Below are 230,686 nucleotides of genomic sequence, written 5' to 3'. Positions count from 1 at the left end.
TGACAACGAGGCGCCGCCGCAAACGCAGGATCTGACGCTGGTAAGGGCCTATCGAACCGGGGCCGTGCTTCGATTTACCGAACCCACGGACGATGCAACCGGCGGAACGGTCGACAGCCTGGAATTTCGATACTTCGAAACGCCCATCGACAATTTTGACTTTGCCACGCCGCTCGCCACGGTGCCCGGCGCGGCGGGCGGGCAGGAGCGACTGGTAGCACTCGATCTGCCGGAGGGCTTCAGCAATTATGTCGCCTTTCGGGCCTACGACGACGCTGGAAATGCCTCCGGTATTTCGAATTCTGTCTGGGTCGAAACGCAATCGGTACTGACGGTCGATGTGGTCGGTGCCTATCAGGGGTCGGACGGCCTGGTAGGGGCCGGAGAAACGATCTACCTGACGGCGGAGGTGTCGAGCGCGGGCGGATCGGTGGTGGATGCCGTCACCGCGCAGGTTACCGGAGGCTATTCGGATGGCGGCGTTTATGTCGCGTATTCCGGGTTTGTCGGCCAGGTTGGGCCAGACCCGACCACCGTGTGGCCGCAATTCACGGTCGGATCCGAGACACCGGTCGGTACCGAGTTGGCCATTCGCCTGTGGTTTTTGGGGGACGACGGCTACCCGATCGACGTGCACGACTACCCGGTCACGGTCAGAGCAGGGGACGATACGCCCCCCTTCATTTCTGACAATAGATTCCTGGCGCGCACCTATGCTCTTGGCGACGCGGTCACCGTTTCAGGCAATGTCTACGAGCCCGGACCGGTCGCCACAGTCGGCGCCCTCGTGATGGAGAACGGCGAGGAAATCGCTCGCGTGCCCATGAGCCGGGGCGAAGACGGGCGATGGGCCGGCAGTTGGACCACGGACCGTGTAGGAGACTTTGAGGTTGCCTACGAAGCGAGCGACTCGGCAGGAAACACGGGAACGGCCGAGGGCGGCGCGTATCAGGGTTTCACCACGCGAGGGTTCACGCCCGCCGCTCGCAATCTCATCGTCGTCGACGCTGTCAACGGCTATGGAGATGAGGCCGGACGGCGCGTGGCGTCGGTCGCCGAAACCGCCGGTCTCAGTGTCGATACGTGGCGTTCCTACGTGCACGGCCGCGATTTGTCGGGCAATGTGCTATCTGCCTACGACGGATCGATCATTTACCTCGCCCCGCAGGGTAGCTTCTCGACGCTGACGAACTTCCTGCCGGAAGAGACCCGCATTTCGCTGGCAGGCCACATGACCCAGGGCGGCTCTGTGCTGCTTGCAGCCGCGGGCATACCTGCCGCGCTACCGGCGGATTGGTTGCTGGAGTGGTTCGGCGCGTCCGCGGTGGGTGAGGGCGCCGGTACCGCCTCCGGCGTCGCCGACGATGTCGTGGGTGCCGAGTTGACCATCTCGACGACCGGAGACGCGGTGGCTGGCGGAGACGCTACGGTCATGAGTTGGGAGAATGGGTCTGCCGCTGCGGTCCGCTACGACAGCGGAACACACCGCTCTGTGCTGGCGGGATTTCACCCCGCGGATGCCACTGATGGGGAAGCCGGTGCACTCCTGCGCGCTGCCGTGACCTGGATGAGCGGCGACCCGACGGACGACGTGCCGCCGTCGGCTGTTGCCTCGCTGCGGGCGGCCCGTGTTGCAGACGACATCGAGCTTACGTGGTTCGCCCCCGGAGACGACGGCACGAGCGGACGGGCGATGGGCTACCAGCTGCGATATGCCGCGGAGCCTCCGGGCCAGGACTGGGCCGGGTGGTGGGAAGCCGCAACCCCGGTTGATTTGCCGCGCCCATCGGCTGCGTTCACCGAAGAAACCTTCGTCATATCCGCTTTGGCGGACGGTCAAAACTGGTTTTTCCTGCTTCGGGCCGAGGATGACGGGCGCAATCTGAGCCCCTTCAGCAACCTGGCGCGCATAGCGCCGGGGCATCCGTCTTCCGTGGGCGTGGATGAAGGCCGTGAATTGCCTGAGCGTGTTACGCTAGACGCTCTCTATCCAAATCCGGCCGCGACATCGGCGCGCATCGGCTTTGGCTTGCCCGAGCCGGTGGACGTGCGCATGGAAGTCTTTGACCTGCTCGGTCGGCGCGTAGCGTTGGTCTCGGAGGAGCCGCGCGGCGCGGGGTGGTTTGAGCAGGTCCTGCAGGTGAGGACGCTGGCAGCCGGCGTGTACGTGGTCCGGTTGCGAGCCGGTACCGAGGTGCGTACCCGGCAGTTGGTGGTGGTTCGATAGGGTAGCGGTTTCGTTTGGCGGTTATAACCGTCAAAACGCAATAAAAATCGTGCTATCCGCGGATTAAACCGTCTAAATACCGCGGAGTCCGGGAGTCCAACTGAAACCTGGGCGCTCCCGAGATCGTATGGCGGATAAAACCATCATTGGGCATCAATAAGGTCCGTAATGACGGATAAAACCACATACTTCACATCAGACGCCGAGCTGCTCACTCTCCTCGGGAAGCGGCTCCGCGGGTTGCGCAAGGACCAGGGCCTCACGCTGGAGGAGGCCGCCGACCGCGCATCGCTCAACAAATCCACGGTGGTGGGCGCCGAAAAGGGCCGGAATCCTACACTGCTGACGCTTCTGCGATTGCTGCGGGTGTACGGGCGCATCGGCGCGGTCGCCGACTTCATCCCCGAGCCGGAAGTCAGCCCCCTTGAGCTGGTCGGCCGTGGCTGACCCGAGCGCAGTCGCGGAGGTTTGGCTCTGGGGCCAGTTTGTCGGAGCCGTCGCCGAAATGGAGGACGGGCGCATCTTCTTTGAGTACAGCCAGGACCACATCGCCCGGGGTATCGAGATTTCGCCTCTCAACGTGCCGGCCAGACCAGGCGTATTCGCGTTTCCCGAACTGGCGCGCCGGCCGGGGTTCAACGGCCTTCCGGGTGTGCTGGCAGACGCCCTGCCCGACAGCTTCGGCAAAACAGTCATCCGCACGTACTTCACGTCGCGGGGCGAAATGCAAAAGGCGCTGAGTCCCGTGCAGCACCTGCTCTACGTGGGACCCCGGGCCATCGGCGCGCTGGAATTCCGGCCCGCGGCGGATCTCGAGACGCGGCCGCAAGACGAGCAGGCTCTGGAAATCGCAGCGTTGGTCCGCGACGCAAGACGCATTGTCGAGGGTAAAGCGGATATCGCCGTTCCCGAGATCTACCGAATCGGCAGTTCCGCCGGAGGGATGCGCCCCAAAGCGGTAGTGCTGCACAACAACGGCGTGATCCGGTCGGCCTTCGCTGATCCGCGGCCCGGGGATCAGCCGGCCATCCTGAAGTTCGATGGGGTCGATCCCAACGCAAGCCCCGGGCAGATGGGAAAACCGCAGCCGTTCAACCGGGTGGAGGCGGCCTATGCGCGCATCGCCCGGAATGCCGGACTAGGTGTCGTGGACGTGCGCATCCTGGAGAGCGATGATGGCCACGCACATCTGCTGATTCCGCGGTTCGACCTTGGGGAGGACGGCACTTCGCTGCACCAGCACACCCTGGGCGGATTGCTGCACGTGGACTACAACGATCCTGCTGCGAGCAGCTATGAAGAGTACCTGCGATCAGCCCTGGCGCTCGGCATGTCCGGCGGCGCGCTGCAGGAGGCATTTCGTCGCATGGCGTTCAACGTACTCGCGGTCAATCAGGACGATCACGTAAAGAATCTGTCGTTCCACCTGGGGCAGAACGGCGTCTGGCGACTAAGCCCAGCGTACGATTTGACGTTTGCGCGCGGGCAGGGGTGGACGCGGTGGCACCAGATGCGCGTGAACGGCAAAACGAGCGGTATCGTGCTCGCGGACCTGCTGGAAGTGGCACAGACCTTTGCGGTAAAACGACCCAGGCAGATCGTAGAGCGGGTAGCGGATGCGCTTTCGCGGTGGGAGTCAGCGGCGGCAGAGTGCGCAGTTCCGGGCGATGCGACGGCGGCGATTTCGGCGGCGCTGAAGGAGCGGCGGGAAGAGGTGTTCGGGTGACCTGACCGCGGCGATTTCGACCGCACTCCAGGAGCGGCGGGAAGAGGTGTTCGGGTGACGAGGCCGTGTCCGGGTAGCGGATGGTGTCGACACCATGCTCCCATGCTGGATCCGGACCTTCTACCTCGCTGAGGTCAGTTCTACCTCCCGCTCTGCCTCCTTGCGCGCCTTCTCGAATTGCCGCTTGGCTTTCTGGCGCTCACTGCGGAGGGCATCAATTGCGGCCAGAACACGCTCTCGTGACAGCGTGCCGCGGGCTGCGGGGTCTTTGATGGTTCGATACTTAGCCATAGTGCCTGTCTAGGGGACTGCAGAGCCTCGATACGTGGATTGCTCCCACTTGAACAGAGGCAGGAGGCAAGATACATGTAACTGGTATCGGCTCAAGTCTATTACTTCTCAATACGTGTAAGTCCTGAAAAGTTAGACCGTTGGGTGTGTTCTTTGTGTGATTCACCGATCGTTTTCGGCAGGAGGAGGGTCGGGCGGGTCCCGAAGCCAGTCGACCAGGATGGCGACGAAGTCGTGAAACCCCAGGGTGTCCGGTTCGAGACCGAGATTTCTACAGATGACCGGCAGGTCCTCACGAAACTGGGTGTACAGCTTCGAGATCACTTCCCAGCCCCGAACCCTGGTACGGTCTGGATCCGGAAGTGCACGAATCCAGTTCCGGACCTGTCGGATCAACTGGTCGACCCTGTTGCCGTGCGCCATCACCTCGTACCCGGCCAGGTCCGAGATGAAGTCGCGGTATCGATACTCGGAAACGTCCAGGATGGCGCAGGACTTCTGCTTCTGGCGCTTACCCCCAAAGGACCGGGCACCGAGAAACATGCCCAACTCCAGCGGCATGTTGAACCGCGGAAGGCCCGTGTCGAGGTCCAGGTCTGTGCGGGAAATGTCGTGAATGCCGTAGCGACACGAGCCGATCAGGTCCTTCAGTTTGGACATGCGGTCTTCGGCACCGTTGAGCACGGCCTTCGAACTGACCACGACCAGTCCGCAGGCGGTAACCGTGAAGATCAGCGCCTCGAACATCTCGGTGTAAGCGTCATCGAACGGGCAGTTGACGAAGACGCGCAGATCATATTTAGCGTGAGCCATTCGGACGGCGCACGGTTGGGTTTCGGGGGGTGCCGCCGCGCGGCCTGGCTCTCTCAAGCGCCGTCAGACGGGTGCTCATCGAGTCCACCTTTGCCGTCAGGACGTTGATGCGTTCCGTGGTATGCTCGTCGTTTACGCTCGCGGCCGTCTGAAGCGTGGACGAGGCCCACAGAACCACGACGATCAGAGTCACTCCCATCAGGCCCACCCAGGCCACGAAAACAAAGAAGCTCTGACGAGCCGACCGCGGCATGCGGGTCAGAAAATTATCGGAGTCGCGCGGCATTGAAAATGGTGGTGAATCGATCAAAGACGTAGTACAGCGAGCCGGCAGTCGCCAGCGAAAGACACAGCACGACCTCGCTGGTAGTCGGATCTGCGCCGGCCAGCACGTTCTTGAGCAGTACAAGAAGTACCAGCAGGAGGCAGGACCACATCGGCACTGGCCGGATCGCGCTTTCTCTCCAGCGACGGGTCGCCCTGGCGGGCGTGTTGGCCAGCTGCACCCTCACATCGGCCGCCATCTCCGCGAGCACGCGATCCCGAGCATGACCTTTGAGCTCCAACAGCACCGGGCCTTCGCGCGGAAACCATTGCAGGGCCGCAAGCCAGGGAAGTCGCGCCCAGTCGGCAGACCCGCCGCGCACGGGGTAAACCAGTCCGCCATCTCCCCGCAACTCCCGGATCAAGGGCACCTCCCTCTTCAGGATGTATTCGGAAGACAGCCAGTACCCGGATACGAGCAGGACCGCCATGCGGCAGTCGGCCAGTGCCTCACCGATTTCAACGTCCCATTCCTGCCCCACGGCGATATCCTCGTCGGACCAGACCATGCCGTGCGTGCCTCCGGACAGATGCCGGACCACATCGTTCATGAGGCCCTTGTTCTTCCTGCTGTAGCTGACGAAGATCTCGCGGTACATCGGATTCAGGGCAGGTGGGCTGGATCTACCAGCTTGTGCGCGGCAATCCGGCCGAGATGGAGCAACTGGTGTACGTGGTCGGGCTCGTCCATCTTGCTCAGCTCCGAGAGCTGGGTGGCGGTCACGTTCATCACGCCCAGCTGTGTCTGCATCCACTCGACGTCAAAGAAGACGTTGTAGCGCACGTACGTCAGCAGCTCACGCCCTCCGAGCAATTCGCCGGCCAGGTCCCCGACGGCCAGGTCAATGGGGCGGGCGGTGGGCGACTCGGACACCCACTGCATGATGGTTTCCACCAGTTCCGCGCAGTCATCCATGAGGGATTTGAGCGCTTTGATGGCCACCGACGCCGAAACGCCTTTGGCGGAAGCACCAGGCACCTTCGAGCCCGTGCCGAGGGAGAGCATAAACAGGTCCTCAGGTCCCATCGTCCATCCGAATCCATGTCCGCTCATGGTTGCCAACATGAGCAGCTGAAGCGCAGGATTGTTGTGTGGGCTCACGCCGCCATCGACGAAGCTGCCCGAAAAGGCCCGGCCCTGGTGATCGCCGACAATGATGTCTTCCGGCTCGAAGAAAGAAGGAGCCGCAGTTGAGGCCCGAACCACTTGAGCCAGGGAAAAGTCCTTGTTGGGAAACGGTACCGTGCCCGCTACGGGAGCTCCACTGTAGAAGCGTCCCCGCGGATGATTGTGGATCGGCCAGGCGCTGCCGGAGTCCAACCGTTTGGTCATCACGAGCAAGCCCGTGCGAATCTCGGGATCGCTCAGTTGCATGGTGCCGAACTGCCTGGTGAGCTCCCGGCGCAAGGGGCCGGAAGGAAACTTCTCGAACAGGAGTCCGCCTCTGAGTGCAGAGCCCCGGAAGACCTTGCTGCCGAGGTCCTCATACAGGGCGATGAGGTCCTTTACGTGCATCCCGGTGGACAGTCCGGCGGCAAGAATGGACCCGGTCGAGGTGCCGCCGATCAAGTCGAAGTAGTCGGCCAGTACAAAGTCATTCCGGTCGGCTCGCTCCTTCAGAATCTGTTCCACACGCTCCAGGAAGCCCAGAGTCAGAATGCCCCGTATGCCTCCGCCGTCCAGGGACAGAATTCGTTTGGGGGCCTCGGAGTCCAGTCTGTCCAGAAGCGCCATCGCCGTCTCTTGTAGTCCTGGAGAGACTATTTGCCCGTGCCGTCATGGCGCAATGGCGTGCAGACACTAATGTGCATGGCAGTTTTACACTATCGAACAGGCAGGGAGACACTATTCGGCGCGCGCCGGCTTGCGCATCGAGATCACGGTTCGTACGGTTTTCCGGATAGGAAGAGGGGAGAACGATGGCGACCTGCTTCGTGGTTATGGGCTACCGGACCAAGTCCGATCCGGATACCGGAAAGGAGTATGATCTGGACAAGTCGTACCGCCAGCTCATCAAGCCGGCGGCCGAGGCGGCGGGCTTTTCCGTGGTGCGGTCCGATGAGGTCATTCGCCCCGGTCGAATCGAGCGACAGATGTACTACTGGCTCTTCCATGCCGACCTCGTTATCGCAGACCTGACCACGCTTAACGCGAATGCCATGTACGAACTGGGTGTTCGCATGGCATTCCGGCCGAAGGCGACGATCGTTATTGCGGCTGACGACACCAAGATCCCCTTCAACCTGAGCCAGGAGCGGTTCTTCACCTACTCCCATCACGGGAAGGCACTGGACGCCGACGAGGTGGACCGATTCCGGCCCCTGTTGGCGGATGTTTGCCGCGAAGCACGCCGGGCGAACGAGCCGGACAGTTTGATTTACACGCTGCTTGGAGAGGAGCTCATTCCGCCGTCGTGGCAAGGCGGCCCTCCTCCCGGTGGGCCTCATGACACAATTCCCGCCCGGGAATCACTGGCCGGAATCATGGCGCGGACCGATGAGCTCAAGGCCCAGGGGGACTGGACCAGCGTGGTCGAGCTGCTGCGTGAACAGCCGGACAACGACCCGTGGATTTCGCAACAGTTGGCGCTGGCGCTCTACAAGCGGAACGAACGCGACGGGCAGCCGGCTCCTGTCGCCGATCTGTTGGAGGCCAGGACGGTACTCAGCGACCGGCTGGACCCTGCAGGGAGCACCGATCCGGAGACCCTGGGGATCTGGGGCGCCATTCACAAGCGTCTCGCAGAACACCCGGACCGGTCCCATGACGAGCGTATGCAGGATCTTGAGCACGCTATCACCTCCTACCGACGCGGCTTCGTGCTTCGCGACGACCACTACAACGGTGTCAACTACGCCTATCTCCTCCGCCTGAGGGCAAAGGAATTCTCGCCTGACCCGAGAGAAGCCGAAGTCGATCAGTTTCGGGCTGTGGAGGCCTGGTCGAGGGTGCGGGACCTTACAAAGGATGTTCTGGACGCCGATCCAGCGGACGGAAGTCCCGAGCTCTTTTGGCGCGGTGCTTCGCTGCTGGAGAGTCTACACGGACTGCAGGACCCGAGCGAGGGTCTCATCCGCCAGAAACTCGAGGCCCTTCCACACCAGGACTGGATGATGGACTCTGCGAGGGGGCAGTTGGAAAAGCTGGACGTGTTGCTTGGGAGGGGAGGGACGGAGTCGCCGATGATGATGTGAGGCCCCTCTAAATGGGCATCGAAATCCGCACCACCGTGCCCACGCCCGCCTCAGTAGACACCTCCGTCTCACCGCCGGCCGCCTCCACGCGGTCAACCATGGTGTGCATCCCCCGCCCGGTCCGCCTGACCGCAGGCGCAATCCCTCGGCCAGCCCGCTCCGCCGCCGCCGCAATCCCGCGCCCATTGTCCCGGACCGTAACCTGAACGCGCCGGGGCCACACCTCCATGCCCACATCCACGCGATCCGCCCCTGAGTGTTTGGCGACGTTGTGAAGCGCCTCCCGAACCGCCAGCAACAGGGCGCGCCGCCGCAACGGATCCATCTCCTGGGTCATCGGACCGCCCGACACCTCAAACGCGAATGGGATATCGACCAGGATCTCCCCTGCGGCATGCTCCAGGCGCTCGCGCAGGTCCCGCACCGCGCCGTGTCCGGTGGCAACCAGCCAGATGGTATCGCGCAGGTTCTGAATCGCGCCCCTAGAAAAACTCGCCAGGCTGGTCAGTGATTCTTGCTGCTCGGGGACCCGCCGCGCCAGCAGCTCCAGCCGCAAAGCAAGTGAACCCAGCTTGCTGCCGAGATCGTCATGCAGGTCGTTGGCGATGCGGTTGCGCTCCGCCTCCAGGCGCCTGATCTGGCGGATGCGGTACTGGAACGCGGCCGCCGTCATTCCTGCGATCAGCGCCAGCATCAACCCACTGAACCACCATGTTTGCCAGAACGGGGGGCGCACGGTCAGTTCGACGGCAGGCCCGGGAGCGCCCCACAGGCCATCCCGATTGGTGGCCACTACCTCAAACCGGTAGGAAGCGGGACCCAGCCGGGCAAATCCGACTTCCGCATCGTCCGCCGGTGTCCAGCCGGATTCGCCGCCCGACAGTCTGACCCGGTACCGCACCTTCTCGGGCGTGGCGAAGGACAGGTCCGAAAAGCGAAAAAGCACATCGCCCTCCTGGTGGCCGAGGGAGATCGTACTCCACGCGCCTGGCGGCACCCTGCGGCCTCCAACCAGAATGTCGGTCACACGCGCCATGGCCGGGGTCGAATCGACCACAATGCCGGCTGGATCGAACACGGTCAGTGTTCCGTTTGGCCCGCCGAGAGCGATGTGCCCGGAGGCGAGGCGCGTGCGCGCGCGATACTGAAACGTCTGCTCCAACACGCCATCCAGCGGGCCAAATCGTGCGATTTCCAGCGTCGAGGGGTCCAGGACGGCGAGTCCACGACTGGAGGACAGCCAGAGTCGACCGGACTCGTCAGGCACGATTCCGCCGACGTCCGAGTTGGGTAATCCGTGCTCTTGCGACAGCCGCACCACCCTGCCGGAGGTCGGGTCAAATCGATTCAGACCGGCGTCCGGCGTGCCCAACCAGAGCATGCCGTGCGCGTCCCTCACCACGGAACTGACCAGGGGCCCACTCAAGGACTCCGGATCATCGGGGTCGTGTGCATGGAATGCAGAGACCGCGCCATCCGGCCCGATCCGCGCCAGGCCCAGCCCCGTGGCCACCCACAACGTGCCGTCCTCCTCCTCGACAAGCTGCCAGATGTCGTCCGAATCCAAGCGATGGGCACTGAGCGCTCCCCGCCGGCCGTAGCGATGCCGAACAACGCCGCGCACGGGATCAAACACTACGAGCCCATGCCCGCGCGTGCCGATGAGGAGGTCTCCGCCAGCTCGTCGCGGGTGCAGGAACGTGACCCAGCCGTCGGCGCTGTCGGGGGGCAAATCGAGCGCCACGCGGTCCAGGATGCTGCCGTCAGCACGCAGCCTGAAGACAGAGTTCCTGCGCCCGAGGGCCCATAGCCCGCCGTCGTGGTCATAGCCGAGGGCAGACACCGAATTGAGCGGGTGGTCCGGGTCTGCATACCGTTTCTCAAACACACCGCGCTTCGGGTCCCAGTGCGCCAGACCGCCATACATGAATCCGACCCACATCGTGCCCGGCCGATTCCTGTCCTCCAGAATGCCGAATACGTTGCTCGGAGGTGGTCCCTCCGGGTTATCGGCGGCGTGGTGGACTTGGGCGAATCGACGGGCGGGTCGTTCGATGGACAATCCGTTGGCCCAGGTTCCAATCCAGACCAAGCCCTCGCGGTCGAGCGCAAGCGTCTGAATCGCATCATCGGCGATGCTCTCCGGACCGGTGGCCGACAGGCGATGCGTGACCGTCAGCTCCGCGTCCAGTACATCCACCCCGGCGTCGCCCATGCCCACCCACACTTCAGAGTCTCGAACCAGCACACTGCGCACATCCTGGCTCGAAATGCCCGCGACCGGTTGAATATGCAGGGTCAATTCGGTGCCTGAGATGCGGATTTCCGCTTCTTTCAGGCCGGAGTCTGTGGCGATAACGGCGCGCTCCGGAGACAGCCAGGCCATGGAAACGGGCCGCGACAGATCTGCCCCCGAGACTTGTACCGGCACCGGGACCATGTCGGGCAGGCGGAGTGCTGCGAGGCCGAGCTCAGACAGTACGAGGACCAGATTTGGCGCCTGCGGAACGACCGAAAAACCGGAAACGCTCCGACCCAGCGGGGAGGGCGGGCCGCGCAGGGAATCGGCCCCCGGGAACAGGGTCAGGAGGCCCGCCCCGTCTGTGCCTACCAGCAAAATGCCGTCGACATCCAGAAGACTCAACACGTGACGGGCGGCTGCCTCATCGGGCCCCGGAATGCGCTCAAACGCGTCGTCAGCAGGGCGAAATCGATGCACACCGGCCAGCTTCGTACCGACCCAGACGGCCGCGGAATCGTCGGTCGTTCGTGCCAACGATGTGATAAACCCGTCTCCCAGCGAATCCGCCTGCGCCGAAGACGCCCGGTAAATGCGATGATGACGCCCGTCAAACCGTGAAAGACCGATCTGCGTGCCGATCCACATGTAGCCCGGGCCGTCCTGCAGCAGGCTCATGACCGTGTAGTTCGGCAAGCCGTCATCCAGGGTGAGCGATCGAAATCGCGGCGGGTCAGGTTCGGGCGATGGCGCCTGCGCCGCGACCTCCACCGAGGCGACCAGCTCCAAGAGGGCCAAGAGAGCTACAAGTCGAATGCGGCCGGATTGAGCGCTTCTTCGGGCAGCCGGCGGGACAGCCAGCCGAGCGAGACGGGCACATCGTACAGCCGTCCCGGCGCGAGTCTCCTGAACCAGGGGCGTAGACCGGGGACGACGACCTTCACGCACGATATTTCGAGGGGGCTTTCGAAGTCCACCACGATAACGTCCAGGCCGAGTCGTGCCAAATGCTCGGCGGGGTCCGAAACGGGTCCACGGTCAGCCCGGGCCGCCTCGGGCTGCGCATGCAGGAAGGGCTGATCGTCCCGCCGGCTCCATGCAGAAGCTCTCACCGGCGATTGGCCAGGTGGCGATTTTCCGCGGTTGACGACGCACTGGGCGAATTCCAGCAAGGCCGAGCGTGCGGCGGAGGCGGGGTCCGGGTGCGCGCCGAAGCCCATCGCCAGAAAACCGTGTGGCGTGAATCCGGTGGCGGCGACGACAGGGATGGCCAGATCGTGCGTGAGGTCCAGCAATTCAGGCCCGAAATCCGACAGGTCCTCGAGCAGCGCCCGGCAGTCAGCGGAATCCGTCCAGGCCGCGGGTACCGGCGGCCTCAGCAGGCGATTGTACCACCATATGGCGACGGCGTCGCGCTCGACGAGTTCGAGTAGCCCGTGCCGCACCGCGTCCGATCGGGTCTCGGCGACCGCCATCCCATTCGAGTCGGCGATGCAGTGCGCGGCGCCCTCGGCCAGGAAGCCGAAGTAGGTCGCTGCCGCCGCCACGCGGCGAATTTGCCCGATTTGGTAGTGCGATGCGCCCGTCCAGGCGAACTTGGTCTGCGCGGTGATCGGATCCGGAACAAGCACGTCCCCGATGGCGAGCGCTTCTCGCGGGGGGCGGCGATCACGGTACTGGCGCTCGCTGAAGAGAAGCGTCGATCGGGGATCAATTGCGCCCGGACCGGCGGCCTCGATCGGGGCGCATTCGAGCGGCCGCTCCGGCGCCCTGGCACAGAGGCGTTCCAGGAGCTCGCCCTGGGCGCTTGCGAGGGCCGCGGCATGTGTGAGTCCCTTGCCCTGGGCGCGGTGGCGCTTTCCGCCGTGAACGCATTCAAGGTCCAGAATGTGGATTCGGGAGCCGATGCGTTCGGATGCGGAAATCCGCGGCCCTCCGCCGAACGTGCGGAGGGCCGACTGCAGGCTCATTCGGGCGGCTCGTTCCAGAAGGCGTGGCAGGTGGCGGTGAAGTCCTTCTCGTCCAGGTCGTCGAGAGGCACCAGCGGAAAATCCGGATCGGGTTTTTCCGGCCAATCGATCTTTCCGTCACTGATGCCACTCTTCCATTCGACTGGGAGCGAGACCTTCCAATTCCCAGAATCAGTTGGCGATAGGTAGACGGCTGAAGACCTTATGTACCCTTTCTCAAGGTTTCCATGGATCAGGAAGGTTGGATCCTCGAAAAACTTCTTGTCGTCTCCTACGATGCTACCTGGTGCCGTTCCATTCGCATGAGCTCGTGCAATTCTTGCGGTGGCGTCGATGATTCCGTCGAGGTCCCGCACGAAAATGATGTGCGGAGTGGTTTGCAGATCGGGCAGCGGTGCGTCAGTGAAGTCGAGGCCTTTCTCGAGTAGGGCGGCCCGCTTGCGCTGGAGTTCTTCCCAGGGGATGCTCTCTGGCTGATCTGTATCGACCGCCTCGTCCGGCAAGTTCGAAAGAGGCAACGGCCAAGGGAGGTACATCGCGTCCTCGGTCAGCACGAAGTCGCCATCCCTGCCCGCCCCAATGTCGCCCGTTCCGCCGTGGTAGAACTTCAGATCCGGGCTGTCGGCCGCCCATTGGAGATCCTTGCCTTTGGCTGTAGCGACTTTCCGCAGCACTTCGATGAGGCTATTCGGATCGGCGACCGCGGCCTTGGCGATATCGCTGCCATCCTCATGGTCCAGGATGCGGTCTGCTAGTCCACCATTGTTCGCGTTGCACACACAGGCTACCGTGCGAAATTGCCGGTAGCTGATGTTCCATTTGTCTTGTGCCATGGATTTAGGGGTCTGGGGGCTACACAATGCGCTCCCGCAGCGCCTTCGCCACGGCTTCGATCCCTGAGTGCACGTGCAGCTTTTCGTAGATATGCTGGATGTGGGTGTTCACGGTGTGCCGGCTCACAAAGAGCGCATCGGCGATGGCCTGCTGGCTCTTCCCGAGCGTCATCTCCCGCAATACATCGGTTTCGCGGTCTGACAGGCCGTAGTCCTTTTCCGGTGCCTCCCTTAGCAAGGAGAGCACTTCGCCGGCCACCAGGGCGGGCATTAGTGTTCCTCCCCGGCTCGCCTCGCGCACCGCGTCCAGGATTTCGTCGATGGGCGAGTCCTTGGGCAGGTAGCCCGACGCGCCAAACCGGAAGGCCGAGAAGATGGTCTCCGTTTCGTTACGGATGGTGAGCATGACGATGGCCATGCCCGGCAATTCGTTCTTCAGTTGCGTGATGCTCTCGAGGCCGCTAGCGCCGGGGAGGTTGACATCCAGGAGCATGACATCCGGTACAGGCTCATCGGCCTCCGCGAATTCCTTCGAGGCCACAAAGGCAAACGCCTCCTCGCACGACCCGAACGAGCGGGAAAGCGATGTCTCCGGGGACAGCTGCAGGACGGAGGACATGGTCGCGCGGTAGTCCGCGTCGTCTTCGACCATCCAGATGACTATTTGCCGGGAGGTTTCCATCATGGCCCCAACCTCGGGGTATTCGCGCGGAGTTGCATCCCGCGATTGCATGAGATCTGCAGACCGCTGGATTCGCTTCCGAAGGGACACGGAGAGTGTAGGGTCCTCCGGTACCCGAGCCATGGCAGGCAGACACTAAACCGGCAGGTCAAAAACGACTATTTCTGGTTCTGAATGCCTCAACCGCGGCATCGGGGGAGGTTCGTTTCTATATATCCGTCAAACAAACCCTCGGATCGATGAAGTGGCTCGCTCGACTCGGCGCCCCTGTCCTCGCGCTGGTTCTCCTCGCTTTTTGGGCTTTCCACATGTGGCGTTACCTCGCTGCGAGCGATGGTGTGACTTGGACAAGCGACGACCTGCTCGACCCGGATGTCATGCTGGCGGCCACCGGGGCGGTTGGCGCTGCCGTGGCAGGACTGGTGGGCGTAGCTGTGGAACGGGCTGCCTGGAGGCGTGCCGATCGGGCGTTCACCGACATCGTCGCGGTGCTCTACTTTGTGGTCTACTGTGGCATTGCTTTTTGGGCATTGGCCGTCTGGGACGGATCTGACGATTCAACCCCTGTGGACGCGTTGGCGGCAAGCTGCTTCGGGATGCTCATAGCCGCTGTGGCGCAGGCTTTTCGGAAGCCCGCGGCACCGGTGCAGGTCCGTGAGAAGTGATCGCTGGCATGGCCGAATACGTGCGATGGGCAGCGCGTCGTCTGTCAGCCCATGAGAAGCGTTAGACTCGTAGCGTTTGTACTTACAGCAGGGTTCGTGCTTGCTGCGCCCGCTCCAGCGCCGGATTCCGCCGCGGGGCCGAATGTCCTGCTGATCATCGCCGACGACCTCAACACGCGCATCGGCCCCTACGCTCCGCCGCACATCCCCGTGCACACGCCGAACCTGGACAGTCTGGCCGCACGCGGAGTGACATTCACCCGGGCATATGCGCAATTTCCTGTTTGTGGTCCTTCGCGCGCCTCGATTCTCTCCGGGATGTATCCGGAGTCCATCGGCGTGACGACGAACGGATTCGAGAACGCCAACCACAAGACCACGCCGGGGCTGGTAGAGCACCCATCGCTCCCTCAGTTATTCCGCGACGAAGGCTATTACACCGCGCGCGTCTCCAAAATCTGGCATATGGGCGTGCCGGGCGGGATCGAGCGCGGGGAAAGCGGATCGGACGACCCCGACGCCTGGGACTTTGCAGTCAATCTGACCGCTCCCGAGACGCTCACGCCGGGCACGCTCGAGACTCTCTCCAGAGGCCCGCACTACGGCAGCAACTTTGCCCGGATGGTGCTGCCGGACGGCGACGAATCCACACAGGCAGATGTGCTGGCCGCGAACCAGGCCATCGCGATCATCCAGAGCCGCACGGGCCGCATTCCGGACGGTGCCACGAACCGTACGCGGCTAAAGCCGGACGCGCCCTTCTTCCTGGCCGTCGGGTTGGTGCGACCGCATGTGCCGCTGATCTACCCGGAGCGGCACGCCCGCATGCATCCCGACGCGGACGCGCCGCTGCCGCACGTTCCCGCCGGCGACCTCAGGGACGTGCCAACCCAGGCGCAGCGCATGAGCAACGCCCGGCGCTACCGAATGAGCGAGCCCGAACAGCGCAAGGCCGTCGCCGCCTACCATGCCAGCGTGTCATTCATGGACGAGCAGGTGGGCCGCATTCTCCGTGCGCTGGAGCAGTCCGGTCAGGCCGGCAATACGCTCATCGTCTTTGTCTCTGATCACGGATTCAACCTGGGAGAGCACAGCGCCTGGCAGAAACTCTCGCTGTGGGAAGACGCGACGCGCGTGCCGCTGATTGTGGCTGGCCCGGCCGTTGGCCAGGGGCGCGCGGAGGGAATCACAGAACTTATCGACCTGTATGCGACTATTGCGGCGGCTGCCGGGCTGGACGCTTCGGAAACGGTGCAGGGGCGGGACTTCTCGCACGCACTTCAGGCACCGGGCAGTCACGGGGGTGGCGAGGCCTACATCATCACAAACGGGGGCGCGGCGCTGCGCACGGATCGCTATCGCTATAGCCGATGGGGAGATGCGCCAGGTGCCGAGAACGAGGAGCTATACGATCATTTCAACGACCCGGGGGAATTCACGAATCTGGCACGCCACCCGGCCGCGCAGGCCACGCTGGACTCGCTGCGCACCCGGTTTGACGCCAAGCGGGCCGCCGTGCGCGCGCATGGTGCCCGATACGGAGTGCGCTAGTCCGGGTCAACCACCTCAAAACGGAATCCGCCCAACTCCACGTAGGGCCGCCACGAGCCGAAGGTGGTAGCCCGCACGCGTCGCCGGATTTCATCGGTCTCCATGTCCGGAGTGATGCGCTCCAGTTCCTGCAGATCCCGCCGTGTGAAGAGGCGATCACCCCAGGTTTCCGATGACGCGGGCAGGCCTTCTCCGGCCAACACCGGTGCCATAACTCCCCGGAAAAGCACAGCCAATTCGGCATATGTCCGTTCGAGCAGGCTCGCCACGGTGTCGTTTTCCGCCACGGGAAATCGACGCACAGCAACGATCGGCCCACTGTCCACCTTCGCCGCCATGTGGTGGCAGGTCACCCCGAACTCATCCACCTCGTCGTACAGCGCCATGTTGTTGCACCCGACCCCCGGATACTCCGGAGAGGCCGGATGGAAGTTGATCGCAGCCAGGGAAGCCGCATCCAGCAGCGACGCCGGCAAGATCCACCGCGCCAGATAGCACACGATCAGATCGCCCGTCCAGCGCAGGCACGCCTCGGGAATCGACTCGCCCCAGTCGTGCAAAAACACATCCACCTCGGCCCCACGCTCACGGCAAAACGAAATCGCCGCATCTACGGACGATTCGCCGCGCTTGGCTATGAAGAGGATTCTCATCGGTCGATGAAGGCCTTCTGGATGAGTCGCTGGTTAATCGGTGTACGGGCGATGGCCTCCGCGATGGCCTCAGACGCGCCGCCGGTTCCGTACGGATTGTGCATGCCGCGCAGGCCGGCGCGAAAGCCGGCCGTGAGTGCCCTTCGGAGTGCTGCTTCGATTCGCCCGCGCTCGGGTGGCACATCGATCACGTTATTGCCGCGGATACGTCCTTTTTGGCGATCTCCGACGTTCACCACAGGCAGCTCAAACAGCGGACTCTCGAGAATCCCGCTCGAGCTGTTGCCGAGCATGGCATCTGCGCACGCGAGCGCGCTGAAATAGCGCGTCACGCCAAAGCTCTCGACAAACGCAGCCGAGTCGACCGACGCCTTGACAAACCGATGCACCGCAGCCGCCAGCGGATTCGCCCCCGTGTCGGCATTGACGCCGGAAAACACATAGAACGCATCGACCGCACGCGCCGCAGCCAGCAGTTCCTTCAGATGTCGCTCCGACTCGTCCCACTGGAGCGTTACCGGATGGAACGTCACCATCACAAAGGGTCGATCCGCCCGTCCGGCGTTGGTCGGGTGCGCAGGCCAGGCGTAGTGCGCCCACAGCTCCTCCCGCGACAGCAGGTCCAGCTGGGTCAGGTTGTCCAGGTTGGGAGAACCGACGGCGTGCACGCGCCAGTCCTCCTCACCCAATTGCCGGATCCGCCGGGCGTAGTCCTCGGTCGTGGCAAAGTGCAGGTGGCTGAGCTTGGTGACGGCGTGCCGGAGAGAATCGTCGAAGGCGCCCTCGGTGACTTCGCCGCCGTGAATATGGGCGACCGGGATGCGGAAGGGGAGGGCGGCGACGGTGCCGGCGTGCATCTCGTAGCGGTCGCCGAGCACGAGCAGCCAGTCTGGCTTGAGGCGGGCCAGGGCCTGGGCCATGCCCCGGGTTATGGTGCCCATCGCCCGGGTGATGTCTTCAGGGGCGTCCGAGATTTCGGTGCTGGGGATCTCCGCATCGATCTCGAATCCCGCCTCAAGGATTTCGGAGCGCGTGGCGCCGTGGCGCTCCGACAGGTGTGTGCCCGTGGCGATAATGCGCAGTTCCAGATCCGGGTGTTCGCGGACGGCGCGCAGGACCGGTCGATAGATCCCGAAGTCGGATCGGGCCACGGTCAGCACGGCCACGCGGCGCTGGGTTGGAAGCGACTCCGTCAATTAGTTTTCGGGCGGATTCTGGAAGCGACATGAGCACGAGCACCTACATCATCGCCGAGGCCGGCGTCAACCACAACGGGTCGACCGACCGGGCGCTGGAAATGGTGCGCGTGGCGGCTCGGTGCGGGGCCAATGCCGTCAAGTTTCAAACGTTTCGTGTGTGGGAGCTGGTGTCCGAGCGCGCGCCCATGGCGGTGTACCAGAAGAAGAATACCGGCAGTTCGGTTTCGCAGGCGGATATGCTTCGACCGCTGGAGTTGCCGCACGATGCGCATTTCGTGCTGCGAGACGCGTGCGCGGAGTGCGGCATCGACTTCTTGTCGACGCCGTTCGACATGCCCAGCCTGGAGTTTCTCGTGCAGCGCATGGGTGCCTCCACCCTCAAAATCGGCTCAGGCAACATGACCGATGGCCCCCTCTTGCTGGCGGCCGCCCAGGCGGGGTGCGAAGTCATTTTGTCCACGGGAATGGCGGATATGCCCGAGGTGGAAAGGGCGCTGGGCGTGCTGGCGTTCGGCTACCGATCTGCCGACGTGCCGCGCGGTGCCGTGGATTTTGAACGGCTGGACGGACTGGAAGGCCGGGTCACTCTGCTGCACTGCACCACGCAATACCCCACATCGCCCGAAGAAATCAATCTGCGCGCCATGCAGACCCTGGGCCGGCATTTCAGCCTTCCCGTCGGTTTTTCTGATCATTCCGAAGGGATATCGATCGGTCTGGCGGCTGTGGCGCTGGGGGCGACGGTGCTGGAGAAGCACTTCACGCTGTCGCGGGAGTTGCCGGGGCCGGATCACAAGGCGTCGCTGGAGCCGGATGAACTGGCGGCTCTGGTTGAGGGAGCGCGAGCCATTGAGACCGCGTTCGGCACAGGGGAGAAGGTGTGCCAGGCGAGTGAGGCGCCGAATCGCGCGGTAGCGCGGAAGAGTCTGGTTGCGGCTCGGGCGATTGAGGCCGGGGCGGTGATTGAGGCGGCGGATTTGACTACGCGGCGTCCGGGGGATGGGATTTCGGGTTTGGAGTATTGGGATGTGGTGGGGAGGCGGGCGTCGCGGGGGTATGCGGCGGGGGAGGCGATTGGGGAACGTGTCCCCTGAACTAAGCTTGGCGAACTTTGGCGCCCTAGCCCGTCGCCCCGGCGTCGATCACGGGGACCGAATCCATCCCTACGGTTCCAAATGTCGGCACCAGGAGCGCAAGCTTTTCCCGAATGTCGGTGTCTCGCCCCGCTTGGGCGGCCTCTATTAGACCGTCGACCAGCTCATCGAACATGAAGGCCTGGTCAGCCCCGCCGGCTCCATCCCCGCCCGCCGGTTCAGCGGCGTCCTTGGCTGAGGCACACACGAAAATACTCCGGTGCTCCGTGCGAACGTAGTCCTCTCCGTCCATGAAGAGTTCCTCGAACATCTTCTCTCCCGGACGCAAGCCGGTGTAGACGATGTCGATGTCATCGCCCTCCTTGAGACCGCTGAGGCGGATGACGTCCTTGGCCAGATCGCTGATCTTTACCGGCTCACCCATGTCGAGGACGAATACTTCCCCGCCTCTGCCCAGCGTAGAAGCCTCTAGCACCAGAGCGACCGCCTCAGGAATCGTCATGAAGTAACGCTTCATGTCGGGGTGGGTGACGGTTAGTGGCCCCCCTTTCGCGACCTGATTGCGGAAGGTCTGAAGGACGCTACCTCGGCTACCCAAAACATTTCCGAACCTGACGGCCATATATGGCTTGCCGGTGCGTTCGGCGGTCCGGTAGACGAGCATCTCCGCGATGCGCTTCGTTGAGCCCATGACATTGCCGGGATTGACGGCCTTGTCGGTGGAGATCATGACGAAAGCGTGCACGCCATATTTGGTGGCCGCATCCAGCAGGTTTCTGGTGCCCAGTATGTTGTTGGTGACGGCCTCTTCCGGGTTGCCCTCCATGAGAGGGACGTGCTTGTGCGCCGCAGCATGGAACACCACTTCGGGCCGATGGCGGTAGAACAACCGGTCCAGTCTGGCAGAGTCACGCACGTTGGCGATCACCGGCTTGATCCGAGTTTCGGTGGTAGTGCCAGTGAGGATCTCCTGCTCGATACCGAAGATTGAGTTTTCGCCGTGGCCGACGAGGACGAGTTCGGATGGTTCGAACCGTGCAATTTGGCGCACAAGCTCGGAGCCGATCGATCCTCCTGCCCCGGTCACCAGGACACGGCGCCCGCCGATCAGTCCTCGGATGCGGTCGGGATGGTGGGAAACCGGCGCGCGCCTCAACAAGTCCTCCACCTGAATTGGGCGAAGCTGATTGACCCGGACTGAGCCATCCAGCAACTCGAAAATGCCGGGTACGACATTGACCTCAAGGCCCGCCTCGGCTGCTGTGCTGGAGATGTGGCGGATAACCTTGCCGGTTGCCGTTGGCATGGCGACGACGATGGTTTGAGCGCCGTTTTGCTTAGCTACCTCACCTAGCTCGCAGGTAGTGCCCAGCACTTCAATTCCGCGGATGCGAAGACCCTGCTTGCCGGGAGAGTCGTCGACGAATGCGACTGGAGCTAGCCCCAGGCCAGGGTTGGACTGCATCTCGCGGACAATCATGACCCCTGCCTCTCCCGCTCCGGCCACAACAACCCGCTTGGCCCGACCGCCGCGGTTCATTCGCTCGTCGATGCGCTGCGCCATGCGGGGACCCAAGCGAGGAAGGGAAACCAGCGGCAGGGCGATCAGGGCCTCAATGAACGGTACCGATCGTGGGAATCCGGCTTCGACGAAGCCCAAAGGCCGCAAGATCAAGAAGAACACCACAAGCTGGAGAACCAGCGCAACAAATGCTCCCAGTCCCAGCCGTGCAAGCTCATCAATAGACGCATACCGCCAGAGCCGGTGATACAGCTTAAAGCGGAAGAAGACCGCCACCCTGATGGTCGTGAAGCAAATAGCAACGACCAACAGCGAGTCCCAAAACTGCGCAAGCGAGCTCCAGGACTCGGTTCTGACCAGCAGGGCAGCCGCAGCCGCGAGGAGGGAAAATTCGATGTCCGCTACCAGCACATGCCGGTTGCGGACGCCCAGAAACCAGTCAGCAAGTCGCCTAAAGTCCATCCAGGTCCCAAAGCCGCCGACAATAATCCTGGGGCGCCCCTGGTGCTTCTCAATGATCTACAAAGGATAGAGGAATCGACCTCGTCCTCCAAGATACGCGATGGACGGGAGAATCAGGGGTCAGGCTGCGGCTGACTATGATCCGGTGATGCGCTCGATGGCCAGGGCGACGCTGGCAAAGGCGGCGATCACGCTGAACATGTCGCGCCAGGACAGCCCCTGCTTGACCACAGATTCAATCGCGAGCACATCGCCCTCCATGATCTGAATGTCGCGGCCTCCGGCATCCACCGTGTTCTTGGCCTTCTGCTCGTAGATGACCTGGCGGCCGGCGCCGGAGTCCCGGTAGAGCTTGATGGTCACCGTGCGTTTGGCGCGTCGAACACGCTCTCCGACACTGGGGCCGCCGGCGATCGAAAGAAGCTCGGACATTGCCGTGCCGACAGGAACCTCGTAGAGGCCCGGGTAGCGCACGGCGCCCCAAACTGAGGCGTGCACGGTGACATCACCCTGCTCAGCATAGTTGTAGTACGCGGCCGTGTTGCGACGGGAGAATTCCCAGTCTTCGAGTTGGGCCTGGACAGGCGAGGCGAGGAGAACAGCGGCGAAAAGGGCCAGGAGAGTGCGCATGAGGGCATGGGGTAGCTGTGCCCTTCGTGTATCGGCCGGGAGCCCATCGACAAAAACGAAAAACCGCTTCGGTGTCTACACGAATTCTCTGCTTTGCCGCGTACCCTCTTTCTGTAAGTCACTGTTGCACCGGCCCGCCCCCCGCACCCCACGCCCATGCGAGGAACGATACCAACCGCTCGGAGAGATCATGCCCCGGTGCAGTTTTCACAGATGACGTCCGACGGCGCCCCCAGCCAGGTTCTTTGGCCTGTTGCGCCCTCCGGAGATGGGCAAGGCTCCCGAAGCGATGCGTTTTTGGCGGAGCCTGTCGTGAGTCCGAATCTTGGTCAGATGCCGCAGGTGAGCGGTGATGGGTTTGCGCGAGCCGTTCCGGTAGCGCAGTCGATGCCTCGTTCGGTGAGGACACCGAAGGGTGAGGCGATGAAACTGGCGATGCTGGTTGTGTTTTTCCTGTTGTGGATTAGCACGGCTAGTACGCTGCTGTTTCTTTATATGGATCGGTACCTATTTCCCGGGTAGCGGCTGGAATTTCGCCGCGGATGTCGGATTCAATTCCGGAAGATCTGGTGGGTCGCGAACGCGAGGCCGGTCGCAGACTGAGACACCTCGCGGCGTGACCTTGGTTGCGGCACATCATCGCGCTCGTGGCTATGTTCGGACGCATCCGAACGACGCTAGCATCCGCCACAGAAGCGAAAGGTCTTGGGGTCGAAACAGGTCCTTATCAGGGTAGATTCCTCTTCCGTCATCGGTTCTGGGCACATCCAGCGCTGTTTGGCCCTCGCTGAGGGACTGCGCGAATTGGACGTCGTTGTTCGATTCGTTTCTCGCCTTCATCCAGGACACCTAGGACACCTCGTAGAGAAGGCGGGGTTTGCCCTGGATCGGTTGCCTCCGGCCCGAGGCGAGTTGAGGCGGGAGCCATCCACGCCTAGGGCGGCCTACAGCAATTGGCTTGGAGCCTCCCAGGTTGAGGATGCCGTTGACACAGTTGCGGTTGCGCGCGAGACGGGACCGAACCTAGTGCTAGTTGACCACTACGGTGTCGCGCATGAATGGGAGACTGCCGTTGCTCGACACTTCCCGGTGATGACGATTGACGACCTCGCAGACCGCAGTTATGGCTGTGATCTGCTCTTGGATCAGAACTACTGGTCGAAAGGACGGCACCCTTACAAGCGGCTTACGCCGTCCCGGTGCGATCTCTTGGTTGGGCCCGCCTATGCACTTCTCAGGCCCGAGTTTCGTCGACACAGAGGCAACGCAAACGAGAAACGTCGTGGGAGAAGCCGGCTCCTAGTGTCGTTTGGAGGATCTGACGTCGAGAACCTCACGTCCCGCTGCCTAAGAATTCTGTCGAAGCCGATGTTTAGCAGTTTAGAGATCGACGTGGTCGTAGGTCAGAACAACCCTCACATCCCCCTCGTAGAGGAGTTGGTGATTCAGTCTGCCCGCCTGGCGCTTTTTGTACAGACTCCAAAGATGGCAGAACTCATGGCTCGAGCAGACTTTGCCATAGGCGCAGGCGGTTCCACAACCTGGGAGCGGTTATGCGTGAGCCTACCTTCCTTGGTAATAAGCGTTGCGGACAATCAGGTCAGGTTTTGTCAGCACCTTGCTCGGGACGGATACATCAAATATCTCGGTGCGTCCAAATCGGTTCAAGACTCGAAAATTCGGGCGGCTCTGGCCGATGCGCTCTCGGGGCCAGTATTGGAGGCAGGCGCCGTGAGAGCCGGAGCGAGCCTTGTAGACGGCCAAGGAACCGCGCGGGTTGCTCGGGAAATGCTAAGCTTTATCCAGTCAAAGGTCTCCTAGATGGCGCGAATCACGATCGTCTCGAGTCCCTCCACTTGGATGAACAAGTGGATTCCGTCCTTGGTCCGCTCGTGGCAATCTGACAACGAAGTCCGATGGCTACACAAGGCATCCCAGATCGAGGACGGAGACTTTTGCTTCGTCCTCAGCTGCCTGGAGATCATCGACGGGCCTACCCTTGCCAAGCACAAGCACAATTTGGTTGTCCACGCAAGCGCACTACCGCAAGGGCGAGGCATGTCCCCAATGACTTGGCAGGTGCTAGAAGGCGTCAACACTATACCGGTGACACTATTTGAAGCAGAGGAAGAACTAGATAGCGGCAGAATTTACCTGCAGGATGCCATCCAGTTGGAAGGTCATGAACTCCTCCCGGAACTCCGAGAGCTGTTGGGCTCAACGGTTTGCCGACTTTGTCAGGAGTTTCTCGAAAACCATGCCAGCTTGGTGGCAGCGGGGCAGGCACAAACGGGAGAGCCGACCTTCTATGGAAGGCGACGGCCGGTTGACAGTCAGTTAGATCCAAGAAAGTCCCTGGCAGAACAGTTCAATTTGCTGCGCATCGTCGACAACGAACGATACCCGGCTTTCTTTTACCTGAACGGTCACAAATACATTCTCGAAATTAGGAAGGAGGGTAGTGTGGATGGGTAAGGCGAGCGCAATCCGTATTGGAGGCCGCCGCGTAGGGCCGACAGAAGAGCCGTTGATCATAGCCGAGATGTCGGGTAATCACAACGGTTCCTTGGAGCGTGCCTTACTGCTCGTCGAGGCAGCCGCGGTAGCTGGGGCGCACGCTCTGAAGTTGCAGACCTACACCCCAGACAGTCTTACTCTAGATGTGGCTGACGGCGACTTTTTTTTGGATGATGCGGATAATCCTTGGCAAGGAAGGAGCCTCTATGAGCTGTACCAGGAGGCACAAACGCCCTGGGATTGGCATCCCCAAATATTCGCTAGAAGCGCAGAGCTCGGGATGCTGTGTTTTAGCACACCGTTCGATCTTGCTGCCGTAAATTTCCTTGAGGATCTCGGCTCTCCTGCCTACAAGATAGCTTCATTTGAGAGCAATCACTTGCCGCTCTTGGAGGCTGTAGCGTCGACGGGGAAGCCGGTGATAATGTCAACGGGCATGGCTACGCTCGCTGAACTGGACGAATCCGTCAGAGCTCTTCGGGCAGCCGGCTGCAAAGATCTGATATTGTTGAAATGTACGAGCGCCTACCCCGCAGATGCGTCGAATAGTAACGTAACTACCATTCCCCACCTCGCAGATATGTTCGACTGTCAGGTTGGGCTTTCTGATCACACACCTGGCATCGGAGTACCGGTTGCCGCGGTGGCACATGGTGCGACTGTCATCGAGAAGCACTTCACTCTAAAAAGGTCGGATGGTGGAGTAGACTCAGCCTTTTCACTGGAGCCCAGGGAATTGCAGGCTCTCGTTCTTGAGACTGCTCGGGCCTGGCGATCCTTGGGATCTCCGACATACGGCCCAACTGAGTCCGAGCAGGGTAGTCGTGTCTTCCGCCGTTCGCTATACTTGTCTCAGGATGTAAAAAGCGGTGAGACCCTTGGGCCACACAACGTGAGGATCGTAAGGCCCGGTCACGGCCTTGCACCAAAGTACCTTAGAGTTATCTCAGGCCTGCCTCTGGCAAAGGATGCGTCCCGTGGCACCGCGTTGACTTGGGACCTTCTCGAAAAATGAGAAGCGACGACTAGTCTGCGGGCTGGTCAATGGTAGGCTCAGAATGATGCGCATTGCTCGAGCCAAACAGGCCACTTATGAAAATCCTGATCGTTTCCCAGTTTTTTTGGCCTGAGCAGCGGACAGCCCCCAACAATATCGCCGCACTCGCCGGGAAGCTCGCATCATCGGGACACGAGGTGATGGTTATCACCGGAATCCCGAATCATCCAAGAGGGAGGTTTTACCCCGGGTATCGACTTCGCCCTGTCTCAAAGGAGTCGCATTTGGGCGCGGAGATCGTACGCCTTCCCTTGTTTCCCTACCACGGTCATTCCCCCGTTGGTCGCTTGGCAAATTATCTCTCCTTTGCCATGTCGGTTACGTTTCTCGGAACGTTTTTCGCCTTGCGCTTCCGTCCCGACGCCCTCTTCTGTTATCTGGCGCCGACAACGCTTGGTTTGCCGGCATTCCTCATCCGCTTTTTGACTAACGCGCCTCTCGCGTTCTGGATAACCGACATCTGGGCAGAGAACTTGCGTGCTCTCGGGTTTGATAACCTACTGTGCGATTGGGTGGCAGCTGGTGAGAAGACACTCCTTCGAGCGGCGGATTTGGTTTGTCTGGACTCTCCCGGGTTTGAATCGTTGACACTCAAAGGCGGAATTCCCCGAGACAAAACTAGAGTTGTTATAGAATGGGCGGACGAGGGGCTGTTTCGTCCGGAGCAACCCGACCTTCAGCTTGCTAGAAAGCACGGGATCGAACATGACAAATTCGTTGCGATGTATGCTGGCAATATGGGTTCCGCCCAAGGCCTCGACACCGTTCTAAGGGCGGGGGCTGTACTTCGGGGCAACGCCAACGTTCAGTTCGTTCTTGTCGGTGACGGGACCGAACGCGAGAGGCTGGTGGGGCTTGCATCGGAAGCTGGATTGGACAACGTCGTCTTCATCGACCGGCAACCTATGGACCAAATTCGCCACTTCATCGCACTCGCAGACCTTATGGTTGTACATCTAATAGATCGTCCGATTTTTCGCTTGCAGATGCCGTCGAAAGTCATAGCCTACATGGCGTGCGGTAAACCAAGCGTCTGCGCGTTTCAAGGTGCCGCGGCGCAGGTCGTTCTGAGTCACGAATGCGGATTTTCGTGCCCGCCGGAAGACTCCGTATCCATGGCCGCGGAAATTCAACGATTTGCGAGCCTAAGCCCCCGGGAGCGTGGTTTGTTTGGAAGCCGGGCTCGTAAGGCGTACCTGGATCACTACACGCTAGACCATCAAGCAAAATCGATAGAACACGCACTCCTGGAAATGGCACACGCATGACCAAGCGGCAACGAACGACCCCAAACCCTGTCGTCATTATCGGGGCTGGCAGGTCAGGTACGAACATGCTTCGGGATGCTGTCACGCGAGCCGCATCAAATGTAGGCACTTGGCCCTGCGATGAAATCAACTACATTTGGCGCCATGGAAATGCATCGCACCCGACCGATGAACTCCGCAGACATCACGCTCGGCCGGAAGTAAAGAAGTACATAGTTGGACGGTTTGAGCAATTGCGACAGCAAGCCAATTGGTTCGCAGTGGTCGAAAAAACGTGCGCGAACAGCCTGAGAGTTCCTTTTGTCGATGAGGTACTTCCTAACGCTAGGTTCGTCTGCATCGAACGCAATGGTATGGATGTGGTGAACTCTGCGCTCAAGCGCTGGAGTGCTCCGGTCGACTGGAGATACCTAGCGAGAAAGGCTCGGTTTGTCCCGGCGGCCGATGTTCCGTACTACGGATCCAGATACCTCATGAACAGATGTAGCAAGGTCTTTGGCGGCAAGTCTCGGCTTAGTTCATGGGGCCCGAGATTCCCGGGAATGGACCTAGCGCTGGAAGAACAACCATTGGCCGCCGTTTGTGCGCTCCAGTGGAGGGCCTGCGTTCAGGCAGCGAGGCGAGACCTTGCTTTGCTAGATTCCGGAAGAAGTGTCACTGTTCAGTACGAGGACTTCGTGGTCGACCCGGTGCGATGGCTGGGTATCATAACGGAGTTCTTGGGCGAGTCGGTGTCACAGCGTCGACTTGAAGAAATCGCGACAACTGTCTCCACTAGCAGTGTTGGACGGTGGAAGTCAGAGTTGTCATCTGAAGATGTCAGGCACATCAAGTCCATTGTCTAGACGGCGAACTCCGGGTTGTCGAAGAGCTCCCGTGTCCGCTCCCCGAAGTACGCCAGTGGTCGACCCCGCGTGAAAAGCGCCCCCACCTCTTTTTATCAGCGGCGCGGAAAACGGCTTTTCGACCTAGCATCCTCCCTGGCAGCACTAGTGGTACTGGTGCCAATTTTAGTTGTTGTCGCCGCGATATCGCTTGGAGTTCAGGGGCGGCCTGTGCTGTTCCGGCAAGAGCGGGTCGGAAAGTGCAAATCTAGATTCTGGGTGATAAAGCTCCGCACCATGAGAGTCGACCCTGTCTCGACGGTGACAATTACAACACGGGCCGACTCGCGGATTACTCCTTGGGGACGCCTCCTGCGTCGTTCGAAGCTTGACGAGCTCCCTCAGTTGCTCAATGTCTTGAACGGGTCCATGTCCCTCGTTGGCCATCGCCCAGACGTTCCGGGATACTGGGATGAACTGCCTGACTCGGACCGACTGACCCAGCTGCGCCCGGGGATTACGGGTCCCGGTGCTGTGGTATTCAGGAACGAGGAACTTCTGCTTTCTCAACAAGCCGACCCGATAGGGTATAACGACTCTGTGATCTTCCCAGAGAAGGTCCGCCTAGCCCGTCTGTACGCCGAAAGCATTACATTCGCAGGAGACCTCTTTTGGATAGCGCTTACACTGATGCCTTCGAAATTTGTCAGGCGAGTGCTGTCGACGTCGAAGTGGGTCTCGAGCACTGGCGCGCCATTCTGGGTGGCGGCCCTGTGGGCTGAATCTTCTCCATTTAGCTGAATACTTCCGTTCGAACGCAATGAACCGCGCTTTATATGCCTGAGAGGATTTTACTCTCTCCGCCACACATGGGGCAGAGGGAACTGAGTCACGTCCTCGAGGCGTTCGAGACGAACTGGATCGCACCTGTCGGACCGCACGTTGACGCATTTGAAAATGAGTTCGCCGATCGAGTCGGTGCGACTTTCGCGGTGGCACTTTCGTCTGGTACCGCTGCACTGCACTTAGCATTGCGGGAAGTTGGAGTCGGCGTCGGGGATGAGGTATTGGTCTCGACGTTGACATTCTGTGCCAGCGTGAATCCGATTCTGTACGAGCGCGGCGTGCCCGTGCTGATCGACAGCGAATACGAGTCGTGGAACCTCGATCCGAACTTGGTCGAGGATGCACTTAGGATGAGGGCGCGACGAGGACGGCTCCCGAAGGCGCTTGTCGCTGTCCACCTCTATGGCCAGGCAGCAGACTTGGATCCAATATGCCAACTCTGCGACCGATATGGTGTCGCTCTGATTGAGGATGCCGCTGAAGCCCTCGGCGCCACATACAAGGGCCGAAGTCCAGGAGTATTCGGGTCTGCAGGGGTCTATTCGTTTAATGGCAACAAGATTATTACGACTTCGGGAGGAGGAATGCTTGTTACGGAGGACGAGCACCTTGCCAGACACGTTAAGAAGGTCGCCACTCAATCCCGCGAGCCCGCCCCGCATTATGAGCACAAGGAGCTGGGTTACAATTACAGGCTGTCGAATGTGTTGGCGGGAATCGGTCGAGGTCAGCTCACAGTGCTTGACTCCCGGGTTCGGGCCAGGCAACGCGTGTTCGACCGTTACAAGAGCGCGTTTAGTACCATCCCCGGCTTGGACCTTCAAACAGAGGCAACTTGGGGGCGCTCAACTCGATGGCTGTCATGCATGACTGTAGACTCCGACGCCTGCGGCGCGACGAGTGCCGAAATAATCACGGCTCTTGCGGACCGCAACATCGAGGCCCGGCCGCTTTGGAAACCCATGCACCTGCAGCCTTACCTGAAGGACGCTCCAAAGGTTGGAGGAATTGTTTCGGAGACCCTATTTCGAGCTGGTGTATGCTTGCCGTCCGGTTCTAGCATGACAGAAGGGAATCAAGACCGAGTCATTGCAGCGGTCCTAGAGCTAGTGCAAGCGAAGGCCAACAGGGGAGTCTGAGACTGATGGACTCCGGGCAAAACCCGCCATGTCCGAGATATGGACAACCGTAGGCGCCTGAGGCTCTTGTTTGTGGGTGCCTTCCCCGGTGAATCCGCCGAGGGGGTCCATGGAGGGGTGCTCACTAGTTGCCGCTTGCTCTTGCAATCGTCGCTCGAGAAGGATCTCGAGCTCGTTCTCCTGGACAGCACGCAGCGCTCGGTTCCTCCACCCGGGGTGACTCGTAGAGCACTCGATGCGTCGCGCCGAATCGTCGAGTTTATCGTCAAACTGTTCCTGCACCGACCCGACACGGTGCTGATTTTCTGTGGTTCCGGTCCCAGTCTTGCGGAGAAAAGCCTCATGTCGTTCATGGCACGTATGCTGCGACGACCCGTGCTGCTATTTCCCCGTGGCGGTGGAATCCTGAGGCGCTACCGCGAGCGTGCGGCTCTTTCGTTCTGGGTTCGAGTCGCGTTGAAGATACCAACAAAGGTGCTTTGTCAGGGCGAATCCTGGCAGCGATTGATGGTCCACGGTGTCGGGCGTCTGCAAGGAGATGCGCCCATCGTACGGAATTGGTCTGCCACGCCGAAGCACCTCTCGATCGCATATAACTCCTCGGAAACAGGGCCTGTGCGGCTGCTGTTCGTCGGGTGGCTCAAGCGGGAGAAGGGAGTATTTGACCTCGTTAACGCGTTGGCGACGAGAGAGGCCGATTATCCCGTAGTCACTCGGTTGGTTGGTGATGGAGATGCTCGCAGAGAGCTTACCAAATTGATCGAGAAACTCGGCTTGGGTGGAGAGGTGGTGCTGGCGGGCTGGAAGAGCGCCGAAGAACTCCTCGATGAGTACGCGTGGGCAGATGTGTTTGTGCTGCCGTCTTGGGTTGAAGGGCTGCCGAACTCGATGATCGAGGCCATGGCTTCTGGGCTGCCGGTCGTTGTCACCCCCGTGGGGAACGTGCCAGACGTGATCCAGAATGGTGAGAACGGATTGATTGCCGAAGCGCGAAACCCGAGAGCACTTGCGGCCGCAATTGACTCACTGGTTGACAATCCCCAACAAAGGGCTCGACTGTCATGTGCCGCTCGCCAGACGGCCCGGTCTCTCTTTGGTCTGGAAGCAGCGGCGCGCGCTCTCATCGACCTGGTTAACCAGGTCTCTAGGCCGAGTACTCGCTGACTGCAGTCCCGCATGTTTCGAAATTGGCGACCGATACCTACTCGATTGGTGCTAGCCATCGATTCTCTCTTGGCCGGAGGCGCTCAGAGGCAAATTGTGATGCTTGCCAACGAGCTGGCCGACCGCGGGTTTGAGGTCACCTTAGTGACTTACTCCCCGGGGGACCAGTTGTCGGCAACGCTCTCACGAAGAGTTGCCTTGAGGTTCGTCCGTCGCAGAGGTAAGCTGGGGCTGGGATATATGGTTGGGCTGTTTAAGCTGTTTCGCTTGCTGCAACCAAGGGCGGTGATCGCGTTCTTATCGACCCCATGCTTTTACGCGCGTTTGGTCGGACGACTAGCCAGAGTGCCAATAGTGATAACGTCGGTGAGGAACTCGAACTACTTCCCCGAGTCGGCGGAAATGCGTCTGGAGCGCCTGCTCTGGCGCCTCTCGGACTACGTCGTCGTGAACTCCCGGCAGTCGGCAACTCAACTGGTCTCAGGCGGCGTTCCGGAGTCAAGAGTCAAGCTTATCAGAAACGGTTTGGACTCAGTGCACTTTCAGCGTGCGGACCAAGGCGCGATTGACCAATTGCGCGCCGACCTCGGCATTGCGCAGTCAGAACTGTTCGTGTTGCTCCCTGGTCGGATTCAACGACAAAAGAATCACCGATTGCTTGTTGATGCCTGTCTTGAACTCCCACCAGGGCGGTGGGCTTGGAAGGTGGGATTCGCGGGCAATCTGCTTGACGATGCGATCGTGACGTCTCTAAAGGCGGTGATTAAACGGGCGGGAGCAGAGGAGAAATTCTTGTTTCTCGGACCGAGGAGCGACATGCCGACCCTATACTCCGCGGCGGACGTGGTCGTGCTTCCTTCTCTTTGGGAAGGATTTCCGAACGTACTCTTGGAGGCAATGTCATGTGGGGCACCTGTTGTTTGCTCGGACGTGGGCGACAATTCCATTATCGTGCCAGACGATCGATTCGGATCCACTTTTCCTTCCGGGGATCGAGAAGCTCTGGCGACGGCAATTGGTAACATACTCGGGGCGTCACGGCGCGACAGAGTGCGCATCGGCGATGCGGGGCGGCGGTTCGTCCGCGGCTCGTTCTCCGCGGCTTCGATGGCTGATCAGTTCATAACGTTAATTGACTAGGACCTGTGTGAACCCAGAGTTCCGCTTTCGGGTCGGGGGACTGTGACTTGAGGCGCTACGCTTTTTTCATGACGGGATCCGAGCACTGGCTGCGGGTGGCGAAAACGCTGTACGAACGCGGGATCGCGCGTCCAGTAGTGTGGATTGGCGACGACCGACATTATCACTCGGCCTGCGAATTCTTCGGCCGCGACGCGGTCGCTCGGATGCTGCACGTCGTCCATCGCCCGATGGAGTTGACAAACAGCCCGGTCCCGGACCCCGATCAGGGTTTCCTGACTTCGCCGCACTACCTGAGAGCCAAAGACAGGTGTCTGAAGATGATGGACCGACTAGACGAAACCGGCCTCTTCGGCCGTCTTGACCGTGAGGTTCAGTTCAACGTCCTCGCGATCAACCTTTCTTCCTGGATCCGGTCACAGTCCCCGGAGGCGCTGGTTATGGCTGAAGCCCCGCATTCACACGCGCAATACTTAGCGTATGAGATTTGTCGCTACTTGGAGATCCCCGTATACCGGTTCCACACCTGGACGCCTATACCTGTGCTCTTTCTTCAGGAAATGAATTCGGGGCTCATATATCGGCCTCAGTCAAGGGGGCCAGAGGATGTCTTCTCTAGATTGAGCGACGAACTAGAGGTCTTTTTGAGTCGGATTCTAGGGAGTCAGGGGGCGCTCGATTTTGAGCCGGAATACATGCGGAGACAACGGCGTCAGTCCAGACTCGTGTCTCGTATTCTGCGTGCCTTACGCTCCGCCCCCCGGCGGGTAGCCTCTGAGACATATCATCATTGGAAAGCTAAGGGGGCATACAACCCTCTTAATCCAGCGCGTTTCGGACTCCTGGGTAGGGCAGCCTTGAAGCGCAAGAGAAGAGCGAACCTTTCTCGGGCCTGCAAGAGCTCCAAGACCAGAGCTCCAATACCAGAGAGGTTCGTGTTGTTCGCGCTGCACTACGAACCGGAACGAACGACGAACCCCGACGGAATGAACTTTCACGACCAGCTGGTCGCGCTAGCGTGCCTGCGCGAGGCCGTGCCGGCCTCAGTTGCGATCCTCGTAAAGGAGCACCCCTCTCAACTGTTCGGGACCAACAAAGGCGTCCGAGGCAGAAGTCCCCTGTTCTATCGCGCAATCAATGCAATGGACAACGTTTTCTTCCTCGGCTCGGAGGGTGATATGCGACGGCTGATTACTGAGTCCGAGCTCGTCGCCACGATTACGGGCAATGTGGCTGTCGAGACCGCACTTCTCGGTCGCAAGGCCCTTGTGTTTGGTCACACGTGGTTTCACGGCTGCCCCAATGTGTCTCATTGGTCGGACCTAACTTCCTACCTCTCACTCATGGAGGCCGTAGCTGAGCCGCCTGAGCGAGTTGCGGCTTTTTTCAGGTCGCGTCTGAAGGAGATTTGCATCCCCGGCCATCAGAACAGAAGTACTCAACAGCGCTTTGCGAATTTTGGTGACGAGCATTTCGATGAAGTACAAACCACGGTCATTGGTGACCTCATGGAAAACGTGCTCACTCGCGGCTTGAGCGCTCAGGAGAGGTGGGTTGAGGGTGTTCCGGCGGAGTGAATCAGGGAATCGGTGCCACCAATGAAATCAGCCAGTCGCGAGCACGCTGGACCTAATAGGCAGATGATGGCTCACCTGCCACCGAAGTGGTTGACCGGGCTGAACCGCGTCCGGCACAGGCTTCGCGGGGTCGAAGTCGAGCGTGACTCGGTCATTTTCCCAGGCGTATCGCTACTTCGCTATCCTTCGCAAATCTCGCTGGGACCGGCGACGGTGTTGAAGAAGGGCGCCCATCTTTGCCCGTGTAACCAATCCGCTCTCATTAGGATAGGGGCTCGAACCACTATAGGATTCTATACGATGATTTATGCATCACACACAATCGAGATTGGAGCAGACTGTCTGATAGCACCGTTTGTCTATTTGGTTGACAGCAACCATGGGACGGCACCGGGGATTAACATGAATCGCCAGCCGAATACAACCGCTCCTATCAAAATCAAAAACGATGTCTGGGTGGGAGCACACGCGATTATTCTAGCAGGTGTCACGGTAGGGGAGGGAGCCGTGGTCGCGGGTGGGTCAGTTGTGAAGTCTGATGTCCCCTCCAACGCAATTGTCGGTGGAGTTCCCGCTCGAGTCATTGGAGAGAGACGATGAAGTCAGGGGTTGTTGTACTTGCCCGGTATGGCTCCACGCGGTTCCCCGGCAAGGCTCTGGCACCGATAGCAGGCCGCCCCCTCTTGGCTGTCATTCTTGACAGGCTTGAAAGATTGGGTCCTTCGATTCCGATCGTTATCGCCACCACCCGAGAGCCCCAGGACGATCGGGTTGCCCAGTTCTGCCGTTGGCGGGGAATCCCATGTTTTCGTGGCAGCAGGGACAACGTTGCAAGGCGATTCCTTGAAGCCGCCGAGTCGATTGATCTGAAGTTTGCGGTCAGGATAAACGGCGACAACCTGTTTGTCGACCCCGGGGTCGTCAGAACGATGCTCGGTATAGCCCAAGCGGGCAAGTTTGATCTTGTCACGAACGTCCCCCGCCGAACGTTTCCGTACGGCATGAGTGTCGAGGTTCTGCAAACCAGTTTTTTTCGTCGCCAACTCCGCTTGGGGTGGACTGACAGCGATCAGGAGCATGTCACATCCTGGTTCTACGAGAATCCCGAAATCGGGAATCGCTATGTGTTCGAAAACTCAGACTGGCCGAACCTTGCTGGCCATCGATTCGCGATTGACTACCCCGAGGATCTGGAGCGGGCGCAGGAAATTGTCAAGCGGTTGGGGCTTCAGCCGCATAACATTACTACCCGAGACCTCGCCCTCATTGTGAGATCCGGTCCGAGCCACGGTCCGTGGAGACTGGGGAAGAAACCGATGCTGATCGCTGAAATTGGCGGGAATCACGAGGGTGACTTCGACTACGCAAGGGACCTAGCTCATCTGGCGATTGCTTCCGGCGTCGAGTGTGTTAAGTTTCAAATCTATTCCGGTGACACGTTAGTTAGCCCGCTCGAGAGCCCTGCGAGGTATCAGCATTTCAAGCGGTTTGAGCTAACTCGGGATCAGCACATTGCACTTGCTGAGATTTGCAGGAGTGGGGGAGTACTATACTCGTCCTCTGTGTGGAGCCCCAGAATGCTGGAGTGGATTGATCCCTTCTTGACCTTCTACAAAGTTGGATCTGGGGACCTTACTGCTTGGCCTCTACTCAGACTCCTCGCAGAGCGAGGAAAGCCGATCGTGCTCTCTACCGGCCTGGCCGGGCACGAGGAGGTGCGGAATGCCGTTGCGCAAATCCGTGCTGTTGATGACGCGTACTTCGATCCGGCCATGCTATGCCTGCTTCAATGTACCTCGATGTATCCGATTCCAGATGAAGAAGCAGGCCTCGCGGTAATGGAGACATATCGAAGCTCGTTCGGAACAGCAGTGGGGTACTCCGATCACACCACCAGATCCGATGCACTACTTCAGGCCGCAGGGATGGGTGCCAGTGTGCTTGAGTTTCATTTCACCGACACTCGAGAAGGCAAAGTGTTTAGGGATCACCAAGTGTCACTAACGCCTCAGGAGGTCATGGACCTCAGGTCTAAGCTCAATCGGGCCCAAATCCTGAGAGGCGACGGCGTGAAGCGTCCTCAATCATCTGAGATCGAGAGCGGGCACATAGACTCCTTTAGGCGAGCCGCCTACGTCAGACGCCGAATCTCCGAGGGAGAGTCGATTCGCTCACAGGACATTGTTCTGCTCAGGCCTAACCTCGGCAGCGATGCAAGGGATGCCGAAAGACTCGTCGGCGCCGTTGCACTTAGAAACCTTGAGGCGTACCAAGCCCTCCATCCCGGGCAAGACATCGAACTGAACGGTTGATCTAGAGAGATAACAAGAAGCCCGTGGCTACACCCCCCTTGGCGGCGCACCAACCCCTCGTGACGGTCTATGTCCCGTCGCACAACTATGGGCGCTACCTGCAGCAGTGCTTAGACAGTGTATTCAAGCAGTTATACACGAATTGGGAATTGATCATTGTGGACGAGGGGTCGTCAGACCAAACGTCCGTTTTGGCTCAAGCGGCGTGTCTGCGTGATCCGGATCGTGTAACTCTGCTGTCGTTCCCAACCCGGATAGGGCTACAGAAAGTTGCTAATCGAGTGCTCAGGCTTGCGAAGGGCAAATACATGATGAGACTCGACGCGGATGACTGGCTCGACGAGAGCGCATTGTTGGTGATGGTCAACAAGCTAGAGTCACTTCCAAACGCCGGTGTGGTTTATGGCAACTACTACTACGTTGATGAAGGGGGCACGGTTATAGGCATGGAGCGCCGGCCCGCTCTTGGCACAGAAGACATGTCGGGTCACCTGCCGCCGCATGGAGCCTGCACCCTGTTTCGTGTTCGGGCGATGAGAGCAGCGGGCGGATACCTGGAAAATGTCAGGGCTCAAGATGGTTGGGATCTTTGGTTTAAGTTGTATAAGCGGGTGGGCGCGACCAGCGTAAATGTGCCGGTGTTTTACTACAGGCAGCACGCTTCCTCCCTCAGTCGTGATCACGCGAGACTCCTCCAGGCAAGAACCGCAATCCTGCGCACTGCGGGAGAAAAGCTTCAAGGTGACTACCCTTTAAACTCGGTCGCCATCATACCGGCAAAGGAGTCGTATCCCGGTCAAGAGGGAATTCCTTTTCGGGAGGTCGAAGGGGCCTCTCTGCTTGAGCGCGCCATCACCGAGGCAAGCGGGGTACCTGAGGTCACGGCGGTGGTAGTGTCGAGTAGCAGTGAGGCCGTAATCGCCTATTCACAAGAACTCGAGCTCTCAGGGACTGTACCTCCGCACCACCGATTGCTGAAGTCCGATTCCACGACGAGTAGGGGCCTGCCCCTACTCGCACTCATGAGAGAGGGATCGGAAGCGTTCGCCAAGGCTACAGGTCAGAAACCAGATATTGTTTCGTTTCTCAGCCTCCACGCGTTCAGGCGGAGAGCGATTCATATCGAAAAGGCGCTAAGCCTGCTACGCTTAACCGAGAGTGATTCTGTAGTTTCGGTTCTTGAGGAGCCGGATCCAATGTTTCGACACGGTCCAGAGGGCCTCGTCCTCATGAACCCAGGCCGATTGGCGGGACTGACTTTTGAACGCGAACGGCATTACCGCTTCAACGGTGCGATCGTAGCGACTTGGGCCGAAATCTTGGAGACCGGTAGTCCGTTTGGTGAACGCATAGGCTATATAGAAATGTCGCCATCCGATAGCCTACAGTATCGTGGGGATATCGTACTTGGGCGATGAAGGCATCATACCACCTCAAAGTAAGTGTCCGGATCTGTGGGGTCGTATTCCTCGCTGATCCAGAATACGGTGTAGAGCGGTTCTTCGCCCACGTTGGTGATATTGTGGGTGTGCCATATTGGCATGTCCACAAATGATGGTGTCGTCGCATCCAGCCGGAACACCAATCTTTGGTCTGTTCCAATTTGGCGGATGGCCACTTCAGCGACTCCCTTTATCACGGCGAAACGTTCAGTCTTTCGGGTATGGTAGTGGTTTCCCCGCGTGATCCCCGGGTTTGTGGTTGAGAACGAAACTTGGCCGTCGATTCTGGCCCGGAGCACCTCAACAAACGAGCCTCGCTCATCTGAGTGAGAGGAAAGGGCTTTTGGGAAGCACTCACCAAGTGGCATGTAACACTGATAGGTGAGGAAGAGCCAACGGTCGAACTGGCTCCTCAACCGTGGCATCGCCCCGCCCTCTTGATACGTGTGCCGGATTTCTTCGATTTGCCCCTTCAGTTCGGAAATACGGACGCTGTGCTCGGCCTCGATCCTGAGAAACGGTTCGTTCGTACGTGCACGCAGGATGGCCACGATGCGCTCAGCAAGGCTGCCTACGTAAAGAAAATCGATCTCCGGATCGTTCTCGACCGTGACCTCCTGTCCCCGCGACACCTGACTGCAGAACGTCGCGACAACGGAATTATAACGAGGGTGTCCAAACGGGCCGTAGAGGTTTGGGATCACCAGGCCTGTGAAGTTAGCTCCGCTAGCCTTCGCCCAATCTGCGAGCATGAGACGTGACTCTCTCTTTGAGTCACCGTAGCGGCCGGGGCGGAATTCCTGGACTGAGGAGGATATCAGAACATGGGGAGTTTCTCCCGTGCGGAGCAAGGAATCGATCAGGCTTCGGGTAATTCCAGTGTTCGTATTGAAGATTTCGTCGGGGTCATGGTGTCGATTCAGGGCGGCTAGGTGGACGATTGCATCGACGCCTCTCACGAAATCGTCAAGCTGGCGCGGGGCATCGAACCATGCTCGATCAAAGTCGACCAACTCGAATTCCTTTCCAGCCAAGCCGAGCACATTCCTTAGGTGTGTGCCTAAGAAACCGTTGGCGCCGGTGATTCCAATTCGGGTCATTTGGGTGCGAAGTATAGGTTGAAGTCTTGGCGACGTGGCAGTTTCACTGGCCGCTACGGCCAAAGTCTGGGATCAAGAAAAGTCTCATCCCTAATTGCGATGTTTTCGGGAGCACGTTTCGGATTTGAGGCTGCCCTGAGCGCAGACTGGAGTTGCTCCAAGGACTCAATCCCAACAACGACTCTCGATACATTGGGGTAGCTTAACACGTGCCCTAAGCAGGCCTCTGCGAGTCCAGCACCAACCCCTCGTGCCCATTCATCGAAGGGTCGTAGTTCCTTTGCCCACCGGTCGAAGCTTGGGGGTCTCGCCGTGGAGTCCCGAAGCAAGAGTCCCTGGAGGAAAACTGATCTCGCCTGAAACTCGGTGGAGCAACTGGCAGTCCAGCCTGCGTCGGCAAGTCTCCGATCCACGACGCTAAGCGGGCCTTGAACGACACCTATCGGGTATTTCTTGCTGAGGAGGTTCAGCTCGACTGGATTGTAAATGGATACCCCAACCGAATCGCAAATGTCATCGTCTCGAAGCTTCAATAACGCGCTATACAGTTGCTCGCCGTTTGGCTTCATCAACTGCAATGGGCGGTGAAGGAGTACGCACTTAAATTTGTCTAACCGGACACGGCGCAACGAGCCCTCGATCAGTCTGTACACCTGACCTTCGAGCGGACGATTAAGGTCGAGCTCTGGGAGTTTTGTGGTTACGTCCCAGTTCCTTACGCCAACCTCCCCCAAGGCGGATTCGGCAGTTCCATAGGCAATGGCAGTGTCGAGTTGAGTGACTCCCGATTCCCAAGCGAGCCTGAGAATTCTAGAGACAGTTTGGAGTGGGGTCTGTCTTCCTGACCCCATTCCATAAGGGAGGCCAAACTGCGCGGTGCCCAATATCAATCGGTTGGTCACTGTATCCCAAAAGGCCTGAAATAGCCGGCAAAGTCGAACGAAAACTCCCGGACCAACCTCACACCGGGTAGGTCGTTAGGGTACGAGGTCGATTAGCGCAGTTGCTACCTGCGCCTGCTGAAGGGATGTGATCGAGGGAAACATCGGAATGCTCAGACACCGGGCGTAGAACTTCTCGGCCCCCGGGAGTTCGGCGTACGCTCCCAACCGCTGATACCACGGCTGCTTATAAACCGGGATATAGTGCACATTTACTCCGACTCCTGCGGCACGCATGCCCCGAAAGACCCCGTCACGGTCTTCAACGCGGACAATATAAAGGTGCATTGCTGACCTATTCGCAGGATCACGTCTAGGCACATCGACATGATCCCCTAAGAGCCGGTCATAGATTGCAGCAACCTGTAGCCTTTTTTCTACGAACTTGTCAAGTCTGTTGAGTTGTGACAAACCAAGCGCTGCCTGCACATCCGTCATGCGATAATTAAAGCCTAGGCAGACTTGTTCGTAGTACCACGGCATAGGAGAGGGGAGTGACATTTCAGACACCTCCTTAGTTATGCCATGCGTACGGAATAGCTGCATTCTGCGCGCTAAATCTGCGTCGTTTGTCACCGCGAGTCCGCCCTCGGCGGTGGTAATGATCTTCACCGGATGGAAGGAAAACACGGTGATGTCGCTAAAAATGCAGGACCCGACAGGGCTTGACTTGTGGCGTGCACCGATGGCGTGGGAGGCGTCTTCAACGATGTGAAACCCATACCTCTGACCCAATTGCCACAGAGCCTCCATGTCACAGGGCTCCCCCGAAAGATGGACCGGAATAACCACCTTGGGCAGAACCCCTTCCCTTTCGGCGGAAATGAGCTTCTGGGTTAGGGCAGGAACGGAAAGGTTTCCCGTCTCCGGGTCAACATCAACAAAATCGATATGCGCGCCGCAGTACGCGGCGCAGTTGGCGGAGGCTACGAAAGTGATCGGACTTGTCCAGACATAATCGCCTGGTCGGACATTTAGGGCCAGACAGGCGATGTGTAGCGCGCTAGTCGCACTGTTAGCTGCAACCCCGTGTAAGGCCTGGCAGTAATCCGCGACAGCCCTCTCAAATTTTGGTACAATTGGTCCCTGGGTGAGAAAGTCCGATTGCAGGACGTTTATCACGGCCTGGATATCACCTTCAGAGATCGACTGGCGACCATATGGGATCATGGCTTCAGACACGAAAGGTCGGGTCGACGTGCTCTCTAATTAGGACTCTCAGCTGCGCTACTGACAGGAAGTCTTTGTTTGATTCGCTGTCGTATGCGAACCCAGGGGGCACTCGCGATCCGCCCATTTCGGATGCGTAGTCGTCGGGATTCAACCTTCCGGCGACCGGCAAAATCGCGAAGTAGTCCCCGAGGTCGACTGTGTAGAAGGAGTCACTAGCTGTGATCATCTCCTCGTGGATCTTTTCACCCGGACGGACACCTATGATCGACTGCTCACAGTTTGGCGCAACAGCGGTCGCGACATCAGTGATTCGATAGCTGGGGATCTTTGGCACGAAGATTTCGCCGCCTCTCATGGTCTCATGTGCCCACAGGACCATGTCGACGCCCTCGGCCAGGCTAATGTTGAACCTTGTCATTTCGGGATCGGTAATCGGCAAAACCCCCGAAGACCGAAGCTTGAGAAAGAACGGAATGACTGACCCCCGACTACCCATGACGTTGCCGTACCTCACCACGCTTAGCCGGATATCACGCTGGCCTCGAATGTTGCCGGCCGCGGTAAAGAGTTTGTCAGAACAGAGCTTCGTGGCACCGTAGAGATTGATTGGGGCCGCGGCCTTATCCGTCGACAACGCCACAACCTTGGAGACGCCAACTTCCAGGCAGCTGTCAATCAGGTTTTGCGCCCCAAGAACATTGGTTTTGATTGCTTCGAAAGGGTTGTACTCTGCCGCAGGCACCTGTTTGAGTGCAGCGGCATGCACGACGGTGTCTATCCCCTCAAGAGCTCGACGCAAACGGTCTTTGTCTCGAACGTCGCCTATGAAATACCTGATTCCGGGGTATCGCTCTGGCGGGAACTCGAGCGACATTTCGTACTGTTTGAGTTCGTCGCGACTGTAAATGACGAGTCGGGGTATGTCGGGATTCTGCTTCAGCAGCCTCCTAACAAACGCTTTTCCGAAGGAACCTGTCCCTCCTGTAATCAGAATACTTCGATCTTGGATCATCAAAACTGGGCCGTTTGATTCGAGTTCGTTTGCTCCACGGAGGCGAGTCCGCCAGGTAGCATGTGGACCATTAAGTCACAGTTTCGCAGGGTTGACAGCCTGTGCGCTACCATGAACACCGTGATGTTCGCGCCCAAGGCATCGATGCCCTCCATGACTGATTCTTCGGTCGAACTGTCAAGGGCACTCGTCGCCTCGTCGAGAATCAGGACGTCGGCCTTGCGGTAAAGTGCACGTGCGATCCCAATTCTCTGACGTTGGCCGCCGGAGATTCTGACACCCCTTTCGCCAACTTCGGTGCTGTACTGCTCGGGCAATCCTTGAATAAAGTCGTGAATACGAGCACGTCGGGCAGCCTCAACAACGCGCTCGCGATCGATTCTCTCTGGCGGCTCTGCGAACGCGATGTTGGATTCAATGCTAGCATCAGTGAGAAATATCGTCTGCGGGACATGGGCGATTCTTGCCTGCCAATGCGGCAGCGCTGCAGCATCCAACGGCTTTCCGTCCACCAGAATCTTGCCAGTCGAAGGGGTTAAGAGACCCATTACGAGGTCCAGCAAGGTGCTCTTGCCGCATCCAGTTTCGCCGACAATCCCAATCCTCTGGCCCTTGCTGATCTGGAGGTCGATGGATCTGAGGACGAATGGCAGGTCAGAGGCATACCGAAAGCCGAGCTCGCGCAAAGAAATGTTCTTCGTAAATGGGAACAGCAGGGGGTCCCCTTGTGCCGCAATCTCTTCGGGCAGAGCAGTGTCAAGGAGAACGGCGACATCATCAATATTCCCTCGGTTTCCCTTGATCGTACTCCAGGCCGCATAAATGCGCTGAAACAGCGGCAGCAGCCGCTGGGCGCCGAGGGCGAGGGCCGCCAAGGCCGGCAATGCCGTAGCGAGCCCTCCGTCTCGCTGGGCGATGAGCACCGCCAAACCGGCGATGACCCCGATGCCGAGGGCCTCGACGACATATCGTGGTGTCTGGCTCCAGAGATTGTTCTGCGAAATTGCCCGGTTGTAGGCAAGGTGGGCATTGGCGAACCTCGCTTTGTGTACAAGCTGGCTTCCATCAAGGAGGATGTCACGGATGCCTCCGAGGCCCTCCTGCATATACTTCACACGCAGGGTCTGGCTCTGTCCAATTATCTTCGCGTTCCGTGCTAACATGGATCGAGACAGTCCCCCTACGGCCACATATATGAGTCCGAAGAGACCGGCCGCTAGCCCGGTCAGCTTGAACTCGATGGCGAAGAGCCCGCCCAGGATAAACGTTGAGAGAATCGTGGCCACGGTCATGTCGAGTGCGGGGGTGAGGACGCCCCGGATGACTCCATCCACCTTTGAGACGGAAGCGATGATTTCGCTCGTATTCTTCGAGACGTGGAATAAGTAGGGCTGATACAACATCTGTTCGTAAATCTTCGCCCCTAACTCGTACCCCACCTCCCGCGCGAAATGGACGCTCGCCCAAGCAAGGCCGAGCCGAATACCGGCCGCGACAACCACGACCGCGAAGAATATGATCGTCATGGGTACGATCGCCGAATCCCCCTCCGACCACCCGAGCAACCCTAGCGCGGTCGCAACCAGGGGGCTCTCCACGGCGGAAGTTGGGTCCGAAAGAAACCCGATGAACGGAATTACCGCGCCAAGTGTTGCTAGCTCAGCAACCGCCCCCGCCAGAGACAGTCCCAGTAACATCGCCAACTGCAGTCTTCGGGATCGGCTGAGCCAGCGGAGCACAGTCTGAACACTCTCACCCATTCGGCTGCCGGGTATTGATATTCGTTCGGAGCTGATTTGTCTGGTTGTGAGTCGATGTCGCCTGTGGGACTTGGGCGTGATGACTGCCGGCAGCAAGGGCAAGGAAAAGCCACCCAGTCTTGACTCCCAGGAGCTGATTCCCAGCTAGCAGCACGGCGACGGAACTCAGCAACACCATTCCAACGGCATCTCCATGGTAGCTCCATTTTTCCCAGGCGGCTCGCCCTACCCTCCAGAGAAAAACCCCAAAAACCAGCAGTCCTAGGGCTCCCACGTAGATCGCGACTTCAAGAAGGACGTTGTGTGGATTAATTGTGGCTCCAAATAGATCTTGGGACCACGCCGAAAATCCGGTCGCGCCAATTCCGAGGAGCCAGTTGTCGGCAATCACCGGGAGGACAAGCACCCACAGCGCCAGTCGACCGCCTGCATCGCCGTCGGTAGCAATTTCCGCTAGGCGTTCAAGCAAAGTCCCAGACTGCAGTACAACCACGAGGGTGCTCGCCAACAACAGCAGTGAGATGAGTATTTGTCGCCGACTACCGTCGAGTCCGCCGCGATTATGTGTTGAAGATCTGGGAAGTCCGAGGACAAGTAGACCGGCGATTAGCACGACTAGTGCTGATCGGGACCCGGTCAAGACTAAAGCCCAAAGCAGAAGACCCGAGAATCCAACCGCCGCTATTGGGTGAATCCGCATGCGGCCACCCACACCCGCCAGCGAGGCTCCAACGATCGCCAAAGCCGATGCCAGCTTCATCCCCATTTCGTTCTCGTTTGCGCCGAAAACACTGAGGCGCATGTCAGCATTAAGGCTGGTGCCGACCCCAACCACCATGAGTACCGACACAATCAAAGCCCCAAGCACAAACCCTCGGAGCGCCCATTGAAAGGCCCGCTTATCAAGAGATAGGTGGTTTAGCACCAGCACGAAGACCGCTATGTTGAGTAACAACACTCCAGGGAGAACAGAGACGCTAGAGCTACCAGCGTTTGCTAGATTAGAGCCGACAAAGAGCGCTACAAAAAGCAACAGGGGCGTCCAGAAGTACGCCTCCGCACGGCCCAGCAAGTAGGTCCCGTAGTCGGGGAATAGGGACAGGAGATAGAGAAAGCCTGTCCCTTTGGCTAGCGAGAAGGACCCCAAGGCTGACTCAGGCACCAAGGACTCCAAGTTCAGGGAGCAGGCATAGAGTGCCAGCGCCCAGCGACGATATTCAGGCAAGCCTTTCAATCCAAAATGGCTCCGCGGATCTACTGGACACCCGCATGGCTTTTCTCGGGAATCTCAAGCGTCTTCCACTAGGTAGGTTGGCACCGTCCGCGCCAAGCCCTGAGCTGCGGTGAACTCGGGTACATAGCCTAGAAGGTTGACCGCCTTGCTTATCTCGGCTTGCGAGTGCCTTACGTCCCCCTCTCTAAATTCCCTGTAGGTTGGCTCAAGTGGATAAACTACCCCGTGGACCGACAGGATGTCTCGAATGAGCGTGAACAGCTCGTTCAGCTCGGTTCTATCGCCTACTGCCACGTTGAAGACCTCCGATCCTATCCCATCGGCGGTGGCTGCCCTCAGGTTCGCCTGAACAACATTATCGACAAAACAGAAATCTCGACTCGTCTTGCCGTCTCCGTTGATAAAGACCGGCTCGCCGGAAATCATGGCTTCGATCCATCGAGGGATCACGGCCGCGTACGCGCCCGCCGGATTCTGCCTCGGTCCGAAAACATTGAAATACCTAAGGCCTACACTAGAGAGCCGGTAGGCCTTCCAGAAGACGTCGGCATAGAGTTCATTTACGAGCTTGGTCACGGCATATGGCGAAAGGGGGGCACCAATTGTCGCCTCTACCTTGGGAAGACCAGGGTGATCGCCGTATGTGGAACTAGATGCCGCGTAAACGAACCTCCGTACTCCCTCATCACGCGCGGCAACAAGCATGTTGAGGAATCCATCTATGTTTGCGGAATTCGTGCGGATTGGATCGTTCAGGGATCTAGGAACGGACCCTAGGGCTGCCTGATGCAAGATCACTTCGGCTCCGGCACAGGCCGACCTACAGTCATCTAGGGAGCGGATGTCGCCTTCTATAAACGAGAACCGGGCCCAAGCCTCTGGGCCGACGTTATGCTGCACTTCAGTCAGATTCCGCCTCGAACCAGTCTCAAAGTTGTCGAGCCCGACAACATTTCGGCCGAGTGACAGAAGATGCTCGACCAGATGGGAGCCTATGAAACCGCTGGCGCCCGTGACTAGCCACTGTGAAGGCAACTCTGCTTGATACCTAAGGGCCTGGTCGGGCATGTGATGAGCTTGCGATTTCCTGAGTTCTATTTAGTCGTCGACAGTCCGGAGTGGGTCGACGGTCAAGAATATTCCTTCCACACGACCCGCTTCACATAGTCTGTGTAGCTGTGAATGATTCGCACCACCTTGTCCGAGACGTTTGGAGATGTGTAATCTGTGACGGGCAGGACGCTGCGTGAAGCTAACCTCCCCTGAGCCTCAAGCACGCGAAGAGCCTGGATGACCCTCTGGCAATTGAGGCCCACCATCATGACCGCTGCCTCTTCCATGCCTTCCGGGCGTTCGTGAGCTTCTCTAATGTTCAGAGCAGGGAAGTTCAGTATCGACGACTCCTCGGTGATGGTGCCACTATCTGACAGCACAGCTTTGGACGCCTGTTGAAGGGCGACGTAGTCGAAAAAGCCTAGAGGCTTCAGGAGCCGGACCTGGGTTGGAAGGGTGAAGCCGGACTGGTCAAATCGTTTCTTCGTCCTGGGGTGTGTCGAAACAATGATGGGTAGCAAATAGGTCTGGCTCAACACTTCTAGAAGCTCGACCAATTGACGAAAATTTCGGTCACTGTCAATATTCTCTTCCCTGTGGGCGCTGACTACAAAGTACCCAGTCTCTTGAAGTCCAAGCACCGATAGAATCTGAGAGGACTTGATTTGGGGAGCATAATGATCGAGGACCTCACGCATCGGGCTACCGGTCTTAATAACTCTGTCCGGGTCTAATCCCTCTCGAAGCAGGTATTCCCTGGCGATATGGCTGTAGGTGAGGTTTACGTCCGCCGTATGGTCCACGATCCGCCGATTCGTCTCCTCGGGGACGCGTCGATCAAAACACCGATTTCCCGCCTCCATGTGAAAGATTGGGATTTTCAGGCGCTTCGCCGGGTATACAGCCATACAGCTGTTTGTGTCGCCAAGCACCAGAACCGCATCGGGCCTCTCGGTCCTGAAGACGCGGTCGCTGCCTGCGATTACCCGTCCAACCGTCTCCGCCGGACTCCCTCCGTGGATTGCGCTCTCCAGGAAGTGGTCCGGACTGCGGATTCCCAAGTCGTCAAAGAATACTTGATTCAGCTCATAGTCATAGTTCTGCCCCGTATGGATCAAGACGTGTTCGCAATGGCGGTCAAGAGCGGCCAGCACCCGCGAAAGCCTGATGATCTCGGGCCGGGTGCCGACAACGGTAGCGATCTTGAGTCTCTTCATGCTGGGTAGTTTGAGCGGACAGGACGGCGATAAAATCGGCCGATCCCTGCGACTATCCTCGGGAGATGCCGTGGTACGTCAGGTACCAATCGACGAAGCGACTGATGCCTTCCTCAAGCTCGATCTTGGGTCGATAGTTTATCTCCGATTCAAGCCCAGAAACATCCGCAAAGGTCTCTACAACATCCCCGGGCTGCATGGCGACATACTTTTTTATTGCAACCCGGCCAAGTGCCGCTTCCAGCGTTTCGACGAAACTTAGAAGCTTGACCGGCTGGGAGCGCCCGATGTTGAAAACCCGGAATGGCGCAGCTGTCTCGCTGCGAACGCCAGGCGTTCCGCTAGCTCCCCGTGGAGGGGTAGGGAGAATCCTCACAACACCCTCAATCACGTCATCTACATACGTGAAGTCCCTTCTCAGATCTCCGTGGTTGAAGAGTTTGATGGGGCGTCCCGCGAGGATGGCGCTCGCAAAACTGTAGTAGGCCATATCTGGACGTCCCCAGGGGCCGTAGACGGTGAAAAACCTCAATCCGGTTGTCGGGACCGAGAAAAGGTGTGCGTAGGAATGAGCTAGTAGTTCGTTAGCCTTCTTCGTTGCCGCATAGATGGAAACCGGGTGGTCCACCCGGTCTCGAGTCGAAAAGGGTACTTCACGGCTGTTGCCGTACACAGAGGACGAGGAAGCAAATACGAAGTGCGCGGGCCGGACCGCTCGGACCAATTCCAAGACGTTCGCGAATCCGACCAGATTGCTGTCAACATATGCGTCAGGGTGGTCAAGCGAGTAACGAACCCCCGCTTGGGCAGCCAGATGAACCACGGCGTCGAATCCGGTGTCAGAAAGTCGGGAAGTCGAGCGCCTGTCTGAAATATCCAGCCGCTGGAAATCGAACTTGGATTGCTGCTGCAGGATGTCTAGGCGAGCCAGCTTGAGCGCCGGATCGTAGTATGAATTCAGATTGTCTATTCCTTTCACTCGAAAGCCAGCTGACAAGAGGCGTCGGCAAAGATGAAAGCCGATGAAGCCTGCAGCTCCTGTAACAAGCACTTGACCTTCTGCCATGGTGACCGCGGTCGTGACGAACTTTTGTAAATGCCGCTCTCTTCGGGCACAATACTGCTACTCGATCCGGCCAGCCGAAGTGAGTGCTTTAACGGGCGTTCCCCGCAAGGACCCTCTGAATACTATCGCTTCCGCGCCTAGCAAGTTGCTAGGGAGAGTTGCGCGCTGCGGAGACTAATGCTACCGCTCACGTGAAACAACCCTGTCCCAACTGGTCTCGTTGAATTGTCAGAGATCGGTGGATCCGGAGCTGCGATTCTGAAAATCGGGTTCCAACCATGCAATCAATCCACTGTAATACTCGATCTTGCGGCCATGGAGAGTCGCAAATTCACTACCTACTGAGTCAATCGAGTGGTCTCGATGAAAGAGCATCGCGTACTGGCCTTTGTTCAGGCCCGCACTGGTTCGTCACGGTTCCCCGGCAAGGTTCTTGAGGACATTGAGGGCTGGCCGTTGATAGGATGGGTATTGAATCGGCTGGCGATGGCTTCCAGTCTCGAATCAGTGACGCTTGTTACTTCGAAGGAGTCCACGGATGACGAGTTGTGTGGAGTCGTCGAGAGTCTGGGATTTCCCGTCTTTCGCGGTAGCGAGTTGGATGTACTCGACCGTTACTACCGGGCGGCTCTAGAGACGTCCGCAGAAACGGTGGTCCGCATCACGGGTGACTGCCCATTGATCGACCCGAAGATCGTTGATTCCGTCGTTGGACTCCATCTGAAGTCGGGCGCTGACTACTCATGCAACATCGCCCCGCCTACTTTTCCAGATGGACTTGATACGGAGGTCTTTTCCTTTTCCGCGCTCAAGGTTGCTTGGAAGAACGCGACACGCCTGTACGACCGAGAACACGTGACCTCCTTCATGCGGGAATCGGGACGGTTCCACACCGAGAACTACTCCTGTGACTTTGACTACTCAGGAAGCAGGTGGACCGTCGATGAGAAGCCAGACTTGGATGTGGTGCGCTCGGTCTGCGCCCATTTTCGGCCACAGAGACACTTCGCTTGGACGGAGGTGAGAGAGTTGGAGGTTTCGGAGCCGTGGCTCTTTGTGAGGAACAGAGGAGCTGAGCGTAATGCAGGCTCGGCTGTCGGGAGCGGCCAAAAGACTTGGCGGCGAGCGAAACAAGTAATCCCGGGCGGAGGGATGCTGCTTTCGAAGAGGCCAGAGATGTTTCTCCCTGGAAAGTGGCCTGCGTACTACTCCAAGGCTCGCGGTTGCCATGTGTGGGATCTGGATGGCAATCGGTTTCTCGACGTATCGCTAATGGGAATCGGCACGAATCTCCTTGGATATGGCAATCCGGAAGTGGATGCTGCAGTGAAGAAAGCTGTCGAGGCAGGTAACATGAGCACGCTCAACTGCCCGGAAGAGGTTCTGCTGGCCGAAAAGCTGTGCGACATGCACCCTTTTGCGGAGATGGTTCGTCTAGCTCGAACGGGCGGAGAGGCGAATGCGATCGCCATTAGAATCGCGCGCGCTGCATCCGGACGGGACACGGTGGCCTTCTGTGGGTATCACGGATGGCATGATTGGTATATCTCGGCAAATTTGTCGGACGACGCAGGCTTGGACGGACACCTCCTGCCCGGTCTAGACCCGCGCGGTGTCCCGAGAGCACTGAAAGACACAGCGCTTCCGTTCCAGTACAACCGACTCGATCAGCTTGAGGCTATCGTGCAGAATAACAATGTCGGCGTGATCAAGATGGAAGTCTCCCGCGATTCTGGTCCGGCACCCGGCTTCCTGGAAGGAGTGAGGCGCTTGGCTGACCGCATAGGCGCCGTACTTGTCTTCGACGAGTGCACGTCGGGGTTTAGAGCGGAATTCGGGGGGCTTCATAAACTCTACGGAGTCGAACCTGATCTCGCCATTTTCGGAAAGACTTTGGGCAATGGCTACGCAATCACCAGCGTGGTGGGCCGTCGGGAAGTCATGGAGGTGGCGCAGTCCACGTTCATAAGCAGCACGTTCTGGACCGAGCGAATTGGCCCGTCGGCTGCTCTAGCAACGCTCAGAGTGATGGAGCGAGACAGGTCGTGGCAGTATGTCACCGACCTCGGAATCTGGTTACAGGACCAGTGGCGGCAACTCGCAGCCAGTCACGGGATCCCGCTCGTCGTTACTGGAATCCCTGCACTGTCCTCATTTAGAGTCGACAGTGTGAATTGGCTTCAGTACAAGACACTCATCAGTCAAGAGCTCCTGAAGTCGGGCATGCTTGCCACCAACGCGATATATGTTTGTACACAGCACACTAGAGATCTATTGCAACCCTACCTCGAGGCACTGGGGCGAGTATTCGCCATGATCAAGCTCTGCGAGGACGGCCGGGAAATAGGAGAACTACTTGAGACAGATGTGTGTCACTCAGGATTTAGGCGCCTTACCTAGGTCGCAATCTCCACGCGGACGCGAGAATCGCAGCTAGGTAGACTATTGGCAACTAAGGATCTAGAGGAAGTACCGGCCCTGATCAGCCACGCTTTGTCTGAGGGTTGGCACCACTTGTTTCTGGTCAACAATCCCCTCGTTGGGATGCTCGCGCGAATGGTCCAGCGACGGTATGGGATCGAAGCGAGACGTGCGCTTGTCGTGCCGATTCGGCAGACCCACCTCGGACTGTGTGGCGGACGAACAGTGAGTCTAGAGCGTCGTTTGTCGGATCGGGTCGCCGCGAAAGTCCTGAGAACATCGTGGACGTGCCGGGCTCTGCATAGGAGCCTGCGGCGGCTCGATCGACCGTACGTCGTCTACTCCGCCTGGGCATACCCGGAGTTTCTAGCAGCCGTGTCCCGACGAAGGTGCCGGGGCCATCTGTTCATGGAGGAAGGCCAATTGGCGTTCTCGGCTTCGAAACCCCATTCCTCCGGCGGTCCGGCAAGGCAGTACGCGGATCTGTCTCAATATTTTCCTGACGGGGGCAGCGGGTTCTTGGCCATGCTGCCGGCCGCGTTCCCCTGGGTGGACGAGGAGGACAGGTACCTCGTACAAGAGTTCGACCATATCCGTGAGGTTTACACGCCCGGGCTGCGGGGCGTCGAAGCGATCGGCGTCCTGCCCGCACCAAGACGGATAAGTGACGACAATAGGGAGTATGTGCTAGAGAGTATCCTCCGGCATCTCAAGAGCCCAAGCGTGGTCAAGTTTCATCCAGGATTTTCGCACTACCCAGACTTGGAGTCGTGGTTTAGAAGTCGACTCGATGAGGAGACGAAAGGTCGCGTCCAGAGGTGCGATGACTCAATCGTCCTAGAAGCAGAAATGCTATTTGAGCGGAAGCGGCTGTATGGTCCGCGCTCATCCCTCCAAAGGTATGCGGAGTTCTTTGGCTCGCAATACGAGCTGGTAACTCAAACCAAATAGTCCGAGGGCCCGAGATGGGGCCCGCTGAATGACATGTGCGGGATTGCTGGAATTCTGACCTCCGGGGGGAGTTCGCGTTGTCAAACCAGAGATGTGCTTCTGCAGATGCGCGCTGCCTTGAATCACAGGGGCCCGGACGGTCAGGGGTTCTGGGATGATGGCGAAGTGGGGATTGCGCTTGCACACACCCGGCTGGCAATACTAGACCTGTCGGCGGCCGGACACCAACCTATGGTTTCTCCCAATGGCCGATATGTTCTTAGCTTTAACGGAGAGATCTACAACTCGGTGGAAGTACGATTGGCGTTGGAGCGCGAGCGCCGGGTTGACTGGAGGGGGCACTCCGACACGGAGGTTCTACTTCGAGCAATTCAGGAATGGGGGTTGGAGCGCGCCCTGAAGAAGTCTGTCGGGATGTTTGCCGTGGCTGTTTGGGACCAAGAGGGCCGGCAGTTGTCCCTGGCGCGGGACCGATTCGGGGAGAAGCCGCTCTTATACGGAAGATTGGGAGGCGATATTGTTTTTGCGTCTGAACTCCGAGCAATCGAGCAGCATCCGGCCTATGAGCGCAAGATCGACTTGCAGGCCATGGAGCTTTTCTTCCGGCGCGGCTACATACCAGCACCTCTTTCGGCGGTGGAGGGGATCCGGAAGGTGCTCCCAGGGCAAATCCTGAGGTTCTCAAGCGAGGTCGGGGAATTGGATCCCGCGCGCACAATCTACTGGAATCTTGACCATGCAGTAGGCAGGGCAAGGTCAACCGATGTACGGGGTGGCTTCATCGAATCACGAAACCAGATAAGGCGCCTACTTGAGCGGGCTATTCGTGGTCAGTTGCATGCCGACGTGCCCGTTGGGGTCCTGCTCTCGGGTGGAATCGACTCGTCGCTGGTTGCGGCGATTGCCCAAGGGGTTTCGTTGAGTAGTGTCCGGACGTTTACCATTGGTTTTGACGAAGCGGGTTTTGATGAAGGACATCAAGCTCGAGCGCTGGCCAAGCAGCTTGGAACGGAACACCAGGATCTCTACCTAGACGCGACATCAGTGCGGGACCTAGTCCCGGAGCTTGCCGCGACTTACGACGAACCGTTTGCAGACCCTTCTGCCCTGCCAACTCTCCTTCTGTCACGACTGGTCCGCGGTTACGTTACCGTAGCTTTGAGTGGGGATGGCGGTGATGAGTCCTTCTGCGGATACCAGAGGTACCTGGGCTCGAGAGTGCGTCAGATGTGGGTGATGAATCGAGCACTTGGGGGATTCCCAAGCCGGTCGCTGTTCAGAAGCATGGGAATTGCTGAAAGTGTACTCTCCTCTGCCCGCCGAGAGAAGTTGCGTAGACTATCCGCGCTCCTTGATGCCGAGGTGTCAAATAACTTTGAAAGCTTCTACACCTGGTACACAGCTAAGTGGCTCCGGAGCCCAATCCAGAGTGGGGGAGGCCCCCTCCCTGCAACCGCCGGTCCCCCTCTTGCTGGAATTGACTTTGAAAGGAGGATGATGGCACTCGATACGGCCTCCTACTTGCCGGACGACATCCTTGTTAAGGTAGACAGGGCAGCAATGTCCGTCGGGCTCGAAACACGCGCCCCATTTCTAGATCACAGGCTGGTGGAGTTCGCGTGGGGGTTACCGCTGCACTACTTAAGGACGGCGGACAAGGGAAAGCTCATCCTTAGGGATTTGCTCGACGAGCTAGTGGGAGGACGTCTTTCGCGCCTTCCGAAAAAGGGCTTCTCGGCGCCGATAGCGACGTGGTTAAGGGGGCCGCTCAGGGATTGGGCAGAGGACTTGCTTGCTGTGGGTCGGTTAGACGACCACGGGTGGCTGGACTCGGCTGAAGTTAGGCGACGTTGGCAGGAGCATCTAAGTGGGACGGTAGATTGGAGCGAGTCTCTTTGGGGGGTACTAATGCTGAATTCCTGGGCCTCCAAGTAAGCGGATCTCTGCGTGGGGCGGCAGCGGGACCCCCGGACTCATGGGTTTGCAGCGCGACTCTCAAGGTGTATCCTATCAACCTCGCCTAAGAAACTGATTTGGACAGATTCGTGAATGAGCATGACGACGCCGGTCGCAGCAGGGAGGTCGTGTCGTTGCTCGACGCTGCCCTGGTACTCGTGCGGCGTAGGAAGTTGCTATTATGGTTTTTGGTCGGGGGAGGAGTTCTTGGCCTCGTGCTGGGCCTGAGTGCCCCGCCCCAGTATCAAGCTTCTATGACCGTCATCAGCGAGCTTGGCGGCGATGCGGCGTCGCCTGGTGGTCTCGGAGCTACACTCAGGAACTTTGGGTTCTCACTCCCGGGTGGAGCTGGAGCCGGTAGTCTGTCCACACAGGCCATCCCGGAGATTGCCGGCTCACGAGAGGTTCGACTCAGGGTGGCCCGAGACTCCTTTCTTGTATCAGAGTCCGACGTCCGCGTCAGTCTGGTCGATCACCTGGCCCGACCTCCGACATTTGGGTTGGGTACCATTTTTAGATTTGTACGGTCGTGGACAGTAGGACTGCCCAGTCGTGCGAGGCGTCTCTTCCAAACCCCGAGGATACTTCAATCGGACCCGAGGGGAGAAGGATACCTGACAGAGGAGGAAGACGCGGCTATCCGGTTCGTTGCCGGTGCGGTCAGTGTTTCCGAGAACCTGGACTCGGGCCTTATCACGATTTCAGCTATGGCCGACGAGCCGGTTTTAGCTTCTCAGCTGGTAGAGTCGGTAGCAACTCATCTGCGAGCAAGGGTCCAGGAGGTTTTTACTACCAAGACCCGAGAGAATCTCCGGTTTGTGGAGAATCAGTTTGAGTCCGCACGCGAAGAGCTTGAGGAAGCTGACCGGGCGCTTGCCTCCTTTGAGGATCGCAATCTCGACACCCGCTCCTCGCGACTGCAACTCGAGGGCCAGCGCCTGCAACGTGAAGTGAGTTTCAAAGCACAACTATACACCGAGCTGCAGGCCCAGCTGACTCAGGCGCAAATCGAGCTGCAACAATCCGAGCCGGTGATTACAACGATCGAGGCACCCAGCCCGCCGCTCCGGCCCAGCGGACCCAATCGTCGGCTTATCGTTCTGTTCTATCTCCTCATCGGTGGAGCTGCTGGGACGACCTTGATTCTAGTGCTCGAATCCGTCGGAAAGGCTAGCGAGGACAAGTTGAAACAGCAAAAACTGACAGAAATCGTTGATTCGGTCCTTCCAGCTCCGCTGTCGAGACGGGTACTCAATCGCGTATCCGACAAAAGCTGAAGGCCTGATCCCAGCAACGGGCATTAGAGGGGCACTTGGGAGCGGGTGGTTACCGCACCTCCAGACCCACCCGGGCTTGGCGAAGGCTATGATCGGGTGCGGTGTGTTCGAAGCCCCCATGTCGCCTCCAAAGGAATACTAGCATATCTGCGTCCCAACACCATGAGTAGCTTACGCATCGGTCCCCTCAAACGACTAATTCTTCTCGGCGGGGGGGCGCTTCTCGAGCGCATTAAACGAGATTGTCGCGACTTGCTGGAGGTTCGACATGTCGGCTCTCCGCATCAGGAAGACGAATGGGGTGGGGCTGCTGCCCCCGACCTTGTGGTGCCAAGTCGGCTCGAGGTAGGCGCGCTAGCGCCCTTTTTCCGAGGCGTAGGCTCCGGCGAGGTCTTGGGCCTTTCGCTTGGCGCGAGATGGATCTTCCGCAAGCCCATAATCGACCTATTTCAAGGGCGGCTTCTGAATGCACATGGCTCTAGGTTGCCGTTTGACAAAGGCGGCGGGGGATTCTCTTGGAGAATAATGAGGCACGACCGCATCGGAAACGTCTTACTCCACCAGATTGATGAAGGGATCGACACGGGCGCGGTTGTGCATGAGGAGGTGTACGCGATCCCGCGCAACTGCATTAGTCCGGCGGAGATCGAGCAGGACTATGTCGGGAGGGTCGCCGCGAGTGTCCACCGCCTTGTGGCGCGGGCGACGAAAGATCAGGTTGAGTATGCGCTCAGGCGCCAGGCACCAAGTATCGGGTCGTACTACCCGCGACTGTCAACGGACGACCATGGTTGGATAAACTGGTCTTGGGGGGTTGCGTCGATCACCAGATTCGTTACCGCTTTCGATAGTCCCTATCCAGGTGCGAGTACGTTCTGGCGAGGACAGAGAGTGTATGTTTCACGCGTGCAAGAGCACTGCGGAGAGATGGCCCATCACGAGGGTCATTCCGGTATCATCATTCGTACCCACCCCGACTTCGTCGTAGTGGCTGGCACAGGAGGGTGCTTGCTTGTGGAGGGGATTCGCGCCGAAGACGGAAGCGACCTGCTTAGCGCGGTGCGCGAAGGTGATCGTCTGCATACGCCAAGTGATCGACTAGATGCCGCGATGAGCACGAGGGTCTCATACGGGCCAAGCGGTATTCGCTCGCTGACCTAGTTTCATACAGTCAGAGACACGCGCCCCAGCCTGAATCTCCCGCAGCACCGCCAGGTCCAGCACCAGAGGAGTCTTTCCTTCCCAAGGTGCACCTCCGAACGCACCGGAAAACCCTTCGCACCCCGAAAGCACCCGCACCCGCGCGGATAAACGCTAGGTTAGTCAAGCCAGGATTCCAAGAACGTTCGATGGGACTACGAAATGAAGCTCGAGAACTGCCGAATGCGGCTCCAATAGGCATCGATCGCGACGACGTACCCTCTCCGACCAATCCCTGGGAGCCGAGACTCGCGATCTTCCTCTCCGTCATTGACGGCCGGTGCCCGTCCACCTGGTCGCCAGCACTAGAAGGTCCGCGCGATGCCCTCGCGCTCCAGGTTGGCTTTACAGAGTTTGCTGAGCCGAGCCGGGTGGAGGGCGGCTCGACGAAAGCGATTGCCTCGCTGGTGAATACCCCGCGAGGCCCTGAGGATGACGGAACGCCCAGCTGCGACTGTGATAACCTCCGACCTTTAGCGAACGCCGACTATGTCCAAGTCCCACATTTTTCAACTTGAATCGGAAGCCATCCATGTCATGCGGGAAGTGGCGGGGCAGTTCGAACGCCCTGTGCTCCTCTTCTCGGGCGGCAAGGACTCAATCGTGATGGTCCATCTTGCTAAGAAAGCGTTCCATCCGGCTCCGTTTCCGTTTCCCCTACTACACATCGACACCGGCCACAACTTTCCGGAGACTATCCAGTTTAGGGATGACCTCGTGCGTGAAGTCGGTTGCGAGCTCTTGGTCAGGTATGTGGAGGATTCCATTATTGCGGGGAGGGCCCAGGAGGAATCGGGGCCGAACCCGAGCAGGAATGCGCTGCAAACGGTCACGCTGCTGGATGCCCTTAGGGAGCTGAAGGTCGACGTCGCGTTCGGCGGGGGGCGCAGGGACGAAGAAAAGGCTCGTGCCAAGGAGCGTTTCTTCAGCCACCGGGATGCGTTTGGTCAGTGGGACCCAAAGAATCAACGACCGGAAATTTGGAATTTGTTCAATGGTCGAAAGGCCTCCGGAGAGCATTTCCGGGTGTTTCCGCTCTCCAACTGGACCGAAATGGATATCTGGCAGTACATCGCTCACGACGATGTGCGACTTCCTGATCTGTATTTCTCCCATCGACGGGAGGTTGTCGAAAGAGACGGCGTCCTACTGGCAGTAGGAGCCCACAACCAAGTGCTGAGCGACGAGCGGTCCGATGTTCGCCGGGTTCGATGTCGCACGATCGGAGATATCACCTGTACCGGCGTTTGGGAGTCGACCGCTTCTACGCTGGAGGAGATCATACAGGAGGTCGCCGCTGCGCGCATTGCGGAGAGGGGAGGTCGGAGTGACGACAAGCGATCAGAGGCCGCAATGGAGGACCGGAAAAAGCAGGGATACTTCTAGGATGAGCACTTATGAGGCGATGGACCTGCTGAGGTTTTCAACGGCGGGCAGTGTAGACGACGGCAAGAGTACGCTAATCGGCAGACTCCTGTACGACACCAAGAGCATCTTTCAGGACCAACTGGAAGCGGTGGAAGAGACGAGCCGACGGCGGGGCGAGAGCTACGTGAACCTTGCGCTTCTGACCGACGGGCTCCGCGCTGAGCGCGAGCAAAACATCACCATTGATGTGGCCTACCGCTACTTTGCGACGCCGCGCCGCAAGTTCATCATCGCCGACACGCCGGGCCACGTTCAGTACACCCGCAACATGGTGACGGGCGCCTCGACGGCCGAATTGGCAATTGTGCTCATCGATGCGCGAAAGGGTGTCCTGACGCAGTCCAGACGTCACGGCTTCATCGCTAGCCTACTTCGCATCCCTCACGTTGTCGTCGCGATCAACAAGATGGACCTGGTCGCCTACGACCGGCAGGTCTTCGACCGGATTCAGAGCGACTATCGCGACTTTGCCCGACAGCTCAATGTGGGCGACATCACGTACATCCCGATGAGTGCCTTGCACGGCGACAATGTCGTGGACCACGGGGACAACATGCCGTGGTATGACGGTTCGACGCTGCTGCATCACCTAGAAACCGTAAACGTCGGGGCGGCGCGAAACGCGGTCGATTTCCGGTTTCCGGTGCAGTATGTGATCCGACCTCACCAGGACTATCGAGGGTTTGCGGGTCGTGTGGAATCGGGCTCGGTCGCCTTGGGGGAAGAGGTGGCTGTATTGCCAAGCGGACAAGTCAGCCGTATCAGTCGAATTGACCGATTTGAGGGCGAATTGGCTGAGGCGGACACTGGAGAATCCGTCGTTCTCTGCCTGGAAGATGAAATCGACGTGTCCCGCGGCGACATGATTGTCCGACGGCGCAATTTGCCGACCGTTTCGGATCGATTTGATGCCATGATGTGCTGGATGAGCGAGGCGCCACTAGATCCAACTATGCCTTACATCCTGATGCACACGACTCGCGAGGCCACCGCATTCGTCAAGGAGGTGGTTTACCAAGTCGATGTAGATACGATGCATCGGCAGGAAGCGGAATTCCTTGGGCTCAACGAAATCGGGAGGGTTCAGCTGTTGGTCAGCCGGCCGGTATGCTGGGACACCTACGCCAAGAATCGCATAACTGGTAGTTTTGTCCTGATCCATCCCCACACCTTCGCCACAGTAGCGGCTGGGATGATTCGCGGATCCATAGAGCGGCTTCCGTCGAGAGGAAAGCGGAGCGTCTCGCCGGGTGTGGTCTGGGAACCGCTAAACATCCCGCGCGAGGAGCGGGAGTCTCTGCAGAAGCACTCTGGAGCGGTAGTGTGGTTGACCGGCCTTTCTGGGTCAGGCAAGTCATCGATAGGCCGCAAGTTGGAGCGCGTTCTCTTCGATAGCGGCGTGAAGACCATGCTCCTGGACGGCGATCAAATTCGGCACGGTCTCAACGGAGACCTCGGGTTTAGTCCCGACGAGCGGCGCGAAAACATCCGCCGGGTCGGGGAGGTCGCGCGGCTCTTTTTCGAACAAGGCTCGGTAGTGATCTGCACTTTCATCTCACCCTATGCAGAGGATCGGGACCGAGCGAGAGGACTGGTACCAGTCGGACGGTTTTTCGAGGTCCATGTGGACTGTCCCGTGGAGGTTGCCAAGAAGCGCGACCCCAAGGGCCTCTATGCGAAGGCGGAGAGGGGAGAAATACTCGAGATGACCGGAGTCACGGCTCCCTACGAGAGGCCCGAGAAGCCGGAAATGAGACTGGACTCTACCGTCACGGCGGTGTCGGGCAGCGTCGAGTCTATAATGCAACTACTGTCGGAATCCGGCATCATCATTGTGGGTTAACCCGCTGCTCTCAACCGAGGAATCGTAGCTTTATCATGGTAAGTGCAACAGCCATGACGAGCAGACTGGTCGGAAATCCTACCCGAAGAAAGTCCGCGAAGCGGTAGTTTCCGGCAGAGAGAACCATGGTATTCGTCTGGTATCCAACCGGCGTGAGGAAACTGGCTGCGGCAGCCGCGGCGACGGTTAAGAGAGCGGCCTCCTCTGCGATTCCAAGTCGGTCTGCCAAGTCCAGCGCCACTGGCACCATGAGGACGGCGGAGGCCTTGTGGGTAATTAGCTCGGTGAGCACGTTCGCCGACACGTAGAGCAGCGCGAGTCCCCAGACCGCGTCGAGGGATCCTCCTAAGGCTAGTAGCAAGCTGGTGAGATTCTCCGAGAGCCCGGTATCTACGATCGCCCGACCAATCCCAAGCGCTGAACCAATAATCAAGAGCACCGAAAGGTCGACGCTTTCTCTAGCTCGTCGGAGCGAAACGCCGCCCATGGCGATCGCTCCAATCGCGGTCAAGAACGAAGCGGTCACCAGAGGGAGGGCTCCAGTGGCCACACAAACAACCATGGCAATCAAGAGAGCAGGCCCAACCCAGTTGGTGTCGGCAGCAGGAGCAGGCTGGTCGCGACGGGCAACAAGGTGAAAGTCGCTACGATCGGCGTTTGCGCGCCTAGAAAACCCACTATCTGCTTCCACAATTAGCAGGTCTCCGGCCATTAATCGCAGTCGACCGAGCGACTCGCTCACGACCACATCTCGCCGGTGGACAGCCAGCACTACTCCGCCATAGCGGTCCCTAAACTTGGTCGACCGGAGGGTCGAGCCCGCCAGAACGGAGTTCTCCGCGACCACGGCCTCAAACAGGGGGAGGTCAGCCACCGTGGTGGGCATTGCGATTGGCCGAGAAAGCCCATCCCGCCTCAGGAGCACATTCAGCAACTCCATTGGCCCGACAAAACTAAGGACATCTCCATCCTTTAGCAGGGTTGACGGGCTCGCGGGAATCACCGTTTCGTTCCTCCGAATATGAGCGAGAAAAGCCCGTCCTAGATCACGTAGGTCCGCGGCTTCAACGGACCTGCCGGCGATGGAAGGGCCATCAACGGCAAGCTCGAACAGGCAGTCGCCAAGGCCGTCATCTATCATGTCTGCATCGTGGCGCGGCAGGAGGCGCCAGCCGCCTATCACAAAAAACAGGAGCAAAAAGAGAACTACCGGCAGCCCAACCCAAGTGAAATCAAGAAGTCCAAGAGCAGGGCCGCCGAGATCAATCGATACCTCGGAGACCACTACGTTTGTAGATGTCCCGATCAGAGTTACCATCCCACCGGCGATGGCGGCGTATGACAGTGGAATGAGAACCTGTGATGCGCTGAAACCCCGGTCCTTGCACCAACGCTGAACCCTTGGCATCAGCATGGCAACGATCGGAGTGTTATTCATTGCTGCGCTTAGTGCAGCCACTCCTGCCATTAGCCTAGCAAGCGACATCGTCAGAGATGCACTTCGAGAGAGCGCTACCGTGTCGATTGCGCTGATTGCCGGCGACCTTTCGACGGCAGCCGCTACAACAAACAGCGATGCCAGCGCGACAACCGCGGGACTGGAGAAGCCCGAAAACGCAGCGGCGGGCTCGACTAGGCCGGCTGCAAGCAACGCCCCGAGACCAGCGACAAAACTGATGTCGGGTCTGCACCTGTTTCCGGCGAGGACTCCAACCAGACACCCCAATACCGCCAGAACATACCAGCCCTGCCAGGTCATCCTACTAGGGTTACAGGCGGGATGCCAACACGATCGCCGTCAGCGCAGCGGAAAGAACGGATATGGTCTCCGTAATGATCTGCCCAACGTCCGTCCTCTCCTCACTAGGCACGTCCTGTTTTCGAGACACGCTTATCACGGCGCCATCAGTGACCACCGGGTTTTGCGGAAATAATCCGCGACGCAGTCGGTATGTCGCCCCATCCGCTTGGGTCAAGAATACCGCTTCTGTCTCTCTCGCTTCTGAGCCAGCCCGGTCCAGGTAGTATTTGACTCTTCTTCCGGGCGCAAATCGAATAAGCCCGGGGTTATTCACATTGCCGGCGACCTGAACTGTGTTCGGCTTTCGCGGCACAGAGATGACGTCGCCTGGAAGCACCTGCATGTCCTGCCTCGACGACAGAAGGGCTTTCTCGATGTCAACGATCACCGGTAGTCCGTTTCGAACCAGAGACGACCCGCCCAGATACCCCGTCGTCAGCACCCCTCCGGCCTTGTCGACGATCGATCCGATTGTCTCGTGGTCGGTTTCTACGGCGTAAGTCCCCGGAAAGTGGACTTCTCCAGAAATGGATACAGTTTGCAACGCTCGGTAATTAGGGTCCAGTACGACTGAAACCTGGTCCCCCGGCTGCAGGATGAACGAGCGCCGATTTAGGAGGGCGGCGAGGCGGGCGGGATCGACTTGTCCGTTTTCGTCACGAGAGACTCCGTCAAGGCCGACCTCGAACACGCGAGCCAATTGGGCGCCTGACGGGTCCGGTCGGGCAACCCGGACGCTCTGCAAGTACGCGTATTGCGAAAAACCACCCGACTGGAGAATAGCATCCTCGACAGTTAGCCCGTCCACAAAGGTGATGGTACCGGGGGCGTTCACGGCGCCGGACACCTGTACCGTTCCAGCAGAGAGTCGTTCAACGGATCTTGGGTAAACTCGAATCCGATCTCCGGGAATCAAACGCAAGGATGCCTCATCCCGACCGTCGAGGACGGCGGCGAGGTTAAAAGGAACTACAACGGGTCGAGCTCGATTACCCTCCCTGCGAAACAGGTCGGCCCGAGGCAGAAACACATCGCGTACAAACAGACTATCCTGCAAACCACCGGCTGCGTAGAGGGCATCCTGCAGCGTCATGCGATCCCGGAACGGCTGCGGGCCTGGATTCCGTACTTGCCCATCCACCTCGATTGTGCCCGTCTGCTGAACCGCTAATCGGGAACGAACTGTTAGCACGTCCCGCTCCCTAAGCGGCAGGTTGTGCAACGGGTTGTCCGCGATTGCTTCCTCAAGGTCCACCACATAGAGTTCTTCGTTGAACTCTCCATCCAATCTGACCAGGGACGCTTCCTGCCGATGGGCTATTTCGGTTAGTCCGTCCGCCGCCCCTATCAGATCCCTAATAGTGACAAGTTCGTTGGATAGCTGGTAGCGACCCGGCTGAAATACCTCGCCCTGAATTGTCACCGCGTTGTCGAGTCGATCAGTGATTGCACTGATCCGCACCACATCACCGTCTTCCAGCGTCACGGCCACCTCACCGCCAACAGTCTCTGCGAGCGGCAGGTCTATGATTTCTCGGGCGATAGAGGGGTCAGTCCGTTCAGAGAGAGGCACAATCCGTTCGATTTGAAATCGCTTGCCATAGGCGTCGGGAAGCAGGCCCCCCGCAAATTCGAGCAGCGCCGTAAAGTCCTCAGTTCCCTTCAGTTCAAAAACTGCTGGTCGCCTCACGGCCCCCGATATGGCGACAGTCTTGCCGCGGGATGGCACGAACACAAAGTCATTCGTCTGCAGACGGACCGGATTGCGCTCGTATCCCGACAGCAAATAGTTGTACAGGTCAAGCGTGCCGATCCTTCGTCCCGCTCGTACAATTCGGATCTCTCGCAAGGATCCTCTGGTGAGCGGGCCACCTGTGCTGTACAGCACGTTGAACGCCGTCGCGTTCGGGCTTACGGTGTAGCCACCCGGCCTGGATACTTCACCGAGAACGTATACCTGTACGGGACGCAGTCGGGCGACGCTGAGGTCCATAAACACAGTTGGAGGGCTGCTGGTCAGCCCTGAATAACTGCGCGACAGGAAGCGCTGAAGATCTGTGCGTAGCCGATCAATTCGTCGACCAGCTGCCAGAAATTGGCCCACGTTTGGCACGAAAATACGGCCTTCGGCATCTACGGTAAGTTCGTGCGCAAACTCTGCCGCCCCCCAGACAGTGAGTCGAAGTTCGTCCCCTGGGCCGATGAGATAGGCGTCATCGACAGGCCCCACGGCCGATGGCTGGAAAGCATCGGGAATGCCGTCAAAGAGACTGTAGCCGAAGAATGCGAGGTCCTCCTCGACCGCCGCCTCTTCCACAACCGTGGTTGTTTCCGCCTCAGCCACGTCGCGCAGTTGAGCGGCCTCGGTGGCCTGCCGCGTGGTTTCATCTGTCGCTATCGCATCGACGGTGGTAGCAGGGGTCGAGGGGTCAACGGTACGCACACCAGGCAACGCGGTCGACGCCACGGCGCCCTCATCGCCCGAGCGTACCGCCCGCAACATTTCCTGGATCGTGGGCTCGGGCACGCCCAACTCCCGCGCCCGCTGGGCGGCCTGCACGGGATCGTTGAGGTTTACGCCCAACTGCTGCGCCATCGCCCGCGCCTCAGCCTCCGTCATGTTTCGACGGTTCAGCTCCTGCTGAATCGCGGGCGGCACGTTCTGAGCTGCAACCGGAGCCGCCACAGCCAACAAAAAAAAAGAAAGAAGCAGTCCTGGCTTCATGAAGTCAGGTATCACGAATCAATAAGGTGGTAGAAACTGAAAGCGAAGGCCGGCCCGGAATCGAAAGTCTTCCAATTGAGGGGCTGCCCGGTACCAGGCTTCGCCGAAGGGATGGATACGGTCTCCAAGTCGGAGATAGAAGCCCGCCACGGCTACTCCCGATGTGGTCCTGATCCCGTCATCAATAGTGCGGTCAACGCCGCCCCCGACGTACGGTCTGATGGGCGAAATACCAGTCGGCAGATTGACCCGCCAGTCTACGCGCACATTCCACGACTCTGTCTCATCGGCCGGGGTGTGGTAGTACCCGCCGGATGCGACAAGTTCGAGAGCGTAGTTGAAAAACGAGAAGTGGAAGCCAGCTCCCGGGCCATACACTGGCCGCGATTCAAACCGCTGCGCAAACAGCGAACCGTCGACGCGCATCTGAGCACGCGCGTCGATGACGCACACGCACAGCAGACCCGTCAAAATCAGGATTCTCGGGAAGATGGCAGGGATCGAGAAAGTGGGGCCGGAAGATAAGCGAGTGGGGAGACTTCTCCACAGAAAGCGCGACAAGGCAAGGCCAAGGAGGCCAGTATATTCGGGCCGAGTGTTGATCAATAGCTGTTCCTCTATCGTGAGTAATTCTGCAGTAGACGGTCTCGATTCAGGACTATCTCAAAAAAGCGCCCGAATCGGAGTCGTAGGACTTGGATACGTCGGCTTGCCGCTGATTTGGACGTTTCATGAGCGTGGCTTCCCTGTGCTCGGATTCGACGTGGATGCAGAGAAGCCCCGACTTCTAAAGGCTGGAAAGACCTATATTCGTCATTTCACGGAAGACCGCATCGCCAGCCTCGCCCGCTCCGATCGCTTTGACGCCACTACGGATTTCTCCCGTATCCCGGAGGCTGACGTCCTTCTCCTCTGCGTGCCGACCCCGCTCGATGAACACCGCGAGCCGGACATGTCTTACGTGGAGGGCACCGTAGCTACGATCGGCCCGCACCTGCGCAAGGGGCAAATGGTCATCCTGGAGTCCACCACCTATCCCGGCACTACGCGTGAGATCATTGTCCGAGAATGCGAACGCCTCAGCGGCCTGAAGTCCGGCGAAGACTTCTTCGTGGCCTACAGCCCGGAGCGCGAGGACCCGGGCAACCCCAATTTTGAGACGGCCACCATCCCGAAGGTGGTTGGTGCCGAAGGAAAGGAAGCGCTTGACCTGGCCGTCCTGCTCTACAGCAAGGTCATCTCCCAAGTTGTGCCCGTCTCGGACACGCCCACGGCCGAGGCCGTCAAGTTGGTCGAGAACATCTTCCGCAGCGTCAACATCGCGCTGGTCAATGAACTGAAGGTGGTTTTCCATTCGATGGGCATCGACATCTACGAGGTGATCGAAGCTGCCAAGACCAAGCCGTTTGGCTTCATGCCGTTCTATCCTGGCCCGGGACTTGGAGGACACTGCATTCCAATCGACCCGTTCTACCTCACCTGGAAGGCGCGGGAGTTCGGTCTGAATACCCGGTTCATTGAGCTGGCAGGAGAGATCAACACGGCAATGCCGGACTACGTGGTCCGTCGGTGCATGGAGGCGCTCAATGACCAGGGCAAAGCGCTCCGCGGCGCTCGGGTTCTGTGCGTGGGGTTGGCCTACAAGCCCAACGTGGACGACATGCGCGAGACGCCGACGCTGGTTGTGATGGAGAAGCTGCGGGCGTACGGGGCTGAGGTGTCGTATTACGACCCGCTTATTCCCGTCATTCCCCGGACGCGCGAGCATCCGGAGTGGGAAGGGGAGGAGTCGGTGAGTTGGGATGACGAGACGCTTCGGGGCTTTGATATGGCTGTTGTGCTAACCAAGCACTCGGATGTGGAGCATGAGCGGTTGGTAGAGACGGTTGGGTGTGTGGTGGATACCCGCGCCGCTATCGAATCCCGAAAAGGCGTCTACCGCGCCTAACGCCGCTCAAACCGCACATCCCGAGTCCTTCCATTACCAGCATAAAACGCCACAACACTCCCCCCACGATCCCGAACAAACTCAACCTGCCCCAACAGCGTCCCGGTGGAAAACGCATCCCGCTCCCCGGCCGTCAGCTTGAACGGCCCGCTCCGCCGGTGCTTCATCATAAGCGCCCCGTCCTCCACGGTGACGGCACAGAACGCCTCAATCTCCGCCGAGAAGTACCGCCCCTCGTACGCGAGAAGCTCCGCCTCCGAAGGCTCCCAGGGCCCATCGCCCTCCTCGACGATGCGCGTAGCCGGCTGATCGCTCTGGTGCAGCGTCACCCGATTCACGGACCCGTCCGCGTCCCGATGAAAGGTCATTGACGCCTCCACCACGGTCAGCTTGAACGTCGAGTCTGACGTGGCAAAGATCTCAAACTGCTGCTGGCCGGTGGCCTGGGCAAGGAACTGGTCGCCATCGCGCGTGAGCGTCAGCACAAAGGGCGGGGCGCCATCCAGCGCGTACCGCCCGGCGTAGTCGTCAAACGTCTAGGGGTCGAACGACGCAGGGTCATATTCTTCGCCGGACTCCGCGACCGCCTCAGACTCCATCGACTCCCCACAATCCGCGGCACGATATGCTCACGATTCTCGCGCACCATGGTGTAGTCGACCCCCTCGTCCTCGAATGGCGTCACGAATGCGATAGATTGCGGCCTAATCGGTCTCAAATTGCACGTGCGCCGCGCCGCGAGCCGGGCCGTCTATGGTGCGCATGGTAGAGTCGTCAGGGGCGACGAAAAGCAGCGTGCGAAGCCGACCCGTGCACAGAACCGCCCCCCAAGCGCCCCACCGACCCTACCCGTCGCCAAGCCCCACAGCCACTACATCGTCAAACGCGTACGTGGCGGGTCCGCCACCAACCATGAGCGCAACCACGGAGCCCGCCGTTGCGCTGGGCAGGGAGGCCCTGCCGATGCTCCGCCCATTCACCAGGACTTCGGCTTCGCCGCGGGAGACGATGAGCTCCACCACGTTGACATCTCTGGTGATGACGGGGCTGGACGTCCAGGGGAGGGCGGATATCCAGGTGTCGGCAATCGTGCCGATTCGCACTGCACGCCGCTCGTAGGCATCGAGAAGCACGAAGTGCTGGTCCCGACCCCACTGCCGGAATCCGAACGAAACCCCGGCGCCGCCGCTGGCCGTGCCCCCGAGGTGCGCCAGCGTGAAACGTATCGCAAAGTTCCGATGGGTGATGCCTGTGGGCACGTACGCTGCGGCGCGATCGGCCTCCAGAACCAGGCGCCCCTCTTGCAGGGTGCCTCCGGCCGCGAATTCCCAGGTCCCTGAATCCTCGGCGAAGTTGTCCCAGAGCAACAGCGAAACGGGAGTCGACGTCGTGGTCGACTGCGCCGTCGCCCGGGCGCCCTCAGAAAAAGAACTCCAGGCACTGGCCAATCGCGCGTTCTGCCGGGCCGCCTCCACCTGGCCCGCCAGCCGAATGTCCAGGGTTTGCAGCACGCCCGCTTCCACGTTCACGACCTGCACCACGCTTACCGATCGCTGTCGCGTAGACTGAATTCTGATGCGATAGGACCCCGGACGCAAGTTGCTGCGCGCCGAGGAGCCGGGAGAGACGCCAACCGTGAGAGAGTCTGAAATGATGACCCGGACCGGCGTGTCGGCCTGAAGAGCCAGAGCGCCCATGGCAGGGGGCGGCGGCGTCAGGGTGGCGGACTGGATATCCGGAGATACGGGTGGAGGCGCCTCGACGGTGGCTTCCCCAGCCCAGCTTCCGTAGTAGACGATGCCCAGGGTGACGACCAGGACCGCAAGCAGGCCCGCAGGAACCGATATCCACCCAGGCACGCGTCCCGGCGAGCCGGCATCAGCCTGACCGCCGGATACAACCGTTTTCGGGACGGGGCTCTTGGGGCTCGCCTCCGGCGCAACAGCTGGTCTTGGTTTCGACCTTGGAGCCCGCTCGGCAGGGAACTCCAGCGCGAATGCGGAGCAAGACGGATACCGGGAGTCCCGCTTTTTTGCAAGGGCTCGTGTGATGGCCTTGGACGCCTTCCTCGTGATGCCACGGCGCCTGCGTCGAGCATCCGGAATAGGCCCGGAGAGATGCTGATGCATGTAACCGGTCGCGGTCTCGGACTGAAACGCGACCTCGCCCGTCAGGAGCGCGAAGGCGAGCAATCCGAGCGCGTATTGATCCGAGCGCCCATCCAGGACTTCCCCCCGCCACTGCTCGGGAGACATGTAGGCCGGTGTGCCCACCACCAGTCCGGTCCGGCTCAGCTTGGTGCCGTCAGACTTGGCGATACCGAAGTCCAGCAATTTGACTTCGCCCTCGTCGGTCAGCACCACGTTGCCGGGCTTCAGGTCTCGGTGAACGACGGGGGCGGGAGCACCCCGGTCATTCTTGGCACCGTGCATGTGAGCGAGGGCAAACGCCAGGCCTCGCACGATGCGGTACCCGGTCTGTAGGTCGACCCCCTTCGGATGGGCCTCCAGCACCTCGGCCAACGTGCGACCACGCACAAATTCCATCACCAGGTACGGCGAGCCATCGTCCGTCTGATCGTATTCGTAGACCGAGACGATTCCGGGGTGACCCTGGATTTTCAGCGAGTTCCGCGCTTCGCGGGCGAACCGCTTTACAAAGTCGTCCTCCACCAACAAGTGTTGATGCACCACCTTGAGCGCACATTCGTCGCCAGGCGCGAGACCTTCTGGCAGTGTATCCGCTCCCTCAAGGCACCGGACCCTGAAGACAAGGCCCATGCCGCCTTTCCCGACGAGCTCAAGCAGCTCGTACTTCCCTTTGACCAGATCACCGGGCTTCACTGCAGGGAGGCCTCCAACGAGTCTGGTACCGGATTCACGGGAGCGTCAGTCGGCGACAGGGTGATCCCTGTGGTGTCTGCCACGGTGAGCGAGTCCGCATCGGGCGGGGCATACAGGACGCTGAGGGCGGAGTCCACCGCCACCCGGTGCGCGGCAAGCGCGCGCTCACCCGACAGGAGGTGGCGTTGCCCGTCCACCAGTGAATCCGTGACCGCAGAGGCCTGAAACGAGTCCAGGTGAGTGATCCAGGGCCTTGCGGAGCGCAGCGCCGAGTCGGGTACCATGGCCGCCGTGAGAAGTACCTCCTCACCTTCAGTCGCCAGGTTCACCGCCCGGTCCTGGAGGTCTCTCCAGGCCAGGTCTCTGGCGGTGGGCCCGATGGGTTCCGTCGCCTCCGGGTACCGGGGAAGCAGGGCAATCACGGCCACGAGGACAAGTGCGGCGACGGCAGTGAATACCGTCAGGGCCCGCGCGCCGGACCGCTTCCGCGTGTTCTTCTCCGTGCGAAAGGCTTGTAGCGTTTGAATGGCGCCGGTGGGCTCGGCTGCAGGGACCGTTGGCACCCGGGCCAGCACGATCGTCACGTTGTCAGTCCCACCACGCCGGATCGCCTCATCGATCAGGCGCTGCCCGGTCCCGGCCAGGTCCTGAGAGCCGGCGAGGATACTCTGTAGCACCGCATCCCCAACCAGGCTTGATAGTCCGTCACTGCATATCAGCAACAGGTCTCCCGTAGCTGGCGCCCAGCTACAGATCTGCGGCGTGATGGTTGGTTGCACACCGAGAGCCTGCAGGATGACGCTGCGCTGGGGGTGGCGCTCTGCTTCTTCTTCGGTCAGTTCACCGGAGTTGACCAGTTCCTGGACCAGGCTCTGGTCCTCGCTGATTCGCACGAGCCGTCCGTCTCGATACAGATAGGCGCGGCTGTCCCCAACGTGTGCGACCACCATCCTGGCCGGCGAGGTGGCAAGTACGGTTGCCGTGCATCCCATCTGACCAGCCTTGCCGCGTCGGTCGGCCTCTCGCACGATGGACGCGTTAGCATGTCCAATGGCGCGATTCCAGAACGCCACGGGCGAGTCAAAATCCGGACGGGAACTACGGAGATAATCGGCCAGGGCACCGGCGGCAATCCCGCTCGCGACGTCGCCCGCCTCCATGCCTCCCATCCCGTCGAACACGCCCTGCACACTGCCATCGACCGGCACGTTCCACGTCAGCGCGTCTCCCTGCCGACGCGTAAGGGAGGTGTGCCCGGACAGCAGGAGGAAGTCGTCTTCGTTGGCGGAGCGGACAAGCCCCACATGGGTGTAGACAACCAGTTCCAGCAAGGCGGCTTAAAACTCTACAGGCATGGTGACGAACTCACGCACGGGGGTACCGCCAGCCACTGCCGGCTCGAATTCAATCTTCTGCATCACCTCCACAGCGGCCTTGTCGTACGAGTGCCGCAGGGAAGTCTCCGAAATGAAGGCGTGCAGCGGCAGACCCGTGGCATCGATCAGCGCGGTGACGAGAACACGGCCCCGGTAGTATTCGCTTTCGGACGCCACCCGGCGAGGGGAAGGCAACTCTCCCTTCAGCCGGGGGATGCGGTCAAGTTCAGCCTGAATGCGCTGGCCGGTCCGGGCCGAATACTCGAAGTCGGCCCGCCAGCTGCGGACCACGGCCTCCATGCCCACCGTGTCTCCCTTCAGGGAGTCCATGCGCGCACCGACGACCGAGAACGCACGCTCCACCTCTCTCCGTGACTCGGGACTGGTGGAGCACAGGTCATACAACCGGAGCGCGTTGAGGAAGTGGAGGTTGACGTCCCGTTCCATGACCCACTGCAATTCGAGCCTGGCCGCGTCACAGTTGGCTGAGCGCACGAAATTCTGGCCTGCGGCGTAGTGGGAGGCGAGCACCGCGTACGGCACTTCGGAGGCGTCGTCGTTCTTGTTCTGCTCCGAGGTGGAATTCTTGGGCCCGGCGCAGCCGGCGACCAGCACTGCAGTCGCCAGGAGGGCCGCGCAGACGTAGGAAATTGAAGAGGAGCGGATCATTCGGCCTGCTGTGCCCCCGCAGCTATTTTGCCCTGCAGCCATTCCCGCACATAGCGGCCGTGCACGGCCCCAAAGGCTGCGGCGACCGGTGCCCTCCGCATGGTGGTCACGGGCTGCATGTCCGGACCGATGATCACGGCGCCCGACTCATCCCGAGCAACAACAACCTCGGCTCGCTGGCTGGAGGGGGTTCCAAAGGAGTTGACACCCACCAGTTGCCCTCGATCGTTAAGTACCGGTGCGCCACTTGTGCCACGACTGGTGGTGGCTGAGTGCAGCATGGTGGTTCCGCCGGCGGAGAGTCTGGTCACCGCTCCCGGCAAATAGGTCGCATTGGGCCGATTCAGGTTCATGACCTCTCCCGGGAAGCCATAGACGGCAATCTGGTAGCCTGGGCCGATGCCCTCGAGTTCCTCCGCGGATGCGAGAGCCATGGCCGTGAACGCGTCGCCATGGGTCTCCAGTCGAAGCAGCGCCAGGTCAAAAGCCCCGCCGCGATTGGGGTTGTACGCGGGATGGATTTCGGAGGCGAAGACCTCGTACTCCTTGCCTCGTCGGCTGCCTGATTTAACGGCGACAAGCGGTAGCCCCGAAGCGCCTTCCACGCAATGCGCGTTCGTCAAGAGGGTGCCATCCGATCCTACCGCAAAGGCCGTGCACATTGGGATCAGTTCACCGCCCCGGCGCACAGCCAGCATGAAGAGGGACGCCTCGACGCTTTGGGCGGCCGCCTGGAAACCTGCTGCGGCAGCGGCGGCTTCCGGTGTTGCCGATGCGGCCTGCTCGTTGAGCTTGCGGATCTGGCTTCGAACAGCCGCCAACCTCGTGCGCTCGGCTTCCAGTGCCTCCTGGAACATCGTCGTGTCCACCATGCCTCCGGCGACGTCGTCAAGTCGGGCGGTCAGGTTGTCCACGTTGTTCTGGAGAATGCCCTCCTGGAGTTCCAACTCTCCCCGAACCTCGCTGATCTGACTCGCAAAACGGGCTTCCAGCCCCTGCAGCCCCCTCCAGTTGATGACGGCAACAGCCACGAGACCCAGCAGGAGCACGCCGAACACACTCACCGAATAGAGGCGAGCCGTCTTCTTGCTTCGACCTGCGGCCTCATCGGCCACCCGCTCAAAAAAGACCGTGGCCGGGTTCTGCCTGGCTTGCTCGACGGCCCGGTCAATCCACATCTGAATGGTGCCCTGCCCCGGAGAGGAGCCGATGTCGGGGCGGCTGGGGTTGCGGTCGGCGACCCGGGTGGCCCCGACGTCCCGCGCGCTCGGAGAACTGGCAACAACTGTTTCAGCAACGGCGCTTGCCGCTCCGGAGGACACCCGCGCAGTGGGTCCGCCCTGGCCGAACTCGATCACATCCCCGGATCGGAGTTGTTTCTCTTCTACTCGTCGGCCGTTGACAAAGGTGCCGTTGGTGCTTCCGAGATCGCGGATCCAGTGCTGACCTCCCCGGACACGAATCTCTGCGTGGCGTGCGGATGCGGCGGAATCGCGATTTGGATCGAAGACGACGTCGCAGGAAGGATCCCTACCCAACACAGCGTCTCCGGCAATCGTCGTCTGGCGACCGCGAAGTGAGCCGGAGGAAAAGTCCAGCAGAAGCTCGTCTGCGGCCGAAGTCGCGATCACCGTCGGCTGGGCGGCAATCCGCGTAGCATCCGTGGCTCCCGGAATACGCACGGTTATGGTTGTACCGCCCCGTTTGCCCAATTCGACGCTGGCGCCGGATCGAATCACGGCTGAGCCCTGCACGCGCTTCCCGTCAACCCAGGAGCCGTTGGTGCTCTGCAGGTCGTGAAGCACGATCTGCTTGCCGTCTGACCGCAGTTCGGCGTGGTGAGCGCTCACCAGATCATGGGTGGCTCCCTCCAAAATCAGGTCGTTTTGCGAATCTCGGCCGATGCGGTAGGGAAACTGATCGGTGGTAATTCTACGTGATCCGGAGTCTCCGGTGATTTCAAGTTGAATCTCCATGGTCGTGAGGGCAGGTCGTTAGGGAGGCCTTCTTGGCGAAGCGCTTTGTGAACAGGTCCTGCCAGTTCCGCGCATCTGCAGACGGCGTCGAACTTTTTTCTGCGGGAAATGCCGGTCAGCCGTCTGCAAGTGCTGTGAGATGCTAGGAAGACGTGTATCCGGGTCACGCCAACCTTCCCCGCAGAGCCCTGAATGAAAACGCTTCTCCCGACGCTACTTGCCGCGGTGCTGACCGGCTGCGCATCGACGGCTACATCGCCCCAGCCCCTCGTCATGGGTCCTCGGGCGGCCTTTCACATTCTTGTGCTCGGTCCGGACACCACGAGTGCGTTGGCGATTCCGGACGTGCTTATCGAATCCACGCCCCGGTATATCCTCGGCCGCACAGATTCGCTCGGTGTCTATCGCGTCCTGGAAGACCCGCCGAATGAAGCGCTGCAGAGCTACGAGATCCGGGCAACCGCGGAGACGGTCGGCGCAGAGACCGGAGTCTTTCTCGTAGACATGGCTCGCAACCAGATTCCATTGGACACCATGGTGATTCGACTGAACTGGCATGCCGAGTTCAGACCCGGACTCGATACGACGGCGTCCGGCATGGGGACCATCCTCCGGCGGGGAGTGCGCCCGGTCAACAATGAATAGCCGTACTTCATTCCTCGCGACGCTGCTCGCCGGCCTGCTGGGCATGGGCTGTGGCGGCCAACAGACCTCGGATCCCAACCCCGCGCCGGGATCTGAGGGTATCGCTCAAGTCGAGCCCCTGGATTTCGAGGAGAATGCCGAAACCGGTCCTGGGCCGGTCCAACAGGAAGACACCGAGACCTACGAGGAAAAGGGAACGATCGTGGTTGGAGGTGGCGAAGCACCCACGCCAGGAACGGCTGGTGTAACGATTCTGCCGCCGAGACCGCCAGGCCCCGCGGGCGCCGGCGAGCCTCAGGAAAGCGGACCGGAGCAGCCCATTGACTGCGCAAACAGTGACAACCCGGTCTGCGGAGAACGCAGCGGGTGGTACTGTTTTGAGACCACCGTGGAGTCGTTTCGCTTCTTTAATGCGACAAATGACGAGGTGGAGCCCACTTCAGTCAGGCGCGGAGACGGGGAACTCTGTGTTCAGTTGAATGAGGGGCAATACTCCTGGACTGCCACCACCGGATCGCAAAGTCTGGACGGTGAGATTCCGATTACGGTTCAGGCTGGAGAGGAACGGCAGCATGGGGGTGCCGTCGCCTTTGCCCAGACCACCAACTGCGCGGATGCGGCCGGCCTGTCGGTCGCGGAGTGCCTGGAGGGCCTGATCGACGGTGGCATAGGCTTCTTTCAGTCCCAGAACCTGGAAGACGCCACGACGGCATTCAGAACCGTGCTTGAGGCCGATCCCCGAAACGGGCGCGCGCTCTACAACCTGGGAGTGGTTCTGGAAAGCCGCCGAATGGCCGATGAGCTCGCTGCGACCGCGGACAACATGATTCGGTACTCGGGCACTTTCCCCGACGACAGGAAGGCGGTCTACAAGGCCTGGGCGTCCTACTTCCAGGGACGTGCCTTCCAGATCCGCGCCGATCGAGCCATCGACGTCAACAACAACAATGCGGCCCGCTCGCATCTCATTCGAGCCGCCAGAGAACTGAGGGACTTCGAGGCGCTGGTTGCCCGATTTCCTCCGCAGCAGCCGGCTCCCGCAGATCTGACCGCAGCCGCGGCGTCGGTTCCTGAACGCATTCAAAGCATCGAAGAGAAGCTTCGCCAGCTATGAAACACGCACCCACATACATGGCCTTTCGAATCACCGGTTGGCTCACGATGGCGGTCCTGATGGTTGGGCTTGCCCACGACGCCGTGGCGCAATCCGGTAGCGAAGGAGGGCTCATCGCCAGCCCCAAGTTCAGTCCGTCCAACCCGGACATCATCGCGTTCGAGCGGCAGCGCGAGCGGACCCGCGTGATCGGGATCCGAAACGAACGCTCGGGCAGCGTGCACGTCGTCGAACTTGACGAACGATGGTCCGGCGCACAGGACTGCGGCGGTCTGTTTGAAGAGCGGGACTGCTCGGAGGCCGACCCGGGTTACCGGGGCGAACTGGCCTGGCGTCCGACGCTCTCCCGGGACGGTTCCCAATGGTTTGTGTACGTTTCCGGTGAGCGGGGAGGAGGCTTTGAGCTTCTCCTCGCCCGGATGGACGGCGATCAGGTCTCCTCAGCGATTCCAGTACCTCTGGACCTGATTCAGGTGCGCGAGCCGACCTGGACCGAGGATGGGGAGCTCTTGGTGTTTCGCGGCCAACTGAGGGAAGGGGGAGAGGACCTGTTCGCGATTCAGGATCTCGAGGATCTCTTCAGCCTCGCAGAGGCCACCTCCACAGACCTGGAGCCAGTCCCGGTCGAACGACTGACATGGACGCCCGAGGAGCCGGAACTCGGCCCCACGTTCTCCCCGGGAGGCCAGTCTCTGGCTTACCAGCATCGGGTGAGGGGCGTGTTCGCCGTTTCGGTGATTGATGTCGGAGCGGCCCTCCGGGGAGATCGGGCGGACCCGATCGAGATTGCTGCGATTGAGCTGGAAGGCTTTGACCGATACAAGCCTTCCTGGTCTCCCGACGGGAGGTTCCTGGCCTTCTATACCTCCTCGGAGGCCGTCCAGGAGCAGGCCGAACGCACGCTGCAGGACGTCGCAGTCGCGCAGGTGCTCTACTACTCCGGCACACGCCAGGTGTCGAGGGGGCAACTGCTGGTGGGGGCCAGCGGAAGGCGCATCGCTCGCGGAGTGCTTCCGAATGAGCGCATGGGCCCACAGTGGATCGCGACCGGCGGAAGGACCGGCATCCTCTACGTTGAAAAGGACGAGGCGGCCGACTACCCGGCCCGGCTGCGCTGGATTGAGCAGTGGATGGGGGGCGCCGGTGATTCGTACGAGGAAGACCTCTCCGGCACGTTTCGCACGGTCAACAACCAGGAGCTCACCGCATCCGCATGTGGCGTGCTACGATTTGCGTTCGCCTCCCAGCAAGGTTCACGCATGCGTCTGGAAGTGCGCGAGGGCCCGCGGGGCGCGGCCGTACCCGCCTGCGTGGAAACCCGAGACGACTACAACGCCGGGGCTGCCGTGACGCGCTCCCTGCTCATTCCGGGCCAGGGTCAGGCGTATAAAGGTCAGCGGCGCCGTGCCTGGATGTACCGGGCCGCGGTAGGTGTCGGAGCCCTCGGCGCGGCCGGCGCATTCAGTCAGGCGCAGAGTTTCGGAGACGACTATGAAGCGGCGCTGGCAAGTGCCGTAAACGAATGCCCGGCGGGAAGATGTCGGGGTGCCACCCTGGAAGCCCGCTTTGAAGAGATTCAGGCGGACTACGATTCGTATTCCTCAAAGAGAAGTCAGGGCAAGCTTCTGCTGGCGCTGACCGCCTCCGCCTGGTTGGCCAGTGCGGTGGACGCGGGCATCGGCGCAGGAAGGCCATCCGGCGCTTCATTGCGGGTGTTTCCAACCATCATGCCCCTGGGTGGAGACCGCTATAACGCTGGATTGGGCGTCAATCTCAAGCTTGGACGGAGGGACTGAACCATGCAGCATGCACGTCTGCTCATCGGCATCCTGTGCCTGACGCTCTGGACGGTGTCCGGGCTCGGATGCGACACCGTAGGTGCTCCACCGGACGATGTGGATGCGCTTCGTAGTCAGATTGTCGCCGAGCAACCCAGGCCGCTTCCGCCGCTGGACAACGACTTGTGGCTGGTGGCCGGCTTCCATGCCAAAACCATCACATTCAACGCAGCGGATCTTGTGGCAAACGTGGACTCGGCAGTCATCGTCGCCGTTACCGCGGAATCCGGGGTCACCGCCCAGGTGTCCGCCAATCGGGACGTGGTGACCCTGTCGGCCACGGATGACCTCCAGACGGAAGAGTCAACTCGCACCGTTGAGATCGAGGTCGGCGAAGCGGGTGGAGGGGCCGGCACGCTGGTCACCGCAGACATTCAACTGCTCCCGAGCCTGCCGGATGCAGTAGAGCTTCTGACGCCACGCTCCGGTGACGTTGCCCTGGCAGGAGACATCGAATTCTCCTGGTCCAGTGACGCACAGACACACGCGTGGCACATCGCTGTCGGATCGCTCGTCGATGACGAGGTGGTGACGGAACCCGCCTTCTCGGCCGATTTTTCCGGGAACGATGGCGTGTTCATCTGGTCGGTCACTCCCGAAAATGAGAGTACCATTCAGCTGCACCGGGCCCTGGCCAACAGCCAATTCGAGGGCTTCGATGACTCCGCCCCCGAAATTCTGTTAGGCAACAGACTGGGTGCCCTGGTCGCAAGCGACACCCTGGAGGTCCTCTTTCCAGCGACTGCGGTCCAGGCAACCAGCCCGACATCCGACGACCCGGTCGTGTTTACAGAAGGAGCGGAGGAGCTGGTGTTCCAGGTCGACTATACGACCCGTGAGCCGAGGGACTATGATCGATTCCGGGTGTTGGTAGACGATTCGCAGGCCTGCGTTCTCACCAGTCAGGACCTGGTCGACGGTGAGGGTCGCTGCTCGGGCTTCGACAGCTCGGAAGGCGCGCGCACCTGGGAGGTCATTGCCGAAGTCCTCCACATGGAGGCCGTGCTGGACTCGGCGTCATCCGGCGCTGAGGGTCAGTCGTTTTCGTCCGTCCCCGCGGCCCGGCAGCCCGAAGTATCCATCGACTCGGAGACGTTTGCCGAGAGCCCCATGTTCGGTATAACAGGGGACGAAGCGGCGGCAAGGCATCGGTGGACCCTTTCGCTCAACAATGCAAGTGAGCTTATGGTCATGGAGGCGTCCTCGAGGGACACGCTGCTCCAGGGCCGGCATCTGACCAGTCTCACGTTCGAGCATGATGTGCCTCACGAGGTATTCGGTCCTGTGCCGGACGATCTCCGTCTGGTGTCAGGGGATGTTCAGGCTGAGCCGGAGGCAACCTCGCAGGTCAACGTCTCAGACCGCCTGCTTCGCGGTGGGGAGTACACGCTGACGGTGATTGCCGAGAACGCTGCCACGACCCCTGATACGGCCTTCGTGCAATACACGTTGTCCTATCTGGACGCCTCAGCAAACATCGACCTTTTCGCGAGTTCGGACAGACGGTTCTCCGGCAAAACCATCTCGAGCGATCTCGCCCTGGGTGAGCTGATCCTTGTTCTTGAGGTTACCGATATGGACGGGGACGAAAACGACCGCTCTCTGAAACGGTACTTCCTGGCACCGGCAGGGGAGGAGATCGAGCTACCGGACTTCATTACTGAAGGGCTGGAAGTGGCGCTGGAGCAAGCTACGAGCGAGTCCTTCCGGGTGCTGTCGGTGGGCAGCAAAGGCGAAGTCCTCCGCAACTGGGAAGGAGCCCGGCGTCAGGAGTTTGAGAGGGTTGCCCAATGAGGTACCGATCAGGGTTGACCTCGGCGCTACTGCTCTGCACGCTGATCGCCTCTCACAGGCCGGCCGGCGCACAGACTCCCGAGCAACTGGCTTCCGAGGGCCGGCTGTTTGAGGCTGTTGAGGCGGCATACGCTCAGGGGGCAAACCCGGATGTCCTGACGCGCGTACACTTCCTGAGGGGCTTCGCCTTCCTGGACCTCGCTGAGATCGTGACCCGTAACGGCGAGACCTACGCCGAATGGGTGCAGGACGGCAACTGGGATCGCCGTGCGGACCGCCCCCGTGGCTATCAGAATCGTCTGGGGCGGGCCTCTGTCACGGACATATGCTCGGGAAGTCCGGATGCGCTTGCGGAGCGGCTGTGCGCCAGGATGTCCGGGCTCTTCGGGCTCGATTCGGACCCCATCGGTGATCTGGGAGGCCACTCGTTCATGGCAGAAGAGGTGGCTGCCTCCAACGGCCGCTTCCAGCTGCGCTATTACTCGGCGCCGGCCCTGCGCATTGCAGGCGCCATCGACCTGCGTCTGGCCGCGACGTATTCAAGAGACAGTTCTCGGCCCGAAGTCAGGTTGATGGGCCTGCTTGCCACTTTCGAGTCTGGCGAACAGGCGGTGACGGCGTCGCCGGGTACAGCCCTGGAGCGGCTCGTCGCCGACGGCATCGCAGCGCGTGGTGCGACGAACCCTTCTCTGAATTTCGGGCAACCGAGCACACGAGAAGAGCGGGCCATCGCCTCCTACGTCGCGGCGAGCCTGTTGGGCGATACCGACCAGGTGCGCGGCCTGGTCGCGCCGATGCTGAATCAGGTGCGCTCCATGGACAGCACGACAGAGTTCTTTCTGCGCGCGGTGCTCAGAATCAACCGCCCGGAATACGCCACGGCCCTCGATCTCGACAGGCTCTTTCGTTCCGGTCGAGTCGGGCTTTCCTCTCGACTGGTTGCCGCGTCCGCACGGCAACTCCTCGCCACGCAACAACGCTCCGGCTCCATGGAGGCCCACCGGTTCGCGCTAGATCAATTGGTCTCCGCCCAGGAAGTGTTCGCCCCCGCCATGAGCGCGCTGGAGCTTTCCCAGTTCATAGCGAGCCCTGAGAAGCGCCAGGGACCTGTGGTAAACAACTGAGTCATGACTGTACGCACATTCCTCTCTTCCTGCTGGCTTCTGGCATTCGTGCTGGCACTCCCTTCGGCGGCACAAACCACCCTTCGCTACGCCGAGAGCACGTCGATCCCCGGGATGGATCCCTATTCGGGCAAGCGCTCAACGGCGGCACAGCAGCGTGTGTTCAGCCTGATTCACGAAGGACTCGCCATCTACGACCATGACTTCAAACAGCCGTTTCTGCGCCTGATCCAGGACTGGGAGCCCAAGTCAGGCCCGACCTCTTCCATCACGCTCGGGCTCGTAGAGGCAGCCTGGTCGGATGGCACTCCGTTTACGTCGGCGGATGTGGCGTTCACGCTCGAGTATGCCAAGAACGCACGGGGGGCAAGCTACGCGCGCCAGGTGTCTTCCAGGTACGTGGAGAGTGTAAGTACTCCAGCCCCCCGGACCGTTGTGCTCCACCTCCGCGAACGCCGGGAGGCAGAAGCGGTCCTTGCGCTGCTGGAGTTCCCCATGCTGCCTGCACATCGCTTCAACGCATCGGGGATGCAGACCGAATCCGCCGGCGGCAAGTCGCTCGACGAGGAGCCCGTTGGTTTGGGGCCCTACCAGCTGGACGAGATCAATCTCTACGACAACTACATCCGCTTCGCGGCCAATCAAGGGTACTGGAAGGGAGCACCCAATATCGATCGGGTTGAACTGCTCCGCATCAGCGACGAGTCGACCATGGTCAACTATGCATCCAGTGGCAACCTGGACCTGGTGGTCCGGATTCCGCATAGTCAGATCCCCATCTTCGAGGACAACGGCAACTTTGTCACGAAAGTGTACGAGGCGTACTCGTTCCACGCCTTTGCGTACAACTTCAGAAACCCGCTGCTCGCGGATCTTCCGATTCGCCGCGCGATGGCGCTTGGCACGAACCGGCAGGAGATTCTGGACAACTTCTACGCCGGGTTGGGCCAAGTCCTGGACGGTCCGGTGGTGACCGGTCACCCCGACTACGCGGCCGGGTTGCCGAGACTGTCCTACAACCACCTGATGGCCAGACGGGAACTGGCTGCAGCCGGGTACTCAGACAGGAACGGCGACAAGATCAGGGAATCGCCCAGCGGGGAGCGCCTGTCTTTCAGGCTGGTGACCGTCATTGAAGACGCCGGCACCGAAACGACCATGCAGGCAGTCGCCACGGCCTTCAAGGGCTATATGGAGCGCATCGGCATCGAGATACTGATCGAGCCCCGGATTCGATCCGACTATCAGGCTACCCTGCATGAGACCCGTGATTTCGACATCATCTGGGTGGAGTGGTCCTTCGATCCCTCGTATGAGATGACCTACCTGTTCCACAGCGATGCCAGCCGCGGGGACTCCAACGTCGGGGGATACGGAGATCGCATTGTGGACGAGCAACTGGACAGAATTGCCAGCGCGCCGACCCCGGAGGAAGCTCGTCAGGCATCCCAGGCGCTCCAGTACGAACTAGCGATTGATCAGCCCTATCTCTTTCTGTATCAGGTCGAGCAAATGGCTGCCGTAAAGAACACCCTGGTGGCCACCGCGCTGCACCCCTTCTACTTCTTTTCCTACATCAGCGACTGGAGTTTCCTGCGGTAGGCGCCAACGTGAAGCCGCTGCTAGTCGCAATAGCTCGTTCGGTCGCCGTCGCGCTGCTCGCCTTCGTCATGGTTGCGGCGTTGCTGGCGCTGATCCCGACCGACCCGTATCGATCGTCCGACGGTACGGGTCCCGATGCGCGATCCCGAGACTCCAGCGTAGGCCAGCGATTCGCGGAGAATCTGGCTACGGTGGTCCGATGGGAGTTCGGTACGACGTATGCCGAGGGCGCCCCGATATGGACGCTTGTCGGCTACAAGGCGAGCCGGTCCTCCTGGCTGGTGCTTGGGGCCCTCGGAATCTGGTTCCTCCTTGGCCTGCCCATCGCCATCCTTGCAGGGTGGAGTGGTGGTGCAGCGGATCGACTCGCCGGTGTGCTGAATCTGGTCTCGGGCACCCCGACGCTGATCACCGCGCTGCTCCTGTCGGCAGCGGGGTTGTGGGTAATTGACGAGCCGGTGACCGGCTTCGCGCTTCGAGAAGGTGGCACAGCGGCCGCAGTCGCCTATCTCTTTCCGACCGTGGCTCTGGCGCTGGGGGATTCCCGCATGGCGGACTTCATGAGCACGGTTTCCGGCAGAACCCGCCGGATCAGGGAGATTCGATTCGTCGAGGCCCTCCGGGCCCGAAAATCACCGGTTTGGCCACACCTGGCTCTGGGGCTGGCAGGCCCGGTGACCACGAGTCTTGCCGGCAACCTGTCTTATCTGCTTGGTGGCGCCATTGTGGTGGAGTTCGTGTTCAATCTCTCCGGCCTGGCGCAGGCCGTCTATCAGGGAATCGCCGGCTCCGTCGTGGAGGTGGAGCTGGTCATTGCGATCTCACTCGTCTTCATCAGCGTCGTGCTGGTCGGGAGAATTCTGGCAGAGGTCGTGGCGTGGGCCTCCGACCCCCGACTGCGGCAGCCGGTAGGGATGTGACGAAATCACGGTCATACGGCAAACTCACCGCGGTCGTGTGGCTGACAGCCATGCTCGTCGCTTCGTGTGTCGGGGAGCGCCAGCCGTCAAGTGATCTCAGCCTGGCCAACGTACCACCTTCGTCCAGACTGCTTCAGACCTGGCTGGGAGCGGACCACACCAAGCGGGCTCACGCCGAGGTCTCCAGTGGCGGCTTGTTCGGCTCGCGCGGCGGCAGCTCCTGCTCCGCGGATGCACTGGAAACGATCCCCTCGGCACCTGCCCTGCGCATCCCCAACCGCGTTGCCGTTGAAGGGAGAGTCTACCAGGCGGTGCTTGCAGAAGCCGATCAGGATGCCTGTCTGGTCGAAGGACCGCCCGGAATGACGCTGCAGGCCGGTGTGCTCAGATGGCCGGGTCAGCAGGTTTCGCGCGGACGACACATGGTCCGCGTTCTCGCCAGGCGGGGCCCCCAGCCAGAGCTACTCGCGTTTACCCTGGTTGGGGCTGACCGGAATTACCTGCTTGGAACGGATCGCCTTGGACGATCGGTCCTGTCTATTGTGCGGATAGGGGGGTTCTGGGCGATGAGCTATGCAGCCCTGTTTACGCTGGTTGCCATGGTGCTGGGTGTGCTCGGAGGCTCGGTTGCGGGCTACTTCGAACGCACGGGTCGTGTCTTTGACTGGTTCAGCAACGCCGTAGAGTCGGTTCCGATACTCGTCGCGTTCTTCGTGGTAGCCGTCATCTCAGGATTTCAGTTGATCTGGATCGCGGTGATGGGTGGCGTTGTCATGGCGCCAAGGGTTGCGGCCGCGACGAGGCAACTGGTGGCCGAATTGGCTTCAAGAGATTGGGTCGAAGCAGCTCGTGAACTCGGAGAGTCTCCCTTCGCGATCGTGGCCAGCGACATCGTTCGCTTCAACCTCGTGAGGCAGATCACCGCTGCGTCACTCGGCGTGTTTTCATTCGCCGTGGTGCTGGAGGTTACCCTCAGCTACCTGCGCATCGGCATTCAGGCGCCGGACGTCAGTTGGGGCACTCTGCTTCTTGACTCGCGCGAACGCATCCCATCGGGTGAGTTCTGGGGGTTCGCTGCAGCGATCTCCGTGGTGCTGGCGACGGTGGGCGCCTTGAACTATCTGGCCCGCACCACAGAGACAGAGGGGTAACCAGATGGAACCGCTTCTGTCCGTGCGAGATCTCAAGGTGGGCCTGCACACCGACCAGTCAGAATTGAGGCTGGTGCGCGGGATCAGCTTTGACGTGCACAAGGGCCAGCGGCTCGGCATTGCCGGCGAGTCCGGGTCTGGCAAGTCACTGACTCTCCGAGCAATCCAGGGGCTGCTGCAGCCTCCCTTCTATCGCTCGGGATCGCTGACCTTTATCGGCGAAGAGTGGGACTTGAGCACCGTGCCACCAGACGAATCGCCCTTGCTGAGAGCAAGCGGCGGGGCGGCCATGGTTTTCCAGGAAGCCAAGAACTCCCTCTCGCCGTACCTGTCCATAGGCCGACAGGCCTTGCAGCTTCCGGCCCTTCGTGGATGGGGCACCGATGAGGCCGGGAGTCGGGTGATGGACACACTCGGCAGTCTCGGCCTTCGGGATCCGGAACGCGTTTTCAGGTCCTATCCGCATCAGCTCTCCGGCGGCGAGTGTCAGCGTGTGGCCACGGCACTCGGACTCCTGCAGAACCCGGTCGTGCTTCTTGCCGACGAACCGACCACCCAGCTGGACGCTTTGGTTCAGGTGTCCGTGCTCGATGCGATATCCCGAGCGTGTCCGCCGGCCGAGACGGCGTTGGTGCTTGTTTCTCACGACCTGGCGGTACTGGGAGCCATGGTGGACCGCATCGTGGTCATGCGCCAGGGAGAACTGGTGGACGGGGGCACCGCAGAAGAGCTGCTGATTGGCTCCCGAGAGAATAGACATCCCTACACGCTGCGGCTTCGAGACGCGTACGCAGGACTGGCTTCATGACGGAATTGCTCGGACTGGAACATGTCACCGTGCGGAAGAAGGTTCGCGGATCCCGCGCCGGAGAGATCGAAATACTTCGAGACGTCACCCTTGGTGTAGCTGCGGGAGAGGTGTTGGGCGTCATTGGCGAAAGCGGATCGGGGAAGACCACCCTGGCCCGCGTAATTGCCGGACTGGAGAGATGCTCCGGAAGGGTGGTCTACGAAGGGCTCGAGAGAGGCAGCGTCTCTCATCGCGCATGGAGAAGCGTCGTCTCCGGAGGAATCCGGCTGCTCTTCCAGCACCCGGATCAATCGCTGAATCCTGGCCGCACTGTGCTTCAAACCCTTGAGCAGGCCTTCAAGCTTCATCGACGGGAAGTCCGTGACGTTGAGGCGGAGGCTGCCGCACTCCTGGAAAGGTTGGGGCTGGCAGCATCGCTCCTCGGGAGGCGACCTGCAGGCTTGTCGGGCGGGGAGAAGCGCCGTGTCGCATTCGCGAGGGCTGTCGCCACACAACCGAAGCTGTTGATCTGCGATGAACCGACATCCGGCCTTGACGTGGCCTGGCAGCGGGAGCTGCTGCGTTTCCTGTTGGAACTCAAGGAGTCGCTCGATTTAACGCTCCTCATTATCACACACGACCTGCGGCTTGCCGCTGCGGTGTGCGATCGGGTCTGCATTCTGCGGTCAGGCCGGGTGGTGGAGATTGCCCAAAGAGAGCAATTCGCCACCGGGCGGCTACGGTCCGAATACGGTCGCAAACTGCTCGCGGCCAGTTTGGACATCGACGCGGTTGCGTTCGCTCGAGGTTGGGTCAGTGCCTCCGAGCCGGTGCGGCGCCGGCGAGCTCAGTGAGGTTGAGCGAGTCGCCGGCTCCGGTGGAACGGGCGTTAAGTCTCGTTTGGCGCCCGACCAAGCCTACTCCGGCCAACGGCCTCTAAAGCCCTGAGGTGTCAGTTGTCAGTTTTTGCCAGTCCCGATGGTGTCTGGCTGCCTGGAGAATAGTGTCTTTTGAGTGAAATGTTGGTGTCTGCTCGCCTTTCGCGCATGGTGGCGACGCGGCTAGACTGGACGTGGCAGAGAGCATGATTCCCTCGTTCCTGACAGCGTCAGCCGATGTACGTTCAAAGATTTCACCACTACCGACCAGAGTACCGCATACGTCGTTGGCAGTACGGACTTAGGGGACTAATTCTTGTGTCGATGTGCCTCGGCGTGCTCATCAACCCCGGCCTGGTTCTGGCCCAGACCTGCGAGCAGGGAGTTGGGAAGAATGTTTTCGCTCGCGTGCTCCAAGAGGAGTTTTCCAGCCTGGTCGGATCACAGGGTCCCCTTGATGTGAATTCTCACGCTTCCGTCTCTACACAGGACGGTAAGGCCACTGTAGGGCTGACCCTTCTTGACGGCAATAGCGTTTTCACGCTTCAGGCCTCTGGTAGGGTGGCTGACGGAACAGTTCCCGTCCTTGGGGGAGGTCGATTCGCATCAGGGTTCTCGGTAAAGGCCGACTGGCATCTCCTGTCTCGGGAAAAGAACTCAATCACCTTCGACAACGCCTCGTGTAGATCGTATCTAAGGGACGTTCTGGCCGCCGAGAACAAGCTGCGGACGGAGCTAGTAGCTCTGGGGGTCGACGAAACGGGTTTCGATATTCGACCAGGGCAGGTGCTTGCCAACCAGCGGCTGGAACTGGACCGCCTCGACACCAAAATCGAGACAACCCGAGCGAGGGCCGAGAGAAAGCGTCAGGAGGAGCGAACAGCTGCACAAGTCGGCGTCTCCGTGGAAAGGCGCCAAGCGCTCGGAAAGAAGGCGGACAGCCTTGAAGCCTCGGCAGCACACCTGGCAGAACAGCGGCGCCAGCTGGCGGGCGATGTGGCGTCAACGGAATCGACCGGGAGATGGTCCCTTCGCGAGGATGCCATAGCAAGACGAAACGCCGCGGTGCGAGCAGCGGAGGGGCGGCTGATAGTCAGGGGCGCTGCGATGGAATGGGTGAGTTTTCGCTTCCTACTGGCGGCAAACGCGTTCAGTCTCTTCGACCCGATGCGAGCTCCCAGCGATCAGATTCAGAAGCTCAGCTTCACGGCATATCAAGTCGGCATAACCTGGAACAACTATCGGACGAGTTCCGCCTTTGGGGAGTCTCGGTATTTCGCTTTTGGTGTAGGGCTGGCACACGACCACAACCTGCCAGATCTCACGAAGCACAACATCAAGGATCGTTTCGTCTATTCCGAGTCAGATCCGGAGCGGACCGAAGAACGCACCACTACCGCCTACTCGGGTGAGTACAGCGGCGGGCAGAAATTCCTTGAGGGCCAGGTTGACTACTACCTGTTCACCAGCACAGATAACAGGACAGCCATTCACGTGTTTGCCGGGGGCAGGCTCCGGGATGTCCTGCGGCTGCGACTCGGTGTTGGACTACTTGTTGCGGCGCTTACCGCCGATGGCAAGTCAAAACTCAACATCGAACTGTTTGGTAGCGCGGATGACGTATTGACACCAAAGGATTCTTCTCAATCCCTGTGGGATCGTGCTCGGATCGGGGTGCGGATTACCACTCCCTTCATCTTCAAGCCAAGGGACTAATGACGCGACAAAGGATAGACACCGAAACCGGGAGCTTTGAGATACGCCATCGTGCGGTCTGTGAGGACGACTCATATCGTGGTACGTGGAGGGAGGCCTTGATAACGGCCTATGAGGATGCTGACCGACACCGAAGTCGGCCGGGGAATAGGCTACACAGAATCAGCATTGAAACCCGGCAAAGGACATTCTTTCGGCTGGATGCGCCCCCCTCTGAGGAATAGGCTCCGCAGCTCGTCGCGCGGTCGCTGCAGCAGCAACCGCCCCGGACCCTAGCTCAGCTTTGGAGCTTCGACCTTGCGGGCCAGAACGCCGTGAACATCGGGAGCGCCAACCAGGTGCCGCCAGACGGCTTGCGGTGTCGGGAGCGCCGAGTAGTCTGGGAAGAGGGGGGCTTTAGGTTTCGGCCCTGCCTGGTGTTCGGTTGCGGGTTGGCGAGGGACGGCAACCGAGGTGACTGGTCTTGCTGTCAGCACGGTTGCCTGCAGCCCCCAGTGCAGTATGAACCTCCCGCAAATCCCTGGACGTTTTGAACGAATCGCGAAACACGCAGGGGGGGTAATCCCATACAATTACGTGCGTTTCATTCCATTAATTCCAACGCACACATGCAGAAGTACAATCTTGAAGACACCAACATTGCGATCCTCGTTGCCGACGGGTTCGAGGAGGTGGAGTTCACCGAGCCGCTCCAGGCGCTGAAGGACGCGCGGGCGACGACGCACGTGATTTCCATCAATCGCGGGACCATTCGAAGCTGGAACGACGGCAACTGGAACCGCGAGTTCAACGTGGACAAACTCGTGTACGATGTGGACGCGAGCGACTACGACGGTCTGCTGATCCCGGGCGGCGTGATCAATCCGGACCTGCTGCGTCGCAACGAGGACGCGGTAGATTTCGTGCGCGACTTCTTCGTGCAGTCCAAGCCGGTCGCAGCCATCTGCCACGCACCCTGGATGCTCGTCGAAGCAGACGTGCTCGAGGGCCGCACGGTCACCAGCTTCAAGTCCATCAAACGCGACGTCAAGAACGCCGGCGCGACCTGGGTCGATGAGGAAGTCGTCGTGGACGAGGGCCTCGTCACCTCCCGCAACCCGGACGACCTCCCGGCCTTCTGCGACAAGATGGTCGAGGAGTTCTACGAGGGGAAACACGCGGGTCAGCACGCCTGATCCAAGGGGTCCGGTTAGACCCGACTCTCGGATCCTACCAAGGCCCGACGCCCGCCAGCGTCGGGCCTTTTTTTCGTATGCCCACCGTAGGTCCGCCTGCGTCCGGCTTGGCCGCAGGGCTCAGGGCAAGGATGCCACCACCACGAAACCACCTCGCCCGACATGCGTGGGCAATTAGGTGACGGATCCAGTCCCAATAGCACCCCGGCGGTTTGACATCGAGGAGTATCTGGCCATGGCAGGTGCCGGCATCCTTGCCCCAGACGAAAGAGTGGAGCTGCTTGACGGGCATGTGGTCCTCATGTCGCCATCCGGAAGCCGTCATTCTTACCTCGTCACGACCCTCGCCAGGGCTCTGATCAGGCACGCACCAGAAACGCTGTCCGTGCGCGTGCAAGAGCCGCTGAACCTCTCGAAGCACTCACAGCCCGAGCCCGATCTGGCCGTGGTCCATTCGGGGCCCGGACGGCACTGGTCGACGCATCCGGACGCGAGCGATGCGGTCCTCGTGGTTGAAGTCGCCGAGACGTCCCTGGAGCAGGATCTGGCGGTCAAAGTGCCACTTTATCTGGCCGCCGGGATTCCGGAGGTCTGGGTCGTAGATGTGGTTTCCCGGTCGGCGAGAGTCTGGTTCGGAGGTTCGGAACGTCGTCCGGACAGCCTCACCTCAGCGGCGCTGCCGGGCCTGCACTTAGCGGTGGCGTCGCTATTCCCCGAATAGCGGATCCGATCCTACAGCCCCACCTCCAGCCTCAACATCGCCAGCCTCCCGATCTCCGCCACGTCCACAAACTGGCGGTGGCGGCGATCCGCGAGATTCTGCACCGTCAGGCTTAGCCGGGTGTCACGGCGGATTTCCCGGGCGATGGACAGATCGACAACCGTGTAGGCTTCGGTTTCGCCGACGTACACGTCGCTTCGAACGGGAAATCCGGCTGATCCGCGCACGCGGGCCTGGGCGGTCCATGGGCCCCGGGCAGCGCGCCCGAACGCGGTGTACTTCCAGCGAGGGGCGTTCAGGGCGACGGTTTGACCGTCAGATCGGAACTCGTCGTCGCTGACCCAGGCAAATGAAGCGCCGACCTGAGTGCCGGCGCTGAGGAACTGAGTGACCGATATGTCTGCGCCAAAAAGGGAAATGTCGCCGAAGTTTCGACGCATGAGTACGACGGCGGTCGGGTCGAAGCTTTCGCGCGGGGTCACGGTACCGAAGGGAATCGCTCCGGCGACCCCGGTCGAAACGAGGCCGGCGATTTCCTCGGCGGCGCTGCCATTGCGGTTGCCGACAAACGCGGCCTCATCCAGGGCGATGAGTGCGGCAGCGGCGTCCGGATTTGCCGCGAGGGCCGCGGGCAAATCGTTCAGGAGTGCGGCGTTGAGCGTGCCGGCGTCCAGGAATACGTTCGGCGTGCCGACAAACAGCGGACCGACGAAATCGCGCACGCGGCTCCAGTAGGCATCGATGCCGACAACCGTGCCGCGGCCGATCAGTCCCTGGAATCCAACCTCGGCGGTTTCCGTGCGCGTAATTCCGAGCGCAGGCTGATCCTCCACGTCCGGCACGGCGAAGAACTGCTGATTGTCGAGATCCAGCACCTGCAGTTGGTGCAGTACCCCATCGACAGTGGCCGGCAAGACGGTCTCCAGCGCCGCTGAAACGGCTGCGACGTCGCCGGCTTCGATGAATCCGCTCGACGCGAGATTCTCCGCCAGGCCGGCCACGCTGGCAAATCGCGCAATATCCCACATGACGGCCGTCATGGCCGGATCGTGCAGGTCGAAGGCCTGCGAAGGATCCGCCGCGAACGGTGAATGCCACCGGGGAAAGCCGTTTTGCCCGCGCTCGAACGTGAATCCGGTGATCATGCCCTGAGCGCGGATGTCTGTCCGTCCGGAAACGCCGAACAGGCTGCCGAGTCCGGACAGGCCAAACGCGTCCCGCAGGCCGAGCACATCACCGAAGATCTGATTGGATGCCGGCGTTTTGAGCGCGCGGTTGTAGGTGACGCGCACGCTTGTTGTGGGATCGGGCTTGAACACGATCGCTCCGCGTGGGGAGAAGTAGAGGTCCTCCAGTCGGTCGTGGTAATCCAGACGGCCGGCCAGGGTAAGGGCCCATCGCGCAGACAATTCGGTGTCTGTCTGCACATAGAGACCCGGCTCGTTCATGGTGTCGTCGTCCTCGTAGCCGCCGGACACCGTGCCTTCATTGCGCGGAACCGTGCGGTACCAGTCAAATCCGTACGTGAGGCCGGTTCTGCCCATCGCGCCGCCGATTCGCCGCCCCAGTGCGGCCTCCAGGCCGTCCCGGAGTCCATCGCCCGGATCCCGACGTTGCTGCCCCTGCAGCACGAATAGGCGACTCTTGTCGACAAACGATTCCCCAGTGCGCAGGAAAAACGAATCGCCCGAGTTGAGGAAATTCCCGTAGGCCTGCAAGAACGATTTGTCGCGGGAAAGTTGGATCTGCCCGTAGGAGAGGCGCGCGCCGACGACCTGCGCCGCCCCGGTCGGGGTCGTTTCGATGTTGTCGCCCTGCGTGAAGCCAGAGTCGATGCGCAGGTTGGTGCCTCCGGGGAGCCGTCCTTCCACGCGGCCGGTAACGGCGGTGTTGGACACGTTCAGGTCGCGTTGCCCGATCCGCCCGGGGTCGTTGCCGGCGGCAATCGCGGCGCGGCGGGCGTCCTGCTCAGCGGGCGAAACGTACTCGAAGTCTTCGCCCCCGTAGTACTGGGCTGTGACCTTGTAGGCCCATCGGCTGTTGAGCGCGGCCGCGTGGCGCACGCTCCCAGCAAGTACCGACTGTTGTCCGCCGGTAAGGGAAAATCGAGTGCCGGGAGCGTCAAAAGCGGAAGTCGTCACGACGTGCACGACCCCATTCGCCGCATTGGGTCCATACAGCGCGGAAGCCGGGCCTGAGACGACCTCGATCCGGGCGATGTCGTCCTGCGCAGTCGGCAGAAGCTGGAGCGCTGTGAGTCGAACGGCCGGTGCGCGGGCAATTCGCCCATCGACCAGCGTCAGGAGGGAGGAGGAGAGGTTGTCGTTGAAGCCACGCACGACGACGCGGCTTTGGTTCAGGCCGGTCCGGATGAGATCGACGCTCGGGGCCTCCTGGAGATGGTCGGCGACCGTCAGCGTGCTTGGCGTGGTCGGCTCGATTACCGTGACGCGCGCCGGAGCGTCCAGCTTGCGTTCCGCGCGTCGGCTCGCCGTGATCGTCACCTGATTGAACGAATTGGCGGCCTCCTGGAGAGCTATGGTGATTTCCGCCGGTGCCCAGAGCGTATCCGTGTGGGGGCGGAAGTTGATATGCGTCACTTCCAGGATGAATCGTCCGCGCGCGCCGGGAAAACCGAATTCGCCGCCGATACCGGTTGCCTGGCCGGTCCAGATGTCGGGGTCACGGAAGTTCTTGAGGACCACGTTGGCGCCGATGACCGACTCACCGGTCTGCCCGTCCGTCACTGTGCCGCTGATTTGCCCGGTGGCCGGGTTCGCGGCGGCGAGGAGCAGCGCGCTGGCGGCCAGGAAGGCGGCAAATGGGCAATGGGGACGGCGCATACGTAGATGATAGGGTGTATCGGGGCGATTGCGCACGGTGGTGATCCGCTTCGGCCCGCATCGTCCATTTTTTCCGGCGGATCCGTTACAACGGCAAAAGTGGTTTCCTCTATGGGGTGTGTCCAGTGGGCAAGGACACGATCAAACCCACCACACTCCCCTCGAGTCATGCCTCAGAATCTCGATCACGAACCAGTTTCCCGGGCGGTCATCAAGATCCGCCTGGATCAGGCGCTTGCGGAGAGGTTGCCTTCCATGATGGATTGCACCCGTCGCCAGCGCGCCACCAAAGTCAGGGAGGTCCTGCATGAGCAGATCGCCCTTCTGGCTTTCGAACACCGCCACAGCAAGCTGCTGGAAACCCCGGAAGCTCCGGGATTCATGACAGGCGATGGTGTTTTCATCGCAGTCTGCTGAGGTGCCGGGCCGATGGGCTTGTCCGCCGTCCCCACCCCATGCGGGCGCGCCCACGGTCCGGTAGTGTTTCAGGAGGAGGTAGAGGCTGCGCCGAAGTCAGGTTGTGGCTCGGCGTGATCTCCCCGGCGGTTCCGCTCGCCGGAGTCCCAGGCACCTGCGGTGTTGGTTTCTGGTGGCCTGGGGCTCTGGCGGTGGGGCTGTTTTTCGGTGCTGCTGGGGGGTGTCTGGACCCGGCGGCCCTGGCCGCGCCTGCGCCCCGGCCGCGCCAGCGCCCTGGCCGTGCCGGACGCACCCCGCGGGCTTTGAAACAAGCCACCCTGTTCGCGGCGGTTCGAGACTAGCGGCCCGATACGCTTTTCCTCCCTCTCAAATCACCTGATTTCGGGGGTTCACGTCAAAACAGGATTTACCCGTGCACAGATCGTCTTTTTTATCCGATCGGTTCTTCCCCAGGGCTGTGGGAGACCTCATTATGCGTGCCCAAACGCGCTTTCCGTTCGTGGTCATTCAAGGCCCGAGACGTATCGGCAAGAGCACGTTGTTGAAATACATCACGGGTGCTCCGGTGTTCGATTTCGACAATCCGGAAACGGTCGACTTGGTGAAGCGGGTGGATCGCAAGGCCATCGAACGCATCTACGAGGGCGCGATCCTCGACGGCGTGCAGCGCCACCCAGAAGTCTGCCGGGTGATTCGCCGCGAAGTAATAGAGACCGAGGACGAGTCGATTCTTGCTGAACTCGAGGACGGGACGATGTACGTCATCGAGAAGGACCCGATGCCGCTGGAGAAACCGTTTCCTGGCTACTTCCACCATCGAGATGGTTGGACCGTGCGAGTTACTGTGTTGCCTATGTCCCTGGAAGAGGCGCGCGCAGACGGCACTTCACCCGATGATTTCCATGAGCTCCTGTTTCGAGGCGGGTATCCGGGGGCGCGGAGCCCATCGACGACCCCCGAAGTCTGGTACGAAGACGAACTCCGAGCGCTGTTCGGAGAACTCGAGCGCAATCACATTCGGCCCAGTCAAATCCCCATTTTCCGCAGGCTAATGCAGCTTTGTGTACAGGAAGCAGGTAGAAACCTGAACTATGCGCGGCTTGCGCGCATGGTCGGGGTGTCGACGAGTACGGTCAGGAGGTGGATTGCGTTGGCCTGCCGCTTCCACATCGCTCATTTCTTGCCGGCCGTGACCGAGACGTACGGCCAGCGCACGACCCGCCGTCCCCGGTTTTACCTGTGGGACACCGGTCTGGCGTGCCGTCTACTTGGTATCACTTCGGTCGATGAGCTGGCCGGGCACCCTGATCGCAACGCCATCCTACGCACGTGGGCGGTCGGCGAAATTCGCAAGTATGCGATCGCGAGAGGTCTCGAAGGTGGAATCGGCTATTTCCGAGACCGATATGGCCATGAGATTCCGGTCGTCATTCGCGGCAAGCGGAAAGCAGCTTGCGTCTTCGCGTTCGACTCCCCCCGGCTGCGGAGTCGAAGCTTGGAGAAGTGGACAAAGCTGGCGGGCAGGGACTGGTTCACCATGCGCCTGTTGACCGACCCCCGTGAGGGCCCCGGGGCCGGCGTGTGTTGGTACAACTTCCCGCGAGAGTTGACACCCTGTTTCGGTCGTCTTGAAATCCCGGTCTGGGAGTCCTCCCGATTTGTGGGGCTGCGCTGGGGGAGACGGGAGCCGGCTCCGTAGTTGAGGCGAATCTCGCCGCGGTCACGGTCGATCTCGCCGCGGACAATTCGCGAATACCCGTGAACCCCCTAAAACGGCTTCTCTGGAGGCCCACTATAGAAGATTAAACCCCGGATCTGGCAGACACCCTGGGGGGCACCCAGGCTCCGGCCTGCGCCACGGGGGCCGCCAGCGCGCCGCGGGGGCCGCCAGCGCAACGCGGGGGCTGCCAGCGCAACGCAGGGGCCGTCACCGCAACGTCGCGCTCCGAATAAAGTCCACCACCCGTGCGGCCAGGAGCTCTGTGTTGTGCGGAGCGAGAATGTCCCCGGCCAAGACGTGGTCGTTCCGGTCGTTGATGTCGCCCAGGTCCAGGATTTCCTTGAGCGGAGATCCAAACCGGTGCACGAACCTCAGGGCCTTTTCCACATCGACCACCCGGTCTTCTCGGGAATAACCCATCATCACGGGGACCTGGATTCCCTCAAGCGGCAGATTGCGGACCAGTCGGACCAGCGCCATCATGGGCAGCAGCGCCCTCGTCGGATACCTGGAAGTCCAGTATTTCCCGTGCCGCTCGTTGTAGGGCTGCCAGTGTTGCTCGATGCCCAGCACGGTATCGGCGATGTGCCGGCCCCACGGAATGAGCAGGAGATCCGCGAATCGATTTGCCGGTCCGAAATTCGGTGATAGCAGCACAACGGCAGCCAGCGCAGCCCGGAGCTCGGCCCGACAGGCCGCCCATGTGGCCAATGTGCCGCCTGTGGACGTGCCGATCACGACGACCCGTTCGCCAATGCGTTCGCCGATCGCCATGGCCTCGACCGTGTCGGCCAGCCAGTCATGCGCATGGGCATCCGCCAGATCACGCCCCGACCGCCCGTGCCCGGTCAACCGGGTATAAAACAGGTTTGCCCCCAATTCCCGGGCCACCAGGTCCGAAAGCGGCGCCGTCTCCTGTCGGGTGGCTGTGAATCCATGCAGGTAGACCAGGCTCAGGGCAGTGCGCACCCCGCGTTCGCCCGCCCATACAATGGTCTTCTCTGTGCCTGGAGTGATGTTCGCATACTGCGCCTCGGCACCCGCCAGATAGGCGTCGAGATCGCCGGGCAGGACCGGGGCAGAGACCTCGTCGCGCACACGCACGCGCGGCCCCATCGCAATCGCTCCGCCAACGGCGGCCAGCGCTCCGAGTATGAGTTTGCCCTTGTTCACACCGCAAAGATAGTGTCCGCATCCGAACACCTTCGCCCGGTCATGGACAAGCGGCAACCGATAAACCGGTCAAAAGGAGGGAATGACCGGCAATTCGGCAGTTGGCATCGCGTTTGAACTAGTCCGCGCAGCCAAGCCACCCACTCCCATGCTGTTCAACTATCTGAAGACGACGTTCCGCAATCTCTGGCGGCGAAAGGGCTATACCGCCATCAATGTGTTGGGGCTTTCGATGGGCCTCGCCTGTTGCCTGATCATCGTGCTCTTTGTGCAGGACGAGATGAGCTACGATCAGCACCACGAGCACGCGGATCGCATTTATCGCGTTTCACAGGAGGTCACGCGGCCGGGCGAAGAAGAGATCTGGGCATGGACCGGCGGGGGCCTGCTGGAAGACCTGGTTCCAGACTTCCCCGATCAGGTGGAGACGGCTGCCCGCATGCTGCCGAGTGCCGGGGTCGTGGTGAGGGATCGGGGAAACGGCTCAGTGGTCAGCCTGCGGGAAGAGGGCTTTGTATTTCTGGATCCGCAGTGGTTCGACATCTTCACGCACGAGTTCGTCCAGGGATCGGCCGAGACCGCGCTGACCGATCCATCCAGCGTGGTGCTCACGGAATCCGCCGCAAAGCGCTACTTCGGAGACGAGGATCCGATGGGGCAGCCGCTGCGCTACGGTAGTGCGCTTGACCTGATCGTTACGGGCGTTATCGCCGATCCTCCGGACAACAGCCACATCCAGTTTGAGGTCGCCGCTTCTGTCAGTGGCTTCAAGCGAACCCAGGACTTCCCCGTCGAGGCGCAATTTGGTTCGTACTGGTGGCCGTTCTCCTATACCTACGTCAAGCTCTCAGAGAATGCTGATGCTGCTGCCCTTGACGCGGCGCTGCCGGAGTTCGCCAAACGCCATCGCGAGGAGGCCGAGTCCTATGTGCCTCGACTCGAGGCGCTGACCGACCTCTATCTCTACAGCGAAGCCAGATCAACCAACGGTCCCACCGGAAGCATCCAGGCAGTGAGGGTGTTCTCCGCCATCGCCCTCGTGGTGTTGCTGCTGGCCTGCATCAACTTCATGAACCTGGCTACGGCGCGATCTGCCCGTCGCGCTCGGGAGGTCGGCGTGCGCAAGGCGGTCGGTGCTGGTCGCTCTCAATTGGTAGCCCAGTTCCTGGGAGAGGCCGTTGTCCTGAGCCTTCTGTCACTCGTGGTGGCGATCGGCCTGGTCGAAATCTTTCTGCCGGCCTTCAACCAGATTGCGGCGCGCAGCCTCGAGGTCGTCTACCTGGGCAACGGCACGTATTGGCTGATTCTCCTCTCCCTAGTATTGGCCACTGGTCTGCTTTCAGGCTCCTATCCGGCTCTCTACCTGTCGAAGTTTGCACCAGTCAAGGTGCTGAAAGGCACATTTGCCGCGGGCAAATCGGGAAATGTCGTCGTCCGAAAGGGCCTGGTAGTGTTCCAGTTCGGTATTTCCGTCGTTCTGATTGCCTGCACGCTCATCGCGCTTGCCCAACTCCGGTTCCTGCAGAATTCCAACCTCGGGTTCGAGAGGGATCAGGTGGTGCGGATTCGCCTCGAAGGCGCCAATTATGACCTGCTCAAAAACGAATTGACCGCCACCCCCGGCGTGCTTGGGGTCACCAGCGCATCGACGCCCCCGGGCCTTGGCTCCGGCAGCTCTCTGCCCTATCGCTCAGGCATTGACTATATGAGCGCCGCGCAGGAAGAAGACTCGCGCATGGCCAACCAGCAGGTTGACTACAACTTTGTGGAGCAGATGGGCCTGAATATCGTCGCCGGCCGCGACTTCGACCCGAATCGCCCGAGCGACAGGGGAGTGTGGCCGGAAGACCAGTATTTCCTGCACATCTACGAACGGGCGTTCTTGATCAATGAGACGGCCGCGGCTGCCATGGGCAAGACACCGGAGGAAGCCCTGGGCACCAACATGCGGCTGTATGCCTTCGAAAACGGCACCTATTACACTGACTTGCGCGGCACGGTGGTCGGCGTGATTGAGGACTTTCACTACCGGAGCCTGCGCAACCGCATCGAGCCGGCAGCCTACAGTCTAGCCGATACAGATCGCGGTCACATGGGCGGCTACGCGCTGGTGAAGGTTGAGGGAGGTGATGCCGCCGAAACCATGGCCCGCCTCGAGCGCTCCTTCAAGGCAGTCGCTCCGACGGTACCGTTTGACGCAACATTCCTGGACCAGGAGATCCAGAACATGTACCTGAGGGAGTCTCGGCTCAGCAGCATCGTGGGCGTGTTTACCCTGCTCGGCATCGTGATTGCCTGTTTGGGGCTGATCGGTCTGGCGACATTCGCCGCGGAGCAGCGCACCAAGGAGATCGGGGTTCGCAAGGTGCTGGGTGCGAGCGTGCCCGGCCTTGTCGGACTTCTGGCAAAGGAATTCGTGCGGCTCGTGGTTGTAGCCTTTGTGTTGGCCGCCCCGCTCGCCTGGGTCGTCATGAACCGGTGGCTGGAGAATTTCGCGTACCACATCGAGCCCGGAGTCGGCATATTCGCCGCCACCGGTGCGGCGGCACTTGCGGTGGCCTTGCTGTCTGTCAGTTGGCAGGCCTTTCAGGCCGCCCGCGCCAATCCCGTAGAGAGCCTGCGCTACGAATAGCCGCCCCGGGCGGCAGGGTTGGCGTATCATCGCCGCGTGTCGTCTGACTCCGACAATCGCACCCTCGTAAAGCTCGCGGTTCCGGTTCTGTTTTCGCTGATTGCGGAACCGGTGACCGGTCTCGTCGACACGGCTTTTGTAGCTCGGCTGGGGTCTGAAGCCTTGGCGGGACTCGGCGCCGGGGCCATCGCCCTGTCCAGCGTCTTCTGGATCTTCAATTTCCTCGGCATCGGCACGCAGACCGAAGTCGCAAAGGGAGAGGGGGCAGGCCGCACCGAGTACGTGCTCGGCATGAGTTCGCTGGCGATTCTCGTCGGCGCGGGGTTGGGTGTACTGGTCGCGGCCGTCGGCGTGCCGCTCTCCGGCGCGGTTTCCCGCGTCATGGGAGCAGACGGCGCGGTCGAAACGGCGGCCACCGCTTACATCCAGATTCGCCTGCTGGGCGCGCCGGCGATGCTCGCGCTTCTGGGCATCTTCGGGACGATGCGGGGGCGGCAGGATATGAAGACGCCGCTGTACATCGCTGTCGGGATCAACCTGCTCAACATCGTGCTCGACGCCCTGCTGATTTTCGGCGCCGGGCCCATCCCGGCGTTCGGCATTGAAGGCGCCGCCGCGGCCAGCAGCCTGAGTCAGTGGGTGGGCGCGATCGCCGGATTCGTCATTGTGCGCAGGCGGATCGGCTTTTCCGCAGGCGTTTCGCGATCCGACGTGGGCAAACTGTTCAAGATCGGCGGCGACATCTTTGTCCGAACCGGGATGTTGACGCTTTTCCTGATCCTGGGCACCCGCGCTGCGACGCGGCTGGGCGCGGAGGCCGGAGCGGCCCATCAGGCCATTCGCCAGGTGTGGCTCTTCACGGCGCTCTTTCTCGATGCCTGGGCCGTTAGTGCGCAGACGATGGTCGGCAACGCAATTGGTTCGGGCGATGCGGTCCGAGCCCGTCGCATCGCCGCGCTGGCCTGCTGGTGGAGCATTGCCACCGGCGCGGTACTCACCGCCGTCTTGCTGGCGAGCACCGGACTTGTGCGCGAAGGGCTCGTGCCGGATGACGCGGTTCGTGCCTTCAGCGCTGCCTGGTGGGTTGCGATGGCCATGCTGCCCGTCTCCGGCCTGACGTTCGCCACCGACGGAATCCACTGGGGGACGGGCGACTTCGCCTACTTGCGCAACGCCACTTCGGTCGCGACCGTGCTGGCCGGTGGCATTCTGATCGGGTTCGAAGCAGCCGGCATGCTCACGCTCGCCGGCGTGTGGTGGTTGACCGCCGCCTGGGTGGTCATTCGTGCGCTATTGGGCGTCGTCCGCGTCTGGCCCGGTTGGGCGGGGGCACCACTCAGAGGCTAGCGCAGATTGGGCACCACGCCCGGCAGCCCGGCGCGGAACGCGGCGGCAGCATCGGCCGACAGCGGCTCCAGGGGCGGTCGGATGCTCAGCCAGGACGCATCGCCCGAATGATCTGCCATGATCTGCTTCAGGCCCGGCACGAACGGGGCCGCAGACAGTGCGTCGCGGTACTCGGCCAGTTCGGTATCGCCCGCCCCTTGCCACACGTCCTGCGCAAGGCGCGATGTCAGATTCGCGGAGGCGGTCAGGCAGCCCGCTCCGCCGGAGGCCTTGAGCTCGCGCAGCAGCTTCTCATTGCCCGCCAGTACGGCCAGCGACGGGTGCGCGCCGGCCAGCCGTTTCATGCGATCCAGGTCGCCAGAAGAGTCCTTCAGGCCGGTGACGACTTGCGGGAAGGCCCGCACCAGCTGCGCGACCAGATCCTCCGAAAATCCGACCTGAACCAGCCGGGGAAAGTGGTACAGCACAATGCGCAGCCAGTCGTTGCCGACATCGTCAATCAGCCGCCGGAAGAAGTCGAAAATCCCGCGGTCGGAGACGTTTTTGTAGTAGTACGGCGGCGTGACCAGCACGCCGGCCAGGCCTCGCTGGGCCGCATGGGTCGAAAGTGCCACGGCATCCGGAAATGCACACGCACCTGCGCCGGCAATCATGCGCGTGGGCGGCAGCCCCGCCGCGATCAATCGGTCCACGGCCTCCGTGCGTTCGGCCACCGAAAACGAGTTCGCCTCACCGGTAGACCCGAACAGCGCCACCCCATCGCAGCCATTCTCGAGCAGCCAGCCTACGTGGTCGGCGAACCGAGTGTGGTCAATGTCCAGATCTGCGGTAAGCGGAGTGAGCGATGCCGCCCAGACGCCGGAAAAACTCATGTCGATGGGACCTCGGCCCGCAGTGCGTCGATCAGGTCGAAGTGGCTGGAAAAAATGCGGTGCGCGCCGCGATCGAGGAGCTGCTCGGCCGGGAACGAGCCGTCGTAGGCCCACACCGTGCAGCCTGCCGCGGCGCCCGCGGCCACACCGGAGAGCGAGTCCTCCACGACCAGGCACCCGCCGGGGGAAACGCCCAGCCCATCGGCCGCCTTCAGGTAGGCATCAGGAGCAGGTTTGTTGTTTGCCACATCCTCCTGGGCGACCACCGTCTCGAAATCCAGGCCCAGCTTCTGGACCACGCCCAGCGCCCAGTGTCGCGAGGTGGATGTGGCCAGCCCAACAGGCACACCGGTGCCGCGGGCAAACGCGTGCAGCTCCACTGCGCCGGGGATCGTGTCTACATGCGGCAGCCAGGCTGAGTAGATGGCGTTGTACAGGGTCTCAAACTCACGAATTCCCGCAGCGCCTTGCAGCAGCTCTTCGATCTCCGCGAATACCATGTGCGCCGCTTTGCCCGGCCACTGCTCCAGCCGGTCCTTCGGCAGGGTCACTCCGAACGCATCCGCGGTCGCCACCAGCGCGCGCATCGACAAAGGCTCTGAGTCAATCAGGACCCCGTCCATATCAAAAATGACCGCGGAAAATCGCATGTTTGCGGAGGCAAAGTGAATCGGCCCGGCAGCGGGCGAGCGTCTCCCGCCGCGTGCCACCGAAACTAGTGGATAACTCCGGAGCGGCCGGCCGAGGCGTCGTATTTTTGGGGACCTTCGAAAAAGCTCCGATACATGCCCAGTCCGCACTTCAAGCGCGTCCGCACCTTCATGCAGAAAGCCGGCCAGGAGACGCCGGCTGAAACGCTCATTCCTGACGCCGAAACGCGCATCCTGCGGGCGAAACTGATCCTGGAGGAGGCCCTCGAGACGGTCGAGGCCCTCGGTGTGAAGGTCAAAGCCGGCGAAACCGACGTTCTCGAAGAAAATCTGCACTACAGCGACGGTAATCCGGTCGATGTCGAGGGCGTTGTGGACGGTTGTGCGGACATTTCGGTGGTGACGGTCGGTACGCTGATCGCATTCGGCGTGGACGATGAGCCGGTGCTCGAAGAAGTCGATTCTGCCAACCTGCGCAAGTTTGGACCCGGGGGATATCGCCGCAATGACGGCAAATGGATGAAGCCTCCGGACTGGACACCTCCCGACATCATCGGCGCCATCGAAAAGGGCGACCCGGCCGCCTAGGTGAGGGCCAGGGCGGGCCCCTCGCGTTACAAATCTCCCCCGCAGGCTCTCTGTCTTCTAAAAAGCCAGAGATCCCATGCCTGCAATCACGCTCCCATCCCGGTCGGCGCACCTCGCGTCGCTCCTATTCCTCGTCACGCTCGCGCTGGGTTCCTGCGCGACGCCCGCGCTCGCACAGGACGTGCGCCTCGCGGAGTCCTTCGACACCCCGACCGCGCCGTCGCTCCCCGCGGACTGGACGGGCGATTGGGTCACCAGCTCGAGTTCAGCCTCAAGCGGCTCCGGCCAGAACAACCTTGTCGACACGGGCACTGGCGCGGCGACCGCAACCAGCCCATCGTTCAGTCTGGCCGGTGCCGGAAGCGCCACCATAACCTATCTCGCGCGACGCACGAGCAGCTACCCGGCGGAGGCCCTCAGCCTGATTCTGGAGACCTCCGCCGGCGATGTAGCGGTGCCGGGCGCGGGACTGCCAGCCGGGGCCAGCTCCTGGCAGTCGCTCGCGTTCACTGTTCCGGCGGCGGCACTCGGCGAGGCAACCGTACGGCTGCGATTCGAATCGGCGGGCGGATCCTCGTCCGGAAGTAACGCCCGCATTGACGACCTCCAGGTCGCCATCGAAACCGCCGGCGCGGGGGGCGGCACGTTCGGTCACGCCTCCGCAGACACCCTTGATGTGCTCGCGGAGACCACGGGATTGCTGCTGCCGCTTACGCTCAATTGGTCCGGAAGCGAAACCTTGCAGGGGGTGCAGTTTGATCTGTCGCCCGACACGAGCGCCCTGCAGTTGACGGGATTCCTCCGTGGGCCGGCGGTCGCAGATCTGGGTGCCTGGACGGTAACCCACGAGGGCAGCACGTCGATCGCGCTCGCTAACGCGCAGGACGGACTCACGGCCGGCACCTACGCACCACTCATTTCGGCCGTGATCGATGTGGGTCCTGTCGCAGACACCACGCTGGCCACCGTCACACTCTCCAATGTCGTCGGCGCGCAGGCCACCCCGCACGGTACCGACGCCGGTCTCGTGGCCGGTCCCGCCGCGCGCACGCTCCGCATTCTGCCCCTGGTGGCCGTATTCGACGTCCAGGACTCCCTGACCGTAGGCGAGGCCCCGGTCGGGGGCAGCGTGCAGACAGACCTCTGGCTCCACAATCGCGGCACGGCGCCCCTCACCGTCGCCGCGGGCACCGACCACGCGGCATTTGCACTTTCGCCCGTGTTATTCACTATTCCGGCGGCGGATTCGGCTTTGGCTGCGGTCACATTCACTCCGGGCACGGCCGAAATCGGCAGCGTTTCGGCCAGACTGCTTATTGATGGCACGCCTCAGACCGTGCTCACGGCCACCGGCATTGCCGGTTGGGGAGACGCCACGGACGATGGCTACGTAGACGTCGGCGACATCGTGCTGGGCGTGGATGTCGCAATCGGTCGCACCGGAGGCACCTCCAATCAGCGCCAGAGCCTGGACGTATACCCGTTTCCGGCGGGCGATGGGGCCATCGACATCCGCGACCTCACGGTGCTCACCCAGGCAGTCCTGCGCGGCCAGTGGCCGAACGCGGTGCTACTCCCGGACGGCGGCGGCGCGGCGCAAGCGGCAACCACCGCCTCCAAGTCCGGGGATATCCATTTCACCCTCGAAGACCACCGGCTTTCCGTCACATTGACCCGGGAAATCCGTGGTTTGCAAGCGGAATTCCGGTGGCATGGTGGATCGGCCCGTCTGGGCGATGCGCTCATCGCCCAAAACGCGGATCGACTCCGCATTCTGTGGGCACCGCTGTACGGCGAGTTGTTGCCCACGGGCAGCCACGCCATCGCCCAATTGACGGACGGTCCCGAGACCCCCGAACTGCTCATGGGAGTCGCCATTGGTGCTGCCCACGAACGGATTGCCCTGGCGCCACCGGAGCAGCCCGAGGGGGCGCTCGCGCGCCCGTATCCGAACCCGTTCGCCCCGGACGCCGACGCGCAACTGATTCTGCCGGGCTCGGAGGAAGCGGCCGTCGTGGATCTGCTGGGGCGGGAAATCTGGCGCGGACGCGGCACCTGGGACGGGCGCACCAGAGCCGGAATCCCGGCCGCGGCCGGCTACTATTCCGTGCGCACCGGCGGCCGGTCCTACCCCATCCTCCTGGTTCGTCGGAACCAGTGACTGCAAAATGCTGTCAAAATGCAGTCAATCCGAAAACCCGGCGATGCCGACACTCACAATTCGAAACGTCTCGCCCGACTTGCACGACGCATTGAAGCAGCTGGCAGACGAGCATGGAAGAAGTCTCAACTCGGAAGTGCTGCAGCTCCTGGAGCGGGCCGTCGGCCAGGCAGGAGACGCAGATCGTTGGCGCCAGGCCCTGGAGCACTGGATTGCATACCAGCAGACCTTGCCACCGGTCAAGATCACCGAGCACGAGATCCGGGAGGCCATTCGCGAGGGCCGCATGTGATTGTCGCGGATGCATCCCTAATCGTTCCGCTAATTATCCAGGAGCATCCAAACTGCCAGACCGCTCAAGAACTGTCCAGACGCACGCTGTCGTGGCAAGCACCCTCGCTTTGGAAATCCGAAGTGCTGAACGCGATCCGGCGCTACATGGTCGCTGGCCGATTGGATAGCCAGTTCGGGGCGCGTGCAATGGAGCTTGCCGGACTGAAGATTTCCACAGACCCGATGGATCCCGACTGGCATACGCTGGAGCTAGCGGTTCGATGCGGGCTGTCTGTCTATGATGCCCAATACGTGCAACTAGCACGACTACTGGGCCATCCCCTGGTCACCTTCGACCAGCGCATCCTTCAAGCCGCCCCGGACGTCGCCATCCATCCGACGGCACTGCTGTAAGTCAGTCAAACAGCACGCAGACGGCGCCCGCCTTGGGCTCGATCCGGACCATCTCCACCAGATTGGTGTCCTCGCCGGGAGCATGACTCCACAGGAGCACCCGGCCCGGTCCGGGCAACACGACGTGTGCCGCCTCGTCGCCGAAATTCAGCGCGACAAAGAGCTTCTTGAAATGCCCCGGCGCATCCGGCGCCTCACGCAGGAAGCAGAAGCAGTCTTCGTTGCCGGTATTGACGGCCGCAAAGGTCCCCCGATGAAGCGCCTGGTGCTTGCGGCGCAGGCGCAACAACCGGCGGTAGAGGTTGAGAATCGAGTCCGGGTCGTCGCTTTGCACGGCCACGTTGCGGAACGCCTTGTCGTCCTGAACGGGTAGCCACGGCGTGCCCGTCGTGAAGCCGGCCGTCGGCCCGGAGTCCCACTGCATGGGCGTGCGACACCCGTCCCGGCTCAGCTCCGGCAACACATTGAGTCCCCACGGATCGACCATCAGCTCCGGTGGAATCTCCGCCTCTTCCATGCCGAGTTCGTCCCCGTAGTACAGCGTCGGCGTGCCGCGCAGGGTAAGCAGCAGCATGGCGGCCAATCTGTCGGAGTCCGATCCGAGACGGGTCGCCAGGCGCTTTTCGTCATGGTTGCCCAACACGTAGTTCGGCCAGCCTCGCCCCTCGGACACGCGCTCGATGGTCTCCACGTGTTCTCGCACCGCCGCGGCGTTCCACGGCGTCTTGAGCAGGCCGAAGTTGAACGGCATGTGCAGGCCCTTGCCGTCGGCACCGTAGTACGTGGCCCACTTGTCGTAGTCGTACTGGTGGATTTCGCCGATCGCCACCCGCTCGCCCGGGTGCGCATCGACCACAGCCCGCCACCCGTCAAAGATGGCCTGAATGTCCTCATGACCGATGTCGTGGAGGTGCTCCTGCGAGTCCCATTCGCCCATGGCCTTGTGGGCGGTACCCCCGGCAGCGGGCGGATTGTCACGCTCCAGGGGATCCTTCATGCCGAAGAGAATGGCGTCCAGTCGAAACCCGTCGACGCCGCGGTCCATCCAGAAACGCAGCACGTCATGCAGGGCCTCCACCACCTCCGGATTGCGCCAGTTCAGGTCCGGCTGCTCCTTCAGAAACGAGTGCCTGTAGTACTGACCGGTGGTCTCGTCCATTTCCCAGGCGCTGCCCCCAAAAATCGACAGCCAGTTGTTCGGCGGGCCGCCGTCGGGGGCCGGATCCCGCCAATTGTACCAGTCCCGCTTCGGATTGTCGCGGCTGGATTTCGACTCCAGAAACCAGGGATGCTGGTCACTCGAATGACTGGGCACGAAGTCCAAGAGCACCTTCATGCCGCGCGCATGGGCTTCCTCAATCAGGCGCTCCGCATCGGCAATCGAACCGAAAATCGGGTCGACATCACAGTAGTCGGCCACATCGTACCCGAAGTCCGCCATGGGACTCGTGAAGAAAGGCGAGATCCAGATGGCATCGACTCCGAGGTCCTGCACATAGTCCAATCGCTCGATAATGCCGGGCAAATCACCAATTCCGTCGCCGGTGGAGTCCTGGTAACTCCGCGGATAGATCTGGTAGACCACGCCGGTCTGCCACCACTTGAAGGACATGGGCTCGTGCGATGGGGTTCGATGCCACAGAATACGCGCCTTTCGAGGGGCGCGACCAGATTGCCCCCCGCAATCCAACGGGGTTTCACGGGCAGATGTACATTTACCCGCTTCACCATCCGACAAGACGCATGAATCGCCGACAGTGGCTGGCCCGGTCCTCAACAGCGGCCGCAGGCATGATGCTGGCGATGCCCTCCGCGGCGCGCGCCACCGCCCCGACCAGCCTGCGCCACGCGGGTACCGCAGCGGATCCGATCCGACTGCACAGTAACGAGAATCCGTTCGGTCCCAGCGACGGCGCCCGGCAGGCCATGATGGCTGCCATGGACGCTTCGTGGAAGTACCCCAGTGAGTCCTACCCGGCGCTCATCGCCCAGATTGCCGCCGCCGAGGGTGTATCCGAAGACATGATTTTCCTGGGTGCCGGCTCGCACGAGGTGCTGCGCGTCTGCGGCACCCTGTTCGGCATTTCGGGCGGTCATCTTGTGGCACCCTTCCCGACGTATGAAGCCTTCGGTGCATACGCGGACGCGGTGGGTGGCCTGGTGGAGCGCGTACCGCTTACCCCGGGCAAGGAAATCGATTTGACGGCCGTAGAGGGCGCAGTGACGGACGACACCCGGCTGGTCTTCATCTGCAACCCCAACAACCCGACCGGGCGCATCGTGCCAAGCGCAGACCTGAACGCGTTTATCAGCCGCATGGACGGGCGATGTGCCGTGCTCGTGGACGAGGCGTACCACGAGTATGTCGACCACCCTGGCTACGAGAGCTGCGTGCCGCTGGTGAAGCAGGGGGCGGACGTGGTGGTGTCCCGCACGTTTTCGAAGATCTTCGGGCTGGCAGGCCTGCGCGTAGGCTACGCCATTGGCCGGGCGACCACGGTGCGCCGGTTGCTGGACTACCGGAACCGGCACTCGGTGAGTTCGGTGTCGGTGGCCGCCGCCATGGGCTGTTACAACGATGCGGACTTCGTGGCATTCAGCCGGCGCGAAAATGCCGCCGGACGGGAAATTGTCTATCAGGCTGCGGCAGATGCGGGCATGACCAGTCTGGAGTCACAGGGCAACTACGTCTTTGTCCATGTCGGTGAGCCCATCGCCCGCTTCCAGCGTCGCATGGCAGAGCGGGGGATTCGGGTAGGGCGGGCATTCCAGCCCTACACGGACTGGGCGCGCATTTCCATCGGCACGCGCGCGGAAATGGACCAGTTTGCCCAGGCGCTCGTGGCGGTCTCGCCGGAGATCGGACAATGAGATATCTACTGCCGGCGCTCGCCCTCGTCCTTGCGGGCTGTCAGGGGGGAGACCTGATCCCGAGCCTTCCAGAGGGTGACATCACCCTGCGCCTGGACGTGCACGAGATGGTGGTGCCGACCGATACCGTCAGCGGAGAACCGTTTCTCGTGGCGACTCCGGACGGGGCGATGCTGTCCTGGATGGAGCGCACGCGTGGCGGTGCGGCCATGAAGCTGGCCCGTATGGACGGCGGCGCATGGGGTCGTATCGGCACCATTGTCGAGGATGACAGCCTGTTCGTGAACTGGGCGGATGTGCCGTCCATTGCCGTATCCGGTGAGCGGGTTTGGGCCCACTGGTTGCAGTACAACGGCACAGGCAGATACGCCTATGGTGTGCGCGCGGCGCAGTCGGATGATGGAGGCGAGAGCTGGTCCGACGCCGTCTGGTTGCATGACGACAATTCCCCGGCTGAGCACGGATTTGCCTCCCTGGTGCCGATCGGCGACGAACTTCAGGCCGTATGGTTGGACGGGCGCAACTGGGCCGACGGCGTGCACGAAATGACCGTGCGCACACGACGAATGGCGGTAGGACTCGGGCCAGAACGTGAACTGGATGCCCGCACGTGTGAGTGCTGCCCGACGGACATGGCCGTGGTCGGAGACGATGACCTGATCGTCGCATACCGCGACCGTAGCCCGGAAGAGGTTAGGGACATTTACGTGACGCGCCGGGTAAATCGTGCGTGGCAGGAGCCGAAGCCGGTGGCGGCGGATGGGTGGAATATCGCCGCCTGCCCCGTCAACGGACCGGCGCTATCGGTGCGCAGCGACTCCGTGGCGTTGGCCTGGTTCACGGCTGCAAATGACGATCCGGCCGTCAAAGTGGCGTTTTCTGACGACCAGGGCGCGTCTTTCGGCGTGCCGGTCCGTCTGGATGTGGGAAATCCCATCGGTCGGGTAGACGTGGAAATGCTTGACGACGGTACGGCCATCGTGTCCTGGATCGAGGCGTCGTCTGCGGACGCGGGCTTTGATGCGGGCATCATGGCGCGCCGGGTTGCGCCGGACGGGCGCATGAGCGATCCGGTCACGGTCGAGCCGACTTCTTCCACGCGCGCCAGCGGCTATCCGCGCATGGTGCGGTGGGGCAACAACCTCATTTTCGCCTGGACGGCCACCGAGCCGGATCGTCGGGTCAAGGGTGCCCGGGCTGTTATCGGAGTATGACCCGCTGCCGAGCCTGCGCAGACGGATGGGCCGCTTGATTCGCCTGGGTGCGTCGCGGGCGACCGGTACGCGATGGAAACATGCGATGCGCGGGCCGGGTATGGCCGCGCATTGCACCAGACCGACGGTTGACGGTCCAAGGGCGGCACCAAGCGAGCCGGTCGGGGGCCCAGGCAGCCGGCACCCCGAGCCATGAACGCGATAATCCGCATCGAGCAGGTCAACCCGGACCTGGACCCCGGCGTGCAGGATGTGCTGAAGGCATCCCGCCTGATGGCGCTGGATACCACACGCGAAGACACGATTTCCCTGGCGGCCTCCATGCCGGAGAGTGGCGTGGTCGGTTGTGCGGCCGTGGAGAAATACGGCGAAAACGGCCTCCTGCGCAGCGTTGCCGTGCTTCCGGATCGTCGCGGACAGCATCTCGGCGAGTACCTGGTGACCGCGGCCGAAGCCGAGTCTGTCGAGGCCGGGATTGACGCGCTTTATCTTTTGACCGAAACGGCCGAAGCCTTCTTTGATCGGCTCGGCTACGACGTCGTAGATCGCACCGACGTGCCGGAGGCCGTGTTGGCCTCCGATCAGTTTGCCAAACTCTGCCCCTCCTCGGCGGTGGCCATGCGTCGCCGCCTCACTTCAGAAGACTGAACATGGCCAAGAACAAGGGCCGCCGTAAAAGCGGCCGCCAGGAACAACCCGAATTCCAGAACGGACCGTTGTGGGCCGCGGTCATTTTGGCGGCCGTTGGGCTGGCATTAGCGGCCTATTCGACCCAGTTGTCGTTCAAGATCAAGACGGCCGGCATCGTGGAAGCCAGCGGCTGTTCGATCAACGACTTCGTCAACTGTGACCTTGCCCATTCAAGCTCGTACGGCGAATTGATGGGAATACCGGTCGCCTGGTGGGGCTTCTTGTTCTACGCATTCGCCGGATTGTCCGCGCTTTGGGGCACGATGGCCAAGGATCGCAGAAACGCGGCCGGCTGGATCACGCTGTCGTTCATTCTGGCGATAGGCTCCGTGCTGTTCTCAGTGCTCAAGGGCTACCACCTGGTGCAGCTGGCCGTGGTATGCCTGGTGTGCATCGGCATGTACGCAGTGAATATCGGCCTCCTGTTCACGCTGCCCGTGGGCCTCGGCTACGGCCCGAGCCGCTGGGGCGCACTTATCAAAGGCTGGATTGCCGGCATCAAGGGGGACGAAAACGAGCTCAAGTTTGAGCCCAACCTCAAGCGCTGGGGCCTGCTGGCCGTGCTTGTTTTCGGCATCGGCTGGATCGGCATGAAGCGCCAGTCCGAGTCCGCCCAGGTGGTCGACCCGAACTGGGACGTGGACCTCGCGCTGACGGGGCATTTTCGGCAGACGCCGATCGATGTGCCTATCGACCCGAATGCCGCCGTGTGGGGCAATCCCGACGCGGATATCAAGATTGTCGAATTCGCCGATTTCCAGTGCCCCGCGTGCCGGGAAAGCGCATTTCACCTGCGCACGGCCCTGTTTGAGTACCGGGAAGACGTGGCCCTTTACTATATGAATTACCCGCTCGATGCCAACTTCAACCCGCGCATGCAGAGTCAGCTGCACGCGCAGGCCGGGCCGGCCGCCGTGGCGGCGGTGTGCGCGCAGGCTGAAGGAGACGCGGCGTTCTGGGAGTACCATGACGAACTCTTCCGGCAGCAGGTCCAGCTCGGCCCGGCGCTGTTTGAGTCGACAGCGGAGGACATGGGTTTTGACATGGAAGCGTTCCGGGCCTGCCAGGCCGATCCGGCTACCCGCGCCCGCGTGGTGTCGGATCTCGAGGCGGGGTTCAACTCAACCGTGAGCCAGACGCCGACCATCTTCATCAATGGTCGCAAGGCGTCGAACTACCGGAATACCGAGTTCATCCGCGCCGTCCTGGACCGCGAGCTGGAAGGGTAAAGCGGCTTTGACGCGACGGGCCGCCCGGCCGGCAGCGGCGGGGGGCGTCGAGCCCCGGGCCGGCAGCCGCGGCTGGTCCGCTACAGCACCACCAGCGTGCGCCGCGATTCGCCCAGCGTGACCAGGTAGAGCCCGGCGGGCAATCCCTGCACGCCGAGCGTGATCGTGTCCTGGTAGGAGGCGATCCGCTCATGGTGAATCCGCCGACCCAGCGCATCGAACACCGAAAGCATGCGTTCTGCAGGCACGGGCCTGAAGCGCAGGAATGCCTCGCCGTGCGCAGGTTGTGGCCAGATTTCGATCTCGGGCTGCTGAGGCAAACCGACCTCGGTTGCCAGGGCGACCCCGACGTCCTCGAAAACCAGTGTGCTCACCACGCCCCGAATCCAGTCTCCCAGTGGCTGCCGGTAGCCCCGGAAGGCAGCGAGTCTGATGGTGCTCGGATCGACCGGATCGACCGAAATGCCTGTGGCAAAGTCGTAGTACCCGTTCGGCGAGTCGTAGCTCACCCCGGATTCAAGCCGTCCGTCCGGAGCCAGCTTCAGAAGCACGAGATCGATCAGGTGGGGCTGCTGGTTCATCAGTTGCCCTGCCAGGTACACCCCACCGTGCGCGGTAGGAGCAATGCGGGGGCCGTGGCGAAAATTGCCGTCCGGCCCCGCGGCCTTGTACAGCGTGCCCGACCGGTATTCCCACAACCGCACGCCGTCCGCACCGTATTTCAGGACCACATGCTGGCGCAGGTCTGATCCGGAGAGTTCGTCCAGGGTGCCGCCGGCTATGAGGAGAGATCCGTCCGGCAGAACTACCAGGTCCGACGGTACGTCAATTTCTCCCTGCTCGGACCGGAAGCCGTCCTGCCAACGGATCGAGCCGTCCCGCTCGATGACAGCGAACCACCAGGTTCGCCGACCGCCGGGCAGAACGTGCGTGTAGGCCACGGCCAGTTCGCCCGACGGCCCGATCTGGGCTGCGGCCGGCTGGACAAAGAACGCGCCGAGGTCAATCCGGCGACTCCAGACCGCCTGGCCGGTGCGGTCCACGCCAACAATCACCGGGTCGCCGGCGGGGGCAACTCCCGGCATTGTGCTGAGCGCCCCGATCAGATAGTGGGTTCCGTCCGGCTGGCTGCGAACCAGCACCCGTTCCCACCCGCCCCAGACAGCATCGGGATGCTGCCAATACCATCGCACGGCACCCTGCTCATCGAACGCGAACAGGTTCAGCGGCGGGCCGGAGGCCACCGGCCCGTCCGGACCCCACTCCACGTCGTCCAATCGGCCGGCGAATCCGGGGTCATGCACCGTGACCCAGGACTCGTTGCCCTGCGCATCGGCCATGGAGAGCACGGGAACAGCCCAGGATTCGGAGCCCTGACTGATGTGGGTAGATCCCGCGGTAAGCACCCGGCCCTGAGCATCGACCGCTACGTCCCGAGGCTCGTTGCCGGCCCGCGGGCGGGACAGGGCGGTCCACGCCTCCACACCGGAAGGGGCGAATCGTGTTGTCATGAGGTCGGACTGCCAGTCCAGCCAACTTTGCGCGGTGACATATGTGCTGCCGTCGAGGCCAAACGTGGCCGCCATTGCGAAATCATTCGATTCGCCGCGGCCTCCAAGTGTGCGCTCCCAGCGCGTCGAGCCGGTCTCCGACAGGCGGTAAATGTGCAGGTCGTAGTCGGTGTCTTCCGCCCAGGTACGACCGGCCACCAGCACGTCACCGTCTACGGCGGCCACCCCATAGGCCTGGTCGTCGTCACCACGGTCGATGGTCCGACTCCAGATCTCGCTGCCGTCGTTCGCGGAGACCAGGGAGACTACCGTGTTCCACGTCGGGTCCGGCTCAGCCACATTGCCGACCATCAGAAACGACTGCGCATCATGAGGGCGGCAGGCCACCAGGCGTCGTGCGTTGGTGGTCGGGAGACTCCACACAAGAGAGCCGGCCGGGTCCAGCCGACGCGTCCACCAGCCCTCAGCCGCTGCCTGCGTGTATCCGCAGATGGTGACGCCGGCGTCGTCGATCAGCAAACCGACCGGTACATCGTCCAGGCCGGTCGCACCGCCGTAGCGATCCGTCCAGCGGAGTTGACCCTGCGCATCGAAGGCGTACGTGCGGGTGTCGAAGGCCCCTGGCGCCACGAAAGCCTTGCCGGTGGCAACCACGCCACCGTCCGGCAGAAAGCCGACAGCGTGGCCGACAGCCTCGTTGCGGCTGGCTACGCTGCGCAGGTCTTTCCAGCGCACGCCGCCCTCCCCATCGTAAACCAACGTGGCAAAATTGTGTCGGCTGATCGCTGTGGCGGGGTCGTGGCTCACCTGCGTCCCGGTGACCGCCACGGTGCCGGCAGGGGAGACCGCGATGCCCAGGCCTTCCCCGATTTCGGCGTCCTCCCGCATCACCCACTCGATCACGCCGGACGCGTCCAGCTTCAGGGTGAGCATGGCGATGTTGTTGCCCAGCCCGGGAGTGCGATGGGAGTATCCCGTGATGTACGTGTTGCCCTGCCCATCGACCGCCATGGCGTTGGGCACGTCGTAGCCCCGGTGCGGTCCGTCGTACCTGGTTTGCCAGCGCACCGTGCCGTCGAGCCCGTATTTGACGACCAGCAGGTCCAGCTGGGTGGCGGGATCCGATGTGATGCCGGCCACTACAAATCCGTCGGTCACGGCCCTGACCAGGAGCGCCAGATCATAGGCTTCTGCCGTGCCGTCGTGGCGGTGCGTCCACAATGGTGTGCCCGTGTGGCTGTAGGCCGCGACCCACCAGTCGAAGGAAGTGCCGGGCATTTCACCGGCGCCGACGGTCACGATCACATCGCCCGACACGGCAACGTCCGATGCCGAATCAATGCGGGACAGGTTTCCGCTCCCGGCGATATGCACGGATTTGAGAAACAGCGACGCGTGTTTCCCGGCCGCCAGCGGTGTAGTGCCGCCAGTGGGGGCAAACGGCAGCTGAAGGCCCGCCACCTCGGCGGGATCCGTCGGCAGGGTGAAAGCGGGTGGACGGACTCCGGGCCAATCGGGCCGGACCTGGCCGGGCGCGACCCCGGGCAGGGCGTGACCGAGAACGATCACGACGAGAAGCGAGAGGGTTCGGATGAACACCGTGGGTGGTCCGTGAGGACCGAATGAGATGGCGCCTTCAACAGTGCGGGTTCCGCCGGTTCCCAGGCCGATATTGCGGCGGAAAATTCGCAATTCCATGCCGCTGAACATCGAAATCAAGGCACGCTGTGCCGACCACGCTCCGCTCCGGGCCGCGTTGACCGCGCGAGGGGCACGACGGATCGGTCTGGACCGGCAAATCGACACCTACTTTCAGGCCCGGACCGGGAGAATGAAGCTCCGGGAGGGCACCATCGAAAACTCTCTGATCCACTACGAGCGGCCGGATCAGGAGGGCCCAAAGCGCTCGGAAGTCACGTTGGCGCGTGTCCCGGCGGACGCGGGTCTGGGCGATGTGCTCCGCGCCGGACTGAACGTGCTCGTAGTCGTGGACAAGGAGCGGGAGATCTGGTTCGCCGAAAACGTCAAAATCCACCTGGATGACGTGGTCGGACTCGGCCGGTTCGTGGAGATCGAGGCCATCGACCGTGATGGTTCCATCGGAGCCGACCGTCTTGAGGCCCAGTGCCGCGAGTTTATGGACGTGTTTGCCGTCCGACCCGAAGACCTGATTGACCGCAGCTACTCGGACATGCTGCTGTAGGCACGCAGCGAAGAGGCTGGCATTCAGCCCTGCACCGGGCGTATGCTTGCGTATCCCTCCAAACTCCCCCTGACATGACTTCCAAGCTGATCACCGAGTTCATCGGTACGTTCTTCCTCATGGCGACCATCATTCTGACGGTTGCATCGGGGTCTCTGCTCGCGCCCGTCGCCATCGGCAGCATGCTCATGGTGATGGTCTACATGGGCGGTCACATTTCCGGGGCACACTACAACCCCGCTGTATCGCTCGCCGCGTGGATGCGGGGGCTGATGACGCAGGGCGACATGATCAAGTACATCGCCGCCCAGATTCTGGCCGCCGTGGTGGCGAGCTTCGTGGCCATGCACCTTGCCGGGCAGTTGATCGTGCCCTCGCCGGCAGAAGGCCAGATGGTCGGCGCGCTGGTGGCGGAATTCCTGTTCACCTTTGCACTGGTGCTGGTCATTCTGAACGTGGCAGCTACCGACGAAACGGCGGGCAATTCGTACTTCGGCCTGGCCATCGGATTTACCGTCGCCGCGGGCGCATTTGCCGTAGGCGATATCTCGGGCGGTGCGTTCAACCCGGCCGTCGGCCTGGGTCCTGCGCTCACGGACGCAATCATGGGCGATGCCGGGCACCTTGCCGACGTGTGGCTGTATCTGGTCGGCCCGTTTGGCGGCGGCGCTGCCGGTGCCTGGGTGTATGGTCTCATGAACAAGCCAGCCAGCTGATCATCGACGAACTCCGGAAACTCGATCCCGCCATCCAGAAGGTCTGGCGGATCAAGCTGGCCCTGACCGGGATCGTGGCCTTCCTGATCGCGGCCGCCTACGACGTATCCAACCTGTTTGACGAGGAGGCCTTCCTGCCGCTGGGCATGGCGTCCATTGCCGCGCTGGTGGTCTTCGGCACCTCCACGGCCGTGACGCCGCGCCTGCGGTACCGGTTCTGGGCATTCCGGTTGGATGACCAGGAGCTCTTTCTGGAGCGTGGCATCCTCACCCGGGTGACGACCATTGTGCCGCTGAGGCGCGTGCAGCACATGGACGTCAGCCAGGACATCATCGAACGTGAATATGAACTGGGCAATCTGATCGTGCACACGGCCGGCACGCGGTCCAGCCAGGTGGTCCTGCCGGGGTTGCAGTTCGATGAGGCCCAGCAGCTCCGAGACCGGATCAAGCTCTACATAACTGACGAGCCGGTCTGATGGAGGATTCTGCCGCGCAGGACCGGATTGCGCCGGAATCCGCGTCCGGTGCTCCCGAGGAGGCGCCGGACGCGACCCCGCACCGGCTCCACCCCATGACCCTCGTTCAGAAGGTGCTTGTGGGAATTCCGGCACTGATTCTCATCCTCTTGCCGGCGATCCGTTCGAACGATGGGGGGGCGTGGTTCAACCTGGCGCTCGGTGCCATGTACGGCCTGCTGGTTTTTCCCTGGACCATCATTCGCTACGTGCGATTCCGGTACGGCATTTCGCCCGCGGAGATCGTGATCCGGTCCGGCGTCACCACGGTTACCCGCCGAAACATCCCGATTGACCGCGTCCAGAACATCGAGATCGAGCAGGGCATCCTGCAGCGTGTGACCGGTACGGCGAGGGTGAGCATCTTTACGGCCGGATCGCAGTCGGCCGAAGGGGTCCTGGATGTGGTCAGCCTGCAGGAGGCCCATCGCGTGCGGGAGACCGTGCAGCAATTCCAGAAGGCGGCCGCAGCCGGGGGGGCGGTCTCCGCCTCCCGGCGCACCGCGGCGTCCGCGGAGCCTGGCGCCGTTTCCGCCGAGCTCGGCGCGGTTTCGGCCGGGCCTGGTGCGTTTTCCGCCGAGGGTGGCGCGGCGGCTCGGTCGCAGAAAGCCCCGGGCGCGATTTTCGAATCAGTCGATCAGCCCGAGATCGAGCCCGTGTTTGAGATGGATATGCGCCGGGTCATCCTGTCCGGCGTTTTCCGCTTCTCGATGCTCTACATCGCGGTGTTCTTTTCCATTTTCCAGTACGTCGAACCGGATCCGGAGGCGATTTTCGACTGGTTCGCGGGTGGCAGATTCGAGGGGCTGGCTGAGGCAGCGGGGGAATCGCCCTTTATTGTCGGATTGTCGGTGCTTTTCCTTGCGGTGCTGTTTGCCTGGCTGAGCGGCATTCTGGTCAATCTGAATCGGTATTACGGATTCGTACTTCACGCCGAAGGCAACAAGCTGCACCACCGGCAGGGCCTGCTGTCCCGTCACACCGGCACGATTCCGCTGCGAAAAGTGCAGGCTTTCATTATCCGCACCAACCCGCTCATGCGCCGATTCGGCTGGTACCGGCTTGAGGTACAGACGATGGGCTTCGACGTCAAGGAGCGGGGGCACAAGGTGGCGGTGCCGTTCGGCAGAATGGACGACGTGATGCGCGCGGCAAATCGACTTCAGCAAGGCTTGCCGCACCCGGATCCGGGGGGCGTGCGTGTGCCCGAACTGTCTCCGGTCTCCAGGCTCACGATTCGCCGCGGATTTGTGCGATATGCCGTCGCCATTGTGACATTGGCCGGCGGAATCGGCTATTTCTGGCGACCCGGACTGTGGTTGCTGTCGATGTTGCCGCTGGCGCTGGTCTGGGCCGTGCTGCGGTACCGGGGACTCGGGTACGGGGAAGACGAGCGCTGGCTGTACTTCCGCAAGGGGGTGGTCCGGCAGCACACGTGGTTGTTGCCTCTTGAGCGCAGCCAGGTCTTCTATCGCAGCGCCTCGTTGTTTCAGCGCCGGCTGGGGCTGGCGTCCGTTTATGTCGATGCCGCCGGGGCCAGTGCGATGCGTCCGGCGGAAGGCATCGATCTGCCGGCCGGTGCCGCCAAGGAATTGGTCGATCGCGCCTACGCACGCTTTCAGCACATTGTAACCCAGCCTGAGCCGTCCTGACTCTTGAGGCGCCCGGACGCGCGGCCTCACCCTGCGGCCCGGCGTCGTCGTGTGGCGCCCAACAGCTGTCGCCGGAGGGAGCGGGCGGGACGAACGCCTAGGCCTCGGCGGCCGCCCGGCTACGCTCCCGCATCGACGCCACACCCAGGTACAGCACTACGGGGATGGTCTTGCGCATCGCCGGTCCCTGTACGTCCAGCGCGGTCCAACCGATGGACAGGGTCCAGGCCGCCGGACCGATCCACGTGACCCACCACGGAAGGCGACCCACAAGGAATGAGAACAGTCGCGCCGTCAGCTGGCGGCCGATGATCTTGGCAATCGTGCCGAAGATGATCGTTTTGATGAGCCCTTCGACGATCACGAGGTTGAAGGTCTCGATCAGGATGGGCAACGCGAATTTGGCGCCGGAACGCGCGATGAACGCCTGGGCCTTCTCGCGCTCGACGCCCAGGTCCTCCAGCATCTTCTGCTGCTCATCCGGACTGAGCTCGGAGAACTTTTGCGTGGCATAGGCCTGAGCCAGTTCCTCCACACGTTCCCTGTCCGTGCCCAGTTTGGGCTTGTCGACTTTCAGCGCCTTCGCCACGTCGTTGACGATCTCGCCGAAGGCAGCCCCGGGTTCCTGACCGGTTGCAAACCGGAACGCCCACATGATGTCGGAACTGCCCAGATAGCGCACGTGCTCCTCGAACGCGGTGCAAAACGCCTCGCGGTGCTCAGGCGTGTCGTCGGCCTCAACGGCATCCACCAGTCGTCGCAGCCGCGTATCATCAGCGAAGTTGAAGTTGCTCTCGACGACTCCCACGAGGAAGCGGTAATCGGCGGGGTCCAGCACATTCAGGACGTCCTGCATGCAAAAAAGGCGTTTTTCACCAATGATCAGCGAGGAATAGTACGTCAGCCTTATCGCCTTGTTACGGCGGTTTACTAACTTCGGCGCCCCAAAACGCAAACTGCGCCCATGACCGATACCCGCCAGAGCGGCCTACTGCTGCACATTACTTCGCTGCCCGGTCCGTACGGAATCGGTGATCTGGGCGCAGAAGCCTATCGGTTTGCAGATTTTCTGGCGGAGGCGGGCCAGACCATCTGGCAGGTGCTCCCGGTGGTTCCTACCGGCTACGGCGAATCACCATACGCGAGCCCTTCCACGTTTGCCGGCAACCCGAACCTGATCAGTCCGGACCTGCTCCGGGAAGATGGCCTTTTGTCCGAGGCGGATCTGTCCGATGTGCCGGATTTCCCGGAGGGCCACGTCGATTTCGCGGCGGCCATCGCCTTCAAGAAGACCCTGCTGACGAACGCCTACGAGGCATTTGTCGCAGGAGGATCGCGCATTCCCCGGGGCGATTACGAGGTCTACTGCCGCCGTCATCAGAACTGGCTGGATGCCTACGCGCTGTTTGACACGATCAAGGACGCACACGAGCAGGTGGAGTGGACTGCGTGGCCTCGCGAGCTTGCGATGCGTGAAGATGCCGCTATCGGTGCGTTCATTGAGGCAAATCGCGCGCAGATCGACATGCGCCGGTTCTGGCAGTTCCTCTTTGACCGCCAGTGGAGCAACCTCAAACGCTACTGCAACGAGCGGAAGATCCGCATTTTCGGCGATCTTCCGATCTACGTGGCACAGGATTCCGCCGATGTCTGGTCCAGCCCTGAGCTCTTCCACCTCGACGAGAACGGCAACGCCACCGTCGTGGCCGGCGTGCCGCCGGACTACTTCTCGGAGACCGGCCAGCGCTGGGGCAACCCCATCTACCGATGGGACCGCATGGAGCACAGCGGTTTCGACTGGTGGAAGCGTCGCATGGCCCGCATTCTGGAACAGGTGGACCTTGTGCGCCTGGATCACTTCCGAGGTTTTGAGGCCTTCTGGGAGGTCCCGGCCTCCGAGCCAACCGCCATCAACGGCCGATGGGTTCGGGGGCCCGGTGCCGAACTCTTTCACGCGCTGACCGAGCACCTCGGACCGCTGCCCGTGGTGGCTGAAAACCTGGGCGTCATTACGGACGGAGTCACCAACCTCATGAAGCGGTTCGGCTACCCCGGCATGGCCATCCTGGAGTTTGCCTTCGATGCCGGCCCGGACAACAGCTTCCTGCCGCACAACTATTCCACGGATCTGGTCGCCTATACAGGCACGCACGACAACGATACCTTCGTCGGTTGGTGGACCAATACGCAGAGCACCCAGGATGCTGAGGTCACGCAGCGCGCATTGACCTATGCCCGCGAATACCTGGAAGTGTCGGATGACACCGAGGTCCACTGGAGGGCGATCCGAGCGCTAATGGCGTCGGTTGCAGCCATGGTTGTGACGCCCATGCAGGATGTGCTCGGCGTCGGCAGTGAAGGTCGCCTCAATACGCCGGGCGTTGCCGCGGGCAACTGGGGCTGGCGCATGCCGGGCGATGCGGTCACGGCCGATCTGACCCGGCGCATCAAGACCCTGACGAGCGTGTACGGCCGGAACTAGGCGTCCGGCGCATCGCACCGGCCAGCGTGTACGGCCGGAACTAGGAGTCCGGAGCGCTGACCGCTTTCAGCACGGTCACGCTGATCCGCGGCAGGATCATGGCATCCCCGGGCGCCCAGGTGCTCGCTTCTACCGTGCCTGTTGACTGCAGGGCGACTTCCCAGTGCCCCTGGAGCTCGGTCTGCTCAGGCGGCATGACGAACGTCGCGGCGGAGTCGGACGCGTTGTAGAGCACCAAAAAGGAGTCGTCCAGCACGGCCGAGCCGTCCGGATTGCGGTCCTCGATTACATCGCCACGCAGGAGCATGCCGAGTGTGCGGGCATGGGCGACCCGCCAATCGTCCGGGAGCATCATGCGGCCCTTCGGGTGCCACCACGTGACGTCCCGCAAGCCGGAGTCGTTCGGCTGGCCCGATAAAAAACGGTGCCGCCGAAAATTCGGATGCAATGCCCTGAAGTCGATCACCTTGGTCACGAACTCGAGCAGGTCCGGGTCGGCCTTGCTCCAGTCGTACCAACTGAGCGCATTGTCCTGGCAATAGGCGTTGTTGTTGCCGAGCTGCGTGCGCCATAGTTCGTCGCCTCCGAGCAGCATCGGCACACCCTGTGAGAGGAAGAGCGTCGTCAGCAGCGCGCGTACCCGGGCTTCGCGGCAAGCCAGCACGTCCTTGTTCCAGGAGTCGCCTTCGTGGCCACAGTTCGTGGAGAAGTTGGCGTTGTTGCCGTCCCGGTTGTTTTCGCCATTGGCTTCATTGTGCTTGCGCTCGTAGGAGACGAGGTCGCGCAGCGTAAAGCCGTCGTGCGCGGTAACGAAGTTGATGGAGGCGAAGGGGCGGCGACCGGAGTTGTTGTACAGGTCACTCGAACCCGATACGCGGGTGGCAAATTCGCCGAGCACCCCCGTGTCGCCTCGCCAGAAGCGTCGCACCGTGTCCCTGTAGGCGGCGTTCCATTCGGTCCACAACCACGGGAATCCGCCCACCTGGTACCCGCCCGGTCCCACATCCCAGGGCTCCGCGATCAATTTGACCTGGCTGAGGACCGGATCCTGCTGCACGACCTTGAAAAAGGCCGATAACATGTTGACCTCGTAGAGGTCGCGCGCGAGGCTGGAGGCGAGGTCGAATCGGAATCCGTCGACGTGCATCTCCTGCACCCAGTAGCGCAGCGAGTCGGTGATCAGCTGCAGGACATGCGGATTGCCCGCGTCCAGCGTGTTGCCGGTTCCGGTATAGTCCAGGAGGTACCGCGGGTTGCTCGGGTTTTCCTTGTAGTAGGCGCGATTGTCGATGCCCCGGAAGCTGACGGTCGGGCCCATACGGGATCCTTCGCCCGTGTGGTTGTACACCACATCGATGATGACTTCGAGGCCCTCGCGATGCAGCGCATGCACCATGGCCTTGAACTCGTTTACCGCGTTCTCCGGGTCCGCCGCGTAGGTCGGCTCCGGACTGAAGTAGTTCAGCGTGCCATAGCCCCAGTAGTTCGTCAGCCCGTGGTCATTGAGATGCGCTTCAACGGCCTTGGCGTGCACGGGCAATAGCTGGACCGTGGTCACGCCGATGCGCTGGAAGTGCCGGATAACCGACTCATGGGCCAGCCCTTTGAACGTGCCGCGCAGCTCCTCGGGCACGGCCGGATTGAGTTTGCTCAGGCCCTTTACATGCGTCTCGTAGATGACGGTCTGCTCCCACGGAATGCCGGGGGGCGCATCGTCCCCCCAGTCGTAGCCGTTCTCGCAGACCATGCCGAGCGGGGCGTAGGCGGCGGAGTCGCGCGGGTTGAAGGAAGCGTCTCCGTCGGGGGCGTCGCGCTTGTAGCCGAAGATCGAATCATGCATCTGCATGGGGCGGCCGATCTTGCGCGCATAGGGGTCCAGCAGCACCTTGTTCGAGTTGAACCGATGCCCTTTTTCGGGCTGGTACGGGCCGTGCACGCGGTACCCGTAAAGCAGACCCGGACCCAGGTCGGGCAGGTATCCGTGCCACACGGGACCGGTGCGCTCGGGCAAACTCACGGTGGCGTACGGTTCCGACGACCCGGTGTCCCGGAAGAGCACCAGTTCCACTTCCTCAGCATGCTGGGAGTAGATGGCAAAATTGACTCCGGAGCCGTCAAATGTGGCGCCCAGCGGATACGGCTTACCTGGCCGCGGCTGGGGTATGGGTTCTAACATGCAGGAGGTGCTGGAAGCGCGCGCGAATATAGAGGCGATATTGCCTCAAGCGGTCGGTTTTGTTTTGCAAATCTGCCGGCGGACGCGGTTTTTGCACGACCGACCGACAACACCAGTCCCAAAGCACACATCATGCCCTGGCTGACGAGTGAGGATATTTCGCGCTGGGAGCGCGGCATTCATTTTGACTGCTATCGAAAGCTGGGCGCGCACCCGAACCGGGTCGGTACCTGGTTTGCTGTCTGGGCGCCGTCGGCGGAATCGATCGCGGTGATCGGGGATTTTAACGGTTGGGACCCGTCGGCGAATCCGTTGAACCCCGTAGGCGGGGGACTTTGGGAGGGCTACATCCGCGGCGCAAAGACCGGTCAGCATTACAAATACCGGGTCCGGCGAGGTGACTTTGTCGTAGACAAAACCGATCCGTACGCCCGGTCCCTGGAGGCGCCGGCCCCGAATGGCAACGCCCTGGTCGGCATGTCCTCCATCATTGCCTCGAGTGACTACGCGTGGGGCGATTCCTCCTGGATGGCCTCGCGGCGGGGCCCCGAAACGATGCATGAGCCGGTGTCGATTTATGAGGTGCACCTGGGTTCGTGGAAGCGCGGGCCCGACGGTAATTCCCTGTCCTACCGGGAGGTCGCCGAGCCATTGGCGGACCATCTGGAAGACATGGGCTTCACCCATGTGGAGCTGATGCCCGTGCAGGAGCACCCGTACTACCCGTCCTGGGGCTACCAGGTGGTGGGGTACTACGCGCCAACCTATCGATACGGCACGGCCGACGATTTCCGGTATTTGGTGGATTACCTGCACCAAAGAGGATTTGGAGTCATTCTGGACTGGGTGCCGGCGCACTTCGCCACCGACCCGCAGGGACTCGCCTATTTCGACGGGTCCGCGCTGTATGAGCACTGGGATCCGGTGATGCGTCATCACCCCGACTGGGGCACGCTGGTCTTCGACTACGGCAAGGCGGGCGTTCGCAACTTCCTGATAGCGAACGCTTGCTACTGGCTGGACGAGTTCCACATCGACGGGCTGCGATTCGACGCCGTGGCTTCCATGTTGTATCGCGACTACTCGCGCGACAACTGGACGCCCAATCAATTTGGAGGCCGCGAAAACCTGGAGGCCATCGACTTCCTGAAGCGCACCAATGAAGAGGTGTACTCGCGTTTTCCGTCAGTCATGATGATTGCGGAGGAGTCCACCGCGTGGCCCGGTGTTTCCGCGCCCACGTACGATGGCGGGCTCGGCTTCCTCTACAAATGGAACATGGGCTGGATGCATGACACGCTCGAGTTCATGCGTCAGGACCCCATCAATCGGAAGTACCACTTCAACAGCCTGACATTCCCGCTGGTCTATGCCTACTCGGAGCACTACGCCTTGACACTGTCGCACGATGAGGTCGTGCACGGGAAGGGCTCGCTCTGGAACAAGATGCCCGGGGATTCCTGGCAACAGGCGGCAAACCTGCGCCTGATGTATGCGCACATGTGGGGGCACCCCGGCAAGAAGCTGCTCTTCATGGGCTCCGAGTTCGGACAAGTCCGCGAGTGGAGTCACGACCGCGAAATCGACTGGTTTCTGGCGCAGGATTCCCTACACGCCGGGGTGCGCGATTTCCTGCGGGAGCTCAATGCGCTCTACAAGGCGGAGCCCGCGTTGGCCAACGAGGAGGGAGGTGGATTCGAATGGATCGACCTGTCAGACTGGGAGCGCTGTGTGGTGTCGTACCGACGCAAACCGCGGACCCCGGCCCCTGAGCCCGAACCGGAGAAGGGCCGGAAAAAGAAGCGCAAGAAGAAGGAGAGACCGGTGCCTGAACTGGCGTTCGTGCTCAACTTCACGCCGATGCCCCGTTCGGACTACGGTGTGCATTTGCCCGAGGGTGAATGGGAGCTTGTGCTGAACTCGGACGATGTTCGGTTTGGGGGCAGCGGTGTGTCCCCGGGCACCGTGGTGGTTTCGAAGGTGCACGGCACGACTTCGGTGGAGGTCGCAGCGGTCCAGGATGCGAACGCTGGACAAGAGGCGGCCGTGGCGTCTGACGCGCCGGTGGCTGCAGAGAAGCCGTACGCCCTGTTGACCCTGCCGCCCCTCGGCGCGCTGATTCTCCGGCAGAAGGTGTAGGGCGGTCGTTGCTCCGCGCGGCTAGCTCAGGTGATAGACGTCCTTCAGACCGGACAGAATCTCATCCAGCGAGCCCTCAACCCCCAGGGCCTTCAGGCTGATCTCTTCGGACTCCATGCGACGAAGGAACTGCGCCATGTCGCTCTGGACGATCTCGGGGGGAGGTTGCTCAGACTTTCGGACAATCTGGAACAGGCGGAAAACATCGTTCTTGTGTTTCTTGATGCTCTTGCTGTCGACCTGCTCGCCAGCCTCTTTTCGCGCGCTCAAATCCAGCCATGCACGCGCCTTGAGGGGGATCAGGTGGGATGCGCCGATCACGGGTAGTCCTTCCGTCTCAATCCGGCCGGCTCGGACGAAGTTGTAGTAGGTCTGGTCCATGAGAATTGCCGACAGGCTGGAGACCTCCTCCGCCATGGGCAGAGGGGTCAGTGTGCCCCCGGAGGCGACGTCGATTGAGTCGGGCTCCCGAGAAAAAAGCTCCAGCATGAAGGGATACTCTGTCTTCACCGGCTTGACGAACCGGTAGAACTGCCTGCCACCACTCGACTTTTCTCTCTGCTGGTATTCTCCCGCACGGACGAAATCCCAGAAGGCACTGACAAACGTGGCGTCCAGCGCTTCCACCCACAGGACGATGTCCAGATCTTTGGTGGCCCGGAAATCGAGGCCGGCCGCAGTCATCTCGATGTCGCACGCAGTTCCGCCAATCAATACAAAGCGGTCGGTGTACGGGCGGAAATGCTCTCGAAAGAGGTCAAGCCCCCTTACCATGCTACTTGCTCCAGGAGTTCATCCAGAGCGGCGGTCACGCGCTCGTCTTCGCTGTCCCGGAGGCTCAGGAACAGGGATAGATGGTCCACGCATTCCCGATGGGAAATCACCGACGGTGAGTAAGACCATACTTCTATGGTAATAGCATCGGGGTCCTGTTGCGGGATGGACGTTGTGTCTAGACTGACTCGCACTTTTTGCCAGGCTTCTTGACTCAACGCCCTTGTTGGCCGACGCGGGTGAGCCATCATTGTGTACTCGGCGAGGGCGGATAAACCGGCAATAGGGGCAGCATCCAGCGCCGAGTTTCGCTGTATGACTGACCGCCTCTTGATGGGGCTTCGCAGGTAGGAGAGAGCCAACTGCCAGGTCTCTCCCGGGGGGGCAATCAAACCTAGTGGGCGCGTTCTTCCATGCGATTGACTAATCGCCAGTTTGGCTGCCTCAAGTTCGTCAAACGCCCGCGTCATGGTCATCGGAGAGTAACCGAGAGTGATTCCAGCTTGCTTGGGAGTGATCCGGGAGTCGGTCCGATGAAGCAGCATGTGAATCAACAGCACCTGCGCGGAAGGACTGAGGCGCGCAGGCTCGGGGCGCGAGCGTCTGAAGTGCTCTCGAAAGTCGATGCCGATGGTCGGCAGATACATCTGGTTTCCCGGAACCACGAAGGGCAGGCCCTGCTTGACCATCCGGCTGCGGTTGTACGCGGAGACCCGACGGGGAACGTACACGACTCCGTCGATGCCTTCTTCGTTTGCCCTCATCTGACTTATGTGCTTCCGAATGACTGACGGAGCGCGCTCTTCGTCGGCATCATCGAAGACGAACAGGAGTTTGGCGCCAAGCACTTCGGCCACGCCATAATCGTAGGCGTGCCGCAGAAAATGTGGCAGCGACCGTCTCCACGGGTGCATCTCCAAGGAGGCGCCGAGGGCTTCCTCAAAGTACACAGTCAGTCTCTTGGGCAGGTCTTCCACTCTTCAGGCAGAAAATATTAACAGTGCAAGTGCACAATAACACTGATAATGTTAATGTGCAAAAACACTGTTACTCCGCCTCATAAAGAGGTCACGTCACCTGACCTTCAGGAATCCCCCAACCGCCTCCAGCCACTCGTCCGGCTGCTCGATGAACGGGAAGTGCCCCGCATCCGGAACGAGCACGATTTCCGCATTCGGCAACGCCTCCAGAAGCGCTACACCACCAATCGTCGCCGCCGGCTCTTCCTCACCGTAGACGAGCAGCGTCGGCGCCTCGAATGAGCCCAGCGCGTCGTGGAAGTCGTACGCCATCATCTCCGCAAACAGCGCCCCAAATCGGCTGCTTCGGTCGGCATAGTCGTCCGGGAAATACATGCTCAGCCCGTGCATTCGGGCGGTATCGGCAAACTGCACCCGGAATGACACGCGCATGAGCTGATCAATCGCCGCCGGATCGAACCTGGAAAACGCAGGGGTGGCCATGATGGCCTGCCGCTCTGCTCGATCCGCATCGGACGCCCGCGCCGCGAGCTCAGCCTCTTCCTCCATCCACAGCACCCGGCTCCCGGCCATCGGGTTGGACAAGACCAACGACCTGAGCCGTTCCGGATAGGCCATCGCATAGCGCATTGCCAGATGGCCACCCCACGAGTGCCCGATGACGTGAATCTGCTCGACGCCCTCATCTGCCCTGAGCGCATCCATGTCCTGGAGCAGCAGCGCCATGGACACGCCGCCCACCGAGTCGACCGGGGTGCGTCCGCTCATGCGCTGGTCATAGAATACCAGCCGGAAATCGTCAGCAAGCGGGGTGAGATGCGGCAGGAAATAGCCGTGCTCCATGAGCGGGCCGCCGTGCACCACCAGAACCGGCGCTCCTGAGCCCATCTCTCGCACAAACAACTGAGTCCCATTCACCTCCCGGACCCCTTGCTCGTCGCTCGCGGCCGGGCCACAGCCGGCTGCGGCCAGCGCCAGTACCAACACAACAAGCGAGCGCATCACGATTCTCCAAACAGGGTGAGAGCCAACCGGCGCGGTACCCCGCGGTCCCGGTGCTCGCATAAATACACACCTTGCCACGTCCCAAGCCACAATCGACCATCCCGGACGGGAATGGTCAGCTCGAATCCCATCAGCGAGCCCTTGATGTGGGCCGGCATGTCGTCTGGGCCCTCAAGCGTGTGACGGTAGTAGGGCGCATTTTCCGGCACCATGCGATTGAAGTGCTGCTCGAAGTCGTGGCGTACGTCCGGGTCCGCATTTTCGTTCAGCGTCAGCGATGCCGACGTGTGCAGGATGTGCACATGCAGCAGTCCCGCTCGCACGCCGGAAAGCTCCGGGAGTGCCGCGACCACATCGCCCGTGACCAGGTGGAAGCCCCGCGGCCGCGCGGTCAGCCTCAGCTCACGCTGCAGCCACACTACTGATCAGCCCTGAGGGCCACGTCGATCCAGACGGGGAAGTGGTCACTGGTTACCGGCGCGTCGGCTGCCGGCCGATAGACGCCGCCGCCAACCACATCAAGGCCCGCCGAGGGCAGGGCATAGTCCACCCGCAGGCCCCAGCGCGCCGTATCGTCCGGATCCAGATCCGGATAGGCGGCAACGCCCGCCTCATCGGCGACCGGCACAAAGTCGCCGTTCACGCGCGGATTGGACAAGAGCCAGGTGCCGATGGGATCATCCACGGATGAGCCCTCGTCCGGATCGGCGTTCAAGTCGCCCATGATGACGAATTCGGCGTCTGCGGCAAGTCCGCCGCGGGTCTCCGCATCGTCCATCATGTGCTCGTGCCCATCGATGTAGGCGCCCCAGAATCGGATTTCGTCATGGTTGCGCAGCTTGTTGCGCATCTCGTCGCCATCAAACGCGGCCGGAGTGGGGTGGGAGGCCAGGACATGCACAATCTGCCCGTCCGGCAGTCGCACGGGCACATCCCAGTGGCTCTTGGACGACAGGGGGAAGCGCATCCAGACCTCGTCCGGGTACCAGAACTCCCCGGTGGCAGGATCTACCGGCCGCCGCGCATCGGGAAGAGCAGCCCACGGATAGCGGCGGAACGTCCTCGCCTGATCCGCCAGCAGTTCGATGCGGTCGGTGCGGACCAGGAGGCCCATGGCATACTGGCCGGGGAAGGTGCCGAAGCCCCAGGAGTCGTCTCCGTATGCCCGTCCCCCTGGAGTCTGGGAAGCCGGTGTGCCGTCGGCCGCGGCCGAGGGGGGCTCCGGATAGGTGGTTACCGCCTCACCATTGCGGTTCAGGTCGAAGCCGCTGTTGATACCCGTATTGGACGGGGCCATGAACGCCGTGTATTCGATGCCCTGCAGCGTCGGCCCTTGCGGTCGTGCCAGGAAGTTGGCCGCGAATCGCTCGGCGTTCAGGCCGAAGGACTCTCCGTCGACATATCCGGGTGCGCCCGGCATGTCGTACGCGATTTCGTTTACCAGCACCACGTCCGGCTTCAACTCCTGGATCTGGGCGGCCAGGGCCTTGAGGCGCGGATGTTCCAGATTGCGCAGGTCATCTGTGCGGATGTCCTCGATGTTGATGGACGCAAAACGCACGGTTTCCGGCTCGGAGGCCGGGGCACAGGCGGCAAGAGCCACCACGAGGAGCAGAAGCAGTCGTCTCACGGGAGTCCGATCAGTTTGTGGGTCTGGAGGCTGAGCCGCCAGTGGGGGTGGGCCAGACAATACGCCACAGCCGCCAGCGTGTTGGCTTCACGCTCGGGGCCGTCCATCGGTTGCAGCGAGAAATGGTCAAAGGACAGGTCGGCGAACTGATCCGGTGACAGTCCCTCCTGGGGAAAGACCAGTTTCAACTCGTTGCCTCGGCGCACCATGAGCGGCGCACCCGCCTTGGGCGACACGCAGAGCCAGTCGATGCCCGAGGGGACCGGCAGCGTTCCGTTGGTTTCCACGGCCACATGAAAGCCCCGGGCCCGGAAAGCACCGAGCAGATCCGCATCGAGCTGCAGCAGCGGTTCGCCGCCTGTGCAGACCACGAACGGACGCGCCGGCCATGGCAGGTCGCGCGCGGCAGGCGCAGCCACAGGAATCATCTCCGGCGCATCGCGGCGGTCCCAAATGGCTGAGACCGCATCGGCCAGGGAGGAGGCGGTCTCGTAGCGGCCACCTCCAGGACCGTCGGTGCCGAAGAAATCCGTGTCGCAGAACTGACACGTGGCGTGCTCGCGATCCTCTTCGCGTCCCGACCACAGATTGCACCCGGAGAAGCGCAGAAACACTGCCGGCCGACCGGTGTGCACCCCCTCGCCCTGGAGGGTGTAGTAGATCTCTTTGACGGCGTAGGGCATGCAGACAGGAATGGAGGCCGGGACCGGCCGTGGCCCGACCAGTTAAAGGTAGTCGCCTACAATGAAGACCCCGGGCATTACGCTCCCGAAGACCCGTGCAAAGTCTGTGGAGTTTGACTCCGGTGCCCGAAAAGCTGAACCAATCTTTAATTTGCTGAATTCGGGTACTGGCATGCGGGTCGTGGGATAGGCTCGCCGACCGCCCCTCGGGGTAGTGACCCTACAAAAAGTCCGAACAGTTCCATGCATATCGCCGTCGTCGGCACCGGTTACGTAGGCCTCGTAACCGGGACATGTTTTGCCGACACCGGCTTCCGAGTCACCTGTGTTGACATCGATGAAGCCAAGGTCCGCCAGCTTCGCCAGGGGAAACCCACCATCTATGAAGCGGGCCTGGAAGGTCTCCTGCAGCGCTCGGTCCGCGAGCATCGCCTGACGTTCACCACCAGCCTGCCGGATGCCGCGGACTCCGCGGACGTGCTGTTCCTGGCCCTGCCGACGCCCCCGGGCGCCGACGGCTCCGCCGATCTCAGCTACGTGCTCAAGGTGGCTGACGACCTCGGTGAGTACTGGGCCGCCCAGCCCACCAAGCGCTATCGCGTAGTCGTCAACAAGTCCACGGTGCCGGTAGGCACGGCCGATCTGGTACGCGAGGCGCTCGAGAAGCATGGCCTCACGGCAGGAGACGACTTCGACGTGGTCTCGAACCCCGAATTCCTTCGCGAGGGCGTCGCCGTCACCGACTTCATGAAGCCCGAGCGCGTGGTGGTCGGCACATCCAGCGAGCGGGCCGCCGAAATCATGCGTTCCATCTACGAGCCGTTTGTGCGTCAGGGCAACCCGATCCTGATCATGGACGAGCGCTCGTCAGAGATGACCAAGTACGCGGCCAACTCCTTCCTGGCCATGAAGGTCAGCTTCATCAACGAGGTGGCGAACCTGTGCGAGTATCTGGGTGCCAACGTGGACGAGGTTCGCGTCGGCATTGGCCTCGACAGCCGGGTAGGCAACAAGTTTCTCTACCCCGGGCTCGGATTCGGCGGTTCCTGCTTCCCGAAGGACGTGCAGGCACTCAAACTCACGTCGGAGCAGAACGGCTACTTCTTCGAGACGCTGAATGCGGTGCTCAACGTGAATGCCCGTCAGCACGACAAGCTGCCCAACTGGATCACCGAGCGCTTCGGCGACGATCTGACCGGCAAACGCCTTGCGGTGTGGGGGCTGGCCTTCAAGGCCAAGACGGACGACATCCGCGAGAGCCCGGCGCTGGCCGTCGTGCGCAAGCTGCTGGCCAAAGGTGCCACGATCCGCGCGTTCGATCCGGAGGCCATCGCCAATACAAAACGCGAACTCGGCGATCAGATCGAGTACGCCACCAACATGTACGATGCCCTTGAGGGTGCCGATGCGCTGGTCATCTGCACCGAGTGGCACGAATTCCGTCGTCCGGACTGGGATCGCATCTCCGCCGGTCTCAAGAACAAGGTGATATTCGACGGTCGCAATCTGTACAAGCCGCACCGTGTGGCCGAACTCGGGTTCGACTACCTGTCGGTGGGTCGCCCGCACATGATCGCTGAATCCGCATGAGCAAAGTCGCACTCATCACAGGCGTCACCGGGCAGGACGGCGCGTACCTCTCCGAACTGCTGCTCGGGAAGGGCTATGAGGTCCATGGTATCAAGCGCCGCTCGAGCCAGTTCAATACGCAGCGCGTGGATCACCTCTATCAGGATCCGCACGAGCAGGACGTCAAGTTCCACCTGCACTACGGGGACCTGACGGACTCGACGAACCTGATCCGGATCGTACAGGAGACGCAGCCGGACGAGATCTACAATCTGGGCGCGCAGAGTCACGTGCAGGTGTCGTTCGATACGCCGGAGTACACGGCTCAGTCGGACGCCATCGGGGTGCTTCGGCTGCTGGAAGCCATCCGCATCCTGGGCCTCACCGACAAGACGCGGTTCTACCAGGCGTCCACGTCGGAGCTGTACGGCAAGGTGCAGGAGATACCGCAGAGGGAGACGACGCCGTTCTACCCGCGTTCGCCCTACGGTGCCGCCAAGCTGTACGGCTACTGGATTACCGTGAACTACCGGGAGTCCTACGGCATGTTTGCCTGCAACGGCGTGCTCTTTAACCATGAGAGCCCGCGTCGCGGCGAAACGTTCGTGACCCGCAAAATCACGCGGGCTGCAGCGCGCATCTCGGAGGGTCTCGAAGACAAGCTCTACCTCGGCAACCTCAACGCCAAGCGCGACTGGGGCCACGCCAAGGACTACGTGGAAGGCATGTGGCGCATGCTCCAGCAGCCGGAGCCGGACGACTTCGTGCTGGCCACCGGCAGGACGGAAACGGTGCGCGACTTTGTGCTCATGGCTTTCAAGGCCGCGGGCATGACCATCGAATTTCGCGGCGAAGGCGAGCAGGAACGCGGCTATGACGCGGCCACCGGGCGGGAGATCGTGTCCATCGATCCTCGCTACTACCGTCCGGCAGAGGTGGAGCTGCTGGTGGGCGATGCCTCCAAGGCCAAACGCATCCTTGGCTGGGAGCCGACCTACACGCTGGAAACCATGACCGCCGAAATGGTGGAACACGACCTCGCGCAGGCGCGCGCCGAGAAGGCATGAACCTGACCGACAAGGGGTCCCGGATATACGTCGCCGGGCACCGCGGTCTCGTCGGCGGGGCGGTGCAGCGAGCGCTCGAGGCTGAGGGCTTTTCCGAGGTCATCGCCCGGACCTCTGCCGAACTGGATCTTCGGCAGTCCGATGCGGTGCAGCGCTTCTTTGAGGCCGAGATGCCGGAATACGTGGTGGTCGCCGCCGCGAAGGTCGGCGGCATCCTGGCCAACGACACCTACCCGGCGGACTTCCTGTACGACAATCTGGCGATCCAGACCAACGTCATTCGAAGTGCCTTCGAGTCCGGTGTCAAAAGGCTGGTCTTCCTCGGCTCGACCTGCATTTACCCGAAGATGGCGCCGCAGCCGCTGAAGGAGGAGTACCTGCTGACGGCGCCGCTCGAGCCCACGAACGAGTGGTACGCCATCGCCAAGATTGCCGGTGTCAAGTACTGCGAGGCCCTGCGCAAGCAGCACGGTGCAGATTTCGTCAGTCTGATGCCGACGAACCTGTACGGCCCCGGCGACAATTTCGACCTCAAGACCAGCCACGTGCTGCCGGCCCTGATCCGCAAGTTCCACGAAGCTCGCGAGACCGGTGGGCCGGTGGTGCTCTGGGGCACCGGCACGCCACGCCGGGAGTTTCTCTATGTGGATGATGTGGCCTCTGCCGTGCTGCACGTGTTGCGCACGCCGGAAGAGGAGTTGCACGCCGCAGCGCCGGGCGGATTGCTGAACATCGGTGTCGGCGACGACATCGAGATCCGCGAGCTGGCTTCGCTGATTGCGGACGTGGTGGGCTACGAGGGCGAGATCGAGCACGATCTCACGAAGCCGGACGGCACGCCGCGCAAGCTCGTGCATGTCGGTCGCCTGCACGCGTTGGGCTGGAAGGCGCGGGTGGGGCTTCGCGAGGGCGTGGAGCGCACGTACCGCTGGTTTCTGGAGAACGAAGCGTAGCTCCAGTCTACACGCCCAGTCGTACAGAACAGACCGGCACGGCCGCCAAACTGGCCGACGCGGGTGTACTTTTGGCGCCATGAGAACGCTGGTATCGTTCGTGCTCGTCATGGTGGCCGCTCCCGTGGCTCCCGCCGCTGCGCAGATGCGCCTCGTCCACACCGAGCCTGGCCCGCTCGGCACGGCCTTCTCAGAAGTTCGGCTGACATTCAACGCCGTGCTGGATTCGGTGGCCGCTGACAGGATCCGCATGATCGGCTGGCACTCGGGGTACCGTGCGTTCGATGCCGGAATTGACGGCGAGACGCTGGTTCTAAGTCCCGCAGAGCCGTTTTCGGCGGGAGAGCGCGTCCGGGTGGCGATTGCCTCGTACGCCCTGCACGGTGCAGAGGCCCAGCCTCATCCGCTGGAATTCCGGTTTCAGGCTCCAGTGCGGGTGGGCCCCCTGGAGTTCTCGCTCATTTCGGAGTGGACGCTGTTTGCAGCGGATCCGGGTCTGGTCACCGACGAGCTGCGCATCGTCGAAATCACACAGGACGGCAGACCGGACCTGATCATCACCAACAGGGCCGGTCGATGGATCGTTCAGCCGGAATCGGGGGAGGCCGCCATCATTGCGGACAGGCTTCGGAGCGTACTCCGCTCCACCGACACGCCGTTCTCTTTGGTAGAAGCGGGCACTACCCCGATTCCGCTGTTCATGTGGGACAGGGGCCCCGCGCTGGAGCTCCTGACCGCACCCGGCCAGCAGGTTCGCGGGGAGATACACGCGACGCCCCTGGTTGCGCAGGAGTTTTTTGACGCGCTTGACCTTGACGGAGATGGCTTGGATGAGCTGATCATGGCCGACCCGGCCCGTGAGGGCTACATCATGACACTGAGTACGAGTCAGGCCGGGCTGCGCGTGGATACGCTCTACAAGGCAGACCACTTGCTGCCACTGCACGCGCTTGATGTTGACGGCGATGGGGTCTCCGAACTCGTGCAGAGTCCCGGCGCCTCGATTCGGCAGCAGTTCGCAAGCGGTTGGGAGCCGCGCGGATCGTTCCTCCGCACAATCACCCCGAGTCCATGGGAGAAAGTACCGGCGGATCTCAATCAGGACGGGATTGCGGACCTTTTTGGGTGGGGTCGTGAGCGCACGTACTCACTTTTCGGATCTCGAACGGGGCTTTCGATCGCTCCCAACGGGTTTCTGGAGGGGCCAGGTATCGACATGCCCGAGTGGCCGACCGGGGCAGCAATAGGTGACCTGGATGGCGACGGCGACATGGATGCCGTTCTGTCCATGTATCGGCTGGGGCATATCTGGGTTCTCGAGAATGACGGCTCCGGCGGATGGACGGTCGCGCAGGTCCTTCAGATGCCGAGTCCGGGTCGGCGCATGGACATGGATCTGGCCGACGTGAACGGTGACGGCCGGTTGAATCTGGTCGTCTCGATCTGGAAGCGGCTCTACATCTACGGTACGGCGGACGCCACGGCGGTCGCATCCGCCGAGCTTCCTGCTGAGGAGATGTTGGCGGCCTGGCCGAACCCGTTCGTCAACAAGCTCACCGTAGACGCAGTCTCTTCGGTGGACGTGTATGACCTGCTCGGACGCCGCGTGGCATCGTTCCAGCCGCCGTCGTGGGACGGAACGCTGCTCTCCGGAGCGCGAGCCCCGGCGGGGTTGTACGTGCTGAAATCCAACGGTCAGAGCCGGGTCGTGGTAAAGCGGTGAGGTGGCGCGGGCAACTCTCCACTCTCCGATGGGCTCTGTGTGCACTGGTCATTGGGCTGTGTGGGCCTGCGCAGGCGTTCGCCCAGAGCAGCGGTTGCACGCAGCCCACCGCCAGGGGAACGCTCGAGACGGCGAACCTCGTGGCCGATTTCGCGCTGGACGGCACGCATTACACCAGGGCAAGAGGGCTGACGCGGTATCAGATCCCCGCGTCCTCCGACGTCAAGGCGTTCTGGGGTAGTTCCGTGCTCATCCAGGGCAGGGTAGGCGGCGATACCCTGGTCACCAGTCCGTGGCAATACGAAAGCCTGTTCTCGCCGGGGCCGTGGCCCGAGTCGGTTGAGGACGTGACGCAGGAGCGGTGCGACCGCTTCGACCGCGTGTGGAGCGTCTCGCGCAGGCAGATTGAGCACGATGAAGATGTGGAGTGGCCCATCGAACTGGGTGCGTCCGTGCTTGAGGGCGACGGCAACCCGGATTCCTTCGACCCCCGCTATGACGTGCCGGCCGCGCTCGGCGATCACATGCTCTGGTGGGTCATGCACGACCAGGGAGCCGAGGAGCGCCGAGGTCACAATCCCACGCGTCCGCTCGGAATCGAGGTTCGGGTGTCCGCCTGGGCCTTCGACCGAGCCGACGTGCTCGACAAGCAGACATTCCTGAAGTACCAGGTGACGTACCGCGGCACCAGGCGCGCGAATCAGGTGTACCTCGGTTTCTTTGTCGATGGTGAGTCCGGCGATACGTACGAGGACTACTCAGGGACAGACACCACGCGTCAGATGGTGTACTTCTACAGCATGGTCGACAGGGACCGGGCCTATCCGAACGTGCCGCCTCCCGCCACCGGCGCCATGTTGATCCAGGGCCCCACTGGGGACGATGGGCAGGAGATCGGCCTGACGGCCTCGTGGCACCCACTGGACGATTCCTGCTGCTGGCCCTGGCGCACCGTAGAGCATTTTCGATATGCCCGTGGCTTCCACACATCAGGCCCGCCGCTGGTGGAGGGTGGGCTTGGAAGAGGCGCCGGAATCCCCGGTGAGCGGCGCAGCATGCACCAGTACCCCGGGGATCCTGTCGCCGGCAGCTACTGGTCCAACGAGAACATGGACGGCGCCGGCGAGCGCTTCGGTGGCGGCCACCGGGAGGCGTTCATGTACTTCGGACCCTTCACGATGGACCCCGGAGACGAGCAGGAGATGATAGTGGCCCTGTTGTGGGCACAAGGCGCCGACCGGTTGGATTCCGTCGTGAAGCTGCGCGAGGTGGCCGACATCGTGCGCGAGAACCGAGACTTCATTACATCACCGACGGTCTCGGCACGCCCCAGTCCGGACATTCCGGACAATGCGCGCCTGGCGCTCTCCGGAAATCGGCCGAACCCGTTTTCCGCTCGCACACGGATCGAGTTCGAGCTCCCGGTGCCCGCCACCCTGGAACTGCACGTTTTTGACCTGCTGGGACGCCACGTGACTACGCTGGCGGACGGGCCCTACGATGCCGGGCAGCATTCCGCCGAGTTCGCTGCCGCCGGCCTGACGCCCGGTGTCTACTACTACCGCTTCCGCATCGGTGGATCGGTATTCACCCGGCCGATGATCCTCGTGCGCTGACCTACCGGCTAGTCGCCATGCCCGAAACCGGCGTAAACGGTCCGCCAGGTCCCGGCTCCCACCCCTTTCCGGCGTCCGTGTAGTAGTAGCCGAAGAGGATCATCATCTCATCCGTGGAGAGAAATCCGAAGCGCTTGGTCTCGTCCGTCCAGTTGTTGTAGGTCGTGACCAGCCGGAGGCCCTGACCCTCCTCGATCACCAAAGGCGGGCTAATCTCCAGAATCGGGGGGTGCTCGTAGTCGGTGGCCAGGTATACCATCTCGCCGTCACGCGCGCCTCCGGAGATCTCGACGCGGAACTCGATCATGTGCTTGTGCGCATGACTGAACAGCGTGAAGACATTCAGCCGCTCGTTGGCGCGGAACGTTCGCGACACGGTGGTCACTTTCCTCGCCGGCAACTCGAATTCAGTGTTGTTCAGGTTGAGCACGTGGGCCACGTGCTGCACCTCACCGGGCTGGGCGAACTCCAGGTTGACCTGCACCTCGCCGATGGCTGGCTCCGACGTCAGGTTCACGTAGTGCGAGTTCATGTCGAACGTGGTGCCCTCATGCACATGCAGGGCCACGCCGTCCGGGAAACGGTAGTCCATGCGCGGCCACTGTGTGCCCGAAAAGAACTCGTGGTACTGCATCTGCTGAAACACGCCGCCGTTCAGCGCGCCGTTGGGCTGCCGAAGATCGCGCACTTGCCCCTTGAGCGGCAGCCGATTCGCCGGAGTGCGATCCGAGAATGTGTAGGCGATGAAATGGTGCGAACCGGGACGCATCGACATCGTGGACCGCTTGATCAGCCGGTCCTGATCGAGTGTGTAGGGATCCCGCACAAAGAACTCGCGCTCAAAGTTCGGCGCGACCTCAAAGGGCTCCAGCCGCAGCGAGATGCCTTCCTCAAACGCCAGCTCCGGCAGCGGCTCGTAATGCTGCTGGCGGTACGTAGCGGTATCCGTCAGTACGATCTCGTCGGCCACAACGCCGTCTTTCGGTGCTCCGGCCAGTAGCCAGCGCCGGATGTAGTTGAGCTCACCATAGGTCAGCGGTGGGGTGCCCAGGGGCATCAGCGAGCCGAACTCCGGCGTGTCCTTGTAGAGCCGGTCCTGCTCGGGCGCATTGATCTTGACCCAGAGATAGCTCTGATACAGATCTGTCGATGGGGAAGAATGCACACGCAGCAGTCCCGCGTTCCGGGCCGCAGAGTTCGTGGGCGGCTCACCCACAAGCTGCTCATAGGCCACATCCGCGGTCAGAACCAGCCCGGAGGCTTCGGCATGCGTGGTGCCGGCCGCGTGGCAGGCCTCGGCGCACTTGGGCTGCAGGATCCGGGCCTGGATGACGTCCCAGGTCGATTCTTCGGGGTCCTCGCCAAGGTCGGTGCCCGGGTCGCACGCGGCGAACACGAACACAGTCGGAACCAGGAGCAGAAACAGTCGGCGCATCACAGGGGGAAGTCTATTCGTGGCCGCTTCATGGCTGGCGGCGCTAGCTTGCACGGGATAGCACAAAACTAGTTGCCATGGATCTCAAGGGAAGCGCATTTATCGTGACCGGCGGTGGTTCGGGTCTGGGTGCCGGCACGGCCGCCCGTTTTCGCGAGTACGGGGCCAACGTGGTCGTGGCCGACATCAACCAGGAAGCCGGTGAGGAGCACGCCCGGCGCATCGGTGCCCGTTTTGTGCACACGGACGTGACCTCCGAAGAAAGCACGCAGGCCGCGGTGCAGGCATGTCGGGAGACGTTCGGCAAGGTCAGCGGTGTGGTCAATTGCGCGGGCATCCTGGTAGGCCGGCGCACGCTGGGGCGCAAGGGACCCCATGACCTCGAGAGCTTTGCCCGGATTGTTCAGGTCAACCTGGTAGGCACGTTCAACGTCATCCGTCTCGCCGCAGCTGCGATGGCGGACAACGAGCCAGGCGAGGACGGCGAGCGCGGCGTGATCATCAATACCGCTTCTATCGCCGCCTACGACGGTCAGATCGGGCAGGCGGCCTACAGTGCGTCGAAGGGGGGCGTAGTCGGCATGACCCTGCCCATCGCCCGTGATCTGTCGGGGCTCGGCATCCGCGTCGTGACCATTGCGCCCGGAGTGATGCTGACGCCCATGGTCTCCGGCATGCCGGCGGAGGTGCAGGAGTCGCTGGCTGCCCAGATCCCGTTCCCGTCGCGACTTGGCACGCCGGAGGACTATGCGTTTCTGGCCCAGCACATCGTGGAGAATCGCATGCTGAACGGGGAAGTGATACGGCTTGACGGCGCGATCCGCATGGGGCCGAAGTAGTCCCTGAGTGGGCCGCAGAGCCCATCGCCCGTTACCGCATCCCGAACTTCTTGAGCAGCCACGTGATGGCCGGCTTCTTCCACCCGGTATACGGGGGGTAGAGCAGGGATGTCCACGACCAGCCGCGGCGCTGCCGCAGCACGCTGCGCACGTTGGAGAACTCCAGGAAGCCCCAGTAGCCGTGCGCACGGCCGATGCCGCTGGCACCGACGCCGCCGAAGGGCAGGTGGGGGTTGCCGTATTGGATTACGGTGTCGTTCACGACCAGGCCGCCGCTCCTCGTCTCTTTCAGCAGGCGCCGCACCACCCCCTCTCGGGCCGTAAACACGTACATCGCCAGGGGAACGGGCCGCTCATTGATGCCGTCGATGGCGTCCGACAGGTCGGTGTAGGGCAGAACCGGCAGGATGGGGCCGAAGATCTCCTCCTGCATCACGAGCGAGTTCGGATCCACATTCGTGAGAATGGTCGGCTCGATACACAGGTCGTCCACGGAGGTGCCCCCGCCCTCGACGATCTTCGCGCCATGTGCCACCGCGTCCGCAGTCATCGCGGCCAGGCGCATGTGATGCCCGGCGTTCACGATGCGCCCGGTGCTCTCTTCGGTCGGGTAGAGCCTGGCGATCTGCGTGCGAAGCTCCTTCACCAGTGCGTCCTGCCGGGTGTGGTGCACATAGATGTAGTCCGTGGCCACGCAGGTTTGTCCGCTGTTCGTGAACTTGCCCCAGACGATGCGCTCTGCGGCGCGCTTGAGGTCCGCGGTCTGGTCCACGATGGTCGGTGACTTGCCGCCCAGCTCCAGCGTCACCGGCGTCAGCGACTCGGCGGCCTTCTGCATCACCAGGGCGCCCACCCGGGTACTGCCGGTAAAGAAAATGTGGTCGAACGGCAGCGCCGTCAGGGATTGCGCAATACGCGCGTCCCCCTGGACAACCTGCACCTCTTCATCGTTGAAGCAGGCGTCGACAATGTCCTCCACCACGGCCGCGACGGCTGGTGCCTGTTCCGAAGGCTTGATGCACACCGCGCACCCGGCCGCGACCGCGCTGATCAGTGGCCCGAGGGTCAGCAACAACGGATAGTTCCACGCGCCCATGATGAGTACCACACCTTTCGGGTCCACATGGATTTCGCTGCGAGAGCCCCGGTATGGCAACGGCGACGCCACGCGGCGGCTGCGAATCCAGTTGCGCACGTTCGCGACCGTGTGCTCCAGCTCCATGCCGATCGGCAGCAGTGCCTGGAGGTCTACCGAATCCTGGTCCTTGCCCAGATCGTCCATGAACGCCTGGTAGAGGGCTTCCCGATGGTTCAGGATGGCCTCGCGCAAACGCTGAAGGCGGTCGATGCGGGCCGAAGCACCCTCGGCGCGCAGTAGCATCGCTCCCGTCGTCAGCTGGTCCATCAGCCGGGGATTGACGCCGTCGGTCAAAGCAGGTGAGAGAATCTCTTCCATTACAACACAACTGATGGGCCCGGGGCGCCACCGGGCAGAAACGCATAGTACGCGACCCACCGCATCTGGTGCCACCAGATCAGGGCGTGATTTCGAGGCAGGACTACTGGAAATCTGTATTAACGGCGCCGCGATGCTCGCCGATACTGACGCTGAGGCACTAGGCACCATTCTTCCGCTCCATGCCGCAGAACGCGGACCAGTATCAACGACAGGATCTCAATCGGCTCAACCACGAGATCCGTACGGCCATGAACGCCATCGTCGGTGTGACGGGCCTGCTGGCGTCTACCCCGCTCGACCCGGAGCAGGCCGAGTATTTGGAATCGATTCGCAACGGGACTGATGCCGTCGCGGGTTTGCTGGAGGAGATGAGCGAACGGCTGGCTTCGCCCCGAAGCGTGCGCCCGCGGTCCCTGGAGGTCTGGGACGACGCGCGGCCGGAAGAGGCCGAGGCCACCCAGGCGGGCAGCCGCCTCCTCCTCGTGGAGGACAACCTGATAAATCGTAGGGTCATTACGCGCCTGCTGGAGAAGCTCGGCCATAGCGTCGAAACTGCCGGAAATGGTCGCGAGGCCTGCGAAGCCGTTGAACGGACCGACTTCGACCTGGTGTTCATGGATATCCAGATGCCCGTCATGGACGGCCTCGAGGCAACCCGGTACATCCGCGCCCACATCCCCTCGGAGAGGCAGCCCTGGATTGTCGCGCTGACGGCGGCCGTGCTTCCGGAGGATCGCGAGGCCTGCGGCCGCGCCGGCGCCGACGACTACCTGGGCAAGCCCGTGCGCACGGAAGAGCTGCAGGAGGCGATCATACGCGCAAAACGCAGGGAGACCCGCGCCGCGTGAGGCTCGGGTCGTGCTAGTGCCCCGCATCCAGCGCGGCCGCGCGCCCGAGATTGAAGCCCGTCGCGCCCGGCACTGAAGCCCGCCTCGCGACCGCACTGGACCAGCCGCCGCACCCGGCACTGAAGCCCGCGTCGCGACCGCACCGGACCAGCCGCCGCACCTGGCACTGAACCCCTCCTGGCTCCCCGGCGTTGGCGCCGCATGTTCCAGGACCTTGTGCACCAGGCCGAAGCTGCGCTCGCACCGGTTATCCGCGAGACGCCGTGTGAATACAGCGAGCCCCTGTCGGATCACCTGGGGGTACCGGTCCACCTCAAACTGGAATGCCTGCAGATCACCGGCTCGTTCAAGATCCGAGGCGCCTGGTTCGCGCTGAGCCGGCTGAAGGAAGCGGGCCAAACCCGCGTCGCCACGGTTTCGGCGGGCAACCATGGCATCGGCGTCGCCTGGGCCGGCCGCATGCTCGGTCTCGAGGTGCGCATCTACGTGCCCCGATCGGTGGATGCTGCAAAGGCCGCCCACCTGGAGTCCCTCGGCGCGGAGCTCGTTCGCAGCGAGTTCGACGGCTTCGACGACACGGAGCTCTGGGCGCTCGGGCAAATCGAGGCCGCACGCATCCCGTTCCTCAGCGCCTATGACGACGAACGCATCCTCGCCGCCAACGGCGGCACGCTGATGCTTGAGATTCGGCGTCAGGTCCCGGATGTCGAAACCGTGGTCGTGCCAGTGGGCGGCGGCGGCATGTCCGGGGGCATGGTTTCGTGCGATGAGGCCCCGGCTCGCCTCGTAGCAGCCCAGACGGCCGCAAGTCCGGCGCTCAGACGCTCTCTGAAGCTGGGAAGTGCGGTGACCCGTCTGGAAACGGGCGATACGCTCGCCGGCGGCCTGGAAGGAGGCATCGGGCAAACGGGATTCGCCGCTCTGAGGGACCGGGTGAAGCAGGTGATTGAGGTTTCCGAGCCGGCCATCGCCATGGGCATGCGATGGATGCTGGAGCACCATCACTATGTGATTGAGCCGAGTTCGGCGGTGGCCGTGGCGGCCTGTCTGGATCCGGCCGTGCAGGTCTCGGGGCCGACGGTGGTGGTCCTGAGCGGGCGAAACGTCGCGCTGGATACGGTGCGTGCCGTGGTGGCCTGAGGCCGCCCGGTACTGGAGCGGGCGACGCCCGCCGGTCTGGCGCGGTCGCACCCCATCCCCGAACTTGGCGGCCCTCAACAACCTCCCGCCCCGCCATGCGCCTGACTTCGATACTACTCCTGCTCGTTCTGGCCGCCTCTCCGGCCATCGCCCAGGAAATGACCTCAGACGTGCCTGCCACCTCCGCCGAGGAGCGCGCGGAGTCCGTTGAAAAACGGAAGTCGATGGCCATGTCGTCCGTGGTAGGGGGCGTGCCGTTCCGCAACGTGGGGCCGACGATCATGAGCGGACGCGTCACCGACATCGACGCGTGGGTTGAGGACCCCACCCATTTCTTTGTGGCCTACGCCTCGGGCGGCCTCTGGCGCACGGACAACAACGGCGTCTCCTTCGAGCCCGTTTTTGACAACCAGGGCGTGATGACCATCGGCGACATCGCCGTGGACTGGACGGACTATCCGAATCGCGAGCCCGTCATCTGGGTGGGCACGGGGGAGAACAACTCCAGCCGGAGCTCCTATGCGGGCGATGGGGTCTATCGCTCGGACGACGGCGGCGGCACCTGGCAGCACATGGGGCTGGCCGCCACGCAGCGCACGGGACGCATCCTGATCCATCCCGAAGACCCGAACACCGTCTTTGTCGGGGCCGTCGGGCCGCTGTATTCCCCATCGCCCGACCGCGGACTGTACAAGACTACCGACGGCGGCCAGACGTGGCGCAATACGCTCTCGGTCGATGAGCACACCGGCGTGATCGACCTCGTGCAGCATCCTTCCGATGCGAACGTCATGTACGCCGCCACCTGGCATCGCGAGCGGCGGGCCTGGAATTTTGTCGAGGGCGGCGAGGGCTCCGGCATCTGGCGCACGGACGATGCGGGGGAGACGTGGACGCTGCTGTCGACGCCCGAGTCCGGTTTTCCGCAGGGAGACCTGGTGGGGCGCATCGGCCTTGCGGTCTACGGGGACAACCCGGACATCATGTATGCGCTGCTGGACAACTACGATCGGCGCCCGGCCGAGGACGAGGAAGAAGAGGAAGAGGGACTGACGCGCGATGCGCTCCGCAACATGTCCAGCCGGGACTTCCTTTTGCTCGACAGGGAGCAGGTGGCGGATTATCTGCAGGCCGAGCGCTTTCCGCGGCAGTACTCCGCGGACCGCGTGATCCAGATGGTGCGGGACGGGGAGATCGAGCCGGTGGCGCTGGTGGAGTTCGTGGAGGACGCGAACTCGCTGCTGTTCAACACGCCGGTGATTGCCGCCGAGGTCTACCGCTCTGACGACGGCGGGCAGACCTGGAGTCGCACGCATGAGGACTACCTGAACGGCCTGTACAACTCGTATGGCTACTACTTCGGCGAAATCCGGGTGGCGCCCGATACGCCGGACCGGCTGTACGTGCTGGGTGTGCCGCTCCTGAAATCCGAGGACGGTGGCGCTTCCTGGACCAGTATCGGCGGCCCGGGTGTGCATGCCGACCACCAGGCCATGTGGGTCAACCCACGTCGTGTGGGCCACATCATCAACGGCAACGACGGCGGTCTGAACATGACCTGGGACGATGGCGAGAACTGGGCCAAGCTGAATACGCCCTCGGTCGGCCAGTTCTATGCCATTCAGGTGGATGACGCCGAACCCTACAACGTGTACGGCGGCCTGCAGGACAACGGCGTGTGGTACGGGCCGAGCAACTACCAGGCGAACACCGGCTGGGTCGGTGCCGGGCGGTATCCGTACCGTCGGCTGGCCGGCGGCGATGGCATGCAGGTAGAGGTCGATACGCGCACGAACGACATCGTCTATACGGGCAGCCAGTTCGGTTTCTACTCGCGCGTTCCCACCGGGGACAACAGTTCGCGGGCCGGCATCCGGCCGCGTCATGAGCTGGGCGAGCGGCCGCTGCGCTTCAACTGGCAGACGCCGATCCATCTGAGCCGGCACAACCAGGACATCCTCTACTACGGGTCGAACCGGCTGCATCGCTCCATGCTGCAGGGCGAGGAGATGGAGGCGATATCCCCCGACCTGACGCTTGGCGGTCGCCGGGGGGATGTGCCCTATGGCACCCTGGCGACGATCGACGAGTCACCGCTTCGGTTTGGACTACTGTACACGGGCAGTGACGATGGGCTGGTGCACGTGTCGCGCGACGGCGGCGTGTCCTGGCAGCGCATTTCCGACGATATGCCGCAGAACCTGTGGGTGTCGCGCGTGGAGGCTTCCCATCACGAAGTGGGACGCGTGTACGTGACCCTGAACGGCTACCGCTGGGATCACTTTGATGCGTATGTCTACGCGTCGGATGACTTCGGCGCGACGTGGCGACGCATTGATGCGGGGCTTCCGGATGAGCCGGTCAATGTGATCGTTGAGGACCCCGAGAACGAGGATATCCTGTATGTGGGCACGGACCACGGGGCGTATGCCTCGTTGGATCGCGGCGTCACGTGGCACCTCTTCATGGAGGGCCTGCACGGCTCGCCGGTGCATGACCTGAAAGTGCAGCAGCGCGAGAAGGACCTGGTGGTCGGCACGCATGGGCGCTCGATCTACATCGGCAGCATCCAGGAGGTGCAGCAGCTCACCGGGGATCTCATGGCCCGGAACGCGCACGTGTTTGACATGGACGATGTGGGCCACAGCCCGTTCTGGGGGCGCGACTTCGGCTACGGCCGTACGAACGAGCCGTCGGTGAAGCTGCCGTTCTGGATCGGGCGGGACGGTTTGGTGACGATCCGCGTCATGCATGAGGACGCGCTGGTCTTTGAGGGCACGCTGCCCATGTGGCGCGGCCTCAACTACATCGACTACGGCCTGACGGCCCAGGATGTCGATGCGCTTCCCGGCGAGCCGGAGGAGGCGGGAGACGGCAACACGTATCTCACGCCGGGAACGTACACGGTGCAGATTGACGTGGACGGCGAGACGGCTTCCGGCGAGCTGAAGATCACCAGCCCGCGAGGCGGTCGTGGTGCAGGCGAGCCCCAGCCGAGGCCGGAAGGCATCAAGTAAGTCCGCGCATGGTGAAGCGCTGCACGGCCAGGCGTGCGAGCGGGGGCCAGAGGATCGCTCTGGCCCCCGCTCGCATGAAGGGCGCCAGCGGTCCGGGGCGGCCGAAGGCCATGTTGAACTCGGCGCGCCGCGCGGCTTGCCGCGCGGTGCGGCGGCGACGGCGGGTGTAGGCCTCGAACAAAGGCCGGTGGTCGGCGCCGTCCAGGGCTTGCTGCAGGATTCCGGCGGCGTGCCGGCCGTCCAGCCAGCCGACGTTCATGCCCTGGCCGCCGATGGGGCTGACTACGTGTGCGGCGTCTCCGGCCAGGATCACGCGGCCGTGGTTCAGCCGCTCAGCGAGCAGGCGGTAGACCCGGAAGGCGGACAGCATGGTGTTGGTGGCGGGGTCCGGTCGGTGGTCGGTGCGCTGTCGTACCAGATGGATGAGGCGGTGAACGTCGGCTTCTGCGTCGTCACGGTCCTGCAAGCGCACCACCCACCGCCGGATCTTGCCGGGTAGGGGAAAAGCCTCGGTTAGCCCGTCTGGGTCCAGGAAGATGGCGGCACGCTCACCAAAATCCGTGGTGTCCGAGAAGTCGCCCATGAGATATCGGTCCCGGTAGGCGCCTCCACGGAACGGGATACCCAGCAGGGTGCGCACGGTCGAATGCTGTCCGTCGGCACCCACCACAAACCGGGCGGCGACTGGTCCGTCAGGAGTTTGCAGGACCACCCGATCCTGATGCTGGGTCAGTGCGGTCACCTCCACGCCGCGCGTGATGCACTCGGCAGGCAGCCGGTCTTGCAGGACCTGCTCGGTGACGTACTGCGGGATGGCCAGCACGAACGGAAAGGGAGGAGGCAGCAACCTCATGTCGATGCGGCCCGCTTCCCGGCCTGACACGTAGGCGATGCCCTCCCGGATGTGCACGCCGCGCGCCAGCAGCTCGTCGGTGACTCCCGTCTCGCGCAGCATCTCCAGGCTGGGCGGATGAATGCCGATGGATCGGGAGTGCGTGCCGATGGCGGCTCGCTTCTCCAGCACGCGCACGGTCCTGTGGGCCTGGACCAGGCGGTTCGCCAGGTCCAGGCCTACAGGACCACCCCCGACAATCGCCACGTCAATCATGTCGCCACACTGCCAGGAGCCGGAACGGCCAGGCGGGCTCCGCCCGCCAGCCCGCCGGCAGCACCGCGGCCAGCTCGGCGGGAGTGTAGCTCCGACGAATGGAGCGCAGGCCGTCCGTTCGAATGAACGATCCGGGGAAGGCCAGCCCGAACACGGAAAACCCCAGGTAGCCCAAGTCGTCCCGGCGAATGTCGTTGTGAACCGCGGTGTGTGTCGCCAGCGCCTGGGAATCCTGCAGAAGCACCTCGCGCGTTTCGGCGTCGAGGTGGTGCAGCACGTGGTTGCTGATGACGAAGTCGAACCGCCGGCCCTCGCGGACGAGGTCTGACGAGTGGGCTGCGCGGAACTGGAGGGTTGCCGCGGGGGGAGGGGGCGCTGTGGCGCGGGTGTCGCCTGCGTCTGTCGGGCCGTCTGCGTCCGTCGAGCCGCCGGAGCTTACCGGGCCGTCGGCTCCTCGCGCGCCCCCCGCGCCCTGCCCATCGTAGAAAACGCCCCTGTTTTTATACGTCTCCGCAGTTTCGGAGCCTTCGAATGTGTAATTCGGGCCCACTTTTCCACCTTCGGATTCGCGGTCGGAGCTGACTTGTGGAAAGAGATGGCCTTTTTCCATGTTTGCGTCGGATCGACCCGGGGGGGCGCCTCCCGCGCCGCCGAGCCCCGCCGCACCGCCGAGCCCCGCCGAGCCGCCACGCCCCGCCGCGCCGCCACGCCCCGCACCGCCGCCGAGCCCCGCCGCACCGCCGAGCCCCGCCGCACCCCCGTGCCCCGCAGCGCCCCCCACCGCAAACGCCACCGCCCGCGGGTCGGGGTCAATGCCCGTTATTGCAAGGGAGAACCCCCGCCGCGCCGCCAGGGCGTGCAGGTACCGCGCGACGTCCCCTCCGCCGCACCCGACATCGAGTAGCGTCGCGGGTCCCTGACGCAAGCGCGCTTCGAAGTGCCGGGCAAACACACCACGCCAACCTGCAAGAAGTCGATTTACCACCCGGAAGTTGGCGTACGTGCGCGCCAGCATGCGAGCGTCACATGCCGGGTCATCCATCAGCTCGACCAGTTCCGGCTGCCGGTCCCTGAGTATCAGGGTCGGCACTACACGCCCCGGAAGAGGGCACTCTCCACGGTCAGGCCGGGGCCGAAGGCCATTGCGTAAGCAAGCTCACCGGTCCTCATGTCCCCGCGCCGGAGCGCCTCCTGTATCACAAACAGAATCGTCGCGCTGCTCATGTTGCCGTACCGCGCCAGCACATCACGCGACGGCTCCAGCGAGATGTCTTCCAGCGCCAACGCCTCCTGGACATGGTCGATAATCGCCCGGCCACCCGGGTGCACCCACCAGTGAACGACGTCCTCGCGGCCGCGCCCCGCATCGCCCAAGATGTCGTCCACGACGCCTCCGATTTCGGTGCCAAGCACCCTGGGCACATAGGTGGAGAGCACCATGTCGAACCCGTGGTCGCCGATGTTCCAGGCCATGTCGTCCTCGGAGTTCGGCGCGAGCCGGGTAGAGGAGGCGGTGAGTTCGAGGCCTGACTCGCACCGATGCGGTCCCGCGAGTGCACCGTCCAGCGCCACCCCGGCCGGCGGTTGGGAAGAAACAACCACGCCCGCGGCGCCGTCGGCAAAGACGGCCGATGCGATGATGTTGTCCACCACCTCGGAAGGCTCCAGATGCAGCGTGCACAGTTCCAGGCAGACCACCAGCACCACGGCGTTTGGGTCGTTCGCGCAAAACGATGCGGCCATGCGCAAGCTGGGAAATGCCGCAAAGCATCCCATGAACCCTACGTGGTAGCGCTGCGTGGACGGCGGCAAGCCCAGGTCCCGCAGGATGTAGTAGTCCGGACCAGGAGCAAAAAATCCCGTGCAGGACGCGGTCACCACGTGTGTGATCTCTTCCGGCGCGAACCCAGATGCTTCCAAGGCTACCCTGGCCGTCTCCACAAACAATGGCTTGGCCTCCGCCACATACAGGTCGTTGCGCTGTCCGGTGGTCGGGGACATGAATCGACCCGTATCCGTATCGAAAAAGAGCCCATCGCCCGTACCCGGTTTGTATCCGCTGATGACGGAATGGCGGGTTTCGATGCCCGAGGATCGGTAGATCTTCTGCGAGAGCCGGTCTCCGCGCCCCCCGGGCTCCAGCGCGGCGCGCAGCACCTGACCGACTTCCTCCTGCGGATAGGCGTGGCGCGGAACGCGGGTGGCGATGCTGTGGATAAAGGCCATGGGCGCGACAAGTGACGGGCTGTGCCGATATTGCGGAACTCCGCCGCCAATTGCCATGCGAAATCTGCTCCTGTTGACGCTGCTCGTCGCAGCGTGCGCGCCCGCCGACCCGCCTCAGGCCGAACTCTCTGATGCCGAGGCGCTCATTGCCCGCAGCATCGACTTCCACGATCCGGACGGGATGTGGTACACGCGTGCTCACCGTCTTGATCTGGATGAGAAGCGCCCCGACGGGTCGATGCGGAAGACCGGCATGCGACTGGATCCCCTGGCCCGGTCATTCGGAATGCGACAGGATCGTGGAGAGGATGTGGTCGAAGCCTATGTCGACGCGGAGAACTGCGCCGCTACGGTGAATGGCGTGCTCCCGGACTCGACAGTGGCCGCCCGATACAGACTGGTATGCCCCGACGGCCCCGCATGGTGGCGCGAATACTACGCCTTCATGCACGGCCTGCCGATGAAGCTACAGGACGAGGGCGCGCTGGTCGAACCCGGGGTGATCGACACGACCTTTATGGGTCAGCCGGTCCGGCAGGTGCGGGTGACCTATGACCCGGCAGTAGGCTCCGACATTTGGTACTTCTATTTCCACCCGGAGACCTCTGCGTTGGTGGGAAGCAGGTTCTACCACGACGAGGCCGCCAATGACGGAGAGTACATCGCCTTTGACGGCACGCTGGCTGCGGACGGCATGCAACTCGTCCGCACGATTCACTGGTACACGAATGCGGATGGGCGCTTCCTGGGATCGGACTCGCTGACCGCCTACAGCGCCGACTGAGCCTAGTCGGTCCCGGGGCCGAGACTTGCAGCAGCAATCCGCGGCATCACGGGCTCCTGTGCGGCCAGGTGGGCGCGCCAGCGGTCCCGATGGATCTCAAAACCGGCGATCGCCTCCTCAGGCAGCGGATCCACCGACGGCAGATCCTCTCTGAGATGGTCTACCTGCTGGCCGTTCTTCCAGAACCGGTAGCAGACATGCGGGCCGTTGGCAAGTCCACTTGAGCCGACATATCCGATCACCTGCCCCTGCTTCACGGCCACGCCCGGACGCATGCCCGAGGCGATTTTCTGCATATGCAGGTACTGGGTGGAGTACGTGCCGTTGTGGCGGATCTTGACATACCGGCCGTTGGCCCGGCCGTACTCCGCCTTGGTAATGACGCCATCGCCCGTAGCACGGATCGGCGTGCCGTAGTTGGCCGCATAATCGGTGCCGAGGTGAGCCTTGTACCGCTTCTGCACCGGGTGGAAACGCCGCCCCGAGAAGCGGGAGCTGATACGCTTGTATTCGACCGGCGCAATCAGGAAGGCTTTTCGCAAACTGTTGCCGTCGCCGTCGAAGTACTCCTCGGCTTCGTTGTTGGCAAAGAGGAAGGCCTCAAAGTCGCGGGTGCCGTGGGTGAACTTGGCGGCGAGTACCCGTCCAAGGCCTACCCGCTTGTCCTCGACATATTTCTCCTCGTATGCCACGGTGAACCGGTCTCCCTGGTGCAGCCGGCCAAAGTCGATCTGCCAGGCGTACACCTCCGAGAGCCTCACGGCAAGGAAGGGGTCTACATTCAAGTCCTCCAGGGTCTCGTACAGCGAACTCGTAATCTGACCCGACACGGACCGCGTGGCCGTGCGGACCTCGCGCTCCACCACGCGGGCATGCAGACTGTCTCCGAAGTCGAAGACCACATACGATGTGGCGCTGGCTTCATAGACGGCGAGGGCCACTTCCCGGAGTGAGTCCGGGCTGGTGTAGACATGCAGATCCCTGCCCGGCAGCAGCTTGCGCACGTCGAATACGGGCTTGGCCGCTTCCACCAGATTGGCGATGGTCTCTCCGGAGACCTGGAAGGGCGCCATCAGGTCCGAAAACGTGTCTCCCCGGTCGATGCTCTCGATGTCCACTGCGTATGCGTCCATTTCGATGCCGAACTGGTCAGAAGTGACCACCGTCTCCGCCTTCGGAGCGGGAGGCGTGGGCACCGGGGGCTTCAGGCCGATGTAGGCCAGAGCAGCTCCCATCAGGACGAAAGAAAGCGGCGCAAGAACTCGCATGCGTCAGGGGGTTGTCGGAGGATTCATGGGGGGCGGCTTCCGCGGCGTGCCACCTAGCGCAGTGACAGAGCCGCAGTAGTCACAACTCCAGATTCTGTTTCCAGTCTGACGAAGTAAATGCCAGTGCCCCAACGACTTTCCGGCCAGGCGATTTCGCTCGCTCCAGCCGGCAGCACCCGTTCGGACACCTGAGCCACCCGTCGTCCCTGCACGTCCCAGATGCTGATCCGGGCCCAGCCGGGCTTTGAAAGGGTGACCTTGAGCTTGGTATCGGCCGTCAACGGATTCGGAAAAGCCTCGATCAGGTCCTGCGAGACGGGCAGTTCCGGCGCAACGCCGGTCCCGGCCGGCGCACCGCTGCCTTCGGTGATGAGGTGATTGCCCGCCGCTAGGGCTCCGAACTGCTCGCCCTGCGCATCGCCCACCCAATACACCCTCAACTGATCCGCCCGGGTTGCCGAACCCAGGCCAAAATGCAGCACGTTTTCGCTCTGAGAGCAAAAGCTGTCCCCTCCGGAAACGAAGCGTGAGATCCACTGTCCGTCCACCAGCGCTTCCACCCGCGCACCGATCGCGTCCCTGCTCCCGGAGGTGCCTTCCAGCTGGATCTTCAACCAGTTTCCGGGCGATGGGCTGGTGCCGCGCAGCACGCGAATGCGGCCGTCGTGGTCGGGGATGATGAGATCCACCATTCCGTCGAGGTCGATGTCCGCTGCGGCGAGCCCCTGCGTCTCTGTCGACAGGGAGGCAGAGGCGGACTGCGACTGATCGTAGAACCAGAGATTCCGGTTCTCATAGAGCAGCGTGCGGGTGCCGTCGAATCCGGTGGTGTTGACCACGAACAGGTCCTGATCGCGGTCATTGTCGAAGTCGGCGAACACCGTGCCCCAGGCCATGCCGTTGCGCCAGGCTCCCAGCGCATCTTCAATCAGTACGAACCCGTTTCCTTCCTGGTTGAGGTACAGGCCAGCCTCTCCAATGCGCGTCACATAGATGTCTTCCCACCCGTTACCGTCCACGTCCGCAACGGCGATGCCCATGCTGTTGCCGGAGCCCACATCGTAAAACCCGGTGGACCGACCCTGATCCACAAGCGGCAGGTAACCCAGGTTGCGGTGCAGACGGCTGTCGGTGAACCCGTCGTGCACCACAATCAGGTCCTGGCTGCCGTTGTGATCGTAGTCGAACCAAACGGCCTGCATGGCTACTGACGTTTCCGGACCTGCGATGCCGCCGCGGCGGGAGACATCTTCAAAGCGCCCATCGCCCAGATTGCGATACAATAGATCCGCCGCGTCGTCGACTGCCAGGAAAAGGTCGGTCAGTCCGTCGGCGTCAAAATCTCCGGCCGCCACGGAAGCCGCACGGGCTTGGAGATCCAGGCCGGAGTCTGCCGAGACGTCGCGGAAACTGCCGTCTCCGTTGCTCATGAACAGGCGGTTGGCGGCGTTTGGGCCCACGACAATCAGGTCTGCCCAGCCGTCGTTGTCCAGGTCTGCCCACAGCGGGGCGGCATATCCGCCCTCTGCTTCCACACCTGCCGCTGCGGTCACATCCTCGAAGACGCCTTGATTGTTGCGGAAGAGGGCACTCTTGCCGTTGGACGACGCGACGTACAGGTCCGGCCATCCGTCCCGGTCAAAATCCCGCACGGCCACGCCGTGCCCTCGTCCCTGGATGCGCATGCCGAAGGTCTCGGTGGCATCCTCGAACTGCAGGGACTGCCCGGAGGCGGGGATCACCAGGAGTACGGCCAGAATGATGGTGGGAAGCCGCATCAGGCCAAAACGCACGGGTGGACGGGGTGTTGCCGCGGCGACGCTACTGCCGGGCCCGGATGGCCGCGAGCACGCGCTGCACCCGCTCGTCGTCAGGCTGCCGGTTCAGGTAGGCCTCCAGCGCCGTGGCCGCCGCTAGCGTGTCGCCCAGGAGCGCATGGGAGCGGCCGAGCTTCAGCACGTAGTCCGCGTTCGTGGCGTCGAGTCGCGTAGCGACGAGATAGGCCTCCAGCGCGAGCTCATGCCGGCCCAAGGCAGCATGCACATCGCCGATCACAGCCCGGACTTGAGCCGACTCTTCCAATTCGAGGGCAGCATCGAAGTACGCGAGCGCCTCGGTAGAGCGTCGCTGGCGCAGCAGAATCTCACCCGCCGCCGCGTACGGCGCGGGCAGGAACGGGTACTGCTGGATCTGGGCAAGGGCGGTCCGGAGCGCGCCGTGCCAATCCTGCTCCTGGCGCTGCAGATTCATCAGCGCATTCGTCGCCTCGAACCATGAAATCTCCCCGCGAAAGAGGCGAATCGCAATGTCTTCCGTGGCGGTGGTGGCCCGAAGGGTGTCCGTCCACGTCGTGCCGGGTGCTTCGAACGGCCAACTGCCCATCAGCTGCATCACCCGATACTGACCGAACAGCGAGTCAATCGGCGTAATCAGCAGCTCGTCCCGGGCGGTCTCCGGTGGCACAAATCGCCCGCCACCCTGCGTGCGCACAATCGTGTTGTAGAACGCGTCCGCCATCAGGAAATAGCCCTCGGCGTTGGGGTGCAGGTGCTCGAGCATCAGCGATCCGTCAATCACTCCTCCGGGCGATGCGGCCGCGAGCACTTCCTGCACGTCGACCACGACGGCCCCGGCCGAGGCGGCCTCCTCGCGAATGACGGCATTGATGTCCTCGGAAGCCCTGAAGCGCAGTCGGTCCCGGTCCTTGGCGGTGCGGTAGGCAGTACGTGCCTCCTCAAACTGTTCCAGGCGGTCGAGGGAGCGCCCGAGCAGGAAATGCACATCTGCGGCCACCGCGTCCTCAGAACCCATCGCCCGAAGGCTTGGAGCGGCCAGGCTGTCCGGCAGGGAAACGGCCGCGGCCAGACGCGCCCGCCAGGCCTCCGGATCACGCTCCGGCGCGGACATGAAGGGCGCGTGGTCGCGCTCGTTGCTGGCCACCGTGGCCAGATACACCGGAATGCCCTCATAGACCGCCAGCAGTCGCCGAAGATTGTCCCGGAATTGCGCGATCCCCGCCTCGTAGACATCACTGTCGATGGGAATTTCCTGCTCACCGACCATGCGCTCCATGAGCGTGGCGCCGGGTGGACCGTCTGGGGCCTCGACTACCAGACCGGCTGCCGAACCCAGAACGCTCCGCAGCAGCTGAACGGTGCGCCAGTTCTGCAGGCGAAGGTACCAGCGAATTACCGTGCGGCTTTGCCCCAACGATTCCGCCGAGCCTATCCCGAGCGCACCGTAGAACTCGTTGTGACCGGCGTAGATGAGCACGGCGTCCGGTCCCTCGGCACGGATCTCATCCGCCAGATCAAGCAGCGTATAGCTGTTTACGGCGGCCATGGCGGTGTTGACCACCTCCACGCTGCGATCGGGGTAGGTCTGCTGAAGTCGCTGCTCCAGCATGCGGGAGAAACTGCCGCCGTAGTAGTAGGGGTAGCCGGCCGCGGAAGAGCCTCCCTGAACGAAGAGTCGCCAGGTTTCCGGGGTTTTCTCCGCCAGGAAGGCATCACCGATGCTGCCCGGCACGCGCTCTTGCTGCGCGAAATAGCGCCGGGCCACTTCGCGGTTCTGGATGCGAAACTGCTCGACGCCCGGGACCGGCTGGAAGAGGGGATACGAGGCGCCGTACCCGGCGAGCCGCAGACCGGACTCCAGCAAGACGAAAAACAGGAGCGGGATCAGCGCCGTGAGTGCGATGAAGAGGCGCCGCTTGCCCTTGGAAAGGGGTGCTACGGGGTCCACGGTGTGTCCGGCACGTCTTCGCTGTGGTTGGCCCAGCGAGCAGCGACAAACAGGAAGTCGGAGAGCCTGTTCAAATAGACGGCTACCCGGCCGTCGATGGGCTCGCTTTCCATGGCGGCGACTACTTCCCGCTCGGCGCGGCGTGCAATCGTGCGCGCCGCGTGCAGGGCAGCAGCCCGTTTGCAGCCTCCGGGCAGGATGAATGTCTTCAGCGGATCGAGATCTGCCTCGAGCGCATCGATGTCGCGTTCCATCGCCTGGATCTCATCGTCGGAAATCCTGGGGACTGATGGGCGGGCGCTCGACGGCGTCGCCAGGTCGGCGCCGACCACGAAGAGTTCTGCCTGGATACGTTCGAGGAGCTTGCCGAGACGGTCTTTGGATCCTTCGGCGCGGGCCATGCCGACGAAGGCATTGGCTTCGTCTACCGTGCCGTAGGCGGTGATGCGTGCGTGGTCCTTGCGAACCCGGTCGCCGCCAAAGAGACCCGTGGTGCCGTCGTCACCCGTTCGGGTATAGACCTTCATGTGGACGCTACTGCTGAGCGGCCCCGACAAAGAGTTGGGTAACGGCGACCGCATGGCTGTCGAGGAACGCGTATCGGTCCTCCTGGGAAATGCCGACCAAAACGGGGGAGACGACCAGTTGGTTCACGATGGCCAGAAACATCATGTGAAGGTTCTCCGCTGGCACGTGGGCGGCGATGCCGTGGCGCTGGACTTCTCGCGCGTACTCTCGGGTGAAGTCCCGGAACTCCTCGAGGCGGGGCAGGAAGGCAGCCACTCGATCCGCCCCGGTCAGGTTCTCCTGGTGAATGATGCGGATGATCTGGGGGTGGTCCACCACGAATCGAAACAGCGTGCGCAGGTGCTCCGTGAACTGCTCGACCGGATCGAATTCGTCGTCGAAGACAAAGGCACCGCCCAGAAAACGCAGGGCGTTGAAGCCCTCCTCGAGCACTTCCAAAAACAGGTCCATCTTGGACCCGAAGTGGTAGGCAATCACCTGATGTCGAACCCCCGCGGCCTCAGCGATCCGTCGCACAGAGGCCGACTCGAATCCATGTTCGGAGAACGCCCTGGTGGCGGCCTCGACAATACGGCGCTGGGTGTCTACGGCTCGCTGCTGTCCGGCTATCAGGGGACGTTTCCGCTCTTCCATGGCGGTAGCAGTCGAATTCCAGATCCAAAGGTACGTACCGAAAATCGGTTTATTTGACAGTCGTCATATTTTAACACGATCCCGATAATCGATGCGCAGTCGTCCGTCTTCTTCGCTTATTTCGGCCGCCATCGAGAACACGGTTCTGATGACTTCCTGAGAAAGCGCCTCGGCCGGCAGACCGTGAGCGGCGACCTTTCCGGACTGCAGGACAAGGATCCGGTCCGAGAACCGCGCCGCCAGTTCCAGATTGTGGAAGACGCCGACGACGCTACGCCCCGCATCGACCAGATCGCGCACGCATGACATGAAGGCGAACTGATGTTGTACATCAAGATGCGAGGTAGGCTCATCCAGGAGCAGCACCGGCGCATCCTGCGCCAGCGCCTGTGCCAGCAAGGCACGTCTCCGTTCACCTCCGGACAGCGTCAAGACCGACCGATCTTCGAAACCGGCCAGGTCCACACTTTCAAGTGCCCGCGATGCATGCTCGTGATCCGCGCGACCCAGCGGCTCCAGCCAGCCGTGATGGGGTGAGCGGCCGAGCAATACCAAATCCCGGACCGTGAAGTCAAACGCCAGGGTGACGGTCTGCGAGACGAGCGCGATGCGCCTGGCACGCTCCCTGGACGGCCAGGCCTGAATCGGCCTTCCGTCCAGAGTCACCTGGCCATCGAAAGGAATGAGTCCGCCCAGCGCTCGGATCAGCGTGGTCTTGCCGGCACCGTTGGGTCCGACGATGCCGACCCATTCTCCGGCACCCACGTCCAGGTCCACGCCGTGCAGAATGCGGCGTTCGGAGAGTGAAACGGTGACCTGTTCGGCGGAGAGCATAGCGCGTGTTGGGTGGGCACGGAACCCGCAGCACGGCGGGGAACGGGAGGGCAGCGCTCATGTTCTGCCCGCATGAGAGCACTCGTGGCTGCCATCCTGTTGGTGTCGTTGTCGGCCTGCGACACCCAGAAGGCCATCAACCAATTTGAGGAGGAAGCGGCCCTGCCACCGGCGGGCATTACGCGGACCGATCGGGACGGCGTCGTCGAGTCCTGGGACGACGACGACTGGCGTACATCCCCGGCCTTCTTCGGCAAGGTTCGCGTGGATCCTGCCTACCCGAATCCGGTGCCCTCCGGTGTCGTGACTGTGCCGGTTTCGGTGCTGGAGTTCAATGCGGTCCAGGGCGGCCTGGTGTTGCGGGCCAGGGATTCGACCGGAAGGCTGAGTCTGGTGGATGAGATCCGGGATGCATCTGACCCGGGTGGGTACATCTTTCAGTTTGCGCCGGCCATCCTGGCGAGGTCCGGACTGGTCCGCGTGTTCGTCCTGGACAGGGTCGGGAATCTGGTTTCTTACGGCGACCTGGAGTTGCAATAGGGTAACACCGGGGTATAGCCCGGGGATTTCCTCATTGCGGGCGGGGATCAGGCTGGCCTAACCTCCAACATCTTCCCCTAATCCCCTCCAGTCATGATCACAGAAGGTCTCGCGCGCCTGTTGGCCCAGGCGGTCAAGGCCATCCGCACGGACGCCTACTATCAATTCCGGCGCCAGACGGGTGACTCCTATGAGCAGGCCATCGAGGTCGCGGCCATCTACTCAAACGCCAGTCGGTCAGCCGCAGCGCGCCGGGTGAAGGACGCGAAGATCATCTACGACTTCCTTGAGGAGCATGGTTATACACGCAAGGCGATGGGGATTGACAAGGAGTCCATCGAGAATGCGATCAAGATGACCGGTGAGGTCATCCGGAAGCGTCAGGAGGCCTCGGCTAGCCGGGCGAAGCAGAAGTGACGACTGTCAAAATGTTGGCATTGCTCGGACAGGTGGCCACACCGTAACTCGTCTTTACCCTCACAGTAGGCGCTGTGGAGTCGGCAATTATCACGCACCAGCCGCCCCCAAACCCATGGCGACAGAAACCCATCACCGACACCTTGTACTCGCGAGGGTCGGCAGTCTTGTCTCCTTTCTGATAGGCCTCATGGTGCGATTCCGGGCGGCCTTCTCTCGAAGCGCCTGAGTGGTTTGGTGGGTATGTGGTCGGGGCTCGGCGGGGAGTGGTCGGGTTGCCGGGAACGTGCCGCCGGGGCTGCGCCGCCGGTTGCGCCGCCGGGGCCGCGCCGCCGGGAACGTGCCGCCGGGGCTGCGCCGCTGAGGCCATTGCCGCTGGGACCGCGCCGCCGGGGCCATTGGGTAGGGCCGTGCCTCTGGTCGCGCCGCGCCGCCGGGGCCGCGCCGCCGGGGCCGCGCCTCCGGGAACGCGGGGTAGGGCCGTGGCCTCTGGTCGCGCCGCGCCGACGGGACCGCGCGCCCTCGGCCGCGCGAGTGGAAAATCGGGGTCCGATTATACTTGGGAGCCCGCCCACGGCAGCCCTAAGTGTAAAATGGGTGCCGCATTCCGTTTGGGGCCTTGCCGGAGCCACAGCGTAGTGTAATCTCGGGGTGCGATTCCACTAACGCTGACTGTCCGTCCGGCGCGCCGCTGGGACTCCGCCCGCCCGGCAGCCCGGCGCCGCACGCTGCTATCCCGCTGGGACTCCGCCCGCCCGGCAGCCCGGCGCCGCACGATGCTACCCCGCGCGCCACTGGGACTCCGCCCCCGACAGCCCGCGCGCCGCTGAGACTGCGCCGCCGCGCCGCCGGGGCCGCGCCGCTGGGACTCCGCCCCCGGCAGTCCGAGCGCCGCTGAGACTGCGCCGCCGCCGGGGCCGCGCCGCTGGGACTCCGCCCCTGGCAGCCCGCGCGCCGCTGAGACTGCGCCGCCGGGGCCGCGCCGCCGCGCCGCTGAGACCGCACGCCGCCGCCCCGCTACCGCAGCTCGTCGTGCACCACCTTGCCGCCCACGACGGTCAGCACGACATCGGTCTCCAGCCAGTCCTCGGCCGACGTCTCAAACAGGTCGTCGCTGAGCACGGCCACATCGGCCAGTTTGCCTTCTTCCAGGGTGCCTTTGATGTCTTCCTCGAAGGTCGAATACGCCCCGCCCCATGTGTAGGCCCGGAGCGCAGTCTCCAGGTCGATTTTCTCTTCGGGAAACCAGCCTCCCTCCGGCGTGCCGGCCAGGGTCTGCCGGGTGACCGCAGCGTAGAGGCCATAGATGGGGTTGATGGGGTATTCGCTGGCCGAGGTCCCCGGCCAGTCCGAGCCGAACGCCAGCACGCCGCCACCCTCATCCAGTGAGCGGAAGGCGTAGGCGCCCTTCGAGCGCTCGTAGCCGATGCGTTCCTCCATCCAGCGCATGTCGTCGGCCAGGTGGTACGGCTGCACCTCGGCGATCACACCGAGCCGGCCCAGCCGGTCGAACTCCCGCGGATCGATCACCTGGGCGTGCACCAGCCGGAAGCGGCGCTCCGCATCGCCGTTCAATCGATTCAACTCTTCCAGGTAGTCCATCAGCAGGCTGTTGGCCTCATCGCCGATGGCATGGATCGAAAGCTGCAGATTCGCGGAGTCCGCTCGCGCCATGTACCCCAGGAATTGACCTTCGACAAACTGCCCCTGCTCATCGACCATGAGCTGACGCCACCGCCCGTAGTTGCCGGGCTGGTTTTCGTACGGCTGAAAGAACCGGGCGCTGGACGTTCCCATGATGCCGTCTATGTGGCCCTTGAGGGCACCGAGCCGGATCCATTCGTCGCCGTGACCGACCTCGATGCCCTGCGCGGCCAGCTCCTGCCAGCGACCCAGGAAATAGCGGAAATGAACCCGCATCGAGAGTTCGTCGGTCTCGCGGAGCGCCCGATAGATTTCGAGCTGCTCATCGTCCGACATGTCGCTGAAACTGGTCACCCCGTATGAGGCGGCTACCCGCAGCGCGTTGCGGGTCTGATCCATGCGCCGCTGCAGGGAAAACCCGTCAGGCACGGCGTCGGCAAACAACGCCCGCACCCCCGATCCGGTCATGATTCCTGTCGCATGGCCGCTCGCGTCGGTTTCGAAAGTCACGCCCGGTGCCGAAGGATTCTCGACATCGATACCGGCGGCGTCCAGGGCGGCTCGATTCGCGGCAAACTCAGAATTGTCAAAGCGGCGGATAAACATGGGGTGCTCTGCCGTGAGCGTCTCCACGGCTGCGATGTCCGGTGTGAATCGTTGCCTGGAGTCGCCCCCCGCACTGCCTGAGGCCCAGTCGTCATAGGCGCCCCAGAAGCCACCCAGGATCCACTCTCCGGCAGCAAGCCCATCGACCACGCCCTGGACCCGTTCCTGGAATTCCTCCTGACTGCCGGCCTGCATGACGTTGAATTCCAGAAAGCGCGCGGCGGACTGCGCGTGCACGTGCGTGTCGTTGAACCCAGGCACGGCGAACCGTCCACCCAGGTCAATCACCCGAGTGTCGGAACCGCCCATCTCCACCAGACCGTCATCGCCTACCGCGACAATGGATCCCTCATCAATGGCGAGGGCGGTGGCGTGCGGCTGATCCGGGTTGCCCGTCCAGAAGTCGCCGTTGTACAGGATGAGATCGGGACCCGGGCCGGCAGCACAACCGGCGAGGAGCAGTGCGAACAGCGGGAGGAAGCGCATGGCGAGAGGGGGATGTGCCCGCTCAGAAACCCTCCTGGGCCAGCATGCGGGCTTGATCGACAAAGAAACCCAGGGAGTCGAACTTACTGCCCAGCGAGCGGCCGATGCCGATCTGCTGAGCGTGATCGGCCTGCAGTGTACCCAGGCACTCGCCCCAAACGGCGCTTTCCTTCGAGACAAACCCGTCATTGACGCCCTGTCGCGGGTAGAGCAGCAGGTTCAGCGGGGCCAGGACCGGGTTGATGGACACATCCGTACCGCGTCCGGCGCCGGCGGACCAGGACCAGTACCGCACATCCGCACGATCCGGCACGTCCGGGTTGAACTGCTCGGTCACGTAGCCTGGACTCAGGTCGCACACGGCTCGGTGGAAGTCTGCAGGCATGCCCTCCATCGTGGCATCACTGACCCAGCGCGCAGCGTCCGTCATGATGGCCTGCACCCGTTCGGGAGACTCGAGAATGATGTCAGCCAGCGCGGAGCCACGATGCGGGGCGGCAATGGTGAGAAGGCTGGCTACGCGGTCGTGATAGCCAAGTCGTGAAATCAGGTAGCGGGCATCCAGACCTCCCATAGAATGGGCGATGAGGTTGACCTTGTCCGCACCCGTCTCCGTGAGGACTCGGTCTACCAGTTCCCCCCAGCGCTCGGCGCGGAACGGAATCGTGTGGTAGGGCGTGACGTTCGGCGCGTACGCCAGCACGCCATGACGCCGCAGGTGCATCGCCTCCGAGTGCATGTGTCCGCCGCGCCTGAGCGACGCGATCAGACCGAATCCATGCATCAGCACGAGCGGGTACCGGGTGCGGATCACCTCGGGCTGAGGAAACACCTCCCGGGCGGCAAAACGCCTGAATGCGCCTTTGCCGAACTCGGAAACAGGGTTGCTCTGTGGGACTGGTTTAAGCTCTGACATTACCAGAGTGGGGGCGTACCGGCCAGAATCCATAGTACGGAGGCGCCGACAAACGGGAGGAGCAGGTTGTCGTTTATGGGTACGGAAGGGATTTCGGCGATGGCGGTCGCGCCGATGGCGGCCAGTCGATGCCCCCAGGGAATGCCGGGGAAAAATGCCGCCGCGATCACTCCGGTCACAAGGAACGCCAGGCTGCCCTCCACCGTGCGCGAGCCGCCTGGCCAGGTATGGCGTCCGAGCTTGCGCCCCACCAACGCGGCGCCGGCGTCCGCAATCATGGCGATCACCATGCCTGGCGCGGCAAACTCCGCTGGGAAGACGGCCAGCAGCAGAAAGGCGGTGACCATCACCCAGGTGGCACCGTTCAGCACCTGACTGCGGTCCTTTCCCCGCTCCGACGGCCGCATCATCCAGCCGAACCATCGGTCGATCCAAGTGGAGAAGCCACTCCAGCGTGCCCGGGCCAGATCCGCCGACACCGCCATGACCGCCAGTGAACCCAGAATGATCAGCGCCGGGACCCGCTCCACGATCAGCATACCCAGCGGCATGAGCATCGCAAGCAGGTGAAGGGCCTTGCGGCCGAGTTCTCCTGAATAGGGCAGGCGGGTTGTCATGCTCGCAAAACTAGGCCCGCCGGCTCCGGCGTGTGTTGAACTTCGTCCGTATGATGCAAGGCCACCCCAAACCGAATGCGATGACCTTCGACGCCTTCCACGAATTCGTGCACTCGCTCCCAGACGTGACCGAGGGCACGCCGTTTGGGCCCAACGTGCTCGTATTCAAGGTCGGGGGCAAGATGTTCGCGCTTATCGGACTCGATGAGGTGGAGCCGTACGTCAATCTCAAGTGCGATCCCGAGCGTGCCGTGGAATTGCGCGAAGAGTACCTGAACGTGCGACCCGGGTACCACATGAACAAGACGCACTGGAACTCCGTGGACCTGCGGGGAGACGTGCCCGGAGCGCTCATTCGCGAGTTGATTGTTCATTCATGGGAGCTCGTCGTCGGGTCTCTGCCACGGAAGGAGCGGGACCGCATCGAGGTGCTGCGTGACGCCTGAGGTCGTGCATCTCGACAACCACCTCCTGGTGGTGGTCAAGCCCGCAGGCATGCTGTCCCAGGAGGATTCCACGGGCGATGTGGATGTGGTGTCCTGGGCCAAGGGCTACCTGAAGGAGCGGTTCAACAAGCCCGGCAACGTGTTCGTGGGACTGGTGCACCGGCTCGACCGCCCCGCCTCAGGGCTCATGGTCCTGGCGCGCACATCCAAGGCGGCCGGCAGACTTGCGGAAGCCTTCAAGGCGCGCCGGGTGGAGAAGCGCTATCTGGCGCTGGTGGAGGGGTTTCCGTCGGACTCAGGCCGGGCAGAGGATCATCTGCTCAAGGAGAAGCGGGGCGTCAAGGTGGTGAAGCCAGGGCGAACCGGGGCCAAACGAGCCGTGCTCACCTGGCGACTCCTCGGGGCGATGCGCGGGCAGGCCCTCGTGGAGGTGGAGTTGGAAACCGGCCGAGCCCATCAGATCCGCGCGCAGTTGGCGCATCGGGGTTTTCCGCTGGTCGGGGATTTGCGGTACGGCGCAAAACAGGAATTTGACGGGCGGAACCTGGCGCTTCACGCGTACCAGCTGGGGCTGGAGCATCCGGTGCGTCGGGAGCCTGTGGCGTGGACGTCCCCTCCGGATCGACGGTGGCCGGACTGGGCGCGCGGGCTGGTGAGCTAGTTCCGGGGCTGGGTGGGCTTACCCGGGGATCTCAAACGCCTGCACGCCGCCCTTCATCTCGCGAGGCTCGGGTAGAACGCAGACCGCATCGCCCCTGAAGGGGTCCACGACCACGGGCAGGTAGTTGTAGGTCCCGAAGTCCTTGGGCTTACGAGACAGCCGCGCAGCCACAGCCTGCCTGAACACGGCAAACGCATCCGGCCCCATAACGACGTACCGGGCTTCGGACCCGGCCTCGGCCAGCTGTTGCATGCACTGGTCGATAAAGTCCAGGATCTCGTCCTGAGGCGGGTGGTGTTGCAGAATGATCATGTGCCCGCAAAAAAGTCGCGCAGCTCGTGCAGCGTCTGGGCGCTCGTGGGCGCGTCCTTGACCACGCGTCCTCTGTCGATGAGCGTGATCCGCGAGCACAGATCGGTGACATGCACCAGGTCGTGGCTCGAGATGAGCATGGTCGCCCCCGTTTCCTCATGGGCCTTCTTGAGCAGGTGCTTCAGCTTGAGCTGGGAGGGAGGGTCGAGATTGGCAAACGGCTCATCCAGCACCATCAGGCGCGGGCCAAAAAACATGGCAGCCGTGATGCCCACCTTCTTGGCATTGCCGGTGGAAAGATCGCGCAGATACTTGCCGGCATCGCCGTTCATGGGCAGAAATGCGCGAAATGGTTCCAATGCCTTGTCGGCTTCGACGCGGCTCAGTCCGTAGATCGCCCGGATAAAGTCCAGAAACTCGCCGCTTGACAGGTAGTCGATCAGAAAGCGCTGATCCAGGAATGAACCCGTGAACGACTTCCAGCGGGGGTTCGTGACGGGCTGCCCGTCAATATGGACCATCCCCGTGTCGGGCTCGATCAGATCCAGAAGCAGGCGCAGGAAGGTGGTCTTCCCGGCACCATTGGAGCCCACCAGCCCGACGATTTCGCCCGGCTCGACGCGCCAGTGAGGCACTTCGAGCACGGTCCGCCCGTCATAGCGTTTGCTGAGCTGTTCTACGTAGATCATGCGCGCACTGCGAATCCAGCAAGCATGGTGTGCTTTCTGCGCTCAACGCGTCCGGCATGGCGTCGGGTCCAGAATTCGGACGTCAACAGACCGAGCAGTCCGAGCCCGGCCAGGACCGTCCAGGCCACCTGGGGTGAGTCGCGCAGCACTAGCAGGAGGACCGCAGGTGGCATGGCCGTCGGCAGGAACCAGAGCCAGTGTTTTGCCGAGAACCCTTCGTAGTTGAAGAAGCCTCCGGAGCGACCCAGATCGACGCGCTCACGATTGCGGGTTGCCAGTTCAAGAATCACCTGGCTCGTGATGCCGGCGTTGTAGAACAGAAACGCCACATGCAACGGAATCAGGTCGGGCTGCAGCCAAAGGAATACCGGCAGAGATACCACAAAAAGCAGCAAACACGACGCCTGCAGGACAATCATCTTGGCGCGAGTCATCGCCCGGATCTGCACCGATCGCGCCATCAGGCCTTCCATGTGCGAGCTGTCCCAGGAGAACATCAGCTGTCCATAGTTGAGCACAAATCCGCCGGATGCAAACAGTCCGATGACCGCGCCCAGGGCCGCCCCGTCAAATACGCCCGGCGTGCCCAGCAGAAACACCAGGTAGATGGTCGAAAACATCAGGCTGACAATCAGATAATGGCGTGGACGCCGGTTGCGCCACATGAGTCGCAGCTCCAGCCAGATCAGGTGTCCGGCGAGGTCCCAGCGTTCCGCCATCTCATGCAGGCGGCCGGGTGTCTGACTCGGCACGACGGCCGGATCTTCTCGTCGCAAGGCCTCCAGCAGGGCACCCGAGGCGAGCATGGCGGATCCAACAACCACGCCGGCCATCGACGTGACCAATAGCCAGGAAGGGCGATGCACCTCTGTAAACAGGATGGTCGATGCGCGCCCCAGCACCCCGGCGCCCAGATACTCGTCCGCCAACGCGACCGTGAGCAGCACGCCAAGCGCGGCAAGGAAGACACCCTCCCGGCGATTGAGCTGCGTGCGCACGTAGATGTTGGCAAAATTCGAAACCAGCAGCAGCGTCACGATCGCCCCGGTCCACTGAACCGCTCCCCAAACGCCATCAACGGGCGCCAGAAACCGCACGGCAAATGGCACTGCAAACAGCAGCGGGAACACGTTATGCACTGAGAACACCGTGGAGCCGCTGAAGAACGCCACGAGCAGGTTGCGTGGTACCGGCAGATGCAGGTAGGACTCCACGTGCACCTTCGGCGTCTTCTGCAGCAGGAAGCGCAGGAAGAACAGTCCGATCAGCGTGGAGAGCGCGTGCCGGTCCACCAGAGCCCGCGCAGGCGTGCCGGGTGCCATTTGCTCGGTAAACACCGGCAGGAACGCTCCCAGCGTAAACAGAGTGAAGGCGATGTACGCTCCGAAGAACCCCAAAACCAGCGTCGACGCCATGTTGCCGCGCACCTTGAAGCTGCGCAGCCGGAAGCGGAGCTGCTGCCGCACAAGCAGCAACAGAAGTCTCAAAACGCCTGGTTTTCGGTGCATAAGGGCCGCGGCAGGACGGCCTCAGACCAGCACGAAATCAATCTCGCGCGTCTCCGTATTGGCGGCGGCAACCGTCACTGTTACGGGATCGCCCAGTTTGAACCGGCGCCCTGAGGTCCGACCCACCAGCATGAATGCCGGTTCGTCGTACTCATAGTAATCGTCCGCCAGGTCGCGAACATGAACCAGACCCTCGACCAAAATGGCGTCGAGCTCCACGAAAATGCCAAATCGCGTCACGCCGGAGATGACGCCGGTGAACCGGTCTCCAAGATGCTGCTGCATGTACTCAACCTGTTTCAGCTTCACGGACTCGCGCTGGGCCTCATCGGCCACCCGCTCGCGCTCCGACAGGTGATCGCACTGCGCCTTCAGAGCGCCGTAGTCAGGTCCCGGCCTTCCTGCGCGCATTTTCCGCAACTCCCGATGGGCGATGAGGTCCGGATAGCGCCTGATCGGGCTCGTGAAATGGGAGTAGTGTCGAAAGCCCAGTCCGTAGTGCCCGGAGTCGTCCGGTGAGTAGCGCGCCTTGGCCATCGCCCGTAAAGCGGCCGTCTGGATGACCGGCTCCTCGGGTTTGCCGCGGGCTTCCCGGATCAGCCGGTTGAGCTCCGCGGGCTCAATGGTGCCGTCCTCGCTGCGCACCTGGTAGCCGAAGCCTCGCACGTAGCCCACCAGTTGCTGGATCTTCTCCTTGTCGGGGTGATCGTGCGTGCGGTAGACAAATTCCCGCCGCGGCCTCTGTTTCGAGACGTGGCGCGCCACGGTCTTGTTGGCCAGCAGCATGAACTCCTCGATCAGCCGATGCGCCGGCAGCCGGTCCTTGCGCACGATGTCGGTGACCGTGCCTGCTTCGTCGAGGACCACGCGTACCTCGGGTAGATCGAAGTCGATTGAGCCGTCCTTGAACCGCTCCCGGATCAGGTGCTCGGCCAGGGCCCACAGCCTCAGGATGGCGTCCTTGACGGGCGATGGGGCCTCGCTGTCCTCTCCCGTGATCACAGCCTGCGCCTGCTCGTAGGTGAGGCGCGCCTTGGAGTGGATGACGCTCGGCGTGATGCGATAGTCCAGGATCTGTGCCGTCTCATCAAGCTCGAAAACGCAGGAGTAGGTAAGGCGGTCTTCGTTCGGACGCAGCGAGCAGAGGTTGCCGGACAGGCGCTCCGGCAGCATGGGAATGACGCGGTCCACCAGGTAGGTGGAGGTGCCGCGTGCGTAGGCGTCCTTGTCGAGTGCGCTTCCTTCCGGCACGAAGTGGCCGACATCGGCGATGTGCACGCCGACTTCGACCCGGCCGCCTTGCAATTCGCGGATGTGCAGGGCGTCGTCGAAATCCTTGGCATCCACCGGGTCGATCGTGAACACGTTCTCGCCGCGGAAGTCTTCTCTCTCGCGGAGGTCGGCGTCCGTGATTTCGAGGCGGGCCGCCCGTGCTTCTTCGAGCGCCTGCTCCGAAAAGTCGGCGTCGATGCCAACACTCATGGCGAGCGCCAGCACGCGCGTGGCCGCATCGTTAGCCGATCCAATGACGTTAACGATGCGTCCCTCGGGCACACTCTTCGGATTCTCAAAGCGGTCGATGGTCACCAGGACCTTGTCGCCTTCGTTGGCGCCGCCCCAGTCCTCTCGCGCCACGTAGATGTCGCGGGTCATGCGTTTGTCGTCGGGAGCGACGACGCCAAAATGGCCATGTCGGTGAAACGTGCCGACAGCCGTCTTGCGCCCCCGCTCGAGCACCTGGATCACCTCTGCCTCACGCTTGCGACCGTCCCGTGCAGGTGCCCCAAGGCCGATCTCCACCCGGTCGCCGTCGAGCGCGGTGCCCATGCGGCGGCCCTTGACGAAGTACTCCTCGCCGTCGTCGTCCGTAACGAAGCCGAACCCGTCCGGGTGCACACGCACCGTGCCGGCGCGGATGTTGGCCGGCGGCCGGAATCCGAATCGGTTGCCCTTTAGCCGGGCCACTTTGCCTGAGTCTGCCAGCTCCTCCAACAGGTCTCGAGCCTGCAGGAAATCGGCTCGCTCAATGATGTCCAGCCGCTTCGTGATCTCTTTTGCCCGGAATGCCCGGTCCCCGTGGTTGCGCAGCAGCTTCAGGATGCGCTTTTCCATGTACGGGCGCGACCACGTGGGCCGCTCGTCCTTCTGCCTCGCCATTTCAGGTCCAGGGTTTGAGGCGGGCAGGGTCCGACTCACGAATCAGGGCCCGGGCCAGCGCGATCGTGGAGTCGACAACCGGGAGGCCTGCGAACGTGCGTGTCTGGATGGCCAGCGGGATCTCCGTGCAACCAAGAATCACTGCCTGGGCGCCACCTTCAATCAGGTGCTCGGTCGCGTGCGCCAGCAGTTCGATGGCGTCCTCGGTGACCGGGTTGCTCTGACTCTTGATGCCGAACTCCCGATCGTACAGGGCTTTCTGCACGACGTCGCGCTGGATGGCCGGGTCGGGAATGATGGCCGTGAGCCCTGCTTGCGACAGGGCATCCTGATAGAGGCCCGTCGCATACGTGCCGGTTGTCGCAAGCACGCCGATCCGGGTAGCACCTGGTGCGGCCTCGCCGCAGAAACGGGCCGTCTCCTCAATCAGGTGCAAAAACGTGATGTCCGGGTCCAGCCCTGCAAGCACGCCAGAAAGAATCGGCGGAGCATGCGCGGTATTGCAGGGCATGCCTACCAGCGAGGCCCCCACATCGCGCAGTTGCTGTGCGACGGAGAGGATGGGCCCGCTCGGGCTGGCCTCCGAGGCGTTCGCCAGGAATGCGCTGCGGTCCGGAATTTCGCCGGGACGCGAGACAAGCACGACGCTCAGGTGATCAAAGTCCCCCTGGGCGATGGTCTGGTCCACAATACAGGTGGCCAGGTGGATGCCCGCGTGGGGACCCATGCCTCCAATTATTCCAATCGTGGGTTTCTTCACTTCTCTAACTCAAACCTCATATTAGGCGCGCCACTCCATTCGACCAGCCGGATCCGATGAGAATACTAGTGCTGACTTGCCTGCTCTCGACAGCCCTGTGCGCGCAGGCTCAGGTAACGGTTTCGTGGGAAAACGGGTCCCGTTCGGCGGCCGAGGAGCGGCCGCGGGCGCGCGATCTCGGAGTCGCCCCAGGGGTGCTGGCTCCGGGGCTCTGGAACGCCATTACTGACGTGGATGGGGTGCTTGTTGGCCACGTCACCTTGATGCAGGGAGACTCGGTGCGGACCGGTGTGACCGCCATCCGCCCACACGGCGGCAACGTGTATGCAGACAAGGTGCCGGCGGGCTTCGTAGCGCACAATGCATTCGGCAAGTTCGCGGGCTCTACCCAGATCGTCGAGCTCGGGGAGATTGAGACGCCCATCGTTCTCACCAACACGCTGTCCGTGCCGGAGGGCGCAGCCGGAGCCGTGGAGTGGACGCTGCGTCAGGCGGGCAACGAGGGCGCGCGTAGTGTGAATGCCGTCGTCGGGGAGACCAATGACGGATTCCTGAACCACATTCGGGCCCGCGTCGTGACTCCGGCGCACGTGGGGTTGGCGATAGACACGGCCGAAAGCGGACCGGTGGAAGAGGGCTCAGTCGGGGCCGGCACAGGCACCATCAGCTTCGGCTGGAAGGGGGGCATTGGGACGAGCTCCCGCGTGATGCCGGAGCGACTGGGTGGCTATACCGTCGGCGTGCTCGCGCAAACCAACTATGGAGGCATTCTCTCGGTCGATGGGGTCCCTGTCGGTGAGGAGCTCGGGCAATACTATTTGCGCAGCGTGGTGGACAACGGAGATGCGGACGGCTCGGTGATTCTCGTGGTGGCGACTGATGCTCCGCTGTCGGACCGGAATCTGGAGCGTCTGGCGCGGCGCGCGTTAATGGCCATCGCCAGGACAGGCAGCCCGGCAACAAACGGCAGCGGCGACTACGCAGTGGCCTTTTCTACGGCGGAATCGGTGCGTCGCACGCCGGAGCGCCGCGCGGGTCTGGCTGCAATGGCGATGCTGCCGAATGACCGCATGAGCCCACTCTTTCAGGCTGCCGTAGAGTCGGCGGAGGAGGCGATTCTGAACGCGTTGTTCAAGGCGACTACGGTGACCGGGCACCGCGGAACGGTGGAGGCGATCGATATCGACGCCGTGCGGGAGGTGCTGAGGAAGTACGGGCGGGAGTGAAGGTCGCGCTTTGGTGGGTGTGGCGGTGCTTGGGTTCGTGGCGCTGGGGGGCGTCGCGGAGCCAGTTGCCGTGAATCTCGCCGCCGCGGGGCCCGGGGCGTGGCGGCGTCGCCGAACCAGCTGCCGTGAATCCCGCCGCCGCGGGGCCCGATCGTGGAAAACGCCCCCCTCTTTACATGTTTGGCCGTTTTCCGAGGGGGTGGAGGTGTAAACCCGTACCACTTTTCCACGCCTGGTCCCGCGCCGCCAGCTGATACGTGGGAAGTGGCGTCGGTTTTCCACGTCTGCCGGCGGGGCGCCCCGGGGCCGCCGCCGCGGGGCCCGGGGCGTGGCGGCGTCGCCGAACCAGCTGCCGTGAATCCCGCCGGCGCAGGGCCCGATCATGGAAAACGCCCCCCTCTTTACATGTTTGGCCGTTTTTCGAGGGGGTTTAGGTGTAAACCCGTGCCACTATTCCACGCCTGGTCCCGCGCCGCCAGCTGATACGTGGGAAGTGGCGTCGGTTTTCCACGTCTGCCGGCGGGGCGCCCCGGGGCCGGCGGTGCCACGGGCTAGCACAGCCCCGGGGCCGGTGGTGCGGGGCGACAGGTCGCCGCCCCGGGCCGGCACTGCCACGCGGCCGGCACTGCCGCCCCGGGCCGGCACTGCCACGCGGCCGGCACTGCCTCCGCGGGCCGGCTCCCCGGCACGCCGGCGCGACAGCTCGCATACGCCACCGCCGCGGCCCGCCGCGGGCCCCGCAACCCCATCGCCCGTCCATTCCGCGTGAAGGCTGACGCGTGCGTTGATAATCCCGGGTAGGGCGGACTAACTTAGCCAGCCTTTGCCCGATCGTCTAATGGCAGGACAGCGGCCTTTGGAGCCGTCGGTGAAGGTTCGAGTCCTTCTCGGGCAACTTACCCCACCCCTGCGACCCACCGCAGATGACGAATCCTATCAGCATATTTGCCGGCCGGTCCAATCCGGCGCTGGCCCAGTCCATCGCCCGTTCGTTCGGCCAGGATCTGGGCACGGTGGAGATCAAGAATTTCTCCGACGGAGAGATCTATGTGCACTACGAGGAGTCGATCCGCGGGTGTGACGTTTTCCTGATTCAGTCCACGCAGCCGAACGCCGACAACCTGTTGGAGCTGCTGCTGCTGATCGATGCGGCCAAGAGGGCCTCCGCGGCGCGCATCACTGCGGTCATTCCGTACTTCGGATACGCCCGACAGGAGCGCAAGGATCAGCCCAGGGTGTCGATCGCGGCCAAGTTGGTTGCGAATCTGCTGACGACGGCGGGGGTAGACCGGGTGCTGACCATGGATCTGCACGCCTCTCAGATTCAGGGTTTCTTCGACGTTCCAGTGGATCATCTGTATGGATCCGCGGTGTTCATCAGCTACCTGAAAAAGCTGGACCTGTCGAATCTGGTCGTGGTGGCACCCGATGTGGGTGGCATCAAGATGGCAAGAGCCCACGCCAAGCGCATGCGCTCGGATCTGGCCCTGATCGACAAGCGACGGCCGACTCAGAACGTTGCCGAAGTGATGAACATCATCGGCGACGTTGAGGGCAAGAATGTCCTGCTCATTGACGACATGATTGATACGGCGGGCACGCTGACGAACGCAGCCAATGCGTTGAAAGCGGCCGGTGCGCTGGAGATTCGGGCCGCGTGTACGCACCCTCTGCTGTCGGGGCCCGCATTCGAGCGCATCGAATCGTCCGCGCTGACGGAGGTGATCGTGACCGATACCATTCCGCTCAGACGGCCGTCGAGCAAGGTGACCGTGGTCAGCACGGCCGACCACTTTGCCGACGCCATCCGCCGCATCTACACCGACGAATCCGTGTCTACGCTGTTTACGCCGTAGCGCGGGTTATCTATTTGCTGAAAGCCTACCAACCATGGACGTAATCAAACTGGACGCCAAGACCCGTGAAGCGGGTAAGGGAGCTGCGCGCGCCGCGCGTCGCAATGAAGAGGTTCCCTGCATCCTCTACGGACATAGCCAGGAGCCCGTCGCCTTCCAGGTAGGCGAGCTGGATCTGCGCCCCCTGATCTACACCGACGAGTTTCACCGCGTTGAGGTGGCCGTTTCCGGCAATACCTACGACTGCATCCTGAAGCACGTGGATTTCCACCCCGTGTCGGATCGCCCGATGCACGCCGACTTCCAGGTGCTGCAGGCCGGCGAGAAGATCACGCTCACGGTTCCGCTTCAGCTGGTTGGCACGTCCCTTGGTCAGCGCAATGGCGGTCGCCCGGTGCAGCGCTTCAACGAACTCGAGGTCACCTGTCTGCCCAAGGACATTCCGGATCACTTCTCGATCGATGTGACCGACATTGATGTCGGCGACACCATCCATCTGGAAATACTCGAAGACGAGAAGTTTGAGTTCGGTCTCCCGATGAACTCCACCCTGTTCTTTGTCCAGGCCGCCCGCGCGGAAGTGGAAGAGGAAGAGGACGATCTCATGGGCGACACCATGGCAGAGGCTGGCGAAGAGGCCCCGTCTGCCGAAGGCGACGACGCGGAAGAGTAGGCTCGGGTTTTGGCCAAGCGACTGCTGGTAGGCCTCGGGAATCCCGGGGAGGAATACGCAGAGACGCGCCACAACGTGGGATTCCGGGTGATCGATGCGCTCGCTGAGCGCACGCGCACCAAGGTTACACGCAGGCGGGACGAGATGCTGTTCGGCTGGGGCAAGTGGCGCGGCCGTGAACTCGGTCTGGCCATGCCCCAGACCTACATGAACCGCAGCGGCACGGCGCTCGAGGTGTTTGTGCGCAAGTGGAAGGTTGAGCCCAGCGAGCTCCTCGTGATCGTTGACGACATCCACCTGCCGCTCGGCAAGCTGCGCATGCGTCCCAAGGGCGGCTCAGGCGGCCACAACGGCATCCAGGATATCATCGACTGGCTGGACACGCAGGAATTTCCGCGCCTGCGCATTGGTGTCGGCAAGGAGTTCGACGAGGGCAGCCAGTCTGACTACGTGCTCAGTCCGTTCGACGCGGAAGAGAAGGACTTGCTGGACGATGTGCTCACGCAGAGCATGAACGCTGCGCTCACGTTTGTCACCGACGGGATAAACGTGGCCATGAACCGGTTCAACAACTAGAGCAGGCCTAGCTGTTCTTGTGATGCCGCATGGTGCCACGGGTGCTGTCCGGGGGCGTGCCGTGCTGCATTCCCTGACCGTCTCCATGGCGCATCCCCGGGCCATGTCCGCCGTGCTGCGGCATTGGTTCGGCCGCTACCTGCTGGAGGTAGACGATCAGAGAGTCGAGATGGGACTCCGGCCACGGGAGCGGTGGCATGAGACCGAATCGCTCGATGGCGTGGGCAGGGAGGGCTGAGCGCGCCGAGTCTGGCGCAGTCACCCACGCCTTGATGGCGCCCCAGGGATCTTCAATCTCTGCTTCGAGATAGTGCTTCAAGACCATGCGCATGGGCGGCGCCAGGTTGGGCGGCGGGTCTACGGAGTGGCATGAGGCGCAGGATGTCTCGAACACCCGCTGGCCAAAGGAAAGCGAATCGGAGGCCGAAGCGTCCAGGCTGCTTGGAGGTGACTGTGCGGGAGCGGAGATCAATGCCAGTGCCAGAATTGAAACGGGGGCTGCCAATTTCATGGGTTGAGACCGTGGGCCGCTTTATCTCGGGAACACTTTATGTATAACACGGCGTTACATGATATGACAAGTATCACAGAGTCAATGAACGAGAAGTTCGAACAGGAAGTCGTAAGGAAGAGCTTTGAGAAGCCGGTGCTGGTTGACTTCTGGGCCCCATGGTGTGGTCCGTGCAGAGTCCTGGGGCCCACGCTACAGCGCATCGCTCATGAGGCAGAGGGGCGCTTCCGCCTCGTGAAGATCAATACCGACGCGCACCCCACCCTTGCCGCCCGCTTTCGCATCCAGGGCATTCCTGCTGTCAAACTGTTTGTGGATGGTGAGGTGATTGATGAGTTCACCGGGGCGCTGCCTGAGCATCGCGTGCGCGCGTTCCTGGACAAGGCGCTGCCCGCAAAATAACGCGGCCGGAAACCGGGCGGTGAGGAGTTGGGTCGTAGGGGACTCGCAAGCACCGCTCGACCCATGACCGCAGCAGATCTGGCCCGCGCCTGGATTGAGGGATGGAACGCCGGCACTCCGGACGACATTCCGCTCGCAGACGACTTCACGCATACGAGTCCCTACGGCACGGTCGCCGGACGGCGGAAGTATCTGGACTGGGTGAAGCCGCTCGCAGCCAAGAATGTGGCCGAATTGCGCGTAGTCAGCGTACTGGGTGGCGAGGACGAAGCCGCGATCTGGTTCGAGATGGACTCCGGGGAGCAGGTTGTCAAGACCGTGGACTGGCTCCGGGTCCGGGAAGACCAGATCGTGTCCATCCAATCGTTCTACGACCCGCGCGGACTTGGTGGTCTCGAATGAAAACGCTGACCTTCAAACCTCGCTCGATCTTTTCGTCTCACTGGCGCGTGATTGGCCTTGGTGAGTTTGCGGACATCTGGATCAAGCCCATGCGGGAGGAGGGCACCATTGTGCTCGGCGGCACAGAGTACGAGGTCGACAAGCACGGAGTGACGAGCGGATACTGGGCAGTGCGCATCGGAGACGAGTTCTTTGTCGATGCGCAAAAGGTCAGCGCCTTCAAGCGCACGTTCGAGATCGGCACCCCGGAAATCGACCTGGTCATCAAGGCACAGTCGACGTTTCGCAGGGCCTACGAAATGGAGCAAAACGGGCTTCTGGTCGGCACGATCAAGCCGAGACACGCATTCTCCCGGAAGGCGGTGCTAACGTGCGAGGACCACATCCCCGAGTTGGTGCAGCTGACCTGCTTCTGGTTTGCCGCTCTGATGTGGAGGAGGCAGGCGCGCAATTCCTCGTAGGGCTTCGTGCTATATGGGTAGCACGTTTCGGGTTTGATCGTGCTATCAGAGCAGGACGCCTTACCGTCTCCGGAGCCCCGCCACAACCGTCGCAAAGCCATCGATCTCGAAATGATCGATGCGGATCGTGTGTCGCCCGCCCAGCTCCAACTCGATCAGCTCCTGCTTCGGCGGATGCCACGTCCAGTCTTCGTGCACCAGCTCATCGTCCACCCAGACCCGCACCCCGTCGTCTGATGTGAGGTCGAGGATGTACCGCCCGGGAGGCACCTCCACGGTACCCACGGACCGCGTCGCGAAGTAGTTGTCCGACACGCCGCGAGCAGGGGAGCGATACCAGCCGAATCCCAGGTCCTCGGTCTCCAGCGAATGCAGAGGAGGTCCCTCGAGCACAGCCGCGAACGCCTCTGGCTGTTCGCGCGGATCGCTGACGCCGGCTTCCCATTGCCAGAAGTCCACAGTCCAGGCAATGGGCGCAAACCAGTAGCGGTACTCGAATGCAACGGGCTTCCCGGCTTCGAACCTCCGGCCGAACCGATCCACTACTTCGCCGCCGGAGAACGCGGCCACGATGCGCATGTCCACAGTCGGAGCCTGCGACCGCCAGACGCGCACGGAGTCACCGACCGCCCCTGACATCGCCGAAACTGAGTCCACGCCCGTCAACGAAGTGAACTCCCAAGAGCCCGGAGGACCGACCACTTCAAACCACTGCTTGGAGCTTCGCCGTGCACTCCGTGGCCACAGCGCCGGGCTTCGGAAATCATGCGGCCCCCACTCGTCGACCAGGATGTATTCCCGACCCCGCGGATGAGAGCGGTCCACCCCGGCGCCAAAGCGCAACGCCTCCCCAAGCCGCTCGCCGGTCGAGATGGGCATGACCGCATCGCCCGAGAATTCGTTCCCATGCGTGAGTGCCCCGGTCACGCCCTCCAGGACCCAGTCACCTGTTGCCTCGAACGCGTTGCGCTGCACGCGCAGACCGGTGGCCCCGTTGATCACAATGGGTCGATCGACGCCCCGGAATTCGTTTCGCTCCACGTCGAAGTCCCGACTGCGCACGTCCCGCTCGCGCGAGTAGCCCCAGTCTGCCGGCTGCGAGTCCCGCTCCCACAGCCGCACGCCCATGTCTCCGCCGAGGAAGGCGTTGCGCTCGATCCGCACGTCCTGGCCATGCTCGATGGCGATGTGCTCGTCATTGTCAACAAAGGTGTTTCCGCTTATCACGGTATCCCACGAGTACCCGCCCCAGATGCCGTGCCAGCACCCCTCGATATAGTTCTCCTCGACGCGGTTGCTGGAGAACGTGATCTCGATTCCGTTGGTGGGCGCGAAACTGAAATCGTTGCGCCAGATCAGGTTGCCGTTGGCTCCGCCTTGCCCGGTATCCATGGTGGTCTGGCCGGCCCAGAGGAAGAACCCATCGCCCGAGTGGGTGGCCGAGTTGTAGCTGAACTCGTTGTCGTTGCACTGCTCGTATACCAGAATTGCCGCCGAATCCTGTCCCCGGTTGTACACGCCGTGGCTGTATCCGCGCACGTTGAAGTCCAGCGTGTTGTGCACCACACGGTTGCGGCTGGACCGATACATGCCGATGCCCAGTGACGAATTGAACGTGATCGTATTGTCGCGGAAGATGCCGTCGTTCACCTCGGTGAGCATCAGGCCGTTCTGGCCGCCCGTCACTGTGACGCGCTCGACCCGGCAGCCGTCGCAGCCGCGCAGGTAAACCGCCGCGCCGTACCGCAGCCACTCGTCCTCCTCGTTGTGGTGGTAGCTCATCCAGTCGTCGATGTGCTCCCGTTCGATGGTGGACTTGAGCCGCTGCCGCCAGTTGTAGCTGAAGTCGGAGTCGGTGATCGTCAGTCCGGGCGTGTCGAGCGCCCTCAGAGCCACCTTGTAACCGCGCGCCGTGGCGCCGATCACCGTGACGTCATTCGAACCGGGCAGCACAAAAATGCCCGTGCCCTCAAAGCGATCCGGGTTCTCGACGTCGGTCGATCCCACCAGCACGGCGCCCGTGAAATCCACCGTGATGCCGCTTCCCTGAACGCGCACCGCACCCAGCGAGTCTCCGGGCAGGTGGTAAGTGCCGGGCTCGATCCGCACGGACTCCGTGATGACCAGGCCTGGGGTAAGGGCGATGGGGTCCTGCGCCAGCGCGGGGGTCGCGGCAAGCAGGAGCACGAAGTGGACCGGTCGCATTGGGCTCATGAGAGGGTGGTTTCCCCGATCACTTCACCGGGTCGGAAGCGCTTCCGAATTAAGTTGCAGGGCAACCTAGAGCAGTATGACGAAAAAGAAGACCGAATACCACCACCGCCGAATCGGAGACCATGATCTGCGGCCGGAGAGCCTAATGATGAGCTACGGCTACCGCCCGGAGTGGTCCGAAGGTGCGGTCAAGCCGCCCATCTTCCAGACGTCGACGTTCGCGTTCCGGTCTGCGGAGGAGGGCAAGGAATTTTTCGAACTGGCGTACGGGTTGCGTGAGCCGCGCGCTGACGAAACCGCTGGCGCCATCTATTCCAGGCTGAACAATCCGGGTCTGGAGATTCTTGAAGACAGGCTGACCCTTTGGGACGGCGCGGAGGCAGCCTCTGCCTATGAAAGCGGCATGGCGGCCATCACAACCATGTGTCTGACTTTTCTCCGACCCGGAGACACGCTGGTCTTCAATGAGCCGATCTATGGCGGTACGGAGTACCTCTTCCACAAGATCTTGCCTCAGTTCGGCATTAGGATTGCCCGCTGGAATGCGTCCAGCGGCAGGGAGGGGCTGGAGGCCGTCATGGTACAGCCCGGCGTGGCGGAATCAGTACGGATGATCTACCTCGAGTCCCCCGCCAACCCGACGCTGGATCTGGTGGACATCCGCCATTGCGCAGACATGGCGGCCGCGGCTGGCCGGGAGCGCAAGGTGCTCGTAGCCGTCGACAACACCTTCCTCGGGCCGCTATGGCAGCATCCTCTCAAGCATGGCGCGGACTTGGTTATCTATTCTCTGACGAAGTTCGTAGGTGGGCACTCCGACGTGATTGCTGGCGCCTGCCTGGGCAGCGAGGAACTGATCAGCCAACTGAAGGGCTTTCGCACGATTACCGGCAGCATGGCGGATCCCTGGACATCCTGGTTGCTCTTGCGAAGCCTCGAGACGCTGAAGCTGCGCATGACTTCGCAGATGAAGAACGCCGGATATGTGGCGGACTTTCTGGAGGGGCACCCCAAGGTGTCCACGGTCCGATATCTCGGGTTGATGACAGCGGAGCATCCCGACTTTGAACTGTTTCGACGCCAGTGCCTTTCCCCGGGCAGCATGATTGCGTTCGAGGTTGAAGGCGGTCGGGAGGCCGCGTTCCGGCTCCTCAACGCCCTGCAACTAGTCAAGCTGGCCGTCAGCCTTGGGGGGACCGAATCTCTCGCAGAGCACCCGGGCACGATGACGCATTCGGATGTGCCACCGGAGGAGCAGCGCAACATGGGCATCACCGACGGCTTGATCCGTCTCTCGGTGGGCATCGAGCACCCGGAGGATGTCATCGCCGATCTGCGGCAGGCGCTTGAGCAGGCTTGAGTCCTGGACACCCTGACCGGAAGCGCTTTCGGGCAACCCAGCACGACCTCGCCTACACAGTCGCGCCCCCCATCGCCCGCCGAATCGAATAATGCGTTAACGGGCCGAAAAAGCCATTCCAGCGGCCTAGTTTCGCTTGTCTGAGGCTACTTCTGTGGCCTCCCGACGGCTGTCCGATCCTGGACTGCCCGAGCCTCCCGGTTCTGCACTGGCGGGACCCACTCAGATCACTGCAATTCTTCCCTTTTCGAGTATCCATGGATGCTTCCCTAGTTACCTATCTCGTACCCGCTGCCGGCCTGGTGGCGCTTGCGTACGCCTTCATGCGTGCCCAGTGGGTCGGGAAACAGGACGTCGGCACCGACGCCATGGCCGAGATCGCGCAGGCCATCGCTGACGGCGCCCGCGCATTTCTCCGCCAGGAGTACCGCGTGCTGTTCATCTTCGTGGTCGTTGTTGCGGCCCTGCTGGCCTTTGCCAACGCCGGCCTCGAGAATTCATCCTGGATGATCGCCGTCTCCTTTGTGGTCGGTGCGCTCTGCTCCGGACTGGCCGGCTTCATCGGCATGACCGTAGCCACCAAAGCCAACGTGCGCACCACGCAGGCCGCCACCACCGGCCTCGGACCCGCCCTCAACGTCGCCTTCTCCGGCGGCCTGGTGATGGGCCTCGCGGTGGTCGGTCTCGGCGTGATCGGCCTCGGTGGCCTTTTTCTGGCCTACACCGGGATGACCGACTGGAGCATTGTGAAGGTCATTTCCGTGATCTCCGGCTTCTCACTCGGCGCTTCCTCAATCGCACTCTTCGCACGCGTCGGCGGCGGTATCTACACGAAAGCAGCCGATGTGGGCGCTGACCTGGCCGGCAAGGTTTACGAAGGCATTCCTGAGGACGACCCGCGCAACCCCGCCACGATCGCCGACAACGTCGGTGACAACGTGGGTGACGTCGCCGGCATGGGCGCCGACCTGTTCGAGTCGTACGTCGGCTCCATCATCGGTACCATGGTGCTCGGCGCCGCTTTCCTGGGTGTCATGGCCGATGCGCCCTTCGGCGAACTCTCGGCCATTCTGCTGCCGCTGGCGCTTGCGGGCGTCGGCATCCTTGTTTCGATTGCCGGTTCGTTCTTCGTCAAGGTGAAAGAAGGCGGCAACCCGCAGGCGGCCCTGAACATCGGTGAGTTTGGTGCGGCCGGCCTCATGGCCGTGCTGTCGTACTTCATCATCACCAGCATGCTGCCCGAGACCTGGAGCGTCGGCGGATTCGACTACAGCGCAGTCGGCGTCTTCTGGGCGGTGGTTATCGGTCTGGTTGCCGGTACGGCCATCGGTCTCATCACCGAGCACTACACCGCCACGGGCAAAGGCCCGGTCAACGGCATCGCCAAGCAGTCTCTGACGGGCTCGGCCACCAACATCATTGCCGGCCTCGGCGTGGGCATGTACTCGACCGGACTTCCGGCCGTCGTGCTGGCCCTCGGCATCATCTTCGCCTTCCAGTTTGCCGGCCTCTACGGCATCGCCATCGCCGCCGTCGGCATGCTGTCGGTGACAGGCATCCAGCTGGCGGTCGACGCCTACGGCCCGATCTCCGACAACGCCGGAGGCATTGCCGAGATGTCCGAGCTGCCCCCGGAAGTGCGTGACCGCACTGACAAGCTCGATGCCGTCGGCAACACTACGGCCGCCATTGGCAAGGGCTTCGCCATCGGTTCCGCCGCTTTGACGGCCCTCGGTCTGTTTGCTGCGTTCATGCAGCAGGCAGGCGTGGAGAATATCGACGTGGCCAACCCGACCATCCTGGCCGGCCTGCTACTTGGGGCCATGCTGCCCTACGTGTTCAGCGCGATGGCCATGGGCGCCGTGGGCCGCGCTGCCGCCGACATGATCAAGGAGGTCGGTCGTCAGTTCGCCGAGATCCCCGGTCTGCGTGAGGGAACGGCCAAGCCGGACGCAACCCGCTGTGTGGAGATCTCCACCAAGGCCGCCATTCGCGAAATGATCGCGCCGGGGCTTCTGGCCGTGATCGTTCCGGTCGTCATCGGCTTCATTGACAAGAGCATGCTGGGTGGTCTCCTGGCTGGAGTGACGGTGTCGGGCGTGCTCTTCGCCATCTTCCAGTCCAACTCCGGAGGCGCCTGGGACAACGCCAAGAAGACGATCGAGAGTGGCCTTTCGGTGGACGGCGTGTCCTACGGAAAGGGCTCTGACGCCCACAAGGCTTCCGTGGTTGGCGACACCGTCGGTGACCCGCTGAAGGACACCTCCGGTCCGAGCCTCAACATCCTGATCAAGCTGATTGCCGTCGTGGCTCTCGTGATTGCGCCGCTGATTGCGTAGATCGCCCTGATTCTGATCGGCCGTCCTTCCGGAGCCGGAGGGGCGGCCGATCTGTGTTTCCGAACCACGCCCGCACTGGGCCGTACCTTTTCTCTGCCGAACCACTTCTGCCACTCCGCCATGGCCAAAATTGATGTCACGATGCCCAAGATGGGCGAGTCGATTACGGAAGGGACTGTAATCGTCTGGCTCAAGAAGCCGGGTGAAGCCGTCGAACTCGACGAGCCGCTCCTGGAAATCGGCACGGACAAGGTGGATACCGAGGTGCCATCTCCGGCCGCAGGTGTGCTGGCAGAAATCCTGGTGGAGGAGGGGGAGACCGTCGAGGTCAACTCGGTGATTGCCCGCCTGGAGACCGATGCGGAGGCAGCCGTTTCCGACGCTCCTTCGGAAGCGCCTCCAGCCGCAGCCGCAGAACCCGAACCGGCCGCAGCCGCTCCTGCCGCCGAGCCCGCCGCGGCCCCGTCTTCGGGCGGAGCCGCCGTGGCCACGATGGCCGCAGGCGAACCGGTGCAGGTGGTCATGCCCAAGATGGGCGAGTCTATCATGGAAGGCACCATCATCACGTGGGCCAAGCAGCCGGGCGATTCCATCGAGCTGGACGAGACCCTGCTCGAGATAGCCACCGACAAGGTGGATACGGAAGTCCCGTCTCCGGCAGCCGGAGTCGTGGTCCAGCTTCTCCACGAGGAAGGCGCGACCGTCGAGGTCGGTGCTCCGATTGCCATAATCGCTACGGGCGATGGGGCCGCAGTCGCACCAGCCGCTCCCCAGGCCCCCGCCGCACCGGCACAGGCTCCGGCGACGCCCGCGCCCACCCCTGCACCCAGCGGAGACGGCACGGCAGGTCCGATTCCTCGTCACGACGACGAGGGCAGTTTCTACACGCCCCTGGTGCGTTCAATCGCCGAGAAAGAGGGTGTCAGCCTGGCCCAGCTCAAGACCATCCAGGGATCCGGCAGGGACGGCAGAGTGACCAAGGCGGATCTGATGGGCTACCTGAGGAACCGTTCGACCACGCCGGCTCCGACTCCGGCCGCTCCCGCAGCGGCCCCGGCAGCCCCGACCCCGTCCCGTCCCGCTCCGGCCCCCGTCGTGGCTACCGGAGACGGTCGCGTGGAAATCATCAAGATGGACCGCATGCGGCAGATCATTGCCGACCACATGACGCGGTCCAAGGCCACCAGCGCACACGTTACCTCGTTCGCTGAGATCGATGTGACCAATCTCGTCCGTCTGCGCGAGTCCGAGAAAGCCGGCTTCATGCAGCGGGAGGGGGTCAAGCTGACCTACACGCCGTTCTTTGTGCATGCGGCCATTGACGCGCTCAAGGACCACCCTCTGATGAACGGCTCCGTGCAGGAGAAGGAGATCGTCGTCAAGAAGGATTTCCATATCGGCATCGCGGTTGCCATCGCCAAGACCGGCCTCGTGGTGCCTGTCATTCGCTACGCGGGGCAGAAGAACATCGCCGGACTGGCGCACGCGGCGGCCGACCTTGCGGCTCGCGCGCGCAGCAAGCAGCTGCAGCCCGAGGAATTGCAGGGCGGCACCTTCACAGTGACCAACGTGGGTTCGCTGGGGTCTATTATGGGTACGCCGATCATCAACCAGCCCCAGGTGGCCATCCTGGCGCCCGGTGCGATCACGAAGCGTCCGGTGGTCATCGAGGACCCGAACATCGGCGACGTTATCGGTATCCGGCACATGATGTACGTGTCGCTGTCGTATGATCACCGCATCATCGACGGCGCGATGGCCGCGTCCTTCCTGCAGCGCTACCGCGAAGCACTGGAAGGCTTCTCCCCCGGCTACGAGCTCTAGGCGCGCCCGTCCTGTATGAAGCACCAAGGAACCATTATGGCCCGCTGTTTGAAAAGGTTTTCAGGTTTTCTGGCGCTCATCTTCCTGACGGCCACCGCGACCAGCGCCCAGTTCCACCGCGTGGAGGGCACCCGAATCCTCGGTCCCGACGGTCAGCCCTCCATGATCAAGGGCGTCGGGGTGGGCGGGTGGCTCATGCCAGAGGGCTACATGATGCACATGGGTGGCTCCTGGACGGAGATGCAGGAAAAGGTCGAGGAGCTGATCGGTGCTGCGGAGGGAGAGCGACTCTGGGAGGCGTACCGAGCGGAGTTCCTTGCTGAGAAGGACGTTGCAGCCATCAAGGACTGGGGGTTTGACCACATTCGCCTTCCGTTCCACTATGAGTTCTTTATGGACCTTCAGGGCAATTTCCTGGAGGAGGGGTTCACAATCCTCGACACCTTCCTCGGGTGGTGCGAGACCTATGACATCCCGGTCATTCTCGACCTGCACGCCGCGCCAGGCGCCCAGTCGGACGGCGCCATTGCAGACAGCGACGGGGTGGCCCGCCTGTGGACCGAACCGGATCCGTACCAGGACCTGACCGTCGCCCTCTGGGAAGAGTTTGCGCGGCGCTACAAGGACGACACCCGCATCATCGGATATGACCTGATCAACGAGCCGGTCACTCCGAATTCGATTCCGGACGGCGCTCAGGCCTTGCGTGACCTTTACGAGCGCATCACCTCCGCCATCCGCGCCCATGACACGAACCACATTCTGTTCATAGAGGGCAACTACTTCGCCACCACGTTCGACAAGCTCTATCCGCCGTGGGACGACCAGATGGTGTACGCCTTCCACAAGTACTGGAATCCGGCCACGCAGGGCACCATCAACTATCTGATAGACATCCGGGAGACCTATCAGCGGCCGCTGTGGCTGGGGGAGACGGGGGAGAACTCGAATCCCTGGTTCTACGATATGGTCAAGCTGATGGCGGACAACGACATCGGATGGAATTTCTGGACCCACAAGAAACTGCGTAGCACCACATCGCCGGTGTCGGCGCCGATGCCGGAAGGCTTCCAGCGGCTGGTGGACTACTGGAATGGACAGGCCGCAAGACCCTCTCCGCAGGCGGCCCACGCGGCCTTGTTCGAGATGGTGGCCAACCTCGATCTGGATTCTACGCGCGTGAATCAGGGGGTCATGGCCTCTCTGTTCAACCCGGAGTTCGGCACCATGCGCCAGCCCATGGCCGATCACCGGATTCCGGGCTCGATCGATGCCGTGGACTATGATTTGGGCAATGCTGGCGTGACCTACCGGGATACCGGAATCGCCGCGATATCCGGCTCGCCCGGCGGCGGAAACAACGGTACCTATTTGCGCAATGACGGTGTGGACATCGAGCCGTCAACGGACCCCTTGGGCGGGCCTTTCAACGTCGGCTGGATCGAACCTCTCGAGTGGCTTGAGTTCTCTGTAACCGTCGACAGCACGTCGGTCTATGACATCGATGTGCGCATCGCCAGCCTGTCCAGCGGCGGAAGCATGATCCTCTATCTGGACGGCGAGCGTCTCGGCTCGTTGACCATGCCGGGCACCGGTGGCTGGCAGAACTGGCGCACCGTCACCATACCCGGTGTTGCGCTGGAGAAGGGGACAGGAGTTCTCCGCATGACGGTGGGCCGTACAGGCGGTTACAACGTCAACCGCATGACCTTTCGGTTTGCCGGCGGCACGTCCGTGACCGGCGAAATGCCTCCGGAGATCGCGGAACTGAGACCGGTTTTCCCGAATCCGGTCTCCGGCTCGGCGGCAGCCACGTTTGTCTCCGCCGGCTCGGACCCCATCGTCATGGAGATCCTGGACATGCTCGGGCGCCGCGTGCGGCGATCAACAACCACACCGGTGGTGGGCGAAAACCGGCTCGACATCGTGTCAAACGACCTGCCACCGGGTGCCTATCTGCTGCGTGTCATCCAGGGCGAACGCACGTGGAGCCGCACGTTCATCAATAGGTGAAGTGCTTGATCTGCTCGCCCATGTGATCGATGTCCGACATGGACTCGATGCCGATATCCAGGTGCACCTGGGCCCACATGGCAGTCACCTCGGCGTCTGATTTTTCGGTCTTCACCCCCTCGGGTGTGATCGGCACGTCCGAGACCAGAAGCAGCGCGCCGCGGCTGATGTTGTTGTGGTGCCCCACCACGAAGATGGTCGCCGTCTCCATGTCGATCGCCAGCGTGCGCATCACCTTCAGCTTCTCAAGGAACAGCTCATCGTGCTCCCAGAGCCTGCGATTGGTGGTGTAGACCACTCCGGTGCGGTACTCCAGATTGCGCGAGACAATCTTTTCGGAGACAAATTTGTGCAGTTTGAAGGACGGCAGCGCAGGCACCTGCGGCAGCATGTAGTCGTCACTCGTGCCCTCGCCGCGGATGGCCGCGATGGGCAGAATGAAGTGCCCGATCTCCGTGGAGTGCTTCAGGCCACCGCACTTGCCCAGAAAGAGCACGCCCTCCGGCTCTCTGGCTGCAAGGAGGTCCATGACGGTCGCCGCGTTCGGGGAGCCGATGCCGAAGTTGATGATGGACAGGCCGTCGTTGTTCGTAGCGGCCTGCATCGGTCGACCTCGACCGTAAACGTTGCAGCCGAACTTCTCGGCGAACATCTCCACATAGTTGTGGAAATTCGTCAGCAGCACGTAGTCGCCGAACTCATCGATCGGCATGCCCGTGTAGCGAGGTAGCCAGTCCCGGGCAATCTCAAGTCGTTCTTTCATGCGCCAAGATACCGCCCGACACGCGGGTTAGATTCACGGCCACATGACGGACGTCCATCTCCAACGATTCCTCGCACGCCTCGACCGCCGCAGCGAACGGCTGGAGGCCCGCAGCAAGCGGCTGTCCTGGCTGCGTGTAGGCATTTTTTCAGTCTCGGCACTGGGCACCATTCTTTGGTGGGAAACAGACGGGCGATGGGCTCCTGCCGTCCTCGGCCTCGTGGTATTTCTGGCCGTGGTGCGTGTGCATGAGGAACTGGCTCGTGGCATCCTGCGAACCGCAACGCTTCGCCGCATCAAGGCGATGAGGATTGCCCGCCGGGCTCGGGACTGGGAGGCGCTTCCGCCTGCGTTTGGCGTTGATGCGGGGGAGACTCACGCGTTTTCGGCCGACCTCGACATAATGGGTGCTCGGGGACTGCACAGACTGCTGGACACGTCCTTCTCAACGGGCGGCGCGCGCAAGCTCGCCTCCTGGCTGCTGGAGACCGGCAGCGGCCCGGCGGCGGATCGTCAGCTTTTGGTCCGCGATCTGGTGCCGCGACCTGCGTTCTGTGACCGTATTGCCCTGGAATCGACCGTCTTCAGCGGACCGTCCGCCAGGCGCTTTGACGGCGACGTTCTCTTGAGCTGGCTTGGAGCCAGCCCCGACGCGCGGATGATGCGGCGCATTCTGGCCGTTCTGTGGGCACTGGCTGCCGTCAACGTGCTCCTCGTTGCACTGCACATCGCCGGACTGACCGGTCCACTTTGGGCGTTCTCTCTGGTCGTCTATGCTGCCGTCTACCTCATGAACGGGCGCTACTACAATCACCTGTTCGATGAGGCCGAGCGGCTACACTATGAGCTCGAGAAGCTGCGGCCCGTGCTGCGGTTGCTGGAATCCCGCCGATTCCCCAGGGCGCAGGCTCTGGAGAACCTGCTTCAGGGAATTCGTCGGGATCGCCCATCGCGAGAGCTCAGGCGGGTGATGTGGCTGGCCGTGGCCGCCAGTGCCCAGAAGAGCGAAATCCTGCGACTGGTGTTCAACGTGCTTGTGCCCTGGGACCTGCACTTTGCCTCCCGACTCGAGCGCCTCAAGGATGCTCTCCGGGAGGAGCTTCCGGCCTGGTTGACGACCGTGTTCACACTGGAGGCAGCCGGATCGCTGGCGACCTACGCGGCTCTCAACCCCGATGCGAGCTTTCCGGACCTGCTGGCGGACGGGCCCGGACTCGAGGCAACAGGGCTTGGCCATCCGCTGGTGCCCAGGGAGGATCTCGTTCGGAACGACCTTGAGCTGACTGACCCTGGCACGCTGGCCATCGTCACCGGCTCCAACATGTCCGGCAAGAGCACCTATCTGCGTTCGGTGGGTCTTGCCGTTGTGATGGCCCGTGCCGGGGGTCCGGTCGATGCGCTCTCGCTGCGCCTGTCCGACCTGCGCGTCTTCACGAGTATGGGTGTGACGGATTCGGTCACCGACGGCATCTCGTTTTTCTACGCCGAGGTGCGTCGGCTGGCCCGGCTGATGGAGGCCGTCCGAGGGGCCGAGCCAGGAAGAGTGCTGGTGCTCATCGACGAGATCTTCCGTGGCACAAACAACAGAGAGCGTCTGCTTGGCAGCAGGGCCTTGATTGAGGAAGTGATTCGCCGCGGTGCGCTGGGCCTGGTCGCCACCCACGACCTTGATCTTGTGCGCCTGACCGAGCAGCACCCCTCGGCACGCAACCTGCACTTTCGCGAGGACGTGTCGGGCGGCCGCATGGTGTTCGACTACCTGCTTCGAACTGGCCCGTGTCCCACGACGAACGCGCTCAAGATCATGGCGATGGAGGGTCTTCCCGTGGTAGATTGAGGCATGGCGACGTATCACACCGAAACGGCTTCATCCGGACGCGCCAAGTGTCGAGGCTGCGAACGGCTCATCGGGAAGGGTGAGATCCGATTTGGGGAGACCATGATGAACCCGCGCGCGGATCGTGAGACCACCTTCTGGTATCACCCGCTCTGTGCGGCCTACAAACGGCCCGAGGCCATCACCGTGTTTCTTGGCGAGGGCGGCGAGTTGGATGATGCCGAATCGCTGCGGAGGCTTGCGGCGACCGGGGAGGCGCATCCCCGCATCGCCAGGCTGCACCGCGCCCACGTGTCGCCGTCTGCGCGAGCCACCTGTCGAGCGTGCCGCGAGCTGATCGAAAAGGACGACTGGCGCGTCTCGGTAGTGTTTTTCGAGGACGGCTACCTGAATCCCGCCGGCTACATTCATGCTGGTTGTGTGGAGGCCTACGCCGATACAACCGATACGGCCATCGAGCGCATCCGGCACTTCAACCTGGACCTCAGCGAGGCCGAACTCGCAGAGTTGGGGGGACTGATTGAAGCCTGATCCAGGGCGAAGAGCCTATCGCCCGAACAGTGGTTTGCGGGGTTTGACGCGTTCCCGCACGAACTGAGTGTGCCACTTCTTCTTGTTGAAGCTCCAGATGACGCCGCCCGCGAGCATCACGCCGCCTGTGGCCCAGCCGACCAGGTGAAAGAACTGGAATCCCGGAATGCGGGTGATGATTTCTGAGGCGAACGCGGCGTAGAGGCCAAAAACCGACCAGTACATGAAGGCGAAGTGGGAGACGACCCACTTCGGGCTCTTGCGTCGAAACACGGGGACCATGCCGCCGACCAGCGTTACCGTGCTGATCACCGCCGCGTAGTGGAACACGCCCCAGCCGTCGAACAGGCGGTAGATCATGAACGCGGTCACCAGCATGACGACCATCGAGGCCACGTAGGCATAGCCTACCTGCCGATGCCGCATGGTGCCCTTGCGCATGAACAACACGGAGGTGCCGGCGACCAGCGCAACGACCGCCGCGATAAGGTGAATCACTCCGATGGGGTCGTGGACGATGGCTGACATGGGCTGGGGGGCTGAGGGTGCGTGTCCGTACGGGGCGCGGGACGGCAGGATGCGCCGCTGGTCGAGTGAGGGGTGGGGGGGGGCTGCGAGGTGGCGAGTCGGGCCGGCTCCGCGCTGCGGCTCCCCGGGCCGGCGCTTCGACGGGCGTGCCGGGGCGGCTCTGCGGGCCGGCGCTTCGACGGGCGTGCCGGGGCGGCTCCGCGGGCCGGCGCTTCGACGGGCGTGCCGGGGCGGCTCCGCGGGCCGGCGCTTCTTACCCTCGCGGCCCCAAACGTGGAATAGCCGACCGCCATTCCATCTTCGGGCGCCCTGAGAGCGCCAGACATGGAATATCGAGGCTGACTCCACATGTGGCCCGTTGGAAACGGATGATAGGTGGACTATGGCCGCCGTATTCCACCTGGCGGCCCGGTGTGGCGAGGGGTGGGCTGCCTTCGCCGGGGCCGGGGGCCGCCCCGCCACCGCGGGTCCGAGCGCCGCCTCCGCCGAGCGCCGCCCCGCCGCGGGCCCGAGCGCCGCCGAGCCCGCCTCCAGGGCCCGAGGCCAAGCACCACCCCTCCTTTCCTACAACCGTTATTGACAATCGCCGTCACCGCCGCTTTTTTGGGGGTGTGAGGCGCAGGTCCGTTATGCGCCATGCCGTCAGCACACCAGAACGCCCGTGGCAACAGAACAATCGTCCTCCCTGGAAGAGGCCCTTGGACTCAGCCTTTCTCTACCGGAACTGCGCCTTCGCGTACAGGACTTCCTGCGTGAGTACCTGAAGGATCGCAGCCCGGAAACGGTAGGTACCTACCGACGGTCCCTGAACGAATTCGAGCGCTGGTTCGTGCGTGAGAAAGGTCGATTTCGCTTTCGACAGGACGACGTAGAGGCGTACAAGACCTACCTGATGGAGGAGCGGGAGCTGCATCAGGTTTCTGTCTCCACCTACCTGACAGCCGTCCGGCGCTTCTGTCAGTACTTGGTCGATGTGGGGCTGCTCAGTGAGAACCCTGCGCAAGGCGTGAAGGGCAACCGACGTCCTGCCACGCACTCGCGCAAGGTGCTGACGCAAGAGGAGGTAGATACGCTGCTGACCGTGCTATCCACTGACGATGAGATTGCTCGCCGGGATCGGGCGATCGTCTTCTCCATGCTCTTTGCAGGGCTCTCCGAGATCGAGATCGTGCGCGCCGACGTTCAGGATCTGGAGCAGACACTCATGGGCTGGTATCTGCGGGTGCAGGGCAAGGGCCGCACGGCCAAAGACCAGCATGTGCCCATCGACCCCCCAGTGATGGACGCCATCCGGCTGTATCTGGATGCCCGGGGCCGCATTCGTCCGGAGATGCCGTTATTTGTGAGCCACGGGCACCGCAGTCAGGGGGATCGACTCAATACCCGATCGATCCGCAGTCGCATCAACGAGCTGTTGAAGGAGTCGGGAGTCAAGAAGCCCGGCATCACCCCCCACAGCCTGACTCATACCGCGGCGCTAATCTGGCTGAATGACGGCATGGACATCGACGAGGTGAAAGAGCGCATGCGCCACGGCACTCTCGATACCACCATGATCTACTACCGCCAGCAGGGGTTGCTCACGGGGTCAGCCGAGAAACCTGCCTAAAGCCTGGTTGTCACCGCAAAACGGTGCATGCCTCCGAAGCTGGACCATGAGTTGTAGCCGTAGTCCACGGCCACCCACTTCACAACAATACCGGTGCCGAAGGACACGCCGGCGAGGTCCAGTCGACTCTTCACCTTGAGCGCGTTGTGGCGGCGGTGATCGTAACCGAACCGAATCTCGAAGTGCTCGCTGAACTGGAAGGCGCCTCCCAGTTTCAGGTGGTACAGGAGATTGTCGAGCACGGTGTCGTCGTCGTCGGTGCCAGAGAAATCGGTCAGGTCCCAGGCAGTCACCGAGAACAAGAACGGCAGGTGGAGGAGTCGTTTACTGATGCCCAGGCGCAGGTCAACCGGCAGGCGGTTCGATTCTTCTCCAATGGACGAAATCACCGCGCCGAGGCTGTGTATGCTGGCACTGAGGCCCAGCCTCGAATCCGGGTTGTATCGGAAGATTCCGGCGTCCAGGGCCAGGGCGTTCGCGGCCTGACCGTCGATGCTGCTCCTCAGCCAATGCACGTTGGCACCATACCGGGTCGTGGGATTGAGTACGCGCGACAGGCCGGCCGAAAGAGCAAACTCTCCCGCGGAAAACGTGCCCTGCTTCTCGCCGAGAGCGTCGGCGCGGTCGATCTCCCCCCAGCCCAGGAAGCGGAGCCCGGCCCCCACTGAACCGATGCCTTCCAGATGTCGGCTGTAGGCGACGGTGCCCGTTTGCAGCGCAGACACGTGATTGAGCAGGGACAGGCCCAACTGCCCGTGGGCCTCCGCCCGCAAGTGTGCGGGATTCTCCAGGAAGCTCAAGACGCCCTGGCTCGGCAATGCCGAGGACGACCCCGCGAACCCGGCTCCCCGAGCCGACGCGTCGAGCGTGGTCAGCGAGAACACGGTCGCGTCCACGGGCTGCCCCGAAGCGGGCAGAACCAGGAAAAACGCCAGAATGCAGGGGAGAAATCGCGTCACGCGCGCGGGGTGGTTTGTTGGGCCGCCGCTCATACTGGACCCCGAGGGCTGGGTTCTCGCGTTGGCCCTACCGGTGGTGTCGGCCGCCGCCACGCCCGCCTTAACCGCAGCTACTGCACGCCAAACCGCACGGCACGCTCCCGCCGCTGCCCGCTCACGACGTCCGTAATCACCACCCGAATCTCCACCTCACTTGCACCTCTCAGGTCGCCGAGGTCCACAGCAAGCAACTCGGAAGCGCGGGACGAACTGCCGGTACCCTCGCTGCTCGAGGAGGTGCTTTGTTGACGTCGTCCATCCGGGTCCCGGGTGACGATGACCTCCGTCGTGTATCGGGTCTGGTCGTCGTCACCGAATCGCAGATGATAGACTTCAAAAACCAGCCCGATGGGCACGCCGGCCATCAGCGAGGGTCCGGCGTAGGGCGTCGCGAGCCCATCGCCCGAGAACAGCGCGTCCAGCGCAACAACCGGTTTCAGGTCGCTCATCTCCAGCGAGGCCGGGTCCGCCGACAGGGGATCCAGCAATCCGAATTCGTGCACCGCGGTGCGCAGGTACTCCCGGCGCTCGGGGCCGTCCGGACTCTCCAGCGGCAGGAACTGGTCCCACTGCATCGCAACGGCGAACGGCTCCCGGCTTCCGGTGATGTCAAGGACCTGAGTCGCCCTCAGGTCCAGTGAGTCCATGTCGGCCGCGAGGTAGCTGACCGGTGTGGCTTCCCGGCGGCTGTGCCCGGCATTCTGAACGGTGGCGACGAGGTCCATCAGGTAGCGCTCCGGCGGCTGCTCGTCCTCCTCCAGGGCTCGCCGCAACTGCCGTCGCCCCGGTGTGAGCGTGCCCGGAAGGTGATTCCAGAAGACTTCCGTTCTGGTAGAGCCGTCTTCATCCAGGAAACGGGCATACCTGGGAAAAACTTCAAAGCGCTCGATGGCTGATGCCACCCGCGAGTACGTGCGCGGCGCATCTTCTTCCCGTCGGGCCTGCGCCTCGCGCGCCATCTCCCTGAATCTTGTTTGGGCTGCCGTCACGAAAGAGAGGGACGATGCGCTCAGCGTGCCGCCGCCCAACTGCGTGGCCCGCACATCCGACTCGTACGATTCCAGCTCCAGGAGGTGACTCTCAAAGTCGGGGTGCACTGCGGCGAGGGTGGTGTAGAGGCCCTGCCATACATTGTACAGGGCTTCAGCAAGTGCCTGGTTGGCCGGCATGTTGTTGCCGGTGGGATTGGCAATGGTGCGCACGTTGGAGTGGCCCTCACCCACACGTCGGTAGGCCGTCTGGAGCGCCTCGGGTACCAGATCCTCGGCCGAACCCTCCTGAAATCGGCCTCCACGGAGCACGAATACGTGGTACACCAGATCGTCCACGTGCCGGAACGTCCATACCTCGTTCGTCGGAGGCACGACCGGGCCGGGCAGGGCGTAGGAGTTTTCCCTTAGCACCTGCAGCGCGCGATTGACGTTGACCGGCACCCGCACGCTGTTGTCGGGAGCGCCAAATCGCACGTAGGCTTTGCCACGGTCGTCGAAGCCCAGCAAGTCCCCGCGGAATCGATAGTTGTCCTCAGCATGCGCTACTCGCGCCAGATGCTCGGCCAGTCGCTCATTCAGGGTAGTGGCAGGCAGGGGGTCCTGGGCACGCCACCACGCGGCCAGGACTTCACCGGTGCCCCGCGCGACCTCAAACCGCCTGTTCAGGTTGCCCGGTGGCCGCGTATGCAGTGTATCGGCGTCCGCCGGCGACCAAAGCAGAAGCGACTGGGCCACGTGTCGCAAGGCCAGCTGTCGGTGCTCGGCAGCCAGATCCATGTGCTCTAGAAGCCTCAGAAAGGCATCGCTGCCCACCTCGTACAGGTCCACGTCCTGACGCACAAAGATGTTACGCGTCAGCGCGTCCGCGGTCGGAATGTGGAACTGCTCCTGATCGATCAGCGCGGCAAGCGTTCGTACCCAGACCCAGGCCGCCGAGTCCGCTTTCTGCTCGGCCTGATAGGCGAGTCCGAGCACATGGCCGAGTTCTCCACCCTGGTAGCCGGGATTGTCGCGGTGAACGCGAAGCAGATCCGCAATTCCGGCCTGCCGGTCTCCCTGCTCGATCAGGGCGCGGCCTTGCGTCAGCAGCCGTTCCAGCTCGGCTGCGTCCACCATGGGTGCCTCACCCGGAGGCGCACGCGGATCGCGCGCGCCGGAAGGCCGGTAGTCGGCCGGGAGCAGTTCTGCCACGCGCTCAAAGAACCAGTACCCGAACCGTGTCATGGCAAACGACTCCTGCAGAATGCCGTCGGTCGTGAACGTCACGTTGGGCTGCGTGAGTGAAATCCAGCTTACCTGGGCGTCCTCGTCGGCGCGCAGACCGCGGTCCATGAACTCGCGAAACTGCTCGTAGGGACCGTCCGGCACCTCCCGGAAGTAGAGCACCTTGAGGAACCCGGGGAACGAGAGCTTGCGCTCAAAGGGAAGTTCGCCGGCCACCAGAATCTGATGGGGCGATACACCCCGGACCCTGTTTCCCGGACGTCCTCCAGGCACGCCGCGAAACCCCGATCCACCCTGCATGCTCTCCTCCAGCAGCATGAATCCTTCTTCGTGAAGCCGGTCGGCGGCCAGGGCGGTAAGGAAATGTCGGCGCGAGCCCAGGTAGGCGCGCTCCCGGTTGCGCTGCCAGGCCCGGGCCTGACGATCGTCGCGTGCATCCAGCTCGCGGAATGAAGGCTTGCCGCTATACTGCACTGCGCGGCGGTCTTCGTGCAGTCGGAACTCGTCGAGCACGAAGCGGAGTTCGTATCCCAGCGCCATGTTCTCGATGAGCAGGGGCTCTGTGGCCGAAGCAGAGAAGACGCCCGATCTCGGATTCACCTCAAACCGCAACACCTCCGGATTGAGGATTACACAGTCGTCGGCAAACAGGGACACGCCCAGGAAGTACTTCTCGAAGCGTGCAAGATTTCTGCGCCGGGCACGCGGGGTCTCTGCGACCACCTCGATCTCACCCAGGGATCGCGGCGTCAATACGACGGTCAGTTCAAACGCGTCCGTCGTCGTGATTCGGACAGAGCGCGCTTCCGTTTCGTATCCAACGTGGCTGACAACCAGTTCGTGTGTGCCCGAAGGCACATCGGCGATGTCGAACGATCCGTCGTCACGGGTAACGTCGCCCAGGCGCGTGCCGGTCAGGAATACATGCGCGCCGGGCACGGGCCCAGCGGTATCCGCACGGGTAACCGTGCCCGTGACGTGAGCCTGCCGGGCTGAGACCCTGTGCGTCAGGATCGTCGAAAACAGCAGCAGAAATAGGCAGGCGCGGAGCGGCACGTTCAGGCAGGAGGGGCGAGCGACTGATCACCAGTGGGCGGCGGCGGGTCGCCGTCCCCGCCGTCGGGGCCGACAAAATCACAGCCGCCGACCATCATCAGAACCACAAGCCCCAGAAACAAAACCAGTCGTTTCATGCGAGTCATACCTCGGTTGGTTCGTCGAGCGGGATGTCCGAGTTGAGGTAGTAATACAGGAACTGGACCACCGAATCTGCGGAGGCGGCCCGGTCCAGACGGTTCTCCCCATCGACCCATGCGCGGACCCTCAGACCCGAGCGGGGGCTCCCTATGAGTACACGAGCCAGAAAGCGCTGCGCAATCGCAATATCGTAGAGCTCGTCGTACGGGGTGTTTACCACAATCGTGTCGGCGTCCAGGACGCGTACGAGAGTCGTGTCCTGCAGGTAGATGCCCTCATCGGAAAAGACGGGCTGTCGCTGTGCAAGGAAATTGGTGGTCGTAACCAGCCTGAGTTGCTGGCCGTCGGCACCGTCAATCAGGATGCGCACCTCGGCTGGACCGTCACTGCCGAGCAGGTTGCAGCCCGAGACGGTGCACAGGAGCATTCCGATCAGGACAAATCGAGCCATGGAGGTTCAATCAGTTTAGAGGCGCCTCATGAGACCCCGGGGGCCAAAACCCAAGAGAGGGCCGCCCCGAACAACGGGGCGACCCTCCCGGGAGGTTCCGGCACGGATCAGCCAACCAGTGGGTTGGACTCGATTTCCGATTTGGTGATGGGCAGGAACGTACCCGGAGAAGTGACTGCAGACGTGGATGACTGCCATTCCGGGCTGCGCATGCCAAAGCGGTACAGATCCGCAAGGCGACGCCCCTGGATGAACAGGTTCACGGCGCGCGAATTGATCAACAGCTCGCGCGAGTCGACCTGGCCGCTGTAGTCGGGCAGGCCGTCCAGCGAACGCAGGTTGTTGATTGCGCTCGTGAACTGGCCGCCATTTCCGGAAGCCAGGCCGCCCTCGGCGATGATCAGGTGCATCTCGCGAGCAGAGACGACCGGGATGTCGGCATACTCGCGGTCCGAGACGAATGCATTGATCACGGAGGCCAGGTGCGGATGCACATCGCCCGTAATCAGGTCCGCATAGGTCACCTCCTCCACCTTGTTGCCCGCGGCGATGCGCTTGACAAAGGTGTCTCCGAAGGTGAACTCAAGCCGATTGTTGATCTGGCCGGCCATGTAGTTGCTCAGCTGGAAACCTGCGTCGGTCACCATGCTGAAGCTCCAGTCCGGTCCCATGTCGGCAAGCGCAGCCTGCGCCTCGGCCACCCCGGCATTCACGAGCGGGCTGCCCGTGTTGACCGGATTGACCTTGCCCCAGACGGCCTTGCTGAAGGCGATGCGGGCCTTCATGGCCTTGAGCGCGATGCCGATATCGCCGCCCACGTTCAGGGCGATGCCCTTGTTGGCGGCATCCAGCGCCGTGTCGTACAGCTGCGACATGTTGCCCGGGCCGATGGCCGGACCCGCCTCGGTGCGATCCGAGATGGTGAAGTCGTCGAAGACGTCCGCAATCGTCGTGTAGATGATGGCGTTGTACAGGTAGATCCGGGCCATGGACTCGCCGGAATTGCCGAACTCCTCAAGGCGATTCTTGAAGTTGTCCGTCATCCAGCGGGCTTCACCCACGAACGGATAGGCCTGGTCCGAGAACTCGTTGCCCGAGAACTCGATGGCCCCATCGTCCAGCTGGCCCCACGCATCGCGCGAGCCCACCCAGGTGCATTCGTCCGTGGCGACCGAGTACGGAGCCAGCACGAATCCGAGCGCGCGGGTGACCGCGGCTTCGGCGCCGTTTGCCATGGGCTCGGCCGCAGCCGGGTTGCCCAGGTCCTCTTCAATCAGGTTGTTCGGGTTCTCAACGTCCAGGACTCCGCATCCCGTGAACCCGACCACCAGTAGCGCGACCAGGAAGGTCGCGAAGTTTCTTTGTGTAGTCATGATCGTTCTCAATTGGGTTCGGGCTAGAAGCCCATGCGCATCGTGAACACCACCCGACGCGGGATGGCCCAACCAAAGGCCTCCACGCCGTCCAGGTAGTTGTCGGACAGCGAGTTTCCGCCGCCACGACCGATGGCGTTGAGCTCAGGATCCACCCCATCGTACTTGGTCCACATGGCCAGATTGCGTCCGGCGAGCGTGAACTGCAGGCTGCGCAGGCGCAGACGCTCGGCCTGCACGCGCGGCACGCGGTACGTCAGGCTGATTTCCCGCCAGCGCAGGAAGTCCGCCTTCTTGATGGTGTTGAGCCCTGAGAACGGAGAGAGCGCGAGCTGGCTGTAGAGCCAATCGTTCAGCGCGTCCAGGCGCACCTGGGCGTTGTTCTGCGGGTTGCCGTTGGCGTCGATGCCGCCGGTCATGTAGTCCCGCTCCACGCGCGCCGCATCTGGTGTGTTGCGGCCGATGGACCGGTTGGACTGGCGGAATGCTCCCGTCAGGTTGTTCACGTAGTAGTTGCCCGCCTTGTACTCAAAGAGGGTCGACACCGTGAAGTTGCGCATGAACTTGACCGTGCCACCGAAGGAGCCGGCGAAGTCAGGCGTCGGCTTGCCCAGGTAGTGGGTCAGGTTGCCCGAAAGCAGGTCATCCGGATTCGGGTCATCTGCCAACAGAACGAGCGTGGTGTTGGAGGGCAGCGTCATGAGATCCGTGCCGCCCAGGAGCGCAAGCAACTGCGCTTCCGTGTCCGGGCTGCCGTCGCCGTTCAGGTCCACTGGAAGCGAACCGGAGGGCACGTCCAGGAGCTTCGCACCGAAGTGCGTGCCTGGGGCGTACCCTTCGACAAGGTAGTTGCGATACCGCGGGTAGCTGCCGCCGACTTTGATCGGAGGTGCACCGCCCATGTCGGAGATCTGCTCCCACAGGTAGGCCGTGTTGGCAAACAGGTTGACCGACGTGTTCGCGCGGTTGTAGACCAGCGCATTGACGCCGATCTCGACACCCTGTCCCTTCAACTCGCCGATGTTGTCCAGCTGCCGGGAGCGGAAACCACCGGAGACCGGGAATTGACGGTCGATGAGCGCGTCTTTCACCACACGGTTCCAGTACGTCGCCTCGAAGCCAAGGCGGTCCGACATCAGTCCGGACTCAACGCCAAACTCCCATTCGGTGGAAATCTCCGGCTTGAGATTCGGATTACCGAGGTTGTCCGGAGCCACGCCAGGGCCGTTGGACGACGACAGGGACGTGTAGGTGGTCAGGGCGTCAAAAGCGCCTGGCTGCAGACCGGACTGACCCAGTGCCGCGCGGAAGCGCAGCGAAGAGATCGGGCCGATGGGCTGCCAGAAGGGCGCATCGCTCGGAATGAAGGACGCCGAGATCTTCGGATAGAACACCGTCGAGAAGTCGGAGCCGAACGCTGACGAAGCGTCCAGACGACCGCCGGCCGTTACGTACAGGAAGTTGCGGAAGCCGATCTGCTCCTGGAAGAAGACGCCGACGTTGGCGACTTCCAGGAAGGCCTCAAAGACATCCTCGTTGGCGGCCGCACCGGTCACGTTGAACCCCGGGCCGGGGAATGCGACGCCGCTGCCCTGCAGGATGTCCGTATTGGTGATGAAGCCCTGCGATCCGAACAGCAGCGTGCTTTCGATGTCGTCCGTGATCTGATTCAGCAGGGTGCCCTTCACATCGTAGGTCACCTCGAGCCGGTTGGTATTCCGGTAGTCACGTGAGCCGTCCGGCTCGGAGCCGGAGAACCCGTCGATGTTCCATCCGAAAGCACGTACGTCGGTGTCCTTCTGACTGGTGAAGTCCACGCCGATCGTGCCGTCGATGGTCAGCGCATCCAGTGGGCGGTAGTTGGTGCCCACACTGCCGACATACCGCTTGACGCTCTGCTCGAGCACCTGCTGCATGGCCTCATTGACCGTCGAGAAGGCAATGGTGCCGGTCTCGTTGTTGTACCGGACCAGTTCAGGCTTGGAGAACTGGGCAAGCGAAGGCACTCCGTAGATGTTGTTGTTGGAGTCCATCGTCTGCAGATAGCCCTGCGTGTAGTTGGACGTGATCCGGAACTGCAGCTTGTCGGTCGGGAAGATGTTGAGACTGGCCGTGGCCTGGGCCCGCTGCGCGATGTCCTCCACCACCGTCGAGACGCCCTGGGGATACCGGCGATCGTTGCCGCCGAATCCGCCGTCCTCATCAAACCACCGAGCGCTCGCGAAGTAGGTGATACCCGGAGAGCCGCCGGAGACCGAGGCCGAGTAGGTCTGGCCATATCCGGTTTCATAGAGGTCCTCCATGAACTCGCGCTCCACCAGCTGATACGGCTTGAGGCCGCCCACGCCGAGCCATTTGGACATGGTGTCCGCCTGGGCCTGGTTGCGTGCAAAACCTGTGTTCGCATCGTACACCTTGGGATAGGCGATGCCGGTCTGCTGGATCTGCATCGTAAACCGCGGTGGGCCCACGTTGCCACGTTTGGTGAAGACCTGGATCACACCGTTGGAAGCCTCGGATCCATACAGCGTAGCCGCAGCAGCACCTTTCAGGATTTCCACCCGATCGATGGACTCCGGATTGATGTCGTCGAGTCGAGAGGGAGATCCACCCCCATTGAAGGTCAGGCCGCCGTCGTTGTTGGCCCGTACGCCGTCGATGTACAGAATCGGTTCGTTGCTCTGCGAGAGCGACGCCGATCCCCGAATGCGAATCCGCGCGCCTTCACCGGTCTGTCCGCCGGAAGGCAGTCCCACGAGGCCGGGCTCGCGGCCCTGCAGCACGTCTGAGAAGGTGGCAATCGGAGCGGTCTCCAGCGTCGAAGCGTCAATGGTGGCAATCGAGTTGCCAAGCTTGCGCTTCTCTACGGGTCCTCCGGCTCCGGTCACCACCACCTCATCGAGGTTGATGGCGGACATGTCCAGCCGCACATCCAGCTCAACGGTCTGGCCGTCGGCAACAGATGTCTGGAAGGTCTGGGTGCGGAAGCCTATAAATCGTGCTTCCACGGTGTGATCTCCGGCTGGGACATTCGAAATCGAATAGTTGCCGTCGAAGTCGGTGACGGCGCCGATTCCCAGCGCGGGGATGACCACCTGCGCGCCGATTAGCGGCTCGTCTGAGGTGGCGTCTGTGACGGTGCCCTCAATGGTTCCCTGGGCAGCGACCTGAAGCGGAAGCATCAATAAGGAAACCACGAAGGCTGCTCGAAGGGCTCGAAGCATAGTGGGTGCCTGTGGTTGGGGGAAAAGGGAGAGTCGATGGGGTTTGTGGGGACCCCGAAAGGGGTTGTGTGGACCCCTTAATCAAAAAAACATAATCGCTTCCTCGGCACAGGTCAAACGTGGGTGTCGGGACAGCGCCCCGGCAGCCCGATCCCGGCCGTGGCAGGGGGAACGATCAGCAGCCTGACAGCGTGTCAGATTGGCTGTGTCTGGCACGCGAATTGTGCAGGCGCGCACCGGCCCGAACGGGCTCTGTTTCAGACATTTTGCACGCAGGCGCGGCTTGCGTACCTCCACATACGCTGCCTTGGCAGCGCATCCGCGGCTGACCCGCGGACACCTCTATGTTCGATACGATAAAGAAGTTATTCGGCGACAAGAACGAACGGGCGCTCAAGAAGCTGTGGCCCCGGGTTGATGCGATCAACGCCGAGTACGAGAAGCTGCAATCCCTCACCGATGAAGAGCTCCAGGCCAAGACGCCGGAGTTTCGGCAACGCATCGCCGATTCGCTTGCCGACATCGAAAAGGACATGCGGGATATCCAGGCCCAGCTGAAGGCCGGCGTGACGCCCGACAACGAGGTGGGCGGAGACGGGCTGCCCGGCGCCATGCGGGAAATGACGCTCGAGGAGCGGCAGGCCCTCTACGAGGAGTACGACGACCTCGAAGACGAATGGCACCGCACGGTCGAGCAGACCCTCGACGAGATCCTGCCGGAGGCCTTCGCCGTTGCCAAGGACGCCTGTCGCCGCATGGTGGGCAGGGAGTGGATTGCAGGTGGTGCGAAGATCCACTGGGAAATGATCCCCTACGATGTCCAGATGCTGGGCGGCATGGCACTGCACAACGGGGACATCGCCGAAATGAAGACGGGTGAGGGCAAGACCCTCGTCGCTGTGGCTCCGGTGTACCTGAACGCCCTCGTCGGTCGCGGTGTGCATCTCGTGACGGTCAACCCGTACCTGGCCCAGCGTGACTCCGAGTGGATGGGCAAGGTCTACGAGTTCCTGGGGCTGACCGTGGACGTCATCGACCGCCACGAGCCGCATTCTCCGGGGCGCAAAGCCGCCTACGAGGCAGACATCACCTACGGGACCAACAACGAGTTCGGTTTCGACTATCTGCGCGACAACTCGTTCGTGGTAGATCCGGAGCAGTTGATGCAGCGCAACCACCACTTTGCCATTGTGGATGAGGTGGACTCCGTGCTCATCGATGAGGCCCGTACGCCACTCATCATCTCGGGTCCGGTGCCGCAGAGCGACGAAAGCCAGTTCGAGGAGCTGAAGCCGGGCGTTGAGAAGCTGGTCTATTCGCAGCAGAAGCTGGTGGCCAATCTGGTGGGCGATGCGGAAAAAGCGCTGGCCCGACGGGATGATTGGCTGAGCAAGGACGAAAACAAAAAGGCTGCCGAGGCGGAGGAGGAGGCCGGCCTGGCCCTGCTCCGTGCCTACCGCGGCTACCCGCGCAGCAAACGCCTGCGCAAGCTTCTTCAGGAGCCCGGCGTGGAGGCCCTCAGGCAGAAGACCGAGTTCTTCTATCTGCAGGACAACGCCAAGAACATGCCGTTCGTGGATGACGAGCTGTTCTTTGCCTACGACGAGAAGCAGCGCGCCATCGAGATGACCGAAAAAGGTCGCTCGTTCATTGCCAAGTCGGCCAACCAGGATACGGACCTCTTCATCCTGCCCGACCTGGGCGAGGAGGTGGCGCGCTTTGAGAAGGAGCATGAGGACGGCCTGCTCGACCTCGATGAGAAATTGGACGCCGACGCTTCCCTGACCGAGGAAAAGCGCGAAGCCAAGCGGGAAAACGACCGCCGGGTGCTGCGCAACGAACTCGAGGACAAGAAGCGCAACCTGTACACCACGTACTCAGAGCGCGCGGCCCGCCTGCATGCCATCGAGCAGCTCCAGAAGGCCTACATCCTCTTCGAAAAGGATGCCGAGTACATTGTCCAGGATGGTCGCATCATGATCGTGGACGAGCACACGGGACGTGTACTCGAAGGGCGGCGGTACTCGGACGGTCTGCACCAGGCCATCGAGGCCAAGGAAGGGGTGAAGATCCAGGCGTCCACGCAGACGTACGCCACTATTACCCTGCAGAACTACTTCCGCATGTACCACAAGCTGGCCGGTATGACCGGTACGGCGGAGACGGAAGCGGAGGAGTTCTTCAAGACCTACAAGATGGACGTGGTGGTGGTGCCCACCAACAAGCCCATCGCCCGTCAGGACCTGGACGACCTCGTCTTCCGCACCAAGCGCGAGAAGTACAACGCGGTCATCGACAAAATCCGCGAGTACCACGAAAAAGGACAGCCGGTGCTGGTCGGCACCACGACCGTGGAGGTCTCGGAGACGCTGTCCCGCATGCTGACGCGAGGCGGCATCAAGCACAACGTGCTGAACGCCAAGCGTGACCGCGCCAAGGAGGAATCCCTGATTGTGGCCGAAGCCGGCCAGAAAGGCGCGGTGACCATCGCCACGAACATGGCCGGTCGCGGTACCGACATCAAGCTGGCACCCGGTGTGCTAGAGTTGGGTGGTCTGGCCATTGTGGGTACGGAGCGTCATGAATCCCGCCGCATCGACCTGCAGCTGCGTGGTCGAAGCGGTCGTCAGGGGGATCCCGGCGAGAGCCAGTTCTATATCTCGCTGGACGACAACCTGATGCGCCTCTTCGCCAGCGACCGTGTGGCGAAGGTGATGGACAAGCTCAACATGGCCGAGGGCGAGGTGATTACCCACCCGTGGGTCAACAAGTCCATCGAGCGTGCCCAGAAGAAGGTGGAGCAGAACAACTTCGCCATTCGAAAGCGGCAGCTTGAGTACGACGATGTGCTCAACGCCCAGCGGCATGTGATTTATGACCGGCGCATTCACGCCCTCAAAGGGGAGCGGCTGCGTGGCGATATCCTGGACGCGCTGCGCCAGAGCATCGACCGCGTGGTGGAGATGCACCACGGAGACGGCAATCTGGACGAGTTGCGCGAGGACATGCTGCGCAAGTTCGCCGTGGACTTCGAGTTGGATCGGGAGGCGTTCTACGCCCTGGGCGAGGACGGCGTGGCTGAGCGGGCCTACCAGGCGGCCGTCGACTTCTACAAGCGCAAACGTGACGCGCTTGCTCGACCGTTTGCAGAGTCGATGCGGCAAATCCTGGAGTCGGACCAGGAGAAAAAGCCGGAGAAGGTCTACGTGGACTTCACCGACGGTCGCAAGGCGTTGCGGGCCACGCTGGCTATCCAGGATGCCGTGGAATCGGACGGACAGGAAGTGAACGATGCGCTGGAGCGCGTCACCGTGCTCTCGATGATCGACACGGCCTGGACGGAGCACCTGCGCAAGCTGGACGAGCTCAAAGAAGGCATCGGACTGCGAGCGTACGGTCAGCGCGATCCGGTGATCGAATACAAAATGGATGCCTTCCGCCTGTTCAAGGAACTGGTGGAGCAGGTGGATGAGGACGTGGTGTCCTTCGTGATGCGTTCGGGGCCGATGGTGTCCAGGCAGACCGAAGGTCGTGCGCCCAAACGCCAGCAGACGCGCCGTCTCGATCCGCGGCGGGCCCGCTCGACGCACGAAAGTGCCCAGCCCAACTATGGCGTCTCCGGCTCCGGTGGCGGACAGCAGCAGCGTCAGGACCCGACGGCCAAATCGGCGCCGGTGGTGGTGGAGGAGCGCGTTGGTCGAAATGATCCGTGCCCGTGCGGCTCCGGCAAGAAGTACAAGCACTGCCACGGACGATGAGGGGCCTCATTCTGGCCGCCGTGCTCGTGGCCGGCTGCGGCGGCGCACGCCTGGAGGTCACCAACGACCAGGAGGCTGAGCAGTGGGTCCAGCTCTTCAACGGGCAGGATCTCACCGGCTGGACCCCCAAGATTCGCGGAGAAGCTGTCGGCCAGGACTCGTCCAACACCTTCCGGGTGGAGGACGGCGTCATCAAGGTGGCCTACGACGGTTACGGCGCGTTCGATGAGCGATTCGGTCATCTGTTTTACGAGACGCCGTACTCCCACTACCGTCTGAACATCCTGTACCGATTCACCGGGGACCAGGCCGAGGGCGGGCCCGGCTGGGCATTCCGCAATTCAGGCGTGATGGTTCATAGCCAGTCCGCCTCTTCGATGGGCCTGGACCAGGACTTCCCGATCTCCATCGAGGTCCAGTTCCTGGGCGGAAACGGGGTGGATGAACGCCCCACCGCCAACCTGTGTACGCCAGGCACGCACGTTGAGATGGACGGCGAACTGGTCACTGACCACTGCATCAATGCCCAAAGCCCGACCTTTCACGGCGACGACTGGGTGGAGGTAGAGGTGGTGGTCCTGGGTGATTCGCTCATTGCCCACGCCGTGGAGGGGGAGCCGGTCCTGGGCTACTACCGTCCGCAAGTCGGCGGCGGTGTAGTGGACGGATTCGACCCTGCCGAAAAGCGGGACGGCGAGCTGCTGGGTGCTGGCTACATCGCGCTGCAGAGCGAAAGCCACCCGGTTGAATTCCGGCGGGTGGAGCTGCTCAATCTCTCCGGTTGCATGGATCCCGGGGCGGCAAATTTTCGGTGGTGGTATGAGCACGACAACCGCGCCGCGTGCGTCTACGACGACTAACTTGTTGCACTTCCGGAGGTGAGCGCCTCCAGTTGTAGAACACTCCACCGACTGCGTGCTGAGATCCCTTTCCATTCGTGACTATGCGCTGATCGAGCGCCTGGAGGTCGAGTTTCAGCCCGGCCTGAACGTGGTCACAGGAGAAACGGGCGCCGGAAAATCGATTGTGGTGGGCGCGCTGAAGATGATTCTGGGAGAGCGTGCCTCCACGGAAGTCGTGCGCACCGGGGCCCGAAAGGCGATCGTAGAAGGCGTATTCGAGGGTGTGGACGAGCCGCGGGTACGGCCGCTCCTGGAAGAGGCCGGTCTGGACTGGTTGCCGGAACTCATCCTGCGGCGGGAGATCACCGGATCGCAAAGTCGTGCGTTCATCAACGACTCGCCGGCCACGGTGCACGTGCTCAAGCAGGTAGCCACCCATCTGGTGGATCTGCATGGGCAGCACGATCACCAGTCGCTGCTCCGGGTGGAGACACACGTGGGCATGCTGGACGGGTACGGGGGCCTGGCCGCCCTGGTGCAGGCGTACTCGGAGGCGTTGGAGACTGTACGTGCGCTCGTGCGCAAGCGGGACGACCTCGCCGCGCGCGAAGCGGAGCTGGCCCGTCAGCGTGAGCTCTGGGAGTTCCAGATTGAAGAGATCGATCGCACCTCACCAGTCGACGGCGAAGAAGAGCGGCTGGAGGCCGAGCGGCGCGTGCTCGAAAACGCGGAACGTCTACACGAGTCCACGAACTCCCTGTTCGAGGTACTCTACGAGTCCGAGTCGGCCGTGTATGACCGTTTGACCGTGGCGCGCAACGAAATGCGCGACCTGGCCCGCATCGACCCGGAGTTCGCACCGTCGCTTTCCGAGCTTGAGTCCGCGCAAATCGCCATCTCCGAGATCGCCTCGTTTCTGCAGGATTACAATGCGCGCATCGAATTCAATCCGGAGCGCCTTGAGGCCATCCGGGAGCGCATCGGTGAACTGGATCGTCTGAAGCGCCGCTACGGCGGTTCCCTGGAAGCGGTGCTGGCCTACAGAGCCGAAATCGGCGAGCAGGTGGATCTGGCCCGGGATTTTTCAGGCGCGCTGACCCGTCTGGCCGATGAGATTGCGGCTGCCTCCCGTACGCTGGGAGAGGCGGCAGAACGGCTGTCGACCAAGCGACGCGAGATCGCCGCTCGGGTTGAGGAAGCCGTGGTAAGCGAGTTGCACGGACTGGGCATGCCGCGGAGCCGCTTTGAGGTGGCGTTCGAGCAGGATGTGTCGCACGATGGACTGGCCGTCATGCCCGACGGTCGGCGCCTGGTGGCCCACCCGGACGGCACCGACCGCGTGGAGTTCTTCATCTCGACCAACCCCGGAGAACCCCCGCGGGCCCTGGCGCGCATCGCCTCCGGCGGAGAAATCAGTCGCATCATGCTGGCCATGAAGTCCATCCTGGCCAAGAGTGACCGGCTGCCGATGCTGGTGTTTGACGAGATCGATGTGGGTGTCTCCGGCAGTGTGGCCCAGTCGGTGGGCGCCCGCATGCGGGACCTGGCCCGCTACCACCAGATCATCACGATTACCCACCTGCCCCAGGTGGCCGCCCAGGGTGAGGCCCACTTCAGGGTCGCCAAGGATGTAGTGGGGGACCGCACGCGGACCGGCATGCGCTTGTTGTCGGAAGATGAACGCGTAGCCGAAGTGGCGGCCCTCATGAGCGGGGCCCAGGTCACCGATGCCGCCATTGAGAGTGCCCGCGAACTGATTATTCAGACTGTTTGACCGGCCCGGCGGGGCCACAATCCAGGATTCATGACCCCTCCGGTTCTCAAGTTTGGTACGGACGGCTGGCGCGCCGTCATCGGCGATACCTACACGTTCGCCAACGTGGCGCGGGTGGCTGCCGCCACCGCGCAGTGGTTGCACGACACCTGTGACGGCACGCCCAGGGTGGTCTTGGGGCACGACACGCGCTTTGAAGGACGCGCGTTCGCAGAACATGCGGCCGGCGTGCTGGCAGCCCTGGGCATAGAGGTCGTATTTGCAACCGAGTTCACGGCAACACCCGCCATCAGCTGGGCGACGAAGGCCTATGGGTGCGATGCCGGGGTGGTCCTGACGGCCAGTCACAATCCACCCGCCTGGAACGGGTTCAAGATCAAGGCCGCCAACGGAGGACCGGCCGTGCCGGCGCAGATTGCCGAGGTCGAACGCCGCATCCCCGAGGAGGTGGCCGTGCAGCCGGTATCCCTGGACGACGCGCGCATCACGCAGCGGGACGTCAAGGGGGACTATCTGAAGATGTTGGGCGAGGTGATCGATGTGCAGGCCATACGCGGGTCGGGCATCACCGTGGTGCACGACGCGATGTTCGGCGCCGGTCAGGGACTGCTCTCAGCGGTGCTCGGCGCGGACGCGGTGGTAGAACTGCGCAGCGAGTTCAATCCGGGATTCCAGGGCGTGCCTCCGGAGCCCATCGAACGGAATCTGGCCGATCTGCCTGCCGCGGTGTTTGATGCAGGTGCCGCCGCGGCCGTGGCCAACGACGGCGACGCAGACCGAATTGGCATGGTGGATGACCGCGGCCGGTTCGTGGATTCACATCGCCTGCTGGCGCTGCTCCTGTGGTATCTCCATGAGGAGCGTGGACTTCAGGGCAGCGTGGTCAAGACCTTCTCGACAACCGACATGCTCGATCGCATGTGTGAGCACTACGGCCTCACGCTGCATACCACGCCGATCGGCTTCAAGTATGTGTGTGAGTACTTCATCCGCGAGGACGTCGTCGTGGGAGGGGAGGAGAGCGGAGGGATTGCCGTCAAGGGGCACCTCCCGGAGCGGGACGGCATTTATGTGGGCCTGCTGGTTCTGGAGATGATCGTGAAGTCCGGCCGTTCCCTTTCGGATCTGGTCGATATGCTCTTCGATCGTTTCGGGCATCACGCCTACTTCCGCATCGACGCGCATACGTCAGAGGATCGCAAGGCCGCGGCCCTGGACCGACTGGGCAAGGGCGGCGGGCTGAAAGAGATTGCCGGTCAGCCCGTGCGCGGACTCGAGGATCTGGACGGGTACAAGCACCGCACGGACACGGGGTGGCTGCTGGTCCGGCCGTCCGGGACCGAGCCTGTTCTGCGTGTGTACGCCGAGGCGCCTACGCCGGAGAGTGCGGAGGCCATGGTGCGGGACGCCGTTGCACAGCTGGGGGTATAGCGCAGGCCTCAGCCGCGGGGCAGAACCGGCTCCGCAACCGCTGCGAGTTCGGCCAGCATCATGGCCGTGGCACCCCAGATTACGTACTCGTCGTGTCGGAACGCGGGCACCTGGCGGCTGAGGCGGGGCATGTCCACGAGCTCACGGGGTCCGTCGACAAACCGCGCCAGCGGCACGGAGAAGGCCGAGGCCACCTCGCCGGGTTCAAGTCGCAGCGGGGGCAGGGCTTCTATCCAGCCGACAAACGGGTAGACGCAGAAGCCGCTCGGCGGCACAAAGAGCGGCGTCAGGGCCCCGAGTGGCGCAATGGTCTCTGGTCGCACGCCGATCTCCTCCCAGGTCTCGCGGAGTGCAGCATCCCGTCTCGATTCCTCTCCCTCCCGGCGGCCCCCCGGAAATGCCACCTGGCCGGCATGTTTCTTCAGGTGTCCTGGCCGTTCGATCAGCACCACACACGGTCCCCCTTCAGACGCGTGCAGCAGGGCGAGCACACCGGCTTCCCGGCACGGGTTGTTGTCCAGGTCATCAATTCGAGGCCTCCCGCGGGGAGACATGACAAGCTGGGCATCGGGTCCGGGCAGCCGCTGAGACAGTCGGTCCTGGAGCAGGTCCGGGAAATGCATCAGAGCGTATCGCCCGCCAACTCGTACCGTGCTTCACTCTCCACCAGCACGGTGTACGTGCGGGTCCTGCGCCGGAACTGGAAGGAACCGTCAGATCGGCTCCACACGGGGAGGTCCGCGCTGCCCTCTCTGCGGAATCCCACCTCGACCGCGAGGGTGCCGCGATCTCCGGCGCGCACGACGCCGCGAAGGTGCACCAGGCGCCCCGATGCCGCGTCGAAATCCCACGTAATGTGGTCGACGGTGGTGTCCTCCTTTGCAACAGTGTGAATCCGAACTACCTGGATGCCCTCGTACGTCTCCATGGAGGGATCGCCGATGGGCTCCAGCAGGTCGACCAGAGTGTGGGGCGCCAGCAGCGCGTCGGCCGCGCGCTCAAGATCCGACCGTATCGGTCGCCTCGGGCGCCGTTGCGGATCCTCACCGCTGTTCAGGTCGATGTCTCGATCCCCGACGCGCATGGCTTCCATCCTGCGCTCTGCGCGTCCTTGCATGACCTGCAGTCGCATTCCGGACACGATGCGCCATGTACGTTTGCCGCGGGCCGTCTCCGTGATCAACTCCGAGGTCTCGCGCATGGGGAGCGCACCCACCGACTGTGCCGCCGCCGTCTGGCCCGTTCGCCAGGCGACGAGCGTGTTTTCCATGGTCTGTCCGTCAACCGGACGAACCGTTCCAACGACGAATGCACACACAACCGCCATACCAAGCCGGCGGCCGCCTGTCGTATACTTTCGTCGCGGAGTCATGGAGTAAAGATCGGCATCCCGCGCCCCGTTTGTACCGGTAGACGCAAGGTCATGGCAGACATTCTGTTGGTGGAAGATGACGCAGAACTGGCTGAATTGGTTCTGCGAAGACTTGAAGACGCGAGCTATCGCGTGCGTCACGCGGCCGATGGACAGTCTGCCCTCGACCTGGTGGCAGATTCCCTTCCCGACGTGGTGCTGCTGGACCTGATGTTGCCGAGAGTGGACGGACTGGAGGTGTGCCGCAGGCTGCGAGCCGCCCATCCGGCGCTCTACATCATTATGCTCACCGCCAAGTCCAGTGAGATCGACCGCGTCGTGGGGCTGGAGGTGGGAGCGGATGACTACGTCACGAAACCGTTCAGCCTGGAAGAGCTGGTCGCCCGGATTCGCGCCGCCATGCGCCGGGTGGCGGTGACCACCGAGAGCGGGACGTCCGAGAAGGCCATTCGTATCGGGGAGCTGGAACTGGATCCGATGCGCCGTGAGGTCAGAGTGGGCGGAACCCTGGTGCACCTGACCGTCCGGGAGTTCGACCTGCTGCACTTTCTGGCGCGCCAGCCCGACAGGCCGTTCACGCGGCTACAGCTGCTGGCAGATGTGTGGGACATCCACTACGAGGGCTATGACCGCACGGTAGATTCGCATGTGCAGCGCCTGAGGGCCAAAATCGAGGAGGATCCAGCCCGTCCACGGTATGTGCGCACGGTGTGGGGTGTGGGCTACAAGTTGTCCAGGGAGGACGCTCGCTGATGGAGCCGCCGGAGACCTTGTCCGGCACGGGCACATCGCCGCCGGAGACCTTGTCCGGCACGGGCACATCGCCGCCGGCCAGCGGCCTTACTGAGCCGGGCACGCGACCCCGGGAGGAATCGCCCGGGCTGGGCTGGCGAGGCTCGGTGTTCTGGCGGGTGGCCGCCGTCCTGGTATTTGTGCAGCTGGCCGCGGTGGCAGTGTCGTTCGGGCTATCGGCTTTTGCCGCGAACGACAGCGCGCTGGACCTGGCGGCAGAGGGCGTGCGCTTGCGGCTGGATGCAGTGGCCGAGGAGCTGGAGCTGCGGGCAGACTGGGACGGCAGCGGCCTGGCCGATTTGCCCGGTCCGCTGGTTCTGGATCTGTCGTCGCGGTTTCCTGACCCCCTGATCGTGACCGATGCCAACGGTCTGCCGTTGCTGATCGCACGCCCGGACGGCACCTACGAGACGGGCGCTCTGGATATCACGATGCCGGACGACCTCGCCGCGACGCTCGACTCCGGAGTTATCGTCACCTCCCGCCAGGAGGGTTGGATGGCAGCACCCGTGTACGACGATGTCGGTTTTCTGGCCGGTGGACTCGTCATCGAGCCCATCGCCAATTCCCTGGACCGGGAGCTCGAACCGGCCCGAGCGGCGCTTCTCCAGGCCCTTCTGATTTCGGCGGGGGTGGTGCTGCTCCTTGCCCTGGCGCTTGCCGCGACGGTAACGCTGCGCCTGGTGCGTCCCCTGCGGTTTATGACCCGCCAGGTGGAGGCCATCGGCGAGGGTGATTATTCGAGACGGGTCGATTACCAGGGCACCGATGAGTTTGGCGTGCTGGCGGAGACCATCAACGACATGGCCGACCACGTTTCCCACAGCATCGAGCGGCTCCGCGAGACCGACCGCATGCGCCGCGAACTGGTGGCCAACGTGGGTCATGACCTGCGCACTCCGCTCACGGCCATGGCCGGACGTGTGGATGAGGCGGGACGCATGTTTTCCGAGGGGCGTGAAGAGGAGGCGCTGCAACAGCTGGAAGGCGCGCGCAGACAGGCGGCCTATCTGTCGCGCCTGGTGGAAGACCTGTTTGAACTCAGTGTGCTGGATTCTCCAAGTCCTCCACTCAGGAGAGAGCCTATTCCTGTTGCGGAGTTGGTTTACGAGGCTGCCGAGCAGTACCGCGACCCGCTAGCAGCGCGGGGCGTGGGTCTGGGCGTTGACGTGCATCCCGAAACGCCCATTGTTCATGGCGATGGGGTCCGACTGCTCCGCGTTCTGAACAATCTGCTCTCCAATGCCGATCGGCACACGCCGGACGGTGGCGTGATTTCCATAGAGGCCGTGCCGACCGACGACGGCGGCGTGGAAATTCGGGTTACAGACACGGGCCCCGGGCTCGATGGAGCCCAACTCAAACACCTGTTTGAGCGGTACTATCGCGGAACGGACGCCCGCACCAGGATGAGCAGCGGCACGGGGCTTGGACTGGCAATTTCCAAGGCCGCCGTGCAGGCGCATGGCGGAGACCTCATCGGCAGCAATCGGGAAGGGCTGCCCGGCGCCCTCTTCGTCATCCGGATTCCGACAGGCGACTGACTCAGGCAGAGGGTCCGGATCGGCGATCGCGAGCCGCGCAAACGCGCCGTGCACGGCACAAAAAAGGGCCCGCTCCTTTCGGAACGGGCCCCCCGCGTCTCCCTGAGTGGAGGAGAAGGATTCTTCCCCCAGGAGGATCAATGCACGAGAACTAGGAAATCTGAATACGACGCGGTTTGCTTTCCTCTGATTTCGGAATGCTCACGGTGAGCACGCCGTCCTCGTAGGTCGCAGCAATGTTTTTGTCGACGATCGTGCGCGGCAGCGCGAACGTGCGGGAGAAGCTTCCCCAGCGCCGTTCGCTGCGCAGATGCACATCGTTCTCCAGGCGCTCCGGCATGCGGCGCTCGCCACTGACCGTGAGTGCACCGTCATGGAAATCGAGTGAGATGTCGCTCTTCTCCATCCCCGGTGCGTCCATGCGGATCTCATAGCTGTCCTCGCGCTCGATGAAGTCGATGCGCGGGGCCCAGCTCACCGAGCCGTTGTCAGTCTGGAGAGTGGGGAAGAACGTGTCGAACAGGCGGTCGAACTCGTTCTGAAACGTGCGCGAGTCGACCGTCGGCGAGAAGCGGACGAGTTTGGTCATGGGTGTGCGCAAAATGGTTGTTGGTGATGATTTGAAATCTGTTGCCCGAAGGCATCATCACCAGATACAACCCCTGTGCCACTCCATGAAAACAGCCAAATTGGCGCATTTAGGCCGATTTGGTTGTCAAAATGTCAATCGACTCCGTAATCCTGACAGTCGCCGAAAATGAGGAGTGACCGTGCGCCTGACAGAATTGTCAGCCCACCTGACGAGCCGGCAGGATGGTGCCCTCGGCCTCCCCAAACCCGATTCGATATCCGTCTCCCTGCGCCACCCCGCGCATGATGACCGAGTCTCCGTCCAGCAGGAACTTGCGCTCGGACCCGTCGGGCATTGCGATGGGTTTGGTGCCGCGCCAGCTCAGTTCGAGCATGCTGCCGAAGCTTTCCGGCTCGGGTCCCGAGATCGTACCTGAGGCCATCAGGTCCCCCGGACGCACGTTGCAGCCGTTGACGGTGTGATGGGCCAGCTGCTGCGCCATCGACCAGTAGAGGTGGCGCATGTTCGAGCGGCACACGGTGTGGTAGGCTTTCATGCCTTCCCCTCGGATTGCAACTTCCAGATCCACGTTCACAAGGCCCAGCGGGTCATTGCGCAAGTAGGCCAGGGGCTCCGGGTCCTGCGGCTCCGGCTCGACGAGGAAAGGCTCCAGCGCGTCCATGGGCACGACCCACGGCGAGATGGTCGTCGCGAAACTCTTCGCCAGAAACGGACCCAGCGGCACATACTCCCATTTCTGGATATCGCGCGCGCTCCAATCGTTGACGAGCACAATGCCGAAGATGTGCTCGCGAGCGGTCGAGATGTCGATTGGACTACCGAGCGGGTTGCCCGGGCCGGTGAAGAACCCCACCTCGAGCTCGAAATCGAGCAAACGGCTTGGTCCGAAAACGGGGGGACCGTCTCCCGGTTTGGTCTGGCCCACCGGCCGCCGCACGGGGGTGCCACTGACAACGACCGAGCTTGCACGGCCGTGATAGCCTACCGGAAGGTGCAGCCAATTCGGGAGGAGGGCGTTGTCGGGGTCACGGAACATGGTACCCACGTTCGTCGCGTGCTGGCGGGACGAGTAGAAGTCCGTGTAGTCCCCGATCTCGGACGGCATCTCCATGCGCACATCGTCGTGCCTGTGGAAGGCGCGGGAACGCAGTGCCGGGTCGTCGCGCAGGACTGCCGTGTGTTCGTCGAACAGCTCCTGCAGTCGTTTGCGTACCGCCCGCCAGACGTCGTGCCCGGCCGCCATGAAACGGTTCAGCGAAGGCGAGTCAAACGCGCGGCGCGCATCGAAGTCACGCACATGAAAGAGGCCGGCGTTGGCCAGTGCGGCAAGGTCCACCACAAAATCGCCGAGGGCGACGCCTACGCGGGCCGTTTGACCCTGCGGCCGGAAGACTCCGTACGGCAGGTTTTGAATGGGGAAATCGTGGTCACTGGGAATGTCCAGGAACGAGCGCTGCATAGATAAATCAGACTGAGTCAGGGGCTCCGAACCAGGCAGCCTCATTGAGGTCGTCTACCGGTTCCTTGAAACTGCAGCTTCCGTACGCGTTTCCGAGCACCGAAACACTGCGAAGTTGTTGGGCGGAGGCTTCCAGATCCCGCCAGCGCACGCCGCCTTCTGCAAGAGAAAACGCGTTCGGATCGGTTTCCCCGACGATGTGCTCCATGGTCTCCAGGTCCACGTTCAGCACAACGTCCAGGGCGTAGGCCACGAACACGTTGAGGAAGCCATGCATGATGAACGGGCCCCGTTGGTGCCGGACGGGGTGGTGCAGGCCGGCCGTCGCCTTGAACGGCAGCGAAAACTCCCGGCACCAGTGGAGGAAGCGGGCTACGGACGCCACCGAGGGGAATGCATCTGCCTCGGTGCCGCCGCAACGAATCTTGACCCCCAGCTTCGTGCGGCCCGAAACGCGCGCCGTCATGACGGCCTCGAGGCAACTGCGCAGATCGGCCCGCCCGGGGTCCCATTCCAGGTACGCCATGCGGCGACCGGCAGCCTGATGCGTGTCAGCCAGGGCACCGGCATCCAGTCGGTCTGCAACCCGGGCCTCGAAGACTTCAACGGAAGCGCTTCCGGAAAAGCCGCGTTCAAAGCCATCACTGGTTTGCACTGCGTGGGCTATGCGCTTGCCGATGGATGCGCCGCCCGCCGGGAGAACAGACAGACGCAAGGGCGAGGAGTCCGGAAAAAGGCCGCCGAACGGCTTCAACTCCGCGAGGCGGGTCTCAGGGCAGATAAAGCGCCCCAACATCCACGCCTCAGGGTCCGCCAGGTGTGCGTGATACTCGCGCACGGCGGGCTCCATGTCGAGCCGGGCCGGCGGAAACAGGCCGGCGTAGTCGATCAGATTGTTGAGCAGAACGTGGCGCATGCGTAGGCAGGGGATCCTCTTCTGGCGCATCGCGGGTACCGGGTCAAACCACGGGACCGCGCGGGCCGCGAGGATACGAAACCAATTTGAGAACTCTGGATTAACTATTGGTGGTCGGCAGAAGCCGCTTTACCTTCCGAAGCTGGTTTTTTGGGCCGCAATCGCTGCTCAGAGGACTGCTCCCCACCTCGAAAGACGCATAATATCACCATCTGAACCCCCGACATGAAGCGCATTCCCGCCCTTCTCTGCATCGTACTCGGTGGACTTCTCCTCATGGGTGCGGACGGCTGCTCCAGCGACCCGAATGTGGAAGGAGCCAAGCTCGATCTGCGCAACAAGGACTATGATCGAGCCCTCCAGAACCTGGAAACGGCCCTAAGCAACAACCCGGACAATGCCGAAGCTCTGGAGCTCAAAGGTCGCGTTCTCACCGAGAAGGCGTTCGAGACCGAAGATCCGGCCGAGCACGCCGCTCTGATTCAGGAAATGGTCGCAGCCTTTGACCGGGCCGTCGAAATCGACCCGCTTCTCCTGGAGACCGTGCAGCGCAACAAGGCCATTGCCTATGTGCGCGAGTTCGAGCGGGGGATCCAGGCCTTCAACAGGGGCGCGAATGACGCCTCGGAGTTCGAAGCGTCTGCGCTCTACTTCGGTACCGCTGCGGTTATCCAGCCAGACTCGGCAGATGCCTACACCAATCAGGCCTACGCCTTCCTCAACGGCGGCATGGAAACCTCCGCTGCCGAACCGTTCGAGATGGCCATCGAGCTTGGCGATACGGATGTGGAGAGCTTCCGTTTTCTGTCTCGCATCTACCTGAACAACGACCGTGCAGCTGAAGCTGTGACCACGCTCGAGACGGCCGCCGAGCTGTACCCCGAGAACATCGACGTACAGGCCGAGCTGCTCAACGCCTATCAGTTGGCGGGTCAGACGGATCGTGCTCTGGACACGTACGCGCGTGCGGTTGCGGACAGCCCGGACAACAAGCTGTTCCGCTACAACTACGGCTCGTTGCTGGTGTCGGTTGAGCGCTATGACGACGCCATCGAGCAGCTGAGCGCGGCCGTAGCCCTGGACGCCGAATACGCCAACGCCCAGTACAACCTCGGCGCTGCGTACATCAACAAGGCGGTGGCGGTCAACGACCAGATCAACACCAAGGATGACGAGCTGCGGGAGAACCGCTCCAGTCTTTCCTCAGACGAGATCGCGACCCGCGAGGCCGAGATCGACGCACTCGCTGAGGAACGCCGAAGCCTGTTTGCCGCTGCCATCGCTCCGCTGGAGGCCGCCCGCACACTGGTTGAATCCGAAGGCGAAGACGCCACGGCCATTTGCCTGGCCCTGTTCCAGTCCTACGTGCAGAACAACATGCTGGACCAGGCCGAGGAAGTATCTGAGTGTGCCGGAACGAACGATTCCTGATCACTCGGTGACCACTATCAGAAAAGGCCCGGGTTCGCTGAATCCGGGCCTTTTCCGTTTTTGATCGACATGAGCAACGAGAACCGCCGATTCGGCACCCTGGCCGTGCATGCCGGCCAACACCCGGACCCCTCCACGGGGGCCGTCATGCCACCCATCTACCAGACGTCCACGTACGCCCAGTCGGCGCCGGGCGAGCACCAGGGCCATGAATATGCCCGGGTGACCAATCCCACTCGGAGCGCGCTCGAGGGCAACCTGGCCGCGCTGGAGGGTGCCGCACACGGCATTGCCTTCTCGTCCGGAGTTGCTGCGACCGACGCCATCATTCGATGCCTGCGGCCCGGTGACCACGTGGTCGCCTCAAACGATCTCTACGGGGGCACCTACCGGCTCATGCGCCAGGTCTTTGGGCCGTTCGGCATAGCGTCCAGTTTCGTCGACATGCGGGATGCCGCGGTGGTCGAAGCGGCGCTCAGACCCGAGACGAAGCTGCTCTGGGTCGAGACGCCCACCAACCCCCTCGTTCGCCTGGTCGACATCGAGGCCATGGTCGCCCTGGCCAGATCCCGAGGCATCACCGTGGCTGTCGACAACACGTTCGCCACGCCGTATCTGCAGCAGCCGCTGATGCAGGGTGCCGACCTGGTCGTGCACTCCACCACCAAGTACCTGGGTGGTCATTCCGACGTGGTGGGCGGCGCGGTGTGCACGAACAGCGACGCGTGGGCCGACAAGCTGCGTTTCCTGATCAAGAGCGCCGGTGCCGTTCCAGGACCCATGGACTGCTTCCTGGCCGTGCGCGGCACCAAGACACTGCACCTGCGCATGCAGCGCCATTGTTCAAATGCCCAACGAATCGCGGAATACCTGGAGGGCCACGCTTCGGTGGGGCCGGTCTACTACCCGGGGCTGCCGAGCCATCCGCAGCATGAACTGGCCCGTCGGCAGATGCGGGACTTCGGCGGCATGTTGAGCTTCCTCCTGAAGGACACCTCGATGGATGCCGCCCTGAAGGTGCTCTCCGGTACCAACGTCTTCACGCTGGCCGAGAGTCTCGGCGGCGTGGAAAGCCTCATCAATCATCCGGCGACGATGACCCACGCGTCCATTCCGCGAGAGGAGCGTATTGCGGCGGGCCTTGAGGACAGTCTGATCCGGTTGTCGGTCGGGGTCGAAGACATCGACGATCTGCTGGAGGATCTGGAACAGGCGCTCCGGTAGCACCCCGGCGCTAAAATCGGGCTTCAAGCCCTGCGAACCAGTCGACAGACCGCACCGTGCTTGCGCCATAGGGGGTGGTAAACACCTGAAGCGAGACTCCGATCGACGAGACGGGATAAGCGGTCGCGCCCAACCCTGTCTTGATGTAGCGCTGGTGCGTCGGCACCGGATTCTGCGGGTCGAACTCTGTAGCCGGAGCCTGATTGGACAGTGTGGCGAAGAGAAGTGCCTGCAGCAGCACCGGCCCCAGGTTCGCCCCGCCTTCGGCGTGCAACAGCCACTCGTTTCCGTACTCGGGCAGGGGGGCATCGCCCGAGGACAGCGCACGATAACCCGATCGTAGCCTGTAGCCCAAGCCCGCCTGCGCATACCCCGGGAAGGGCCACAGGCTGGCTCCGTAGTGCAGCATCGCATCGACATCTGCTTGCCCACTGCCCAGAGCGGGCATTTCATCCCGGCTGTAGGCCAGCGGAATGCGAACGGACGTATTGAGGGCCAGACGATGGGGTCCGCGCCTCCAAAGACCCTGGCGCCACCCCAGGGCCACTTGCTGGAAGCCGGATGCGCCGCGTTCAACAGGCACCTCGGTGCCCGGCAGGCCGGAGGATGCCTGCGGATGCGGTGTGCGCACGAGCATGTCCTTGAAGGCGAGCTGCACGACCAGCGTGCCGTTGCCGGTCACCCCGTATTCGGCATACAGGTACCGGGACCGGTCCTCAAACCCGTTGGCCTCCAGGCCTGCCGCGTACGGGGCCCTGGTGCCGTCCTCGCGGTACTGCTCTGTGGCGCCGGTCCACTGACTGCTGACCTTGACGTAGGCGCTCCCGGCGGATTGAGTCCAGGCTTGCCCTGAGGCCGCGCCGGTGAACGCGCAGAGCGTGCACGCCAACGCCCAGCGGCGCACGACCGCCTACCAGCCGGCCAGCTCGCGAGCCGCCGTCAGCACGTCGTCGTCATTGGGCAGCAGCGCGCGCTCCAGCGGGTCGGCAAAAGCGATCGGGGCAAACTTGCCTGCCACCCGGCGCACCGGGGCATCCAGATCACCAAAGGCCTTGTCGGCCAGCTGGGCAGCGATTTCCGCTCCGAAGCCCAGGAACTCGTGATCCTCATAGAGCACCAGGGCCCGGTTGGTCTTGCGGACCGAGTTCAGCACGGTGTCCATGTCCAGCGGCATGATAGTGCGCAGATCGATGATTTCGACCGAAACCCCTTCATTGTCCAACTGACGGGCAGCATTGACGGCCTTCGCTACCATGGCACCATAGGTGACGATGGTCAGGTCCGAGCCTTCCCGCGTGATTGCTGCCTTGCCGAACGGAAGCAGGTAGTCTGCATCGGGCTCCGGTCTCCGCGCGGAGGCAGCGCGGTAAAGCGCCTTGTGCTCCATGAACAGCACGGGATCCTGCCCACGAATGGCCGTCTTGAGCAAACCCTTGGCGTCGGCCGCGTTGGACGGCAGGGCAACCAGGAGGCCGGGCATATGCCCAAAGAACGCCTCGATGTTCTGCGAATGGCAGAGTCCGCCATGGATGTAGCCGCCGACGGGTACGCGGATGACCATGGGGCAGCCCCAGGTCCCATTGGACCGATAGCGGTACGAGGCCACCTGGTTGCGGATCTGCTGCAGGGCAGGCCAGATGTAGTCGCCGAACTGGATTTCCACGACCGGCATGTAGCCCTTCGAGGCGAACCCGACGGCGGTGCCGATGATGGAGGCTTCGGCCAAGGGCGAGTTGAAGCACCGGTCGCGACCAAACTTGGAGGTCAGGTCACGGGTAGCGGTGAACACCCCACCTTTGCCCCCGGCGACATCCTCGCCGTAGACCAGCATGCGGTCGTTGCGCTCCATCTCCTCATGCAGCGCATGATTGATCGCATCGACCATCACCACCGGCTCACCGGCCGGGGTGGAGGCCTCATACTCCAGGCCGTCGTCGCCCTCGAAGTAGACGTGCTTCAGCGCAGTATCAGACTCCGGGTCGGGTTGTTTGGCCGCCCACGCTGCTGCGGCGTCAACGGTCTTGGCCACCTCGGCACGGATCGACTTGATTTCTGCAGCCTCCAGAATTCCGGCGTCCAGCAGCGTCTGCTCAAACCGTGAAATGGGATCCTGCGTCTTTTCCTGATCCAGTTCTTCCGGCGTGCGGTACTTGGTGTGGTTGTCCGAGGAGGAGTGGGGGAGCAGCCGCACCGTGTCTGCTACCAGGCAGACCGGACCTTCTCCCGCGCGCAGACTCTCGATGGCGGCCTTCGCGACGGCGTACGTGGCGAAGAAGTCCGTGCCATCCACGCGAACGCGCTTCAGACCCTCGTATCCACGGGCCAACTTGAATGCCGTGCCGCCTGCGGTTTGCTCGGATACCGGGACGGAGATGGCGTACTTGTTGTCCTGCACCACAAACAGCACCGGCGCCTTGGAGCGGGCTGCCCAGTTCAGTGCTTCGTGAAAGTCGCCCTGGCTGGTTGCCCCGTCGCCGCACGAGACATAGCAAAATGCGTCGCTGCCGTCCTTCTGGAGGGCCAGGGCGACGCCTACGCCCGGAAGGAACTGGGCACCGACCGAGGAGGACACGGGAAGAATGTTGCGCTCAGGCCAGGAGTAGTGCTCGGCCATCTGGCGGCCGCCCGAATTCGGATCGTCGGCCTTGGCCATGTGGTGCAGGAGCACATCCTTTTCGGTGGCTCCGAGCCCCAGGTACATCGACAGGTCCCGGTAGTACAGGCTGAACCAGTCATGTCCCGGCCGGCACAGGCTGCTGATCGCGGCCTGGGCGGCCTCATGCCCGGCACACCCGATGTGGAAGAAGCCTTTGCCCTGCTTCAGCAGGGTCAGCATCTTTTCGTCCAGGCGCCGGGAAGTGAGCATGCGGCGGTACACGCCGAGCAGGTCCTCGCGGTCGAAGTCACCCGGTTTGGCGGGAGCTACGTTGAAGTCGCCCTCGAAATTCGGAACTACTGCGTCCGGTACATGGACCGCAGCGGCACCATCCCCTCCTGGAAGCGCTTCCGATGTCTTTCTCTTCTTCTGGGCGGCTCTAGGCATAAACGGCAGATTTACGTGTCCGAAAATGTCGCATGAGGCTTGGGGGCACCGGCCGTCCTGCCGGGCACGCTGAGTGCCTCTGCTGCCCGGGCCCAACGCATGGTCGCACCTCTACGGCAGCAATTCAAGTCTACGCGCAATCGGGCCTGCAGGTTTGGGCGCCGCCAGTGAATTGAGCTTCACGAACCGGCCCGGGTCTACGCTTCCTCCTCCTGGGATACGTAGGGCAGTTCGAACCAGAAGCGTGTGCTGCGGCCGGCCGTGGATTCTACGTGCACCGGTTCGCCGTGCGCATGCAGAATCTGCTTGACGATGCTCAGGCCCAGCCCGGTTCCGCCGGACTTGCGCGACCGGTCGGGGTCCACCCGGTAGAACCGCTCAAAGATGTGTTCCAGGTGGTCCTCGGGGATGCCACGCCCCGTATCGACCACTTCTATGCGCACCTTGTCCAGGTGCCGGCGGAAGCGACACCGCACGGTGCCCTCATCCGAGTAGGCGATCGCGTTGTCGACCAGATTGATGAGTACCTGGCGGATGCGGGCTCGGTCTGCGCGCACAAAATGACGCGGGTTGCTGGCAATGAGCTCCAGGCCCTTTTCGTGGGCCTTGGGCGCCAGTTGCTCGGCGATTTCGTCCACCAGCTCCTGCAGATCGAACGGCTCTGTGCGGATGAGGTCTTCGCGGTACTCGAGCCGGGCAATCTCGATCAGGTCGTTGAACAGATTGTTCAGCCGCTCCAGGTTGGTGAGGCCCTTCTCCGCGTAGAACTTGCGCTGCTGGTCTGTGAGGGAGGCCGACGCCAGCGCTTCCAGGTAGCCGCCCACCGAGAAGATCGGGTTACGAACCTCATGGGAGACGTTGCCGATGAACTCATTCTGCAGGGCGGCCATGCGCTTGAGCTCGACGATCTGGTCCCGGTAGGTCTCCGTCATCTTGTTGAGACTGTCTGCCAGGTCCTGGAACTCCGAAGCGCGGGAGTCCACAAGAATCGGCTCGTCCAGGTCGCCTTCGCTGATGGACCGTGCGCTGCGCCGAATGGACTCCAGGGGCTGCGTGACGCGTTTCGCAGCAATCCAACTACCGAGCAGGGTCAGGATGAGTGCCATCACCATCGCCACGATGAGGGCGGCCCGCATGCGTTCCAGGAGGATGATCAGCGGAGGGCGGATCTGGCCCACGCGCACAATCATGCCGGATGCAGGCCGGTGCATCGCGGCGAACAACATGGACTGGGAGCCTTCGATCCGCTGCTCGTAGCGGGCCTCGCCATCGGTCAGTCCGGCTACCTCCGGGGCGGTAAGCACGCCGGAGACTTCCACCGGACGCCGTCCGTCGTAGTCGATGATCCCGCCATCGGACAGAACGACCGTGATGCGGAGATCGGTGAGACGGGCCACCTCTGCGACCACGCGCTCCCGGTCTTCCGGCGACGCATCTTCCACCCGTTCCGCCATGCGCACGGTCTGCTGGTACAGCGTCTGCCGGATCGTGCTCTGGATTTCAGAGCCGACCACAAACGTGACGTACAGACCCACCGCAACCACGGCGATGCCCACGAACAGCACGAACGTGAGGATCATCCACGTCTGCGTGGAGGCGCGGGACGGGAATACGAGACCGGCCAGCCCGCGGCCGGTGCTCACAGGTGCAGGACCTTCAGCTTCCATTCAGATGGGTTGTCCCGGAGTGGGCTCAGCCCTGAACGGTCTCTTCCTCGACGAACCGGTAGCCGACGCCACGAACCGTCTGGATGTGCTGGGCAAAGGCACCCAGTTTCTCCCGGAGGTTCTTGATGTGGGCGTCCACCGTGCGCTCGGTTACCATCATCGCGTCCTTCCAGATGGTCTCCAGAAGCTGCTGGCGCGTGAACGCCTTGCGCGGGTGACGGACCAGATAGCGAACGAGTTCGAACTCGGTCAGTGTCAGACCCAGGTCCTTGCCGTCGAGAGACGCGCGATACTCGTCTTCGTAGATGGTGAGATTGCGCACCTGCAGCGTGCGGGACTCCTCGATACCTGCGCGACGAAGGACCGCCTTCACGTGGGCCACGATGACCTGCGGCGAGACCGGCTTGGTCAGGTAGGCATCCGCGCCCAGCATGAGGCCACGCACCTGGTCATCCTCTTCGCCTTTCGCGGACAGGAAGATGATTGGAATGGTCTCGGTCTCCACACGGCTGCGGAGGCGGCGGCAGATTTCGTAACCGTCCACGCCCGGAAGCATGATGTCGAGCACAATCAGGTCGACTTCCGGCGTGGCCTTCTCGAGGGCTTCATTGCCCTCATGCGCCACCTGGACATTGAACCCTTCCTGGCGAAGGAAATGGGAAACGACCTCTGCTACGTCTTCTTCGTCGTCGACGACGAGAATGTGCAGCTCGGAAGGGTCGAAAGTGCTGGCCATGATCTCTATATGTAAGTGGCGTGTGGGCCGATTGAAGCGAACAGACTTTGTCTAACGCGCTCGACCGTTTTTGGCGGGCTCCGAAATGTGACGAAGCCGCAAAAAATACGTGACTTCACAATAGGGTTGCAATCACTGGCCTGCGTAGACCCTCGCGACCCTCGAAGAGAGGCCGCAGACCACATCGTACGTGATTGTATTTGCCCAGCCTGCCACGTCGAAGCAGGAGGGACCACCTTCGCCGAACAGCACGACCTCATCGCCCACGTTCACCTCCGCGCCCGGCCCGGCATCCAGCATGCACATGTCCATGCAGATCGTACCGACGATGGGCGCCTGAATACCCCGGACGCCCATCCAGGGACCTCCGGACATGATCCGGGGCACGCCGTCCGCGTAGCCGGCAGCGACGGTGACGATGCGGGTGTCGCGAGGGGCGGTCCAGCGACCGCCGTAGGAAACGGGAGTGCCCCTCGTCACGTCTGCCACCCGAGCCACGCGGCTGGTGACGCGCATCAGTGGTCGAAGCGGCGAATCGCGCTCAAAAAGGCCATATAGCGCGATGCCCGGGCGGACATAATCAGTGCCTTCGAGCACATGCGGGCTGTTGAACAGGGCACCGGTAGCGGAAACATGCTTGAGGCAGTCCAGCGGGCCGCATCGAGTAAGGAAGCCCTGCCAGCGCTCCATCTGGCTGTCCATCTGCGGAGTTCGCACGCCATCGCCCGCCGCCAGATGCGTGAAGACGCCGGCGAGCTCGAGATTCGGCTTTCGCGCGATGCGGGCCACCTGCTCATGGGCGTATTCGGGGACCAGGCCGAGCCGCAGCATGCCGGTATCCACCTGCAGGTGCAGTCGGAGCGCCAGCCGGGAGGCCAGCACCTGCTCCAGCAACTCCTGCGAGGCGACGGTGAGTTCGATGTCGCGGGCTGAGCACACCGCCAGATCGGCTTCGGTGGCGGCACCGAACACCAGAATGCGTTCCTCCAGGCCCGCCTCACGCAGCTGAAGCGCCTCGGGCACGGTAGCCACCGCCAGCACATCCACCCCGTGAGCCACCAGATGACGGGCGATGGGCACCGCGCCGTGCCCGTAGGCATTCGCCTTGACCACCCCCATCACGCGGGCCGACGTTCTCCGCCGGATCTCCTGCAGGTTGTGCGTCAGCGCCTCAAGGTGAACATGGGCACGGACCGGGGCGTGCTGCGGGTCAGATGGCAAGCTGTAGTTGGAGAATGAGGGTGGTGTAAGCGACGCCGTTGGCAGGCTCGACGCGACCTAGCTCGAGTGTGATGCGCTCCTGGTGATAGGGATCTCCCCGACGCGCGGATGGGGAGAAGCTAAACCCCGCCGAATAGTAGCGGGCGTCATCCATGTCCTTGAATCCCAGCGTTTCGCCGCGCGCATACAACTCGCTGCCGCGACTGGCCCTGGCGGCGCCGAGAAGGGAGACGCCCAAAGAGGTCCGCTCACCGCCCGAATCGCTGTTTGCCTCATCCACGGCGATCAGGTCCAGTTTGAACCTGATCGGCTGCGAGCCTGGACGGGCTCCGTAGTACAGGTGCGCGCCGCCGGATACAAATCGGGGAGACGGAGCGTTGCCGGCAGAGCCGTGCGGGTTGTAGCCGGCGAAGACGCCCATTTCGATGCCCTCCAGGCTCGTCGGCCGTACTGAAGCTGCACCGGTAATGGCTAACCGGGCTTCGGTCGTTTGGTTGAGCCGGGGACCTCCGTCGTGCAGGAAAATCTGATACTCGGCGCTGCCCTTGGTCAGGGTTAGATCGACACCTTCGTCCCGGCCGGAATACGTGGATAGCGAACCCCAGTGATTTGCGATGGCCGCGCGCTCCACGCCGTCGATCTGAAACATGCTGGTTCGGATGAGGGACCGCGGTTGGGCGCTGGCCATGCGGCCGGCCCGTATCCTGAGCTGTGGCGAGATGTCATAGAAGGCGAAGAAATCCAGGACACCCACGTCACCGCGTGCGCCATCAATCTGCATGTAGAGACCGGCCCCGCTGTCCATTTCAGCTCGCATGCGGAATCGGGCCCGGCGTACGTGGAAGTCGGCCACCTGTCGTTCCTGCCGGTCGGAATAGCTCGCCCTGATGTGCGTGCCCGCCGAGAAGAAGAACCGGGTGCCATCCCGGCTTTCGGCAGCGCGCTGGGCCTCTGCCGGTTGATCCGCGGCCATGAGGAGGAGAGTCAGCAGGGCGAGGCAAGAACGAAGCATGATCTGTGTGGATTGCATTGCATCAGCGAACTCGGACCCTCAGCGCGAAAGTAACTTCTCACAGCTTCTTGTTCTGTGCAACGATCCCAGCGGTCTCGGGCGTCGTCTGTATGTGCGATCTTGCGGGTTGAACCCACCCAAACCCACCTGTATACACTCCGATGAGCCGTCTGCTCACCCTGTTTGCCCTGCTCTTCCTCGTGACCGCCTGCGCCCAGCCGGAAGCTGAAGCTCCCGCCGAGGCAGCCGCAGACGAACCCATGGAGGAAATGACCGAGGCGCCCGCCGCGCTGCTGAATGCCAATTCCGCGACTGAAGAGGAGCTGGCGACCGCCGTCGGCGCCGATCTGGCCGCTGCCATCGTCGCCGCCCGACCGTTCGACGATGCGACGGGTCTGGAAGCCGTCGTGGAGGCCACCGCTCCCGACAGCGACCGCGCAGAGCTGTATGCCTCCGTGTTCGTGCCCATCGAACTGAACAGTGCAACCAAAGAGGCCATCATGCTCATCCCGGGCATGACTGACCACATGCACCACGAGTTCGAGGAGTACCGTCCGTACGACTCGATGGACCGTTTCTACACCGAAATCGGCAAGTACGTGGACAATACCGAGCTCGAGCGGCTCGCCATGTACGTGGAAATCCGCTAGATCCCATGACCCAGCCTGACCTGCTCATCCGCGGCGGCACCCTGCTGAATCCGGAGACCGGGCGCGAAACCCGCGCCGATGTCCTGATCAGGCAGGGCCGCATCGCACAGATCGGGACCGACATCGATGCTGAGGGTGTCGAGGTCTACGACGCCACGGGCAGGTACGTCTCGCCGGGGTGGATGGACATGCACGTCCACCTCCGCGAGCCGGGTCAGGAGCACAAGGAGACCATCGCCAACGGGTGCAAAGCGGCGGCGTTTGGCGGCTTCACAGCGGTGGCCTGCATGCCGAACACAGAGCCGGCCATTCACACGCGCGATGTGGTCGAGTTCATCATCGAGCGGGGCAACGCGACGCCGGTTGATGTGCACCCGATCGCAGCGGTCTCCATGGATCGTGCGGGCAAGAAGCTCACCGAGATGGGTGACCTTGCCGACGGCGGCGCGGTAGCCTTCAGCGACGACGGCTCCCCCGTGTGGGACGCCGGCATGATGCGCACGGCCCTCGAGTACTCGGCGATGCTCGGCAAGCCGGTGATCAACCATGAGGAGGACCTGACGCTGAATCCGCACGGGCACATGCATGAGGGCGAGGTGTCGGTCCGACTGGGCCTGCCGGGCATTCCGGGCCTCGCGGAGGAGGTGATGATCGCACGCGACATCCTGATCGCCGAGGCGACTGGCGGCCATGTGCATGTGGCGCACATCTCGACGGCTCGCGCGGTCGAACTCGTGCGGGACGGCAAGGCCCGCGGTATCAACGTGACGACGGAGGTCTGCGCCCACCACTTCACACTGACGGACGAAAGTGTGGCCACGTCCGAGTACGACACGCACTACAAGATGCACCCGCCGCTGCGCACCGCCGCGGATGTGGAGGCCATGAAAGAGGGGCTGCGCGACGGCACGATCGACGCCATTTGTACCGACCACGCCCCCCACGCCAGCTTCGAGAAGGAGGTCGAGTTCATTGCCGCGCCGTTCGGCATTCTGGGCCTTGAAACTGCCTGGGGCTTGACCGGACGCGAATTGATTGAGCCCGGCGTGCTGTCCACCGCCGAGGCCGTGCGCAAGCTGACCATCGAGCCGCGCCGCATCCTCGGTCTCGAACAGCCGGTGATAGAGGAGGGCGCCCAAGCCAACCTCACCATCTTCGACGACAGCTCGGAGTGGACGTTTGAAGCCGGTCACATCAAGTCAAAGAGCCGCAATACGCCCTTTGTTGGTGCTGCCATGAAGGGTCGTGCCTGGGCCATCTACAACCGGGGCCGCCTGGTGCGAAACGAGGCATGACCCCCCGGAAACGGGTCGGTGTGTTCTTCGGCGGCGTTTCGCCGGAGCACGAGGTGAGCATCATCTCGGCGCTGCAGGCCATGGCGGCACTCGACACAACACGGTGGGTGCCCGTTCCGGTCTACGTGGGCAAGGACGGCTCCTGGTGGTGCGGTGACGGCCTGCGCAGGACCGAGACGTTCAAGCAGGGCGTGGAAGAGGCGTCCGACGTGACGCGCGTGCGCTTGCTGCCGACGCATGGCGGACGTCTGGTTCTCGAGCAGTCTCACGGGCGATGGGGTCGGCGGCAGGACCCCATCGAAATCGATATCGCCTTGCCCGTGATGCACGGCGGGGCGGGAGAGAACGGCAACCTGCAGGGTCTCTTCGAGACCGCCGGCGTGGCCTATGCAGGAAGCGGGCCCATGGCCGCCGCGCTGGCGATGGACAAGGCTGCGGCCAAGCGCTGGGCAGGGTCGTTCGATGTGCCACAGGTGCCCTTCGCGGTGTTCGACGAGGCAGAGTGGGCCGGATCCGAGGAGCGCATGCTCGATGCTCTGGTTGCCGAGCCCGGATTGCCTTGCATCGTCAAGCCGGCGCGGCTGGGTTCGTCGATCGGCATTTCAAAAGCCGCAACGCGCGAGGAGCTCGACGCAGCGGTCGAAGAGGCCCTGCGCTACGACGGCCTGGTAGTCGTCGAGAAGGCCGTCCAGCAGCTTCGTGAACTGAATTGCAGCGTGCTGGGTCGGCGGGGAGATGCCCGGGCATCTGTGCTGGAGGAGCCTCTCTCCGGCGATGAACTCCTGAGCTTCAAGGACAAGTACATGCGCGGCGACGGCGGCGGGACGGGGGCCAAAGGTGCCAAGACGCCGGCCGCACAGGGCATGGCGTCGCTTGACCGCAAAATCCCGGCGCCCGTCTCGGAGTCCATGACCACTGAAGTGCGCGCCCTGGCGGTGAAGCTGTTCGAGGCGTTTGATTGTCAGGGCGTGGTGCGCATCGACTTCCTGCTGGACGGCTCAGACGGATCGGTGTACTTCAACGAGATCAACACCATGCCTGGATCGCTGAGTTTCTACCTCTGGGAGCCATCCGGTGTGCCGTTTCCCAAGCTGCTCGATCGTGTCCTGGAGCTTGGCCTGGAGCGCCACCGGCAGGCGCAGGGCCGCATCCGGACCTATGACGTCAACCTGCTTTCCGAGCGCGACCTCGGGGGGCTGAAGGGCGCAAAGGGATGATCCGTCTGCTCGGCATTCCGTTCGATGCCGCGTCGAGTTTCATGCAGGGTGCGGCGCAGGGCCCGGCGGCGATCCGGGAGGCGATGCGCAGCCCGAGCGCCAATACGTGGACCGAGGGCGGGCTGGATCTGGCCGCGGCTGCCTGGGATGATGCAGGCGATGTGGTGTTTCCGCAGACGGAAGCGGCGACGGAGGGCCCGGGATGGGCGGCAGGTTCACTTGGAGAGCCTCATCGAGACGCGATCACGGAGCGCGTTGCCCGAGAAGTCGAAGCAGGGAACCGGCTCCTGACACTGGGGGGCGACCACAGCATTACGTATCCCATCATGCGCGCATACGCCAGTGCCTGGCCCGGGCTGACTATCCTGCATCTGGATGCCCATGCGGACCTGTATGACGAGTTCGAGGGTGATCGCTTCTCCCACGCCTGCCCATTCGCGCGCATCATGGAAGGCGGACTGGCGGCCCGGCTGGTGCAAGTGGGCGTGCGCACCATGACGGGGCACCAGGCGGATCAGCGTGACAGATTCGGCGTCGAGACGCAGGAGCTGAAAGACGGACAACCTGCGTGGCCTGCCGTCGAGGGACCGGTTTATGTGTCTCTGGATCTGGACGTGCTCGACCCAGCGTTTGCGCCGGGCGTGTCGCATCATGAACCTGGAGGGCTCAGCACTCGGCAGGTGCTGGATTTGCTGCACGCGGTGCCGGGCACGCTGGTGGGTGCGGATCTGGTTGAGTTGAATCCACGCCGCGACGTAGGCGGGATTTCCGCGATGGCCGCGGCCAGACTGGCCAAGGAGTTGCTGGGGCGGCTGCTTGCGGATGCGTAGGGCGCGGGCGCTCAGAGCCTATCCGTGGGGCAGGTCCTTCGTCGGTGTCGTGATGGCCGCCTTGGTGTTGGCCTCCTGCGGCGGGGAGCCGGCGCCGCTGCGCATCGCGGTTGCTTCCAATTTCCACGAGGCTGCGCGAGAGCTCGCGGTTGGCTTTCCCGGGGCAGAAGTCATTCCGGGCTCGACGGGCAAGCACGTGGCGCAGGTTCTTGCGGGGGCGCCGTACGACGTGCTGCTGGCCGCGGATACCGTGCGGTATCGTGTGCTGGAAGGCCCGCGCCGGATTTATGCGCGTGGCATCCTGGCGGCATGGTCACCGAGCGCTGATGCACGCACCGCGCTCGCATCTCCGGATTCCCGCATCGCCCTCGCCAACCCGGATCTCGCCCCATACGGCACGGCCGCAGAGCAGGCTCTGACGGCGCTCCGAGCCCCGGGCCAGCGGGTGTTCGGCGAAAACGTGGCCCAGGCCTATCAGTTTGCACGTGCAGGGGGTGTTGATGTGGCGCTGGTGAGTTGGGCACAGTTGTCGGCCGGCGAGCGCGCCGCAGCCTGGCGGGTGCCCGACTCGCTCTACTCGCCCATCGTGCAAGGCGCCGTGCTGCTCAGCGACAAGCCGGAGGCGCGCCGGTTCTGGGATTATTTGGCCTCCCCGGACGCCGCGCGTATGATCGAACGCTCCGGATACCTGGCTCCCGAATGAACCCTGACCTGCAGGCCGCCCTGGTCACGCTTCGCCTCGCGCTGGTGACCACGCTCGTGCTGCTCGTGATTGCGACTCCGCTGGCCTGGTGGCTGAGTCGTACGCGTAGCCGGATTCGCCCCGTGGTCGACGCGCTCGTGGCCCTGCCGCTGGTTCTGCCTCCGACGGTGCTCGGTTTCTACCTGCTGCTCCTCCTGGGTGCCCAAGGCCCCTTTGGCGGCGGTCTGGCATTCACATTCTCCGGACTTGTGATCGGCTCTGTGCTGTATTCGATGCCGTTCGTGGTGCAGCCTATCCAGGACGCGTTCCTGCGCGTGGGGCAGGGTCCTCAGGAAGTGGCGGCGACGCTGGGCGCGGGTCCCCTGGACCGGTTCCGGCACGTCGTGCTGCCGCTCGCCCGCCAGGGATTTATCACGGCAGCGGTGCTCGGCTTTGCACATACCGTCGGCGAGTTTGGCGTCGTCCTGATGATCGGCGGGTCCATCCCCGGGGAAACCCGCGTATTGTCGATCGCGATCTATGAGCATGCGGAGAGCCTGGAGTTCGCGCGCGCTCATCTGGTTGCTGGCGGACTCATGGTGGTGTCCTTTGTCATGCTGCTGGCCGTGTACTGGAAGCGGCCAGGGCTCCGCCTGCGCTGATGCTGACCGCCACGGTTTCCCTGGACAGACTGCTTCAGGCGTCCCTCGAGGCACCTGCCGGCATGGTCACGGCGGTCATGGGCCCCTCCGGTGCGGGCAAGACGCTTCTGCTGAGATGCATCGCCGGACTGGAGTCTGCGCGCGGTCGCGTGGCTCTGGAAGAGACTGTCTGGCTCGACAAGGATCAATCGGTGCCTGTGCACGAGCGAGGCGTCGGCATGGTATTTCAGTCTCCCAGGCTGTTCGAGCACCTGGACGTGCGCGGCAACCTGCAGTTTGCAGCCTCCCGGAGACGTAGCACGGGGCCGTCTGTGGAAGAGGCTGCCGATGCCGTTGGTGTCTCCGGCCTCCTGGACCGGAGTGTGCAGCGGCTGTCCGGTGGTGAGGCGCAGCGCGTGGCCATCGCACGGGCCCTGCTCACGGATGCTCGGGTGCTTCTGTTCGATGAGCCGGTCTCTGCCCTGGACCGCGATGCCCGCGCAGAGGTCCTGCAGACCCTGGCGAAAGTGTGCAGTCGCGCTCAGGTGCCGGTGGTCTATGTCACGCATGATCTGGATGAGGTCGCCCGCCTTGCGGACCGACTTGTACTTCTGGAGGATGGACGCACCACGGCGTCCGGCAAGCTGGAAGACATGCTCGTCGGCCCACTGGGGGTGCGGGAGGACGCCGAATCCCTGCTGCGCGGGTCAGCGGTGGCGTGGGACGAACACTATCGCCTGCTGGAGGTGGCGACGGAGGCTGGTTCGGTGAAGGCAGTCTCGGACCCCATCGCCCGTAACCAACCCGTGCGGGTGCGAATACGCGCCCGGGATGTGTCTCTCACGCTGGAACGGCAGTCGATGACCAGCATCCTCAACATTCTGCCGGCGACCGTCATGGATGTGCGTGATCAGGGTGGGGCCCGGGTGTCGGTGAGACTGAGCGTGGGCGACGCTCAAATCGTCGCCCACGTCAGTCACGCGTCCCGGGAGGCCCTGGCGCTGGAGCCCGGGCGGGAGGTGTTTGCTCAGATCAAGAGTGTGGCCGTGCTGGCGTAGCCGCCTTGGGGCTCGGGCGCGTCTGTCGAGGGAGTGCTAGGTTAGCGTCGATTGCCCGATCGGCAAGATTTCTGAAACACGAGCCGCCTCCGTACGTCGGTGCAGGGATGTAATCCGTGGTCCTCATGATGTCCAGAATTCCCCTGGCAGCCTGTTTGCTGCTTGTCGCCTGTGCCCAGGAAGAGGCCGTGTCCGGGCCCGGAACGGTAACGGGCACCATCATTCATCATGCTTCGATGGCGTCTGAGCACGTCGATGCGCGCAATGTGGATGTCTGGCTGCCGCCCGATTACGACAGCACAGATACGCGCTACCCCGTGCTATACATGCACGACGGACAGAACCTGTTCGACCCGGACAAGAGCTACATCGGTGTGGATTGGGGCGTGGACGAGGCGATGACCGCGCTCTTTGAGGAAACCGGCAAGGCGGCCATCGTGGTGGGGGTCTGGAATACGCCGAAACGATTCCCCGAGTACATGCCACGTGGGATGGCCGAGCACTGGAGCGCGGAGCAGCACGATGAGGTCGCCGATTATGGGCCGCTCGAGGACAACGAGTCCGATGAGTACCTCCGGTTTCTGGTCGAGGAGCTCAAGCCCTGGGTGGATGAGCAGTATCGCACACGGCCGGCGCGAGACCAGACCATGGTCATGGGGTCGTCAATGGGCGGGCTTATTTCGCTGTATGCCCTGACCGAGTATCCCGACGTGTTCGGAGCTGCGGGGGCCATCTCCACCCATTGGCCGGCCGCGGAAAACGGGGCGCTGACCTACCTGCGGGAGGCTCTGCCTGAGCCCGGCAACAACCGGATCTGGTTCGACTTCGGTACCGAAACACTGGACGCGCGATATGCGCCGTGGCAGGCGCGCGTGGATGCGCTCATGGAGTCGAGGGGTTGGAGCGAGGCGGACTGGCTGACGCGTGAGTTTGAAGGACATGATCACTCCGAGCGCGCCTGGCAGCGACGCATGCCGGTCGTCCTGGCGTGGCTGCTTGGTCCGGAGATCACGAGTTCGGTCGACGCGGAGCGTCTTATCGCGCACCAGGCCGCGTTGTCCGCGGAGGACATGCAGGGTCGGCAGTTCGGCACCGACGGTGCCGAGCAAGCACGTCGCTACCTGGCGGAGCGTCTTCCCGGCTCCAGCGAGCATGCGTTTTCCCACGCGGGGCGGGACGGAGTGAACCTGCTGCTCACCGTTCCAGGCAGCGAGCCCGGTCGCGGAACGATCGTCATTACTGCGCACTACGACCACATGGGCGTGCAAAGCGGAGATGTCTACAACGGGGCCGACGACAATGCATCAGGCACGGCCGCACTGGTTGAGTTCGCGCGCGTGATCCGTGCCCAGCCGCTGCGGCACGACGTGGTTTTTGCCGCGCTTGACGGAGAGGAGTCCGGTCTGCGCGGAGCGCGTGCGCTGGTGGCGGATGCGCCCTTCGACCTTGAGGAGGTCGTGCTCAATGTGAACATGGACATGATCTCGCGCAGTGACGAGGGATTGCTGTGGGCGGCCGGCACGCACCGATGGCCTGGCCTGCGGGACATCATCGAGCCGGAGGTATCCGGACTTCCCGTGTCGCTTGCGTTCGGGCACGACGGCGCCGACAGTTCCCAGCAGGACTGGACGTCCAGCTCGGACCACGCGCCCTTTCACGAGGCGGGCATCCCGTTTGTCTACTTCGGCGTGGAGGACCACGACGGCTATCACCAGCCTTCAGATGATCTGGAAGACACCACCCCGGCCTTCTTCCTGGAAGCGGTTGAGAGCATCCACCAGTTACTGCGTGTCCTGGACCGGGAGTTGCAAGGACGTGTGCCCCCGCGATGATCAGCGTTGAAGCGCTCTGGCGCTATCCCGTCAAGTCGTGCAAGGGGCATTCCGTGGAGCGGGCTGAGGTCCGCCCTCGCGGGTTTGCGGACGATCGGCGTTGGATGATCGTCGATGCGGACGGCCGGCATTTCACGCAGCGGGAAAGCGGAGCCCTGGCGCTGGTGGAGCCTCGGCTCTCGGGCGATGGGGTGGCGTTCGTGGACGGACCTTCGATCAGTCCTGCAGACCTCGGCGCCGAAGTGGATGTGACCATCTGGGACTATCCCGTGGGTGCGCTGGAGGCGCCGGATGTGGTCAATGCCTGGTTATCCGAGCGCGCGGGTGCCGCGGTACGCCTGGTGTACATGCCCGACTCTTCTCATCGGCGAGTGGACCACGCGTATGGCCGGGACGGTGATGTGGTGAGTTTCGCGGACGGCTATCCGTATCTGATTGCTTCTTTGGCGTCGCTTGAGGATCTGAACCGGCGGCTCCCCGCACCTATCCCGATGCGCCGTTTCCGGCCGAACATTGTGCTCTCGGGTTGCGGCCCGTTCGAGGAGGACACCTGGAAACGCGTCCGTATCGCCGCGCTTGAGTTTGACGTCGTGAAGCCCTGTGCGCGGTGTGTGGTGATTGATACCGATCCGGACACCGGAGAGCGCAGGAAGGGCGTGCTAAAGACGCTGTCCACCTATCGCAGGTGGGACGGCCAGGTCTATTTCGGGCAGAACGCCATCGCACGTGGGCTCGGGGAGGTGCGGGTTGGCGATGAGGTTGAGGTGCTCGCGCGGCGGTAGCGGGCGCGCGGGGTTGGAGTGGTGCTGCGGTGGTCGTGGCTGGTGGCTCGGCGGCCGCGTCCAGCGGGGCGGTGGGGGTCAGGCGGTGCGGGTGAGGCCGGCTGGCGGCGCGGCGACCGATCCGGCGCGGCGGTGCGGGTCAGGCGGTTCGGGTGTGGCGGTGCGGGTGTGGCGGTGCGGGTGAGGCCGGCTTGCGGCGCGGCGACCGATCCGGCGCCGCATGTGGAAAAATGCCCCCATTTTCCACCCATACCCCCAAATTTCGGGCTGGTAGGTGGAATTGGGCCCCGCATTGCACTCCGCTTCCCTGGGAGACTGCAACCCTTTTTGTGTAATTGCTCTCTGAGCGGGTTGCTGCATTAGATCCGGAAGCCCCAGTTGTCGGGGA

The 230,686-nt window shown here is 62.5% G+C and carries 187 protein-coding genes and 1 tRNA gene (1 of these 188 cut by a window edge); 105 read left to right on the top strand and 83 right to left on the bottom strand.

Annotation, left to right across the window (positions count from 1 at the left end; translation table 11 throughout):
- The 3 genes from JJ896_15495 to JJ896_15485 form a co-directional block, all read left to right on the top strand.
- Nucleotides 1-2,227, top strand: the 3' portion of a protein-coding gene (locus JJ896_15495; GenBank protein MBO6781059.1) for a S8 family serine peptidase. The gene continues 4,901 nt to the left of window position 1, outside the view; the window shows 2,227 of its 7,128 coding nt (coding positions 4,902-7,128); the start codon falls outside the window, past its left edge; its stop codon occupies nucleotides 2,225-2,227.
- A 168-nt stretch (nucleotides 2,228-2,395) separates the two neighbouring features.
- Nucleotides 2,396-2,674 carry a helix-turn-helix transcriptional regulator gene (locus JJ896_15490; protein MBO6781058.1) on the top strand — a complete coding sequence of 93 codons (279 nt, stop codon included), beginning with the start codon at nucleotides 2,396-2,398 and terminating at the stop codon, nucleotides 2,672-2,674.
- Nucleotides 2,652-3,953: a type II toxin-antitoxin system HipA family toxin gene (locus JJ896_15485; GenBank protein ID MBO6781057.1), complete on the top strand. Its 1,302-nt coding sequence runs from the start codon at nucleotides 2,652-2,654 to the stop codon at nucleotides 3,951-3,953. Before JJ896_15490 ends, JJ896_15485 begins: the two co-directional genes overlap by 23 nt.
- A gap of 120 nt (nucleotides 3,954-4,073) precedes the next feature.
- Here JJ896_15485 and JJ896_15480 read toward each other — a convergent pair whose 3' ends face one another.
- The 5 genes from JJ896_15480 to JJ896_15460 all read right to left on the bottom strand — a co-directional run bounded on the left by JJ896_15480 (nucleotide 4,074) and on the right by JJ896_15460 (nucleotide 7,116).
- The gene (locus JJ896_15480; GenBank protein MBO6781056.1) at nucleotides 4,074-4,244 is read right to left on the bottom strand and encodes a hypothetical protein; all 171 of its coding nucleotides are present in this window, start codon (nucleotides 4,242-4,244) and stop codon (nucleotides 4,074-4,076) included.
- Between the two features lie 162 nt (nucleotides 4,245-4,406).
- On the bottom strand, nucleotides 4,407-5,057 hold the full coding sequence (locus JJ896_15475; protein MBO6781055.1) for a hypothetical protein: 651 nt from the start codon (nucleotides 5,055-5,057) through the stop codon (nucleotides 4,407-4,409).
- Nucleotides 5,044-5,310 (bottom strand): hypothetical protein, encoded by a 267-nt coding sequence (locus tag JJ896_15470; protein MBO6781054.1) that lies wholly within the window; start codon nucleotides 5,308-5,310, stop codon nucleotides 5,044-5,046. The genes JJ896_15475 and JJ896_15470 overlap by 14 nt, the downstream gene beginning before the upstream one ends.
- 13 nt (nucleotides 5,311-5,323) lie before the next feature.
- A complete protein-coding gene (locus JJ896_15465; protein MBO6781053.1) occupies nucleotides 5,324-5,980 on the bottom strand; it encodes a toll/interleukin-1 receptor domain-containing protein in 657 nt (218 codons plus the stop codon).
- A gap of 5 nt (nucleotides 5,981-5,985) precedes the next feature.
- On the bottom strand, nucleotides 5,986-7,116 hold the full coding sequence (locus tag JJ896_15460; protein MBO6781052.1) for a patatin-like phospholipase family protein: 1,131 nt from the start codon (nucleotides 7,114-7,116) through the stop codon (nucleotides 5,986-5,988).
- A 185-nt stretch (nucleotides 7,117-7,301) separates the two neighbouring features.
- Here JJ896_15460 and JJ896_15455 point away from each other — a divergent pair, with 185 nt between their 5' ends.
- Nucleotides 7,302-8,576, top strand: a complete 1,275-nt coding sequence (locus JJ896_15455; protein ID MBO6781051.1) for a DUF4071 domain-containing protein — start codon at nucleotides 7,302-7,304, stop codon at nucleotides 8,574-8,576.
- Nucleotides 8,577-8,583: 7 nt separating this feature from the next.
- Here JJ896_15455 and JJ896_15450 read toward each other — a convergent pair whose 3' ends face one another.
- From JJ896_15450 to JJ896_15435, 4 genes are read right to left on the bottom strand one after another with little or no spacing between them, the layout of a single operon-like run.
- The gene (locus JJ896_15450; GenBank protein MBO6781050.1) at nucleotides 8,584-11,613 is read right to left on the bottom strand and encodes an ATP-binding protein; all 3,030 of its coding nucleotides are present in this window, start codon (nucleotides 11,611-11,613) and stop codon (nucleotides 8,584-8,586) included.
- A gap of 5 nt (nucleotides 11,614-11,618) precedes the next feature.
- Nucleotides 11,619-12,785, bottom strand: coding sequence for a YcaO-like family protein (locus JJ896_15445; protein ID MBO6781049.1), 1,167 nt, complete (start codon nucleotides 12,783-12,785; stop codon nucleotides 11,619-11,621).
- The gene (locus JJ896_15440) at nucleotides 12,782-13,618 is read right to left on the bottom strand and encodes a hypothetical protein (protein MBO6781048.1); all 837 of its coding nucleotides are present in this window, start codon (nucleotides 13,616-13,618) and stop codon (nucleotides 12,782-12,784) included. The genes JJ896_15445 and JJ896_15440 overlap by 4 nt, the downstream gene beginning before the upstream one ends.
- 19 nt (nucleotides 13,619-13,637) lie before the next feature.
- A complete protein-coding gene (locus tag JJ896_15435) occupies nucleotides 13,638-14,423 on the bottom strand; it encodes a response regulator transcription factor (protein ID MBO6781047.1) in 786 nt (261 codons plus the stop codon).
- A gap of 116 nt (nucleotides 14,424-14,539) precedes the next feature.
- Between JJ896_15435 and JJ896_15430 the strand changes: the two genes are divergently transcribed.
- A complete protein-coding gene (locus JJ896_15430) occupies nucleotides 14,540-14,965 on the top strand; it encodes a hypothetical protein (GenBank protein ID MBO6781046.1) in 426 nt (141 codons plus the stop codon).
- A gap of 51 nt (nucleotides 14,966-15,016) precedes the next feature.
- On the top strand, nucleotides 15,017-16,516 hold the full coding sequence (locus tag JJ896_15425; protein MBO6781045.1) for a sulfatase: 1,500 nt from the start codon (nucleotides 15,017-15,019) through the stop codon (nucleotides 16,514-16,516).
- Here the strand turns inward: JJ896_15425 and JJ896_15420 are convergent.
- Together JJ896_15420 and neuC are read right to left on the bottom strand one after the other, a co-directional pair.
- The gene (locus tag JJ896_15420; GenBank protein ID MBO6781044.1) at nucleotides 16,513-17,169 is read right to left on the bottom strand and encodes a hypothetical protein; all 657 of its coding nucleotides are present in this window, start codon (nucleotides 17,167-17,169) and stop codon (nucleotides 16,513-16,515) included. The two genes, JJ896_15425 and JJ896_15420, sit on opposite strands and share 4 nt — an antisense overlap.
- A complete protein-coding gene (gene neuC, locus JJ896_15415; protein ID MBO6781043.1) occupies nucleotides 17,166-18,335 on the bottom strand; it encodes a UDP-N-acetylglucosamine 2-epimerase (hydrolyzing) in 1,170 nt (389 codons plus the stop codon). Before neuC ends, JJ896_15420 begins: the two co-directional genes overlap by 4 nt.
- Before the next feature lie 59 nt (nucleotides 18,336-18,394).
- On the opposite strand from neuC, the gene neuB reads away from it, so the two are divergent.
- Entirely contained in the window at nucleotides 18,395-19,462 is a 1,068-nt protein-coding gene (neuB, locus tag JJ896_15410) for an N-acetylneuraminate synthase (protein MBO6781042.1), read from the top strand.
- Between the two features lie 25 nt (nucleotides 19,463-19,487).
- Here the strand turns inward: neuB and JJ896_15405 are convergent, their stop codons facing one another.
- Both JJ896_15405 and JJ896_15400 read right to left on the bottom strand, forming a co-directional pair.
- Nucleotides 19,488-21,446: a polysaccharide biosynthesis protein gene (locus JJ896_15405; protein MBO6781041.1), complete on the bottom strand. Its 1,959-nt coding sequence runs from the start codon at nucleotides 21,444-21,446 to the stop codon at nucleotides 19,488-19,490.
- Nucleotides 21,447-21,581: 135 nt separating this feature from the next.
- Nucleotides 21,582-22,076 (bottom strand): SLBB domain-containing protein, encoded by a 495-nt coding sequence (locus JJ896_15400; GenBank protein ID MBO6781040.1) that lies wholly within the window; start codon nucleotides 22,074-22,076, stop codon nucleotides 21,582-21,584.
- 705 nt (nucleotides 22,077-22,781) lie between these two features.
- Between JJ896_15400 and pseG the strand changes: the two genes are divergently transcribed.
- The 13 genes from pseG (at nucleotide 22,782) to JJ896_15335 (ending at nucleotide 37,338) form a co-directional block, all read left to right on the top strand.
- Nucleotides 22,782-23,897, top strand: a complete 1,116-nt coding sequence (gene pseG / locus JJ896_15395) for a UDP-2,4-diacetamido-2,4,6-trideoxy-beta-L-altropyranose hydrolase (GenBank protein MBO6781039.1) — start codon at nucleotides 22,782-22,784, stop codon at nucleotides 23,895-23,897.
- Entirely contained in the window at nucleotides 23,898-24,551 is a 654-nt protein-coding gene (locus JJ896_15390) for a hypothetical protein (protein MBO6781038.1), read from the top strand.
- Between the two features lie 52 nt (nucleotides 24,552-24,603).
- Entirely contained in the window at nucleotides 24,604-25,608 is a 1,005-nt protein-coding gene (gene pseI / locus JJ896_15385) for a pseudaminic acid synthase (GenBank protein ID MBO6781037.1), read from the top strand.
- A 77-nt stretch (nucleotides 25,609-25,685) separates the two neighbouring features.
- Nucleotides 25,686-26,918 (top strand): glycosyltransferase family 4 protein, encoded by a 1,233-nt coding sequence (locus JJ896_15380; protein MBO6781036.1) that lies wholly within the window; start codon nucleotides 25,686-25,688, stop codon nucleotides 26,916-26,918.
- Nucleotides 26,915-27,763 carry a sulfotransferase gene (locus JJ896_15375; protein MBO6781035.1) on the top strand — a complete coding sequence of 283 codons (849 nt, stop codon included), beginning with the start codon at nucleotides 26,915-26,917 and terminating at the stop codon, nucleotides 27,761-27,763. Before JJ896_15380 ends, JJ896_15375 begins: the two co-directional genes overlap by 4 nt.
- 69 nt (nucleotides 27,764-27,832) lie before the next feature.
- Complete coding sequence (locus JJ896_15370; protein MBO6781034.1) at nucleotides 27,833-28,543, top strand: sugar transferase; 711 nt, start codon at nucleotides 27,833-27,835, stop codon at nucleotides 28,541-28,543.
- A 35-nt stretch (nucleotides 28,544-28,578) separates the two neighbouring features.
- Nucleotides 28,579-29,727 carry a DegT/DnrJ/EryC1/StrS family aminotransferase gene (locus JJ896_15365; GenBank protein ID MBO6781033.1) on the top strand — a complete coding sequence of 383 codons (1,149 nt, stop codon included), beginning with the start codon at nucleotides 28,579-28,581 and terminating at the stop codon, nucleotides 29,725-29,727.
- 135 nt (nucleotides 29,728-29,862) lie between these two features.
- Complete coding sequence (locus tag JJ896_15360) at nucleotides 29,863-30,891, top strand: glycosyltransferase family 4 protein (protein ID MBO6781032.1); 1,029 nt, start codon at nucleotides 29,863-29,865, stop codon at nucleotides 30,889-30,891.
- Nucleotides 30,892-30,939: 48 nt separating this feature from the next.
- On the top strand, nucleotides 30,940-32,031 hold the full coding sequence (locus JJ896_15355; GenBank protein MBO6781031.1) for a glycosyltransferase: 1,092 nt from the start codon (nucleotides 30,940-30,942) through the stop codon (nucleotides 32,029-32,031).
- Between the two features lie 230 nt (nucleotides 32,032-32,261).
- Nucleotides 32,262-33,608, top strand: a complete 1,347-nt coding sequence (locus JJ896_15350) for a hypothetical protein (GenBank protein ID MBO6781030.1) — start codon at nucleotides 32,262-32,264, stop codon at nucleotides 33,606-33,608.
- A gap of 300 nt (nucleotides 33,609-33,908) precedes the next feature.
- Nucleotides 33,909-34,208 carry an acyltransferase gene (locus JJ896_15345; protein ID MBO6781029.1) on the top strand — a complete coding sequence of 100 codons (300 nt, stop codon included), beginning with the start codon at nucleotides 33,909-33,911 and terminating at the stop codon, nucleotides 34,206-34,208.
- The gene (locus tag JJ896_15340) at nucleotides 34,205-35,920 is read left to right on the top strand and encodes an N-acetylneuraminate synthase family protein (GenBank protein MBO6781028.1); all 1,716 of its coding nucleotides are present in this window, start codon (nucleotides 34,205-34,207) and stop codon (nucleotides 35,918-35,920) included. Before JJ896_15345 ends, JJ896_15340 begins: the two co-directional genes overlap by 4 nt.
- 59 nt (nucleotides 35,921-35,979) lie before the next feature.
- A complete protein-coding gene (locus JJ896_15335) occupies nucleotides 35,980-37,338 on the top strand; it encodes a glycosyltransferase (GenBank protein MBO6781027.1) in 1,359 nt (452 codons plus the stop codon).
- Nucleotides 37,339-37,343: 5 nt separating this feature from the next.
- On the opposite strand, the gene JJ896_15330 is transcribed toward JJ896_15335, so the two are convergent.
- The 9 genes from JJ896_15330 to JJ896_15290 all read right to left on the bottom strand — a co-directional run bounded on the left by JJ896_15330 (nucleotide 37,344) and on the right by JJ896_15290 (nucleotide 47,918).
- Entirely contained in the window at nucleotides 37,344-38,462 is a 1,119-nt protein-coding gene (locus JJ896_15330; protein ID MBO6781026.1) for an NAD-dependent epimerase/dehydratase family protein, read from the bottom strand.
- A 53-nt stretch (nucleotides 38,463-38,515) separates the two neighbouring features.
- Nucleotides 38,516-39,364: an aldo/keto reductase gene (locus JJ896_15325; protein MBO6781025.1), complete on the bottom strand. Its 849-nt coding sequence runs from the start codon at nucleotides 39,362-39,364 to the stop codon at nucleotides 38,516-38,518.
- A 75-nt stretch (nucleotides 39,365-39,439) separates the two neighbouring features.
- The gene (pseC, locus tag JJ896_15320) at nucleotides 39,440-40,585 is read right to left on the bottom strand and encodes a UDP-4-amino-4,6-dideoxy-N-acetyl-beta-L-altrosamine transaminase (GenBank protein MBO6781024.1); all 1,146 of its coding nucleotides are present in this window, start codon (nucleotides 40,583-40,585) and stop codon (nucleotides 39,440-39,442) included.
- A complete protein-coding gene (pseB, locus tag JJ896_15315) occupies nucleotides 40,578-41,588 on the bottom strand; it encodes a UDP-N-acetylglucosamine 4,6-dehydratase (inverting) (GenBank protein MBO6781023.1) in 1,011 nt (336 codons plus the stop codon). The genes pseC and pseB overlap by 8 nt, the downstream gene beginning before the upstream one ends.
- Nucleotides 41,588-43,285 carry an ATP-binding cassette domain-containing protein gene (locus JJ896_15310; protein ID MBO6781022.1) on the bottom strand — a complete coding sequence of 566 codons (1,698 nt, stop codon included), beginning with the start codon at nucleotides 43,283-43,285 and terminating at the stop codon, nucleotides 41,588-41,590. The genes pseB and JJ896_15310 overlap by 1 nt, the downstream gene beginning before the upstream one ends.
- Before the next feature lie 55 nt (nucleotides 43,286-43,340).
- Complete coding sequence (locus JJ896_15305) at nucleotides 43,341-44,573, bottom strand: O-antigen ligase family protein (protein ID MBO6781021.1); 1,233 nt, start codon at nucleotides 44,571-44,573, stop codon at nucleotides 43,341-43,343.
- A 63-nt stretch (nucleotides 44,574-44,636) separates the two neighbouring features.
- Nucleotides 44,637-45,650 carry an SDR family oxidoreductase gene (locus JJ896_15300; GenBank protein MBO6781020.1) on the bottom strand — a complete coding sequence of 338 codons (1,014 nt, stop codon included), beginning with the start codon at nucleotides 45,648-45,650 and terminating at the stop codon, nucleotides 44,637-44,639.
- Nucleotides 45,651-45,712: 62 nt separating this feature from the next.
- The gene (wecB, locus tag JJ896_15295; protein MBO6781019.1) at nucleotides 45,713-46,852 is read right to left on the bottom strand and encodes a UDP-N-acetylglucosamine 2-epimerase (non-hydrolyzing); all 1,140 of its coding nucleotides are present in this window, start codon (nucleotides 46,850-46,852) and stop codon (nucleotides 45,713-45,715) included.
- Nucleotides 46,853-46,904: 52 nt separating this feature from the next.
- A complete protein-coding gene (locus tag JJ896_15290; GenBank protein ID MBO6781018.1) occupies nucleotides 46,905-47,918 on the bottom strand; it encodes a GDP-mannose 4,6-dehydratase in 1,014 nt (337 codons plus the stop codon).
- Nucleotides 47,919-48,281: 363 nt separating this feature from the next.
- On the opposite strand from JJ896_15290, the gene JJ896_15285 reads away from it, so the two are divergent.
- The 7 genes from JJ896_15285 to cysN all read left to right on the top strand — a co-directional run bounded on the left by JJ896_15285 (nucleotide 48,282) and on the right by cysN (nucleotide 58,994).
- Nucleotides 48,282-50,318 carry an aminotransferase class III-fold pyridoxal phosphate-dependent enzyme gene (locus tag JJ896_15285; protein ID MBO6781017.1) on the top strand — a complete coding sequence of 679 codons (2,037 nt, stop codon included), beginning with the start codon at nucleotides 48,282-48,284 and terminating at the stop codon, nucleotides 50,316-50,318.
- 429 nt (nucleotides 50,319-50,747) lie between these two features.
- A complete protein-coding gene (locus JJ896_15280; GenBank protein ID MBO6781016.1) occupies nucleotides 50,748-51,290 on the top strand; it encodes a hypothetical protein in 543 nt (180 codons plus the stop codon).
- 33 nt (nucleotides 51,291-51,323) lie between these two features.
- Nucleotides 51,324-53,225, top strand: coding sequence for an asparagine synthase (glutamine-hydrolyzing) (asnB, locus tag JJ896_15275; protein ID MBO6781015.1), 1,902 nt, complete (start codon nucleotides 51,324-51,326; stop codon nucleotides 53,223-53,225).
- A 728-nt stretch (nucleotides 53,226-53,953) separates the two neighbouring features.
- On the top strand, nucleotides 53,954-54,523 hold the full coding sequence (locus JJ896_15270) for a hypothetical protein (protein ID MBO6781014.1): 570 nt from the start codon (nucleotides 53,954-53,956) through the stop codon (nucleotides 54,521-54,523).
- A 162-nt stretch (nucleotides 54,524-54,685) separates the two neighbouring features.
- Entirely contained in the window at nucleotides 54,686-55,684 is a 999-nt protein-coding gene (locus JJ896_15265) for a hypothetical protein (GenBank protein ID MBO6781013.1), read from the top strand.
- Between the two features lie 528 nt (nucleotides 55,685-56,212).
- Entirely contained in the window at nucleotides 56,213-57,109 is an 897-nt protein-coding gene (cysD, locus tag JJ896_15260; protein ID MBO6781012.1) for a sulfate adenylyltransferase subunit CysD, read from the top strand.
- A 1-nt stretch (nucleotide 57,110) separates the two neighbouring features.
- On the top strand, nucleotides 57,111-58,994 hold the full coding sequence (cysN, locus tag JJ896_15255) for a sulfate adenylyltransferase subunit CysN (protein ID MBO6781011.1): 1,884 nt from the start codon (nucleotides 57,111-57,113) through the stop codon (nucleotides 58,992-58,994).
- A 10-nt stretch (nucleotides 58,995-59,004) separates the two neighbouring features.
- On the opposite strand, the gene JJ896_15250 is transcribed toward cysN, so the two are convergent.
- Genes JJ896_15250 through JJ896_15240 form a run of 3 tightly spaced genes read right to left on the bottom strand, consistent with a single transcriptional unit; the run spans nucleotide 59,005 to nucleotide 63,991 of the window.
- The gene (locus JJ896_15250; GenBank protein MBO6781010.1) at nucleotides 59,005-60,753 is read right to left on the bottom strand and encodes an SLC13 family permease; all 1,749 of its coding nucleotides are present in this window, start codon (nucleotides 60,751-60,753) and stop codon (nucleotides 59,005-59,007) included.
- A gap of 10 nt (nucleotides 60,754-60,763) precedes the next feature.
- Nucleotides 60,764-63,520, bottom strand: a complete 2,757-nt coding sequence (locus tag JJ896_15245; protein MBO6781009.1) for an SLBB domain-containing protein — start codon at nucleotides 63,518-63,520, stop codon at nucleotides 60,764-60,766.
- A gap of 18 nt (nucleotides 63,521-63,538) precedes the next feature.
- A complete protein-coding gene (locus JJ896_15240; protein ID MBO6781008.1) occupies nucleotides 63,539-63,991 on the bottom strand; it encodes a hypothetical protein in 453 nt (150 codons plus the stop codon).
- A gap of 151 nt (nucleotides 63,992-64,142) precedes the next feature.
- Here JJ896_15240 and JJ896_15235 point away from each other — a divergent pair, with 151 nt between their 5' ends.
- Nucleotides 64,143-65,468, top strand: a complete 1,326-nt coding sequence (locus tag JJ896_15235) for a nucleotide sugar dehydrogenase (protein MBO6781007.1) — start codon at nucleotides 64,143-64,145, stop codon at nucleotides 65,466-65,468.
- Here the strand turns inward: JJ896_15235 and JJ896_15230 are convergent.
- The 5 genes from JJ896_15230 to JJ896_15210 all read right to left on the bottom strand — a co-directional run bounded on the left by JJ896_15230 (nucleotide 65,465) and on the right by JJ896_15210 (nucleotide 72,332).
- Nucleotides 65,465-65,974 (bottom strand): hypothetical protein, encoded by a 510-nt coding sequence (locus JJ896_15230; protein ID MBO6781006.1) that lies wholly within the window; start codon nucleotides 65,972-65,974, stop codon nucleotides 65,465-65,467. The two genes, JJ896_15235 and JJ896_15230, sit on opposite strands and share 4 nt — an antisense overlap.
- Before the next feature lie 339 nt (nucleotides 65,975-66,313).
- Nucleotides 66,314-68,311, bottom strand: coding sequence for a serine/threonine protein kinase (locus JJ896_15225; protein MBO6781005.1), 1,998 nt, complete (start codon nucleotides 68,309-68,311; stop codon nucleotides 66,314-66,316).
- Nucleotides 68,308-69,642 (bottom strand): serine/threonine-protein phosphatase, encoded by a 1,335-nt coding sequence (locus JJ896_15220; GenBank protein ID MBO6781004.1) that lies wholly within the window; start codon nucleotides 69,640-69,642, stop codon nucleotides 68,308-68,310. Before JJ896_15220 ends, JJ896_15225 begins: the two co-directional genes overlap by 4 nt.
- Before the next feature lie 6 nt (nucleotides 69,643-69,648).
- On the bottom strand, nucleotides 69,649-70,356 hold the full coding sequence (locus JJ896_15215) for a TonB family protein (GenBank protein ID MBO6781003.1): 708 nt from the start codon (nucleotides 70,354-70,356) through the stop codon (nucleotides 69,649-69,651).
- Entirely contained in the window at nucleotides 70,353-72,332 is a 1,980-nt protein-coding gene (locus tag JJ896_15210; protein ID MBO6781002.1) for an FHA domain-containing protein, read from the bottom strand. Before JJ896_15210 ends, JJ896_15215 begins: the two co-directional genes overlap by 4 nt.
- A 192-nt stretch (nucleotides 72,333-72,524) precedes the next feature.
- On the opposite strand from JJ896_15210, the gene JJ896_15205 reads away from it, so the two are divergent.
- From JJ896_15205 to JJ896_15145, 13 genes are all read left to right on the top strand, one after another.
- Nucleotides 72,525-72,977, top strand: a complete 453-nt coding sequence (locus JJ896_15205) for a hypothetical protein (protein MBO6781001.1) — start codon at nucleotides 72,525-72,527, stop codon at nucleotides 72,975-72,977.
- Nucleotides 72,970-74,091 carry a hypothetical protein gene (locus JJ896_15200; protein MBO6781000.1) on the top strand — a complete coding sequence of 374 codons (1,122 nt, stop codon included), beginning with the start codon at nucleotides 72,970-72,972 and terminating at the stop codon, nucleotides 74,089-74,091. The genes JJ896_15205 and JJ896_15200 overlap by 8 nt, the downstream gene beginning before the upstream one ends.
- Nucleotides 74,092-74,108: 17 nt before the next feature.
- The gene (locus JJ896_15195; GenBank protein ID MBO6780999.1) at nucleotides 74,109-75,887 is read left to right on the top strand and encodes a PD40 domain-containing protein; all 1,779 of its coding nucleotides are present in this window, start codon (nucleotides 74,109-74,111) and stop codon (nucleotides 75,885-75,887) included.
- Nucleotides 75,888-75,890: 3 nt separating this feature from the next.
- On the top strand, nucleotides 75,891-77,723 hold the full coding sequence (locus JJ896_15190) for a hypothetical protein (protein ID MBO6780998.1): 1,833 nt from the start codon (nucleotides 75,891-75,893) through the stop codon (nucleotides 77,721-77,723).
- Nucleotides 77,720-78,847: a hypothetical protein gene (locus tag JJ896_15185; protein ID MBO6780997.1), complete on the top strand. Its 1,128-nt coding sequence runs from the start codon at nucleotides 77,720-77,722 to the stop codon at nucleotides 78,845-78,847. Before JJ896_15190 ends, JJ896_15185 begins: the two co-directional genes overlap by 4 nt.
- A gap of 3 nt (nucleotides 78,848-78,850) precedes the next feature.
- Nucleotides 78,851-80,449, top strand: a complete 1,599-nt coding sequence (locus JJ896_15180) for an ABC transporter substrate-binding protein (protein ID MBO6780996.1) — start codon at nucleotides 78,851-78,853, stop codon at nucleotides 80,447-80,449.
- An 8-nt stretch (nucleotides 80,450-80,457) separates the two neighbouring features.
- Nucleotides 80,458-81,369, top strand: a complete 912-nt coding sequence (locus JJ896_15175; protein ID MBO6780995.1) for an ABC transporter permease subunit — start codon at nucleotides 80,458-80,460, stop codon at nucleotides 81,367-81,369.
- Nucleotides 81,366-82,520, top strand: coding sequence for an ABC transporter permease (locus JJ896_15170; GenBank protein MBO6780994.1), 1,155 nt, complete (start codon nucleotides 81,366-81,368; stop codon nucleotides 82,518-82,520). The genes JJ896_15175 and JJ896_15170 overlap by 4 nt, the downstream gene beginning before the upstream one ends.
- 4 nt (nucleotides 82,521-82,524) lie before the next feature.
- Complete coding sequence (locus JJ896_15165) at nucleotides 82,525-83,328, top strand: ABC transporter ATP-binding protein (protein ID MBO6780993.1); 804 nt, start codon at nucleotides 82,525-82,527, stop codon at nucleotides 83,326-83,328.
- Entirely contained in the window at nucleotides 83,325-84,164 is an 840-nt protein-coding gene (locus JJ896_15160; GenBank protein MBO6780992.1) for an ABC transporter ATP-binding protein, read from the top strand. Before JJ896_15165 ends, JJ896_15160 begins: the two co-directional genes overlap by 4 nt.
- Nucleotides 84,165-84,524: 360 nt before the next feature.
- Entirely contained in the window at nucleotides 84,525-85,904 is a 1,380-nt protein-coding gene (locus JJ896_15155; protein ID MBO6780991.1) for a hypothetical protein, read from the top strand.
- A 608-nt stretch (nucleotides 85,905-86,512) separates the two neighbouring features.
- Entirely contained in the window at nucleotides 86,513-87,079 is a 567-nt protein-coding gene (locus JJ896_15150; GenBank protein ID MBO6780990.1) for a type 1 glutamine amidotransferase, read from the top strand.
- Between the two features lie 178 nt (nucleotides 87,080-87,257).
- Nucleotides 87,258-87,800 (top strand): Uma2 family endonuclease, encoded by a 543-nt coding sequence (locus JJ896_15145; GenBank protein ID MBO6780989.1) that lies wholly within the window; start codon nucleotides 87,258-87,260, stop codon nucleotides 87,798-87,800.
- A gap of 11 nt (nucleotides 87,801-87,811) precedes the next feature.
- Here JJ896_15145 and JJ896_15140 read toward each other — a convergent pair whose 3' ends face one another.
- Nucleotides 87,812-90,643, bottom strand: a complete 2,832-nt coding sequence (locus JJ896_15140) for a TonB-dependent receptor (protein ID MBO6780988.1) — start codon at nucleotides 90,641-90,643, stop codon at nucleotides 87,812-87,814.
- 168 nt (nucleotides 90,644-90,811) lie between these two features.
- On the opposite strand from JJ896_15140, the gene JJ896_15135 reads away from it, so the two are divergent.
- Nucleotides 90,812-91,060, top strand: coding sequence for a hypothetical protein (locus JJ896_15135; protein ID MBO6780987.1), 249 nt, complete (start codon nucleotides 90,812-90,814; stop codon nucleotides 91,058-91,060).
- A gap of 457 nt (nucleotides 91,061-91,517) precedes the next feature.
- Nucleotides 91,518-92,759 carry an ATP-binding protein gene (locus JJ896_15130; protein MBO6780986.1) on the top strand — a complete coding sequence of 414 codons (1,242 nt, stop codon included), beginning with the start codon at nucleotides 91,518-91,520 and terminating at the stop codon, nucleotides 92,757-92,759.
- 228 nt (nucleotides 92,760-92,987) lie between these two features.
- On the opposite strand, the gene JJ896_15125 is transcribed toward JJ896_15130, so the two are convergent.
- On the bottom strand, nucleotides 92,988-93,953 hold the full coding sequence (locus tag JJ896_15125; GenBank protein ID MBO6780985.1) for an alpha/beta fold hydrolase: 966 nt from the start codon (nucleotides 93,951-93,953) through the stop codon (nucleotides 92,988-92,990).
- A 148-nt stretch (nucleotides 93,954-94,101) separates the two neighbouring features.
- Between JJ896_15125 and JJ896_15120 the strand changes: the two genes are divergently transcribed.
- Nucleotides 94,102-96,585, top strand: coding sequence for an ABC transporter permease (locus tag JJ896_15120; protein MBO6780984.1), 2,484 nt, complete (start codon nucleotides 94,102-94,104; stop codon nucleotides 96,583-96,585).
- A gap of 36 nt (nucleotides 96,586-96,621) precedes the next feature.
- A complete protein-coding gene (locus JJ896_15115; GenBank protein MBO6780983.1) occupies nucleotides 96,622-97,932 on the top strand; it encodes an MATE family efflux transporter in 1,311 nt (436 codons plus the stop codon).
- Here JJ896_15115 and JJ896_15110 read toward each other — a convergent pair.
- Entirely contained in the window at nucleotides 97,929-98,804 is an 876-nt protein-coding gene (locus JJ896_15110; GenBank protein MBO6780982.1) for a dihydrodipicolinate synthase family protein, read from the bottom strand. The genes JJ896_15115 and JJ896_15110 overlap by 4 nt on opposite strands.
- On the bottom strand, nucleotides 98,801-99,454 hold the full coding sequence (locus tag JJ896_15105) for an HAD family phosphatase (GenBank protein ID MBO6780981.1): 654 nt from the start codon (nucleotides 99,452-99,454) through the stop codon (nucleotides 98,801-98,803). The genes JJ896_15110 and JJ896_15105 overlap by 4 nt, the downstream gene beginning before the upstream one ends.
- Nucleotides 99,455-99,589: 135 nt before the next feature.
- On the opposite strand from JJ896_15105, the gene JJ896_15100 reads away from it, so the two are divergent.
- From JJ896_15100 to JJ896_15085, 4 genes are all read left to right on the top strand, one after another.
- Nucleotides 99,590-100,042 carry a hypothetical protein gene (locus tag JJ896_15100; GenBank protein ID MBO6780980.1) on the top strand — a complete coding sequence of 151 codons (453 nt, stop codon included), beginning with the start codon at nucleotides 99,590-99,592 and terminating at the stop codon, nucleotides 100,040-100,042.
- Nucleotides 100,043-100,118: 76 nt separating this feature from the next.
- Complete coding sequence (locus JJ896_15095) at nucleotides 100,119-102,203, top strand: hypothetical protein (protein ID MBO6780979.1); 2,085 nt, start codon at nucleotides 100,119-100,121, stop codon at nucleotides 102,201-102,203.
- Between the two features lie 43 nt (nucleotides 102,204-102,246).
- On the top strand, nucleotides 102,247-102,495 hold the full coding sequence (locus JJ896_15090) for an Arc family DNA-binding protein (GenBank protein MBO6780978.1): 249 nt from the start codon (nucleotides 102,247-102,249) through the stop codon (nucleotides 102,493-102,495).
- Complete coding sequence (locus JJ896_15085; GenBank protein MBO6780977.1) at nucleotides 102,492-102,890, top strand: type II toxin-antitoxin system VapC family toxin; 399 nt, start codon at nucleotides 102,492-102,494, stop codon at nucleotides 102,888-102,890. Before JJ896_15090 ends, JJ896_15085 begins: the two co-directional genes overlap by 4 nt.
- Before the next feature lies 1 nt (nucleotide 102,891).
- Here JJ896_15085 and JJ896_15080 read toward each other — a convergent pair whose 3' ends face one another.
- Nucleotides 102,892-104,502, bottom strand: coding sequence for a DUF3459 domain-containing protein (locus tag JJ896_15080; GenBank protein ID MBO6780976.1), 1,611 nt, complete (start codon nucleotides 104,500-104,502; stop codon nucleotides 102,892-102,894).
- Nucleotides 104,503-104,633: 131 nt separating this feature from the next.
- Between JJ896_15080 and JJ896_15075 the strand changes: the two genes are divergently transcribed.
- The 4 genes from JJ896_15075 (at nucleotide 104,634) to JJ896_15060 (ending at nucleotide 108,894) form a co-directional block, all read left to right on the top strand.
- Nucleotides 104,634-105,761 carry a histidinol-phosphate aminotransferase family protein gene (locus JJ896_15075; GenBank protein ID MBO6780975.1) on the top strand — a complete coding sequence of 376 codons (1,128 nt, stop codon included), beginning with the start codon at nucleotides 104,634-104,636 and terminating at the stop codon, nucleotides 105,759-105,761.
- On the top strand, nucleotides 105,758-106,975 hold the full coding sequence (locus JJ896_15070) for an exo-alpha-sialidase (protein MBO6780974.1): 1,218 nt from the start codon (nucleotides 105,758-105,760) through the stop codon (nucleotides 106,973-106,975). The genes JJ896_15075 and JJ896_15070 overlap by 4 nt, the downstream gene beginning before the upstream one ends.
- Nucleotides 106,976-107,167: 192 nt before the next feature.
- A complete protein-coding gene (locus tag JJ896_15065; GenBank protein ID MBO6780973.1) occupies nucleotides 107,168-107,623 on the top strand; it encodes a GNAT family N-acetyltransferase in 456 nt (151 codons plus the stop codon).
- Between the two features lie 2 nt (nucleotides 107,624-107,625).
- Complete coding sequence (locus JJ896_15060; protein MBO6780972.1) at nucleotides 107,626-108,894, top strand: thioredoxin domain-containing protein; 1,269 nt, start codon at nucleotides 107,626-107,628, stop codon at nucleotides 108,892-108,894.
- Nucleotides 108,895-108,974: 80 nt separating this feature from the next.
- Here JJ896_15060 and JJ896_15055 read toward each other — a convergent pair whose 3' ends face one another.
- A complete protein-coding gene (locus JJ896_15055) occupies nucleotides 108,975-112,004 on the bottom strand; it encodes a hypothetical protein (protein MBO6780971.1) in 3,030 nt (1,009 codons plus the stop codon).
- A gap of 97 nt (nucleotides 112,005-112,101) precedes the next feature.
- On the opposite strand from JJ896_15055, the gene JJ896_15050 reads away from it, so the two are divergent.
- The 4 genes from JJ896_15050 to JJ896_15035 all read left to right on the top strand — a co-directional run bounded on the left by JJ896_15050 (nucleotide 112,102) and on the right by JJ896_15035 (nucleotide 115,494).
- On the top strand, nucleotides 112,102-112,608 hold the full coding sequence (locus JJ896_15050) for a class IV adenylate cyclase (GenBank protein ID MBO6780970.1): 507 nt from the start codon (nucleotides 112,102-112,104) through the stop codon (nucleotides 112,606-112,608).
- A gap of 74 nt (nucleotides 112,609-112,682) precedes the next feature.
- Nucleotides 112,683-113,324 carry an aquaporin gene (locus tag JJ896_15045; GenBank protein ID MBO6780969.1) on the top strand — a complete coding sequence of 214 codons (642 nt, stop codon included), beginning with the start codon at nucleotides 112,683-112,685 and terminating at the stop codon, nucleotides 113,322-113,324.
- Between the two features lie 74 nt (nucleotides 113,325-113,398).
- Nucleotides 113,399-113,803 carry a PH domain-containing protein gene (locus JJ896_15040; protein ID MBO6780968.1) on the top strand — a complete coding sequence of 135 codons (405 nt, stop codon included), beginning with the start codon at nucleotides 113,399-113,401 and terminating at the stop codon, nucleotides 113,801-113,803.
- Nucleotides 113,803-115,494, top strand: a complete 1,692-nt coding sequence (locus JJ896_15035; protein ID MBO6780967.1) for a PH domain-containing protein — start codon at nucleotides 113,803-113,805, stop codon at nucleotides 115,492-115,494. Before JJ896_15040 ends, JJ896_15035 begins: the two co-directional genes overlap by 1 nt.
- A gap of 97 nt (nucleotides 115,495-115,591) precedes the next feature.
- On the opposite strand, the gene JJ896_15030 is transcribed toward JJ896_15035, so the two are convergent.
- Nucleotides 115,592-116,350, bottom strand: a complete 759-nt coding sequence (locus tag JJ896_15030) for a hypothetical protein (GenBank protein ID MBO6780966.1) — start codon at nucleotides 116,348-116,350, stop codon at nucleotides 115,592-115,594.
- A 108-nt stretch (nucleotides 116,351-116,458) separates the two neighbouring features.
- On the opposite strand from JJ896_15030, the gene malQ reads away from it, so the two are divergent.
- Nucleotides 116,459-117,976 (top strand): 4-alpha-glucanotransferase, encoded by a 1,518-nt coding sequence (gene malQ, locus JJ896_15025; protein ID MBO6780965.1) that lies wholly within the window; start codon nucleotides 116,459-116,461, stop codon nucleotides 117,974-117,976.
- A 40-nt stretch (nucleotides 117,977-118,016) separates the two neighbouring features.
- Here the strand turns inward: malQ and glgX are convergent, their stop codons facing one another.
- Nucleotides 118,017-120,152: a glycogen debranching protein GlgX gene (gene glgX, locus JJ896_15020; protein MBO6780964.1), complete on the bottom strand. Its 2,136-nt coding sequence runs from the start codon at nucleotides 120,150-120,152 to the stop codon at nucleotides 118,017-118,019.
- A gap of 132 nt (nucleotides 120,153-120,284) precedes the next feature.
- On the opposite strand from glgX, the gene glgB reads away from it, so the two are divergent.
- Nucleotides 120,285-122,291, top strand: a complete 2,007-nt coding sequence (gene glgB / locus JJ896_15015; protein MBO6780963.1) for a 1,4-alpha-glucan branching protein GlgB — start codon at nucleotides 120,285-120,287, stop codon at nucleotides 122,289-122,291.
- A gap of 21 nt (nucleotides 122,292-122,312) precedes the next feature.
- Here glgB and JJ896_15010 read toward each other — a convergent pair whose 3' ends face one another.
- From JJ896_15010 to queE, 6 genes are all read right to left on the bottom strand, one after another.
- Nucleotides 122,313-123,065, bottom strand: coding sequence for a nucleotidyl transferase AbiEii/AbiGii toxin family protein (locus JJ896_15010; protein MBO6780962.1), 753 nt, complete (start codon nucleotides 123,063-123,065; stop codon nucleotides 122,313-122,315).
- Nucleotides 123,059-124,042: a hypothetical protein gene (locus JJ896_15005; protein MBO6780961.1), complete on the bottom strand. Its 984-nt coding sequence runs from the start codon at nucleotides 124,040-124,042 to the stop codon at nucleotides 123,059-123,061. Before JJ896_15005 ends, JJ896_15010 begins: the two co-directional genes overlap by 7 nt.
- Nucleotides 124,043-124,138: 96 nt before the next feature.
- Complete coding sequence (locus JJ896_15000; GenBank protein ID MBO6780960.1) at nucleotides 124,139-125,050, bottom strand: alpha/beta hydrolase; 912 nt, start codon at nucleotides 125,048-125,050, stop codon at nucleotides 124,139-124,141.
- Nucleotides 125,047-125,469, bottom strand: coding sequence for a YjbQ family protein (locus JJ896_14995; GenBank protein MBO6780959.1), 423 nt, complete (start codon nucleotides 125,467-125,469; stop codon nucleotides 125,047-125,049). The genes JJ896_15000 and JJ896_14995 overlap by 4 nt, the downstream gene beginning before the upstream one ends.
- Nucleotides 125,469-126,680 carry an endonuclease/exonuclease/phosphatase family protein gene (locus JJ896_14990; GenBank protein ID MBO6780958.1) on the bottom strand — a complete coding sequence of 404 codons (1,212 nt, stop codon included), beginning with the start codon at nucleotides 126,678-126,680 and terminating at the stop codon, nucleotides 125,469-125,471. Before JJ896_14990 ends, JJ896_14995 begins: the two co-directional genes overlap by 1 nt.
- Nucleotides 126,677-127,363 (bottom strand): 7-carboxy-7-deazaguanine synthase, encoded by a 687-nt coding sequence (gene queE, locus JJ896_14985; GenBank protein ID MBO6780957.1) that lies wholly within the window; start codon nucleotides 127,361-127,363, stop codon nucleotides 126,677-126,679. The genes JJ896_14990 and queE overlap by 4 nt, the downstream gene beginning before the upstream one ends.
- A 243-nt stretch (nucleotides 127,364-127,606) precedes the next feature.
- Between queE and JJ896_14980 the strand changes: the two genes are divergently transcribed.
- The 5 genes from JJ896_14980 (at nucleotide 127,607) to JJ896_14960 (ending at nucleotide 134,291) form a co-directional block, all read left to right on the top strand.
- Entirely contained in the window at nucleotides 127,607-128,953 is a 1,347-nt protein-coding gene (locus JJ896_14980) for a UDP-glucose/GDP-mannose dehydrogenase family protein (protein MBO6780956.1), read from the top strand.
- Entirely contained in the window at nucleotides 128,950-129,999 is a 1,050-nt protein-coding gene (gmd, locus tag JJ896_14975; GenBank protein MBO6780955.1) for a GDP-mannose 4,6-dehydratase, read from the top strand. The genes JJ896_14980 and gmd overlap by 4 nt, the downstream gene beginning before the upstream one ends.
- On the top strand, nucleotides 129,996-130,952 hold the full coding sequence (locus tag JJ896_14970; GenBank protein ID MBO6780954.1) for a GDP-L-fucose synthase: 957 nt from the start codon (nucleotides 129,996-129,998) through the stop codon (nucleotides 130,950-130,952). Before gmd ends, JJ896_14970 begins: the two co-directional genes overlap by 4 nt.
- A 79-nt stretch (nucleotides 130,953-131,031) precedes the next feature.
- Nucleotides 131,032-132,675 (top strand): T9SS type A sorting domain-containing protein, encoded by a 1,644-nt coding sequence (locus JJ896_14965; GenBank protein ID MBO6780953.1) that lies wholly within the window; start codon nucleotides 131,032-131,034, stop codon nucleotides 132,673-132,675.
- Between the two features lie 140 nt (nucleotides 132,676-132,815).
- Nucleotides 132,816-134,291 carry a T9SS type A sorting domain-containing protein gene (locus tag JJ896_14960; GenBank protein MBO6780952.1) on the top strand — a complete coding sequence of 492 codons (1,476 nt, stop codon included), beginning with the start codon at nucleotides 132,816-132,818 and terminating at the stop codon, nucleotides 134,289-134,291.
- A 1-nt stretch (nucleotide 134,292) separates the two neighbouring features.
- On the opposite strand, the gene JJ896_14955 is transcribed toward JJ896_14960, so the two are convergent.
- A complete protein-coding gene (locus JJ896_14955) occupies nucleotides 134,293-135,726 on the bottom strand; it encodes a hypothetical protein (protein ID MBO6780951.1) in 1,434 nt (477 codons plus the stop codon).
- Between the two features lie 77 nt (nucleotides 135,727-135,803).
- Between JJ896_14955 and JJ896_14950 the strand changes: the two genes are divergently transcribed.
- The gene (locus JJ896_14950) at nucleotides 135,804-136,565 is read left to right on the top strand and encodes a 3-hydroxyacyl-CoA dehydrogenase (protein ID MBO6780950.1); all 762 of its coding nucleotides are present in this window, start codon (nucleotides 135,804-135,806) and stop codon (nucleotides 136,563-136,565) included.
- 31 nt (nucleotides 136,566-136,596) lie between these two features.
- Here the strand turns inward: JJ896_14950 and JJ896_14945 are convergent, their stop codons facing one another.
- On the bottom strand, nucleotides 136,597-138,021 hold the full coding sequence (locus tag JJ896_14945; GenBank protein ID MBO6780949.1) for an aldehyde dehydrogenase family protein: 1,425 nt from the start codon (nucleotides 138,019-138,021) through the stop codon (nucleotides 136,597-136,599).
- Nucleotides 138,022-138,203: 182 nt separating this feature from the next.
- Here JJ896_14945 and JJ896_14940 point away from each other — a divergent pair, with 182 nt between their 5' ends.
- The 3 genes from JJ896_14940 to JJ896_14930 all read left to right on the top strand — a co-directional run bounded on the left by JJ896_14940 (nucleotide 138,204) and on the right by JJ896_14930 (nucleotide 143,029).
- Nucleotides 138,204-138,872, top strand: coding sequence for a response regulator (locus JJ896_14940; GenBank protein ID MBO6780948.1), 669 nt, complete (start codon nucleotides 138,204-138,206; stop codon nucleotides 138,870-138,872).
- Between the two features lie 201 nt (nucleotides 138,873-139,073).
- On the top strand, nucleotides 139,074-140,012 hold the full coding sequence (locus JJ896_14935) for a pyridoxal-phosphate dependent enzyme (GenBank protein ID MBO6780947.1): 939 nt from the start codon (nucleotides 139,074-139,076) through the stop codon (nucleotides 140,010-140,012).
- A 95-nt stretch (nucleotides 140,013-140,107) separates the two neighbouring features.
- Nucleotides 140,108-143,029, top strand: coding sequence for a hypothetical protein (locus tag JJ896_14930; GenBank protein ID MBO6780946.1), 2,922 nt, complete (start codon nucleotides 140,108-140,110; stop codon nucleotides 143,027-143,029).
- Here the strand turns inward: JJ896_14930 and JJ896_14925 are convergent.
- From JJ896_14925 to JJ896_14915, 3 genes are read right to left on the bottom strand one after another with little or no spacing between them, the layout of a single operon-like run.
- Nucleotides 143,022-144,137, bottom strand: coding sequence for an FAD-dependent monooxygenase (locus JJ896_14925; protein MBO6780945.1), 1,116 nt, complete (start codon nucleotides 144,135-144,137; stop codon nucleotides 143,022-143,024). The genes JJ896_14930 and JJ896_14925 overlap by 8 nt on opposite strands.
- On the bottom strand, nucleotides 144,130-145,227 hold the full coding sequence (locus JJ896_14920; GenBank protein MBO6780944.1) for a methyltransferase domain-containing protein: 1,098 nt from the start codon (nucleotides 145,225-145,227) through the stop codon (nucleotides 144,130-144,132). Before JJ896_14920 ends, JJ896_14925 begins: the two co-directional genes overlap by 8 nt.
- Nucleotides 145,227-146,363, bottom strand: coding sequence for a type III polyketide synthase (locus tag JJ896_14915; GenBank protein ID MBO6780943.1), 1,137 nt, complete (start codon nucleotides 146,361-146,363; stop codon nucleotides 145,227-145,229). Before JJ896_14915 ends, JJ896_14920 begins: the two co-directional genes overlap by 1 nt.
- Nucleotides 146,364-146,418: 55 nt before the next feature.
- Between JJ896_14915 and JJ896_14910 the strand changes: the two genes are divergently transcribed.
- On the top strand, nucleotides 146,419-147,147 hold the full coding sequence (locus JJ896_14910; GenBank protein ID MBO6780942.1) for a hypothetical protein: 729 nt from the start codon (nucleotides 146,419-146,421) through the stop codon (nucleotides 147,145-147,147).
- Nucleotides 147,148-147,149: 2 nt separating this feature from the next.
- Here the strand turns inward: JJ896_14910 and JJ896_14905 are convergent, their stop codons facing one another.
- The 6 genes from JJ896_14905 to JJ896_14880 all read right to left on the bottom strand — a co-directional run bounded on the left by JJ896_14905 (nucleotide 147,150) and on the right by JJ896_14880 (nucleotide 154,154).
- Nucleotides 147,150-148,415, bottom strand: coding sequence for a peptidoglycan DD-metalloendopeptidase family protein (locus JJ896_14905; GenBank protein ID MBO6780941.1), 1,266 nt, complete (start codon nucleotides 148,413-148,415; stop codon nucleotides 147,150-147,152).
- 53 nt (nucleotides 148,416-148,468) lie between these two features.
- Nucleotides 148,469-150,208: a VCBS repeat-containing protein gene (locus tag JJ896_14900; protein MBO6780940.1), complete on the bottom strand. Its 1,740-nt coding sequence runs from the start codon at nucleotides 150,206-150,208 to the stop codon at nucleotides 148,469-148,471.
- Between the two features lie 28 nt (nucleotides 150,209-150,236).
- Nucleotides 150,237-152,159 (bottom strand): tetratricopeptide repeat protein, encoded by a 1,923-nt coding sequence (locus JJ896_14895; GenBank protein MBO6780939.1) that lies wholly within the window; start codon nucleotides 152,157-152,159, stop codon nucleotides 150,237-150,239.
- Entirely contained in the window at nucleotides 152,147-152,686 is a 540-nt protein-coding gene (locus tag JJ896_14890; GenBank protein ID MBO6780938.1) for a cob(I)yrinic acid a,c-diamide adenosyltransferase, read from the bottom strand. Before JJ896_14890 ends, JJ896_14895 begins: the two co-directional genes overlap by 13 nt.
- Nucleotides 152,687-152,693: 7 nt before the next feature.
- Complete coding sequence (locus JJ896_14885) at nucleotides 152,694-153,320, bottom strand: TetR/AcrR family transcriptional regulator (protein ID MBO6780937.1); 627 nt, start codon at nucleotides 153,318-153,320, stop codon at nucleotides 152,694-152,696.
- A 63-nt stretch (nucleotides 153,321-153,383) separates the two neighbouring features.
- Nucleotides 153,384-154,154, bottom strand: a complete 771-nt coding sequence (locus JJ896_14880) for an ABC transporter ATP-binding protein (protein MBO6780936.1) — start codon at nucleotides 154,152-154,154, stop codon at nucleotides 153,384-153,386.
- Nucleotides 154,155-154,226: 72 nt separating this feature from the next.
- Between JJ896_14880 and JJ896_14875 the strand changes: the two genes are divergently transcribed.
- Together JJ896_14875 and JJ896_14870 are read left to right on the top strand one after the other, a co-directional pair.
- Nucleotides 154,227-154,694 carry a hypothetical protein gene (locus JJ896_14875; protein ID MBO6780935.1) on the top strand — a complete coding sequence of 156 codons (468 nt, stop codon included), beginning with the start codon at nucleotides 154,227-154,229 and terminating at the stop codon, nucleotides 154,692-154,694.
- A 93-nt stretch (nucleotides 154,695-154,787) separates the two neighbouring features.
- On the top strand, nucleotides 154,788-155,111 hold the full coding sequence (locus JJ896_14870) for a hypothetical protein (protein ID MBO6780934.1): 324 nt from the start codon (nucleotides 154,788-154,790) through the stop codon (nucleotides 155,109-155,111).
- A gap of 1,017 nt (nucleotides 155,112-156,128) precedes the next feature.
- On the opposite strand, the gene JJ896_14865 is transcribed toward JJ896_14870, so the two are convergent.
- From JJ896_14865 to JJ896_14855, 3 genes are read right to left on the bottom strand one after another with little or no spacing between them, the layout of a single operon-like run.
- A complete protein-coding gene (locus JJ896_14865; protein ID MBO6780933.1) occupies nucleotides 156,129-157,847 on the bottom strand; it encodes an amidohydrolase in 1,719 nt (572 codons plus the stop codon).
- A 22-nt stretch (nucleotides 157,848-157,869) separates the two neighbouring features.
- Nucleotides 157,870-158,763: an alpha/beta fold hydrolase gene (locus tag JJ896_14860; protein MBO6780932.1), complete on the bottom strand. Its 894-nt coding sequence runs from the start codon at nucleotides 158,761-158,763 to the stop codon at nucleotides 157,870-157,872.
- On the bottom strand, nucleotides 158,763-159,380 hold the full coding sequence (locus JJ896_14855; protein ID MBO6780931.1) for a hypothetical protein: 618 nt from the start codon (nucleotides 159,378-159,380) through the stop codon (nucleotides 158,763-158,765). Before JJ896_14855 ends, JJ896_14860 begins: the two co-directional genes overlap by 1 nt.
- 80 nt (nucleotides 159,381-159,460) lie before the next feature.
- Between JJ896_14855 and JJ896_14850 the strand changes: the two genes are divergently transcribed.
- Nucleotides 159,461-159,826, top strand: a complete 366-nt coding sequence (locus tag JJ896_14850; GenBank protein ID MBO6780930.1) for an MmcQ/YjbR family DNA-binding protein — start codon at nucleotides 159,461-159,463, stop codon at nucleotides 159,824-159,826.
- Nucleotides 159,816-160,487, top strand: coding sequence for an RNA pseudouridine synthase (locus tag JJ896_14845; GenBank protein MBO6780929.1), 672 nt, complete (start codon nucleotides 159,816-159,818; stop codon nucleotides 160,485-160,487). Before JJ896_14850 ends, JJ896_14845 begins: the two co-directional genes overlap by 11 nt.
- A gap of 18 nt (nucleotides 160,488-160,505) precedes the next feature.
- Here JJ896_14845 and JJ896_14840 read toward each other — a convergent pair whose 3' ends face one another.
- Genes JJ896_14840 through JJ896_14820 form a run of 5 tightly spaced genes read right to left on the bottom strand, consistent with a single transcriptional unit; the run spans nucleotide 160,506 to nucleotide 165,880 of the window.
- The gene (locus JJ896_14840) at nucleotides 160,506-160,799 is read right to left on the bottom strand and encodes a hypothetical protein (protein ID MBO6780928.1); all 294 of its coding nucleotides are present in this window, start codon (nucleotides 160,797-160,799) and stop codon (nucleotides 160,506-160,508) included.
- The gene (locus tag JJ896_14835; GenBank protein ID MBO6780927.1) at nucleotides 160,796-161,488 is read right to left on the bottom strand and encodes an ABC transporter ATP-binding protein; all 693 of its coding nucleotides are present in this window, start codon (nucleotides 161,486-161,488) and stop codon (nucleotides 160,796-160,798) included. Before JJ896_14835 ends, JJ896_14840 begins: the two co-directional genes overlap by 4 nt.
- Entirely contained in the window at nucleotides 161,485-162,975 is a 1,491-nt protein-coding gene (locus JJ896_14830) for a hypothetical protein (protein ID MBO6780926.1), read from the bottom strand. Before JJ896_14830 ends, JJ896_14835 begins: the two co-directional genes overlap by 4 nt.
- Before the next feature lie 42 nt (nucleotides 162,976-163,017).
- Nucleotides 163,018-165,153, bottom strand: a complete 2,136-nt coding sequence (rnr, locus tag JJ896_14825; GenBank protein ID MBO6780925.1) for a ribonuclease R — start codon at nucleotides 165,151-165,153, stop codon at nucleotides 163,018-163,020.
- Between the two features lies 1 nt (nucleotide 165,154).
- Entirely contained in the window at nucleotides 165,155-165,880 is a 726-nt protein-coding gene (locus tag JJ896_14820; GenBank protein ID MBO6780924.1) for an aspartate/glutamate racemase family protein, read from the bottom strand.
- 89 nt (nucleotides 165,881-165,969) lie between these two features.
- Here JJ896_14820 and JJ896_14815 point away from each other — a divergent pair, with 89 nt between their 5' ends.
- From JJ896_14815 to JJ896_14795, 5 genes are all read left to right on the top strand, one after another.
- A complete protein-coding gene (locus JJ896_14815) occupies nucleotides 165,970-167,139 on the top strand; it encodes a P1 family peptidase (protein MBO6780923.1) in 1,170 nt (389 codons plus the stop codon).
- A gap of 824 nt (nucleotides 167,140-167,963) precedes the next feature.
- Nucleotides 167,964-168,034, top strand: a tRNA-Gln gene (locus JJ896_14810).
- A gap of 28 nt (nucleotides 168,035-168,062) precedes the next feature.
- Nucleotides 168,063-168,995: a ribose-phosphate pyrophosphokinase gene (locus JJ896_14805; GenBank protein ID MBO6780922.1), complete on the top strand. Its 933-nt coding sequence runs from the start codon at nucleotides 168,063-168,065 to the stop codon at nucleotides 168,993-168,995.
- 34 nt (nucleotides 168,996-169,029) lie between these two features.
- Nucleotides 169,030-169,668 (top strand): 50S ribosomal protein L25, encoded by a 639-nt coding sequence (locus JJ896_14800; GenBank protein ID MBO6780921.1) that lies wholly within the window; start codon nucleotides 169,030-169,032, stop codon nucleotides 169,666-169,668.
- Between the two features lie 9 nt (nucleotides 169,669-169,677).
- Entirely contained in the window at nucleotides 169,678-170,244 is a 567-nt protein-coding gene (locus tag JJ896_14795; GenBank protein ID MBO6780920.1) for an aminoacyl-tRNA hydrolase, read from the top strand.
- A 7-nt stretch (nucleotides 170,245-170,251) separates the two neighbouring features.
- Here JJ896_14795 and JJ896_14790 read toward each other — a convergent pair whose 3' ends face one another.
- Nucleotides 170,252-170,755: a c-type cytochrome gene (locus JJ896_14790; protein ID MBO6780919.1), complete on the bottom strand. Its 504-nt coding sequence runs from the start codon at nucleotides 170,753-170,755 to the stop codon at nucleotides 170,252-170,254.
- Nucleotides 170,756-170,818: 63 nt separating this feature from the next.
- On the opposite strand from JJ896_14790, the gene trxA reads away from it, so the two are divergent.
- The 3 genes from trxA to JJ896_14775 all read left to right on the top strand — a co-directional run bounded on the left by trxA (nucleotide 170,819) and on the right by JJ896_14775 (nucleotide 172,020).
- Nucleotides 170,819-171,157: a thioredoxin gene (gene trxA / locus JJ896_14785; protein ID MBO6780918.1), complete on the top strand. Its 339-nt coding sequence runs from the start codon at nucleotides 170,819-170,821 to the stop codon at nucleotides 171,155-171,157.
- A 63-nt stretch (nucleotides 171,158-171,220) separates the two neighbouring features.
- Complete coding sequence (locus JJ896_14780) at nucleotides 171,221-171,559, top strand: nuclear transport factor 2 family protein (protein MBO6780917.1); 339 nt, start codon at nucleotides 171,221-171,223, stop codon at nucleotides 171,557-171,559.
- Complete coding sequence (locus JJ896_14775; GenBank protein ID MBO6780916.1) at nucleotides 171,556-172,020, top strand: hypothetical protein; 465 nt, start codon at nucleotides 171,556-171,558, stop codon at nucleotides 172,018-172,020. The genes JJ896_14780 and JJ896_14775 overlap by 4 nt, the downstream gene beginning before the upstream one ends.
- A 60-nt stretch (nucleotides 172,021-172,080) precedes the next feature.
- Here the strand turns inward: JJ896_14775 and JJ896_14770 are convergent, their stop codons facing one another.
- Nucleotides 172,081-174,225: a right-handed parallel beta-helix repeat-containing protein gene (locus JJ896_14770; GenBank protein MBO6780915.1), complete on the bottom strand. Its 2,145-nt coding sequence runs from the start codon at nucleotides 174,223-174,225 to the stop codon at nucleotides 172,081-172,083.
- Nucleotides 174,226-174,310: 85 nt separating this feature from the next.
- Between JJ896_14770 and JJ896_14765 the strand changes: the two genes are divergently transcribed.
- The 4 genes from JJ896_14765 to JJ896_14750 all read left to right on the top strand — a co-directional run bounded on the left by JJ896_14765 (nucleotide 174,311) and on the right by JJ896_14750 (nucleotide 181,770).
- Nucleotides 174,311-175,594: a cystathionine gamma-synthase family protein gene (locus JJ896_14765; GenBank protein ID MBO6780914.1), complete on the top strand. Its 1,284-nt coding sequence runs from the start codon at nucleotides 174,311-174,313 to the stop codon at nucleotides 175,592-175,594.
- Between the two features lie 257 nt (nucleotides 175,595-175,851).
- Nucleotides 175,852-177,933 (top strand): sodium-translocating pyrophosphatase, encoded by a 2,082-nt coding sequence (locus tag JJ896_14760; GenBank protein MBO6780913.1) that lies wholly within the window; start codon nucleotides 175,852-175,854, stop codon nucleotides 177,931-177,933.
- Between the two features lie 120 nt (nucleotides 177,934-178,053).
- Nucleotides 178,054-179,757: a 2-oxoglutarate dehydrogenase, E2 component, dihydrolipoamide succinyltransferase gene (gene sucB / locus JJ896_14755; protein ID MBO6780912.1), complete on the top strand. Its 1,704-nt coding sequence runs from the start codon at nucleotides 178,054-178,056 to the stop codon at nucleotides 179,755-179,757.
- Between the two features lie 48 nt (nucleotides 179,758-179,805).
- Nucleotides 179,806-181,770 carry a cellulase family glycosylhydrolase gene (locus JJ896_14750; protein ID MBO6780911.1) on the top strand — a complete coding sequence of 655 codons (1,965 nt, stop codon included), beginning with the start codon at nucleotides 179,806-179,808 and terminating at the stop codon, nucleotides 181,768-181,770.
- On the opposite strand, the gene JJ896_14745 is transcribed toward JJ896_14750, so the two are convergent.
- On the bottom strand, nucleotides 181,760-182,533 hold the full coding sequence (locus JJ896_14745) for an AMP nucleosidase (GenBank protein ID MBO6780910.1): 774 nt from the start codon (nucleotides 182,531-182,533) through the stop codon (nucleotides 181,760-181,762). The genes JJ896_14750 and JJ896_14745 overlap by 11 nt on opposite strands.
- A gap of 43 nt (nucleotides 182,534-182,576) precedes the next feature.
- Here JJ896_14745 and JJ896_14740 point away from each other — a divergent pair, with 43 nt between their 5' ends.
- Together JJ896_14740 and JJ896_14735 are read left to right on the top strand one after the other, a co-directional pair.
- Complete coding sequence (locus JJ896_14740) at nucleotides 182,577-184,370, top strand: hypothetical protein (protein MBO6780909.1); 1,794 nt, start codon at nucleotides 182,577-182,579, stop codon at nucleotides 184,368-184,370.
- Nucleotides 184,371-184,373: 3 nt separating this feature from the next.
- A complete protein-coding gene (locus JJ896_14735) occupies nucleotides 184,374-184,901 on the top strand; it encodes a hypothetical protein (GenBank protein MBO6780908.1) in 528 nt (175 codons plus the stop codon).
- Between the two features lie 15 nt (nucleotides 184,902-184,916).
- On the opposite strand, the gene JJ896_14730 is transcribed toward JJ896_14735, so the two are convergent.
- A complete protein-coding gene (locus tag JJ896_14730; GenBank protein MBO6780907.1) occupies nucleotides 184,917-185,429 on the bottom strand; it encodes a DUF2306 domain-containing protein in 513 nt (170 codons plus the stop codon).
- Nucleotides 185,430-186,090: 661 nt separating this feature from the next.
- On the opposite strand from JJ896_14730, the gene JJ896_14725 reads away from it, so the two are divergent.
- Complete coding sequence (locus tag JJ896_14725; protein MBO6780906.1) at nucleotides 186,091-187,038, top strand: tyrosine-type recombinase/integrase; 948 nt, start codon at nucleotides 186,091-186,093, stop codon at nucleotides 187,036-187,038.
- On the opposite strand, the gene JJ896_14720 is transcribed toward JJ896_14725, so the two are convergent.
- The 5 genes from JJ896_14720 to JJ896_14700 form a co-directional block, all read right to left on the bottom strand.
- Nucleotides 187,035-187,997, bottom strand: coding sequence for a PorV/PorQ family protein (locus JJ896_14720; GenBank protein ID MBO6780905.1), 963 nt, complete (start codon nucleotides 187,995-187,997; stop codon nucleotides 187,035-187,037). The two genes, JJ896_14725 and JJ896_14720, sit on opposite strands and share 4 nt — an antisense overlap.
- A gap of 110 nt (nucleotides 187,998-188,107) precedes the next feature.
- The gene (locus tag JJ896_14715) at nucleotides 188,108-191,308 is read right to left on the bottom strand and encodes a carboxypeptidase-like regulatory domain-containing protein (GenBank protein MBO6780904.1); all 3,201 of its coding nucleotides are present in this window, start codon (nucleotides 191,306-191,308) and stop codon (nucleotides 188,108-188,110) included.
- A gap of 142 nt (nucleotides 191,309-191,450) precedes the next feature.
- Entirely contained in the window at nucleotides 191,451-191,900 is a 450-nt protein-coding gene (locus JJ896_14710; GenBank protein MBO6780903.1) for a hypothetical protein, read from the bottom strand.
- A 107-nt stretch (nucleotides 191,901-192,007) separates the two neighbouring features.
- Complete coding sequence (locus JJ896_14705) at nucleotides 192,008-193,273, bottom strand: hypothetical protein (protein ID MBO6780902.1); 1,266 nt, start codon at nucleotides 193,271-193,273, stop codon at nucleotides 192,008-192,010.
- 23 nt (nucleotides 193,274-193,296) lie between these two features.
- The gene (locus JJ896_14700) at nucleotides 193,297-196,497 is read right to left on the bottom strand and encodes a SusC/RagA family TonB-linked outer membrane protein (GenBank protein ID MBO6780901.1); all 3,201 of its coding nucleotides are present in this window, start codon (nucleotides 196,495-196,497) and stop codon (nucleotides 193,297-193,299) included.
- Between the two features lie 344 nt (nucleotides 196,498-196,841).
- Here JJ896_14700 and secA point away from each other — a divergent pair, with 344 nt between their 5' ends.
- From secA to JJ896_14680, 4 genes are read left to right on the top strand one after another with little or no spacing between them, the layout of a single operon-like run.
- A complete protein-coding gene (secA, locus tag JJ896_14695; protein ID MBO6780900.1) occupies nucleotides 196,842-200,255 on the top strand; it encodes a preprotein translocase subunit SecA in 3,414 nt (1,137 codons plus the stop codon).
- A complete protein-coding gene (locus JJ896_14690; protein ID MBO6780899.1) occupies nucleotides 200,252-201,115 on the top strand; it encodes a DUF1080 domain-containing protein in 864 nt (287 codons plus the stop codon). Before secA ends, JJ896_14690 begins: the two co-directional genes overlap by 4 nt.
- Before the next feature lie 55 nt (nucleotides 201,116-201,170).
- Nucleotides 201,171-202,871 carry a DNA repair protein RecN gene (recN, locus tag JJ896_14685; protein MBO6780898.1) on the top strand — a complete coding sequence of 567 codons (1,701 nt, stop codon included), beginning with the start codon at nucleotides 201,171-201,173 and terminating at the stop codon, nucleotides 202,869-202,871.
- A 30-nt stretch (nucleotides 202,872-202,901) separates the two neighbouring features.
- Nucleotides 202,902-204,302, top strand: coding sequence for a hypothetical protein (locus tag JJ896_14680; protein MBO6780897.1), 1,401 nt, complete (start codon nucleotides 202,902-202,904; stop codon nucleotides 204,300-204,302).
- Between the two features lie 8 nt (nucleotides 204,303-204,310).
- Here the strand turns inward: JJ896_14680 and JJ896_14675 are convergent, their stop codons facing one another.
- Both JJ896_14675 and JJ896_14670 read right to left on the bottom strand, forming a co-directional pair.
- A complete protein-coding gene (locus JJ896_14675; GenBank protein MBO6780896.1) occupies nucleotides 204,311-204,925 on the bottom strand; it encodes a CoA pyrophosphatase in 615 nt (204 codons plus the stop codon).
- Nucleotides 204,925-205,674, bottom strand: a complete 750-nt coding sequence (locus JJ896_14670) for a hypothetical protein (protein MBO6780895.1) — start codon at nucleotides 205,672-205,674, stop codon at nucleotides 204,925-204,927. Before JJ896_14670 ends, JJ896_14675 begins: the two co-directional genes overlap by 1 nt.
- Before the next feature lie 51 nt (nucleotides 205,675-205,725).
- On the opposite strand from JJ896_14670, the gene JJ896_14665 reads away from it, so the two are divergent.
- Together JJ896_14665 and JJ896_14660 are read left to right on the top strand one after the other, a co-directional pair.
- Nucleotides 205,726-206,427 (top strand): response regulator transcription factor, encoded by a 702-nt coding sequence (locus tag JJ896_14665; protein ID MBO6780894.1) that lies wholly within the window; start codon nucleotides 205,726-205,728, stop codon nucleotides 206,425-206,427.
- Nucleotides 206,427-208,010 carry a HAMP domain-containing histidine kinase gene (locus tag JJ896_14660; GenBank protein ID MBO6780893.1) on the top strand — a complete coding sequence of 528 codons (1,584 nt, stop codon included), beginning with the start codon at nucleotides 206,427-206,429 and terminating at the stop codon, nucleotides 208,008-208,010. The genes JJ896_14665 and JJ896_14660 overlap by 1 nt, the downstream gene beginning before the upstream one ends.
- Nucleotides 208,011-208,161: 151 nt before the next feature.
- Here JJ896_14660 and JJ896_14655 read toward each other — a convergent pair whose 3' ends face one another.
- The 3 genes from JJ896_14655 to JJ896_14645 all read right to left on the bottom strand — a co-directional run bounded on the left by JJ896_14655 (nucleotide 208,162) and on the right by JJ896_14645 (nucleotide 210,977).
- Entirely contained in the window at nucleotides 208,162-208,599 is a 438-nt protein-coding gene (locus tag JJ896_14655; protein ID MBO6780892.1) for an Hsp20/alpha crystallin family protein, read from the bottom strand.
- A 199-nt stretch (nucleotides 208,600-208,798) separates the two neighbouring features.
- Complete coding sequence (fahA, locus tag JJ896_14650; GenBank protein ID MBO6780891.1) at nucleotides 208,799-210,061, bottom strand: fumarylacetoacetase; 1,263 nt, start codon at nucleotides 210,059-210,061, stop codon at nucleotides 208,799-208,801.
- Between the two features lie 7 nt (nucleotides 210,062-210,068).
- Entirely contained in the window at nucleotides 210,069-210,977 is a 909-nt protein-coding gene (locus JJ896_14645) for a hypothetical protein (GenBank protein MBO6780890.1), read from the bottom strand.
- A 225-nt stretch (nucleotides 210,978-211,202) separates the two neighbouring features.
- Here JJ896_14645 and JJ896_14640 point away from each other — a divergent pair, with 225 nt between their 5' ends.
- Nucleotides 211,203-212,408 carry a tetratricopeptide repeat protein gene (locus JJ896_14640; protein MBO6780889.1) on the top strand — a complete coding sequence of 402 codons (1,206 nt, stop codon included), beginning with the start codon at nucleotides 211,203-211,205 and terminating at the stop codon, nucleotides 212,406-212,408.
- 69 nt (nucleotides 212,409-212,477) lie between these two features.
- A complete protein-coding gene (locus JJ896_14635) occupies nucleotides 212,478-213,632 on the top strand; it encodes a cystathionine gamma-synthase (protein MBO6780888.1) in 1,155 nt (384 codons plus the stop codon).
- Between the two features lie 10 nt (nucleotides 213,633-213,642).
- On the opposite strand, the gene JJ896_14630 is transcribed toward JJ896_14635, so the two are convergent.
- The 6 genes from JJ896_14630 to JJ896_14605 form a co-directional block, all read right to left on the bottom strand.
- Complete coding sequence (locus JJ896_14630; GenBank protein MBO6780887.1) at nucleotides 213,643-214,536, bottom strand: hypothetical protein; 894 nt, start codon at nucleotides 214,534-214,536, stop codon at nucleotides 213,643-213,645.
- Nucleotides 214,537-214,542: 6 nt separating this feature from the next.
- Nucleotides 214,543-216,675 carry a dehydrogenase E1 component subunit alpha/beta gene (locus tag JJ896_14625; protein ID MBO6780886.1) on the bottom strand — a complete coding sequence of 711 codons (2,133 nt, stop codon included), beginning with the start codon at nucleotides 216,673-216,675 and terminating at the stop codon, nucleotides 214,543-214,545.
- Nucleotides 216,676-216,872: 197 nt separating this feature from the next.
- Entirely contained in the window at nucleotides 216,873-218,318 is a 1,446-nt protein-coding gene (locus JJ896_14620; GenBank protein MBO6780885.1) for a HAMP domain-containing histidine kinase, read from the bottom strand.
- A gap of 49 nt (nucleotides 218,319-218,367) precedes the next feature.
- Nucleotides 218,368-219,078, bottom strand: coding sequence for a response regulator transcription factor (locus JJ896_14615; protein MBO6780884.1), 711 nt, complete (start codon nucleotides 219,076-219,078; stop codon nucleotides 218,368-218,370).
- Between the two features lie 132 nt (nucleotides 219,079-219,210).
- The gene (gene alr, locus JJ896_14610) at nucleotides 219,211-220,299 is read right to left on the bottom strand and encodes an alanine racemase (GenBank protein ID MBO6780883.1); all 1,089 of its coding nucleotides are present in this window, start codon (nucleotides 220,297-220,299) and stop codon (nucleotides 219,211-219,213) included.
- A complete protein-coding gene (locus tag JJ896_14605) occupies nucleotides 220,289-221,311 on the bottom strand; it encodes a hypothetical protein (GenBank protein MBO6780882.1) in 1,023 nt (340 codons plus the stop codon). Before JJ896_14605 ends, alr begins: the two co-directional genes overlap by 11 nt.
- Nucleotides 221,312-221,472: 161 nt before the next feature.
- On the opposite strand from JJ896_14605, the gene JJ896_14600 reads away from it, so the two are divergent.
- The 9 genes from JJ896_14600 (at nucleotide 221,473) to JJ896_14560 (ending at nucleotide 230,298) form a co-directional block, all read left to right on the top strand.
- Nucleotides 221,473-221,961 (top strand): hypothetical protein, encoded by a 489-nt coding sequence (locus JJ896_14600; protein MBO6780881.1) that lies wholly within the window; start codon nucleotides 221,473-221,475, stop codon nucleotides 221,959-221,961.
- A 5-nt stretch (nucleotides 221,962-221,966) separates the two neighbouring features.
- The gene (locus tag JJ896_14595) at nucleotides 221,967-223,256 is read left to right on the top strand and encodes a dihydroorotase (protein ID MBO6780880.1); all 1,290 of its coding nucleotides are present in this window, start codon (nucleotides 221,967-221,969) and stop codon (nucleotides 223,254-223,256) included.
- A complete protein-coding gene (locus JJ896_14590; GenBank protein ID MBO6780879.1) occupies nucleotides 223,253-224,473 on the top strand; it encodes a D-alanine--D-alanine ligase in 1,221 nt (406 codons plus the stop codon). The genes JJ896_14595 and JJ896_14590 overlap by 4 nt, the downstream gene beginning before the upstream one ends.
- Nucleotides 224,470-225,303 carry an agmatinase gene (speB, locus tag JJ896_14585; protein ID MBO6780878.1) on the top strand — a complete coding sequence of 278 codons (834 nt, stop codon included), beginning with the start codon at nucleotides 224,470-224,472 and terminating at the stop codon, nucleotides 225,301-225,303. Before JJ896_14590 ends, speB begins: the two co-directional genes overlap by 4 nt.
- A 52-nt stretch (nucleotides 225,304-225,355) precedes the next feature.
- Complete coding sequence (gene modA, locus JJ896_14580) at nucleotides 225,356-226,006, top strand: molybdate ABC transporter substrate-binding protein (GenBank protein MBO6780877.1); 651 nt, start codon at nucleotides 225,356-225,358, stop codon at nucleotides 226,004-226,006.
- Nucleotides 226,003-226,647, top strand: a complete 645-nt coding sequence (gene modB, locus JJ896_14575; protein ID MBO6780876.1) for a molybdate ABC transporter permease subunit — start codon at nucleotides 226,003-226,005, stop codon at nucleotides 226,645-226,647. Before modA ends, modB begins: the two co-directional genes overlap by 4 nt.
- Nucleotides 226,647-227,684, top strand: a complete 1,038-nt coding sequence (modC, locus tag JJ896_14570; GenBank protein MBO6780875.1) for a molybdenum ABC transporter ATP-binding protein — start codon at nucleotides 226,647-226,649, stop codon at nucleotides 227,682-227,684. The genes modB and modC overlap by 1 nt, the downstream gene beginning before the upstream one ends.
- Nucleotides 227,685-227,812: 128 nt before the next feature.
- Entirely contained in the window at nucleotides 227,813-229,516 is a 1,704-nt protein-coding gene (locus tag JJ896_14565) for a M28 family peptidase (protein MBO6780874.1), read from the top strand.
- Nucleotides 229,513-230,298, top strand: a complete 786-nt coding sequence (locus tag JJ896_14560) for an MOSC domain-containing protein (protein MBO6780873.1) — start codon at nucleotides 229,513-229,515, stop codon at nucleotides 230,296-230,298. The genes JJ896_14565 and JJ896_14560 overlap by 4 nt, the downstream gene beginning before the upstream one ends.
- The last annotated feature ends 388 nt before the right edge of the window (nucleotides 230,299-230,686 follow it).

It is taken from the genome of Rhodothermales bacterium, assembly GCA_017643395.1.
GTDB lineage: Bacteria > Bacteroidota > Rhodothermia > Rhodothermales > UBA10348 > JABDJZ01.
Note: the sequence above shows the minus strand (reverse complement) of the source record. Positions and strands in the feature narration are given on the sequence as shown.

Coding starts and splice junctions, on each gene's coding strand:
- JJ896_15090 (MBO6780978.1), top strand. CDS start 102,247: ATGCCGACACTCACAATTCGAAACGTCTCGCCCGACTTGCACGACGCA.
- JJ896_14780 (MBO6780917.1), top strand. CDS start 171,221: ATGACCGCAGCAGATCTGGCCCGCGCCTGGATTGAGGGATGGAACGCC.
- JJ896_15475 (MBO6781055.1), bottom strand. CDS start 5,057: ATGGCTCACGCTAAATATGATCTGCGCGTCTTCGTCAACTGCCCGTTC.
- JJ896_14835 (MBO6780927.1), bottom strand. CDS start 161,488: ATGATCTACGTAGAACAGCTCAGCAAACGCTATGACGGGCGGACCGTG.
- JJ896_14855 (MBO6780931.1), bottom strand. CDS start 159,380: ATGACAACCCGCCTGCCCTATTCAGGAGAACTCGGCCGCAAGGCCCTT.
- JJ896_15290 (MBO6781018.1), bottom strand. CDS start 47,918: ATGGCAGAAGGTCAAGTGCTTGTTACAGGAGCTGCAGGCTTCATCGGC.
- JJ896_15215 (MBO6781003.1), bottom strand. CDS start 70,356: ATGATCCGCTCCTCTTCAATTTCCTACGTCTGCGCGGCCCTCCTGGCG.
- fahA (MBO6780891.1), bottom strand. CDS start 210,061: ATGCAGCGCTCGTTCCTGGACATTCCCAGTGACCACGATTTCCCCATT.
- JJ896_15180 (MBO6780996.1), top strand. CDS start 78,851: ATGACTGTACGCACATTCCTCTCTTCCTGCTGGCTTCTGGCATTCGTG.
- JJ896_14605 (MBO6780882.1), bottom strand. CDS start 221,311: ATGCTTCGTTCTTGCCTCGCCCTGCTGACTCTCCTCCTCATGGCCGCG.
- JJ896_15445 (MBO6781049.1), bottom strand. CDS start 12,785: ATGAGCCTGCAGTCGGCCCTCCGCACGTTCGGCGGAGGGCCGCGGATT.
- JJ896_14625 (MBO6780886.1), bottom strand. CDS start 216,675: ATGCCTAGAGCCGCCCAGAAGAAGAGAAAGACATCGGAAGCGCTTCCA.
- JJ896_15200 (MBO6781000.1), top strand. CDS start 72,970: ATGAATAGCCGTACTTCATTCCTCGCGACGCTGCTCGCCGGCCTGCTG.
- JJ896_14860 (MBO6780932.1), bottom strand. CDS start 158,763: ATGTCAGAGCTTAAACCAGTCCCACAGAGCAACCCTGTTTCCGAGTTC.
- JJ896_15435 (MBO6781047.1), bottom strand. CDS start 14,423: ATGGCTCGGGTACCGGAGGACCCTACACTCTCCGTGTCCCTTCGGAAG.
- JJ896_15300 (MBO6781020.1), bottom strand. CDS start 45,650: ATGCCCGACCAGGCCCTTAGGTATCAAGCAGAGTTGCCTTCACAGTGG.
- JJ896_15080 (MBO6780976.1), bottom strand. CDS start 104,502: ATGTCCTTCAAGTGGTGGCAGACCGGCGTGGTCTACCAGATCTATCCG.
- JJ896_15050 (MBO6780970.1), top strand. CDS start 112,102: ATGCCGCTGAACATCGAAATCAAGGCACGCTGTGCCGACCACGCTCCG.
- JJ896_14890 (MBO6780938.1), bottom strand. CDS start 152,686: ATGAAGGTCTATACCCGAACGGGTGACGACGGCACCACGGGTCTCTTT.
- JJ896_15425 (MBO6781045.1), top strand. CDS start 15,017: ATGAGAAGCGTTAGACTCGTAGCGTTTGTACTTACAGCAGGGTTCGTG.
- JJ896_14775 (MBO6780916.1), top strand. CDS start 171,556: ATGAAAACGCTGACCTTCAAACCTCGCTCGATCTTTTCGTCTCACTGG.
- JJ896_14565 (MBO6780874.1), top strand. CDS start 227,813: ATGTCCAGAATTCCCCTGGCAGCCTGTTTGCTGCTTGTCGCCTGTGCC.
- JJ896_14865 (MBO6780933.1), bottom strand. CDS start 157,847: ATGCGCTTCCTCCCGCTGTTCGCACTGCTCCTCGCCGGTTGTGCTGCC.
- JJ896_14870 (MBO6780934.1), top strand. CDS start 154,788: ATGATCACAGAAGGTCTCGCGCGCCTGTTGGCCCAGGCGGTCAAGGCC.
- rnr (MBO6780925.1), bottom strand. CDS start 165,153: ATGGCGAGGCAGAAGGACGAGCGGCCCACGTGGTCGCGCCCGTACATG.
- wecB (MBO6781019.1), bottom strand. CDS start 46,852: ATGAAGAGACTCAAGATCGCTACCGTTGTCGGCACCCGGCCCGAGATC.
- JJ896_14600 (MBO6780881.1), top strand. CDS start 221,473: ATGAGCCGTCTGCTCACCCTGTTTGCCCTGCTCTTCCTCGTGACCGCC.
- JJ896_14955 (MBO6780951.1), bottom strand. CDS start 135,726: ATGCGCCGACTGTTTCTGCTCCTGGTTCCGACTGTGTTCGTGTTCGCC.
- JJ896_15455 (MBO6781051.1), top strand. CDS start 7,302: ATGGCGACCTGCTTCGTGGTTATGGGCTACCGGACCAAGTCCGATCCG.
- JJ896_15030 (MBO6780966.1), bottom strand. CDS start 116,350: ATGCAGGACGTCCTGAATGTGCTGGACCCCGCCGATTACCGCTTCCTC.
- JJ896_14680 (MBO6780897.1), top strand. CDS start 202,902: ATGACCCCTCCGGTTCTCAAGTTTGGTACGGACGGCTGGCGCGCCGTC.
- JJ896_15340 (MBO6781028.1), top strand. CDS start 34,205: ATGAAGTCAGGGGTTGTTGTACTTGCCCGGTATGGCTCCACGCGGTTC.
- JJ896_14815 (MBO6780923.1), top strand. CDS start 165,970: ATGAGAATACTAGTGCTGACTTGCCTGCTCTCGACAGCCCTGTGCGCG.
- trxA (MBO6780918.1), top strand. CDS start 170,819: ATGACAAGTATCACAGAGTCAATGAACGAGAAGTTCGAACAGGAAGTC.
- JJ896_14850 (MBO6780930.1), top strand. CDS start 159,461: ATGACCTTCGACGCCTTCCACGAATTCGTGCACTCGCTCCCAGACGTG.
- JJ896_15195 (MBO6780999.1), top strand. CDS start 74,109: ATGGCCTTTCGAATCACCGGTTGGCTCACGATGGCGGTCCTGATGGTT.
- JJ896_15420 (MBO6781044.1), bottom strand. CDS start 17,169: ATGAGAATCCTCTTCATAGCCAAGCGCGGCGAATCGTCCGTAGATGCG.
- JJ896_14950 (MBO6780950.1), top strand. CDS start 135,804: ATGGATCTCAAGGGAAGCGCATTTATCGTGACCGGCGGTGGTTCGGGT.
- JJ896_14615 (MBO6780884.1), bottom strand. CDS start 219,078: ATGGCCAGCACTTTCGACCCTTCCGAGCTGCACATTCTCGTCGTCGAC.
- speB (MBO6780878.1), top strand. CDS start 224,470: ATGATCCGTCTGCTCGGCATTCCGTTCGATGCCGCGTCGAGTTTCATG.
- JJ896_14705 (MBO6780902.1), bottom strand. CDS start 193,273: ATGACTACACAAAGAAACTTCGCGACCTTCCTGGTCGCGCTACTGGTG.
- JJ896_14740 (MBO6780909.1), top strand. CDS start 182,577: ATGACGGACGTCCATCTCCAACGATTCCTCGCACGCCTCGACCGCCGC.
- JJ896_14840 (MBO6780928.1), bottom strand. CDS start 160,799: ATGATCATTCTGCAACACCACCCGCCTCAGGACGAGATCCTGGACTTT.
- modC (MBO6780875.1), top strand. CDS start 226,647: ATGCTGACCGCCACGGTTTCCCTGGACAGACTGCTTCAGGCGTCCCTC.
- glgB (MBO6780963.1), top strand. CDS start 120,285: ATGCCCTGGCTGACGAGTGAGGATATTTCGCGCTGGGAGCGCGGCATT.
- JJ896_14675 (MBO6780896.1), bottom strand. CDS start 204,925: ATGCATTTCCCGGACCTGCTCCAGGACCGACTGTCTCAGCGGCTGCCC.
- JJ896_15285 (MBO6781017.1), top strand. CDS start 48,282: ATGAAAGAGCATCGCGTACTGGCCTTTGTTCAGGCCCGCACTGGTTCG.
- JJ896_14690 (MBO6780899.1), top strand. CDS start 200,252: ATGAGGGGCCTCATTCTGGCCGCCGTGCTCGTGGCCGGCTGCGGCGGC.
- JJ896_15045 (MBO6780969.1), top strand. CDS start 112,683: ATGACTTCCAAGCTGATCACCGAGTTCATCGGTACGTTCTTCCTCATG.
- JJ896_14905 (MBO6780941.1), bottom strand. CDS start 148,415: ATGCGAGTTCTTGCGCCGCTTTCTTTCGTCCTGATGGGAGCTGCTCTG.
- cysD (MBO6781012.1), top strand. CDS start 56,213: ATGTCCAAGTCCCACATTTTTCAACTTGAATCGGAAGCCATCCATGTC.
- JJ896_14665 (MBO6780894.1), top strand. CDS start 205,726: ATGGCAGACATTCTGTTGGTGGAAGATGACGCAGAACTGGCTGAATTG.
- asnB (MBO6781015.1), top strand. CDS start 51,324: ATGTGCGGGATTGCTGGAATTCTGACCTCCGGGGGGAGTTCGCGTTGT.
- JJ896_15120 (MBO6780984.1), top strand. CDS start 94,102: ATGCTGTTCAACTATCTGAAGACGACGTTCCGCAATCTCTGGCGGCGA.
- JJ896_15375 (MBO6781035.1), top strand. CDS start 26,915: ATGACCAAGCGGCAACGAACGACCCCAAACCCTGTCGTCATTATCGGG.
- JJ896_15160 (MBO6780992.1), top strand. CDS start 83,325: ATGACGGAATTGCTCGGACTGGAACATGTCACCGTGCGGAAGAAGGTT.
- JJ896_15210 (MBO6781002.1), bottom strand. CDS start 72,332: ATGGAGATTCAACTTGAAATCACCGGAGACTCCGGATCACGTAGAATT.
- JJ896_14730 (MBO6780907.1), bottom strand. CDS start 185,429: ATGTCAGCCATCGTCCACGACCCCATCGGAGTGATTCACCTTATCGCG.
- JJ896_14670 (MBO6780895.1), bottom strand. CDS start 205,674: ATGACTCCGCGACGAAAGTATACGACAGGCGGCCGCCGGCTTGGTATG.
- JJ896_15190 (MBO6780998.1), top strand. CDS start 75,891: ATGCAGCATGCACGTCTGCTCATCGGCATCCTGTGCCTGACGCTCTGG.
- JJ896_15470 (MBO6781054.1), bottom strand. CDS start 5,310: ATGCCGCGGTCGGCTCGTCAGAGCTTCTTTGTTTTCGTGGCCTGGGTG.
- JJ896_14875 (MBO6780935.1), top strand. CDS start 154,227: ATGAGAGCACTCGTGGCTGCCATCCTGTTGGTGTCGTTGTCGGCCTGC.
- JJ896_15345 (MBO6781029.1), top strand. CDS start 33,909: ATGATTTATGCATCACACACAATCGAGATTGGAGCAGACTGTCTGATA.
- JJ896_15405 (MBO6781041.1), bottom strand. CDS start 21,446: ATGGACTTTAGGCGACTTGCTGACTGGTTTCTGGGCGTCCGCAACCGG.
- JJ896_15390 (MBO6781038.1), top strand. CDS start 23,898: ATGGCGCGAATCACGATCGTCTCGAGTCCCTCCACTTGGATGAACAAG.
- JJ896_14590 (MBO6780879.1), top strand. CDS start 223,253: ATGACCCCCCGGAAACGGGTCGGTGTGTTCTTCGGCGGCGTTTCGCCG.
- JJ896_14945 (MBO6780949.1), bottom strand. CDS start 138,021: ATGGAAGAGATTCTCTCACCTGCTTTGACCGACGGCGTCAATCCCCGG.
- pseB (MBO6781023.1), bottom strand. CDS start 41,588: ATGATCCAAGATCGAAGTATTCTGATTACAGGAGGGACAGGTTCCTTC.
- JJ896_15490 (MBO6781058.1), top strand. CDS start 2,396: ATGACGGATAAAACCACATACTTCACATCAGACGCCGAGCTGCTCACT.
- JJ896_15440 (MBO6781048.1), bottom strand. CDS start 13,618: ATGGCACAAGACAAATGGAACATCAGCTACCGGCAATTTCGCACGGTA.
- JJ896_15135 (MBO6780987.1), top strand. CDS start 90,812: ATGCCTCAGAATCTCGATCACGAACCAGTTTCCCGGGCGGTCATCAAG.
- JJ896_14880 (MBO6780936.1), bottom strand. CDS start 154,154: ATGCTCTCCGCCGAACAGGTCACCGTTTCACTCTCCGAACGCCGCATT.
- JJ896_14745 (MBO6780910.1), bottom strand. CDS start 182,533: ATGAAAGAACGACTTGAGATTGCCCGGGACTGGCTACCTCGCTACACG.
- JJ896_14800 (MBO6780921.1), top strand. CDS start 169,030: ATGGACGTAATCAAACTGGACGCCAAGACCCGTGAAGCGGGTAAGGGA.
- modA (MBO6780877.1), top strand. CDS start 225,356: ATGGCCGCCTTGGTGTTGGCCTCCTGCGGCGGGGAGCCGGCGCCGCTG.
- JJ896_14940 (MBO6780948.1), top strand. CDS start 138,204: ATGCCGCAGAACGCGGACCAGTATCAACGACAGGATCTCAATCGGCTC.
- JJ896_14965 (MBO6780953.1), top strand. CDS start 131,032: ATGAGAACGCTGGTATCGTTCGTGCTCGTCATGGTGGCCGCTCCCGTG.
- JJ896_15060 (MBO6780972.1), top strand. CDS start 107,626: ATGGCCAAGAACAAGGGCCGCCGTAAAAGCGGCCGCCAGGAACAACCC.
- JJ896_15250 (MBO6781010.1), bottom strand. CDS start 60,753: ATGACCTGGCAGGGCTGGTATGTTCTGGCGGTATTGGGGTGTCTGGTT.
- glgX (MBO6780964.1), bottom strand. CDS start 120,152: ATGTTAGAACCCATACCCCAGCCGCGGCCAGGTAAGCCGTATCCGCTG.
- JJ896_15205 (MBO6781001.1), top strand. CDS start 72,525: ATGAAAACGCTTCTCCCGACGCTACTTGCCGCGGTGCTGACCGGCTGC.
- JJ896_15165 (MBO6780993.1), top strand. CDS start 82,525: ATGGAACCGCTTCTGTCCGTGCGAGATCTCAAGGTGGGCCTGCACACC.
- JJ896_15100 (MBO6780980.1), top strand. CDS start 99,590: ATGCCCAGTCCGCACTTCAAGCGCGTCCGCACCTTCATGCAGAAAGCC.
- malQ (MBO6780965.1), top strand. CDS start 116,459: ATGACCGATACCCGCCAGAGCGGCCTACTGCTGCACATTACTTCGCTG.
- JJ896_14700 (MBO6780901.1), bottom strand. CDS start 196,497: ATGCTTCGAGCCCTTCGAGCAGCCTTCGTGGTTTCCTTATTGATGCTT.
- JJ896_15380 (MBO6781036.1), top strand. CDS start 25,686: ATGAAAATCCTGATCGTTTCCCAGTTTTTTTGGCCTGAGCAGCGGACA.
- JJ896_14760 (MBO6780913.1), top strand. CDS start 175,852: ATGGATGCTTCCCTAGTTACCTATCTCGTACCCGCTGCCGGCCTGGTG.
- JJ896_14925 (MBO6780945.1), bottom strand. CDS start 144,137: ATGATTGACGTGGCGATTGTCGGGGGTGGTCCTGTAGGCCTGGACCTG.
- sucB (MBO6780912.1), top strand. CDS start 178,054: ATGGCCAAAATTGATGTCACGATGCCCAAGATGGGCGAGTCGATTACG.
- JJ896_15245 (MBO6781009.1), bottom strand. CDS start 63,520: ATGAAGCCAGGACTGCTTCTTTCTTTTTTTTTGTTGGCTGTGGCGGCT.
- JJ896_14655 (MBO6780892.1), bottom strand. CDS start 208,599: ATGACCAAACTCGTCCGCTTCTCGCCGACGGTCGACTCGCGCACGTTT.
- JJ896_15465 (MBO6781053.1), bottom strand. CDS start 5,980: ATGTACCGCGAGATCTTCGTCAGCTACAGCAGGAAGAACAAGGGCCTC.
- JJ896_14885 (MBO6780937.1), bottom strand. CDS start 153,320: ATGGAAGAGCGGAAACGTCCCCTGATAGCCGGACAGCAGCGAGCCGTA.
- JJ896_15110 (MBO6780982.1), bottom strand. CDS start 98,804: ATGAGTTTTTCCGGCGTCTGGGCGGCATCGCTCACTCCGCTTACCGCA.
- JJ896_14970 (MBO6780954.1), top strand. CDS start 129,996: ATGAACCTGACCGACAAGGGGTCCCGGATATACGTCGCCGGGCACCGC.
- JJ896_15400 (MBO6781040.1), bottom strand. CDS start 22,076: ATGCGCACTCTCCTGGCCCTTTTCGCCGCTGTTCTCCTCGCCTCGCCT.
- JJ896_15140 (MBO6780988.1), bottom strand. CDS start 90,643: ATGCGCCGTCCCCATTGCCCATTTGCCGCCTTCCTGGCCGCCAGCGCG.
- JJ896_14640 (MBO6780889.1), top strand. CDS start 211,203: ATGAAGCGCATTCCCGCCCTTCTCTGCATCGTACTCGGTGGACTTCTC.
- JJ896_14935 (MBO6780947.1), top strand. CDS start 139,074: ATGTTCCAGGACCTTGTGCACCAGGCCGAAGCTGCGCTCGCACCGGTT.
- JJ896_15265 (MBO6781013.1), top strand. CDS start 54,686: ATGAGTAGCTTACGCATCGGTCCCCTCAAACGACTAATTCTTCTCGGC.
- JJ896_15105 (MBO6780981.1), bottom strand. CDS start 99,454: ATGCGATTTTCCGCGGTCATTTTTGATATGGACGGGGTCCTGATTGAC.
- JJ896_14635 (MBO6780888.1), top strand. CDS start 212,478: ATGAGCAACGAGAACCGCCGATTCGGCACCCTGGCCGTGCATGCCGGC.
- queE (MBO6780957.1), bottom strand. CDS start 127,363: ATGCCCTACGCCGTCAAAGAGATCTACTACACCCTCCAGGGCGAGGGG.
- JJ896_14765 (MBO6780914.1), top strand. CDS start 174,311: ATGACGAAAAAGAAGACCGAATACCACCACCGCCGAATCGGAGACCAT.
- JJ896_15430 (MBO6781046.1), top strand. CDS start 14,540: ATGAAGTGGCTCGCTCGACTCGGCGCCCCTGTCCTCGCGCTGGTTCTC.
- JJ896_14790 (MBO6780919.1), bottom strand. CDS start 170,755: ATGAAATTGGCAGCCCCCGTTTCAATTCTGGCACTGGCATTGATCTCC.
- JJ896_15065 (MBO6780973.1), top strand. CDS start 107,168: ATGAACGCGATAATCCGCATCGAGCAGGTCAACCCGGACCTGGACCCC.
- JJ896_15350 (MBO6781030.1), top strand. CDS start 32,262: ATGGAGTTGACAAACAGCCCGGTCCCGGACCCCGATCAGGGTTTCCTG.
- JJ896_14980 (MBO6780956.1), top strand. CDS start 127,607: ATGCATATCGCCGTCGTCGGCACCGGTTACGTAGGCCTCGTAACCGGG.
- JJ896_15185 (MBO6780997.1), top strand. CDS start 77,720: ATGAGGTACCGATCAGGGTTGACCTCGGCGCTACTGCTCTGCACGCTG.
- JJ896_15365 (MBO6781033.1), top strand. CDS start 28,579: ATGCCTGAGAGGATTTTACTCTCTCCGCCACACATGGGGCAGAGGGAA.
- JJ896_14660 (MBO6780893.1), top strand. CDS start 206,427: ATGGAGCCGCCGGAGACCTTGTCCGGCACGGGCACATCGCCGCCGGAG.
- JJ896_15010 (MBO6780962.1), bottom strand. CDS start 123,065: ATGGTAAGGGGGCTTGACCTCTTTCGAGAGCATTTCCGCCCGTACACC.
- modB (MBO6780876.1), top strand. CDS start 226,003: ATGAACCCTGACCTGCAGGCCGCCCTGGTCACGCTTCGCCTCGCGCTG.
- JJ896_15280 (MBO6781016.1), top strand. CDS start 50,748: ATGGAGGAAGGCCAATTGGCGTTCTCGGCTTCGAAACCCCATTCCTCC.
- JJ896_14595 (MBO6780880.1), top strand. CDS start 221,967: ATGACCCAGCCTGACCTGCTCATCCGCGGCGGCACCCTGCTGAATCCG.
- JJ896_15035 (MBO6780967.1), top strand. CDS start 113,803: ATGGAGGATTCTGCCGCGCAGGACCGGATTGCGCCGGAATCCGCGTCC.
- JJ896_14770 (MBO6780915.1), bottom strand. CDS start 174,225: ATGCGACCGGTCCACTTCGTGCTCCTGCTTGCCGCGACCCCCGCGCTG.
- JJ896_15075 (MBO6780975.1), top strand. CDS start 104,634: ATGAATCGCCGACAGTGGCTGGCCCGGTCCTCAACAGCGGCCGCAGGC.
- JJ896_14560 (MBO6780873.1), top strand. CDS start 229,513: ATGATCAGCGTTGAAGCGCTCTGGCGCTATCCCGTCAAGTCGTGCAAG.
- JJ896_14710 (MBO6780903.1), bottom strand. CDS start 191,900: ATGGCTCGATTTGTCCTGATCGGAATGCTCCTGTGCACCGTCTCGGGC.
- JJ896_15310 (MBO6781022.1), bottom strand. CDS start 43,285: ATGTTACTGGGACTGTCTCTGGCGGGGGCGGTTGCTGAGCTAGCAACA.
- JJ896_15480 (MBO6781056.1), bottom strand. CDS start 4,244: ATGGCTAAGTATCGAACCATCAAAGACCCCGCAGCCCGCGGCACGCTG.
- JJ896_14735 (MBO6780908.1), top strand. CDS start 184,374: ATGGCGACGTATCACACCGAAACGGCTTCATCCGGACGCGCCAAGTGT.
- JJ896_14915 (MBO6780943.1), bottom strand. CDS start 146,363: ATGGCCTTTATCCACAGCATCGCCACCCGCGTTCCGCGCCACGCCTAT.
- cysN (MBO6781011.1), top strand. CDS start 57,111: ATGAGCACTTATGAGGCGATGGACCTGCTGAGGTTTTCAACGGCGGGC.
- JJ896_15070 (MBO6780974.1), top strand. CDS start 105,758: ATGAGATATCTACTGCCGGCGCTCGCCCTCGTCCTTGCGGGCTGTCAG.
- JJ896_15150 (MBO6780990.1), top strand. CDS start 86,513: ATGCAGAAGTACAATCTTGAAGACACCAACATTGCGATCCTCGTTGCC.
- JJ896_14930 (MBO6780946.1), top strand. CDS start 140,108: ATGCGCCTGACTTCGATACTACTCCTGCTCGTTCTGGCCGCCTCTCCG.
- neuB (MBO6781042.1), top strand. CDS start 18,395: ATGAGCACGAGCACCTACATCATCGCCGAGGCCGGCGTCAACCACAAC.
- JJ896_15095 (MBO6780979.1), top strand. CDS start 100,119: ATGCCTGCAATCACGCTCCCATCCCGGTCGGCGCACCTCGCGTCGCTC.
- JJ896_15330 (MBO6781026.1), bottom strand. CDS start 38,462: ATGACCCGAATTGGAATCACCGGCGCCAACGGTTTCTTAGGCACACAC.
- JJ896_15460 (MBO6781052.1), bottom strand. CDS start 7,116: ATGGCGCTTCTGGACAGACTGGACTCCGAGGCCCCCAAACGAATTCTG.
- secA (MBO6780900.1), top strand. CDS start 196,842: ATGTTCGATACGATAAAGAAGTTATTCGGCGACAAGAACGAACGGGCG.
- gmd (MBO6780955.1), top strand. CDS start 128,950: ATGAGCAAAGTCGCACTCATCACAGGCGTCACCGGGCAGGACGGCGCG.
- JJ896_14645 (MBO6780890.1), bottom strand. CDS start 210,977: ATGCGCCACGTTCTGCTCAACAATCTGATCGACTACGCCGGCCTGTTT.
- JJ896_14820 (MBO6780924.1), bottom strand. CDS start 165,880: ATGGGTCCCCACGCGGGCATCCACCTGGCCACCTGTATTGTGGACCAG.
- JJ896_15270 (MBO6781014.1), top strand. CDS start 53,954: ATGGCCGACGAGCCGGTTTTAGCTTCTCAGCTGGTAGAGTCGGTAGCA.
- JJ896_14805 (MBO6780922.1), top strand. CDS start 168,063: ATGACGAATCCTATCAGCATATTTGCCGGCCGGTCCAATCCGGCGCTG.
- JJ896_14910 (MBO6780942.1), top strand. CDS start 146,419: ATGCGAAATCTGCTCCTGTTGACGCTGCTCGTCGCAGCGTGCGCGCCC.